Below are 230,686 nucleotides of genomic sequence, written 5' to 3' on the forward strand. Positions count from 1 at the left end.
AGCGTGAAGACCAAATCGGGGAAGACGCTGTTATTTCAAGAACACCGTGGCCCTAGCGTTCCCATTCTCGCACGGGGTGAAACGCTAAAACTCGCATTTTCCATCAATGACGCGCGCCCGTTAGATGAAGGCACCCACGGTTCAGGGCTCGCATAATTGATTTCAAATCCATTCAACTCGGGGAGAGTATGTATGACTAGGATGTTAAAACGAATTGCAAAGGTAGCAATGGCAACGCTTGTAGTTGCCGGGAGTGCCAATCTGGCATTCGCTGAAGACAAGGAAATCACTTTTAGTGGTTCTGGCGGTGTCGTCGGCAAGGTCTCAAAGGAAGTCTGGTGGGGCCCATATACGGAAGCGACGGGTATCAAAATCAATCATGTTGCCGCTGAAGCAAAGCGTATGCCTCAGCTTGAAGCAATGGTGAAATCCGGCAACGTCCTTTGGGATGCCATGGAGGTCTCTGCCTCTGATTATCCGCTTGGCGTTAAAAAAGGCCTTTTTGAGCCGATTGACTACAGCCAGGTCGATCCGGATAACCAACTTCCGGCTGACACGCGCGAGGAATTTGGCGTTGCCTATGCGGCCTATTCCCAGGTTCTGATTGTTCGGACAGACAAGCTTCCCGAAGGCAAGAAAATGCAAAGCTGGGCCGATTTCTGGGATGTAGAGAATTTCCCGGGACCGCGTGCTTTGCGTGGACGTGCAGAAGACAATCTGGAATTTGCCCTGCTCGCGGATGGCGTGCCGGCAGAAGATATTTACAAGGTCCTGAGCACCAAGGAAGGCCTTGACCGCGCCTTTGCGAAAATGGATGAAATCAAGCCGCATATCACCACCTGGTGGACCAGCGGTGCACAATCAGTTCAGCTGTTGTCTGATGGCGAAGTCTACTTCTGCCCGTCGTATAACGGTCGTATTACAACGCTTGTTTCGTCCGGTATTCCGGCAGAAATCGTCTGGAATGGCGGGGCTATGCACAAATCCTACATCGCCATTCCAAAGGGAACGAAGAAACTGAAAGAGGCGACTGAATACGTCAAGTTCAGGACGACGAGTGCTGACCGTATGCGTGAATATGTCACTCACCTGCCTTACCCGGGATGGGCGCCAGGTCTGTTCGACGGAATGGATCCAAAAATGGCGGCCAACATGCCTACTTACCCGCAGAACCAGGCCGTTCAGTTTTCCGCAAGCGCAGAATTCTGGGCAGAAAACCTGGAGGCAATCCAGGAACGCTGGACCGAGTGGCTCCTTCAGTAATCCACCATTGAATTAATCGTGTCTGGCGAAATTTTGGTAGCCGCCAGACACGATTGCAGGAGATTAAAAAGTGAACACTAATAGGAAGATTACGAGTACGTGGCTGCTTTGGCCGGCATTGTTCATGCTGGTGGCGTTCTTTCTCATTCCTACGTTAGATATTCTTCGGGCGAGTGTTTATGATCCTGAATTCACAACAAAGCATTTTGTTAAATTATTTGGCAGCAACGTATATCTGGAAATTCTCTGGCGAACGATAAGGCTGTCTTTGATCGTCTCCTTGATTTGCGCGGTGATAGCGTATCCGGTTTCCTATTTCATCGTTCTGCGCCCTCGCAAACAGCAAATATTTTTTCTATTCCTGGTATTTATCCCACTTTGGATGAGCGTTCTTATTCGCTCCTATGCCTGGATGGTTGTTCTGGGACGCGAGGGACTGATTAACGCAATCATGATCGGTCTTGGATTTACGGATCAACCGGTAAAAATGCTCTTCACCACCGGCGCGGTTTATATCGCCATGGTTCAGATATTGCTGCCGATCCAGATCGTTACCTGCTACAGCGCGATGAGCGAAATTGACTTCGATCTGATGCGGGCGGCACGGATTCTCGGGGCAAAACCCTGGCAGGCCATTCGTCGCGTGTTCTTGCCACTAAGTCTCGACGGCACAGTCACTGGCGCCATCATTGTTTTCATGTTGTCGATGGGATTCTTCATAACGCCGGCTCTCGTCGGCGGGCGGAAGGATATCATGATGGCAAACCTGATCGAATTTCAGGTCAATCAATTGAACTGGGGCTTTGCGGCGGCCATTTCCATTGTTCTGCTGATTGCTACGGTAATAAGCGTCTTCATCATCAAGCGCCTTGCGAAAACCCTGACGAGACGACTGGTTGGCGGAGGAAGCGCATGAACAAGAAACCATTCAATCTGTCGAAGCTGATTCTCACGGGTTATTTCTTTGTCGTAATCCTCTATCTGGTCTTTCCGATTTTTATCGTTATTCCGATTTCGTTCAGCAACAATCCTTTCTTGCGCTTCCCGCCCAGTAATCTCGGTGTGTTTTGGTATGAAACATATTTCAGTGATTCCGGATGGGTCGAAGCGACACTGCTGTCGTTGAAAGTTGCATTGCTCGCCTGTGCGATATCAACCCTTGTCGGGACAATGGCGGTGCTTGTTCTTGAGCGAAAGGCATTGCGATCGAAAAACTTGCTGACCTATTTCATTACCTCGCCGATCATCGTACCGCACATCTTTATTTCGCTAGGGATGTTCATTTTCGCGATACGACTGGGCATTGAAGATAATGCAATAACATTGGCATTCGCCCATGCCACGATTGCATTTCCCTTCGTCGTTCTGATTGTAGGGGCGAGCCATCGTCAATTGGACCCGACATTCGAACGCGCGGCCCGTGTACTTGGGGCCGGGCCTGTGCGCGCCTTTTTCTCCGCAGCATTTCCGAGCCTTTTGCCGGGCATAGTGGCTGCCGCGGTCTTCTCATTCTTTGTTTCCTTCGACGAACTCATCATTGCGGAATTCATGATGAGCGGGCAACAGACACTGCCCATGCGGATTTGGGCGGACCTGAAACTCGAAATGCGTCCGACAATTGCCGCCGTTTCCAGCATCCTTATCGTTGCCTCAATCATTGGTATGGGGGCTGCGGAAATATTGCGGCGGCGCAGCGTCAACATGTCAAACAACTAGCCAGAAAAACCAAAACCAACCAGAAAAGTGAGTATCTAAATGCCTGTAAAATATGAAAAAGTGGGAAATGTAGCTGTCTTTACGTTTGAAAATGGCAAGGTCAACCAGATTACGCCGCCGATGCATAAAGAGCTTTATGATTACATGGAGGAGTTCCTCAAAGATTCCAGTATTCATGCAGGTGTTCTCACCGGTGCAGGCACACAAGCTTTCAGCGGTGGAGACGACATTAAGAATAATTGGAGTAAGGACAGCCTTCATGAAACGTTGGTTGCGCATTTCCAGCGCTCAACGGATGAAAGCGCCAACTCGCGCCCTGGGTGGGAACGAGATATGCGCACAATTGACAGATACAAGCCAATTGTCGGCGCACTAAATGGCCCGGCTCTGGGTATGGCATTTATTTATTCAATTCTCTTGATGGATATTCGCATCGCGTCTCCAAACGCATGGTTTGGGTTGCCGGAAATTAAATATGGAATGGGTGGTGCCGGTGCCGCGACACAATTGTGGCGGCATTTGCCTCCGGCGATTGCAATGTCGATGGTTCTGGAAGGAGAGCCCCTGTCAATTGAAGACGCCCACAAGTTCGGATTGGTGAACGAGATCGTTGACCAGGACAAATTGATGCCGCGAGCAATGGAAATTGCGGAAAAAATTGCGTCCTATCCGCCGATAGCAGTTCGGGTGGAAATGGAAGGCTTCTATCGCAGCATGGACATGTCCAAGCGCGATACGCATGGTTACATGAGCCATCTCTATCGACTGCAGCGCGCCGCGTATCTGACGGGTGAAAATGTGAGCGGAACACCGCTTGATCCCAATGCGCCAGAGCAGAATTAGGACTGAACAATCCGGCAATTTCAACACAGCAAACTGAGAATGTTAATAGGTTCGAAATGATAAATGATAGTGGACATAAAGGGATGGCGGAAGTCCATCGTCTGGCGGCAGAAATTGATTTTCCGGAAACACTTGGCGCGTTTGTTCGCGAACGCGCCAATACGCTGGGAGATCAGGTTCTTGGCAATTATTTTGATGATGGCGAAAAGCTTACCTATCGTGGCCTCGATCAATCTGCGGACCGTTTGGCGGGCAGTTTGCTGGCGCTTGGCGTAAGAAAAGGAACGCATGTCTCCGTGATGCTTCCAAACGTCAACGAATTTGTCATCAGCTGGATCGCCCTCGGGCGAATTGGCGCTGTCATGGTGCCGACAAATGTCGCTTATACTGGCGCGGAGCTGCATTTTGTCCTTGCCGACAGTGATGCGCAGTTCATGATTATTGATTCCGGTTTTCTGGATCGTCTGGACAATATGCCCGACTGGCCGCCACTGCTTGCCCGGGACAGAATAATTGTTCGCGGAGAAACGCCCGAAGGACATCTTAACTGGCAGGAATTGCATGATAATGGTCCAGAAGAATTCGTGGCGCCGTCCCGCGTGACGTCAACGGATCTTATAAATCTGCAATATACGTCCGGCACCACCGGTTTTCCCAAAGGATGTATGCTGACGCATGAATACTGGATCCTGCTTGCTCATTGTGCGGCATTGCAAAGGGGACGGCCGTACCAGATCAAGCAAACACTGATTTGGGCGCCGTTCTTCTATATGGATGGGCAGTGGCAATTCCTGATGACGATGTGTTTGGGCGGCACCGCTCACATCGCCTCACGCATGAGCCTGACGAATTTCTTCGATTGGCTCATTGATTTCGAAATAGAATATTGCGCTTTTCCAGAACCCGCGCTTGCCAGATTTCCGCCGTCGGAAAAGGACAAGCTCATTAAGCTGAAATATGTCAATGCCTTTGGTTGGCGCGGTGATGCGAATGTCGAAATCGAGAAGCGTTTCAACCTTGTCGCCCGGAATACCTTCGGGATGACAGAGATCGGCAGCGGTATTTCCTTGCCAGCCGAGGCAAGCCATATGGCAGGGTCAGAGACTTGCGGATTGCCGTCTCCCTTTCGTGAAGTGCGTATTGTCGACGAAGAAGGCAATGATGTCCCGCAAGGGGAGCCAGGAGAACTTTGGGTTTCCGGTCCGGCCATATTGTGGGGATATTACAAACGACCCGAAGCGAACGCTGAAAGTTTCCGCGGGAAATGGTTCCGTACGGGCGACATTTTTCAACAGGACGAAAACGGCTACTATTATATCGTCGGCCGGATAAAGGACATGATCAAGCGGGCAGGGGAGAATATTTCTGCGCGTGAGGTCGAAGCTGTGCTGCGTGGCATGGATGAAATCGAAGAGGCCGCGGCCCTCTCCGTGCCCGATCCAATGCGGCGTGAAGAAGTTAAGGTTTATATTATGCTTCGGGAAGGGGTGACAGCAGAAGATTGCCCGCCAGAGAAAATCATTGCGCATTGCGGACAACATTTGGCTGATTTCAAAGTTCCCCGCTATTACGCGTATGTCGATGAATTTCCACGTACGCCAACGGGCAAGATCGCGAAGAATAAAATGCGCGATGGCGATTTACGCGAGAATTCATTCGACCGGGTCGACAATATTTGGCGATAGGCGTTGTCATATTAGCTTCCATTCGGCGCGGATAATTCTCGGCGAAGGCATTACGGCAGCATATCAATTCGTAAGTTCTAACTGCGGACAATCTGTTCTGTGCGGTCCTGTTCCCAACGGGATGCTTTACGGATTGCACGCGAATTGATAGGCTGTGTCTCGCGCAAATCTTGACGGTTGCTGACCGTCAAACAGATTTTGCAAATCGGGAAGGTAGGATAGTTATCATGCAACGGATGAAACTCTTTGCGATCCTGCTGTCTGGCCTGTTATTGGGTGCGTCGATCCCCGGATATGCTGATGAGAACGACAGTGATTACGACATTGCGATTGATCTCGCGACAATGCTGCAATCCGCCCGTTCCGTGATCGGTGAAAATCAGGAATTGATAAACAACCCTGCGATCGGCGACAAGGGCCTGACCGGCGCGGTCGTTCAGGCGCGGGCCATTGAGAAATTCACGAAGGCGAAGGGCGGTGTGGCGCCGGACCTTCAATCGGATGATCTTAAAAGCCGATTGCTCCGCGCTCAGGTGGAGGCAATCTCCCATGTGGTGCAGGAAAATCAGGATACCATCAATCAGCCGGATGTTGCCTTCAAGGGGTTCGTTCCCGCGGTCTTCGCCCGTCTGGTGAACGAGGAATTTAAGCACAAAATGGGGGAGGAGGCTGAAATCAAGGTCACCGCCCCACCGGAGTTGATCCGCAATCGCAAGGCGCGTCCCGATGACTGGGAAATTGAGGCCATTCGCAACGACCTCTCGTCGCCGGACTGGAAAACGGGCGCCGTTTTCTCTGCGGTCGCGGAAAAGGATGGCCGTCCGGCCTTTCGCGTCCTGGTGCCGGAATATTACGGTGAGGGTTGCCTCGCCTGTCACGGCTCGCCAAAGGGAGAGCTGGACGTCACCGGCTATCCAAAGGAAGGGGGCAAAGTCGGCGATCTCGGTGGTGTTATCAGTGTGACGCTATATCGTAAATGACGCTGCCTTCGTGAAAGCGGTTACCAGATGAGCAATTTATCCATTCTGACACGGCTTTCAATCCTGAGCGTGGCGCTGCTGGTGATACTTGTCGGATCCAACCTGTTTCTTAGCAACCGTCTGACGCAAAATGCCGAGACAATCGCGCTGGAAGCAGAGGTTGTCAGCCGGATGACCACCGCGAATGCGGCGAGCAAATCCTTTGGCGATCTGAAGTTCTGGCTTGCGGATCTCGCGGTCAGCCTGCTCACCCTGTCGGAGCGGAATGCCGAAGCGGCGCGCACCTCCCTGATGGAAAGCCTTGGGAAGATAGAGGAATATGAGCCGGAACGAGTTGCCCTGATCAATCAGGAGCTTGACCTGCTGATGAAGGAGGCGTTGCTCGCCGTCGATGCCTATACGGATAATCGCCGGGTTATCGGTAATTCTCTGATGGCGAAAACGCGGGTTCATATCCAAACGATTGACAATCATCTGTCTGAGATCGTCAGCCGGCTGGAGGCGGAATCTCTGGCCCAGAGCCGCGCCGGTCTTACCTCGGCGCGCGAGACTGTGAATCTGTCCCTCTATATCATCGCGGGTGCAACGCTTGTCGGCTTGTTGCTGACGGTTCTCGTGCTTCGCTCGATCCGGACGCCGCTCATGCGTCTTGTTGCCGCCATGCGCTCGATCACCAAGGGGGATCATCAGGTAGCGATCCCGCCTGCGGGCCGCGATGAAATCGGCGAGATGACCCGCACCTTGACTCTGTTCCGCGATAGCCTGATCGAGCGGGACCGTCTCGCACAGGAACGAGAGGACGCGCAGGCCGAAGCGAGACTCGCGCAGGAGAAGTTACTCGAAGCGATCGAGGCCGTGACCGACGCCTTCGCTCTATATGACGCCGATGACCGCCTAATCGTCAGCAACAGCAAATACCGCGAAATGTATAATTATCTCGGCTTGTCGATTGAAAAGGGGATTAGCTACGAGACAATCATCTCCGCTGCGGTGGAGAAGAAGATGATCGTCGCGGCGCAGGCGAATGCGGACCAATGGCTGAAGGAACGGATCGAACGGCACCGCAACCCGACCGGACCGTATGAGCATCTGCGTGCCGACGGCCAGTGGCTGCGCATTAACGAACAGAAGACCACGGACGGCGGCATTGTCGGTGTCTTCACGGACATCACCGAAGCCAAGGCGCGCGAAACGGAACTTGGCGAGATGGTGGACCGGCTGGCCGAGGCGCGGGATGTCGCGATGAAGGCGACCAAAACCAAGAGCCAGTTCCTTGCCAATATGAGCCATGAACTCCGCACCCCGCTCAACGCGGTGATCGGCATTACCGAAATGCTGGAGGAAGATGCCATCGACGATGGGGACGAAGACTTGATCGAACCCCTGCAGCGGATCAGCCGGGCCGGCAAGCATCTGCTGAAGCTGATTAACGACATCCTCGACCTGTCCAAGATCGAGGCGGGCAAGATGGAACTTCATGTGGAGAAGTTTGATCTTGCGTCCGTGGTCCGGGAATGCGTTGACATGGCGGAACCGCTGACAACGCCGAACAACAACCGCATAGAGGTGACGCTGCCCGATAACCTGCCGCAGATGGTGTCCGATGTAACGCGGGTACGCCAGGTCATCTTCAACCTTGTCAGCAACGCCTGCAAATTCACCGAGAATGGCACCGTTGGTATTACCGTCCACCAAGATACGGATGGCAGCGTTGAAATTGCCGTCTCGGATACCGGCATCGGGATGACGCCCGAGCAGTTGGAACGCCTGTTCAGCGATTTTTCCCAGGCCGATTCCTCGACGACCCGAAAATATGGAGGCACTGGACTTGGCCTCGCCATATCCCAGCGGTTCTGTCGGATGATGGGCGGCGATGTGACCGTTGAGAGTGTGCCCGGAACCGGATCAGTCTTCCGCGTGCGCCTGCCCCTTGAAATCCCGGCACGATTGGAGACTGAGGAGATCGACAGCGAATTGCTTCCCCGTCTATCGGTGAGCGGCGATCCGGGCTCCGACGTCGTGCTGGTCGTGGATGATGATCCCGTGGCCCGCGACATATTGCGTAAATTTCTGGAGACAGAGGGCTATGCGGTGGCGACGGCCAGCAATGGGGAGGAAGGACTGGTACAAGCGCGCAAACTCCGTCCGGCGCTAATCACCCTCGATGTGGTGATGCCCGGTAAGGACGGTTGGAGCCTGCTTCAGGATTTGAAGGATGATGCCGAACTGAGAGAAATTCCGGTGCTGATGGTCTCCATCGTCGATGACAAGCACAAAGGCTTCTCGCTTGGCGTCGCCGATTACATGACCAAGCCGGTCGACCGGAAGCGATTGCTCACGCTGCTGGAACGTTACAAGCTGAACGGCAGCGGCGGCAATGTGCTCATTGTTGAGGATGATGGCGCCACCCGCCAGCTGATGCGCCGGATATTCGTGAGCGAGGGCTGGCGCGTGCGCGAGGCGGTGAACGGCCGGACCGGGCTGGAACTGGTCCGAAATGCCATCCCCGACCTCATCCTGCTTGATCTGATCATGCCGGAAATGGATGGCTTTGAATTTGTTGATGCCATCAAGTCTATTCCCGAGGCGCGGGGTGTGCCGGTTGTGGTGATCACCGGCGCGGATCTGTCGGATGAGGATCGACGTCGGCTCAATGGCGGGGTTAAGCAGATTATCCAGAAATCCGCGGATGGAACGCCGTCGTTCCTGGATGAAGTGCGCCGCTATGTTGGACGCCATCTCGCTACCCAATCCTCCCAGACCGGAGAAGCAGAATGACTAAAATCCTCTATGTCGAAGACAACGAGGACAATATCTACATGTTGTCGCGTCGCCTGAAGCGCAAAGGGTTCGAGGTGGTGACCGCCGGGGATGGCGCGGCCGGGATCGAGGCGGCGAAACGCGAGAGGCCGGCGCTGATCCTGATGGATCTGAGCCTCCCGGTCATGGATGGATGGGAGGCGACCCGTCAGCTTAAATCCAATGGCGAGACGAAAGCCATTCCGGTCATCGCGCTTTCGGCCCATGCGCTGGAAGGGGAGCGGGAGAAGGCGCTGGCGGCTGGCTGCGATGATTTTGATACCAAGCCGGTCGAGTTTGCCCGTCTGTTGGGCAAGATACAGCATTATCTGGAAGGGGGTGAGACATCGTGACCCTCGAAGACGCCCGAATCCTGATTGTCGATGATAACGAGGATAACCGTTTTACCCTGTCGCGGCGGCTGAAGAAGATCGGCTATCGGCAGTTGGAAACCGCCGTCAACGGTCGAGAAGCGCTGGAAAAAATTACGTCGCAGCCCTACGACCTCGTTCTTCTGGACATCATGATGCCGGAGATGGATGGCTATGAGGTGTTGGAAACCGTCAAGAAGGATGTCAATCATCGCCATATCCCGATCATCATGATTTCGGCGGCAGACCAGCTTGACAGCGTCGTGAAATGTATCGAGCTCGGGGCCGAGGATTTTCTTCCCAAGCCCTTCAACGCGACGCTACTTCGTGCACGGGTTTCGGCCTCACTCGAGAAAAAGAGGATGCGCGATCAGGAAGACGCGTACCGCCTTCAGATAATCGCCGAGCAGAAACGCACGGATGAACTTCTGCATGCAATTCTTCCGGCCACGGCGGTGCGCGAACTGAAAGAGACCGGCGTCGTTCGGCCGCGCAATTATGAGGCGGTGGGCATCCTCTTTTGCGATATCGTTGGCTTCACCTCCTATTGCGACCGAAACCTTCCGGAAACCGTCGTTACTCATTTACAGGCATTGATCGAGGCGTTCGAAGCGATTGTCGAGGATCACCAGATGGAGAAAATCAAGACCATCGGCGATGCCTTCATGGCCACTAGCGGCCTTCTCCGTCCGGTCGAGGCACCCTTGCTGACGGCGGTGCGCTGCGGACTTGAAATGTCCCGTATTGCCGGGACGATGGAGCCGAACTGGGAAGTGCGCATCGGCCTGCATTTCGGGCCTGTCGTTGCCGGCATTGTCGGCAAGCAGCAATTCCTGTTCGATGTCTGGGGTGATACGGTGAATATCGCCGCGCGCCTGGTCGAGCATGGCACGCCGGGGGCTGTCGCCATGACGGCCGCCGCCTGGCAGGAAATAAGGGATGAATGCGAGGCCCGCGCGCTCGGTATTGTCGATATCAAGGGCAAGGGGCAACTCGAGATGGTCGAGGCCTTTGCCGTTCGCTGACCGCGTTGACGCCCCTATAAAAATTTGAAGGAGAGAGTGATGCACAGACGGTTGTTTTTAAAAGGGCTGGGGGTGATCGGTGTGGCCTCTTCCGTGGTCCTGCCGAAGATCGCCTTTGCGGGCGACATGCTCGATCCGATGGGCTCGAAACTTGCGGGCTCGCTCTATTACACAAAGGACGCGCCGGGCCGCTGGAAAGGGAAAGAAGAGACGCATGTCCCGATGATCGAGCGCAGCGGCAACAGCATCGAAGTGACCACCGGACATGAAATGGACGGCTATGTCCATTATATCATCAAGCATATCCTGCTTAATGAGAATCTCGAATTCGTCGAAGAAACCCTGTTTAATCCGGAAATCGACGCCCCGATCTCGGAGCATGACATTACCGGCTTGAATAACCGCCTCTATATGGTCTCCCTCTGCAACAAGCATGACGCCTGGCTAAATATGCTGACGCTTTAGGGACTGTCGTTTGATCGCATGGGGGCGCCGAAAATGACGGCGCCAACGATGATCAACTTCGAGACGGCACGAACATTTAGGCGGTCACTTCGACGTAAAAAATGCGAGAGCCGTTTTCAGTCAGGCTTACTAACGACGGCGAAAGCTCAGACGCAATTGTTTTTCGGTTTCTATGATTGTGAACAGAGCGATACCCACACAAATGATGAGCATGCCGTCAAACAAAGGCACAGCTTCGGTCGCAAACAGATTTTGCAACGGCGAGACGTAGGTAATGGCGAACTGGGCGACGGTGACGATAATAACCGTTGTCCATACAACTTTCGTGCCCCGCACCGCCTTCCAGGTGAGGGAGGTGCCATAAATGTTTCGAATGAAAAAGAGATGGAATATTTCCATTACCACCAGGGTGTTAACGGACATGGTGCGGGCAAGTTCTATCGAGTAGCCGCGATCTATCGCGTAGATGTAGATTCCAAACACCCCACATATAAACAAGACCGAAACCAGCACGATATGCCAGGCCAGCTCCCCGGTCAGAAGTGGCTGATCTCTCGGGCGTGGGCGCCGACGCATTGTATCGATTTCCGTGGGTTCAAAGGCCAGGGCAATACCGAGTGTGACGGCCGTAATCAGGTTGATCCAGAGAATCTGGATTGGGGTAATTGGCAGGGTCATGCCGAAAAGCAGCGCGGCAATGATCGTCATAGCCTCGCCGCTGCTCGTCGGCAGTAGCCAGCTGATGACCTTCTTGATGTTGTCGTAGACAGTGCGCCCCTCGCGCACAGCGGTGACGATGGTCGCGAAGTTGTCGTCGGCGAGAACCAGTTCGGCGGCTTCCTTGGCGGCTTCGCTGCCTTTCATGCCCATGGCAATGCCCGCATCGGCGCGCTTGAGGGCAGGCGCGTCGTTCACGCCATCCCCGGTCATGGCGACCGTCATACCATGCGATTGGAGCGCCATCACAAGCCTGAGCTTGTGTTGGGGACTCGTTCGGGCGAACAGGTTGGTGTTGAGAACCGCCGCGGCTAATTCCGCGTCATTCATATTGTCAAGATCAGCCCCGTTGAGCACTGTTTCCGGATTTTGCAATCCGACCTGTCTGGCTATGGCGGCGGCTGTACCACGATGGTCGCCAGTTATCATCTTCACGCTTATCCCCGCGCCATGGCACTCCGCCACCGCCTGAATGGCTTCCGGACGCGGCGGGTCGATCAGCCCGACCAAGCCGATGAGTGTTAATGTACCGTCGACATCGCTATGTTCAAGGACGGTATGTTCCGGTGCGACCGGGCGGACGGCAATAGCCAGAACACGCTGACCGTGGGCGGCGAATTTCTCGACCTGTTCATGCCAGTATTGCTTGTCGAGCGGTTGGGTGCCGCCCGAAACGGCGCGTTGCCCATTGCACATGGAGATGATCTGTTCCGGCGCCCCCTTCACGGAAATGGATGCATGCGCGTAATGGTCATGATTTAGCGTCGCCATGAAACGATGCTTGGCGTCAAAGGGAATGATATCGGTGCGTGTCCACTCGGCCATCTCTTGACGAATATCCATGCCAATTTTGCCGGACAACGCGAGCAATGCGCCTTCCATCGGATCACCTTCTATGGTCCAAACGCCATCACTCTCTTGCAGGGTCGCATCGTTGCACAACACGGCTGAGCGACCAACCTCTTCAAGGATTGCGTGATCGGATGGGGATACTGTCACACCGTCGAGCTTTATGGTTCCATTTGGGTCGTACCCGATGCCGTCAACGGAAAAAACATGGGCCCGGGTCGCAAGAGAGGTGACCATCATCTCGTTGCGGGTCAGGGTGCCGGTCTTGTCCGTGCAGATGACCGATACTGAACCCAGCGTTTCAATTGCGGGCAACCGCCGAACGATCGCATTGCGCCTGGCCATCGCCTGCACGCCGACCGCGAGCGTGATTGTCAGGACGGCAGGTAATCCTTCGGGAATGGCTGCGACTGAAAGCCCAACCACCGCCATAAACATTTCCGCGAAATCATAATGCTCAACGAAATACCCAAAGATCAGCAACAGGGCGGCTACGAGCAGTATCAAAACGGTTAGCCATCGCGCGAATACGTTCATCTGCGTCAGTAAAGGCGTCGTCAGGACGTCAACATCGGAAAGCATACCGCTAATGCGTCCAACCTCCGTATCGGCTCCCGTTCCGATGACGACGCCTTTACCCATGCCGCCGGTCACTAATGTACCGCTGAAAGCCATGCACGTCCGATCGCCAATCGCCGCATTGGGCGCGACCGGAGCGGTATGCTTTTCGCTTGCAACGGATTCGCCGGTGAGTATCGCTTCCTGCGCCTGAAGGCCGTGGACCTGAATAAGGCGCAAATCGGCGGGCACTTTATCCCCCGCCTCCAACAGCACGATATCTCCCGGGACTAGTTCAATTCCCTCTATGCTTCGACGTTGCCCGTCACGCAAAACGGAGGCACGGGGAGCCAACATATGGCGGATGGCTTCCATCGCCTTCTCCGCCTTCCCCTCCTGGACAAATCCGATTACGGCATTTGCCACGACGACGGCGAGAATGAAAAATGTATCGACGAAGTGATCCAGAATTGCGGTGATGACGGCCGACCCCAGGAGCACATAGATCAGGATATTGTGAAAATGCAGAAGAAACCGGACGACGATGCTGCGCCGTGCCGGATCCGGCAGGCGGTTCGGGCCATGGGTTTCCAGTCGGGCTGCCGCCTCGCTCTCGGTGAGACCGTCACTCGTTGTGCTCAAAGACTCAAGGACGGAATCCGCAGGATATTGATGCGCATTGCTCGCCGTTTCCATTGTTGTCTCCTGATTCATGTTCGCCTGGTTGAAGACCTTCCTTGCCAATCGCGGAAATGACACGAATAACGGAAAAACGTCGTTCTCCGAAATTATGATTTGATGGTTTAAACGAAGGTTTTGCTTATATATTTATCAATTGTAGGCAGTCTGATTACGTTATTGCAAGCATTACGCAAATGCCGGATTTATGGACCGGAACCATCGGCCATTTTGATCGCCATTGGACGTCTTACATGTTACTTTGGCGCAATAAAATGCTTATCGGCTGTAATCAGTATGTGAGCGGAGGCGAGCCTCCAGTTTGTGGGACGGAATGAAGCGAATAGTTGTTGCAACTGATTTTTCCGAACGATCCGATCGGGCGATCCGTCGGGCGACATTGCTGGCGCGAACCTTTGATGCGAAAGTTATCCTTATCCATGTCGTTGATGACGACCAACCTCAACATCTCATCAGAAGCACTGAGCACGCGACGAAAAGTCTTTTGGAGGAGCAGGTCGCGTCACTTCGCGAAATTGATGGGTTGGATTGCGAATTCAGAGTAGCTTTTGGCGATCCATTTGAAAAAATCACGCAATTGGCGCGAGAGGAAGAAGCAGATTTGTTGGTGGTCGGACCACATCGCCGGCAAATTCTGAAGGATGTCTTTGTGGGGACAACCGCCGAGCGGACAATTCGGACAAGCGATCGACCAGTGCTGATGACGAACGCCGTTCCCGCGGGTGCCTATCGCCGAATACTGATTGCGACGGATCTTTCCGATTGTTCGGGCTCCGCCCTTCGGTCCGCTGTGGAACTCGATCTGGTAAGCAAATCAGAGGTATCCGTCCTGTATGTATTTGATGCGCCGGCAACCGGGCTGATGAACAGGGCATCCTTGAGCGAGGACCAGATCCAGGACTATATGCATAACGAGGAGCAGCGGGCATCCTTGGACTTGTTGGCATTTCTGGTGGAACATGATCTGAGATCGGCGCCCTGTATTCTCAAACCCGCCATGTCGTCGGTTGAAGATGTCATTCTTTCCGCCGCACGTGATATTTCCGCGGAGGCCATCGTCATCGGCTCGCATGGCGAGACAGGGTTTGCCAAGACGCTTCTGGGCAGCGTGGCGGAAAAGCTGTTACGCATTGCCGATCGCGATATCCTGGTCGTGCCGCCCCAACGCCGGGAATAGAGGCTTATTCTCGGATAGTTTATCCATTTTCATATGTTTTTTATGACCTGAAGGATAGTCGTAGGCAGAAGTTCCCGCCGACAAGCTGATTTTTCACTCCGAAATTAGGTTCTCTAATGCAAATTTATACAAAATTTGGTCATATCGGCATTTTCTTTCCAATGATTCTTCAACGTCATTGGGAACAGTAAAGCTGCCTTTTGAAACCAGGGATTTATTCTCCCATGTCATTTCTTTGGCATAGGGTAAATCTAATTCGGCTGATAATTTGTTTAGGTCTTCCTCAAAGCGATCGTTTAGCCCGATGAAGTCGAGTTTTGACAAATTGCACTTTGCAACCCCAACCGCTTCATCCCATTCAGCGGAACTGTCGAACTTCTGATTATATTTTCCGGAAAAGGTACGAACCAACACGTTATCAGATTGCCAGTTCAAACTAGCCAGATCCAGTTCCAGAAAATCCTGAATGTTAATGCCTTCTATGTCTTTGTCGTCCACCCATTTGCTTCCCTGCGGGCTGGACATGAACCGATATAAACTCAATAGACGGTCTCTCGGCTCACGTAAAAAGGTAAACAAATAATCTGTTGGCGCGGGCATCAACTCCTGATAGGTCGACCATTGAAAATGTCCTGTAATCAGTCGCGACCGTCTGGCCCGTCGCAGTTTCATGCCTCGCTGCTCTCGATGCCAGTAGTCATGAATAATCGTCAAACGATGACGCCGAAGCAGTTTGTCGATGGGAGATCTGTTGGGCAGGCCGTTTCCCAAAGACCTGTAGACGGACGTTCCCGCACATTTAGGGATATGAAAAAAGACAATTCTCTTTTTAGTGTGAGATGACATTTTGGGACACATTTCTCTATATACTTTTTGGATTATTTCTATTCCGAAAATTGTATGTTAGGTCGATATTAGACAGGAGATTTGTCTATATTGACCTCTACCTATTTACTTTTTGAGCTATAATCCAGTATTTGGTTTCATTCTTGATTTCGTAGCCTGCATCCAGAATTAGGTTGGTTTGAAATTTTTCAACGATGTCAGGAATTCCTGCAATGTTACGAGAGGTAACTTTATCAATAACAAATATAGGTGCGCCAAGTCGAACTATTTCATCTATAAGTGTATCTCTGTTTTTTGCATTATGGGCAAAGAAAAACGGGCTTTTCTGACTAAGCGCAGTATCCAAACCGGTAAGTCGGGACATCGTTAAAGCCAAGCTGCTGATCCATTTCAGATCTAAGTAATTATCGTTCAGCGATTTGAGCTCGGTGGCTTTTTCTAACGAATATTCGCACAATTCAGGCGACGCCAGGATTCCATCGAGGCATGGCGTTAGTTTGTCATGTATTCTGTCCGATATGGCTGTAGAGAATTCTTCAGAAACCAGCCTTTTAACAGGGTTTCCAAAGATAAATGGTGCGATTATCACGGTCAGGTAAAATGACCATAATATTTTGTTGTTTTTGGGCTCTTTTGCCAGGTTAGGCAAAACAAGAAGGAAATATAGTAAGGTCGGGAGCCATAATTTCGGAATGTAAAATCGGTTAAGTTGATAGGTTCCTATTGCAACAATTAGTCCTACGATGACAACACTTTGAAACTCAATTGGCGAAAATTTCTTTCCGTCATTTATCGAGAGTAAATAGCGGGAAAACAAAACCATGGTATGAGCCATGATAAGAATAAAAGGAATAAAGAAATAGAATGGAAGCGCCGCAAACCCATTTGATCCACTTTGCATTTTTAAAAGAGCAATATCGAAAAGTTCAGTAGCTACTGACAGCAATGAACCATCAAAAATCAGTAATATCAGTATAGACGCAGATAATATCCCGCCGAGTAGAATAGCAGCACCGGTCAACACAAGGGTTATAAGCCCTTCCTTTGCCCCTGCGATAAAATATGCAAAGCCCATTGCAGCGATGCAATAGAGTGCTGTTTCAAAGTTATAAAATATTGCCAGCGGAGATATGACGCCAAATATAAACGCTCCGAAACTTACTCTGATTTTGGCGAGGTAGTAGGAGATGATTATGAAAGCGGGAATTGAAATGAAACGAATTGGCAATTGATTTGGGGTTAGAAAATTGTTGCTAATGCCAGACATTTGGCCTGAGAAAAGAACGAGAACAAGCAGGCCTATTACCAAAATCACTGTTTTATCTTTTAGGCCTACTCGGCAGGTGGCTATAAATAGAACCAAGGCAAAGAACAGAATATTTATTGTGGACAAAAACCATTGAGTATCTCGAAGTGTTTCAAGATCGAATAAATTCTGCGTTTCTAAAATTATACCATTCAGAATAACCCCATACCCGGCAAATGCATTGAATGCCTCCCCATCAAAAGTGAGATTAAGTAATCCTTGTCCCAATACTGCCGTCCAATGGGTATCCATTGTCCAAAGGCGATTGTCTGGAATGGAAGGACCAAACCACATTGGCAAAATGAAAAAAATCAGGCATCCACTCAGAAATGCAAGTGCTAGGTATTTGATGGAGAATTTATGGTTGAAGGCTTCTTTCACCAGGTATGCGACCGCAAAAGCGAGCACGAAATTGAAGCCCTTTTGTTTGTAAGTGAGAAAGATGACCAGCCAAAAGGCGAGTGTTATTGCCGGGACAAGCCACGGAGAAATCGCTTTGGATAAATACCACTCTGAAAAACTATGTGTTGAGAATGTTCGGGGTGAAAATAACCCAAACAATAGGAAAAAAACGAAAATAACGACACAAAAAACGTAGTAGAAAATCCGTTGAATACGCGTGTCTTGCATATTGAAGTAAGAAACATGTTCCTGAACAAATGTTTCATTCTGGCTCATATTTTGAACGATTAAGTCCGAAACGCCTAAACTCAATAATGCAAGAGCCACTAGCGTTAGCGTCAATTTCAGATCCATCATTTGAGTGAATCTGTCAATCAGCCACATAGTGTTATTTTGATAGTAAAAATATGCCCTATTGACAGACTTCATCAATGTGTTGGGAGAAAATTTGACCATTAATGTCTAACTATTAGCTCTAGAGAGTGAAACGGCTTTTGACAAATGTATTTCCTTTTTAAAATCAGTATAAACTCTGTTCTCGTCAAAACCAGCCCCAAAAATTTTGGCATTTAAAAGTGGCCGTCTTTGTAAATTTGTTGGCTTGAGCTTCCCCGAAAAAGCGGTCTTTTTTGGTATCCCGATTGTCCGTTACGCGTGCTGATTGGAGGTTTAAGCTGGTCCATATTGAAGAGAAACCGCGGCTAACAGTTCCTGCAAATTCGACAGTACCACATTGACTGAAATGGCTGTATTTACGCGACGGGCATTCTCTAAGTATTCATTGAATTTCCCGAATTCGCTCTCGAACCGCGGTTCGTAAAGGCTAAGGACGGGCCAATACGCAACCTGATCAATGCGATGAAGTCCCGTCAGGCATTGTGGTTCAAAATTATCTTCGTCCGAACCTAAGCTGGCTGGAAAGTGGAGGGCTAAAAATAGTTTTGAGTAGGGCGTGTCCAAATTTGCCAATGTCAGGAATAGTAGTTTGATCCTGTTTATATGAGGAGAAGCCATATATACTGCTGACGGTGAAATCCTGCGATTCCCAGGAACAGTTCAATAACAGGTGTTCCATTAAACCAACTTATTTTTAGTGGGAAGTATGATGAGTGATGTGTTTGATTTAACGAGTAAAGACAGCTTTCGGCACTGGACCCCTGTAACGGTTCGCTTTTCTGATCAGGATCCTTTGCAGCACGTCAATAACGTAGCCTATGCCACGTATTTTGAGGCAGCACGAACCATGTTTCTTGGCGGGTTGTTAAACACTGATGAGAGCGCGGAAATTGATTTTATTCTTGTCCGTCTCGTGATCGATTTCGTAAAGGAAACGCATTACCCAAATACAGTTCACGTTGGTACACGGGTTATCAAACTGGGCACTAAATCGATAACGACAGGCTATGGATGTTTCGTCGGTGATGATTGCGTTGCAACTTCTGAAAGCGTAAATGTATTCTTTTCCACGGTTGAACGTAAATCGGTCGCTATTCCTGACGCCGTCAGGACGAGTTTAGAAGCAGACCCTATGCAAGAACACAACATTAGTGGATATAGTCGAAACCACTAACACTCCAAGTCCGGATTTCTTTGCCTACACAACGTCGACTTGTTTCTTCCTCCGTGATAACGACAATTTCTGATGCGGTCGCTTGCGCAATCGATGTTCAGGAAGCATTGGCGGGCCATGATGTCATTCGATTGCGTTGCGGTATCCATATCGGTGACGTCGTGTTCGAGATTGAGGACGTATTTGGTGAAGGGGTGAATGTCGCTGTCCGCCTTGAAGCTCTGGCGGAGCCCGGACGGATAGCGATCTCCGATACGGCTTATAATGGCCTCGACGGTTCGATGGGTCAGCAATTCTCCGGTGGGAACACTGATGAACAAAAAAATTTCTCGCTCCGTCGCCGTATGGTGGTGGCCTGGTGAAGTGCGGATTGCGATTGAGACCCCATCTGCAAAAAAGAAATCATATTGGCGGTGCACGATAAGCTGTCAATAGCCGTCCCGTCTATTCACAATATGTCAGGGGATTACGAAACCGCCGCCTCGATGTTTCGGGAGCGTCTGCTGTTGGCCAAGGATACGGATTTTTGCCGTGCCTGGCTTGTCTCGACGCTTGGGCATTTAGGTGAAATAGATTAGGCGCAAAAAATATGGGCGGACTTCGCAAAATCAATCTGGAAATTTAGTTTGAAACAAGTCTGGCACGACTGGCGTTCACCAATCCTTCCTATGCGGAAAAGGTCATGGAAGCGGCGGCAAAAGCCGGTGTGACCGTTTAGGCGAGATGTCATCAGAAGCTCTTGATCGAGGAATTTGGAAAAGCAGTTCCGAGGGGCGGATTTAGAACACCAACAGGCGGATATTCAGTCCGAGTGGAACGCGGAAAGCCCTTAAGCTCACTAGGTCAGGTTCCTTTAAGCAGGGCTGGATGCTTGATGATTTTGGCAGGCAAGGGGCTTGTCTATTATCCCGCGTGGCCGGATAGACCCGAATAAATATTGTAAGTCATTTATATCTCTGGAAGTTTCATGGTCACGACAGTTCCTTCATTCACTTCAGATTCGATCAGGAGCGTGCCGCCAAGGGTTTCAACAAAATTCTTGGCTAAGGTGAGCCCCAAACCCGTGCCTTCATATTTCCGCTCGAGACCTCTATTCGCTTGGCCAAAGGCTTTTAAACAAGTCTCAATTTCCTCGGCGGGAATGCCAATTCCATTGTCTGAAACTGACAAGTTGATATCTCCCTTGGGGCCACGGCATAGCGCCAGTTTTACATAGCCTTCTTCACGATTGAATTTTATGGCGTTTGATATGAGGGAACTTAGGGCCTGCTTTATTAGCCGCTCATCCGTTACATAGGTATGGTCGTCATCGGATATTTCGACGACAAGCTTAAGTCCGGCTGCTTCCGCACGGTCATGCGACATTTTTCCAATTCGTTCCACAACTGCCGCTAAGTCGACTTCTTCTTTTTGTACTCCGAGTTCATCATTTTCGAGCCTCGCAAAATCAAGGACGTCGGTAACGGTCTCTAACAATTTGGCGCCGCTGTTATATATGTCTGTGCAATATTCCACATACTTGGGCGAGCCGAGTGGACCAAAAAATTCACCCCGCATCGTTTCCGAAAACCCCATCATTGCGTTCAGAGGGGTTTTGAATTCATGGCTCATATTTGCCAGAAACTCAGTTTTCGCACGGTTCGCCAATTCGGCCTGCTGTTTGGCGGCGACTATTTGCCGCTCCCTACGCTGGGCAAGCCTTTCTGCTCTAACGCGTTGATCGATATCCCGCATCAAAAGGATAAAGTCACCACTACCATTTTCATCCATTGAGGTCACGGCCAGATCCGCGTGAAACGCTCTTCCTGATGTTCGTTTACAGAGTATGCGTGCCGGTTTGCCCGTCGTGACCGCATTCTCCAGAACTTGTTCAAAGGTGTGGTTGTCTGTCAAGCTTGAAGGGATGTATAGCTCCGACATAAAACGATCTTTTGCGGTTGCTGGCGTGATTTCGAAAATGCTTTCTGCGGCGAGATTGATGGATTTTATCCGGCCCAGTCTGTCCGTCGTGATCAGGGCGTCAAAGGCGTTCCTTGCCACATTTGCCATGAGGGCCTGGACGCGCATTCGTTCAAGTCTTTCCGCAACAACATTGAGACCCCGCTGGCGATAACGAACGAGGACCGTAAAGCTGCCGGTTAAAAAAGTTCCGACAAAAAAGGGAGCAACGGGAAGGAGCAGGTTTGTGGATGACTGCACCCACACGCCCGCCGCAAAAATAGCAGCATCACAGGCGATGAAAACGGCGAGGAGGTATATAAGGCGGCATTTCCAGCCAACAATTGCTATGGCGGCTGTCAACAGCAGGAGTAAAACCAGGATCACGTCGTTTGAAACAGGTTGCAATGCCCGATCATTGACAAGAGACTGAGCTGCCAGCATTTGGACAAGTACGCCGGGCAGGGCATAGTAAATTGGCGTGGCGATATTGTCTCCGAGTTCCACGGCCGTTGCGCCAATGAGAACTGTCTTCCCCGTGAATGATGCTGGGTCAATGGTGCCCTGAACGACATCAGAAAAAGAATAGCGCAGAAACGATGCCAGATTGATGCTGTAATCGATCCCAAAATCCTGAAAGGATTCAGCCGGATCAAGATCAACCCCGGATTTGGTCGCCAGGATGCTTGCTAGAGTTGGAATATTCTGTTGGTTCCATTCCTGATAAAATGTTTGTCGCCAGAGAAGGCCATCGGTATCTGGAAAAATGTTAGCCGATGCGATTTCGGCATATTGAGCAAAACGCGGCATTGGCCCGACATCGATAAAGACACCATCAGCCTCGCTCCATTGCCGGAAAGCAGCGAGCACTGCACGTCCTTCACTTCTTGCCAGAGCTTTTTCCAAAGCCAAGTCATCAGCGTCGTTGCTTGCGAGGCTAAAGTCTACGTCGAAAACAATTGCCGCCGCATTCGCGGCAATGAGACGATCGATCAGCAATGCATGGAGCGATCGTTTCCATGGCCAGACGCCAATTTCGCGTAGGCTTTTCGGATCAATTTCTACAATAACAATGTCGTTACTTGCTTCATGGAGATCGAGTTTGAAGCGCTGCTCCTGCAACGGTCTTTCAATGAAATCCAATATCTGGAAGTTAAGGGCGGCAATTGTGATGCCAAACGCCAGCAGCCATGTAAAAACCCGAAGCAACATTGCTCGTGAATTTACAATTCTAGCTTAATTGCCGATACCGACGCTGACACCAATGCCGCCGACACCTACACCAACGCCGACGCCAATGCCGCCGACACCTACACCAACGCCGACGCCGCCATCTCCGACACCTGCATCTGCGCTCGCTCCTGCATCGCCGACGCCCGCGCCTACACTGGCCCCGACGCCACTATCGCCAACACCGGCACCTGCGCTCGCTCCCACGCCACCGACACCCGCGCCTACTCCGGCCCCGACGCCGCTATCGCCAACCCCGACACCTGCACTCGCGCCAATACCGCCGACATTTCCACCAATACCGATACCTGCGCCATCGTCACCAATTCCGACGCCTACGCTCGCACTCATGCCCTCAACGCCACCGGTACCGCTTGTGCCTCCTTCAGCGTTAATTCCGATACCGGTATTTGAGGAATTTGAGCTCTGGGTTGAACTCGTGGAAACGCCAGCTGTCCCGCTAGAAACGGTTGCAGACATCCCAGCCGTAACAGAAGCCGTGCTTCCGTCACTTGTATTGGATACCGCCACAGTCCCCTCATTCACGTCAACCTGCGTTGATTCCTCATTAATATCAACGCTGAAACCGGTTCCTTTTACGACAGCGACGAGATAGGGAGCGGTGACTGAAAAGGTACCTGCTTTGCGCTTTTGTACCGAATATCCGACCTTACCACTGGATTGATTAACCACAGTCGTGGCGTCTTTATCGGCCTCAGGAGCCAAATTTATTGTCGAATTCGGCCCAAGTTCAATTTTGTCAAAGCCGTGCACGATCACGACTTGTGCGTTATCTAGCGTCCGGATTTCCACGCGTGCGGGAAGCTGTTCCGCCTTGACCAGAGATCGCCAGTCTCCATTGTTGCTGACTGGACGCCATTGGCTTGGTCCCTTGACGTAAAGAACATTCCAGTAGGCAATCGATCTCGCCTCTGAAGATTGCGACAGGGAAAAATACAAAGTGAGGACACTGAAAAAGGTAATGAGTGTGAAAGTAACTAAATATCCAAAACCAATTCCCTTGTTTACTGGTCTAAACATTTTGTGCCCCTATGTACCGCGGATAACATGCAACCCATGGAAAGTAAGCTAATCAGCATAACAAACAGTTAAAATTTATAGTAAAAACCGGTTTTTATTGTGCTTTTAGGTGACTGGGGCGAGCGTTGAATTGTCATTTCCAGTCCGGCGGTAAAAAGGGTGTATCGTCGGTTTCGAACGACCGGCAGGCGGATCGTGCGTCGGCCCGCCGGGTGAAGGTGCTGCATCTGACCGCATGAAAGCGATATCTGCTAAGCGTCATTTCTGGATTTTCCGCACAAACTTCCGAGGCCATGCAAAGGATACAATCCGGATGATATATTCCGGCCAATCCCCAAGGTCGCCTTTTTGCAAATTCGCATGGATACTCTATGCTCCGGATTCGGACATTGATTTTATACATGCCAGCCGATCAGGATGTTGGCCAACACTGTTATTGTAAGAGAAGGAACAATCATGAAAGTTGGTTTTATCGGCCTCGGGAATGTTGGCAGCAAGCTTGCCGGAAGCTTATTACGCAACGGGCATGATCTGACTGTTCATGATTTAGATAAAGCGGCCGCGCAACCTTTTTTGGACAAAGGAGCGGCTTGGGCGGATACGCCAAAGCTCATGGCTGAGGCTGTTGACATCGTTTTTACCTGCTTGCCTTCTCCTGCGGCTTGTTCGGCTGTCATGGAAGCACCGGACGGGGTAATAGCGGGTTTGCAGCCGGGTAAGTTCTGGATTGAAATGAGCACGACGGACGCCAATGAAATTCGTCGCATTTCGGAGTTGATCATCGCAAAAGGCGCCTATGCCTTGGAGGCGCCTGTTTCGGGTGGATGCCACCGGGCCGCGACGGGAAATATTTCCATTTTGGTTGGTGGCGAGCGGCGGGCATTTGAGAAGGTACTTCCAGTTCTAACGACCTTGGGACGACGGATTCTTCATACCGGACCTATTGGGACAGCCTCAGTTCTGAAAGTCATGACAAACTATCTCGCAACAGTAAATCTTTGCTCGCTCGCCGAGGCATTGACGGTTGCCAAGAAGGCGGGAATGGACCTCAATACGACCTATGAGGCAATCCGAATCTCATCCGGAAATTCATTCGTTCATGAAACGGAATCCCAGGTTATCTTGAACGGCAGCCGGGACATCAGCTTTACGATGGATCTTGTGATCAAGGACGTCGGGTTGTTCGATCAAATAGCAAAAGACCACGGGGTTCCATTGGAAATTTCTCCCTTGATTCTTGATATCTTCAAGGACGGGCAGGAGAGATACGGACCGCGCGAATTGTCGCCAAATATCATCCGGCGACTGGAAGAAGCCAGTGGCGTTGAGGTATTAGCGCCGGGATTCCCGGCTGAAATGGTGGATGATGAGCCGGAGGAAATCGGTGCGGAAGTATTCCCCAAAGGCGCGGAAGGTCGCCGTTTGTAATGCAGACAAGTTCTGAAAAAATGCAGCATGGTGACTGGCTGAAAAAAGCGAAGTCTCTGAACATTGAAAGCAGGTTGTTTATTAATGGCTCCTACGTGGACGCCAAAAGCGGCGCACGATTTGAAAGCGTTAATCCGGCAACGGGGGAAGTTCTGGCCGCAGTTGCCCGTGGTGGGGTAGCCGACATAGATCTTGCCGTTATTGCGGCAAAGGAAGCCTGGCGAGACGGGCGTTGGCGGTTTATGGCCCCAAGAGATCGAATGAACGTTCTTTTCCGCCTTGCTGACCTCATCGAGCAGCGGTCTGACGAGCTTGCCCTGCTGGACACTCTGGACATGGGTAAACCGATCACAGACTCACTGACGATTGATCTGCCGGAAGTGATTGTGACCTTTCGCTATTTCGCGGAATGCATCGATAAGCTGGAAGGCGCCGTGACGAATTCTGACGCCAACGCGTTGCATATGATCCTGAAAGAACCTCTCGGGGTGGTTGGGGCCATTTCACCGTGGAATTATCCGTTACTCATGGCCGTCTGGAAGGTTGCGCCTGCCTTGGCCGCTGGAAACTGCGTTGTGCTCAAACCCTCCGAAAAGGCGCCCTTGAGTTGCCTGTTGCTGGCAGAACTGTTCATGGAAGCCGGCGGGCCAGCGGGGGTATTCAATGTGGTTAATGGATTTGGAGATGAGGCGGGAAAGGCACTGGCCTTGCACCCCGATGTCGCAAAGATCACCTTTACCGGCTCCACCAAGGTCGGCAAGCAGATCATGATTTATGCGGGCCAATCGAATATGAAGCGCGTCGCGCTGGAGACCGGTGGCAAGAGCCCGCAAATCTTCATGGCGGATATAGATGACCTTGATCAAGCTGTGGATTACGCTTTTGCGGGGATTTTTGATAATGCGGGTCAGGTATGTAACGCCGGGTCCCGTTTGCTGGTACATCAGAAAATACATGATGCCTTTGTCGAGGCTTTTGCCAAAAGAAGTCAGGCGGTTTATCAACCCGGCGACCCGCTGGATCCCAATACGACGCTAGGCCCCGTTGTGGCGAAAGAGCACCAGCAAAATATACTGAAAAAAATCTCGCAGGGGCGGGAAGAAGGTGCCAGGCTTATCTTCGGCGGCCAGACTGTCGAAGAGTTGGAGCCCGGAGCCTATGTGCAGCCGACCTTGTTCTCGGATGTTGAAAATCATATGTCACTGGCCCGCGAAGAGATATTTGGTCCGGTCGCGTCGGTAATATCATTTGGCGATGAGCAAGAGGCGGTAGATATCGCGAATGATTCACCATATGGGCTTGCCGCAGGTGTCTGGACGCGGGATTTGAAAACCGCCATGCGGATGGTAAAGAATATTGAAGCCGGTGTGATATGGGTGAACTGTTTTGGCGACGGGGACATGACCCAACCGTTTGGCGGCTATAAGCAGTCAGGCAACAGCCGGGACAAGTCAATGGAATGCTTGCTGGGATACACGCAAAGCAAGTCCGCCTGGTTCAAGCTGGACTAAATGCCGCGGTGAAAATGCTCTTCGAGAGAGCGTTACTTCATGGCAGGGCATGGATACCAACTTGTTCAAGATAGACCCGTAGCGATTTGTGCAACCGCGCAGTCGGCCAATCCGGCCCATCCACAAGTCCGCGAATGATCAGGCCATTTACCTGCGCGGTGATGCCTTGGCTTACATCCTCCAAATCTTCCGGCAAGGGGATTCTATGGCGCTGGTAATGGCGCATAAGTTCCTGAGTAACAATATTTTGCCATCGATGGTGAAATTCTAGCTGCATCGTAGCGACCCGGGGCTCCGCAATGGACCGACCCCAGAAGGCCAGCCATACTGTCATCGCAATGCGGCTCTCGGCCGTGGTTGGAAGTGCTGTGGAAATAATGTCAAAAAAACTGTAATTTTCCTGCTCCTTCACGTGTTCCATGTTTGCAAACATGATGTCATAAGCCATCTCCAAGGCCGCCATAAGGATCGCATCCTTATCGGAGAAATAGTGGGTAACCGCACCTGTGGTCACCCCGGCAAGGCGCGCTATATCCACCAATTTGGTAGCTTCCAAACCGCGCTCGGCAATTACCTTCATTGCCGCCGCGCCAATCGTTTTTCGTCTTTGATCGTGATCCACTATTTTTGGCATAGACGTGCTATATCATTTTTATTATATAATGGTGATTATAAAAAATCAGGAGAGATGATATGGCTCTTGTCTCGTTGATGGAAAAAGGTCTGCTTATTCCGGTCGGCAGTGAGTTGGCATATTTCAATTACTTCTGGTTACGGGACAATTGCCCGAGTTCCTGGGATGCTGCTACTCAGGAGCGTATCTTCGACATTCTCGCAGAAGCAGATGATTTGCATGCCGACGCCGCGGAGGTGAGGGGTAATTATCTCTGGGTTACATGGCAGAACGGGCATGAGAGCCAATATGATCTGCGCTGGCTGGAGAGTTGGCATAAAGAAGATGGCCGAATTGATACGGCAATTCGCAGCCGCCAGCCCTGGTACAGTAATCATTATGAAAATATGGCACGATTTGATTTTGAAACCCTGAAGGAACGTCCCGCGGAAGTTTTGGATTGGGCAGAAGCGTTGCTTGATGACGGGATAGCCTTGGTCAAGGGGTTGCCAAATACCGATCAAGCCCTTCAATCCTTGTGCGAGTTACTTGGTGTCGTGCGTCCATCCTATTCCGGCCTCGCTTTCGATGTTCGCCAGAAGATCGATCCTGTGAACCTTGCCTACACGAACAAAGCTCTTGAGTTGCATACGGATGAGGCGGCGGAGGAATTTCCTCCGGGCATTCAATTCCTGCACTGCCGTGTAAATGACGTGGCGGGCGGCAATAGCTTATTCGTTGACGCAATGGCGGTCGCCAATGAACTGAAGAAAACCCATCCTGATTATTTCAAGATACTGACGGAATATAAGGTTCCCTTCCGCTATACGACGCATTCCCACGATATTCGTGCAAAGCAGCGTATTATTGAAATTGATCAGAACAACGGCGAGGTAAGCGGCATCAATTTCAGCCAGCATCTGGCGGATATTTTTGATTTTCCGCAGCATGAAATGGATGTGTTCTATCCTGCGTTTCGAAAGTTTGGGCAGATGCTACAGGATCCTCGGTTCTTGATGACTTTCCGTTTAAATGCCGGTGAATGCATTGTGTTCGATAATCACCGCATTGCCCATGGACGTACGTCGTTCGAGGACGGCGGAGGATTGAGGCATTTACGCGGCTGCTACGTTGACAGGGGTGAATTGCGCAGCACCTATCGCGTTCTCAAGGCAAAATATCCCGCCGGTGGTCGTAACAGATGAACTATCACAATAAGGAACGCCAATTAAGGGTTGATCTCGCGGCTGCGTTCCGGATTCTCCATAGATTGGATATGCATGAATCAGTCGCCAATCACTTAAGTGCAGCGGTCTCTGATGATGGCCGAACGTTTCTGATGAACCGGCGCTGGATGCATTTTTGCAATGTTACGGCGAGTAATCTTCAGCTTCTCGACGTCGATGATGAGAGCATATTGCAACGTGACGACGCACCGGATATTTCGGCATGGAACATTCATAGAAATATCCATAGAGCCTATCCCGGTGCGCGCGTTGTCCTTCATGCGCACCCAACATATGCAACGGCCCTCTCGACGCTAAAAGACCCACGCTTGCTACCGATCGATAACAATACAGCGCGGTTTTATGAACGTATTGCGTATGACACAAATTTTGGCGGAATTGCAAATTCTGAAGAAGAAGGAGAAAGGATTGCAGAAAGCCTTCAGGGGAAACCAGTTCTCATGATGGGTAATCATGGTGTAACCGTCGTCGGCGAAACCGTCGCGGAGGCATTTGAAGATCTGTACTATCTTGAAAAGGCCTGCAAAACCATGATTCTGGTTTATTCCGCCGGGCAACCGCTCAATATTCTGTCCGATGAGCTGGCTCGTGAGATTGTAAGAGGTTGGGATGATTTTCGAGGGGCGTCCTTCGCGCATTTTGAACAGTTGAAGGCAGAGCTGGACGCAACTGATCCATCCTATCTAAACTGATCGCTGCCAATTGGTGATGTCTGGGTAACATGCCGAGATACCTGATCTGTTATTTGATTGAATCCATAATTTTTTGAAAAGCGGTGTCCGGGGGGCGGATTTGAACCACCGGCAGGCGGATTTCCAATCCGCGTGGGCTTAGGTTTTTCACTAGACAAGGTCGTGCACCAGTTGGTGCTCTGCATTAGTAAAGAAGGCTATATTTCAGCAGTCCATGTAGCTATTTTTGACACAATCGCTAGCTAGTTTTCTAGCAGTTTCAATTGCCTCTTTCGTCATTTTATTCTCTAGACGCTGTTTGACGGTAGCCGCTTCATAATGTCCTTGTTTGGAAGCTAACGAATACCACATCAAAGATCGTTCATAATCTTTATCAACCGCCTGCCCATAATAATACATCCTACCGAGGTTAAATTGAGCATCGATATTTCCCTGGCTCGCGGCACGGCGATACCATTTTAACCCTTCTTCATAGTTTTCCGCGACAAATCGGTTGTTTGTATATATATCGCCAAGGTTATTTTGCGCTAATGCGAAACCCTGAATAGCAGCCATGGTAAACCATTTGCGTGCAGCTATGTAATCCCGCGGAATTTTTCGTCCGCGAGAATAAATGAGCCCGAGGTTGTTCTGAGCTACGGCGTTACCATTAATTGCCTCTTCCTTAAATCTGCTAATTGCAGCATCGTCAGATTGAAGTACTCCTTTTCCTTCAAATTCAGCGTCTACTAAGGCCACGGCTCTAGCGCATTTGTCTAAGTCGGGTGCTTTAATTTGAACCCAATATCTATTGTCATTTGCATAGCCCCTTTCGAAAAACCGATCATTCATATACCATTCTTTGATGGCTTCGATTTTGTACGCCTCGTTGCCGTCTGCATAAAAGCGAGAGCATAGCTCACTATAGCTCGCATTCCACCCGGCCATAATTGGACTATGGTTTTTAAAGTTGGTGAGATTTGTTGGCGGCTCTATTGTGCTTGTGCAGGCTGGCAGTAAAAGAACCGGAATGGCAAAAAGGATTTTCGAAGGAGTGCTCCCAAAGAAGCCGTTCGCAAAATAGCAGAAAAATCTATGACAATATTCTCGTAATTTATCAGCAAGCAAGAAACAAGCAAAGCGGATTTGCATTGCAACCGCCTTAAAACGTCTCACTGTCATCTCAAATGTACTTGTACACAACTTGCATACCTCTTTCGCCAAATTTCATCCGTATATATGATTTCGACAGAATCCAGAATGTCATTACGACAGCCCATGATTGAGCGGAAATGCTAAAGACGAATAGACTAATACCAATAATGTTGGGTATCCATCCGTCCAGTAATGGGCTTTTCATGGCGGGATTAATTGAGTAAGCGCCGACATATATTGCAACGCCGATTGAGCTAACTAAAACCGGACCTATTAAAAAACGGATGAATACTTGGAGAAATAGCTTGATTTTATTGGTGAATTTTCCTTTCTCTCCTTCAATCTCTCCAGCAATAGCAGATGGGAGTGCCAACCCGAATAGGGAAAACAGAACTAGAAATAGAATACATTCTAGAAAATGCTCAACAAGTACGATAACAACTACTAAAGCTACGCGGCTAAGGTCATCAGGTAAATCTCGTAAGAAGTTTGGAAGGGCTATAAAGAAAGCCAAGCGAGACAAGTAAAGTGGAAGGAAAAGCCCAGCAAATCGAAAAAAGAATCGCGTAAAAAGAGCAACATCGCTTGGATGCTCGTCTGCTTCGGGGCTTAATATACTTACACATGTGCTATAGGCTAAATAGGTCCATAAAGAAAAGTAAGCTACATCGACCCCAGTATCATTGAATAAATCGCTCTCGTTCATAAATTTTAGCGAGAAGATTATAAGCGTACCGATGACATAGTATCGGTAGAACTTTCGAAATAATAAGAATGAGCTACGATACATTCAGAATTCTTTGGTCTTAGAGCAGCTCTCAAGATTTGCCTGATAGTATAATCTACCTTAAGTAGATGAGTCAAAAGAGGCCTCAAACGCCCAAGCTGCATGAAGGTCACTTTCCATCTGCGCAATCTTTCTCCGATACAGCAAGACATATTAGATAGATTCTGAACTATGGGTTTCCGGGTAGCCACTCCCTGGTTTCAAAATGCTGTCGTTTGAAATTTCCGATCGAAGTCTCCGCGAACACTACATCGTGTGACGAACATAATTATTTTCCTGCGAACTAAACCTGATTAATCACACGTATTCTCTCGACAATTGTGAATTGTCTGCTCAATTTTCCTGTCTCTAAGATAACCATGCAGGCATTCCGCATCTAGGCCATGTAGCATCAGGCGAAAGCCTGCTTCCAAAGTCGAAAACGGAACGGTTGGATGACCATTATGAACCAAGGAGAGATGAAGACTGTCGCCAAAAATTCTGGCGATGTAAATCGCCACTGTTTCATCCAACTGTAAAGAGTTGCTGGCACGCCAGAAATCTCTATCGGACAATAATAACGCATAAAGAGGCGTGTAAATTTCGATGGCCGTTTGCAGATCAAGGAAATTATGCCACTTATCAGGTAATTCGGAGAATTCAAATGGCTCAGTACTGATGCTACTGAAATCAATTTCTTCGAGTGATTTTGGTGAAATTTTTTCAAAAGAAACTCTGCTGTTCAGCTCGATTATGAAGTTAAAGACGTTCAGATCATGAATGAGAAATGTATTGCCTAGGAGGTCCTCAAGCGATTTAGGGCGCAGAGGTTGGGTGGTTTCTATGTCGACAGACCCCATATTGTCCGCGGTGAATGCAAGGATTTCTGTACCGATATTGAAATGTCGCAATATCAAACGGTTAGCGTCCGGGCTGACAAAGTATTTTAGTCCCAAATATATTGTCTTGTGGAGCAGGTTAGGGGATTGCCAGCGTTCTGGCATAACCAACCGAAGTAACTGCACGAAAATGATACCTAATTTTGCTATTGGTCTAACCAATGGCAATAGTAGTCTTCTGGACCATCCACGTTGGCCACGCAGCAACGCAGCTTTAGCCTCCTTGTCCATTGGCAAGCTTTGGTCCAATTCAAGGGCAAGCCATGGATCCGGATTTCGGGGGTTTGTTACTTTCGGTTCGTCATACATTGCCGATCTCCTCAAGTTGCAGGAGATATAATCGACCCGTGACTTTTGCCGTCTTTACAATTTGATCGGCAAGCCCTGCAATGTTGAGAATGCCTGAGGCCATAATGTTCTCGAGTTTCTCAATATGATCGTCGTCATGTTCCGCATGGTAACGATAAAATTGTGTCTGATTCGGCTTTAGGTTGAGATTCTGTTCCAACTTTTTCACCCAATTTCCGGCGAAGTTTTTGCCCAGCCCTTCTATGATGAACATTGCCCCCAACAGATCAAATGGATTTTTCTGGCTAGCTTTATGGAACATCCAGGCATGCAAGGCTTCCGATCCTATATTTTTCTGGCCATTGGAAATATGCCCTATGTCACCCCCGCAATTTACAAAATCTTCGTCGAGCATTTTATAGTCGAGCTGTTCGGTAGCGGCATGCCGCAAAAATGTTGCGCGTTGTTCCAGATAAGGCTGTTCAATGCTGGAAGCGGCCCGAGCAATCCAGCGGCTTCCTTCTACGACTTGCTGCCGATGATTAAGGAGAATGTCACGATATTCCCCAATGCTGATCTTTCCGCGGTTTATCCTGTCAATAATATCCACTTTGTTCAACTTGCCTTCGAAGTCTGCCCAGACTGTTACCAGGCGTCTCAAAACAGATTGAACTTGAACTTTACTAGTCATTTTGAACGCTCCCTTCTAACCGCCGTAAGTTGCATAAACGAAACGATGCACTGTCCGCTTTCCGGAACAAAACATAAGATGCGGTCTCCGTCAGAAAGGCTTTGGGAACGAAATAACTCTTCAATCATCAGGTAGATTGAGGCTGAACCCGTATTTCCGATCTGAGCCAGGTTATTGAACCATTTGTTCTCCGGGATCATTGCTCCGGTCTGTTGTAACAGTTTGATCATTCGCTGCTTTAATGAATGGGCGGAATAATGGGGCAGAAAATAATCTACCTCATCGGGTGTAATTTTCCCGTTTTCGACAAGTGAAAGGTAATGACCTACCCAGGTTGGAAACATGCGGTACAGCAAGTCGAAATCCTGCTTCAGCATTATTGCGCCCTGTGCGGAGGCTTCGCTTGGTGAAGAATAGGACGACCAGGCTTGAACTTGTCGAATATCGTTGCTTGATGAGCCGGCATACATACAGGGATCAAATCTGTCAGCATATGAACACAGATCAATCCAATCGAGCTTCAGCGAGAGCTCTGCATCGTCCTTAAGGTCAGACTCAAGCAGCAATGCGCCAGCTCCGTCGGACAATGTCCAGCGAAGAAATTCGGCATCGCTCGACAAGTCGGTTTGTCCCGAATTGTCTAAATACTCTTCATAGAAGCCAGGGCGAAACCAGCGGCTGGAGAATTCGCTTGCGCAGGAGATCGCGGCCCTCTTTTCTCCGGCCCGTACATTAAGGAACGCGTTTTTGAGTGCCATCATCCCGCTTGCGCATACGCTTTGAAAGCTTGCAATTTCCATGGGAGGGAGCCCAGATATATGATGGACTAGGCTGGCGAATCCCGGAACGAGCATGTCCCCCTGTGTTGTCGCCGCAGAGAGGAAATCTATATTAGCCTTCGAAATTCTCGACCTATTAAGTGTCTGCTGAACCGCATTCGAAGCCATTTCGGCATTGCTGTAGTTTGGGGTACCACTTTTATCAAGCGCATAGTGCCGACTTTGAATGCCGTTTTGACGCAGGATCATTTTTCCACAGCGAGAAGCTTTGCCATGAATAAACCCAAGATATTCTTCCATGTCGTCATTCGAAACAGGCTCTCCGGGTAAAAATCCTCCCGCGGCTGTAATGAAAACATCTTGCATTAAATTACTCCATTACACTTCGGATTTGTCTTAACAGATGGTTGTATCGCGACATGCGTCCCCTTCCTTGAGTAATTAATCAGCAAAGTGCCCTTGATTCAGAAAGTAGGATATTTGTCTGCTGGCGATTGAAGAGTATCGAATGGTGACATGGGTCGCTGATACTTCCATAAAGTCGGCCATTCCCTCCAGTTTCATATCCTCGATTGTGACGGCACCGTCGTCCTTCCCATCAAGAAGGTAAGCGGCGATTGGATTAAAGGTATAGTTTCCAGCCAGCACGCCAATCTCATAGTTAGGCACGGGTAAATGGGCGAGCCAGGAACTATGATCAGCTGTTAGCTCGGAAGCAATAGGTCCGAGAACAGACCGGAAATATTTCCAGTGACCGAAATGTTCAACAAGGTCGCTACCATGGTTTGGGGGGGAAAGCATGACCATGCGCCCCATGTTCTTAAGGGGTGCGGAAGAAAGATAATCGCGTGCCAACGGACCGCCGAGCGAGTGGGTAACAAAGTGAACAATTTCAGCTGTGTTATTCGATTTTATGCATCTTTCAATCTCGGAAGATATCGTTGCTTGAGTATTTTCTATGCTTTCAGTCATAGAGGGATAGTCAATCGCGCAGGTGCGATATCCCGCTTTTTCAAGGCGTTGGCCAATCAACCACATGGCATTACTGCTTCTGGCAAGTCCGTGAACAAGAATTACTAGACCCAGATTGCGCTCATCCTTCGCTATTGAAGTGTTCACGGGCAAAATCATAAACTGGGCGATCAGGAGGATTAGAATCATTGTTTTCTTCATGACCGATGGTTCCTTTCTGTGCTGCGGGAAGCCAAAAGTCTTTTCAGGGTGCAATCGCCGACCTTGGAGGACACATAGAAAGCGGCGATAAGGTTGAATCCGGCTAGTATTAGGAGAATGGTCGAAAAGCTGGCGTGAATTGCAAACAAGGCCATTATAGCAAGGGAGGACAGAACCATTGCCAGAGAATTGATAATATTCAGCGATGCAATGATGCGCGCATGGTGTTCTTTGTCCCCTTTTTCCTGAATAAGAGCATATAGCGGTACTACAAAAATACCGGCAGAGATGGATATTGCGCCGAGATCCAAAAAGACGCGGGCACCACCGCTCACTAAAAAGGTACTAAAATTTATCGTTTCCTTGGCTGAGAAGAATGCCGGGACGGCGAAGCTAAGGTCAATCAGGAAACCCGTCATGACAAGAAGGGATAAAGCCGCAAATTTAGCGCTCACCTCTCCTTTCAACAGCTTGTTGCACATCAAGGATCCGATGCCGATTCCGATGGAAAAGGCGCAAAGCAGAAAGGTTACGACGGTTTCGTCACCATTGAAAGCTTCGCGTACCATAATCGGTAGCAGGATAAGCAGCGCAGCGCCAATTAGCCAGAACCAGGAAATAGCTAGGACGGACAGGAAGACAGGTCGGGATTTCCGGGAATGATTAATGATCTGATAGCTGGATTTTACGATATTCGCGGAGACGCTGATGGTGGCGTCGCCGACGCCTGCTCTTGGTATCTTGAGGCTTGCTAACCAACCAGAGAGGGCGACCGCGATAATCACTAGCGTGACAAATAACTCACCCTGATCCCGGAGAATGAGGAGACTTCCGCCAATAGTCCCGCCTAATATGGCGAGAAAAGTTGCTGCATCAATGAGGGCATTGCCGCCGACCAATTCCTCCTCGCGCAGATGCTCCGGAAGAATCCCATATTTGAGCGGACCAAAAAATGTGCTTTGTACCCCCATGAAAAAGAGCACCGTCATCAGGGCCCAGCTGTCGCCGATATAAAAGGCAATCGCCCCGGTCATCATTATTATGATTTCGGCAAATTTAATTATACGGACAAGTGCTGATTTCTCATATTTGTCGGCAATCTGGCCTGCAAGCGCAGAAAATAGGAAGAAGGGAAGAATGAATATTCCTGCAGCCAATGTCACCAGAATCTCGCCATCCACGCCAGAGTTATCAACGGCACGATAGGTGAACAGAATAATCATCGCATTCTTGAATATATTGTCATTGAAGGCGCCAAGAATCTGAACCACGAATAGGGGTAGAAAACGCTTCTTTTTGAGCAAGGCAAATTGACTAGACATAAGACAATTCCTTTCCTACAGAAGTTAAACCCGCGAGTTCATTGCTACGACTTTCAACACGAGTTGACAGCAATTCCATAAATTCCTGTTTCTCAAGCCCGGGGAGGATGGGAGGCAGAAATTCAATCGTGGCGGTTCCTGGTTGTTTCCGGAATTTTCGCTGTGGCCAGCGCAGGCCGATATTTGTCGCAACAGGTACGACAGGTAATGAAAAATCATCATAGAGATGATAGATGCCGGATTTGTAATTAGATTTTTCTCCGACTGGCACGAGACGGCCCTCCGGGTAAATCAGAATAGGACGCCTACTTGAGACGGCCTTGTCTGCGCGAATAGTCAGGCTATTTTGTGACTTTACGCCACCATCGCTATCGACAAGGATCATCTGCATCTTTTTCATTAACCGGCCAATAACAGGATATCGGCCTAGTTCCTGCATGGCGATTGTTGCGACATTTGGTATGGTCGCCAGTATGGCTATCCCGTCCACCTCAGATTGATGTTTCGCTGCAATCAAATATGGGCCGCTTTTGGGAAGATGTCGTTTTCCGTCAAACTTGATCGAAATTCCACCTATCCATTTAAGGAGCCAAAGACACCCTTTTGCCCATAAGTTTGCACCTTTCATCAAAAGTCTTCTACCCGGAAGAAAAATGAGTGGGACCAGGAAAAGAATTGCAAAGAAAGTGAACAAATAGAACGATAGGTTGAACAGACTAGATCGGATCATTGCTTTTTCTCCCGAGCGTTCAGGATGAGCCAAATCACTTCAATAAACTCATCCGCATAGTTAATCAGCGGATCTGCTAGACGTCCGTATAGGTGGAAGGTCGCTGGCTGCATTACCACGCCGAGAGACATGGCAGCGATCACATCGGGATCGCCTGCGGGAATTTGTTTTGCTTCGATCGCGTCAACGATGATGCCCCGAATAACCAACACGGGGTTGCCTTCATTCTGGGCCACACGATCGAAAAAGTCATGCTGTGATAGCATGCAATAACGGAAGGCATCGGGCGCATGGTCCACCAATTTGCAAAAAGCGTACACTGTGGATTCTACGGTCTCCCGCAAATCCGTTGACTTACGCCTGGCCTTCAATAATTCACTGGCGATATTTCCATAGTGGTGCTGAAAAAGGGCCCATGCCAACTCATCCTTGCTTGCAAAGTGCCGGTATAGGGTGCCCTCTGCGACGCTAGCACCCTCCGTTATCTCCTTGGTCGATGTCGCATCGATGCCCTTTTCGATGAAAAGTTTCAAGGCTGAAGCGAAAATTTTATTTCGGGTTTTGATTTTTCTTTCCTGCATAATACGGCCTCAAAATTTAAACGATCGGTATCTCCTGATACTCGACTGAAAATCTTTGGAAATTGCTCAACCATTTCATTTATCTTTAAAATGGAACAATTATGCTCAGGTAGCAGCTCGTTCTCTTGGACTAATAATAATTTTACTTGACTAATTTCTACTGAAGATTGTTCAAAGTTACTACGAATTTAGTCAAAAAATTTCACTAATGCCCCCTGTGAGGGAGTCTGGTCTTTTTCGGCTCAGGTTTCCGGTCGTTCCATGAGTTGACGGGTGAGAAGACATGTTTCAGGAGTAGAGGGGAACCCATAGGTCATTGGCAATCATTTGGCGGGTGAGACGGCGAAGTTCTGTGAATTTCATTTCAATTTTTTCGAGGCTGGTCTTGAAAGCGTTGGATATGTTCCGGCTCTTGTCTCCCGTCGAACTCAAGCGTACTTCCGCGCGCAGTACCGCAATTCGGCGCTTGAGTTCAATAGCCTTGAAAAAGTTTTGCATTGCTGCCGGGATATTTCCTTCAGTCAGTTTGCTTGTTGCGACATCAATGATCTCAGACAGTTCATTGAGTTTTCCGTTAAGTATTTCTGCATTTACCGTCATTTCAAATCCCATTAGTGAGTGATTAATCACTTTTTATATACATTATGAAATTGGATACTTCAAGTGCAAACTGAAATTTTGGTTTGAAGTCGGCTGAATTCTTTTAGGGCTTGATTTGTATGCGTTGAGGGATAGAGGTCAGTTTTTTAACTGGAATTGCCTTGATCCATTGGTTGCAGTTGTTTCCTATGGAATTTTCTGAAGAATATGGCTCAATAAATTTTCTAGCGTCGAATAGCTTCTGTGCACCACAAAACGGTGACCATTTCGTCGTGGTAAGGCTTCATCTAAAGTCTTCGTTCAGATTATGGATCTAATGCCATGACCGAGAAAGAGATGGCTGCACATATTAGATACAACAGTTGCAATCTCTAGTTCTTTGCATGAGCCGCGCAAATGGTGTGCAGGAGTAAATTCGCCCTGCCGGCGGTCAGATAGTACGTTGACCTAGGGCATTAAATATCCGGTTTTGCGATCATCAGGTAAAATATAACCAGAAACGAAGTGAAGGCGATAACGCCCAGACTGATCCACCAACGGAACAATTTGTGAAAGATGTGAGAAAGAGGGGTGTTTCTACTTTGTGCTTCACTTGCGGTATTGCGTAGTTGGTACTGTATCCAGAGAACGGGAAGCCAACAGGCGCCAGTAATTGAAATGAGGATGAATGAGGCCACTAACCACGGCTCGTTGAGTTCAAACCCGAGTTGGCGTGTTAACATCCACCCAGACATTATCTGAATGATAAATGCCGGCGTTGTAAATATCCAGTCGGCTATCACGACCCAAAAGGTCGCAAAAGTTATAGCGTCGATATTCTTGCTTTTTACGGCGACGAAAAGATAAAACGCGCTCCCAAGCCCCGTTCCGAACAATATTGTTGCCGAAACGATATGAATCCATTTGATGAAGAGATAGTCCATGGCTTAGATATACAGGCGATGAGTGATAACAAGAATATTGATTTATCAAAGGGTGTGTGGTTCGTCTATGACGGTGATTGTCCAATCTGCACTCTGGCGGCTCAGTCCCTTCGAATAAAGGAGGCTGTCGGACCGTTAAGATTAGTGAATGCCCGTGAGGAGACTAAGCACCCCCTCTACCTGGAAATCCTGGATCAAAGAATCGATCTTGATGAGGGTATGGTTCTTAGATATGGCAGCAGGAATTACCACGGCCGGAATGCGCTTCAAATGATGGCATTTCTGGGAAGTAATCGCGGTTGGTATAACCGTATGAATGCTCTGCTGTTTAAATCACCCGCAATTGCGCGTTTTCTCTACCCGGTCATGAAACTTGCAAGGAATACACTTCTCAAAATCTTTGGAATTCCCCGATTACAAAACCTGGAAATAAGGAATAAGGAAAATCCGGCTTTCAAAGAGGTTTTTGGAGACGACTGGCCAAAACTTCCGTCCGTCATGAGGGCTCATTATGCGGTGAGATCCTATTCCGAAGATAGCGTAACTGTTGCAGGGCATTTAAACACATTTGTAAATCCTGTATTGGGGCTTTTTGCCCGTATGAGCGGTTTGCTGGTACCTTATCCAGGCAAGAACGTTCCTGTCCGAGTTACCTTCAAAGCAACCCGCCACGATAATACCATGGAATTTGACAGAGTATTCAGTTTCGAGGGACGCAAACCTGTTCTTTTTAAATCAAGGATGTTGCCACTAACAAATGGCGAAGTAATTGAAATCATGCGATTTGGCTTTGGCTGGCGTTTTAGGTGCGAATGGCGGGAAAACAAAGTTATTCTATCCCATCTCGGCTATGTTTGGCGCTTTTTGGGAGTAAACGTTCCAATGCCGTTCTCCTTGATAATAGGTAAAGGTTACGCCGAAGAAGTTCCTTTATCCGATACTGAATTCGCGATGTGGACTCATACTAAGCACTCATTATTTGGAAAAATGTTCGGCTACGAAGGATCCTTCACAATAACGGACATGAAATGCGACCCATACTAATTCTCGGTGGATACGGCAACTTCGGGAAACGGATTTCCACGTCGCTCGCGGCGGCCGGATATCCAGTCGTCATCGCTGGCAGAAATAAGGTTCTGGCTGATCTTCATCTAAAAACCTTGCCGGGGCAGGGGCACGGCGCGGCGGCATTTGATGTATACCGTGACTTAAAACTACATTTAGCGAAACTGAAGCCATCCGCCGCCATAAACACGTGTGGGCCGTTTCAGTTGGCCGACTATTCGATTGCCGAAACGTGTATTGATGAAGCAATCCCGTATATTGACCTGTCAGACGGCCGGGATTTTGTTTGCGGGATATCAGAACTTGATCAAAGCGCAAAAGATGCTGGTATCCCCGTAATCAGTGGGGCGAGCACTGTGCCCGGGCTGTCGTCGGCAGTTCTTAAGGAGTTTGGTCCGGAATTTTCACAAATTACATCAATGAAATTTGGAATTAGTCCCGGACAGAAAGCGGAAAGAGGATTGGCGACAACCAAAGGAATTTTAAGTTATGTTGGTAAGGCATTGCGACCGTATTCGAGTGTCAAACCAAGAGTTTTTGGCTGGCAAGATCTTTACCTGCAACGCTATCCGGAGATTGGCAATAGATGGATGGCCAATTGTGATATTCCGGATCTCGATTTACTACCGAAGGCATATAGAGTTGATAGAATTCAATTCTCTGCGGGATTGGAACTCACACCCCTGCATTTGGGGCTCTGGATGATGTCTTGGTTGGTTAGATTGGGTATTCCTATCGATTTACCGAGATTGTCTGGACCGCTTTTGAAGATCAGTAATTGGTTTAATTACTTTGGTTCTGCAGACGGAGGTATGCATATACTTTTGGATGGGTATGACCATGACGGGAAGTCACGTCATCTTGGCTGGTTTATTGTTGCAAAGAATGGAGATGGACCGCAGATACCGACAATCCCCGCAATAATTCTCGCCAAAAAAATTGCGAAAGGAGAATATCCTATTGTCGGAGCGATGCCCTGCGTCGGCCTTGTTTCATTACCTGAATATCTTGAAGAGCTTTCTGCCTTTGAAGTAAGTACTCATCTGGAATAGAGTTGTCTTGTAAGCTGAGATGAGGGTTTAATGGGGATCGGTGAAATAGTGCTGAGGTGCGGATTCGAAGCACCGGCAGGCAGTTTTTCAGTCCGATTGGGAATGCCAAATATGCGTTGCTTTGCGCGCAAATGTCTTTTGGCCCCTCATATTTTAGTTTGGAAAGATCGCTAGGCGTTGCTCCGTTGTCCTTTAAGGAGTGACTTTAGTTTTGAGCCAGCAATGCGGTACCTTAAATATCCGCAAATGACCAGCTTGCCTACGGGGTTAAGATCACTTTTCATGACCTCGCTAATTCCGGCACACGCCAAGCCACGGTATTTTTCGGGTGTTCTGCGCCAGTTGATACTGAGGCTGCTTTTCTGGTAACGCTTGAAACAAAGCGTTTGGGGGACACGAACAAATGCGCCCATTAGTGACATCGCCAATAACCAGGTCCAATCGGCGCTGAATTCACCATACTGGTTCTTCTGAATACCGCCAATTATGTCATATGCCTTTCTGCGAAAAAGGCCTCGGTTTGGGATCCACCAATGAAAGCTTGAACGCCGCTGCGCATACAATAATCCGCGCTTTGTGGGGCTTTTAACGCCGGACAACTCTTTGCATGCCAAGAACTCCCTTGTCCCATCTGGCTCCACCAGTTCAATGTCCGAATAAGCGAGTATTGCGCCGGGTTCGCGCTGCAGGGCTTCAGCGAGCAACGACACATATTCGGGGGCGACAACGTCGTCGTGAAAGGCAAAAAACATCAATTCGCCACGGGCGTTTTTCATCAAATCATTACAATTGCCGAGCCAACCGAGGTTTTGGTCTCGCTTCAAAATCCGAATATTTTCATGCCGAGACGCAAAATCTTGAATTATTGCGGGTGTTTCGTCTGTCGAGAAATCATCGCCAATCAGTATTTCAAGTCGCGGCCAACTCTGCGCAACCAGGCTATCAAGAGTGTCCCGGATAAAAGCTTCGGCGTTATAGCTCGGTAATAAAGCGGTGACGAGTTGGATGTCTTTACTTTGCCCGGGCGTTTCCGCCATTTCAACTTTGCTTGGTTGCGGTTCGCCAACGGACTCCATTGGACTGTTATCCTATTAGTTCTTTGGTTATGATGGCAGCCAGTTCAGGTGCGGAAGAATATTTCCCGGTATCGATTGAAATGTAGCTTCCTTTTCGATTGATCCCGAATTTATCCCTGAAATGTAGGGTCGAGGACCTCTTGGCGATCGAACCTTTCCCTTGCGCGAAAACGAACCCGCCCTCGACTTTAATTTCTTGCGCGGCATCAAAAATTTCGTCTGTGCCATTTAGCACTGTCGCGATGCCGGAGCGAATATTTTCGATTATCACATTTTTCTGTTCGTGCGTCAGCGGCTCTGGCATTTTTGGTAGAACATCAGCGCTGTCTATCAGCAGGCCGGCAGGATACCAAGACATGTAGAAAGAACGACCGTCATAATTTTTGACATCGCCAAATGCCCCGACGGCGATAAATGCGCTGGGTGTATCAACAGGTTTCTTTGTTTTTATGAAGAGTGAGACCCGATATCTGTTTGACCAAATGCCCGTTGGCGGAAGACCCACCTTTGCATCTAAATCCATCCGGCCATACCAAAGGGCATTGATTACGCAATCATACCCCCCATGAACTTCTTGACCAGTGTCCTTGATCCCGGTTACCTGCCAGGACCCGTTGTTCAGGTCTTCGGGTTTAACATCAGTGACAGTGAAACTTGTTTTCAGGTCAATTTTTCTGTCAGCAGCCAATGCTGCTTTGTAAAGGTCTCCAATTGTTTCCGTCTGAACAGACCGTTCGGGAACGCGAAACGCTGCCACCGCCGTTTCCGGATCAGCGATAGCCTCCAACTCCTTTGTGCTGAGCTGCCGCGAGTTGCAGCCGGGCAAATTGCCAAAGTAATTTTTGGCATCAGGGTGAGATCCTGCCAGATCGTCCAGTTTTTTATGGTAATCCTTGAATTCGCCTTCACCGACAACTGAATCTCGGTGCAGAACGAATATATCGTCCTCCTCAGTAGAAAATGATCGAATATCTGTTTGCAGAATGTCCGATACAATCGGGGCAAATGAAACGCCGCCAGATAGCACATGACGAGCTGACGCTAATGTCGGGTCACCAGCGTATATATAACCCAGATGGATTTTTCCTTCATTCCATCTACTTGCCCCCATCATCGGCGCGTCATCTTTGTTGAACAGAGTGACGTCGGCTCCCCGCCTTGCCAACAAGATGGCAAGACTGCTCCCCATAATTCCGGCACCCAGAACAGCAATACGCATATTTTAAATTCTCTCTATTTCATAAAAATAATCCGACTCATCATATACCGTGTCGCAACACACCATTAGTACGGAATTCTCGTCCGAGTACTTCTGGGCAGACCAAACTCCCGGCTCGATTAGCAGGCTCTCGCCGGAATTTGCGAGCTGTTTAACTTCAATTTTGCCTTTGTACCGCAATTCGACCTCAACCACGCCCGAAACATGCATCAAGAACTGACGGCCTTGATGATGGCCATGACCGCCTCTCTCGGTATTTGCCGAAGCGCCTATGACAAGTACGCGTTTGATGGGAAAATTTAGTTCTGAAAGATCAACAGGAACAAGGCTTCCGCGTTCATCGATTTGTGGAGCCACTAGATACTCAGAAACTTTACCGTCTAGTAAGCTGTTCAAGAGTTTCATATACGCTTCTTCGATTTGTTCGTACTTTGAGTTATTATATCAACCGGTAACGATCATGATAGAGTTTCTACGCAATAGTAAAATCTGATCGCAGTATAACAATATTTGGCATTGGACTTTCTAAATTGAAATAAAGGGTAGTCAGATAACTTGGTTATAACTGACAAGGCTGGCACGCAGCCAGTAGAATAGCAATGTATTAGCGTCATTGAACGCGATGAACGGAATGTATTAGCGGTATGAATTTCGACGATTTGAAAGCGACTGAAAATCAACCTGTATGTTCAGACGAAGTGAAATATGCGCAGCTCTCTAACACTTTCGGGGCCGAAGTATCTGGACTGGATATGTCAGATGATATCTCGGACGCCATTAAGTCAGATCTGAAGCACGCACTTTTCAAGCATCAAATCCTGCTGTTTCGACAGCAGGAGCTGAGTGAAGACCAGCAAGTCAGGTTTGCGCAACTATTCGGTCCCTGCCGAATTCTTTGGCAAAATCAACATTATCCAAGCAAAAACGACCATGCACATTACCTCAGTAACGTAGATGCGAAAGGGCAACCCATCGGACGTCATCCGGATCCGGGCTCTACCCATTGGCATAGCGACGGATCCTGGGCGCGCCAGCCGAGCAGGGCGACGGTGCTATATGGTATCCAGGTCCCGGAAGGTGAGGGAGCCACCCATTTTGCAAATATGTATCAGCTGTTTGCAAGCCTTGATCCACAAACGAAGGAATATTTCGAGACACTGAACGCTGAGCATAATTTTGAGCTTGCCCGGGCATCAAGGCAACAGCGGATGCCCTGGCAGTGGTTTCACTCGGAAGTAGATCGACAACCACTTGTTGCGCAGTTGAAATGGTGGAAGAGCGTTTTGGGCCGGCGATTGCGTGATGGGGCCGTATATCATCCGGTTGTCCGCCGCCATCCAGAAACTGGCCGGCCTGCGCTATTTATCGGTGATCATGCCTGGAGAATTTCCAAAAGGTTTTGGCCAGCCGGCATAAAGCTGATGAAGGAAATAAACAGCCTGAAAATAGACCCGTCCGCGACATATACCCATCAATGGCAAGCCGGCGACCTGATAATTTGGGACAATGGAAGCGTATTACATAAAGTAGGGGAGTATAACATTCTCGATCAGGTTAGAATAATGCGCCGATGTGTTGTCGAGAATTGAAAACAGTGCCTGTCCTGAATAATCGCCGTAATCAGATTTAAAATGGCCAAGAGATCATGTTGCGAACAGGTAAATGGTGCCGATGGGTGGCGCCGAACCACCGACAGGCCGACTGCTGTTTGCCGTATCTGAAATCTATACGAATTGACACTATCGACTTAAACCTGGAGCGCATCTGCCCTAGCGGATCGAACGGAAGAAATCGTTGATCAGGCTGTTGGCGTCAACATCGTTGGAGGTGCGGCCAATAACGGTTTGCGGCAGATATTGCATCTTTCCGGGCCAAGTATGACCCCCACCGACGATACGGTAAAGCCGGAGCGGCCCAGTTGGCGCGCAGTCGGGCCAGTCATACCGTTCAACACGGGTGTCGTCGTTGATATCCAGATCAGGCAACTGGGTAACCGTCGGAATCTCGCCGCACCGGTTGTGGTGACGCCAGAAGGCGATCGTCTCGGCGGTCGATGTTGCTGTCCCGCGGGAGCCCCATTTCGGGGCGATGGCGCCACCGTCATAGGGAACGAGCGGGTCTTCGGTGCCGTTGAGATAGAGGACCGCAAGCGGTCGGGACGGGCGGCAACTTGCGATTAGTTCTGGTGTGAATTGGGCTGTGATGACCGCGACACCTGCGAAAAGCCCGGCCTGCTCGCAGGCCAAGCGCTGGCTCATATGTCCGCCATTCGACATTCCGGCGACAAATATGCGGCTTTCGTCGACTCGGCCGGTTTCGGCAATTGTCTGGCGGATTGCCTTGAGGATAAAGCCAACATCATCGACACCCTGATAGGGTTCGCGGCCGTCGTTCCAGTGCCGGTTCAAACCGGAGGGATATATTACAATAAAGCCCGATTCCGACGCGAGCCGGTTGAACCGGGTGTACCGCATCATTGAGCCGCCGGCGCCGCCACCGCCGTGCAACAGCACGACCAGTTGGATCGGCTCATCTCCCTGCCGCACTAATGGTGGCACATAACGCAGATAGACGCGTTCAAGGCCGTCGTGCGTGAGTAGGTGGGTAGACAGGCCCTCCTCGGCAAAGGCGAGTGAAGGGAACAATATGCACATCACGATTGCTGCCAGTACCGCTATGCGGATCATGTTCTTGAACTCCCCGCTCAAAATACTTGCCCTACATTAGTCATGTAACAAGCATTCTGGAGCCAATCATAGCTATTTCTTGCCACCGACAGAACGGCAAAGACCCGACATGATTGATATCTCAGTTTCGTTTGGAAGTGCGCTGTCGACCGGAGCCGATAGGTGGCACCGAACTACTGGCAGGTTGATTGCGCATCGGCCTGACGAAATTAAATAACCCCGTTATCTCGAAGCTCAGAAATTCTTTTTTCGCTCAATCCCAGCGATTTATAAACATCCTCGGTGTCTTGTCCATGGCGCGGGCCGGTACGGGAAACGGCACCGGGCATCTTCGCGTATTTCGGCGTAACAGCTTGCATGGCCACGGGACCAAGTTCCGGATCGTCGACCTTGATAATGGCGTCGCGGGCCTTAAACTGCTCGGAATTGAAGATGTCTTCAATCGAGAAGACAGGGCCGCCCGCGACACTGCCCGCCTTCATTTCCTCAAGGGCTTCTTTCTGCGACCGATCTGCGAACCAGGCGGAAATGATCTCATCCAATTCTTCCGAATTTTTCACCCTGTCGATGTTGCTCGCGAAGCGGGGATCGGCAATCAACTCAGGCCGGCTCATTTGGTGGGCAAAATTTTCGAAAATTGATTGAGCCGACGCACTTACGGAGATCCATTTACCGTCTTTTGAGCGATATATGTTACTGGGGCCGGCATATTGGCTTCGATTTCCGGATCTTTCTCTGACCTGCCCCAGTTGATCATATTCGATGGGGAGAAACTCGAGCAGACGAAACATAGATTCGACCAGGGATAAGTCAATGACTTCTCCGGGTGCGTCCGGATGTTTTGCCTTGTGCCAGCATGCCATAATGATTCCGAGTGCGCCAAAAATCCCGGTGGTCGCATCCGCGATGGGAAAACCGATATGCATCGGTCCGCTCTCGGGATATCCGCAGAGATAGGTGAAGCCTGAAAAAGCTTCTGCGACACGTGCAAAACCCGGGCTTGTCGCATTGGGACCTGTTTGTCCATATCCGGATACGCGCAGGATAATAAGACCCGGGTGGCGCGCCTGAAGAACCTCGGGGGAGAGGCCGTATTTCTCCAGCGTACCGGGTCGGAAGTTTTCTACCAGAACATCGAAATTGCCGATGATGTCGAGCAACAGCTCACGGCCCTGAGGCTTTCGAACGTCAAGTGTAATTCCCTTTTTGTTGCGGTTCGTGACTTTCCACCAGAGCGGCTTACCATCCTTGTGCGGCGGCAGGTCACGCAGGGGATCCTCTCTATCCGGAAGTTCGACCTTCACGACTTCGGCGCCGAAATCAGCTAATAGGGTGGCGGCCATGGGCGCCGCCAGCATTGTTGCCAGATCGAGTATTTTAAGACCAGAGAGAAGCTGTGGCTTATTATTCATTTTGTCCCTATCTGTTGATGGAGTCATATTCTTTGCCGATCAATTTTGCGGCTTTCATTGCGGCCGGAGCGCATTTGTCTCGGTAGGATTTATTGTATCTGTTGCGGGGCATCGCGATCGCAATCGCCGCGATTACGTCACCTTCTTTGTTATATACGGGCGCGGCGACGCCCGACGCCTCTTCGGCCCATTCCCCTTGCGCTGTGCCCCATCCGTTTTTCTTTATGAAATCCAGCCGGCTCAGGAGAACCTCCTTCGTCAGGCCGTATTCCTTGGAAATCGGATCTGTCTCAAGGAATGCGAAGAGTGCCTCTCGCTCCTGTTCCTTCATTCCTGATACAAGGCAGGCACCTGATCCGCTCAAATAGACGCGATTACGCCGTCCGACTTCCATGACGTACCGAACCGGCTGGAGGCTGGCCTCGGTAGCGATGACAACACGATCCCAGCCTTCCCGAACAAGAATAGTCGCTGTTTCGCCGGTTTCCTCTCGGGCCTCGCGCAAATATTTCCTCGATATTTCCGCAAGGCCGTCGCGATCGAGCATCGTATCCACGAGTGCCAGGCAGCCAAACGAGAGGGAATAGCGGTCGTTCGATGGGTCCTGAACGAGCAATCCCTCATGCGCCAAAGTTCTGGCAAGACGAAATGTGGTGACCTTGTTGAGGCCGAGCTCATCGGTCAATTCTTTTAGAGACATGTCTCTGCTGCCGCCCTTAAAGGCTCTTAATACGGCGACTGCGCGGCTGACCGTTTGCAGATATTGCGTCGGATATGTCTTCGCCGATTTCAAAATAGCTTCTCCTGCATGTTTTCTCGCAATCTTTCGGTGCAATCAAATGACGCCGCGGGTCATGTCAAGTGATGGTTCTTGACTATACTAACCATTTTGCGATAGTATTTCAATATAAGATACATCATTACATATAATGAAACAAAAGGCAAGGCTATACAGCTTAAACCGATATCTTTGAGGAGGAAAACATGAAGATTGTTAGACATATGTTTGTGGGCGCGACTTTGCTGCTTACTCTCGCGGCGCCTTCGGCATTTGCGGACGACCACCCCATTAATATTCCATCGGGTCCATTTGGAACGGGGAGCAACACCCTAAGCGGAGCGATGGAGCAAATTTCGAAAAAGACGGATGCAAAGGTTCAGGTCGTCGCTGCGGAAAGCCCGGGGTTGGTATTTAATTTGAAGCAACTCAAGGCAGAACCGGGAACCAAGGCGGATACCCTTACGCCCTATACTTTCGGCCTTGCCTATCTTGCGGAGAACGGTCTGAAGCCGTTTAGTGAACCGACACCGGCACCGAAACTCCTGGCGACGTATTTGTTGGGGTCTGTCTGGTTGGCGACATTGGACGAGAATATCAAGGAGCCCAAAGATCTGATAGGCAAGCGCGTTGGATTGGGCCGCCCTCCGCAAATCTTGTGGACAATTGAACCCGAACTGATCATCAAGCATGGCTGGGGACTCGACGGACAAATTGATATTGAATATTTGGGAACCAAACAAGCCGCTCAGGCATTGCTGGATGGAACTGTCGATGCCGCAATCATCGGTGGATATGCTGATCCGATTAACAAGACCTTCAGTCCAAGCCCGCAAACATTGACAGTTATTGGTAGCGGAAAATCGCTCTATCACATTCCGTGGGGAGAAGAGGCGGTTGCAAAGACCATTGCCGCTGGCGTCGGGATTAACGAAATTACGATCCCAAAAGATGCCGTCGCTGGCGTAAATGCGGACATGGCCGGCTTTTTTGACCCTATTGCATGGGGTGCCTATCCCGAGATGCCAGATGAAACTGCCTACGAAATTACAAAAATGATCATCGACAATGTTGGCAAGTTTAAGGAATATCATGCGTTGGGGAAATTGATGTCGCGCGAGTCTCTCGCCTACGGCGTTGATCCTGCCAAGATACATCCAGGTGCGCTCCGTGCGTATAAAGAAGCAGGCTTGAAATAAAATAAAAATGTAATGCGCCTCCCGTCGGTAGCATAGCCGACGGGACGGCCAGCCTTAAACTTGGGGGATCCTTCATGGATAAAGGGTTTGATCGTGTGATCAGAATAGCGGTCTATGTCGTCGCCTTGGCGATGGTGGCGTATCATATGCTTAGCGCTTATGGAATTCTGATTGGCAGCATTGAGCATCAAACTGTACATCTGGCCTTTATTTTTGGATTGACCTTTCTTGTCGTTGTCCGCTCGGCAGGCGGGCCGCTCCGGCGCCTTATCTACCTCGCATTCCTTGCTGGCGGCCTGTTTGTCACAGCATATGTGTATGTCAATCTTGATACCCTGGAACAAAATGTGGGGTTCCCCGCCCCGACGGATATCGCAGTCGGCATCCTTATGATTTTCCTCACCTTTGAAGGAACGCGGCAGGCTTGGGGATGGATTTTGCCTATTGTTGCCTTTGTCTTTGTCGCGTATTTCCTGTTCGGTCACTATCTCGGTGGTCCCCTCTACCACCGGCAATTCTCGCTGGGTTACGTAATTTCATATTTGTCGATCGGATTTTCGGGAATTTATGGCACGTTTCTTTCTATCTCAGCCAACCAGATATTCCTGTTTGTTGTATTCGGCAGCATGATGGGACTTCTACGGATCAATGATTTTCTGTATGAGCTCGGCAAGCTTGTTGGCCGGCGTGTCGCTGGTGGCCCGGGCCAGACTGCAGTTGTCTCCAGCTCGCTTATTGGCATGGTTTCCGGCGCGGCGGTTGCAAATGTTGCCATCACCGGCGCCTTCACGATCCCTTATATGAAGCGGGCGGGATATTCCGCTCCCCTTGCTGGCGCGATCGAAGCAACCGCATCCACCGGCGGACAATTAATGCCTCCGGTCATGGGCGCGGCGGCATTTCTGATGGCCTTTTTTGTGGGGGTTCCCTACACCGATATCATGATTGCCGGCCTTATTCCGGCAATATTGTTCTATATCGGCGTGATGCTGTCGGTCCAGTTTGCCTCCACTGCGGCCGGTATTAAAGCTCCGCGAGAGATGCCCGATTGGTCGGTTATTCGGCGCGGTCTCCCGATGTTTATTATTCCTGTCGCTATTCTAACGGGCTTGCTTTTGTTTCGTTTCAGTCCGGCCTACGCCGCATTCTGGGCTATATGTACGGTTGTTGTGTTGAGCTTTTTTCGATCAGGTGGTCGGCCCACCGCTTCGGAGTTTCTTGAGGCCGTCACAGATGGCGCAATTGTCGGTGCGCAGATTGGCGTCTCCCTTTGTATCGTCGGGTTGATCTCGCAGACGCTGATAACGACCGGCCTAGGTGGTAAGATTGCTGGCCTCGTTGAAGTATTTAGCGCTGGCAATATTGTTATCGGCTTGCTGCTGACGATGATCGTCTCGCTTATTTTAGGATGCGGGGTTCCCCCGGTCGCTGCATATAGTCTTGTTGCCCTCGTCGCGATTCCCACCATCATAAAAATGGGAGTGCCGGTCATGGCCGCGCATTTTTTCTGCTTTTATTTCGCGATCATTTCCGCGGTTACACCGCCGGTTGCCATGGGCGCATTGGCCGCCTCGGCCATTGCCAAGGCGAATTACTTCGCCACTGCGATGAAAGCGTTTAAGCTTTCACTCGCCGGATTTATCATTCCTTTCTTTATCGTCTTCAACCCGGCAATGACCTTGCAAAGCACAGATATGTTAAATGCGGTTATGTCGATTATCGCAATATTCGTTGTTTTGGCCGTGGGGACAGCGTTGCTTTATGGCACTGGTGCCGTTCGCTTTAGCGGACGGGATTGGCTGTTTGGACTTGTCGCGGTGGGAGCCAGCATTGCTTACGCATTGTGCCGCAACATTTTATCCGCAGAAATTGAACTGGTCCTGTTTTTGATCGGATTAGCATTTGCCGTGTTATTATTTATGTCGCAACTTCGTCAGAAACGCATGGTTGTTATTGATCCAGCCCTGGGGTGATGACCATCGCGGGTGATCTGAGGCGATGCCTTAGCAATACCGGAGTGGTTTTTCATTCAGGGAAAGTAGGAAATGACAAAAGGGACGTTAAGCTATTTTCTTCTGACAATGCCGCAATTAGGTCAAAAGTACCGCCGATGGCTCCAATAAAACGTACCCCTTTGACACAACTCTGTCAGGTCACAAGCTATTTAGCCAGATATTGAGATTCATTCCTGCTTCGGCGCCTGAGCGACGGGCATGGTTATTGGCTTTTGATATAATTCCAGTCTCGAAAGCGGATCGGGCATCACCAATCCGGGCGCTTTCATGGGAAACGGTGACAGCGGCCACATGGCGATCGTCAAGTGCCGGCAAACGCGATATTCCGACTTCATCGGAAAGCACGCCTGCGTCGTTAAAAACAGCGACATGGGCAACCACTTTCAAGGCCCTGGTCGCATCTCCCCCAATGAGTCCACCGTGTGACCCGGTCACAATAATCTTGTTTGTATCATCGGGCATAACCAGTGATGCCGAGTCGACCAGTACCACTGGATGGTTATTTCCTTCCAGCCGGAATTCGTGTCGCGTTTCCTGAATTTGCGGTAAGCAACCATTAGGCACGGGAGCAAGCGCCAATGCCTCTAAAGCCGCCTGAACTGACATGCCGGATTTTACACCACAAGACGCGGCAATGGAATTTGCCAAACTAATGAGTCCCCGATCATAAGCATCTTGAGCGGAGCCAATCAGGCAGCTTTGGCAGTCAACCGCCGCCGCCGCCATCCCGATTTCCGCCAGCGCCAAAACGCCGGCAACGCCAGCCTGATCAAGCCCTATCCCGGCATCATTAAATATCACAGAGCGAATGCCTGCTGCAGAGGCCAAAGCTGCTGGATACATGCCGCCGTGAGAGCCGGAAACCACAACCTGGCCTCGTATGCCGTCATGTGTGTCTGTAATTGAGTCGAGCAAAACTGGTTTGTTTGTCATCAATCCACCCTACAGTCCTTGACTCTTTGCTTCAATAAGTTTCAAATAACAGAATAATAAATTCCGATAAACGGAATATGTGGGAGAGGGGTATGGCAAGTATTGTGGCGCCGAAAGGTTCTATAGCGCGTGCCGCACGCGTTTTGGATGTGTTGTCTCTGGCGCCGGATGGCGCGGATCTTACGGAAATCGTAGCAAGATCCAATTTCACGAAAACAACGACATTTCGGGTACTCGCGTCTTTGCGCGATGTCAATTACGTCTATCAGGATCCTGCGAGCCGCGTTTACCGTTTAGGGTCGAAGCTGGCTGAGCTGGCTCGGAATGCGGAGCGTATTGACGTTGGCGCGCTTGCTGAGCGAGGCATGAAACGATTGGCGGAAATGTCTGAAGACACCGTTTTCCTGTCCGTCCCGGAAGGTGCCTCGGCGATTTGCGTAAGTCGAACAGTTGGCGCGTTTCCGATCCGCACACTGACCCTCGATAAAGGAGACCGCAGACCATTGGGGGTCGGCGCTGGTTCCTTGGCGCTATTTTGCTCATTACCGGAGGAGCAAAGGACCGCCATGTGCCGGGTAAACCAGAACTGGTTGGCTGATTACGGCGTAACGGAAGACGATCTGGCTATTGCATATAATTTTTTCCAGTCGAATGGGTATGCCCTCAATAAAGGGGGGGTCGTCAGTGGTATGAGTGCCATTGCAGTCCCCGTCGTAACGGCCAGTGGCCGGCTTGTAGCGGCCTTGGCGATAGGAGCGATCAACGAGCGGATGGAACAGGCGCGCATTGATGACATCCTGCTCCCGGGTTTGAGAAGAGAGGCGCGGCGGCTTGCCGATCGTCTGACTGCTTTCGAGAAGGAGCAAAGTTCATGACTTCTGCGGGCCATAATTACGAACGCGGACGGTCGTTACTTCAGATGATGGAGCGTATCCGCGCCTTCGAGGAACAAGCCTGTCTGGCGGCTGAGCGGGACAAGCTGGTGCTTGGCGCTATTCATCCTTCCATTGGTCAGGAAGCAGTGGCCGCCGGAATCATGCATAATCTTTCGAAAGAAGATATTTTACTTTCAACGCATCGTGGTCACGGTCATACGCTTGCGAAGGGAGCCAGTTCTCTTGCGATGATGCGTGAGTTGCTGGGGCGGGAAGGCGGCTGTTGCGGCGGAAAGGGCGGCTCCATGCATATCGCCGATTTCAGTGTCGGCATGCTCGGTGCAAATGGTGTTGTCGGCGCCAATATTACGATTGCAGCCGGTGCCGCACACGCCATCCGGCTATTGGGTGATAACAGGATTGTGGTCGATATTTTCGGCGATGGTGCCGTAAATCGTGGCCCATTTCTAGAGGGTATAAACTGGGCTGTCGTTTTCAAACTTCCCATTCTTTTTGTTTGTGAGGACAATCAATATTCGGCGACGACCAAAACGAAAACCATGACGGGGGGTGACGGCGCTGCTGCGCGTGCTGCTTCGTTGGGGATGCGATCAACAGTTGTCGATGGAAATGACGTCGAAGCAATCGCGGATACGATGACCGATATTGCGGCGCGACTGCGCGACGGCGGGCCACCGGAATTCCTTCACGCAAAAACATATCGCCGTATGGGACATACGTCATTTGATCCAGCGGCATATCGTCCAGAAGGCGAGGCCGTTGAAGAAGAGAAAAAGAATGACCCGATTGAGCGACAGCGCGCGATTCTGCGGGCAGTCGGCATGACCGAGGACGACATACAACTACTGCATCAGAATGCGCAAAAAGAGATGATAGACATACTTCAGAAAGCGGCAGGCACTCCCTTTCCCGCAAGCGACACGGCCTTTATCGACGTGCAGGATATTGGTAGTCCTGCGGTGGAGGCATATTGATGCCAAAGTTAAGTTACAGAGAAGCGAGTCTTGCGGCGGTGCAGCAGTCCATGCGATCGGATCCGGCCGTTTGGTGTGTGGGCGAAGATCTGGGGCGCGGTGGCGTATTTGGTCAATATAAAGGATTGCGAGAGGAATTCGGTGAAGCCCGTATTTCTGACGCGCCAATTTCCGAGGCTGCCATCATGGGCGCTGCCTTGGGTGCGGCGATGATGGGTACACGCCCGATTGTTGAAATGCGGTTTTCCGATTTCGCACTCTGCGCTACGGATGAACTGGTTAATCAGATTGCAAAAGCGCGCTTCATGTTTGGAGGGCAATCTCGGGCACCGATGGTCATACGTAAACCCATGGGACTATGGCGATCTTCTGCCGCGCAACATTCCCAGTCACTGGAGAGCTGGTACGCCCATATCCCCGGACTGGTCGTTGCCTGCCCGGGAACGCCGCAGGATAACTATTCCATGTTGAAGGCTGCCATTGCGTGCGATGATCCTGTTGTCTATCTGGAACACAAAGGGATATGGGACATCGAAGGCGATGTTGATTTTTCAGAAGAATTCGAGTTTGGCAAGGCCAGAATACGACGCGCTGGGTCAGATGTAACGATCGTCAGTTGGTCAAATACCGCGAATATCGCAGTTGAAGCGGCGGATACGCTTACCGAAAAGGGGGTAAGTGCAGAAGTGGTAGATCTTCGCAGTCTTTGGCCCTGGGACAAAACGGCAGTTTTAACAAGCGTCGCCAAAACCGGGCATCTGGTGGTTGCGCATGAGTCTGTCGCTGTTGCCGGTTTCGGCGCAGAAGTAATTGCAACGGTCGCGGAAAAAGCCGGACATACGCTCAAAGGTCCCGTTCGCAGATTGGGCGCACCGCGCTCGCTGGTTTCCTACGCTCCAAATCTCGAAGATCAGTTGCGGGTTACATCGGAGATGATTGTTACGGCGGCACAAGATACATTGGAAAAGGCAAGTTAATGTTACAAAACGAAATGACAGGTGGCGAAGCCCTCGTGCGAATGTTGCAGGCCCATGAAGCCGGCCCTATGTTTGGCATGGGGGGCTTCCAACTGCTGCCATTTTACGATGCGGCACGGCGCCTGGGTCTTAATCACAACCTGATCAATGATGAACGCTGCGCCGTATTTGCGGCGGATGCATATGCCAAGGTGTCAAATCGCGTCGGGTTGGTCGATGCAACCTTGGGGCCGGGGGCGACGAACCTTGTAACCGGATTAGTAGAGGCTTTGAACGCGGGTTCGCCAATGGTGGCCATCATCGGCGATGCGCACCGTGATCACGCCGGGAAGAACATGACACAGGAAACGGATCAAGTTTCCATACTCCGCCCGGCGTGTAAGGAACTCCTGAAAATCGAGACAATTCACAGAATTCCCGAGATTATTCGGCGGGCATTCGCAATTGCCACATCCGGTCGGCCGGGACCGGTCGTCGTAAATGTGCCGGAAGACATTGCGCACGGGACATATAATTTCGAACCCGAAGATTTCGAGGTGGATGGTACCCACGCCTCGATGCCTGCGTTACGTTGTCGTCCGGATGCCGAGATAGCGGCAAAAGCGGCAGCACTCATTGCAATGGCGAAACGGCCAATGATGCTATGTGGCGGCGGAATTCACCTTTCCGGCGCACAGGAGGAAGTCACAAGGCTGGCGGAATCCTGTAGCATTCCCGTGGCGCATACGCTCACCGGGAAAGGATCAATTGCCTGTTCAAATCCGCTCAGCGCCGGTCTATTTGGTCGCTATGACCGCATTGCCAATGACATGATTGCGCAAAGTGATTGCTTGCTTGTCGTCGGATGTAAGTTGGGTGAAATCGCGACGAAGCGATACACGATCCCGGAAGGTAATGTCCCGGTAATCCATTTGGACATCGTCGCCGAGGAAATGGGGCGCACCTATCAACCGGCCCTCAAACTATGGGGCGATGCCAAATCCGGGCTATCTGATCTATATGGCTTGCTTGAAATCACGGCCAGCGACCAACGGCAAATGCGGCAGGAGTATATTGCGGAGGTTCCTCGGAAAATGGCGGCCTGGCGGGAGGATGTTTCAGAGCGACTAACGTCCGAGGAGACGCCCGTCCATATGGCTCGCCTGATCACGGAAATCAACAAGCTGCTACCGGAAGACGGGTATCTCGTCGCGGACGGGGGATTTGCGGCGCATTGGGGTGGGTTGCTGTTTGACACGAAGAAAGCCGGAAGAGCATTCGTTCCAGATCGCGGTTTTGCGTCTATCGGATACGGCCTTCCGGGAGCCATGGGTGCGCAACTGGCATCTCCGGAGGCGATTGTTGTGGGACTCACGGGGGATGGCGGATTTAATATGGTTCTTGGTGAGCTGGAAACGGCTCGGAGAATGAAACTTGGAGTGACGATTATCGTCGTAAATAACGCGGCTTCGGGATATGTGAAAGCCTTGCAGCACCTGATGTACGGGGACGGGGCTTATCAGTCCTCGGAACTTTCGGAAACGAACTATGCCGATGTTGCGAATGCCATGGGCTGCCACGGCGTCCGTGTCGAAAGTCCCGATCAACTTGAAGCCGCCCTGCTAAGTGCATTTGCCGAAAAAGATCGCCCAAGTGTTGTAGATGTTGTCGTGACGAGAGACCCCGCAAGAATGCTTCCTGCGGTGGATAACAGGACCGTAAAGGTCAAAAAGGGAGACCGCGTAGCATAATGCGCGGTTTTAATAATTTAGGGAAGGAAAAGACAATGAAACTGTATGCTTTGCTTGCTTCCGCGTTGATTGGTGTTGCCAGTATTTCACCGTCATATGCGGCCGATTATAAGTCCGAGTACAAGGTCTCAACTGTTGTGCCCGCGCCGTTCCCGTGGGGAATAGCCGCCGACAAGTGGATTGAACTTGTTCGGGAACGGACAGATGGCCGCATCAATATGAAGGCTTATCCGGGGACGCAACTTGTTGCCGGAGAGCAAACCAAGGAATTTACGGCTGTGCGCCGGGGGGCAATTGACATGTCTGTCAGTTCGACGATCAACTGGTCGCCACAAATCCCGGAAATGAATGTCTTCGCATTGCCGTTTCTTATCCCGGATTACAAGGCGATGGACGCCCTGACCGGCGGTCCTGTCGGCGAAAAAATCTTCGAAATTGTCCGTGCAAACGGCGTGGAACCGTTGGCCTGGGCTGAGAACGGGTTTCGGGAACTAACCAATTCCAAGCGGGAAGTTCATACACCGGAAGATTTGAAAGGCATGAAAATCCGTGTTGTCGGCTCACCGCTGTTTAACGACACCTTCACTGCCTTTGGTGCTAATCCGGCTCAGATGAGCTGGGCCGATGCCAAACCCGCCCTGACGACCGGTGCTGTGGATGGTCAGGAAAACCCGCTGACAATTTTCACCATCGCCAAAATGCATCTCGTTGGTCAGAAGTACGTTACGACTTGGGGGTATGTTGCGGATCCTCTGATTTTTGCCGTCAGCCATGAGGTCTGGAATGACTTTACGCCTGAGGATCAGGAAATAATTCGTCAGGCCGCGATTGAAGCCGGTGCACTCGGTATCGAAATCGCCCGTAAAGGCCTCACCAACGGTGATGATTCCCTGTTTAAGGAATTGGAAGGCCTAGGGGTTACGGTTACGCATTTGACGGACGCGGAACGGCAGCAGTTTGTTGATGCTACGCGCGATGTCTATGCGAAATGGACGGAAATAGTCGGTCCGGATTTGGTAAAGACAGCAGAGGAAAGCGTTGCCAACAGGTAATCTGATTCCTTATTACGATAAAGCCGGAGGTTCAATGGTTCCTGAAATAGAATATGAACCTCCGGCATTCCTCAAACGAGAACATTTCCATGGAACAAGAACAATCTGCCAAATCAGATGACAATGGCGAGGTAAAGGCACCCTTTCGGATTGAAGAAGCAATTGGCGCCCTCGCGATGGGATTGATATGCGTGATCAGTATTTTAAATGTTATCGTTCGCTATGCGACGGATGTGTCCTTTGCCTTTACTGAAGAATATTCCGTATTTTTATTGGTCATCGTCACCTTTGTCGGCGCGGGATTGGCCTATACCAACAATGGCCATATCAGTATTGCGATTGTTGTCAACTGGTTGGGCGGGCGCGGCGCGCGGGTCCTCAAATTCATCTCGTTTTTGGCCTCTGTATCCCTGTTCGCCATGCTCGTCTACTATGGCGCAGACTTGACCTATGACGAATTTCGATTTGATGAAACGTCCCCTGCACTCGGCTATCCCACTTGGATATATACGATCTGGCTGCCATTGTTATCTCTTGCCGTGTTGTTCCGAATTTTTCAGGTAGCCTGGATCGAAATGAGGTCGAAAGGATGAGCCCGCATTTCATCCTCTTGGGATCGCTTTTCGTCTTTCTTATTTCTGGTGCGCCCATATCAGTTTCATTGGGATTGTCCGGTGTCATAGCGATTTTCTTTGGGCTAGACATGGATGCTGTCGCCAATATGAGCACCATTGCTTATGCAAGTATCGCCAAGTATCCGCTAATTGCCATTCCCCTGTTTATCCTGACAGGCATGATCTTCGAGCGTTCCGGCGTGGCGGAGCGGCTGGTTGAGCTTTCGCGTGCGATTGTGGGCCCCCGTCGGGGAGGGCTCGCACTCGTGGCAATTCTTGTCTGTTTGATTATGGGGGGGATGTCCGGTTCCGGTCCGGCAGACGCCGCCGCCGTGGCGACGGTCATGATCCCGAGCATGTTGAAGGAAGGCTATCCGCGTGCCTTCTCGGCCAGTATCATTGCGGCATCGGCGTCCACGGCCATCCTGATCCCGCCCTCGATTGCCCTGATCGTATATTCGATTATGGTGCCGGGGGTTGATTTGCGTGCACTGTTCGCCGCAGGTCTATTTCCGGGATTGTTGGCGGGATTGGCGATTGCAGTGCCCGCGCTCATTCTCAGTCGGCGACACGGGTTTGGCGCCGAAAAAAATTCAGGAGGGCGACCGCCACTCGGCAGAAGCTTTATCCGGGCTCTTCCTGGCCTGTTTGCGCCAGTCATTATACTTGGGGGGTTGCGAAGCGGGCTTTTCACGCCGACTGAAGCCGCTGCGGTCGCTGTCTTCTACGGCCTGATTGTTGGCTTGTTTTTGCATCGTTCGATGAATATGCGAGACATATACAATGTACTTGCCGAATCTGCCCAAATCTCGGCTGTGGTCATGATCATTATTTCACTGGCAGGAATTTTTGCATTTGCCGGATCCATCCTTGGCACTTTCGACGTGGCGGCAGAATATATTCTGTCTGTCTCGAATGAGCCAATGATTGTGCTGTGTCTCGTCATGTTATTTATTTTGCTGGCGGGGATGGTGCTGGATGGGGTGTCGATCTATCTAATTGCCCTGCCTTTGCTGATGCCGATCATGGCGTCTCTTGGCTGGAACCAGGTTTGGTTTGGCGTGCTCATGGCGATGAATGTCGCGATCGGTCAATTCACCCCGCCAGTTGCTGTCAATTTGATGGTAACGGCCAGAATCGCGAATGTGCCAATAGAGGCCACGTTGCGCTGGATCGTCTGGCCGATCATTGCCATGATCCTGTCTGTTGGCCTTGTCATCTATTTCCCGTCGATCGCACTTTGGCTGCCAACAGTCCTTGGATATAAAGTCTAGCGAATGGGTAAACTGTAGATTGCGTGAGAGAGTTTTTTTAATGCACGCTCTTACGAAGTCTTTTTAAAGAGACATCGTTGCCGGTTGATCTAAATCAGCTGTGCAGGGAAACATTTACCGTCATAAATTCATAAAGATAAGGCAAAAACTGGGGTCCAAATTAGGATCCTATTCGGCCAAAAATGTTTCCCGTGTCACCAGAATGGATTTTAGAAAAAAATGGTGCCCAGGGGCGGATTCGAACCACCGACACGCGGATTTTCAGTCCGCTGCTCTACCAACTGAGCTACCTGGGCATCTTGCGCAAACTGCGCCGCCGTTTGGGCGAGGAAGCAGGTTTATAAAAGAAATATTCGGGGCTGTCCAGAGGCGATGATCTAAAAATGCACAAAAGCCGCGAGGGGATTTGGCGCCTGAACGGTGGCGGCCTAAGCGTCTGGAAATGGGTGGCTATTCCCCCTCCTCGTCATTCGCGGGGATGCTCTCCTCTCCGGGGATGACATAGGCCTCGTTGAACCATTTCCCGAGATCCACCTGCTTGCAGCGGGGCGAGCAAAAGGGGCGGAATTTCGCGGCGGACGGCTTTCCGCATTGCGGGCAGGGTTTCGCCGGGTTTTTTGTTTGCTTCATTTTCCTAACCAACCTTGAATTCGAAATTTGTAAGTTCCGGATCGACGACGATTGCGACGGGGCGTGCGAGGTCCCTCTCGATCAGACTTTGGCGCGTCCGGATAACTTCTGCAAGCCCGGTTCCGGCTCGCACCTCGATGGCGGCCTTGCGGACGAACGGCGCCGCCATCTGCAGCGCGCGAAAAAGGTCCGCAAGTATCGTCGCCTCCGTCTTTGTATCACCATCGCCGTCGCAAGCCGGGCAGGGATCGTATAATATATCTCGCAAAGGCGGCCGACCACGCTTTCGTGTGATCTGCATCAAACCTAGTTCCGTCATGCCGATCAGGCGGGTCGTAACGGGATCCTTGTCCAGATTTGTCTGGAGCGTGTTTGTGAGTTCCCTGACTTCGCCCTTGCCGTTCATCTGGATAAAATCGACGATAATAATCCCGCTGATATTGCGAAGGCGGATCTGGCGGCAAATTTCTACAGCCGCTTCACGATTGGTGACAAGAGCCGCTGATTGTCCGCCAGAGGCAGTTGTCTGTCCGCCGGAATTGACGTCGATGACTGTCAATGCCTCCGTTGGTTCCAGGGTAATATTGCCGCCAGAGGGAAGGGTGGCCGATTTCCGCAAAGCCGAGTCAATCGCTGCATTGACACCCATTGCTTCAAAAAGCGGGGTTTGTTGCTCCCAAAGGTCAAGCGATCCGTCGACCGCCCTTACGCGGTCGATCAGCCCGGCCTTTATGGCATGTAGCGTCTGTACATTGCTGGCGATAACATTTATCCGCGGAGATAATTTATCGAGAAGAATTCTACTGACCGGTGACTCCGGCGGGCTGATTGGTCCGGGCTTTTCCGCCTTTTTCGCCTTTAGGAGAATATCCTGCCATGCGGTTTTCAGCATCTCCAATTCCACAACAAGGGTGGCGTCGGTGGCATTGCCTGCGGACGTCCTTGCCATGACACCTGACGTTTCGCAGTAAGGGGAGAGCAATTTTTCAAGGCGCGTCCGCTCCGCTTCCGATCTGATGCTTTTTGAAAGGCTTAAGCCTTTTCCAAGCGGGCGGAAAATTAGATTGCTGGACCGCATCTCAAAGCGGCGGCCGAGTTGGACACCCTTATCGCCGATCTTGTCCTTGATTACCTGAAGCAGAAGTTTTTCTCCTTCATGCACGGCGTGGCGAATGTTTGTTGCGTCACTCGGGATATCGTCAATCTGGAGGAAACCATTCACCCCGGCGCCAAGATCGACGAAGGCAATATTCAAATCGGGCAGGACGGTCGCTACGCGCCCAAGGTAGAATGAGCCGGTCTGGGAAATATTCTCCGGACGCTCAATCTGGAGTTCGACGACTTGATCATCTTCGATCACCGCACCGCGCGTTTCGAACGGCCCGTCTTCGATCAGCAGAAGGTTTGTCATCTTTTGATGTCAGTCCAGAGCGGAAAGCCGTTTCCCTTGAGCATATTGGCAACCTCAAAAAGCGGTAGCCCGACGACATTGCTATAGGAACCCTGTATCTTCCTTACAAGCGCAGCAGCAAGCCCTTGAATTGCATAGCCGCCGGCCTTGCCTCGCCATTCGTTGGAGGCGATATATGCCTTTATCTCGGCGTCATCGAGGGGCTTGAAGATAACCGCAGTGGAGACCGTGCGTGAGACAAGCTTGCCGGCAGGGGTGACAAGGCTGACGCCGGTATGAACCTGGTGCCGGCGGCCCGAGAGAAGGGATAGGAATTTTCCGGCGTCCTCTTCTGTTTCCGCCTTGCCGAGGGCGCGGCGACCGACCGCAACGACAGTATCCGCCGACAGCAGGAACGCACACTGATGTCGCGCGGAGACTGCCTCGGCCTTTTGCCGGGCAAGGCGGCCCGCAAGGTCTCGAGGCAACTCGTTTTTGAGCGCGGTTTCATCGATATCGGCCGGGTCGACGGCGGTGGGCGCAATCCCGATCTGTTCCAGGAGGGCCAGCCGTCGCGGCGAGGCAGAGGCGAGAATAAGAGGGGGAGACTTGGGTGACGACAGGTTGGTTATGGTGCCTCTCGATACTGCCAAGGCGGCAGTCTTTGGGAGGTCGGTTCGATCACCCATAAATGGTTACCTTACTTGTAGCGGAAGGTAATGCGGCCTTTTGTCAGGTCATAAGGTGTCATTTCGACGGTGACTTTGTCGCCCGCCAATACACGAATGCGATGTTTGCGCATCTTGCCGGCCGTATGCGCCAGCACTTCGTGATCATTTTCCAGAACGACGCGGAACATTGCATTGGGCAGCAATTCCGTTACCGTTCCTTCAAATTCCAATAGTTCTTCTTTCGCCATAAATCGTTAGTCCAGTTGTTTCGGATGCTGCAAAATAAAGGGCAGTAAGGCTAAAATGCAAGCCTTTCCTTTAAAATTAACCGAAGATTGCAGAAAAACAGGTAAGTTTCGACGAATTCGCAACAATATCCGTCCTGATTTCTTAAACACTCGGCAAAGGACCGGTTCTAAACCTTGCTTTGATCTTCTCATAGAGCTCATCGCGCACATGACGGTAGGCGTTCAGCCGCATTTCGCGATTTCCTTCCGTAGTCGAGGGGTCGAGGATGTTCCAGAATTCCGTTTCGCAGGCGGTTGTCCGGGTCAGCTCTTCCGCCCTGTTATGCGCCTCGCGCGATAGCGAGATAATCATATCGAAAGAACTGTCCTCCAGATCATCGAAGTTTTTCGCAACATGCTTGGAGGCATCGAGGCCAATTTCGTCGAGCACTTCTATGGCGAAGCCATCCACGTCCTTGGCCCGCACGCCGACACTGTCGACATAGACGGCATGCCCATACAGGCTTTTCATGATATTTTCCGCCATCACGGACCGGATGCTGTTGTGGGTACAGGCAAAAAGGACACTTCCCGGCAGTTCGTTGCTATAGGGTAATTCGCTCATGAGTGCCGGATACCCGCAATTGTGGCGTCGAATTTCCGTATCTTGCCATATGACATGCCTAACCCCTTATATGGAGAATGCACATCAGGGTGAACAGCCGCCGTGCGGTATCAAAATCGGTTTCCACCTTATCTTTCAGGCGTTCTTTCAGAAGCTCCGATCCTTCATTGTGAAGACCCCGCCGCCCCATGTCGATCGCCTCGATCTTCGACGGTGATGCGCTCTTGATCGCATCAAAGTAACTTTCGCAGACATGGAAATAATCCTTAATGATGCGGCGGAACGAGATCACGGGCAAGGGAATACGAACCAGCTCAGCCGTATCATCCTCAGTCCGGACATCAAAGATCAGCCGATTATCCTCGATACTGAGATGAAGGGAGTAGGGGCCGTTCTCCTCAAATCCATGTACGGCAAAATGGTTCTGATCAAGGATATCGAATATAGCGACTTTGCGCTCATGTTCGATATCGGCGTTACGGCGGACAACCGTCTTTTCGTCGAGGGCGATCTTCGCGATAAACCTTGTGTCCGACATCTCCTTATCGCTCCTTTGCGCGGTCTCTCAGTTCAGTCGTATCGACACGGAGAGCGCATGGGCGCCCAGCCCCTCGGATTCAGCGAGGGCGATTGCCGCCGGTCCAATCCGGCGAAGGCTTGCCGCGTCCAGTTTCATCAAAGATGTGCGCTTGACGAAGTCGAGCGTCGAAAGACCGGATGAAAAGCGCGCCGTCCGCGAAGTGGGAAGCACATGGTTGGGCCCAGCCACATAATCGCCGATCGCCTCGGGGCTGTAGCGGCCCAGAAAAATGGCGCCGGCATGCCGTATTTCAGCGGCAAGGCTTTCAGGATCGTCAACGCATAGCTCCAGATGCTCAGGCGCGATCCTGTCGACGAGCGCCGGGGCACGGGCAAGGTCCTTGACGACGATGATCGCGCCATAGTCGCGCCAGCTGGCAGCGGCAATTTCGGCGCGGGCGAGAGTTGATAAATGGTTCGCCACCGCTGCTTCGACATTACCGGCAAAAGCGGCATCATCCGTAATCAAGATGCTTTGCGCAACCGGATCATGTTCCGCCTGGCTCAGCAGGTCGGCGGCAATCCAGGCGGGGTCATTCTGGCCGTCAGCAACCACCAGAATTTCGGATGGCCCGGCGATCATGTCTATTCCGACAGTGCCGAACACCTGCTTCTTGGCGCTGGCGACGTAGGCGTTTCCTGGTCCCACAATCTTGTCGACCGGCGCGATAGTCGCCGTGCCATAGGCGAGGGCGCCGACTGCCTGCGCGCCGCCGATGCGGTATATTTCATCGACACCGCAAAGATCGGCGGCGGCCAGAACCATCGGATTGATCACGCCGTCGGGCGTCGGCACCACCATGACGAGGCGCGATGCGCCGGCCACCTTGGCGGGGATCGCATTCATCAGGACGGAAGAAGGATAGGTCGCCCGACCGCCCGGCACATAAAGGCCGATGTTCTCAATTGCCGTCCAGCGATAGCCGAGGGTGACTCCTGCATCGTCCTGATAAAGTGCGTCCGCGGGCATTTGTCGGCGGTGGTAATCCTCGATGCGCCCGGCGGCCTGCTTAAGCGCCTCCAGTGTCTCGTTGTCGCACGAGCGGATTGCCTCTGTTTTCTCGGCTTTGGTCAACCTAAGGCCGGATGCCTCCGCAATCTCCAGTCGGTCAAATTTCCGAGTGTAATCAAGTAATGCCGCATCTCCGCGTGCCCGGACATCGGCAAGAATATCTGCGGCGATTGCATCGACATTTTTATCCTCATCCCGCTTCTGCGCGAGGAGGGACGTAAAGACAGCCTCGAAATCCGGGTCTTTATCGTTCAGTTTAAGCGGCATTGACCACCTCTCGGAATTTTTCGATCCATCCGTTCAGTTCAACAGATCGGGTTTTAAGTGCCGCCCGGTTGACCACCAGACGGGAGGTGATGTCGAGAATTTTCTCCACTTCGACAAGGCCGTTTGCGTCCAGCGTCGCGCCTGTCGATACGAGATCGACGATACGGCGGCAAAGCCCGAGGCCCGGCGCAAGTTCCATTGCCCCCGAAAGCTTTATGCATTCAGCCTGGATGCCCGCTTCCGCAAAGAATTTATGGGTCAGGTTGGGATATTTCGTCGCGATACGGATATGACTCCACCGGCTTGGGTCGCGGTCTTCCTCCAGATCCTTCGGCTGCGCAACAGCGATGTGGCAATGCCCGATATCAAGATCGACCGGGGCGTAAATTTCCGGGTAATCAAACTCAAGCAAGACATCATTCCCCGCAACACCGAGCTGGGCCGCGCCAAAGGCAACGAATGTCGCGACGTCAAAAGAACGGACGCGGATAATGGAAATATGCGGATGGTTCGTCCGGAATTGCAGCAAGCGGCTATCCGGATCGTCAAATGCCGCCTCGGGCTCAATCCCGACGGCGCGGATCAACGGCATTACCTCTTTTAGTATCCGGCCCTTTGGCAGGGCGATTACCAGTTCTTCACTCGACGGCACGCGTTTGCTCCATTCGCTATCAATTTTCCGGATCCGGGACGGACGCGTCATCATGTCCCGGCTTCAGTTCAGTCGCCCAGGGATCGCCCGTATCGGTCAGGGTTGCGTTAATGCATTCCGCAGTCAGGCGAAGCGTTCCGCCGCCGGCGAAATTCAGTGTTATTTCTGTCTCAAGATCTTCTCCGACTTGTGTCGAAAGGCTCAGCAGTTCAAGTGCTTCCGTCGGATTTTCCTGCGAAATTCCGGATGTCCTGACGCTGAGGACGTCGCCGATATACAGGCCGGAGCGAATTCGGTACCATCCCCCTCCGGATGTTGGTTCGTTGACGGTATCCTCCCATTTAAAACGGGAGCCCATGATCGTGAAGGCCCGCGCCGGTTTCAGGAAACTCATTTCGCCCGGGCTGGTGATCATCCCTTCCAGGGCGGCGGAAAGGATTTCCATGTCTTCAATTTCGGCAGCAATCAGTTTCAGGGCCTTGGGCATGGTGCTGTCCCATTTTCAATCTCGTTTCAGCTTGCATGGATACGTTCGATATCCGCGCCGCAAGCCGCCAGTTTCTCCTCGAGCCGCTCATAGCCGCGGTCCAGATGATACACACGATTGATAACGGTTTCTCCCTCTGCTGCCAAGCCCGCAAGCACCAAAGAGACCGAAGCGCGCAAATCCGTCGCCATTACCGGTGCGCCAACAAGATGGTTGACGCCGCGCACAAGCGCCGAATGTCCATGGACTGTAATGTTCGCGCCAAGCCGCGCCAGTTCCGGAACATGCATGAACCGGTTTTCAAATATGGTTTCCGTAATCATCGCCGCGCCATCCGCGATGGTCATCAGCGCCATAAACTGCGCCTGCATATCCGTTGGATAGCCGGGATAGGGTAGGGTCATGATATCGACCCCGTGAATGCTCGTCCCTTCTCGTGAGATTATGAACCCGTCTTCCGTCTCTTCGATTTCGGCGCCGGCTTCAATTAAAGCGTCCAAGACGGTGCGGACAAGATCCGCCCGCGTATTGGTAAGCTCAATTCTTCCGCCGGTTATTACCGCCGCGATGGCATAGGTGCCGGTTTCAATCCGGTCCGGCAACACGCGATAATTCGTGCCATGCAGTCTGCTGACGCCATGAATTTCGAGGCGGCTCGTTCCTTCTCCGCGTATATCGGCGCCCATCTTGCGAAGGAGGTGCACCAGGTCGATGATTTCAGGCTCCTTCGCGGCGTTCTCCAGGATCGTCGTCCCTTGCGCCAGGGTCGCGGCCATCAAGAGATTTTCGGTCGCACCGACCGAGACGGTTTCGAAACGGATTTCGGCGCCTTGCAGCCCGTCGGGTGCCTCGGCCTCCATATAGCCACCGGCAATCGTGATTTTTGCGCCCATTTGCTCGAGACCGCTGATATGCAGGTTCATCGGTCTTGTGCCAATCGCGCATCCGCCGGGCAGAGAAACCCGCGCCTTGCCGACACGGGCGAGCAGCGGCCCCATAACAAGCGCCCCTGCGCGCATCTTGCGGACAATGTCATACGGGGCTTCTGTATTCGTGATTTTTCTTGCGCTGATCGCGAGAGATCGACCGTCACTGCCGCCACCATTCGCGCTTTCGCCATTCATCACGGCGATCGCGCCGTGCTGGCAGAGAAGAGTGATCAACGTCGAGATATCCGCCACATGAGGCAGATTGGAGAGCGTCAGCGTTTCTTCCGTGAGCAGGCTTGCCACCATGAGTGGCAGGGCCGCATTTTTTGCGCCGCTGATCTCTATTTTACCCTGAAGCGGCTTGCCGCCTCTAATACGAATGCTGTCCATATCAAGTTACTCTGGTCCGTTCCGGCTGGTCTCGCAGCTTTTGCTTGAAATTGCAAAGATCCGGCCATGAAATTTTGTCGAAAGAGCGGCTTTTATCTGATTTTGCCGCAGAAAGGAAAGAAAATGGCACATTGGCATGCGTCTACAGGTCATTTTTTACGATATCGCGTGGGAAATTTGTTTTATCGCGCCGTCAAAGCCTGGGGAGCGTGACGCCTTCCTGCCGCATATATTTGCCAGCGCGATCCTTGTAGGAGACTTCGCATGGCTCATTCCCTTTGAGAAAGAGAAACTGGCAGGCGCCTTCATTGGCATAGATTTTCGCGGGCAACGGGGTCGTATTGGAGAATTCGAGTGTAACGTGACCTTCCCATTCTGGCTCCAGCGGGGTTACATTGACGATGATACCGCATCGGGCGTAGGTCGATTTGCCAAGACAGATAACGAGCACATCACGCGGAATACGAAAATATTCGACCGTGCGGGCAAGCACGAAGGAGTTCGGCGGGATGACGCAGACATCTGTTTTTCTGTCGACAAAGCTCGTATTGGAAAAAGCCTTAGGGTCCACGGTCGCCGAATCAATATTGGTGAATATCTTGAACTCGTCAGATACCCGCGCATCATAGCCATAGGACGAAAGGCCATAGGAAATCGTTCCTTCGCGCTTCTGGCTTTCCACAAAGGGCTCAATCATCCCGGTTTCCCGGGCCGCTTGCCTGATCCATTTATCGGACAGAATGGACATACTCTAATTCTCCGCTCAAACGCCTAAATTTGTCGGGCATACTACAGTCTGTCTTGGGGCGGGCCAAGGTTAAATGATTGAATATCTAATCCGTGAGCTTGTTGCGGTTTTTTATGGCCGCCGGCGCGGCTTCCCCGCGATTGCGCTGAAGGTCTTTCCGCTTGCGAAGATTCTCCCGCAATGCGGTGGCCAGCCGCTCGGCCTTCTCCGCCTTCTGCCGTTCCTTTTGTGTTGGATTGCCTGGTTTTTCTGCAGTCATCGATCAGTGTCACGTGGTAACAGTGCCAATGGTTATATCCATAACCGGAGAAAAACACCAATCCGTAATTAGGGTCGTCAATATAGGGGTTGGCTGAATCACCCGTTTAACGAATATATATGAAAATTTGGAAAAATGGGCCTCCTCATGGGCGCGAGGCTTTTCCAACCGGGTTTAGGAGGTCCCGATCAGATTGGGTTTGCACCCGTGAGGAGGTATGTATTGAGGCCGACGAACTAAAACCTCAATACAGGGCGGCGAAAATGATTAGAAAACACCGCCCATATCTATGCGTATGATATATTATGGTTGATACGGTTATTAACTGTTGCTTGCAGAACAGCTTCCAGCCGTTCCACTTTCAGTGTCTGATGGCGTATAAGTACTTGTGCCATCGGCTTCACAGAGAGCTTTGGCGATGTCGTCAAATGCTCCGACAATTGTGCTGCCCAATGCGGTGAAGGCCACGACGCCAACAAGGGCAACGAGGGCCGCAATCAGTCCATACTCGATTGCCGTCGCGCCGGAATCGTCCTGGGTGAATGAACGCAATACTTTTAGCATGATAATCCCCTTTAAATAGATCAAAGAGCTTCAATGATCCGAGACTGTTCTGGCCGACAATCGGCCATTTAACTATTCTAAAACTATTAAAACGAGTTTTCAGCGTTTTCTTTGAAAAACGAATCAATCTCGAATAACGAGTTTTAATATATATATATAATCGTTAAACGAATCTTAATGGCCGTGAAAAATCGTTATATTATGTTGAAATATAATAAAAATACCAAATTTCCACAATTTTCATAGAAATGAGTAAGGTGCCGGAAACGGTCTGCGTCGTTGGCGAGAGTTGTCAGCATTAAAGGGAATTTACAAACTATCTAAAACAATTTATACTAGAAGTAGATTGTAAAGAAAAAAATTTGCCTCATCTTTATAGGCATAATACAAATACTTGTAAAGAGAGTACAGCAGACTCGCCGATTCTTGCTGAATTCATAGGCGCCGGGATGTGTCGACTTTGGGGTGTCGGTGCAAAAAAGGCGATCGGCAGGGGCGATCTGTCGCGGCCCAGTAAAGAGGGATGGGATGCATCCCTCTTTATCGCCGGATTCTTCGCCCTCAGCTGATCGCCGTTCCGTCCTTTCGGGAAACGGCGATAATGGCGGATCGTGGAACTGATTGTCCGCCCTCCGGGAAATGGCTGTTGCCTTTTTCGCCGGGGTGCTGGATGCCGACGAAGACGGTGCTTCTGTCCGGGCTCCAGGCCATGCCGGTGATCTCGCATTCCTTCGGGCCGACCATGAAGCGCTTTATTTCTCCGGTGAGCGGGTCGCCGATCAGCATCTGGTTATTGCCCATGCCGGCAAAATCACCCTCATCGGTGTAATTGCCGTCAGTCTGTATCCAGAGATAGCCGCTGTCATCGAAGGAAAGCCCATCCGGGGAATTGAACATGTTGCCGATATTCACATTCTCCGACCCGCCGTAGGCGTCGTTGTGAACCGTCGGATTGCCCGCGACGACAAAGAGGTCCCAATTGAATTCATCAGCAGTATGGTCGTTGTTGACCGGGCGCCAGCGGACTATCTGGCCGTAAAGGTTTTCGGCCCGCGGGTTCGGACCATTCACCGATGCGGGATTGCCGCCGGCATTCGGCTTCTTGCCGCGGTTCTTGTTATTGGTAAGGGCGACATAGGCCTCGCCGCGTATCGGATTGACGGCGACCCATTCGGGCCGGTCCATGGTAGTGGCGCCTACGGCGGACGCCGCCTGACGGGTCAGGATGCTGATTTCCGCCTGCGTCGTCATGCCCGTTGTCTCAGGCGTCAACGGGATCCACTTACCGGTTCCATCGTCGCTGAACCGGGCAACGAAGAGCGTACCGGCATCGAGCAGGTCGCGGTTTTCGTCGCCTTCCCTGTATTTTTCCGCGCTCACGAAACGGTAGAGAAATTCGCCGCGCTCGTCATCGCCGAGATAAACGACGACATGGCCGTTGGCGGCGACAACGAGTTCCGCATTTTCATGCTTGAAACGGCCGAGAGCTGTCCGCTTCTTCGGAACAGAGTCCGGATTTTCGGGATCGATCTCGACCACATATCCGAATCGGTTCGGCTCGTTGGGATTCTTGCTGATATCGAAACGCTCGTCGACGCTGGCCCAGGCGTACCCCCAGTCCTTATTGCCGACGCCATAACGCTTCAGGGCATCGGACGGCGTGTAATTTTCATCACTGCTCGAAAAATATCCGTTGAAATTTTCCTCGCAGGTCAGATAGGTGCCCCAGGGCGTCCGCCCGCTACCGCAGTTATTCCAGGTGCCGAGCGCTGTAGCGCCGTCCGGATCAGCCGCGGTTTTCATCATGTCGTGTCCGCGCGCGGGACCGGATATGTCCATCGGCGTATTGGCGGTGATACGGCGGTTATAGGGGCTATCCTTGACGATGCCCCATTTCCCGTCTGTTTCCCGGATTTCCGCAATGGTGACGCCGTGACCGGCCATTCCCTTTAGGACGTCGTCCGCAGTCTCCGGTTTTTTGCTCGCCCGGTTGCCATAGATAATGCTTCGGTTGACATATTCGTTGTTGGAGGCAAGGACCAGCTTTTCATCAATCTCGAAAAGCACCATGCCGTCATTATTATCTCCGACCGCCAGCAACTGGCTTTCCGCCGTGCCGCGGGTCACGGGATCGAAGGGGAGGCTGTTTGACCACAGCGGATCGCCCCACATGCTCACCACATGCCAGTTGTAGTTTTCAGGAACTGTAACGGTGTCCTTGTTGTTGGCCTCGACCCCGCTGAAATCCTCCGGAAGGAAGGTACAGCCGGCAAGGCCGGTAAGCGAGGTCGTTCCCATGACGAACGCGGCGGCGCCAAACTTTGCCCCTTGCCCGAGGAATCTGCGCCGCGAGAGGACCGTTTGCGAAATTTTCTGAAAATCAGTTGCGCCATCACGCGGATAATGGGTGTCGTCGAATTCATCAAAGGAAATTTCATCTTCCGATGCGGACATAAGGGGCCTCCTGGCAAATCGTCTTTGTTGCAATATGGCTTCACACTTGTGAAGCCGTCCCGAGTCCCTTCTTACTGGCGGCAGATTGCAAAATTGTGTCATACATGCGGGCCAAGACGCTACCCGTGATGAGGATTTTTTTACCGGCTGCGCGCCGAGCCACTTTCCGCAATATCGAGGGCTTTCGTAGGATCGTCCTTGAGGTCGGCTTCTAGAAACGATCTGGTCTCCGGAATGGCGATATGAAAGTCCGTCTCGAAATGCACCTCCGCTGACAGTTTTGCGGCGTTGAGATCGAGAAGATGGCCGCCTTTCGTCTTATCCTCCGAAATGAAATGAAGATGATAACCGGCGACATTCAATGTCTTCGCATATGTCGGCGTCCAGAAGCCGACAAGGGTGCCCGTGATATTTTCGAAGCTGAACTCACTCTGATGACTGGTGGCCGTTACAAGGTCTTCCCCCGGCGCCGCCTTGCAGGCCGCGCGGAGGTCGATCTTGTCGAAACGCCCCTGAAGGCGGAAGCCGACAAAGATATTATCTGACGGCCGCAATTCGTCGAGTGTCTGTTTCAGGGTTTCAATTGACGAAATGGCAAGCAAATCCTTGGTTATATCCGCGTCAAACCGGGTAATGGTGGCAAAGGGCACGAACCACCCGTCCTCTGCCTCGCGGGTGACGCCGTCATCCGTCGCCTGATAGCAGTGTCCATCAAGCATGATGAGTTCACCGTCAAGCCCGTCATAGGTGCCAAGACCGAAATCGCCATGGGTCTTCAAATCGCCGACGGTCATGCAACCCTGGTACACGCCTTTGACCAATGCGCCGCTTGTGGACACCTGAAAAAGAGAATGATGCTCCAGCCCGAAGGCCGAGGCAAGGGCGTCGCGCACCACATGCGAAAGACTATGCCCTGTACGTTCGGTCTCCGCATGCAGGGCGTCCCACAGGGTTTTGGAGATATGGCACTTCAGTTGATGGGTCATATTGCCTCCTTAATGTCCGGCATTCGGGTCGGTCGCGACGAAGAGTTCCATATTGTCGCTATAATCGACAGGCATGTGAACGAGAACAGGGCCTTCATCTGCGAGTGCCTGCTGCATTATCTCGTCAAATTTCGATGAGTCGTCGAGTCGATACCCCGTCGCCCCGAAAGCCTCCGCAAATTTTACGACGTCGTAATAGCCGAGGTCGACGCCTGAGCGGCGCTTGTATTTCATCAACTGCTGTTCCAGCACCATGTCATAGTTGCCGCTATCCCAGACAAAGAGGATGAAATGCAGCTTTTCGCGCACCGCGGTTTCCAGCTCCGTCGCGCTGAACAGAAAGCCGCCGTCGCCGACAGTTGCGAGCACGGTTTTCTCAGGGTGCGCCAGTTTCGAGGCCATTGCCCAGGGAAGCGCAACTCCAAGCGTCTGCTGCCCGTTACTGATCAGGAGCTGGTGCGGAACATGACTCAGGAAATAACGGGACATCCACATGCCGTGGGTGCCGATGTCACATGCGACAATGACATTCTCATCCAGATATTCATGCAGCTGGTGGATAAACCGCAGCGGGTGGATCTTGCCCTTGCATTCCGTAAGGGCCTTCGGATTGACGAGATAATCTTCATATTCCTTGCGGACGTTCTTATGCTGGTCCATGGGCGGCATGTCCACGAGCATGGGGATCAGCGCGCGTATATTTTCCGCGACGCCGCCCAGCAACTCGACATCGGTTTGATAGGCAAGATGGATATCGGACATGACGTGATCGATATGGATGATCTTCTTGCGATCGCCTGAATTCCAGATTTCCGGATCATACTCCACCGCGTCATACCCGATGGTGATGACGACATCCGCCTGCCGCAGAATCTTGTCTCCGGGTTGATTGTTGAACAGGCCGACGCGACCGAAGAAGAGATCGAGATATTCCTTGCAGACGACACCGGCGGCCTGAAAGGTCGATACGACCGGGATCTTATGCGCCGTCAACAGGTCGTGGACGGCTCGGGCGGCTTTGGGTTGAGAAGCTTCTTCGCCCAGCAACAGAACCGGCGATTTTGCTCCGGTGATGATTGCGGCAGCCTTTTCCAGCGCCGCATCCGATGCCTTGCCCGCATAATCTATCTCACCGGCTTCGATGACACCCGCATCCGTTTTTTCGTGGGAAACGTCAACCGGCAAGCTCAGGAAACAGGCGCCGCGCCGCGGCGCCATGGCGATCCGAAAGGCGTTGACGATCGCCTCCGGTATTTCGTCGGCGAGATAGATTTCCTGGCTGGACTTTGTCGCGCCTTCCATCAGCTTGACGTTCTGTGCCGCCTGATGGGAGGCCTTGTGCAGCATTCTCCGCGAGACATTGCCGCCGATGGCGACCACCGGATCGCCTTCTGTCGTCGCGGTAAGCAGGCCGGTCAGCATGTTGCCGACGCCCGGCCCAGACGTTACGAGCACGACGCCGGGCTTTCCTGTGAGACGGCCATAGGCGGCGGCCATGAAACAGGCGTTCTGTTCGTGCCGGCATAGGATCAGTTTGATGGGAGAGTCCAGAAGGGCATCAAAAACGGCATCTATCTTCGCACCGGGAATGCCAAAAACGAATTTCACGTCAAGAGATTCAAGGCATTTTACAAGTAGTTCCGCACCGTTTCTCGTCATAATATTTCCTTACCCTGTTGACCTGGATTTCTTACGTCGATCTGAAGCTGCTATTTTTCAAGGCACTTTGATAAAATGACAAGAGAAAAATCCAATTTTTATTCTACTTAAAATTTTCAGGTATTTCCAGGTCACCCCGCTCTCTGAAGCAAAGGCGTGCCGGATTTTGCCGGTTCGGCGATTTTGCGCGCTTTTTCTCCTGCGCCGAGGAAACTCTTTGACATGGCAGGAAATCCCTATATATTCCGCCGCGCATCAACCCAAATCGCCGCCGTAGCTCAGGGGTAGAGCACTCCCTTGGTAAGGGAGAGGCCGGTGGTTCAAATCCACCCGGCGGCACCATCACCTTGTGTTAAACCGTTATTCTTGCGATCCTGTGGGGGGGCGTTGCTTGTCATTGCCGTTTTTGCAGGTCCGGTTGCGCCAATCACATGTCCGTCTTTCAGGGTGAGGCTTTATGCGAAAATATCTTATTCCGTTACTTATCGCCGTCGGGATCGGACTTGTCGGCTGGGTTGGATATGACTATTCAAGAAGCGGCGAGCAGATTGCGGCTTTTAACCTTGACGGCAGTGAAGGCAGTACGGATCTGATCAAGCTTGATCCGTCGATGAATCCGCTGCGGGCAATCCTGACAGTCTCCTATGAAATAGAGCTGTTGAAGGGAACTTCGGCGGCCTTTGACTATGATATCCTGATGGCTGGACTTGGGGGAGTGGAGGTTTTTGCGGCGCAAGGTCAGCAGCGCGACAAACGGGACGACAATACACCGGAATATGCGACGAAATCTTCGGAACTGGTCATAAAAACATTTGCCGTTCCGGTTCCCGGGGAGTATTTGCTGGATTGGCGGATTGCTCCGGTTGAAGCGAAAATTCTCGGTCAGTCGATCTCGCTTCGGCGGAATGTGGAACCTCTTAGGGTCGCGTTCCTGATACCGGGCGTTCTTAGTCTTGCGCTGGGCTTCTTTTTGCTGATCCGGAGCAAGCGCAAGGGGCGTTGATTTCTATTGCGTGAGGCGGCAGTATGACGGATGAAAAACCTGGTTACCGGTTGCTGACTGGCGAAGATACCCATGACTTTTGCGTTCGCGTCAGTAAGGCGCTTGCGGAAGGTTATGTGCTGTACGGATCTCCGGCGGCGACATTTGATCCCAACACCAACCGCATGCTGGTCGCGCAGGCGGTTGTCCGCCCTGATTTTCCAAAATCTGACTAGAAAATGCTGATCGAACCTGGTCCGCTTGGTCTGTTTGTCCTCTCGGCTCTGGCGCTCAACCTGACGCCGGGGCCGGATATGCTTTTTACGACCGCCAGCGGCCTCAAGCAGGGGCCGCGCGCCGGTGTCGTCGCCGCCCTCGGGATATCTGCCGGCTCAATGGTTCACATTCTCCTCGCGATCATCGGCGTTACGGCAATTTTTAAAACATCGGAGCTTGCATTCGACATCCTCCGCTTTATCGGCGCGGGATATCTGCTCTGGATCGGGATACGAAGCTTCTCCGCCCGCGGCGGCGACCTCAGCCGTCCACATGTAAAACCTGCCGGCCTGATGACCGTCTTTCGGCGCGGGATGTTCACCAATATATTCAATCCCAAGGTTGCGTTATTCTTTATTGCCTTCCTGCCGCAGTTCGTGTCGGTGGACGCGGGGGCAATTCCCCTACAGATTCTGATATTGGGGCTTTTGTTCAATGTGACCGGATTGCTGTGCAACGGAAGTGTCGGATTGTTTGCCGGTGGGGCCGGGCGGATCCTGTTGCAACGGCCGTCAGCCGCGAAATGGATTTCAAGAATTTCGGGGTCGATTTTTATCGGTCTCGCGGTTCGCCTCGCGCTGACGGAGCGGGCATAGCGCTGCCGTCCTGTGCCGGGCTGCTGATATAAGTACATCTCGTATTGGACTAATGGATTTAAAGTTGTAAAAATCCCTTCGAGGTTGGGTTAATCTATATGAAGGGCCAATCATGTCCGACACTATTTTGGTAATTGGTAACAAGAGATATTCGTCCTGGAGCCTGCGGGGCTGGTTGGCGGCCAGGCTGTCGGGACTGGATTTCACGGAAGTTCTGGTGCCGCTTTATCGCGCGGATACGCCAGAGCGGCTGAAAGAGGTCAACCCGAAGGCGCCGCCGAAAGTGCCGTCTCTGCTCATAGGGGACAACGCGATATGGGATACGCTTGCCATTTGTGAATATCTCGCGGAACGGTTTCCCGAAGCGAAGCTTTGGCCGGAAGATACGTTCACACGCGCGCATGCGCGCTCCGTCGTCGCAGAAATGCATTCGAGTTTTGCGGCCCTTCGTGACCATATCCCCATGGATCTTTCGAAGCATCTTGCCTATGAGGCGCAACCTGCCGATGTGGCCGCGGATATCGCGCGGATTTGCGAAATCTGGCGGCAATGCCGCGCTGACTATTCGGCAGCCGGGCCGTATCTGTTCGGACAGATTTCAGTGGCCGATGTGTTCTTCGCGCCTGTACTTGTACGGTTTCACAGCCGTTCAATCCCGCTGGACGATGTGTGTCAGGCTTATTTTGATACTCTCTGGGCGTTGCTGGAGTTCGTCGACTGGCGGTCCGCGGCGGAGAAAGAGGAATGGGTTATCACGGATTATGGTCCGAAATAATCTCCGGCCAGGCGGGCGTTAGCACCTCAATCGGATTTTTAAGTCCTGAGACGGATTGCGGCGGAAAGCGTCGCCAGTCTATCGTCACCTGGTCCGCTACGGAGGAGGAGACAAGAAGCTTGACGTTCAGCTTCTTCGTCAAATCCTGAAGGCGGCTGGCCATATTGACGGCGGGACCAATGACGGAGAAATCGAGCCGTTCCCGCGCGCCGATATTGCCGAACATGACGTCGCCGTGATGAATGCCGATGCCGAATTTCAGTTTTGCCGCGTCGGAGGGCTGATTGGCCAAAGCTTCCGCGCCTTTCCGCGCGGCATTGAGTGCCCGTTGCGCGGCGTCCGAAATAGCGGTTCCGTCCATCGTCGGAAAAATGGCGAGAAAACCGTCGCCCATGAATTTAAGCACTTCGCCGCCTTCGGCCATGACGGCCTCCGCCATGGATTCGAAAAACTGGTTGAGAAGCGCGAGGTAGGCCGGCATTTCAAGCTGATCGGCGAGGGCGCTGGATCCCCTGAGATCGCAAATCCAGATAACGGCCTGAATAACATCGCCATCGCCGCGCTGATGTTTTCCTTCCATTATCTGATGGGCCGCGGCGGGTCCAAGATAGGCGCTGAGGACGTCATGGAGGGTTTGCTCCCGCTTGAAAATGCGTGCGGCGACAAAGAAAAGCGAAACGAGACGGCGTAGGGCCGCTATCTCTTCCTCGGTGAAACCGCCCTGCTGGTCCGTAAGCCAGGACGCTATTATCCCATCCTGCTGTTTTAGCGCATTTTCCTCATTGCCAAACGGGCTGAGGAACGCAATGTAGTCGGTGCCGCCATCTTCCGCGAACTTCGAGAAAATTGGATATCTTTCCACGACGTCCGGCCGCGTCAGGTCGCATCGGTATTCCGGTAGCGTGTTGGCGAGCATATGAAAGAGAGGACTTTGCGTCCAGTTTGGTTCGGCTATCAGCGTTCTTGGCCGGGAACTGGTGCTGAGCTCCCCGGTCCGGTGCCAGGTATGATCGGTATTATCAATAAAAGGATGCATCTGGCGCATGGTCATATGCGAGCGGAGCAGCGGAAACAGCGATTTATCAATCTTCTGGCTGAATTTTGAAAAAATGTCAGTCAGTAAAACATCACCAAGCATGCTGTGAATAAGCCAGCGTTCGATCTCTTTAACCGCGTTATCGAGATCACGCGAACGCACAGAGGCGTCGGCAGCGTTATTAATCGCCACGGCGGTGGTTATCCTTTCCCTGTTTTCCTCTAGGTAGGCAAATGCCGTCCTAAATACAAGAGAATGCCCGCCGAAGACAGGTTCGGCGAGACGTATTTTTGCTATGCCGGTACGTCCGGGTTGAGGCTGTAGGTGCCAACATAGGATCCGCTTGCAAGGATATGCCCTTCCATCGCAGCGAGGGCCTCCGGCCCGCCAAAATTACCCGATAGGCCAAGGCTTTCAACGTCAAGCGCATAAACCGTGAAATGATAATGATGCACGATGCTGTCGTTCCAGGGCGGGCAGGGGCCATCGTACCCGCCATAGGTGCCACCCATGTCCGGATCGCCGGCAAACCAGTCCGTATAGTTGTTGACGCCCGTCACCCCATAGGCCCGCTTGCCGGGCGCCTTGCCCTTGGGCGTAATGCCGTCACTGACTTCTCCTTCCGCAAGATTGGAATATTCAACGGGTATATCCACCTGGACCCAATGATAGAAATCGACGCGCGGCAGGCTGGCGGGTACGGTTTTACCTTCCTGATTGACATCCTCACCGCTGGAAGGCACATCAGGATCGTGGCAGATAATGGCGAAAGATTTCGTGCCTTCCGGCGCGTCCGACCAGCTGATCGCAGGGCTCTTGTTGTCGCTGAGTGCAACATGGCCTTCCTCTGCAGGGACACCGAAGGCAAATCTTCCCGGTATTTCTGCACCGTTTTCCCATCCGTCGATCTTCACTTTCAATGTGGCCGTCATGATCTTTCGTCCTTCTTTTTATTCTGGTAAGCGCGGGCAAGTTTATCAAAGCCACCGTAACAGGTAAATGACTTAGGGCCGGAAATAGAAGGAGACAGGCCCTTTCAGACTTTCAAGCTGCGGCCCAATCCAATCGATCCATTGGCAGAGCGCGGGACGTGTTTCACGTGGATCAATGATGTCATGAATGCTGAAGCTTTCGGCGCGCGGAAAGGGTGATTGCTGTGCCGCCAGCTGTTCTTCCAGCTCCGCGCGCAGCTGTTCCGGATTGTCGGATGCTTCTATCTGGCGGCGAAAAGCGACTGCGACGCCTCCTTCGACCGGAAGCGGCCCCATTTCCGCGCTGGGCCAAGCCAGCACATATCCGTTTTCGCTGAAATGCGCGGCTGCGGCGACGCCGAAAGCCTTCTTCACGATGATGGTTGCCCAAGGGACGACGGACATGGCAGCCGCCGCCACGGCTGAGGTGCCATATTTGATGGTGCCGTCTTTTTCCGCGTCCGGCCCGATCATGAAGCCCGGCTCATCCGTGAAATTGACAATGGGGAGGTGAAAGGTGTCGCAAAGTTCGATGAAACGGCGGACCTTCTGTGCGGCATTGGCGCCCATTGCGCCGGCGTAGTATCGGCAGTCATTGGCGATCACGCCGACGCTCTGGCCGTCGAGCCGGGCGAAGGCGGTGATAAGGCTAGGGCCATAGTTTTTGCCCATTTCAAAAAAGCTGTCTCGATCCACAACCATTTGGACGAGATTTCGCATTTTGAAGGGGAGCCGCCGGTTTTTCGGAACGATGCTGAGTAGATCCTCGTCCATTCTGTCTGTCGGATCGTCGGAGCTAAGGCGTGCCGGCAATTCCCAGACATTGGCCGGGAGATAGCTTAAAAATTTCCTGATTTGCGCAAGGGCATCCGCTTCATCTTTCGCTATGTTGGCGGCGACGGCATTCCGGCTGTGAACCGATGCGCCGCCAAGGTCTTCTTTACTAATCTTGATATTGAGCGCCCGTTCGACGAGAGCCGGCCCTGCGATAAGAAGCTGCGCTGTCTCCCGTGTCATAACGGAAAAATGCGAGGCCGCGAAGCGCGCGGCAGGAAATCCGGCAACCGGCCCAAGAGCGGCGGAGGCAACCGGCACCTCGCCCATCAGTTTCGCAATGGAGAGGAACCGGGGTTTCTCGTAGGCGGGACTACCGACAGTTCCGCCGCCCTTGCCTTTCGCGACGCTGCCACCGCCCCCTTCGAGCATTCTGACAAGCGGTACACGGTATTGCGACGCGAGTTCTTCCGCAAATACGCTTTTTCTTAGTCCTGCCGCATTGGGGGAGCCGCCTTTCAAGGTAAAATCTTCGCCGCCGACGGCAACGCGCCGTCCGTCGATCAATCCGAGACCGGTGATATAGTTGGCAGGGGAAAAATTCTTTAGATTGCCATTCTCGTCCCGTTCCGCCGCTCCGGCAATCCGTCCTTGCTCCTGAAAACTTCCTGTATCAAGAAGACTGTCGATGCGTTCCCGGATGGTGAGGCGGCCTTTCGCATGCTGGATCTCAATTGCCTCTTTGCCGCCCTGCGCTTGCGCGGCGACGCGCATTTTTTTTATTTCTTCGGCTTCCTTTTCCCAGCTCATGCTTCTTTTCTCCGCGTCACTTGAAACTTTCGCGGAGTATAACGGCTGCCTGCTCATCAAGATAGGGTTCGAGAAGGGCAAAAATCTGGTGTGCGCCATCCGTAATTTCAGCTTCGGAAATCTCCGCGTCGGACTTATCAATCTGCAGGTACCGTATCCAGTTAAGCGCGATGATCCAGATATTGATGGCGAGGCGCATTGCCGACTCACCGTCCAGGGGTGATTTTCCCTGCTTCTCGCGAATGCGCGTCGCAAGAAGAGCGGATTTGATAAAATGAAGGGTAGCCTCCCGCCGCCGCCCGTAGAGTTTTCGCAGCTCCGGATCGTTCCGCAAAAGCTCGACGAGGTTGCCATAGAAAAATCGATACTTCCAGACAACTGTCATCCAGTTTTTCGCAATTGCGACGAGTTGCGCTTCTCCGGGCAGGTTTGGTTCGTTAATCATCAGCGCCGCTTCCGTTGCGGCGGAAATTTCGGGAAAAATGGCGCGGATAATATCTTCCTTGTCCCTGAAATGATAATAAAGATTGCCGGGGCTGATCTGCAGATGAGCGGCGATTCGGTTGGTGCCGACATTGCCGACGCCATCCTTGTTGAACAGGTCGATCGCCGCCTCGATAATTTTGCTCTTGTTTCCCTTTTTAGGTCGCATTTTCAATCCCATTCGACATGACAGACGACTGTTTGATAACCTGGATATTGACATAATTAGAATAAAGTATCTAGTATCTAATTCTTTATAATATGGATCATAGGATTAATGACGGAAAAGGTGACCTGTATGCGAAGGCGGATTGCGGGACTGCTGTGCGGGGTTTTATTAATGTCAGGCTGCGATGACGTGCCGACGATCCAGCCTGGTGTTGGAATCCCAGCAAATCAAAAGCTTGCCGCCCATAACGCGGAAGTGCGCCAGGAAGTCATTCGCGTTGCCGACAATGTGCATGTCGCCGTCGGCTTCGGACTTGCAAACTCGATCATGATCGAAGGGACCGACGGCGTTATTATTGTGGATACGACGGAAAGCGTTGCCGTCGCCGAGAACGTCAAGGCCGAGTTTGACAAGATCACAGACAAACCGGTGAAGGCGATTATCTACACTCATAATCATGCCGACCATATCCTGGGATCGGGCGTGTTTGTCGGTGACGATAACCCGGAAATTTATGCCTATGAGACCACACCTGAACATATCGACAAAATCCTGCAGGTAATCAGGCCCGTCATTTATAAGCGATCGATGCGCCAGTTCGGATCATTGCTCGAGGATGGTGACGTCATCAATGCCGGAATTGGGCCATTCCTTGATCAGGGACCGGAGTCGATTGTCGATATGCGTCGGCCAACCAAGACCTTTTCCGGCGAGATGACCAGTCTGGAAATCGCCGGGATAAAGCTGGAGCTGCATTTTGCGCCGGGAGAGACGCCCGACCAGATTTTCATCTGGCTGCCGGATCAGAAAATCCTTTTGTCGGGCGACAACTATTATCACAGCTTTCCCAATCTTTACGCGATCCGCGGGACGGCCTATCGCGACGTCATGGATTGGGTGAGAAGTCTCGACAAGATGCGCGCCCTTCACCCCGACATACTGGTGCCGAGCCATACACGCCCGCTTTCCGGCGCCGATGAGATATATGACCGGCTAACGAATTACCGCGATGCCATCCAGTATGTGCATGACCAGACGATCCGGCAGATGAACAATGGACTGACGCTGCAGGAGATCGTGGAGACGGTCAATCTGCCGCCCCATCTTGCGGAAAAACCCTATCTGCAGGAGTTCTACGGCCGTGTGGACTGGTCGGTGCGGTCAATTTTCACCGGATATCTCGGCTGGTTCAGCGGCAATGCAACGGATCTTGAGGCACTCCCTCTTGAAGAAGAGGCTGCGGCCATGGCGGATCTCGCGGGCGGGATCGACGCTTTGCGGGAAAAGGCACATTCGGCGCTTGATGCCGGGAAATTTCAATGGTCTCTCCAACTCGCCGATCATCTTCTGGTGCTGAATGACGAGGATACAGCGGCGGGAGACATTAGAATGAAGGCGCTCGCCGCCCTGGCGGAGCGGGAGATCAGTGCCAATGGCCGGAGCTACTATCTGACACAGATGCGGGAGCAGGGGGGGTTGAAGATTATCGAGCCGGATCCGCATAATATTCCGGCTGCGATGCTGGCGGCCTTTCCCATCGGCCAGTTCATGCAGGCGATGCGCGTGAGCCTGGACGCGGAACAGTCAGCGGATGTGGATATGATCGTGGGGTTCGCGTTTACGGATACCGGAGAGGATTTCACGATTCACGTAAGGCGGGGTGTTGCGGAAGTGACGGAAGAATTTCCTGAAAATCCGGCAGCGTCGATCAGGACTGAAAGTTTCGTCTGGAAGGAAATTCTTGCGAAGCGTCGGAACCCGGCGATCGCTTTTGCCTCCGGTGACGTCGAGATTAACGGAAGCATGATTGACATGCTTTCCTTCCTCTCGCTGTTTCAGCCGCCCGATAACTAGGAACCGGCAATTTTTTTAAGGTCTTTTAAAGGGACAATTTCCCGCTAAGGCCAGGCGTTGAGGGAACGGGTCCCGGTTCAGCCTGTTTCGGATCCTGCGGTTTCATGCCGTCCATGATCTGCTTGTTGACCGTGATCAACGGTGCCACGGAAGCCTCGCCTTTCATGGCTTTCAGGCTATAGCGCCCCACCCAAATTGCGATGGAAAGAAGCCGACCTCTCAAATCGTCTGGGAGACCATTTTCCTCTGACAGAAGATCCATTTGCAAGGTAAGCCACAGACGCCGGTTGTTGGCAACAGCGCGTATCCTTGCCATTGTGTCATCTTCTCTGTCAGCTTCTTCCATAGCACGAGTGAATATTGCGAAAGCCCGATACTCGGTTTGCCGAGGGGTTTCAGTATTCTGATTGGCCTTTTGGTAAGCAGCTACAGACATTTCAGTTTCTCATTCGTTTCCCGTAGTAACGTCTACTATCAACGAATATCCTTACGATACTCTTACTAACTCTCAATTATTGAAAGAGCTGAAGAATAGACTGCGGACGGGCGTTGGCAATCGACAGGGACTGAATGCCAAGCTGTTCCTTCGTCTGCAATGCCTGCAACTCGGCGCTTGCTTCTGCCAGGTTGGCGTCAACGAGGATGCCGAGACCTTCTTTGAGCTTGTCCGTCAAGAGCTGGGTGAATTCCGCCTGGCTGTCGAGCCGGTTTGCGGATGTACCCAAGGTCGTGATAACGGCGCCGACAAGACCCTCGGCGGTTTCCGTTGCGGCAAGAGCGGCAGCGGGGTTCGTCAGGTCAAGGCCGACAAGACCGAGCGTCGCCAGCGTAAGGTCCTGCGCCGGGATCGTCTGGGTAATGCCGCCAAGGCCCGTCAGAACATCAAGATCAGGGCTAACACCGTCAATCAGGTTCACACCGTTAAATACGGAGGAGTTCACAACGGAGGTAATCTGTGCGAGCAATGCATCGACTTCTTCCTGAAGAACCGTTACGTCAAGGCCATCATTAAAGGCCTGGGTGACTTTCAGATTGATGTCGATCAGAATATTTGAAATTTGAAGGGCGCCGGCGTTGGCCATGCTGACCGTCGCCTGGCCAAATGTCAGGCCCTCTTCGATTGCATCCAGGGCGGCAATGTCACCGCGCATCGTCTGGGCAATCGTAAAGGATGCCGGGTTGTCCTTCGGTTCGGCGACTTTCAGGCCGGTTTCGACCTCCCGCTGCGTTTTGCTCAGAGCCGTCTGGGTCAGAGTCAAAGTGCGAAGCGCTGCCATCGCTGTTGAATTGGTGTTAATAGAAAAAGCAGCCATTTTGTTTTCTCCTGTAGTTTCCTGCGTTACCAAACGAACGCAAATTCACTCACGGCTACAGAAGCAAGGGGCGTGCCAAAAACAAAAACCCGCAGATTTCAGCGGGTTTCAGAAAGAAAGTAGGGAGATTTCGGTGGGCCGGGAAAGCCGGCATTGTCGCGTCAGGTGGGAATTTTTTTCTCTGCTAAGAAAGATCTGCCCCGTTGCAGGGACAAATTTGCAAGGTTATCCGGAAGTTGGCCGTTCAGACGAACAGGTCTATCTGGATTGGTTGCGGACCGACAAAGCTATTGTCTGTTGAGATCGGCTGGAACAGGGACAGCATCGGATTGGCGGTCGGGTCAGTGTTGTTGATTTCCGTATACACCAGAAATCTCTGGACCATCTTTTCGATTTTCTCGGGATCCTTGAAATCCTCGATATTAATCTGCTTTTCCAGGCGGTCCCGCTGTTGCTCGTAGGACAGGCTCTGGAAGCTTTCTGGCAGGCCAAGGCCGACCCGGACGACATGCATCAGCGTTTTGTCCGCCATGATCTGCGACAGTGCGTCGACATCTCCGGCAAGCCGCTTGAAGTACAGGGCTTCACGAACGCCATCCGCATTCTCACCTTCGAATTTCTCGAATTCATTGGTTTTGTATCCGGCAAGGATTGCATCTACATTCGACTGGTTCTGGAAAAAATCGGGGTTGGCATTCAACCCGTACATTGCCGACGCCAGTTTCGCCCAACGCGGTTCCGCTAGTCTATTGACGAGGCTGTCTTCATCTGCTGGATTTTCCGTCAGTATCTTGCGGACCATCGCCGGTTTGTCGATTTCACTTTCAAGCTGAAAAGCCGAGAGCACCATGGTCAGAACGCGGCGGTTCTTCATCAGATCGTCCACCGACTTGATCTCGCCGATATCTTCGTTGAACGTCGCAATATCGCGCTTGACGGTCGGCTGCGCTTCGAAAGTTTTCAAATGCGCATCTTTCAAGCTGGTTGAAAGCTTGTACCAGAGCAGCGAACTATCCGTTGAAAGTTGCATCGTTAAACCCAAGGAAAAAGGAAATTCCGTTCCACTCAGTATATCTGAGAAATCATGAACAGGAGGTTAACAGAAAAGGCGGCCCGAATGAGCCGCCTTTCCGTGTAGGGACTTAATTTTAACGGAACAGGGCCAGAATACTCTGCGGTGCCGAGTTGGCGATGCTGAGAGACTGGATGTTGAGCTGTTCCTTGGTCTGCAAAGCAGTCAGCTCAGCAGCAACTTCTGCCATGTCGGCATCGACGAGAACGCCAAGGCCTTCTTTCATCGTGTCGGTCAGAAGCTGGGTAAATTCACCCTGGTCATCAAGACGATTGGCGAATGTACCAATGCTGGTCAGAGCCGTACCATTGGTTGCGATGGCGGCGTCGATGGTCGCAAGATGCGTATCGAGGTTTGCCGTATCCGTCGCGTCGATGGTGTTAAGAGCAAGACCGGTCGTAGACGTTAGGTCGATGTTGGTGAAAGTGATGTTGTCAGTTGCACCAAGACCCGTAGCGACCGTCAGCGTCGTTGCCGTTGCCGTCAACAGGTTCACACCGTTAAAGGCAGACGTGCTGGTGATCGCGTCGATCTGAGCCAGAACTTCCGTAACCTGATCCTGAATTGCAGAGGCATCAAGACCTTCGTTTTTCGCCTGAGTAAACAGGCCTTTCAGCGTTGTAAGCTGATCGGAAATGGCGGTTGCACCGGCCATGGCCATACCAATCGTAGCCTGACCGAAAGCGATACCTTCGGAAATTGCATTCAAAGCGCCGATGTCGGCACGCATGCCCTGAGCAATCACGAAAGTTGCCGGAGCATCTTTTGCGCTGCTGACACGCAGACCTGTTTCGAGCTGTGACTGAACTTGTCCGAGAGATTTCTGCGTCATGTTAAGGGTACGCAGAGCTGCCATTGAACTGGCGTTGGTATTAATAGAAGACATAGTATCTTTTCCTCATTCTAGAGTTGTCGCATCTGCGACGGAACGGCTCTTTTGAGCCCCGGTCTGCTTCGAAACCGTGCCCTGACTATCCATCCCATTTCCTAACAAAAGATTAATGAGGATTTTTTTTACGGCCTCCTTATCGATTGGTTACGGCGGCAGGGGGGCGAAAACCGCACAAATGCTTTGATATACGAGGAAATTTGCCCTCTTGCGTTCGGGATTTTTTTTATCCGGAGCCCTCGCGAATTTCCGCCCAAGCTAAATGGCCGGTGTTGAACCACCGGCGACAATGCTGAATCAGGAGAGCCCGCAGGCGAAAAAACAAACGGCTAGTCTGCCGATTCTTCCGCCTTCGATTCAATCGATTTAAAATATTTCTGCAAAAGTTTGAGGGCGGAGTAGTAGTTTTTCTCGCCAATAAGGCCCACGACTTCAAAAACCAGGTTGCGCTCCTTGTTATCGTGTGTGGAGAGGAAAGCAATCTGCGCCGCGTCCTGGAAACTTTTGTGATGCGCGTCGTGATTATCCGGCTCTATATACATGAGCTGGACATATAGATAGACATTCTCAAACGGTGTTTTTACATGCTCCGGAAGAAGGATATCCCTCTCACGCATGATCGACGCATCATTCTCGAGCGAAAAATGCATCGCCTTGCTGCTCGTGTTGGTGAGAACGGCACCGTTGACGATAATCTTCTCCCCGGCGGGGATACGAAACTTCAAAGACATTTACTCGTCTCCAATATGGGACCACGCCGCATACTATAACAACAGTCACAAAATGTGCAAAACAGGATTATACACTACCTGCCCGCGCCAGCATTTCCAACTGTATAAGTTCACAGGAAATAAATTCTGGCTATCATGCGGGCGACAACTATATGATTGCATGTAACCATAGGCTTATGGGACGCGATCGTAATAAATATTGAGGGCTGTTAATGCCAAAAAATATTGTCTCAATTATTATAAAGCTGGTGCTCGCGTCTTTCGCTGTCGGCTGGGCTTTGACATTATTTGACATTACGCCGATTGATCTGCTGAAAGATCTGACCGGCACGATCGGGCAGATATACTCGATGGCGCTGGAGACAGTGGGCTGGGCGGCGGATTATATCCTGCTCGGGGCGGTCGTCGTGGTGCCGATTTGGGCGATCGTTGCCGGGTTAAACTATCTGCAACGGAAAAGCCGCCGGAATATGTCATCCTCGTCCAAGCGCCAGGACTAGGTTGATTTTAATTTAGCTGCTGGCGCAGTCAATGCAGAGCGGCGCGCTGGGGTCAAGCGCAAGGCGCTTTTCGGAAATCTCCTCACCACAATTCACGCAATATCCGTAATCGCCGCTGTCGACGCGGTCGAGCGCGGCGTCGATGCGGGTCAGCTCGTTTTTGCGTCGGCGTTCCGTTTCCTGGGCCATGGCCTGGCCCTGCAGCGCATCCATCCGCGACAGGCGACCGACGCGGGCCTGGTCGAGTTCGACCGGCCGGGCGTCATCGGTGCTCGATGTCATGACGTCGAGTATTTCGGCGCGCCGCGCAAGCAGTATTTTCCGGGGATCTTTCTCTACCATGGGTGCAGGCTACGTTAATTTTTCTGGAGAAGCAAAGAAAAGGCCGGCCTTGCGGTGGCCGGCCCTTCTATCCTTATAACCGGGCTACTAGGCCTGCCAGGTATGCCCCTGACGGAGAAGGGCGTCGAGCGATGGCGTGCCAGAGGCTTTCGCCGCGTCGAGCTTCGCCTCGATCCCCGCTTCATAGGTCGGGGCGGGGTCGCAATAGATCACGCCGAAGGCCATGGGCAGGTCATGACCATCCATGGCGGCGATCAATGTCGCGAGCGAGCGGTTGGTTTCATCATGGACGAGGATGTCCTCCTCCGTTACGCCGTTTTCGCCGATGGTGACCGCTTCAAGCGTTAGCGTCCTGGCATTCAGGCGGATTCCCTTGTTTTTCTCCGCCCCGAAAATCAGCGGCTTGCCATGTTCGACATGGAGCTGCTTTTCCGCCGCGACGTCGCGGGCGAGAACATTGTCAAAGACCGCGTCATTATAGACGATGCAGTTCTGCAGGATTTCGACAAGCGACGTGCCTTTATGGGCATGGGCCCGTTTCAGGACCTCGGGAAGCGTTTTCTGCGTATCATAGGCCCGGGCGGCAAAGCGCGCGCCGGCCCCCAGGGTAAAGACAAGTGGCTTCAGGGGCGTATCGACCGATCCGTCCGGAGAGGAGGGCGTGCGTAATCCCACTTCCGATGTCGGTGAATACTGGCCTTTCGTCAGACCATAGATTTCGTTATTGCAGAGCAGGATCTGAAGATCGACATTGCGCCGCAAGACATGCAGCATGTGATTGCCGCCAATGCTGAATCCGTCGCCGTCGCCCGTCACCATCCAGACATCAAGTTCCGGATTGGCTATCTTGATACCGGTCGCGAATGCCGGCGCCCGCCCATGGATCGTATGGAAGCCATAGGTCGACATATAATAAGGGAAGCGGGAAGAACATCCGATGCCCGAAACGAAAACATAATTTTCCTTCGGCGTGTCGAGATCGGGCAATGTCCGTTGGACTGCCTTCAAAATGGCATAGTCACCGCAGCCCGGGCACCAGCGCACTTCCTGATCAGACGCAAAGTCGGTCGGTTTCATTTTCTCTTTTGTAACGGCAATATTCATGTCAGTTCTCCAATGCCGCGTCGATGGCACGTTCAATTTCGGAAATCTTGAACGGCTGCCCGGTCACTTTGGTGAGCGGTTGCGCATCGATCAGATATTGATCACGAAGGACAGTTTTCAATTGCCCATCGTTCATTTCCGGAACAATTACCTTGTCAAATCCGCGAAGAAGGTCGCCGAGATTTCGGGGAAGCGGCCAGATATGGCGGAGATGGATATGGGAAACCTTCTTCCCTTCCGCCAGTTTGTTATCGACGGCCCGGCTGATCGGCCCGTAGGTCGATCCCCAGCCGACGACTGCGAGCGCACCACTGCTTTCGCCACTTTCGACCGTCTGCTCAGGGATATCATTGGCGATATTCAGGATCTTGTCCCGTCGCAGATCCGTCATCCGCTGATGGTTGGCGGGCTCGTAGGAAATGTTGCCCGAACCGTCTTCCTTCTCGATGCCGCCGATGCGATGTTCAAGACCCGGAGTGCCCGGAACGGCCCATTGGCGCGCGAGGGTTTCGGGATTGCGGTTAAAGGGCGCAAATCCCTCGGGGTTTGTCTCAAACCGGATCGGGAAGGGCGTGCGGTCAGCAACTGACGGGATCAGCCATGGCTCCGCGGCATTGCCGATATATCCGTCGGTCAGGAGCATCACAGGCGTCATATATTTTGTCGCCAGGCGGCAGGCTTCAATCGCGACATCGAAACAATCGGATGGTCCGTGAGCCGCCAACACGACAACCGGTGCATCGCCATTACGGCCGTAAACAGCCTGATACAGGTCCGACTGCTCGGTTTTTGTCGGCATGCCGGTAGAGGGTCCTGCCCGCTGCGAATTGACGATAATCAGCGGCAGCTCCGTCGAGATGGCAAGACCGATGGCCTCGCCTTTCAGGGCAATGCCGGGACCGGAAGAGGACGTAATGCCGAGTGAACCCGCGTAAGAAGCGCCGATGGCAGAGCAGACCGCCGCGATCTCATCCTCCGCCTGGAAGGTCTTCACGCCGAACTGCTTCATTTTCGCAAGCGTGTGAAGCACCGGTGATGCCGGAGTGATCGGATAGGACCCAAAGAAAATCTTCAAATTTGCAAGCTCCGCACCCGCAACCAATCCCCAGGCGAGAGCTTCACCGCCCGTGACCGTACGGTATAGGCCATGCGGCATTTCTGCCGCAGGAATGGTGTAGAGATGCGTAAGTCCGCTGACTTCCGATGCTTCGCCAAAGATGTGGCCGGCGTTGAGTGCTGCGATATTGGCATCGGCGATTTCCGGACGCTTGGCGAATTTCCGGCGGAGCCAGTCGATGGTGTCGCTGCGGTCGCGCCCGTAAATCCAGTAAACCAGACCCAGCACCCAGAAGTTCTTGCACCGCAATCCCTCTTTTTGCGTGAGGCCGAATTCCTTCACCGATTCCAGAACATGTTTCGTGATATCGATATCGACAACCGAATATGCGGAAAGCGAACCGTCCTCAAGCGGATTGGCCAGGTAGCCGGCCTTCTTCAAGTTACGATCGCTGAAGGTTCCGCTGTCGACAATTATCATTCCACCCGGTTTGAGCCGCGCGAGGTTGACCATCAATGCTGCCGGATTCAGAGCGACGAGAACATCCGGGTCATCGCCAGCAGTCTCAATACGTCGAGAGCCGAAATTGATCTGAAATGCCGAGACGCCGAACGTCGTTCCGACGGGCGCCCGGATTTCAGCCGGAAAATCGGGAAAGGTTGCGAGGTCGTTGCCGGCCAATGCTGTTGTATCAGTAAATCGACTGCCGGTAATCTGAATGCCGTCGCCCGAGTCGCCAGCGAAGCGGATGACGACGGATGAAATCTCCTTCCGGGGAACGGCGGAGATCTCTGTCTTTATTTTTAGTTCGTTCAACTTTCCTACTCGCGTTATGCAAATGGGGTGGGAAATGCTCTAACACCGCCGAATGCCTTTAGTTTAGCCATATTTCGTAACAGCAATCAACGGCCTATATCATCATTTGCTGTATCAACAACAATTTGTGAGGCGATACGGTCCCGTTGCCGGAGTTTTTCGCCCATACTCGGGCCGGCAGCCATCTTATCCCCGTTAGATATAGTTTTTTTTAGGTAAAACGCAATATAATTTTCTACAAAATATTGTGAAATAAATTAATCACATAAAAATAATGTGAAAATAGGCGGAGGGGATTTCAGGAAAGGCCGTCTTTCATAATGCGCACGAAAAAGGCGCCGATCTGTGCGGGCGTCTGGCCACCGGGGCGGTACCAGCTGCTCGACCAGTTAAGCGAACCGAGCAGGCTCAAGCGGAGCAGGCCCTTGTCAACATCCTCGGCAAGCGGAAGATCCTCTATCAGGTCCATGAACAGCTTGTCGTAGCTGTCGCGAATTTCGATGAGGCGGCTTCGCAATGTCGGTGCAGTTCGGGAAATGTCCGCGCAGAGCAGAATTGAAAAATTGTTGCCGCCGAAAAGGGTATTCATATGGGCGACCGCCGCCCGGGTCAGTCGTTCCCATGGATCGTCAACCCCTTCAATTGCCTCGATCACCGCTGTACTGATAAGCCTTTTGCCTTCTTCATAAGTGGCGACGATCAGGTCGTCTTTGGAGGAAAAGTGGTAATACATGGAGCCGGCAAGCATCCCCGCTTCCCGCGCGATGTCCCGCATGGAGGTGGCGTCATATCCGCGCTGGTTAAATAAATGCGCCGCCGCCGCCATCAGTTCCTGGCGGCGGTTGTCACTCCGGTGCAGACTTTCTTCTCGTGAGGTAGCGTTTTCTGTCACAGCCTGGCCCTAACGAACAGTTGTTATAGCCCCTGTTATGCCTGCTCGCGCAAGGAGCGGCAACTCTAATTTTCGAGGAGTTCTCGAAGGCGGCTGATGGCTTCTTCCGTCTCGTCGCTGGCAGCGCGAAGAATGTTGAGCGCCTGATCGGACAAATTGAGATCCGTCGAGAGAGCGGCAATTGTTACTGCCTGTAGGATTGGCGCATACAGCTTGTCGACAAGCGCGGCAGGGGCGAGGCCATTTTCATCGCGGCCGACGTCTTCAAGATGCACGTTTTTCATGATAGCGGTCGTTCTTTTTCCTGTGAGACCTTCGGCTTCCACAACGACGACGCCATTCGAGATATACAAATCATTGATAATGAATTTCGTCGGAGAGCCAGCCTTATCATCAGGAAAGGAACCCTGCTTTTCCGCCGCCACGGCTTCTCCGATCTGGGCGCGAAGCGCACGGAGATTGTCGCCGGATTGGTTTATCTCATAGGTAATCTCCGGGGCCTCGATTTCCATTCTCTTGATTACCATGACGCCTTCACCGACGGTTTGAGGGTCGATCTGGATTTCTATGCGGGGTGCAAGAAGAGCGGTTTTTGCAGAAAAGCCGGCCGGGTTTGCCACCGAAAGATCGAGGAGGGAGGCGTCTCCGCTCGACGGTGAAAAATCCGCATCGCGGAGGGTTACGGCGGTTTGTGTGATGGCGCTTCCATATTTCTCGACGCTCGTCGTGATAACCGATCCGATCGAGAGATAGACGGTGACGATGGCGATGCAGAAAAGGGCGGCGATCCCGACCATCGCAATCGTTAAAATACGTTTCATATGAACAGCCTGCTTGCCATGAAAGAAATACGTCGCCGCAGAATACGATGCGGACCCCACGGTCGCAAGCGAAGAGCGACGCGTCACCCCCTTAATAAAAACGCCCGCCGGAGATCCGGCGGGCGTTTCTTCGGAATATCCTTCGGGCGTTAAAGCACCATCGCCGCTTTTGCCCGTCTATCGATGAAAAAGGCGAGAAGCGCCGCGGATCCGGCGGTGACGAGCGCAAATAGCGCAAGTTCCAGATCGCTGAAAGGGATCAACTCGCTTCCGCCCGGCGTTGCAAGAGCAAGGCCGCCGATAAGGATCAATCCCCTGATCGGCCAGCCGAGCACCGGATGGCGATGGAGGTTTCCGACCCAGACAAGATATCCTTGCAGCGAACTGGCGACGAGAATAACCCCGCCGACGGCGCAAACGAACAGGAGCGCCGTCCGGCTCAATTCACCGTGAAAGATAAAGGCGGGATCCAGCACAAAGAAGAAGGGAACGAAATAGATGATCGATCCCAGCCGCATCGCTTCAAGACCGGTCCGCATCGGGTTGGCGCCCGCAATCGACGCCGCCGCAAAAGCGCCAAGCGCCACCGGTGGCGTGATGAAGGAGACCATCCCCCAGTAAAGGATGAACAGATGCACCGACATCGGATCAAGCCCGCCCTGCACCAGCGCGGGCGCAAGGACAATGGCGAGAAAGATGTAGGCGGCGGTCACGGTCATACCAATGCCCATGATGAAGCTGGTTATCGCGCCCATCAACAGCAGGACGAGAATGTCGCCGCCGGCCATGAAGATCAGATCATTGACCAGGGTTCCAGCCATGCCGGTGATGGAAAGGGCGCCGACGATCAGTCCGACACCGACGAGAATTGCCGCGATTTCCGCGAGCAGCTTGCCGGAGGCCAGAATAAACTCCCAGAATTCCTTCATTCCCCACCGATCCGGTGAAAAAATCTGGTTGATGAGAATCAGCAGGCCCGTTGCGTAAAACGGCGCCAGGACTTCCTGCTTGAGATAGACCAGCATCACGATCAGCAGGACGAAAACTGCAATGAAGTGCCAGCCCTTGCGGAAGGTTTCGCCAAGCTTCGGAAGCTGGTCCCTCGGCAGGCCGGGCATATTGTGCCGCGCCGCGTAGGCGTCGATCTGAATAAACAGGGCGAGATAATAAAGGACTGACGGGACAATCGCGGCAATCGCGATCGTGATATAGGGGATGTTCAGGAACACCGCCATAATGAAAGCCGTCGAGCCCATGATCGGAGGCATGAGAACGCCGCCGGTCGACGCACAGGCCTCGACGCCTGCAGCATAGGATGCGCGAAATCCGGTCTTCCGCATGGCCGGAATGGTCATGACGCCGGTCGTGATCACGTTGGAGATCACGCTGCCGCTCATTGAGCCCATCAGGCCCGATGAGAAAATAGCCACTTTGGCCGGACCGCCACGCACATGCCCCAAGGCGGCGAAGGCGAGATCGATAAAGAATTTACCGCCGCCCGTCTGAGTCAGTGCAACCCCGAAAATCAGGAATCCGATCACGAGATTGGCGAGCGCCTGCATCGGAATGCCAAGCATACTCTCCGCACTGAACACATGGTATGCGGTGGTATCCGCGAGATTACTTCCAAGTCCGGATATTGGTCCAGGCATAATATCCGCATAGAGCGGATAGAGCGAAATGATGACGACAATGGTGAAAAGAGCGGTGCCGCCCGCGCGTCTGGTGCCCTCAAGGACAAGCAGCCACAGGATAAATCCGAGAATGACGACATCCGTCGGCGCGCCCATTTCCCAGCCGTAATCGACAATTGCCGCGGCTTTCATGAAGAAGAAAACCAGCAACCCGAATGTGACGACGGCAAACAGAATATCGTACCACGGCACCCTGTCCATGGCCGATTTGCTCGTCGCCGGGAAAATCAGAAAAACAATGGGAACCAGCAATCCGAACAAGGCATATTGATATTCATTATCAAGCCAGGTATGTCCGACAAAGAAGCCGGCATTGAACAGCTGGTTCATTGCAAGGAGTATGACGACGATCGTGACCGCAATAACGATCACGCGCCAAAGAGGGGAAAGGTTACGGTGGCGAGCCAGTTCAGGCTGCACCACCGCTCCATTCTCTTGTTTTTGGATTTCCATTTAAGGTTCTACAGATAAGGATTATTTGAAAATCGGGTTCATGCCGGCGGCCTGCAATGCCTCAGCCCGGACTTTCATCCATTCTGCCGCAAATGCATCGCCTTCAAGACCCTTGTCCTTCATCGTCGCCCAAGCGTTGGCGAGAACGTCCTGACGTTCCATCATTTTATTGTTATGGGCATCCATTTCATCGGTCCAGACGCCAATTTCCTTCCAGTATTTGACGGCAGCCGGGTGATAGGGAACCGCCCATTTGAAGGTCTGGTTTTCAAGTGCCCAACCGGTCATTTCCGGCAAGGCTTCCTTGTAGCTTTCATATTCCGAGTGAACGGCCTTGATCATGGAATAGACCAATTCCGGGTCCTGGTCCGCGCGGGTGATCAGGATCGGGTAAGGATAGGCCGCACCATCATGCGGGGTTTCCTTGGAGATATTACCCGTTCCCAGAACGGCCACATGCGGTACGAAATACGGTGCGACAGCCTGGACACGGTCCCAGCCTTCCTTGTCGGCGGCAGGGGTCGGCGGCCAGTAAATACCACGTGGCGACGCTTCCAGCTGTTTCGTCGGTCCGGAGACGGTTGACGCGAAGGCCGCGTCGATCTGACCGGAAATCATCCCCTTCCACATGGCGCCGTATCCACCGAATTCAACAACTTCGACGTCGTCAAATGTCAGTCCGCCAAAGGCGAGAATGGCTTCGGTGCCGATGGTCAAAGCCGGTGAACTGCGAACCACGCCGACACGCTTACCTTTCAGATCAGCAATGGTCTTGACGCCTGCATCCGCAGCCACACCAACGGAAAGGTTGGCATCGGACGTTGCGGACGCCAGCAGCTGCACTTTCTGCGGGCCCCAGTCCGGCGTTGCAAATTCGAATACGCCTTCGGATGCATAGAACGTTCCGGCACCATTTGCGACGAACTGAACTTTATCGGTCCTCAGCGGACCCATGCGCGAAATGTCGTTCTTACCGGGAATCACGCGCAAATCGACGCCAAATTTGTCTTTCAAGGCTTTGCCGATTGCGACGGACTGGTTATAGCCGGTTGTGCCGGTGTTGTAGGCACTCCACGCAAGTGTGTCTGGAAGCTTGACATCCGCAGCAGACGCGGCGGACGAGAAAGCAAACACCGCTGCCGCTGCAGCCGCGCAAAGTTTTAAACTTATTCGCATTATTTCCTCCCTGGAAAACTTAGCATGGTTATTTTTTTGTTTTCTAATAGGCGGGTATTCTGCATAGTGGAACAGAATTCTGCAAGTTTTTTTCGTATATAGCTCTATTTTTACCAATGTTAGAAAATGCTAGAAGAAAAAACATTTATTGAGGGTATTTCCACGCCGGATAATGACCGGCATTTCGTGACGTCACTGGCGCGCGGCCTGCAAATTCTTCAGGCTTTCCGGCCAGGGGAGGGGCCGGTCGGCAATAATGAACTCGCCAAAAGAACCAAGCTCCCGCGTTCGACGGTGTCGCGCCTGACAAGCACTCTCTTGCAGCTTGGCTATCTGACCTACCGCAAGAGCCTCGGCAAGTACGAGCCCTCACCAGCGGTGCTTTCGCTCGGTTACACCTTTCTCGCCAACAACAAGATGCGGCTGCTTGCTCGGCCCCTGATGCATGATTTCGCGCGGCAGGTCGGTCTGGGCGTGGCCCTGGCGACGCGCGTCAGACTTCATATGATGTATGTCGAGACCGCCCGCGGTGGAGACGAGAGCACCCTCCGGCTGGAGACCGGTTCCTATCTTCCGATTGCCAGCACATCGATCGGGCGCGCCTTCCTGTGCAAGCTTCCGGAAGGCGAACGTCAATTTCTTCTCGATCATGTGCGGCGGAAAAATCCCGCGGACTGGTCAGAAATCAAAAAGGGCTTCGAGGCGGCGCAAAAGGATTTCTCCGAATACGGATACTGTTTGTCGCTCGGTGAATGGGATTCAAGTTTTTGCGCTGTGGGCACGGCCGCCCGTGATAATTCCAGCGGCGACGTTGTCGCCTTCAATTGCGGGGGCTCTTCATATCTGGTAACAGAAGCCATCTTGCGAGAAAATGTGGGTCCGCGCCTCGTTGCGCTGGCAAGGAACATCGAAGTGATGTGCGGACTGGACTGAAATAAAACCTGAAAAATAAGAAGAATACAGAAGGATAAAAGATGGCTCTTGATATCGAGACATTTGAATTAATGAAAGATGCTGTAACGCGATTCGTTCGAGAAAAGCTGGTGCCTGCCGAAGATACGGTTGAGGAGACAAACGATGTTCCGGAGGAAATAATCCAGGAAATGCGCGAACTCGGACTGTTCGGCCTGTCGATTCCCGAAGAATATGGCGGTCTCGGCCTCAGCATGGCACAGGAATGCGAGATTATTCACGAGCTTTGCAAGGCGTCGCTCGCGTTCCGGTCCGTGATCGGGACGACGGTCGGCATTGGCAGTCAGGGCCTTGTCATGACCGGCACTGACGAGCAGAAAAAACAATATCTGCCACGGCTTGCCTCCGGTGAGATCATGTCATCCTTCTGTCTTACTGAACCGGAAGCGGGATCGGATGCGGCCTCATTGCGTACGGTCGCGGTCAAAGACGGCGAAGATTATGTTCTCAACGGCACGAAACGATACATCACGAATGCGCTGCGCGCCGGGATGCTTACCGTTATGGCGCGAACGGATTCGTCAAAAAAGAGCGCGTCAGGGATCTCGGCGTTTCTCGTCGATCCGAGCACGCCCGGCGTCACCATCGCCAAGGCGGATGAAAAAATGGGGCAACGGGGCACGAAAACCAGCGACGTCATTTTCGAGGATGCGCGCGTTCCGGCCTCTGCGCTTCTTGGTGGTGTCGAGGGTCAGGGTTTCTACACCGCGATGAAGGTTCTCGACCGCGGGCGGTTGCATCTGAGCTCGGTTTCCACCGGCATATCGGAACGGATTCTCGCCGAAGCTCTCGGCTACGCCGCAGAGCGCAAGCAGTTCGGGACGGTGATCGGAGAGTTCCAGCTTGTTCAGGCGCTGCTTGCCGATAGTCAGGCGGAGTTGTTTGCCGGCAAGGCTATGACATTGGATGCGGCGAAGAAATATGATAACAATGAAGACATCTCTATGCTGGCCGCTTGTTGCAAGATGTTCACGACGGAAGCCGCCGGCAGGATTGCGGACCGCGCAGTCCAGATTCACGGCGGCGCGGGGTACATGGCGGAATACAAGGTTGAGCGGTTCTATCGGGACGTTCGGTTGCTCCGCCTATATGAAGGAACAACACAGATCCAGCAGTTGGTCATTGCGCGAAACATGCTGAAGTCTCATATGAACTAACGAACAAAAAAGGAAAATCGATATGGGTGTGGATACAATCAACAAACTGGTGCCCAGCCTTAAGGGCAAGGTCAGTGATGAAGAATGGGAAACGCGGGTCAATCTCGCGGCCTGCTATCACCTTGTTGCCCATTACGGGATGAGCGATCTTGTCTTTACCCATATTTCCGCGCGGGTGCCGGGAAGTGACCATCATTTCCTGATCAATCCCTACGGCCTCTTTTTTGACGAGATGACGGCGTCCAGCCTCATCAAGGTCGATATCGACGGGAAGATACTTGACGATACGCCGTTCAACATCAATCCGGCCGGTTATACCATTCATAGCGCCATTCATGCGGCGCGTGAGGATGTCGGATGCGTACTTCACACCCATACCACAGCCGGTATGGCGGTCTCGGCACAAAAGCAGGGCCTGCTGCCGATCAGCCAGCATTCCATGATGTTCTATGGCAGACTTGCCTACCATGGATATGAGGGGATTGCGCTCGATCTTGATGAGCGTGAGCGTCTTGTTCGGGATATGGGCGACAGTATCGCCATGATCCTCCGCAACCACGGTCTTCTCACTGTCGGCAGTACGGTGCCGGAAGCCTTCCGCCGCATTTTCTATCTTGAGAAATCATGTGAGTCTCAGATCAAGGCGCTTGCGGGCGATTCGGAGTTGATTATTCCCTCCCGCGAAGTCTGTGAGCATGCCGCCTCCCAGTTCAAGATCAGCGCGTCCCAGTCCGGTCTCGAATGGCCGGGCCTGCTGCGCATCCTTGACCGCAAGGGCGCAAATTACCGCGATTAGGCGGAGACGCGGGCAGACAAAAACTATCGGGCGCCGGGCCGCTTTTCAGGCGGTTTCCGGCGCCTTGTTTTTTGCCTTCTTTGATTCCTCCGACCGGCTGTAAATGATCAGCGCGATGGCGACAATCGCCGCGAGGCTGAAATAAAAGACTCGATAGGCGTCGATCGAGGCAGTCCCGTCGCTCTTGACAAATTGGCCGATGATAAAACCGCCCATCGACTGCAGCAGGAAGACGCCGAGAAACACCGCCGTATTCAAGGTGGCGATGCCGCGTCCGAGGAGTTTCTCCGGAAAAATTGAACGGCCGTGCGACATGATGACGACGCCGTAACTTCCAAAAAAACTAAAGAGAATCAATACTGTTGAAATCTGCCAAACGCGGACGACGGGCAGGAGTGCGAGAATTATCAGCAGGATGATCGTGGTTACGGCGGCGGCGGCAACGAGATGCTTTCGGGCGCGGAATATTCCATCCAGATACCCGTAGAAAAAATTTCCGCCGATCACCGCTATCGTCATCCAGAACAGGATGTTGCCGCGCTCCGCGAGGTCGAGACCATAGATATCCCGCAGATAATTGCCGCCCCAGAGACCGACGATTGCCATTATCGTTCCATAGATCACGAGATTGATGGCGAAGATATACTGAAACTGTCGATACTTGATGATTTTTAAAACGCCACCGATGGTTTCCTTCATGCTCTCGACTTCGCGATTGTGAAAGGCGTGGCCTTTCGGGGCGTCCTTGATGATCAGATATCCGAATATGATGGACATTGCCGTCATCAGGCTCGCGATCCAGAAGACGTCACGCCAGCCAATAAGGTCGGTCAGCCATGCCGTCGGCGTTGTCGCAAGGATATTGCCAAGCCCCCCCATTCCGACGATCAGGGATGCGTAAAAGGCAAACCGTTCCGCCGAGAGCCATCGCGAGATGATGACGAGGGAGCCCATAAGGACGGGGGCACAGCCGACGCCGATCAGGAATCGCGCGGCGGCAAGCTCCAGAAAATCGGAGGCGATGGCGAATCCGCTCGAGCCGATCACGGCGATCAGCATGAGACCGCAGATGGTTTTCCTCGGGCCATAGCGATCGAGAAAAATGCCGACTGGAACCTGGAAAAAGGCAAAGGCGATAAAGAAAATACCACCGACGATACCAAGCTGTTCATGGGAAAGGCCGATTTCGTCCATCATGTTCGGCGCGATGACAGCGATGGACGAGCGATAAAAATTGCTTGCGAGATAGACAATCGACAGCGTCGTAATGATCTTGAGGGCGGTCGTTGTTTCGCTTTTCATTTTTATTATTCTCGCATTGCTTTTTCCAAAGAGCTAACAGGTCGCGGGACTTACGTCAATTCGGCGGGTGAGGGGCTTTGCAGTCGCCCCCGTTGCAGCTATGCTGTTCGCAAAATAATAACAAGAGGGAGGGAACATATGTCCAGATGGGTGAACCGGCCGGAAGGGTCAAACTGGGGAGATTTCGGACCGGACGATCAAATCGGCCGCCTTAACCTCATCACGCCGGAAAAAATACGGGCCGCGGCCGCCGAAGTGAAGACAGGGGAACGCTTTTGTCTCAGCCTGCCTCTCGATCTGCCGGGTGGCAATATCCTTAATCCGAGGCGCTATCCGCCGGAAATATCGCCGACGATGCGATCCCAGAACCGTCCGAACATGAATTACAACCTCTCCCAGGACGATCCGAACATGATCGACGTTATCTGCGACGACATGGTGGTCCTGCATACCCAATATTCTTCACAATGGGACAGTCTTGCCCATGTCGGGCAGGAGTTTGACGCCGATGGCGATGGCAGGGCGGAAATCGTCTATTACAACGGCTATCGCGGCGGAGAGCATATTCGCGGACCTGAAGACGAGGGAGGCAGCCGGGCCCTCGCGCTCGGGATCGAGAACATGGCGGCGGCCGGCGTCCAGGGACGTGGCGTCATGATCGACCTCGAAGGCGCATTCGGCCGCGCGAAAACGTTAGTCGGTTATGATGGGCTGATGCGGGTTCTCGAAACGGACAATGTCGTCATCGAAGAGGGGGACATGATCTGCCTGCATACAGGATTTGCCCAGATGATCATGGACATGGATGGCAAGCCGGACAAGGACAAACTCCACAACTCCTGCGCGGCGCTTGATGGGCGTGACGGCAGGCTTCTCAACTGGATTTCGGATAGCGGATTGTCGTTGCTGATTGCCGATAATTATGCGGTTGAAGCCTACCCCTCCCGCGCCGGGCATGGCAACTGCGCCTTTCTGCCCATTCATGAGCATTGCCTGTTCAAGCTCGGTATCCATCTTGGTGAGCTCTGGTACCTGACGCCGCTCAATAACTGGCTGAAGGCGAATGGGCGCTCACGCTTCTTGCTGACCGCTCCGCCAATCCGGTTGCCCGGCGCTGTGGGCTCGCCTGCCAATCCCGTTGCGACGGTTTGATCGTCACGGGCACTATTGCAAGCGGATGCCGCCGCCTTATGTTATGCTTGTGCCTTGCCGGTAAGCTGGAATTCTGCTAGCTGACGACCGTCATTGTAATTTTCCCGGTCATCGGGAAGGGAGCTTGTTGATGTTTATTCAGACCCTGCCGCATGAAAGCGAAGACAGGATGAAATTTGTGCCCGGCCGTCAGGTGCTGGCTTCCGGTTCCATCCTTTTCGAGGACGAGACCGAGGGACGCGCGCGCTCTCCGCTGGCGGCGCGCCTCTTTGATATACCGGGCATCAAGGCCGTGGAACTTGGTGAAGACTATGTCACCATAATCAAACGCCCCGATGATGAGCACAAGACGCTCTGGATACAGCTCAAGCCGATGGTGCTGGCGGCGATAATGGACCATTATATGAGCGGTTTGCCGGTCCTGAATGGCGGAAACCCGACTGCAAGCGCCAGCTATTCGGATGAGGAGCAAAAGGTCGTTGATTCCATCGTCGAGTTGGTCCGCGATCGCGTTCGACCTCAACTTCTCGAAGATGGCGGTGATGTTGCGTTCAAATCCTATGATCCAACCGAAGGTGTCGTCACTCTCGAGATGGACAGCACCGGTCTCTCGACGCCGGCCTTTGGAACACAGATCAAAATCGAGAACACGCTCAAGCATTTCGTGCCGGAAATACAGCGTGTCCGGTTTGAGCGCATGATCGACGAAGAGGCGGCGAACACGTCGGACCGGCCGGGTCTCTTGACGGATGAGGCGGAGCAGATTCGTGTTCTGCTGGAAACCCGCATCAACCCCGCGATTGCGGCACATGGCGGCTATATTACCCTGATCGATATTCAGGACCGGACAGCCTTCGTTGAAATGGCCGGCGGCTGCCAGGGATGCGGCATGGCCGATGCGACCTTGAAACAGGGTGTGGAAGTCGAGATAAAATCAGCCGTGCCGACAATAGAGCGTGTCCTTGATGTCACCGATCACGCCGGCGGCACCAATCCCTATTATGTCGGCTACTAATCCTGAAGGTTAGTCGATTTCGTCGATGGCTTTGATAACGAAGCCGCGTTCCGCGCTGTATTTGCGGCGCATTTTTTCCCAGGCCTGCTCGAGACTCGTGGCGTAAACGTCAAAATAATGCGTTTCCGCCCAGCTGTCTGACAGATTTCTGTGATGTTCGCCGTCCTGTACCGCTGCCAGAACTTCCTCATTATAAATCGCCGCTTCAAACTTCAATTGCATTCGTTGTCTCGACAAAGTTTTCTTCTGACGTAACTCTCTCACTCTTCGGTTAAAAATTGGTTATTTCGCAAGGCTGACCGTCGCCTCATTACGGACGGGGAAATTGACGGAATTGGCGATAAAGCAAACGCCGTGCGCGTCATGATGGAGCCGCTTCGCTTTCTCGAGGTCGCCGTCGCTCGCGATGGTCACAACCGGCTTCAATAGGACGTCCGTAAAGCGAAGGCTTCCCTCCTTCATCTCCATTTTGCCCCAGGCGTCATCATGATAGTCGAGAACTTCAATCTTGTTCCTGGCGCAAAGGGCGAGATAGCTCAGCATATGGCAGGCAGAGAGCGACGCGACGAGAAGATCTTCCGGATTATACCGGTCATCGGTTCCAAGAAATACGGGATCTGCGGAACCTTTAATTTTCTGCCGCCCCTTGATCGAAATATCATAGTCACGGGAGTAGGTTTTATAGTCGGTCGTCGTCCCTTTGCCCGCCCCGGTCCAGTCGATACGGGCAATAAATTCGTGCGTGTGAGCCATTTCGTTTCCTTATAACGCGAATTCACATTATCGGGAGCAGCGCGATATCGCTTTGCTTTGTCCGCTGTATGTCATTATGTCATTTTTCAGATACAATCTCACCAGACTGTTTGCGGATCAAGAAGGTATTTCGAAGAAGAGATGTTTGATGCGGCCCTCCGGAATGTTATCGATCCACCATTGAACGCCATGGGTACGCGACTCGCCGCCTTTGGCGTATCCGCGAATGCGGTTACGGTCGTGGGGTTCGCACTGGGCTTGGCGGCGGTTCCCCTGATTGCGATCGAATCCTATGGCGCCGCCCTCCTTCTGATTTTGCTTAACCGGCTCTTCGATGGTCTCGACGGGGCTGTGGCGCGGCATTCGCTATTAACTGACTTCGGCGGATATCTCGATATCGTTTGCGATTTCATCTTCTATTCCGCCGTTGTTTTCGCCTTCGCGCTGGCCCGGCCGGAAAATGCCATTTATTCCGCGTTCCTGATTTTCAGCTTCATGGGAACCGGATCGACGTTTCTCACCTATGCAATCATGGCGGAGAAGTACAAGATTTCCACCGACATCCAGGGGCGCAAGTCGCTCTATTATCTTGGTGGCCTTGCCGAAGGGGGAGAGACAATCACGGCCATGATATTGATGTGCGTTTTCCCGGATTATTTCGTTGTGATCGCGGTGATTTTTGGCGTGATGTGCTGGGTGACGACTGTAACGCGGATTTACGCCGCCTGGCTGACCTTTGGCAGATCTCGTTGAACGGTATTGTAAGGCGGCCTTTAACCGCTATACTTCCGAAACGGCAAAAAATAATAATGAAGGAGGAAGCCGGCATGAACACTTGGCAGATCGGTCAAGTCAAGATCACCCGTGTCGTCGAGGTGGAGGCGACGGGCGGCACGCGCTTTATCTTGCCTCAGGCAACACCAGAAGCCGTCCAACCGATAGACTGGCTCGTCCCGCATTTCGCCTCGGCGGAGGGGAAACTGATCATGAGCATACATGCTCTCATCATCGATACGGGAACGCGCAGAATCATCGTCGATACCTGCCTTGGGAATGACAAGAAACGCGAGATTCCCGCCTGGAACATGTTGCAGACCACCTTCCTTGCGGATCTTGAAGCGGCCGGATATCCGCGCGACAGCATCGATACGGTTCTCTGCACACATCTCCATGTGGACCATGTCGGCTGGAATACGATGCTGGTGGATGGCGAGTGGGTGCCGACATTCCCGAATGCGCGGTATTTGATCGGCGAAAAGGAATGGGCCTATTGGAACTCTGCGTCGCAGGAGGAATATGGCGATGTCATCGGCGATTCGGTCGCGCCGATCGTCAATGCCGGCCTTGCCGATTTTGTCGCCACGGACCATCGGATTTGTGAAGAGGTCAGCCTGTTTCCGTCGCCGGGCCATACACCGGGGCATGTCTGCGTGCAGATACGCTCGAACGGGGCGGAAGCGGTCATCACGGGCGACAGCATGCATCATCCCTGTCAGATTGCCCGGCCTGACTGGTCGAGCTCCGCTGATTCGGATGCCGTCGCGGCCCGTAACACCAGGGAAGCGTTTTTGAAAAAGTACAGCGATTCCGATACGCTGATCATCGGGACGCATTTTGCAACGCCGACAGCGGGACATCTATGTACCCGTGAGGGCGGCGATTACTGGCTTAAAACCTGAAGCTGCCGGGCGGCGGCCCTTGTCGCCTGCCAACCAGTAATAGGCGGCTTGAGGATGGTTGGCGTCCCTACCCGGGCGCAGGATAAATTACTGATTTTAAATGGGGAACCGTAATATGTCGATGAAACTACCACAATTGCTCCTGACCGCGGGCGTCGCCCTGTTCACTACATTATCTGCAGCGCAAGCGGCAGATCCGGCGGCCTGCCAGAAAGTCCGCTTTTCCGATGTCGGCTGGACGGATATCACCGCGACGACCGCCGCCGCTTCGGTCGTTCTGGACGCGTTGGGATATGAACCGACGGCGACTGTCCTTTCCGTTCCGGTCACCTATGCCAGTCTGAAAAATGGCGATATCGACGTCTTTCTCGGCAACTGGATGCCGACGATGGAAGGCGACATCGCCCCTTATCGGGAGGATGGGTCCGTCGAGACGACAGGAATGAACCTTGCCGGCGCGAAATATACCCTTGCGGTGAACAAGGCGGCGGCCGATGGCGGAATAAAAAGTTTTGCCGATATTGCCAAGTTCAGAGATCAGCTCGACGGTAAGATTTACGGGATCGAGCCTGGCAATGATGGTAACCGCCTCATTCAGGATATGATCGATTCTGACGCGTTCGGGCTCAAAGGTTTCGAAGTCGTCGAATCGAGCGAACAGGGAATGCTCGCCCAGGTCGCCCGCGCCGATCGGAAAAAGGAATGGGTGGTTTTCCTGGGCTGGGAACCGCATCCGATGAACGCCAATTTCGATATGACCTATTTGTCAGGCGGTGACGATTATTTCGGACCAAACTTTGGTGGCGCCGAAGTGTTCACGAATGTGCGGAAGGGATATCTGACTGATTGTCCTAATGCCGGTAAGCTGATCGCCAATCTCAAATTCACCCTTGCCATGGAGAATGAGATTATGGCGGCCATCCTTGATGACGGCGTGGATCCGAAAAAGGCCGCCGAAGCCTGGCTTAAAAAGCATCCTGACGTTCCGGCAGCCTGGATCGCGGGCGTAACTACCTTCGAAGGCGGAGATGCTGCGGCCGCGCTTAACAAGGCTTTGGGAATGTAAAAAGAGCAAGTGGCCGGGATAGGAACCGGCCGCTGATTTCCCGGTCATAGAGCGTAGCCGCGTCAATCAGGGGGGGCATGACATGGAGTGGCTTACCGATCATAAAATACCGCTTGGTAACTGGATTCGCGACGGCGTTGATTTCATACTCGATCATTGCGCTTGGATTTTTGACAGCTTTTCAGATGGGCTCGCATTTCTGATCAACGGGCTCATCGACCTCATGCTCTGGTGCCCGCCGCTTCTGCTTGTGGTCATTTTTGCAGGCCTCGCCTATGCCCTCCATCGCAGTTGGAAACTCTCCCTGCTGATTTTACTGTCGCTGCTGCTTGTCATTAATCTCGGCTACTGGGAAGAAACGGTCCGGACGCTGGGGCTGATCATATTCGCGACGCTAAGTTGCGTGGTTGTCGGGGTGCCGATTGGTATCGTGGCGGCGCACCGGCCGCGCGTATACACTTTCCTTCGTCCCGTTCTCGACCTGATGCAAACCATACCGACGTTTGTCTATTTGATTCCGACGATGATCATGTTCGGTCTCGGCGTTGTTCCCGGGCTGATCTCGACAGTCATCTTTGCGATCCCGGCACCCATCCGGCTCACCTATCTCGGGATCTCGAGCGTTCCGAAAACATTGATCGAGGCGGGCGACGCCTTTGGCGCAACAAAACAGCAGATTCTCTGGAAGATCGAACTGCCGCATGCCGCGCCAACCATCATGGCGGGTGTTACGCAATGCATCATGCTCTGTCTTTCAATGGTGGTGATTGCCGCAATGGTCGGCGCGCCGGGGCTCGGCGTTCCTGTCCTGCGCGCGCTCAATACGGTCAATATCGCCAAGGGTTTCGAAGCGGGGCTCGCCATTGTCATCATTGCGATCCTGCTGGACCGGGTCTGCAAGCAGCCATCCCAGTCGGAGAAAAAATAGAATGGCTGTCGTCGAATTCAAAGATGTGGATATTATTTTTGGCAGCAACCCGGCGCCGGCGCTTGCACTTCTCGACGGCGGCGCCGACCGGGAAAAAATTCTTGAGGAAACCGGGAATGTGCTGGGCGTCGCCGGTGCATCGCTTGCGGTGAATGCGGGCGAGATTTGCGTTCTAATGGGTTTGTCGGGCTCCGGGAAGTCGACATTGCTTCGGGCCGTTAATGGTCTCAACAAGGTATCGCGCGGCAAGGTGCTGATCGAACATGAAGGCCAGCAGTTAAACCTTCCCGACACGGATGCGTCGACCCTCCGTCATTTGCGGATGCACCGTATTTCAATGGTCTTTCAGCAATTTGCGTTGCTGCCCTGGAGAACGGTCGCCGAGAATGTGGGGTTCGGTCTGGAACTCCGGGGCGTCGGAAGACGTGAGAGACTGCGCATTGTTGAAGAAAAGCTCTCACTTGTCCAGCTTGACCAATGGAAGGACAAGTTCGTGCACGAACTTTCAGGCGGGATGCAACAGCGCGTCGGACTTGCCCGGGCGTTTGCCACGGATGCCGACATCCTGCTGATGGACGAGCCATTTTCGGCGCTTGATCCGCTGATCCGTAGCCGTCTCCAGGACGAACTTCTGCAGCTTCAGGAGAAAATGCACAAAACCATAATTTTCGTCAGTCATGATCTGGATGAGGCGCTGAAGATCGGCAACAAAATCGCGATCATGGATCAGGCGCGGATTGTCCAGTATGACACGGCGGAAGAAATCGTCCGTAACCCGGCCAATGCCTATGTTTCCGATTTTGTCGGCCATATGAATCCACTCAATGTTCTGAAAGGCCGGAGCCTGATGGCGCCGTTGGCAAAAATACCGAAAGAAGAGGGTGAACTTGTCCTTGATCGGACCGGCTGTTGGCGCATCCGCGTCGATAAAGACGGGAAGTTGTTGTCGGCCACGACCAACGGCAAACCCTCCGGCATCACCGGATTTGAGCCCGGCAATGGATTTGACGGTATCGGGTATGATCAATATGTCACCGCGCCGCCTGATATCATGCTGAGGGACGTCATCGAGATCCGCCGCAAATCGGGGTCCCCGGTTTTGCTGGTTGAGAATGGGACGCTAATCGGTATGATTGGCGACGACGAAATATTTGAGGGATTCCTCAACTAGCAGGAAGCTCATCTGATCCGGGGCGCAATACTGGATAAGGACCATTATAAATGAAGCTGTACGATTTTCCCGGCCCCCCAAGTCCGCGCCGTGTCAGAATTTTTCTGGCAGAAAAGGGCGTCGAGCTGGAGACTATCTCCATCAATATCCGTGAAGGGGCGCAGTTTGCTAAGGATTTCAAGTCGATTAATCCGCATTGCACCATTCCCGTGCTCGAGCTTGACGATGGCAGCCATATTTCATCTATCGACGCCATCAACCGGTATCTGGAGGAAAAATTCCCCGAGCCGCCGCTGTTCGGCCGGACGATCGAGGAGCGCGCGCATATCAACGATTGGTGCCACTATATCAACGTAAACGGCTTTATGGCGGTTGCGGAGGCACTTCGCAATTCAGCGCCAAGGCTCGCCGGGCGCGCCCTCACCGGTCCGCGGAATGTTGAGCAGATACCCGAACTTGCCGAGCGCGGACGCCAGCGGGTTCTCTATTTCTTCGAAGATCTCGACAATCAGTTAAACGGGCAGGATTTTGTCGTCGGCACCAGCTATTCCGTCGCGGATATCGGTGCGATGGTCGTTGTCGATTTTGCGACCGGCATGGCGAAGGTCGAGATGCCGGATGGTCTTGACAATCTGAAGCGCTGGCATGCGGCGGTATCCGCGCGGCCGAGCGCCGGCGCTTAAAGCCTGTTATCCCTTCCGGCGGCGGCCGGACCTGCGGCCGCTTCCCTCGCCCTTGGGGGTGGCGCCATGTGTTGCCTCCGCCGGAAGCGCTATTTTCCAGACCGGACCAAAGCGGGCTTCGATATCCGCAAGGCTGATCTCCTCTCGCGGGTGATAGTCTTCAAGCGCCACCGCCATTGCCTGCAAATGTGCATGGCTGGTGCCGCAACATCCGCCGATTATACGCGCACCGGCGTCTGCGGCGAGCCGTGCATAGTCGGCCATGACATCAAGGGTGCCGCTATAGGTAAGCGCGCCGTCCTTGAATTCCGGAATTCCGCAGTTAGCCTTGGCGACAATGACGTCGCCTGGCACGGCGGTGGATTTAAGTCCAAGTACGGTTTCAAGCATTTCGCCTGCCCCAACGCCGCAGTTGGCTCCCCATCCCATGGGACGCGCCGGAAGCTCATGACAGAAGTCCGTAAATTCAGCCGGCTTGATACCCATCATCGTGCGCCGGTTTGTATCGAAGGACATGGTGCAGACGAACGGGTGACCTGTGGTCGCGGCCGCCTCGACAGCGGCGGCAACTTCCTCTTTCGATGACATGGTCTCGATCCAGAGAACATCCACCCCGCCTTCGATGAGGGCGTCGGCCTGTTCCTTGAATGCGGCGACGGCGGTTTCATGGGTGAGGGCGCCCATGGGCTCCATAAGCTCGCCGGTCGGCCCCATGGAGCCGGCGACGACGACAGGGCGACCCGCCCGGTCGGCCTCACTGCGCGCAATCCCGGCGGCGGCAAGATTGAGCTCGCGAACCCGGTCCTGCGCATTGTGAAGTTTGAGCCGATATGCTGTTCCGCCGAAACTGTTCGTAAGAATGATATCGGAACCCGCGTCGACGAAGCCACGATGCAACGCATGGATTTTTTCTGGCGCGTCCGTATTCCACAATTCCGGCGCGTCGCCTGATTGCAGACCGACGGCAAATAAATTCGTGCCAACGGCACCATCGGCCAGCAGGAAGGGCTTGCTGTCGAGGAGTTCCTGGAGTTTGTTGGTCATCTTCTCATATCCGCCGGCTCAGTTACTTTTGTTGGTCATGGCACAGGGAACAGGTGGCCGCAATTCCAAAGCCGACATTTCCTGTTTCAAAGGAATTGAAGCGATCAAGAATTATCGGATCCCTCGTCTTCCTTTGGCGCGTCCGGTTTCTTCGTGGGACGAGCGCGGGGCTTCTTCGGGGGCTCGGCAGGTTTTGACGGACTTGACGACGTTTCAGCCACAATGATCACGTCATCAGCTTTTTCGCTGTCGGTCTCACGCGGTTGTTCCGGCGGCCAGGGGCCAATCGGAAATGGCTTTTCGTCGCTCTGATAGGAAAGGAACGCAACGAGCTGCCTATTATATTCCGCAAGCGCGCCGCCAAAGGACTGCAACTGTTCGAAGGGACTGCCGGTCAGAAGCGCCTTCACAAACTGAATGATTGTAATAGCGAAGAGCACTATTCCGGCGACCCGATATATGATCCCGTACAGGATCAGATATATCAGCCTCGTCCAGGTCGTCTTTGATTTGACATGGGTTTTTACGTCTTCTGTCATCTGCCGTGCCCCTTGCGATACTGTGTCTGTTTCGGTGGGAATTTCCGCTGCCAGACTGTTGTTCTACAGCCAGCGACGGACCCGTGCCTTGTAGTCTAGATATTCCTTGCCGAACTTTTCTTCAAGGTAGGCTTCTTCCCGGGCGATAACATAGTACCGTATAAACAGCAGACATAAGGGCAGAAAAAGGAGGGCAAGCCAGCTTCCGGCGGCGATGGCGACGCCCGCATAGACGACCGCCATGGCAACATAAATCGGGTTGCGGGAATATTTATAAACTCCATCGGTGATGATCGTTGTCGTCGGCTTCCATGGCTCGACATTGGACCCCGCGGCTTTGTGTTTCAGTGCCGATATGATCAGGTAAATCAGGGAGATAATGGCAATCAGCCCGCCAATAATCGTCAAATAAGCGTTGGCAAGCCGACCCTCCGTCCAATCGGAATTCAGCAAAATCCCGGCAACCAGAAAGGCGAAAAAGCAAAGCGGCGGCGGAATGCGAACCCCGGCATGATCCTGTTTTGGCATAAACACCTCATCCAAATTTGATCAATGATAACAGGAAAAAATGTCGTCGTCCGTGTCTGCCGTCACACCTCTCGGCTATCGCGGGACATTTGCCGCAAGATGGTCGATTGCGGCCTGCACGCCGCCTGTCCCGTGCGGAATGCCAAGGGCCTTGAAACTCATCTCGAGAGAGCTGAGGGTGCCCAAAAGCATCGGCGCATTGATATGCCCCATATGCGCGATCCGGAGCGCCTTTCCCGATAGACCGGCGATGCCGACACCGACGACGACATTGCATTTGTCGATACAATAGTCGTGGATGGCTTCAAGATTTTCCGGATGCGTTACCAATACGGTCGTTACGGAATTCGACCGTTCCGCCGGATTTGTGATGTTGAACGTAAACTCGCCCTTTTCCGACCATTTTCCGACGGCGGCGCGGGTCGCTTCTGCCAGCAGCTTATGGCGCAGGAAAATCGCGTCCAGCCCTTCCTCGTTAATCATCTCGAAGGCTTTTTGCAGTCCGAAGAGTAAATGGACCGGTGGCGTACCTGAGTAATTACGGTAATGTTCCGCCCCCTGACGGCTTGTCCAGTCCCAATAGGCGGTCCTGAGATTGGCGTTTTGATGACGTTCCATCGCTTTTTCATTCGCGATGACAAAACTCACGCCGGGGGACATCATCAGGCCCTTCTGGCAGGCGGCGACGGTAACATCGACGCCCCATTCATCCATCCGGTAATCCATGGTGCCAAGACTTGCGATGGTGTCAACCATCAGCAATGCGTCGTGGCCCGCGTTGTCAATTGCCCGGCGGATCGCGGGGATGTCATTGACGACGCTTGACGCCGTGTCGATCTGGACGGTGAGGACAGCTTTGATATCACCACTTGTATCCGCCTTCAGCCGCGCCTCCAACGCCGCCGGATCAACTGCTTTCTGATAGCTTCCGGGCAAAATCTCCACATCCAGCCCGAATGTCGCGCCCGCCTGCCCCCAGCCGACGGCAAAGAATCCGCTTTCCAGTACGAGGACTTTATCATCGCGGTTGAGCACGTTGGTCAGTGCCCCTTCCCAGGCGCCATGCCCGTTGGCGATGTAGATAAAGGGGTAGCCTTGCGTTTTGGTGATCATCCGGAGATCTTTCTTGATACCCGCAGTTACTTCTACCAATTCGCCTTTGCGTATATCGACGGCAGGCCGATGCATGGCCGCCAAAACCTCATCGGGGACAGTCGTCGGACCAGGGATGCTTAAAAATTGGCGGCCGTTCTTGACACTCATGACGGTAATTTCCTCAAAAAGATCACATAAGGAATAAGGGAGTTTATTCGCTTTAACGGGACAGGCAACGGGAAACTTGGCGCATGATCAACTGTCATTTCCCTCGCCCTTTCCGTCATCCTTCACGGTTTCCCGTGCAACGTTGCTGTAAAGCTGCTTGCTTGAGGAACCGAGGCTTCCCAGCGGCAAAAATTCTGCCTTTTTCTTGCCTGAAGGCCGCTGAATAACCCGGACCACGGTCACCATCGCGAGAATAAGGGTGCAGCCGATCACATAATAGAAAAGCCCGTTGGGTCCGACCTGGCCCATGATTTGCGAGGCAATAATCGGTCCGATACTGGCGCCCGTGCCATAGGCCAGCAGGAGGCCGGCGGACACCTGAACAAGCCGATTCTGGTCCGCAAGATCGTTTACCTGGGCGGAAGACATCGGGTAGATGGTGTAACAGAAGCCGCCATAGATGAGGCAAAAGATAAACAGGGCAAGCACATGATGTCCCGTGGCCGCCCACAGGATTCCTCCGCTTGCAAGAGCCGCCGCGAGAGCCGAACCGATCAGAATGGTCCGTCGGTCGAATCGGTCCGACAACCGGCCGACCGGGAACTGCAGCAACATGCCACCCAGCAGGATGCTGGCCATAAAGGTGGAGATCTGACCCAGACTGAGCCCGACAGAAGCGGCGAATATAGGCCCCATACTGTTAATCGCCGAGTTCGCCAGCCCGGAAACAAGTGTGCCCGCGACGCCGACCGGCGAGATTCTGACGAGGTCACGGAATTTCATCCGCTCCGGCGCGGAGGGTTTTGGCGCCGTCGCCCGCGTCAGAAGAATAGGGACAAGCGCGACAGAGAAGATGATGGAGGCAACGGAAAAAAGCTGGAAGCTGTCGGGATTGGCAACGGTCAACAGGAACTGGCCCGATCCGGCGCCGAGGTAGTTGGTTATCATGTAAAGCGAGAGAACCTGCCCGCGGGTCGCGTTGGTGGACCGCTCGTTCAGCCAGCTTTCGACGATCATCACCATGCCGGCCATGCAGAATCCGGCAAGCGCGCGGAGAAAAAGCCAGGCGATCGGATTGATAATCAGCACATGGGCGAGGACGGCGACGGACATGAGGGAGGCGAAGGCCGCGAAGCTACGGATATGGCCGGCGCTTGCGACAACGCGCACGGCGTAAACGGCACCCAGCAGCATGCCGATAAAGAAACCGGCCATGATCACGCCCGTGACTTCCGTCGAAAATCCTTCAAGCTTGCTGCGCAGGCCAAGCAGGGTTCCGAACATGGCGTTGGCGACCATCAGGAAGCCATAGCTTGCAAGAAGTGACGCAACAGATTTAATCGAGTTCCACATGATCAGCCGGAATGCGGAGGCTGGTGGGAGGTTTTCACGGTCCAGATCATGGCCGCGAGCGATAGCCCGCCAAGAACCGCAAAACTGGCGACAAGAGGCAAGACGGTGCCGTCATAAAGCTGTGCGATCAGTGTGCCCAATCCCATTGACACGAAAGTCGTAATCGATCCGATGACAGCGGCGGCCACGCCGGCAATATGCCCGAGCGGCTCCATCGCCATGGCATTGAAATTTCCGAACAGAATACCGATGCAGAAAAAGGTCACCATAAAAAAAGCCACGAGCGTCGAAAGCGGCGGATGGCCGTCATGAATATAGGTATAAATGACAAACAGCCCCGATAAAAGGGTCAGTGCGACCAGCGCGTAATAGGAAAGTTTCCGCATGCCGAAACGCATGACGAGACGGGCGTTGACAAACGAAGCCGTGCCGAGTGCGAGCGCGAGTACGCCGAAATAAACCGCGAACATCTCGCCGACCCCGTATTGATCCTGGAATATCTGTTGGGACATCGTCAGGTAGCCGAGGAAGGCGCTGAAAATAAATCCGCCGACGAGCGTGTATCCGAAGGCCGCGCGTGTGCCGACGACTTCCTTGACCGCAAGCCAAATCCGGCGAAGCGAGAGCGGCGCGCGCTTTTCCGGAGGAAGAGTTTCGACCTGGCGAAGGGCGAACCAAGTAAGGGTCGCCAGACCAAGAAGGAGCAGGACAACAAAAATTGCCCGCCATTCGGCAAAAATCAGGATGACTTGGCCGAGCGCCGGCGCCAGCACCGGCACCAGAATGAAGACTGTCATGACCAGCGAGACGAAGCGCGCCATCTCGCGGCCCTCGTATTGGTCGCGGATAAGCGCGAGCGAGACAATTCTCGGCGATGCCACACCGAGCCCCTGCAACAACCGCCCGATCAGCATGACCGTGAAGTTTGTTGCGAAGATCGACAGCAGGCAGCCGAGCAGAAAAAGCCCGAAGCCGAAGTAAATCGCGGGCTTTCTCCCCGTGCTGTCGGAAATCGGACCGTAGAAGAGCTGTCCGATCGCAAGTCCGAGAAAAACCGCGGCGATCACATATTGACGGTCATTCGGATTTGCCGCCTTCAGGTCCCGGCTGATGTCGAACAGGGCCGGCAACATGACGTCGATGGACAGGGCCACCATTGATATCATCAATGCCAGCAGGATAATCTGCTCGACAAATCCAAGTTTTGCGGAAGGCGCGGACAATTTTCAACGAAGCTCCGTGTTGCAAGGCGGCATCTGGGTAATTAATTGGCGGTAAGGCGAAGGGCTGTCTGAATGAAGGCCGTCTGCCGCTCGATGACACCCACTATAGTCTATTTTTTTTGAGCCTGAACAGACTGTTTTTAGTCAAACAGCCGTACCGCCGCAAATTATCCGGCCGGTCTGCCCATCGCCTCCTGCAACCGGAGAAATGTCAAATCATCCCAGTAGCTTGAACCGTAGGTGGCAACGAGGTCGCGATTCTCGGACTGACGCAGCTTATGGCCGGTTTCGACGCCCAATGCGTTGACATAGGCGTCATTCGCGACGATGAACTGCGTTTTATAGGGAAACAGAAAATAACCTTCCTGCTTTTCCAGCTGTTCGCGCGCCTCGCCATAATTCCGGCACCAGATGTTCAGAAGGCCGTGACATTTGACGCTGTACCAGATATCACCCATATCCTCGCCGATCTGGGCGGATCCGCCAAGCACATAGCGGGCATGCTGCCAGTCTTTGAAGCCAGCCGTTCGTGCAACGCTTTTGAGGGCATCTTTCAGCTTGTACGGAGGATCGGTCCGGGTCGTGGAACTCAGTATCTTGAGCGCATTCGGTTGTTGCTGATCCGCCGCTTTCAAGAGAATGCGGCTGCGGATCTTAAGCTCGGCAAGCGATCGACGGGCCAGGGGATTATTCTTCGGGATCGACATATCGTAACTCCTAAGTTTTTTCCGGCATCCCGCGAAGCCAAACTAGAAAGTTAAATATGTGCCTCTAACATCGTTTTATCGAGGTGACGTCATCTTGAGCGGGCAGGCGCCCCCGAAGCACCTGGGTGCAATATACAAAGTCGTTTCAGGGAGTCAATTAAAGAGATCGTTCACTGCCTTGCTTTTCCATTTCGTTTGCCGCGAATGATGGAGTAAGCTTTTCTCATGCTGACGGGAAATTCCGAATTTCAGAAAAATAACAAGGAAACAGCATGGTCAGATTGGAACAAAAAGGGCCGCCTCATGGCCTTGATGTGCTTCTCGCACGCACCCCATTCTTCTATGGCTGGGCGGTTGTTGCAATTGTCTTTATCACCATGGGGATCGGGGTCAATGTCCGCACCTCGTTCTCGCTGTTGTTTCCGGCGATCCTGAATGAATATGGATGGGACCGCGCGACGACGGCGGCCGCTTTCTCGGTCGGCTTCGCGATGGCAGCAGTACTGGCGCCGGTCGTTGGCAAACTTCTGGAGTTTGTCGCGCCGAGATTTCTCCTATCCATCTCGGCGATAACAGTGAGCCTCGGTCTCCTTCTCTCCACCATTGCCATCGAGCCCTGGCATTTCTACCTGACGCTTGGCGTTCTTATGGTGGGCACAGGTATCGTTCTGACCTACGTGGGGCAGTCGATGTTCTTGCCCAACTGGTTCCAGCGGCGGCGCGGTCTTGCGGTGGGCGTGGCGTTTTCGGGTGTCGGGATCGGGTCGATGATTCTGATGCCGTTAATCCAGGAAACGATTTCCGCCGACGGCTGGCGCGATGCCTGCTGGCTGATGGCGGGCTTACTGTTGATTATCGTGCTGCCCCTTAATTTTTTCCTGCAGCGCAAGCAGCCTTCCGATATCGGTCTTTATCCGGACGGGGATGCCGCGCCGGACAAGGAAAAAACACAGGCCCAGCAAGCAGCGGCCGATCCCGTTGTCGACCATAACTGGGTTAGCACGGACTGGACGTTGTTAAAGGCTATCAAAACGGCGACCTTCTGGTGGCTGGCGCTCGCATGCTCTACGGCCCTCTATGTCTGGTACGCCGTTCAGGTTCATCAGACGAAATATCTGATCGAGATCGGGTTTTCCGAACTGGAGGCTGCGTCGGCGCTTGGATTGGTGGGGTTCGCTGGCGTGCTCGGACAGATATACCTCGGCAACCTCTCCGACCGGATTGGCAGGGAGTGGGTCTGGACAATTTCAACGGCCGGCTTCCTACTGAGCTGCATCCTCCTGCTGGTTATGGAGCATGTCCCGAGTGCGGTCATGATGTATGCCATGGTCATTCTTCAGGGTGGGCTCGGTTATGGCGTGGCAACGGTTTACGGATCAATGCCCGCCGATCTCTTTCAGGGGCGCGGCTATGGGATTATCTTTGGGACGATCAGCACCCTTGCCCTTATCGGCGGCGCCGTCGGGCCGTGGCTCACCGGCTTTTTTTACGACGAAGCCGGAAATTATCATCTGGCCTTTTACGTTATTATCGGAATGTCGGTCCTTTCAATATTGTCCGTCTGGTTTGCCGCCCCGCGCAAGCGGCGGCTGGTCGCCGGGCAGGCGCAAAAACGTGCCGCCAAAGCGATGGCTGGCTAAAAAAACGGGTGTGGATGGAATAGGGAATGGTTGAAAAACGAAAGATTGCGCTGGTAACGGGAGCGGGCGCTGGCATTGGCCGGGCGGTGTCTTTGAGGCTTCTCAAGAACGGATATAACGTTGCTCTCGCCGGACGGAACCTTAAAACGCTTCAGGAAACCCTCGACCTCGCAGGTGCCAAGGCGGCAAACGGTCTGGTCGTGCCCACGGATGTGTCTGTACCGGCCGAAGTCGACGCCCTGTTTCAGGCGGTAAAGGAAAAATTCGGGCGGCTGGACCTGTTGTTCAACAACGCGGGATTGGGCGCGCCGCCGGTAACGCCGGACGAACTTTCCGTCGATGTCTGGCAGAATGTCGTGAATACGAACTTGAATGGTTCTTTTTATTGCGCGCGGGCAGCCTTCGGCATGATGCGCAGCCAGACGCCGATGGGCGGACGGATTATCAATAACGGCTCTATTTCGGCCCATGTCCCGCGGCCATACAGCGTTGCCTATACCTCGACGAAGCATGCCATTACCGGGCTGACGAAATGCCTGTCGCTCGACGGACGCCCGTTTGATATCGCCTGCGGTCAAATTGACATCGGCAATGCGGAAACGCCGATGACGGCCGTCATCAAGAAAGGCGTGCCGCAGGCCGACCTGACGATGGCGCCGGAACCTGTGATGGATGTGGAAAATGTCGCGTCGGCCATCCTGTATATGGATAGCCTCTCTCTGGATGCGAATGTTCAGTTCATGACAATCATGGCGACAAAGATGCCCTTTATCGGGAGAGGGTAGCAGACCCTTTGAAATAGCGAATTCGTACCTATATTAAACCGATCGTTCCAAATTAAATCTGAAGGAAAGACAGGTTCCCATGCCGAATTTACGCAAAGTCAGCCGTGTTATTTTATCCCAGGTGGCCTCAGATGGCGCTGGCGTGAAATTGCGCCGCTCGATCGGCGGGGGACAGATATCTGAGCTCGACCCTTTTTTGCTCCTGGATAACTTCGGCACGGAAAATCCCGATGATTATATTGCGGGATTCCCCTCGCATCCCCATCGTGGCTTCGAGACGGTCACCTATATGATCGACGGCCAGATGCGGCACAAGGATTCCACGGGCGCGGAAGGCGTGCTCGGCCCGGGCAGCGTGCAGTGGATGACGGCGGGCCGAGGGATCGTGCATTCGGAAATGCCCGAGCAAAAGGAAGGCCGCATGAGCGGATTCCAGCTTTGGGTCAATCTGCCGGCAAAGGACAAGATGTGCGTGCCACGCTATCAGAACATTGATCCGGAAGACGTGCCGACCGTCGATCTTGGCCGCGTGACACTGCGGGTTCTTGCGGGTGAAGCCAAGGGTCCGGATGGCCCGGTTACGGGTCCCGTATCGGGCGTTGCAACCGATCCCGTCTATATCGACGTGGCGCTTGAGGCGGGCGGAAGTTTTGAGCAGCCGATCACTGAAGGGCATACTGCTTTCGTTTATGTTTTTGATGGCGACGTCGATGTCAGCGGCAAGGAAGTAACGCAACATCACCTTGCCATTCTATCCGACGGGGATCGCGTTCGCCTCTCGAGTGAGCATAGCGGCCGGGCAATTCTCGTCGCCGGGCGGCCGTTGGGAGAGCCCGTCGCCCGCTACGGCCCGTTCGTGATGAATAGCTTCGATGAAATCCAGCAGGCCGTTCGGGATTTCCAGACAGGCAATTTTTAAGCTCGCTTGATCGTCCGGAGAAAGCCCGTTAGGATTTTCTCCGGCAAAATTGTCACCACGAGAATGACGAAAAGGATCAGCGCCTAATGACAGTAGATATTTCATCTCCCATCACACTTCCCTGCGGTGTAGCCGTCAAAAACAGGATCGCCAAGGCTCCGATGACGGAAGGGCTTGCGGATTCGATGAACCGCGCGACCGAGCGGCATGTCACGCTCTATCGGAAATGGGCGGAAGGCGGCGCCGGGATTCTCATCACCGGCAACGTTCAGGTCGACCGTCGATATCTTGAACGGCCCGGCAATGTCGTCATTGACCAGAACGGCGGACTGGACGAGCTGCGTGCCTTTGCCGCGTCGGGCATTGTCAACGATACGCTTCTTTTTATGCAAATCGGGCACGCAGGACGTCAGACGCCGCGCCGGGTTAATCCGCGACCCGTGGCGCCGTCGGAAATTCCGCTGGCGTTGCCGGAAAGCGCGTTCGGCGCGCCGCAGGCGCTTACCTCTGATGAAGTCGATGATGTCATCCGCCGTTTCATTCACGTGGCAAAGGTCGCGAAGGAAACCGGGTTCTCGGGGGTGCAGGTGCATGGCGCCCATGGCTATCTGATTTCGGAGTTTCTGTCGCCGCTCGCCAATCAGCGGGACGATAAATGGGGCGGAAGCCTCGAAAACCGGGCGCGGCTTCTCCGCTCGGTCGTGCAGGGCATTCGCGCCGCTGTCGGGCCGGAATACCCGATTTCGGTGAAGCTGAATTCCTCCGATTTCCAGAAGGGCGGATTCAGCCACGAGGAATGTCTTCAGGTCGTTAGATGGCTTGAAGAGGATACGGTCGATCTGCTCGAAATTTCCGGCGGCAATTATGAGAATCCGGCGATGATGATCGGAGGGCGCGGCGCGGATGAAATCCGCGGTTCGACAATTGCGCGCGAAGCCTATTTTATGGGCTATGCCAAGAATATCCGCGCGGCGACCAAGGTGCCGCTGATGGTCACCGGCGGTTTTCGTACACGCGCCGCTATGGATGCGGCGCTTGCCGAAGGTGACGTCGATATCATTGGTATCGCCCGCCCGATGTGCGTCGATACCGATGCGCCCAATCAACTTCTCGCCTCTCCCGAAGCCATAACGATCGCCTATGAGCAGCAGATAAAACCCTCAAAAGGTGCGTTGGGCTGGTTTTGCCTCAACATCATCCGGATTGCGGAAGGCAAGGAGCCGGATCGTAACATGACAGGGGAGGACGCGATTGCCGCGTATCTTGTCAATGAGGAAAAAACGGCCGCGGCGCTGGAGGGAAGGTTGACGAATTAACCGGTTAATGTGGTTATGTCGGAAATTTGATTATTGTCAATGCGCCGCGCTGTGGGTTGTATAAACTGGTGCCTCGCTCCATAGGAAGGAAAAGCCAATGTTTGACAATCCGTCTCTGATAACGCGCATTGCAATCGGCAAGCTCATTGGCTTGATTTTCGGCCTGATCGGCTTTTTCCTTTTGCCTTTGTTTTGGCCGCTGGCCGACATGTTTTTGCGGGTGGGTATCTTGTTTTGGTATATCACCGTCGGCGCGATAATCGGTGTCTACGGCGTCCTGAACTGGCATCCGGTTATCAGGTTGCCGTTGCCCTGGTGGTTCCGTGCGCCGCTCATCGGCGGCTGGATGAATTTTGTGCTGACCTTCTTCGCCTACGATACCTTCCGCACCATGATGCTCGATATGTTCGGGCCGGACTTTCCCTTCACGTCACCCTTCTGGTTTGTTCTCGAAGGCGCTATCGTCGGGCTTATCATCGGATATTTCGCGACGAAGTTCGGCGGGGAAGGGAAGGCGGCGGTACCCGAACCTCCCAAATAATCCGCCTGCGGGAAATGATTAGCGAAACGTCTAAGTTTACTTCTGGCGCAATATTTCCCGTTCGACAGCCTCGAGCCGGTCCTTGCCGAAATACATCTCGTCGCCGACGAAGAACATTGGTGCGCCGAAGCAGCCACGCTTCACGGAAGAATCCGTATTGGCGATGAGTTTGTCTTTGACGCTCTGTTCCTGAATACGGTTGAGAATATGGGCGCCGTCAAGGCCGGCGGCGGTCAAAACCTCTGAAAATACTTCCGGATCGTCCAATTTCTTTTCATCTTCCCACATCGCGTTGAACATGACGTCCCTGTAGACATCTGCATATCCGTCCTCTTCCGCGACAATGGCGCCCCGCATCATCTGAACCGTATTGACTGGAAAATGCGGGTTCATTCTGAATTTCACGAGATTATGCTCGGCGATGAAGCGCCGTGATTCAAGGCGCATATATTCCATCTTGAGCGGAATTCCATCAAACTGCTGCATCGGGGATTTATTGTTGGTCATCTTGAAGACGCCCCCAAGTAAAATGGGGACGTAGGTAAAGCCCGCCCCTGTCCGCCCTTCGATTTCGGGGATGACTTTATGGGCGAGATAACAGTTTGGGCTGCCGAAATCATAATGAAATTCAACCTGCACCGTCATGTTCTCTTTCCTTTTTGTTTCACGCTGCCGATGATATGCTGCAGTTTGAACCCTGTCGCCGGAATAGACAAGGGCTGTCTTCGGGCAATTGGAAATCAAAAATAATAAAATGGACGAGGGAGCATCAAATGAACGATATGTCGGAACACAGAGCTAAGTTCAGCCAGATGACGGAGGGGACGGCGGCTGACTACAACATCATCTCGGAGAATTTCAAGGTCTATTCGCGGGGTCTGCCCGACCGGGTGCTCGATCATCTGCAACTGCTGAAAGGCGACTTCGGCGGATTTGCGGTGGATCGTCTTGAACATTCCTTACAGGCGGCGACCCTTGCCCATCAGGATGGCCAGGATGAGGAATATGTCGTGGCGGCGCTGCTCCATGATATCGGTGATACACTCGGTACCTTCAACCATGCGGATATCGGCGCGGCGATACTGAAGCCGTTTGTTTCGGAAAAGCTGCACTGGATCCTTGAAAAGCACGGGATTTTCCAAGGCTATTACTTTTTTCATCATATCGGGCTTGACCGGGACATGCGGGAGCAGTTCCGTGGTCATCAACATTTCGAAGACTGCGCTCATTTCTGTCATGCTTATGATCAGGCGGCCTTCGACCAGAATTTTGAATCGGCGCCGCTCGAGTTTTTCGAGCCCATGGTCCGCCGGGTGATGGCGGCGCCAAGGCAGTCGATCTATATCTCCGAGTAGGCCGCTTCAGCGGCTATACCTTGGTTGCTATCGCGGATGGCGTCTGCTGTTTCCGGCTGACCTGCAGTTCCCGATGCGAGATATAGGTCGCCGCCGCCACGATAACCGCGCCGCCGAGCATGACAAACGGATCAAGCGGCTCGCCGAATACCAGCACGCCAAGGATGGCGGCCCAAACCAGTTGCAAGAAACCGAGTGGCTGCGTCAGGGTGATGGGAGCAGCCTGGAAAGCGCGGGTCAGCGTATAGTGTCCCGCCGTCGCGATCACGGCTGCAAAGGCGAGCCAGGAAAGTTCGTAGGTAGTGGGCGTCCGCCATTGCAGGATGGCGCCGGGCAGCAATGCAATGGTGCATCCTATCGACAACATGCCGACAATCATGGATGAACTTTGCGTTCCGGTAAGCTTCTTCGCGATCAGGAATGACACGGCAAAGAGTGGCGCCGCGCACAGCTGAGCAAGTTGTCCAAGGTTGATTTCCTGAAAACCGGGACGAAGAATGATGAGGGTGCCAAGGAATCCAGCGACGACGCCGGCAATGCGCCGGAAATGCATCCGCTCGCCAAGGAACAGCGCCGCACCGATGGTAACGAATATCGGCGAGACATATCCGATGGCCGTCACCTCAGCGATCGGTATGCGGGCCATGGCGTAAAACCAGAGAATGACGCCGCCGCCATGAAAAATTCCGCGAAGTATGTAAAACCGGGTTTCGCGCTTGTTCGGTATGCCGGGCCAATGCCGGATGACCATCGGGAGGATCAGCAGAGATCCCAGAAAATATCGGATGAACGCGGTCTCAACGGCCGGCATATCGGACCCGAGATGGCGGATAATTCCCGTCATGCCGACAAACAGAAAACTTGTCAGCACCATCCACGCAATCCCTTGCAAGGTCTCACTGTTCTTGAGGGAACTTTTTACTGACATGCGCAGGCCTTTATTATTTTTATTGCAGCGCTCCTTATGCGGGGTTTTTCTGTTCGGAGTGCGATGCCCTCCATTCTAATGTCCATAGGAACATTTTGCCACTTTATTCACTTCATCTCAAAAGCGGCTTTGGCCGATAGGCTTCGTAACCTAGCATTGCAATTTCGCTCGTGTGGGGGAGAAGTTTATGTCCTGCGAGAGAGGTTTATCTATGAAGGAATACCGTCAATCTTCGGAAGCGTCTCCAGATCTTCATCCCAATCGGCCCGGCTTGAAACAAATATATGGGCTTTCGGCCGAAGCGAGAGTTTGCTATCCAGGCAGCCAGCCGGAACAGTCAAAAAATTTTCGTTCATGTTGACGCTCGGGACGGGGGAGCCGCAATTCAGACAGAAACTTTTCGTATGGCGCGTCGCCGGGAGAGTGAAGGTTTTTATCTTGTCCTGTCCCGAAGTCCAGTCCAGTTTTGCGGTGGTCGAGAATAAATTCGCAGCATGAGCGGAGCCCGTATCCTTGCGGCAATAATTGCAATGGCAGAGATAAAAGCTTTCGAATTCGCCCTCGATTTTATAGCGCACGTCACCGCACAGGCAGGACCCGTTATATACTTTTGCCATACTTTATTTTCCTCTACAGCAGGATGGGGAGCGGCCTGTACGCCGCGCCCTATCTCTCTGCCATGCTTCAGATTATCCGGCCAGGGATTAATGTTCCATGATGCCGCGGTGGGCCTGATCACCCCAAAGATCCTTCACTTTGGCATCGCGGCCACAGGAGAGACGATAGAAGTTGTAACGTAACGGGTTTATCTCCGCGTAATTCTGGTGATAGTCCTCTGCGGGATAAAATTTTGTGGCGGTTCGGATAGGTGTCACGACCGGATCGTTCAACAAGCCCGATGCCTCTATCGCGGCTTTGGAGGCCTCCGCCGTGGACCGCTGGGCGTCGCTTGTTACAAATATCGAGGTTTTGTAGCTTTCTCCCCGGTCGCAGAATTGCCCGCCGTCATCGGTGGGATCGACACTCCGCCAGAAAATATCCAGTATCTCGGCATATGAAACCTTATCCGGATCGAAAATGATTTCTACCGCTTCCAGATATCCGCTGCCGCCCGCCGAAACGGACTTGTATGTCGGGTTCGGGGCCTCGCCGCCGATATAGCCGGACGTCGTTTTGAGCACGCCCGGCACATGATCATAATCCGATTCCACGCACCAGAAACAGCCGCCCGCCAGAATGGCCGTTTCTTCTGCGGCAACGGCCTGCCGGGCAACCGACCCTGCGATTGTCACGCAAATCACAAAAATCGCACAGGCCAATGGATTGATAACTTTTCGCATCACTACTCTCCGCACATAACCTTAAAGGGAACTGTCCGGAAAACTGGCTTATTCAGGCAGTGAATGCCAGTGCATCTCGCGGAAAATTGATATCACAAATTTGTCAGCGTACGGCGCGCCTCATGTCGGTGCCGGTCTTCGCCTCAAAGAAAGCTGGCCCATTGTTGCCGATCTGGGTATCAATCCGCATATCCCGGAAGTTGCCTGTCCAGTTTGCGTAAGAGCGCGTCCCAGGCAATACCGGAAACGGAAGGCAGCCCATTCTCACCCTGTTTCGCCGTGATCTCCTTAACCGCGTCAGAGGGATAGTGCAGCTTGCGGGCGCCGGCCAGACTCGCTACTTGCATTTCGCAAGCCCGCTCCAGGAAGTACATGCTTAAGAAGGCGTCCTGAACGGTCGGGCCGAGGGCAAGCGTGCCATGATTCCAGAGCAACATCAGGTTCTTGTCGCCAAGGTCTTTTTGCAGCCGCGGACGCTCGTTATGGTCAAGTGCAATCCCTTCATATTCATGGTAGGCAATCTGCTCGCGGATGACCAAGGCAGTCTGATTGAGCGGCAACAACCCTTCTTCCTGCGTTGCCACGGCTGTCCCCGCCGGCGTGTGCAGGTGAATGACACATCCCGCGTCGTGGCGAACTTCATGCACCGCAGAGTGAATGGTGAATCCCGCCGGGTTCACCGCATAGTCGCTGTCGCCGACGACATCCCCGTCCATATCTATCTTCACCAGGGCCGAGGCGGTGATTTCCTCAAACATCATGCCATAGGGATTGATAAGGAAGTGCCCTTCGTCTCCGGGCAGACGCGCAGAAATATGGGTGAAAATCAAGTCATCCCATCCGTAGAGCGCCACAAGACGGTACGCGGCCGCGAGATCGACACGGATTTTCCATTCCGCTTCGCTGACCTGATCTCGCAATTTTGGTTTTTTCAATGTTGCTACGCTCATGGGTGTCTCCTGTATTATTTGCCGACCGGGCCGTCACCGCCGGAAGCAGGAATGCGGCGCAGTCAAAGGCAGTATTTTTTCACTGATCAATGTAGCGCCATTTTGCGTTCATGGCCAATTTCCTTTCGATTGGGCCACGCATAACCCGTTGTTAATATTTTTGCGGTAATTGTGGTTAATTCATTGCAACTGATGAGGGGCCAGACGCCTAATGAACCAGATGTTGAAAAAGGTAACGCAGCTTTTTAAGAAAAAAGACAAAGCTTTAGAAGAGGTTGTCGAGAGTGAGGGAGAGGTTACTTATTCCAGGTTTGGGATCGGACCGAGACTTATCGCATCATTTTCCATCGTCGCGGTATTGACGGTAGCTATATCGGTTTTGAGTTGGGTCAGCCTTGGAACCCTGACCTCTGCCGAGAAGGAACTTATCGATCAAAAGGTGCCGGCGATCACGCTCGCGCTGAACCTCGCAAACGAGACGACCGCGCTTGCTGCGGCAGCCCCACAGCTCAGCAATGCGAAGACCGAGGCCGAACGCAAACAAAACTACAAAGGTATAACGAATGCGGCTGAAAAGGCGGCGGAACGGTTGAATGCGCTGCGTCAGTATATGAGCGAGAATGAATCGCTTCAGAAAATTGATACAGGCCTTACCCAAATTCAGGCAAGCCTGACGCGTCTCAATGAACAGGTTCAAAAGCGCATAGAATATGCAAATCAGTTGAACACGACATCCCCGCGCCTTTCCGTTGCGCGCGACATTCTTGATACCGGGCTGAGCTCCCTTCTGCTTCCTCTCAGAATGCAGGTGATAAAAAATTCCGATGAGTGGAACGACTTGCTTGCGAAATCTGTTGACCAGGCGCTCACCGGCATAAAGCCGGATTATGATACCAACAAGCTATCTGCGGAAGTTATGAGTGTACTCCGCTTTCAGGAAGACATTTTTTCCTTCAAAAGCGGCGGCTACCAGATGCTGAGTTTGTTGACGGAAGGCCTGCAGGCGAGCGATGTCGATGCGGTTAAAGATCTGGAAGCCGTTTTCCTGTCGTCGATCGCCTCGATGGGAACGCCGCTCGATGCAATTGAAGAAAAGACCTCGAAAGCCCGCGTCAAGGAGCTGTCGGAACTGTTCGAGGATTTCCTCTCAATGGGCGTCAAGGATAATACCGATAAATCGGTCAATATTTTTAAAACGCGAGCTCTCGAACTTGAAGCGGCGAAAGCGGCACAGGGAATTGTCGGTGAAAGCCGTTTTCTTGCCGGGATTCTTGTAAAGAATGTTCATACATTTACCGATGAAGTTCAGGAATCCTTGGGCGTCGCGGCCAAGGAAAATGAAGCGCTTTCCAACACGACGAAACTGACCTTGTTGATTTGTGCGCTTGTCGCCCTTGTTGCAACAATTGCCATCGGTTGGTTCTATGTCCGGCGCAACATCATTCGTCGATTGATGCTGGTGGTCGCGTCTGCGGACCGCCTGTCTGAAGGCGATCTTGCCTCCAGCATTTATCGTGAAGGCAATGATGAAATTGCGCGGATGGGCTATGCCCTCGTTGGCTTCCGTGACACAGCCCGTGAGGCGGAAGCCGCACGCGCTGAAGCGGAAGTTCAACGCCAGAAGCGAGATGAGGAAAAAGCGAAGCGCGAAGAAGAACAGCGTGAGGCCGAAAAAGCGGCCCGCGAAGAGCGCGAACGGATTGAGCGCGAAGCCGCCGAAAACAAGGCGAAGGAACGCAATCAGCTCGCTGATTCCTTTGAAGGCAGCGTGAAGCATCTTGTTCAGAAGTTCGCCGCCGCCGCGTCTGAAATGACGGAAATGGCAACCTCGATGACCCGCTCCGCTGAGGATACGACGCAGCGGTCGGCAACTGTTGCGTCTGCGTCGGATCTCGCTACCTCCAGTGTGAATTCGGTTGCCGCCGCAACGGAAGAACTGACGTCTTCGATCAATGAGATCAGCCGTCAGGTCAATCAGGCGGCAAGCATCGCCGGGGAGGCGGTGTCCGAAGCCGAGCGGACGAATATCATGGTGACGTCCCTCAATGAGGCCGCTGCCAAGATTGGCGACGTTGTCGGTTTGATCAATGATATTGCGGGCCAGACGAATCTTCTTGCGCTTAACGCGACAATTGAAGCGGCCCGGGCCGGAGATGCCGGCAAGGGATTTGCGGTGGTCGCCAGCGAGGTTAAGAATCTCGCATCGCAGACGGCCAAGGCGACGGAAGAGATTTCGGAGCAGATACGGGCTGTCCAGGAAGAAACCGGAAACGCCGTTGGCGCCATTGGCGGTATTACGACGACAATTGGCAAGATCAACGAGATTGCAACCTCCATCTCCGCCGCTGTGGAAGAACAGGGGGCCGCGACGGGCGAAATCAGCCGTAGCGTGCAGCAGGCAGCGGAAGGATCGCAAGAAGTTTCCCAGAACATCAATTCCGTTAGAAATGCCGCTGAATCCACCGGAAAAACAGCACAGGAAGTTCAGGAAGTTTCAGATGGAATCGCAAAGGAAGTCACGGAACTGGATCGGGAAGTGGAGAGCTTCCTTGCGCAGATCCGAGCGAGCTAATTCTTGAAATAAATAACAAAGGCAGTATTTACGGAAGCAATATCCGGAAAAAATACTGCCTTTTATTTTGCTATAATTTGCCCGTAAAAAAAGAATATAAATATAATTAAATCTCCTAATTTTCCTTACGCATTCAAAAACAACAATTTTTTTTGCTGGCCAAACAGAAATTATTGAGTCACAGTTAGCGCACAAAAAAGAAGAATAACGTTTTAACTGGGAGGTGGACGCCTAGGCGTCCGGAAGCGTTTTCATAAGTTGCATGAACATGCATCTGGGAGCTTATGCAGCCATTAGTTATGAGTGAACAAAAATACCGATAGTTTGGCGTCTGCGGACGTTTCAGCGACGGATGCTCTTCTGAGTGTTCAGGATGTCAGTGTGCATTTCGGAGGCATCGTCGCTTTGGATGGTGTATCATTCGATATACCCTCCGGACAGATCGTTGGTCTGATCGGACCGAATGGCGCTGGAAAGACGACGCTATTCAACTGTATCAGCCGACTTTACAATGTGAATTGGGGCGATATTTTATTCCGTGGCCAATCGATCCTGAAAAGCCCGGTGCATAAAATGAGTTCGATCGGCATCGGTCGCACATTCCAGAATCTGGCGCTTTTCTCAAATCTTACCGTTTTGGACAATGTAATGATTGGCGGGCATTCGACGGCAAAGTCGGATTACCTGAGTAATGCTTTGCATTTGCCTTGGATTAAACGAGAGGAAAAGAATTTGCGTGCCCGCGCGCTGGAAATGTTGCGGTTCATGGAACTGGAACATACGGCCCTGCAACGCATTGGCGATCTCCCGTTCGGCATTCAGAAACGCCTTGAAATTGCCCGCGCGCTCGTAAGCCATCCCAAACTGTTGTTGATGGATGAACCTGCAGGGGGCCTCAATCACAACGAACTGTCCCTGCTGGTGAATACCATCCGACGCATCCGTGACGAATTCGGAACCACCGTCCTGCTTGTCGAACACCATATGGGGGTCGTCATGGAGGTTTCGGAGAAGGTTGTTGCTCTCAACTTTGGCCGGAAGCTGGCGGAAGGTGCGCCAGCAGAAATTCAGCAACATCCCGATGTTATTGAAGCGTATCTGGGGACGGGCAAAAAATGAGTCAGATACTTGAAGTAAAAGGGCTTGAAGCGTCTTACGGCCCGACCAAAGTCCTGCACGGGCTGGATTTCAGCCTTGATCAGGGCGGTGTGACGACCATCCTCGGAGCGAACGGTGCCGGAAAGACAACAACCTTGCGGGCGATCAGCGGAATGGTCACGCGCAGCGGAAAGATAAGTCTTGCCGGTACGGAGCTTTCGTCGCTGTCGACGGCGGATATAACCCGTCGGGGAATTGCGCATGTGCCGGAAGGACGCGGGACCTTCGTCCGGATGTCAACAGAGGATAATCTGCGCCTCGGGGCATACAGCCGAAATGACAAGGCGGCGATCGCCGAAGATATGGAACGCGTTTATACCTATTTCCCCATTTTAAAGCAGCGGCGCGGCCAGCAGGCCGGCACGCTGAGTGGCGGCGAGGCACAAATGCTGGCGGTCGGCCGCGCGCTGATGTTGCGTCCGCGACTGTTGCTGCTTGATGAACCGTCCTTCGGTTTGGCGCCGCTGATCGTCCAGGAACTGTTCGCGATTCTGAAAAGGATCAATGACGAGGAGGGGGTGAGCATGCTGCTGGTTGAGCAGAATGCGGCACTGGCCCTTGAGCTCGCGGATCATGCTTATTTGCTGGAGACTGGCAATATCGTCATCTCTGGCACATCAGAATCTATTTTGGAAAATGAGACCGTTCGCCGGTCCTACTTAGGGTATTAGGAAAACTCCCATGGATCTTTTTCTACAGCAAATACTGACGGGACTCGCGAACGGCGCAATTTATGCCTGCCTGGCTCTCGCGGTTGTCATGATTTACCAGGCAATCGATCATTTTAACTTCGCCCAGGGCGAAATGGCCATGTTCAGCACTTATATCTGCTGGGCGATGATCGCCGGTGGCTTGCCTTACTGGGTCGCTTTTTTTGCAACGATCATTATCTCCTTCGTTGGCGGTCTGGCGATTGAGCGCATTATCTTCAAGCCGCTTCATAGCGCCCCCGTTCTAAGCCATGTCGTTGTTTTCATTGGTCTTGTTGCCATTTTTAATAGTACCGCCGGCGCGATCTGGGATCATACGATCAAAACGTTCCCGTCGCCTTTCCCGGATGGGTCCTTCGCCGGTCTGATCGGCCTTCATGAGATCGGTATGTTTTTCGTGACGCTGATCATGCTGCTCGGCATCTTCGGTTTCTTCCGCTTCACGCGAATTGGCATGGCCATGCAGGCGGCGGCGGCAAATCCGGATTCGGCCGGGCTGGTGGGAATTCGTGTCGGTTGGATGCTGGCCCTTGGATGGGGCCTTGCGGCGGCCATTGGCGCCGTCGCGGGCATGATGATTGCACCAATCGTTTTCCTCGATCCCAACATGATGCTGGGTATTCTTCTATATGGCTTTGCCTCCGCCATTGTCGGCGGAATCTCGAGCCCTGGCGGGGCGGTTGCGGGAGGGTTTCTCGTCGGCATTATCGAGAATCTGGCGGGGACTTACATTCCGGCCATCGGAAGCGAATTGAAACTGACGGTTGCTCTTATTCTTATTGTAACAGTCTTGCTCTTTAAGCCGAACGGATTGTTCGGCAAAACAATTGTGACCAGGGTATAGCGACATGGCGACAGATGTAGAAACGCGTGCGGATCCAAGACTGACAGTCGGCGCAAAAATCCCTATCAAATTGGTCGGGCTGTTCATCATTATCGGTGCAATTCTTCCCTTCTTGCTCGGTGGATATGCGAATTTCCAGGGCACGCTGATAATGATCTACGCGATAGCAATCCTCGGCCTTAACCTTTTGACGGGCTTTAACGGGCAATTTTCGCTCGGTCACAGCGCCTTTTATGCGGTCGGTGCTTATACAGCGGCCATTCTGGTCTATCATCTTGACTGGCCGGTATATGTGACCATTCCGGTTGGCGGAGTTGTCTGTTTCATCGCCGGATTTCTCTTCGGCTTGCCGGCGCTGCGTCTAGAAGGACTTTACTTGGCCCTTGCAACCTTCGCGTTGGGTGTCGCGGTGCCGCAAATCCTGAAATCGTCGCATCTGGAAGGCCTGACCGGCGGCGTTCAGGGGCTTGACGTATTCCGTCCGCCGGTTCCGGAATTCCTGCCGTTGACGATGGACCAATTGTGGTATTACATCGCGTTCGGCGTCATGTTGATCATGTTCTGGATCGCCTGGAACCTGATAAACAGCAGGACAGGCCGCGCCATGATGGCAATTCGCGACAATCCCATCGCGGCCAAATCGATGGGCGTAAATGCGTCCCTGTACAAATCGCTTACTTTCGGTGTCAGCGCCTTTTATACAGGAATTGCCGGGGCCATGGCGGCGATTGTCATCGAGTTTGTCGCGCCGGATAGTTTTACCTTCCAGCTTTCAATCCTGCTGTTCATCGGCATGGTCGTTGGCGGGACAAATTCCATCTGGGGCGCAATTTTCGGCGGCTTTTTCATCCTTACTGTCCCCAATTTCGCCGAAGAAATTTCGACAGGTCTTTCTTATGCCATTTTCGGCGTTATTCTTATACTTGTCATCTATGTCTTGCCCTCTGGCGTAGCGGGTTTGGTGAATCTACTGAGGGTTCGAATTAGGAAATTACTTTGACCTTTCAGTTGTGTGCGTGAAGAAGAATCGTATCAACGATACGGAAATTAAATAACAGGAGGTACCTTTATGAATACCGGGAGAAAATTATCACTAACGATTGCGGCCGTTGCCGCGCTGGGAATGGTGGCCACATCCGCCCTTGCCGACAAGATGTATGGGCCGGGTGTTACCGACACATCCATTAAAATCGGCAATACCAATCCTTACAGCGGTCCAGCCGCCGCATATAGTGCGATTGGTAAATCGATTGCTGCTTATTTTGACAAGATCAACAAGGAAAATGGCGGCGTCAACGGTCGTATGATTGAGTTTATTTCATTGGACGATGGCTATAGCCCGCCGAAAACGAAAGAACAGACTCGTAAGCTGGTGGAACAGGACAATGTGCTTCTTGTCTTCCAGGGACTGGGAACGCCGACGAATTCCGCCGTTCATAACTATATGAACCAGAAAAAGGTTCCCCAGCTGTTTGTCGCCACGGGCGCGACGAAATGGGGTGATCCGGAAAACTACCCTTGGACGATGGGCTGGCAGCCAAGCTATCAGACCGAAGGCAAGCTGTTCGGTGCCTATATCATGGAAAATGTGAAGGATCCGAAAGTTGCAATCCTTTATCAGAATGACGACTATGGTAAGGACTATGTGACCGGTCTGAGAGACTATCTCGGCGATAAGGCGGACTCCATCATCGTCGCGGAAGAAAGCTACGAAGTTACCGATCCGACGATTAACTCCCAGATGATCAAACTGAAAGACAGCGGCGCTAATGTCTTCTACAATGTATCGACGCCGAAATTTGCGGCGCAGGCCATCAAGAAGTTCCGTGAGCTGAACTGGGATGCGGTATTCCTGAACAACTCGGTTTCCAACTCGGTTGGCGCGGTTTACAAGCCGGCCGGTCTTGATAACTCCAAAGGGATTATCTCTTTACAGTATTTTCAGGATAACACCGATCCGAGCATCTTCGATACAGAGCCTTACAAGAAGTGGAAGGCGTTCATGACCGAATATTATCCGGATGGCGATCTCAGCAGCTCCTTCACTGTTTATGGCTATCTGGTTGCTCAGACCTTGGAGCAGGTGCTGAAGCAGGCTGGTGACAACCTGACACGTGAAAACGTTATGAAGGAAGCTGCCAATCTGGATTTGGAACTGGATATGATGCTGCCAGGCGTTAAAATTCAAACGAGCCCGACGGATTTCTTCCCGATTGAAGCGATGATGCCGATTGAATTTGACGGCGAAAAATTCGTTCCTATCGGCAAGGTCGTTTCCGTGAACTAATCAGTATCGGATTAATGATACAAAAAGGGCAGAGGGTGGAAACATCCTCTGCCTTTTACTTTGTCTGAAGGCCTGTTGGCTTCAGGCGGTGGGGCTCAAGACGACACGTCCCTTGATTTTGCCCGCCTGAAGATCGGTAAGGGCGCTATTGGCTTCGTCGAGCGGCCGGACTTCATAGGGGATAGGTGCGACCTTCCCACCCCGAACCAGCTCCATCAGTTCATGCATCTCCTCAAGAGTGCCAACATAGGATCCCTGTATCGTTCGCATCATTAAGGGAAGCATAGCGATCGACAGCGGCATGGAGTCGCCGAACAGGCCGACGGTAACCATATGACCGCCTTTTCGTAAGCCGCTAAACCCGAATGAAGCAGTCGCCGGGGCGCCGACGAAATCAATGGCACCGGCAGCACCGCCCCCTGTCATTTCCTGTAGCTGTTTGAGCGCTGCATCGGGATCACTGTTATCGATGGTTGCATGGGCGCCGGACTGGCGGGCGATGGCGCGTTTGGTATCGTCTATGTCGGCGACAATAATTTTCGCCTTTACGACGCTGGATGCGAAATGCACGGCAGATAGGCCGACCCCACCCGCGCCGATAATCACGAGATGGTCATCCTCCTTCAGGTGGGAGAGCTTCTTAAGCGCGCTATAGGCGGTCAGGCCGGAACAGGCATAGGTGCAGGCCAGTTCTGTCGGGACGCCGTCATAAGGGATCAGATACTTCGGATGCGGCGCAATAACTTCGTCGGCATATCCGCCGTTATACCGCGTTCCCACTGTCAGGGGCGACATGCAAAGTAGTTCGTCGCCCGCCTTGCAGACATTGCATTTTCCGCAACCGATCCAGGGAAAAACGATGCGTTTATCACCAATCTCGACGCCTTCCGCGTCGGGGCCGAGCGCGGCCACCTCACCGACAACTTCATGTCCAAGCGTGAAGGGAAGTGACATGCGCTGAAGCAGGTCCATTTTCTGACCGTTTCCAAGATCAAAGAACCCCTCCCAGATATGCAGATCGCTATGGCATACGCCGCAAGCCGAGACTTTTAGTAGCACCTGCGTGCCCGTTGGTTCCGGTGTCGGATAATCGCGTGCCTGTAACGGCTCGCCAAACTGGATGATTTGCTGGCAGTGCATTTTCTACTCTCCCTGTTGTTCTTATTGGTTTCTTCTTTGCAGATGGTAGCGGTTATTCAGCGTTTGAGCTAGATGCTACATACTTAACCCCTTGCAGAAAGTAAGCGGAATTTCCGACCAAACTTCGTCAGGAACGAAGTTTCGAAACCTGTCATATCCTTATGCTATGGCAGATAAAGATATATGAACCGAACAGCTCAGAGGTCGACACGTTCTTCGCTGACGGTTTTGCGTTTTTCCATATTAAAGCGCCCGGCATAGATCGGTCGTTCTCCGGTCGTTGGGCCGGGATACTGCACGATGAAAATATCCCCACCTGTCTCGGTTTTTAATTCGCCCTCAAAATGCGGGTCGGGGTGAAACAGCATGGATCCGGGCGTACATTTCTCGCCATCGATTAAGAATTCACCCTCCATGATATACCAGACTTGCGCAAAACCATGATAATGCTCGGGATGGTACGCGCCGGGTTCCAAACGAAGGATGCCGGCATTGGGCTCGGTTGGCCGGTCGGGGTTCGGATGAAAAACCATTTTTCCGGTTTCTCCCGGCCAGCGAATAGTCTCCCAATTCAGATCATCAAGATGGCGGACGATATAAGGTAGATGGTCTTTGCGTGATGCGTCGCGCGTTGTTTTCAGTAAAGCATTCTGTTCAGCCGTATCCGAGACTTCCTTGCTCATCGATTACCTCTCTTTGTTATCAAGTGGAATTTTTTGATCTGGGACTTTTGGACGCCATTAACTGCCACCAATCCGGTGATTTCTGCACCTCGGAGGATTTCGTAACCGTCATCAGGACATGTGCTTCCTTATTGCCGGCGTTTTCGGCGCGATGCGGCTGCTCTGAGTCTATGAAGATTGCGTCGCCAGAGGACAGATGATGCTGCTCCTCTCCAACAATGAACTGGATTTCTCCAGACAGCACATAACAACATTCCTGGCCCGCATGAGATACGAAAGCCTCCATTTTGTTTTGCATCGGGAAAATAAGGTAAAATACTTCCATTTGATCTTGCGGTTTGCCGCCACCCAGGTGATGCCATCGATATCCGCTTGTATCTATTTCTTGCGGTAAACTCTCTTTGGCGCGATGTACCGACACCTTTGTTTTTTGCGCCCCCGCGTCTCCATCGAATAAGTCATGAAGGCTTAACCCCAAAATATCGGTCAGTTGGATAAGATTGGCAATCGATGCCGATGACAGCCCTCTTTCCAGTTTTGAAAGAAAGCTTTCAGAAAGGTCCGATCGCTTGGCAATATCGGCGAGTGTTTTTCCCGTCGTGACGCGCGCCGCGCGAAGCCGCTTGCCGATTTCAGCGGTTTTGGTTGCTACCTGGTCCATATTTTTCTCCTAATATCAGGTTATATTAAATTTCATATGAATCAATATAAATTTCATACTATGACATATTCGGGAGTCGTAAGACCACGGCTCGTGAGAGTGAAATTGATGTCGGATGGCCCATGCGCGGGCGCTCTTAACTGGAAATAGCAGTCTCTACGAGGTTTTGATGGGGATGTTTCGTCTACGATAAAATGAGATGGCTGCTTATTCTGATTTCACGATTGCAGACGGTTGCTGAACAGATAGCGCCCATCCCGGAGTTCCGAGAAGTAGTCCTTGACTGCCGGATGGGATATCGGCTTGCCACTATCGTCAATTAGCAGATTTTGCTCCGACACATAGGCTTCATAGGTCGTTTGCGCATTCTCCGCAAACAGATGGTAAAAGGGCTGATCCTTCTTCGGGCGGACTTCTTCCGGGATCGATTGCCACCATTCCTCGCTGTTGTTGAATGTGGGATCGACGTCGTAAATTACGCCGCGAAAGGGATAAATCCTATGCTTGACGATTTGTCCGATCGCAAACTTGGCCGCCCTGACTTGTGAATCCTTGGTCATGGACTGTAATAATAATGCAGATTGATCGACGGGCAAGCTCTGAAAGGACGAAATCCCCTTTATCGCGAAATATATAAGACCGGTTCGTTCAGACAATCTTGCTTTTCTTGTCTCCCCAATATCGATCTCGCAACAGCCGCTTGTAAAGCTTGCCTGTCGGCAGGCGTGGCAGCTGTTCCTCAAAATCAAAGGAGCGGGGGCATTTTTGCGGGGAGAGATGCTCATGGCAGAATTGATCGAGCTCGGACGCAAGTTCTTCTCCCGGGGCGATACCGGGCATTGGCTGAATGACGGCCTTTACTTCCTCGCCGAAATCTTCATTCGGGACGCCGAATACAGCGGCATCGGCAACTTTCGGATGGGTGATGAGCAGATTTTCACATTCCTGCGGATAGATATTGACCCCGCCGGACACGATCATGAAGGTGGCCCGGTCGGTCAGGTATAGAAAACCGTCCTCGTCGATATAGCCCATATCGCCGACCGTGCTCATGGTGCCATCGGGGGAGAGAGCTTCCTTTGTTCTCTCCGGATCGTTGAAATATTCAAATTCAGTGGCGGTTTTGAACCAGACCGTGCCCGGGGTGCCGGTCGGGCAGGGGTTCATCTCTTCATCCAGAATATGAAGATCGCCGAGAAGGACCTTTCCGACGGAGCCGGGATGGGCGAGCCATTCTTCACTGTTGCAGGCGGTAAAGCCAAGGCCTTCGGTTGCGCCGTAATATTCGTGGATAATCGGACCCCACCATTTGATCATGTCCTGCTTGACCTGGACCGGGCAGGGGGCCGCGGCATGGATGGCGATTTCCAGGGAAGAAAGATCGGCTTTGTTGCGCACCGCTTCGGGCAGCTTCAGCATTCGCGAGAACATTGTCGGGACAAGCTGGCTGTGCGTTACCTTGTACTTACCGATCAATTCCAGATATCGCTCGGGATCGAAGCGTTCCATTATAATGACAGTGCCGCCGAACCGGATCGCGAAGTTGACGGCCGCCTGCGGCGCGGAATGATAAAGCGGTGCGGGTGAGAGATACACCATATTTTCGCGGTAGTGCCAAAGCTTTTGCAGGAAGGTATAAAGCGGTATCTGTTCAAGGGGATGATTATCCGGCATCGGCCGCAGGATGCCTTTCGGCTGGCCCGTCGTACCGGAGGAATAAAGCATCGAAAGGCCCAGCCGTTCATGGTCAAGTGGCGTTGCGGGGCAATCCGCGGTCGCTTCCTGCAGGTTTATGAATTGATCGTCTGTTGGCCCATCGACAACAATTCCCGTAATGACATTGGGGCAAGTTTTCAGGGCCTCACGGGCAACGTCACGTTTTGCCTGCGACGTAATGAGAATTCTTGATTCGCTGTTATTGACGATAAAGGCAAGTTCTTCTGCCGTCAGGTAGGAATTGATGCAGGTATAATACAGACCGGATCTTTCTCCAGAGCCGCAGCATTCGAAATACCAGGCATTATTTTCCATAAAAATCGCGTAGTGATCCCGATGTTTCAGTCCCTTTCGGTGGAGCCAATGAGCGAGTTTATTCGTTCTTGCCTCGTATTCCGCGTAGGTAACTGTCTCGCCGGTGAAGGCCATGATAAAGGCTGGCCGGTCGGGATTTTCCTGCGCAAATTTCCCTGGATACATGCTGATTTCTCCCTTTTTTATTCTTCCTTTTTTGGGAAGTGATTTTCCGAAAGGATAGGTTGCGGGAGGGGCAACTGCAACAATTTTATATCGGGATGATTCTCGAATTATTAGAGAAAAGGACCGCCGTCAGGCCAATCACAGGGCGCGGGTTATGCGCGTTTCTTTTTGAAATTTTGACTATTCGGAGGCGGCGGGAAAACAAGAGCAAACGCGCCGCCATCGGCATTGGCGGCGCAAATGTATCTCGGCAGAAGCCATCTTACGCCCAGGGCGCAAAGTGACCTGTCTTCTTTATGTCCCGGTCCTGACGGCCGTTTTCGCCGTAAGCCGCGATAAATCCTCCAGCAGCTTTTCGTCATTCACCAACGCGACGTCCGGATGGCAGGGGATATTGACCAGTCGATCGAAGATCTCCAGGCAATTCGGAGTTTGTGCAAGTGGCTGATAATATTTCGACAGCATCAAATGTTGAGCTGCGTCGATATTCTCTTCCAGAACCTTGTCCGATCCACAAAAGGGGAGGCTCGTCGCCGGGATGTTATCATCAAGTGGATAAAGCGGAGTCAATCCGACTTTGGCGGCAATATCGACCACCCTCGCCGTTTGCTCAAGATACAAGGGTTTCCAGATATGGCTGTGGTCAAGGCGGTCAATCTGAAACGCGCAGGCAATATCCGAAACCTTTCCGTTGTTGATCCAATGGCGCTTTTCGACATCGGTCAGGGGAACGTAGTTCAGGAGATTGTAAATCGGTTCCGCTTCATCTTTTGGCGACAGAATAAGACCGCCCTCTCCGGCGCCATAGGGCTTCGTATGATGCAGGCTGAAGCTCTGGTACGGCCAATCCGGCAGATGTTCGTTAAGGCCGGCAGCATTATCGATGAGCATGAATTTACCGGACTTTTTCGCATATTCGATGAAGGGGCCGAAATCGGACCAGGCCCCAAATGGGTTGGTGACAACGAATCCGTCAAAACTGTCCGAAGGGAGCTCACCCAAGGCTTCCAGGCTCAATATTCCCTGCTTGGTGCAATCGATGAATTGCATGTCACAGAAATAGCCCCGTCCAAGATTGCTGAAGCTGAACGAACTCGCGACCCAGCGGATGGGTCTGCCGAATTTAATTTCAAGGAATCTGGCGATCGCTTCCAGACCAATTCCGCCATTTGCGCAGGGCGTGATGGCCTGCTCTGCCGGAACATTCATATGCGCTTCATACTTTTCCGCAAGCATATGGTATAGCGGACCACGGTTCGCCCATAAATTGGTTTCAATGCAAAGCTCAAGAAGCTTCGCAATGTAATCCATGTCCGGCCGTTTGCTCTCGACGAACGGCATCTTTGTCTTAGAGTTTGACAGTTTCACGATCGTTGCCACCTTGGTTTAAATTTCGTTGTCCGACATGCGAAAAAGCATCAAATACGCATAAATCAAAATATAAGAGAAAATTCTGAAAATTTGATTAGCAACCAAATTTGATTTTTCAGTATAGGAAGCTTAACAGCGGCGTCCCAGAATTAAATTACAAACAATACACGTATGGCAGGCAATCGTGTTTGCAATATAGGCTCAAATGCAAAATTTACTGTCGCCACTTCAGATGTTTACCCTATTCATAGCTTGCAGAGACCGTCAATATAGAAATCGCGCGAAACCAACAGGACAAAGAAGCCCGCATGCAAAATAATTCTGCGCAGACGAAAAACGGAAAGATTGGAAGCGGCGATTTGTATCTTATCGGCGCGGTTTTTGCCTGGGGGATCAATTTTCCTTTTGCGAAATACGTTCTGGAGTATATGGATCCGTTTGTATTTTCGGCAACGCGCTATGTCGTCGCGCCTTTTTTGCTGTTTGTTCTTCTCTGGTTCCGGCGGGCCCCCATTGCGATCACGAGGCAGGAAGCCGGAATGCTCGTGATCATAGGCCTTCTAAGTGTCACCATGTTTCAGGGGGGATGGGCCTATGGCCTGAGCCTGACCTCGGCCTCCAAGGCATCGGTATTGATAACGACATCGCCCATCTTTGGCGCCCTTATTTCCGCAGCGACCGGCAACCGGCCCGGCGTCAAGGCGTGGCTCGGCATTTTGCTCGCCTTTCTCGGTGTCGTGGTGGTGATTAATAATAGTCTCACAGAAATTACCCTTGGTGCCGGAACGTTTCTTGGCGATTTGCTGATCATTGGCGCCTCATTCATGTGGGCCGTTTATACATTTGTTTCGGGGCCCCTTGTCGCAAAACGCGGCCCCCTTCTGGTAACTGCCTGGGCGATGCTGTTTGGCTCCATAATCCTTATTATCGTGGGCTATTTCGGTCTCGTGGCCCAGGACTGGGGGAGCATTCCCGTTCTGGGATGGATGGGCTGGGCATCGACAACCATTTTCGGTGCTGCCCTTGCCTTTGTCTGGTACTGCGCCGGAATTGCACGCATCGGGGTGACAAAGGGGATGGTTTACAGTTTTTGCATTCCGGTGGTCGCCATATTAAGCTCCGTTATTCTGCTGGATGAGGTGATTACGCCGGTACAGATTTTTGGCGCCGTAATCGTTCTTTTGGGAGTTAAGCTGACGCGGTCTGATTGAGCCGCGTGTTCTCTTCCCTCATCCATGCCTGCAATTCGGCAATCTGCTGTTCGGTAAGGCCAATTCCGAGCTTGGTTCGCCGCCAAACTATGTCTTCGGCCGTTTGCGCCCATTCATACATCATAAGATAGCGAACCTCAGCCTCCGTCAGGCCGTTACCGAATTCCTTGCCGAGGTCGTCCTTGCGGGACGCTTCGCCCAGCAAATCGAAGAGGCGGGTGCCATAGGCTTTTGTCAAGCGCATGGATTGCCGGCTGTCGAGAAAGGGGTATTTTTCGCGCACCTTGTTCAGGAGATCCGCGAATCCCTCAATCGGGAAATTGCCGCCCGGCAGCGGCGCCTTTATGGTCCAGGGCGCATTTTTTCGGCCAAGCTTTTCTTCGACTTTTTCAAGCGCAGCCTCGGCAAGTCGGCGGTATGTGGTAATCTTACCACCAAATATATTCAGAAGGGGCGGGCCCGTTTCTTCGGATTGCCAGCGCAATACATAGTCACGGGTTGCTTCCTGCGCTTTGCTGGCACCGTCGTCGAATAAGGGGCGAACGGCGGAATAGCTCCAAACTACATCGGACACATCGACAGGATTTTTAAAATACTCACTGGCCGCCATGCAGAGATAGGTTATTTCCTCGCCGGTTATCGCTACGTTCTCCGGGTCCCCGTCATAATCCTCGTCCGTTGTCCCGATCAGCGTGTAGTCCTGTTCATAGGGAATGGCGAAAATGATCCGGTCGTCGGCATTCTGGAAAATATAGCATCTGTCATGATCATAGATTTTCGGAACAATAATATGGCTGCCCTGGACCAGACGAACGTTATGCGTCGATGCTGTATGGGACGCGATATCAATCACTTTGTCGACCCATGGGCCGGCAGCATTCACTATCATGCGCGCCGTTCGGACGGCTTTCTCGCCACTCAGGACATTCTCGAGCGTCACATGCCAAAGGCCGTCTTTCTGCTCAAGCGCGGCGCATTTTGTCCGTGTTTCAATGACCGCCCCCCGCTCTGCGGCATCCATCGCATTGAGAACGACGAGACGAGAGTCGTTCACCCAGCAATCCGAATATTCGAATCCCTTCGTAAACTCGTCCTTCAGCGGAACCCCGGGGAGGGAGTCCTGAAGATTCAGCGTTTTGGTCGACGGCAGTACCTTGCGTCCGCCGATATGATCATAAAGAAAAAGGCCCAGTCTCAGCAGCCACGCCGGACGCAGCCCCTTATGGTGCGGAAGCACGAAGCGAAGTGGCCAGATGATATGGGGCGCATTGGCCCACAATACTTCCCGTTCAGAGAGCGCTTTCTGAACAAGGCGGAATTCATAATGCTCCAGATATCTAAGGCCGCCGTGGATTAGCTTGGTCGAGCCCGAGGACGTTCCGCTAGCCAGATCGTTCATCTCGCACAGGGCGACCGAGTATCCACGGCCAGCCGCGTCACGGGCAATGCCGCAACCGTTAATGCCGCCGCCAATGATGAACAGATCGAAATCCGGGGTCACAATTCTCAGCTTTCCTGGAATGCGAAAAAAATACGTTGGTAATAACGAAAACAACTATTCTATAAATGAAAATAAAAAGAAAATAAAACGAAAATATCCTGAAGAGCCGAATTTCCTCACCGTAGGCTCACAGCGCAACTTCGATAACGCGAACATCTCCTTCGGCGCATATCTCGCGAATGGATGGTTCGGTAATCCTGTCTGTTACGAAGGTATCGACGTCAGTCAGCCTGGCGATCTTGACCGGGGCGCGGCGGGCAAATTTTGTTGAATCGGCGACAAGAATGACATGGCGCGCATTGGCGATTATGGTCTGCGCGACTTTCACTTCGCGGAAATCGAAATCTAGAAGAAAGCCATCCGGATCAATAGCGGAGACCCCGATAACGGCATAGTCGACGCGAAACTGATTGAAGAAATCGATTGCCGCTTCCCCTACGATTCCGCCGTCGGAATGACGGACGACACCGCCGGCGATTGCCACTTCGAAAGAGGGATAGAGGCGCAAATTATTGGCAACGTTGATATTATTCGTCACCACCATCAATCCCTTATGGTTGACGAGGCTATGTCCGACGGCTTCGGTCGTCGTGCCGATATTGATAAACAGGGAGGCGTTATCGGGAATGATCCTGGCGGTCTCCTGACCGATTGCCGCTTTCTCCGCAGCGGCGATCTGGCGTCTCGCTTCATATTCGACATTCTCATTCGCTTCGGGGAACAGGGCCCCGCCATGAAACCGCACAAGGACCCGATTGGCGCAAAGAATGTTGAGGTCCATACGGATCGTCTGCGGCGTGATGTCGAAATGAGTCGCCAACTCGTCAACCTGAACCCGTCCGCGGGCCTTGGCCAATTCAACAATCTCAGCCTGCCGGGCCGTCAGATGCATTTACAATTCTCCCGTTTTGCGCCGAGTATACTGACATTGTGGAATCAATACGAAAAAAATTGAAAAGAAAGTCGTTCATGGAAAAACAAGTTTCGCAAATTTGTCGGATGGTTATGGTCATTGGGAAAATCTTGGATTAGAACTTCAAAAACTTGCGGCGGGATCAGGGAAGGGCATGTGGCATATAGGTAATTCAATATTGGCGCCCCACGTTCGCGATGAATGATCTGCTCGCAGGATTAATGGCCGCGATTGATCTGATCATCCATCTTGACCGTGATCTTGTCGAAATCTCCCTGCGGTCGTTGCAGGTGACAGTGACGGCCGTGTTTATCGCTTCGCTTGTCGGGCTTCCGTTCGGTGCATGGCTTGCCGTAACGCGCTTTCGCTATCGCCGATTGGCGATTGCATTGCTTAACGCGTTGATGGGGTTGCCACCCGTCGTCGTTGGCCTTGTCGTCTATATCCTGCTCTCCCGCTCAGGCCCATTCGGCGTTTTCAATCTCTTGTTCACGCCGACAGCGATGATCATTGCACAAATAATCATTGTCACGCCGATAATCGCGTCCCTCTCTCATCAGTCGATGCGTGATCTCTGGTATCTTTATCATGATCTTCTTATTTCCATCAGAACCTCCAAATGGCAGCGTATGCGGACGCTTCTTTGGGATGGTCGGCGCAGCCTGCTAACGGCTACGCTGACGGGTTTTGGGCGGGCGATCGGCGAGATAGGCGCGATCATGATCGTTGGCGGCAACATCGATCATCTGACCCGCGTACTGACGACGGCCATTGCACTGGAAGTCGGCAAGGGTAATTTCCCGCTGGCGCTTGGGCTCGGAATTGTTCTGATAGCCATGGCGATCCTGATCAATCTGGCGATCCATATCCTGTCGCGAACAGAGCGGGAGGGAACATGGTAGATTCAATCCTTCCCGTCGTTCTTGATCAGGCAATCGTCCGGAAAGAAGGACGGCAGATCGTCGGCCCGCTCAATCTTACATTTGGGAGGGAAGGTGGATGCAGTATTCTCGTCGGGCCGAATGGCGCCGGCAAAACAACCTTACTCCGGCTGATGCATGGGCTGGAGAGGGCAAGTGAAGGCCGGGTGACTTGGTCGGCCCGGAAAGACACGGTCTACGCACGACAATCCTTCGTTTTCCAGGCACCTGTCGTTCTGCGCCGTTCCTGTCTTGAGAATATTGCCTATCCGCTTTTCGTGCGGGGCGTGCAGCGCGAGAAGGCGCGCGCCGAAGCAGCGAAATGGATAGAGGATATCGGGCTTGCAGAAGTTGCGCATAACGATGCCCATGTTCTTTCGGGCGGCGAGAAACAGAAACTGGCGATGGCGCGGGCGCTGATTACCAAGCCTGACGTCTTGTTCCTTGATGAGCCGACAGCCAATCTTGATGGTGCGTCAACCCAGGAAATCGAGCGGCTGATCGCTTCCGCCGTCCAGTCGGGCACCCGCATTGTGATGGCAACCCACGATTTCGGTCAGGCCCGCCGACTCGCCACAGACATACTGTTTATGTATCGTGGCCGCATTCACGAACATGCGGCTGCCGATATTTTCTTCGGCGGTCCGGCCACGGACGAAGCCGCGAAATTCATGAAAGGAGATTTGCTGATATGAAGTTTCGAACCCTGATTACAGCGTTCGTTATGCTGACCATGACGACAATTGCTGCGTCCGCCGATGAAATGAAAATGGCCGTGACGACGTCATTTCATAATTCCGGCCTTGCTGAAATTCTGCTTCCTGAAATCAAGAAAGATCTCGGGCTTGATGTCCATCTTCTTGTGGTTGGGACGGGTCAAGCGCTAAAACTTGGTCAGGCGGGCGACGTCGACGCAATACTGGTTCATTCGCGCGCCGCGGAAGAAGCCTTTGTCGCCAAAGGGTTTGGCTCCCATCGGCGCGAGATCATGTATAATGATTTCATTCTTGTGGGCCCGAAAGACGATCACGCGGGCATTTTAACGGTCAAAACTGCCGCAGATGCAATGACGTTGATTGCCGGAAAAGAGGCGATTTTTGTGAGCCGCGGCGATGACAGCGGCACTCATCGCAAGGAGCTTGCGCTCTGGAAATCGGCCGGACTTGATCCCGCAAGCTTTACCGGCAACTGGTACCGTGCGACAGGGTCAGGCATGGGCGCAACGTTGAACACGGCAAGTGCCATGAATGCTTATGTCTTCGCCGACCGTGCAAGCTGGCTCAATTTCGGGAATAAGGGAGAGCTGGCGTTGCTCTTCTCCGGCGATCCCGTGCTCTTTAACCAATATGCCTATATTCCGATCAATCCGGAGAAACATCCACATGTGACAAAGGAACTCGCGGCCAAGCTCGAAACCTGGCTTGTCAGCGCAAAAGCGCAAAGGATGATTGGCGACTATGAGATTGCCGGTCAGCAACTTTTCACACCGAATGCCGGAACGCTCGACAGCGACAGCTAGATTTTCAGGGTATGCGCAATCAGTTCAAGGCGGTCCTGCCCATAAAACATGTCGCCATCAACAAAATATGTGGGGGAGCCGAAGATCGACCGATCAATGGCCTCCTCAGTATTTTGCCGGTAAATCCTTTGTACCTCCTCGGATCCGGCCGCACCAAGCAGGGGGGCCGGATCAACGCCGGCCCGGTGACCGATCCGTCTTAGGTCATCGGGGTTATCAAGATCGAAGTCGTCGACCCAATGGGCCCGCAGCATTTCATGGGCGAGTTTGTCGATATCGACAACTTGCACTAAACCGGCAATCAGCATGCAGTTTGACAAGGTAATGTCATGCGCATGGTACCTGGGTGTTCCCGTCATGACCGGAATGCCACGATAAGCCGCCCAGCGCTCGATCTCCCGGCCGAAGAAATAGTCCTTATGGGCGTTGGACCGGGCGGCGAATGGCTGGGCGCCGGTCGTCGTCAATAATTTCCTCAGGTCAAACGGTTTATGGTCAATTTTCCGGCCTGAAGCGCGTGCTATCCGCAGTAATTCTTCATGTCCAAGATAGGCGAAAGCGGAATATCCCGCGTAAAAATACTCAATTGACGACAATGTTCTAATCCGATCTGTAGTTCGTGAGTGTGCGGCGCACGGCGTCCTGCCATTCCGCATAGGCGGCATCCCGGTCCTGCGCGGACAGGGAGGGGGAGAATCTCCTGTCCCGTCGCCAACTCTTGGAAAACTCGTCGACCGAAGGATAAAATCCCGTTTGCAATCCCGCGAGATAGGCGGCGCCGAGTGCGGTCGTTTCCGCGGAGACCGGACGATCAACAGGCGCGCCAAGAATGTCGGCAAGACGCTGCATGGTCCATTCTGACGCGGACATTCCGCCATCGACGCGCAAGACCGTCTCATAGCTCTCCGTAAAGTCCCCCCGCATGGCGGTCAGCAGATCGCGGGTTTGAAAACAGACGCTGTCGAGCGCCGCACGGGCGAACTCTTTGGGGCCAGCGGCGCGGGTGAGGCCATAAATCGCGCCGCGGCAATTCGCATCCCAATAGGGGGCGCCAATCCCGACGAAGGCCGGCACCATAATAACGCGCTGGCCGGGATCGGCCATCTTCGCGAATTCACCCGACTGGGCGGCGTGCTCTATGATACCAAGCCCGTCGCGAAGCCATTGAACGGCGGCGCCGGCAACGAAAATCGAACCTTCGAGCGCGTAGGTCGGCTTACCGTCGAGCTGATAGGCGATTGTCGTGAGCAGTTTGTTGTTGGAGGTGACGGGCACCGCCCCCGTATTCAAAAGCGCGAAGCAGCCGGTACCGTAAGTCGATTTCATCATGCCGGGTTGGAAACAGGCCTGACCCACGGTTGCGGCCTGCTGGTCGCCCGCAATGGCGGCGATTTTTGTCGAGCCCCCGAGAATAGCCGGATCCAGCATTCCGTAATCCGCGGCGCAGTCCTTGACTTCGGGCAGGAGGGATTTCGGGATATCAAGGATGTCCAGAAGCTCGTCCGACCATTCATTGCGGTGAATGTCATAAAGCAGTGTCCGGCTCGCATTTGTTGCATCCGTCGCATGCACCTTGCCGCCGGTAAGGCGCCAGAGTAGGAAACTGTCGATCGTTCCGAAGGCAAGCTTTCCGGCCTCCGCCGCCTCGCGTGCGCCCTCAACATACTTGAGAAGCCAGGCGATTTTCGTTCCCGAGAAATAAGGATCAAGCAGCAGTCCGGTTCTTTTCGCGAACTGGGATTCCAGCCCGTCTTCCTTCAGCTTTTGGCAGAAATCCGCCGTCCGACGATCCTGCCAGACGATTGCATTGTGAATGGGCTTGCCGGTTTCGCGGTCCCAGATCACGGTCGTTTCACGCTGATTGGTAATGCCGATCCCGGCGATATAGTTGATTGTCGCTCCCGCTTTTTTAAGCGCTTCCTTCGCCGTGGCGACGGTTGTCTCCCAGATTTCTTCCGGATTATGTTCTACCCAGCCGGACGCCGGAAAATGCTGCCGGAACTCCTGCTGTCCGACAGCCACGGGCGTATAATTCTGATCAAAAAGAATGGCGCGGCTCGAGGTCGTGCCCTGATCGATGGCGAGGATATATCTGGTCATTCGTAATTCTGCTCGTCACGTTGTTTTATATTCCCTGTCGCGGGATTTTGACATGTGCGAAAGCGATATGCCAGCCCGATTTGTTCGCCCGCGTCACACGGCTTCGTTCTCGAACAGAATGACGCCCGCCGCCGTATTGGAAATCGGGATATGATAGTTGCGGGAAAGTTCCCTGATATCATTCCCGAGGGCACCTCGCATGATCAGCCACATGATCATCTCCACGCCCTGGGGGCCGACCTTTTCCGCAAGTTCATAGTTGGAATATTTTAGCAGCCATTCCGGATCGTCCTTGAGCCGGTCGAGGAATTCAGTATCAAACTCACGGTTCGTATGGCCGGCACGTTGCCCGTCAAGCTGGTGAGAGAGGCCGCCGGTGCCGAGGATAACGACATCCAGATCCGCTTCGTAGGAGGCAACGGCGCGACCAACCGCCTCACCGAGTTTCAGGCAGCGGCGGGCCGTCGGGAAGGGGTACTGGACGACATTTACGCAAAGAGGAATAACCTTGACCCGGTCTCGCCCCTGCTGCCTTGGCCACATCAGCGACATGGGAACGGTGAACCCGTGATCAACCTTCATTTCCTGACACATGGTGATATCGAATTCATCATGGACCAGACTGTCGATCAGGTGCCAGGAGAATTCCGGGTCGCCCTGAAACGGGTCGAGCGGTTTGAGGCCCCAGCCTTCATCCGCATTCTGGTATTCCGCGGCGGCGCCAATGGCGAAAGTTGGCATGGCATCAAGGAAGAAATTCAGGCCATGATCGTTATAAACAAGGATGGCGACGTCGGGTTTTTTCTCCTCCATCCAATTCCAAACAGGCTCGTAGCCCTTGAAAAAGGGTTGCCAGTAGGGATCCGATTGCAAATTGCGTTCGATCGCATTGCCAATTGCCGGAACATGGGAGCTTCCCACGCCGCCGATTAGTCTGGCCATTTTATGTCTCCCCTGCAGCAAGCAGTTTCGCCTTGAATTCTTCCAGGCTGACGCCCGCCTGCTGTGCGCCGATATCCTGCATATTGAGGCCAAAAATTCCCGTAAGCTTGGCGAGGTAATAGATGTTGCCACCCAACCCCAGAAGCTTCAGGACATCGCGTTCCTTGACGGCCGCCCGCTGATCGTCATTGAGGCCGTACTTATCGCAATATCCGTCTTCATCTTTCAAGAATGCGTCGCGGTTCTCCGCCTTGTTAAAGGAATAGCACATCTTGTTGAGCTGATAGCCCCTGATCGCCTGGCTGCCATCGAAAATTATGGTTCCCGGAATGGGCCTTTTACCCTTCAGGCTGCGCATGGTCATTGTAGGTCTTCCTTCCTTCATCTCTCTCGCGTCTCGTCCGGCCAATACAGGCGCATGGGATTGTCGACCAAAAGTTTCTCTCTCGCCTCGGCCGTGACCGCAATTCGCGGAATGACATCGACCAGTACGCCCTCATCCGGCACATGGGATTTCATATTGGGGTGCGGCCAATCCGTGCCCCAGAGCACGCGGTCCGGAAAAGCGTCGACCAGATGTCGGCCAAACGGAATGACGTCGTCATAGGGCGGTCCGGCGATCGTCAGACGTTCAGGGCAGCTCACCTTCGTCCAGAAATTTTCATGGTCGCGAAGCAGGCCGACGAACCGCTGGAAGTCAGGGTGATCAACGCCCTTTGCGACATCCGGTCGGCCCATGTGATCAACGACCACAATCGTCGGAAGCTGTTTCAGGAAGGGGATAAGGTCTTCGAGATCCTGCGCTTCGAAATAGACAACAATATGCCAACCTAGATCCGCGATCCGCTCAGCGATGGTGAGAAAAACCTCTTTCGGTGTCGCATCGACAAGGCGCTTGACGAAATTGAAGCGAACTGCCCGCACCCCTGCTTTATCCATTTCGGCAAGAGTGTCGTCGGTGACGTCCTTGCCGACGACCGCGACGCCGCGCGCAAGCCCGTTTGAGGATTTGAGCGCATCCATAAGCGCATCATTGTTCCGGCCGTGGCAGGATGCCTGAACGATTACGTTGCGAGAGAACCCCAGATAATCGCGAAGTTCGAACAGTTTGGCCTTGGGTGCGTCGCAGGGCGTATATTTCCGTTCGGGCGCATAGGGGAATTTGTCGGCAGGCCCGAAGACATGGCAATGCGCGTCGACTGCCCCCACCGGCGGCCGATAGGCGGGTTTCGACGGGCTGGGGTGAAAAGGGAGATAATCGGGATCCATTTTTTCGTCCTTACCTTGCGAAAACCACGCCATCAAAAAGTTTGCGAGCCGTGCGCAGGATTGCCGCACTCTCAACCATCCCCCTATCATTCATTTCCAGCACGACCGTCGTCTCACCGATCGGATGCTCGATCTTCAAGGTCTTACGCGTCCCGTCGGGAATGACGGCAAGTGCAGCCGCCGGTGATCCTTCAAGGGTGGCGGCCGTCGCAACCGTAACGGCCCCGAGAACGCCGATCGATGCGTGGCACCGATGCGGAATGAAAGTCCGGGTGGAGATCGCGCCGCTAGCGAAGGGCGCGCTGACCATGCACATTTTCGGAACGGTCTTTTTGGCGACATCGCCGAGAGCCATCATCGGTCCCGCCTTCAGGCGGATGGCTTCCAACTTCTTCTTGAGAGGAGAATTCGCCTCCAACTCCTCCCGGCTCTCGCGGCCGGTAATGCCCATATCCGCCGCGCGCATGATCACCGACGGCATGCCATTGTCAATGAGCGTGACCTCTATCCCGTCAATGACGTCGCAGGCCTTTCCGGTTGGCAGCAACGCGCCGCATGTTGATCCCGCCGTTTCGGTAAAAGTTATGGGTATGGGCGCGGCGCCACCCGGAACACCGTCTATCGTCGCCGTTCCCTCATAGGTGACGGCGCCATCGGGCGTCTGGACCCGGGCGACGGCGGTCTGTCCCGTATTCTCCATATAAATGACAACATCTGTCTCGTCGCCTGTCGTCTTCACCAGGCCTCTCTCGATAGCGAAAGGGCCGATACCGGCAAGTATATTGCCGCAATTCTGCGCGTCCGTGACGATGGGTTGATCGACGACAACCTGTAAAAAAAGATAATCGACATCAACGCCCTCGCGCGCCGAGGGCCGGACAACCGCAACTTTGGACGTCAAGGGATCAGCGCCGCCCATACCGTCAATCTGCCGGAGATCAGGTGATCCCATGACACCCAGTAAAAAGGCGTCGCGGGCGGCGATATCGGCGGGAAGATCGCTTTCCAGAAAGTATCCCCCCTTGGATGTTCCACCGCGCATCCACATGCAGGGGGCACTAGACATATTTCAGGCCCTTTTCCGCAAGCCTTTCGCGCATCTTGTACATATCAACGCCGAGTTCGCCGGCGGCGAGCCGTTTGCGTTTTTCCTCTTCATTGGCGATACGCGCTTCTGCCTTGTCTGCAATTTCGGCCGCTTCTTCCCGGCGGACGACACACACCCCATCGTCATCGGCGATCATAACGTCGCCGGGATTAACGAGAGCGCCGGCGCAGACAATGGGAATATTGACCGAGCCCAGGGTTTCCTTCACGGTGCCTTCTGCGCAGATTGCTTTCGACCAGACCGGGAAATTCATCGCCGTTAGATCACGGACATCGCGAACCCCGGCATCGATGATCAGGCCGACACCGCCGCGTGCCTGCATCGATGTTGCGAGAAGATCGCCGAAATATCCCGCATCTGACGGAGACGTCGGCGCGAGGACAAGGATATCGCCCTCTTTCACCTGTTCGATCGCGACATGAACCATCCAGTTGTCGGCGGGCGGAGCGGAAATGGTGACGGCTGAGGCGCCGATAGATGCGCCGGAATATATCGGCCGCATATAGGCGGCGAGAAGTCCTTTGCGGCCCTGCGCTTCATGAACCGTGGCAACGCCGCATTTCGCGAGACGGGAGATGACGGCGGGATCGGCCCGTTCGATATTCTGAACGACGACACCCATCAGAGTTCATCCACTGTGCGCGGATAGATCGACTGGAACCCTTCGGCATATCGTGCGGGACGTCCGCCCGACTGACCGCCTGAGTTCCGGCGGAAGTGATTGCCGCGATTTTCAGCGAGGTTAGTGTAATAATCCCAAAGATGCCCCTGCCCCTGCATGCATTCTATGGCGGCGCGTTTCTTATCCCACACAGGCGTGATATCGAGAAAAACGTCGGGCTTCCACCCCATCTGTTCCGTCTGGTGTGGCTCGAACAGATAGAGCTGCGGCGCGCCCAGGACCTTCTCGCCCGGATTATGGCCCCAGGCCTGCGCGATCATTCGACATTCCATTGCCAGCGTCGTGGCGAAGCTGTGATCGGTGTTGTAGGGATCATATTGTGAATGGCTCAGCATGAAATCCGGCTGTACCTTGCGGATCAGGTCCACAAGCATGAATTTGTCGTCGCGCGTCACCTCCAACGGATAATCGCCGAGATCAAAAAACACGATGTCGTGGGCGTCGAGCGCCTTGGCGGCATTTTCGGCCTCAATCCGCCGTGCCTTTTTCACGGCATCGAGGGTTGTTCCCCCTTCCTGTTTCCAGAGTTTGGCGCTTTCACCCCGTTCGCCGAAGGACAGACAGGCGATGGTAACGTCATAACCCTTTTCTTCATGCAACGCGATGGCTCCGGCGCAGCGCCAGACGAAATCGGCCGCATGGGCGCTGATGACAAGGGCAGTTTTTTTGTCTGACATATTGTGTTCCTCGCTTGCGAACGGCGCGTGTGTTCTTTCTTTTTACCCGTTTGTACCATGTTACTCCGGCTTCGAATTTACTATTTCAAATTGACATTCGTGATATAACTTTTTCCTATAATACAGCACAATTCGCGGGAATGAGCGTGTTTTCATGAATAACATGGCCCCAAATCTCCGGCACCTTCGCGCCTTTTGCGTTGTCGCAGCGCATCAGAGCATTAGCCGCGCATCGGAAGAGGTTTTCCTGTCGCAACCGGCGATCACTCAGGCCATTGCAAAGTTCGAGCAGGCGTTCGATATCGAGCTATTTACCCGGCGGACAGATGGCGTCTTTATTACCGACGCGGGAAAGCTGTTTCTTGTCAGAGCCGAGCGGGCCCAGGAATTCATCCGGACCGGTATTGAGGAAGCGCGACGGATCGCGCAGGTGAAAAGCGGCAAGGGGTTTAGCAATCTCGATCAGCTTGTTTCGGGGGTACAGCTTCGGGCGCTGATCGCGATTGCCAAGACGGGCAATTTCAGTCTCGCGGCCCGGCATGTCGGAATTTCGCAGCCGTCACTGTATCGCGCTGCCCGCGACCTCGAACGTCTATCGGCCATGGTGTTGTTTCGAAAATCGGGTCAGGGGATCGAACTCACGCCAGCGGCCGAGATCTGGGCGCGGTATGCCAAGCTCGCCTTCGCGGAACTCAGGCAGGGCTATACGGAGATCGAGGAGTATAAGGGTATTGACGTCGGCCGGATCGTCATCGGGACGATGCCGCTTGCGCGTACCTATATCTTGCCGACCGCCATTACCCGGATTACGCAGACGCGCCCCGGGGTGGAAATCAGCGTCATTGACGGTCGGTATGAGGATCTGCTCCACGGTTTGCGGTACAGCGAAATCGATATCCTGATCGGGGCGCTCCGCAATCCGCCGCCTATTGATGACGTTGTCGAGGAAAAAGTGTTCGAGGATGAACTGGCCCTGTTCGTCCGGGTGGACCATCCGCTGACGCGCCGGAAAAAGATTACATTAGAGCAGCTTGCCGGATATCCCTGGATCACGCCGAGGGAAGGCTCGCCGACGCGCACCAAGTTCGAGGAACTTTTTGCAAAACGGCAGCATGCTCGCCCGAAAAGCCTCGTCGAGGCGAGCTCGCTCATCCTCATCCGCGGCCTTCTTATGGATAGCGATCGGATTACGATCCTGTCGGCCCATCAGACACGCCATGAACAGGAGCAGGGGCTACTTGTTCAGCTTCCCTTCGATCTGGGGGACACCCGCCGTCCTATCGGACTTACCACACGTCGGGACTGGCATCCGACGGCCGCGCAGGCGGAGTTTCTTGACGCCCTTCGCGTCGCAGGCGGCGTGATGAACTAAACCTATCGCATCTCCGCTATTCAATAATTGAATGAAGTGGCGGGCTTTTTTTATTTCCAGACGTGGATGCAGGGGGCTAGGTAGAGGGAAAGTGCGCGGTACAGGAGCGAACAAAAGTGATGCAGGAACCCTATCGGATCGCTTTCGTCGGATTTGGCGAGGCTGCCATGGCATTCGTCAAGGGGTGGCGGGATATTGGTAATTTGGTGATCCGCGCCTATGACATAAAGACGGATAGCGGGGATGGGGCCGTCGTTGCGGCGAAGCGCGGCGACTATGATGCGCTGGGTGTTATCGGCGCGGAGACGTTAGCGGACGCCCTGGAGGGAGCGGAGGTCATCTTTTCCCTGGTCACGGCGGACCAAGCTTTTGCCTCTGCAGATGCGGCCGCGCGCCACATCGGTGCGGGTTGTCTGTTTTTCGATTGTAATTCCTGCGCTCCGGGCACCAAGCGCCGATCGGCGCAATGCATTGAAACCGTCGGCGGACGTTATGTTGATGTTGCCGTCATGTCGCCGGTATATCCGAAGCTGCATAAAACGCCGTTGCTTGTTTCCGGACCGCACAGTGCGGCGGCGATGACGGTGCTTGATTGCCTGCAGATGGACGCGAAAGTCCTGGAGGGGGACGTCGGCAGAGCGTCGTCCGTCAAGATGATCAGAAGCATCATGATGAAGGGGCTGGAAGCGCTGTTCGCGGAATGCGTTCTTGCGGGAAGGGTCGCCGGTGTGGACGAGAACGTGCTTGCGTCTCTGGATGTGACCTATCCGGGCTTCGATTTCACGAAGCGAGCAGCATATAGTTTTGAACGGATGACAGAACACGGGAAGCGTCGCGCCGAGGAAATGAAGGAAGTGGCACTTACGATAGAAGAACTTGGCCTGCCCAGCGACATGGCAAGGGCCACCGTGCAATGGCAGCAGCGGATAGGAGTTCTCGGTTTGGAGGCGGGTGAGGACAAATATCAAAGCCGGGCTGACGCTGTGCTCGCCCGGATCCATGAAATCTGTGAAGAACGGGAGTTAGAAGAATGAGAGTCTGTGTAGCCGGCGCTGCCGGGGCCTTTGGACAGAAGCATCTCGACGCCATTGGGAATATCGACGGTGTTCAGGTCACCTCTATTGTCGGCCGTGAAAACGAAAGCACGAGGGCGGCCGCGGATGCGCGCGGGATCGGCCATTGGACTCTTGATCTTTCGGAAAGCCTGGCGCGGGACGACGTCGATTGCGTGATCCTGTCCACACCGACGCAGATGCATGCCGATCAGGCGATTCAGTGTCTTCATGCGGGCAAGCATGTTCTTGTCGAAATTCCGATGGCGGATAATCTTGCGGATTCCCGGCGGCTTGTCGCCGTTCAGAAGGAAACCGGTCTTGTCGCCATGGCCGGCCATGTGCGGCGGTTCAACCCAAGCCATCAATGGATCCACAACAAGATCACGGCCGGTGAATTGAAGCTTCAGCAGCTTGACGTGCAGACCTATTTTTTCCGCCGCACCAATACCAATGCGCTCGGCAAACCGCGCAGCTGGACGGATCATCTTCTCTGGCACCATGCCTGCCACACGGTGGATCTGTTTCAGTATCAGACCGGCGCCGTCGCGTCCCAGGTATATGGTCTCGAAGGACCGCATCACCCGGAGCTGGGCATTGCCCTCGATATGAGTATCGGCATGAGGGCGCCCTCCGGTGCGCTTTGCACGCTTTCGCTCTCGTTCAATAATGACGGGCCGCTCGGGACCTTCTTCCGTTATATCTGCGACAACGGAACCTATATCGCGCGATATGACGATCTTGTAGACGGCTATGACAATCCGATCGATCTTTCCGGCGTTGCGGTTTCCAACAACGGAATTGAACTGATCGACCGTGAATTTTTCTCGGCGATCAGGGAAGGACGCGAGCCAAACAGTTCCGTCGCGCAGTGCCTCCCGGCCATGGAAACCCTCGACCGAATCGAGAAAAGCTTCGCGGGTTAGCGTTGTTCTGTTGACTTGGCCGCGCTTACATGACGCAATGACCGCGTCATCCGACTGAATTTTCTTGCGCCGGTCTTCGTAATGTTGCGTCTTCAGGGTACTTTGCCTTTTGTCCGTCAGGAATGGCGGTTTCTGCTGTTCGGCCTTCTCCTGGCTTTCTGGTCAGGGCCTGGCCAGACATATGTGATTTCGGTGATAGGGGGCGAGCTCCGGTCGGAATTTGATCTTACGAATGGTGAATTTGGAACGATCTATACGTTCGCCACCCTCGTATGCGCGGCGATCCTCTGGAAAGCCGGCCCGCTTGTTGACCGCCTGCCGCTTAAAAATTTCGTCTTCAAAGTCAGTTTGCTGATGATTGCGGCCATGGTGGCGTTTGGCTTTGTGCGGGGGCCGGTTTCGCTTTTTTTCGGGATCATCGCCGTTCGCTTCCTGGGGCAAGGGATGATGACCCATATCGCCCTTACCTCGATGGCGCGGCGGTATGAGGCGGAGCGCGGCCGGGCGGTCGCGATCGCGGCGCTTGGCTTTCCGCTGGGTGAGGCACTTTTCCCGCCGCTAATAGTTCTCGCCCTTGGCATCGTCGACTGGCGGCTGATCTGGCCGGCGATGGCTGTTTTGGCGGCTGTCACGCTGCTGCCGGCGACGCCCTTTCTGATCCGCCATACGACTCGTCAGGATGGGGCGGGCGCCGCAGAACTTCGGGCGGCTGACGAAGATGCCAGGCAGTGGACGCGCTCGGAAATGCTGCGCGACGGGAAGTTTTATCTCCTCGCGCCGACGGCCATGGTTCCGGCTGCCGTGATTACCGGCCTTTTTATCCATCAGGTGTATTTTATCGAGACAAAAGGATGGAATTTCGAGCTTTGGAGCCTCTATTTCTCCGTTTTTGCGATCGCGGCGCTTATTGGCGGTGTCATTTCAGGATTTCTGGTCGACATATTCAGGGCACGGCGGCTGCTTCCATTTGTCCTTCTGCCCATGTCCCTCGGCGTCCTCGTCTTCGCCTATGCGACCAATGAAGCGCTGGCCGCATTGGTGATGTTTTTCCTGGGCTTCGGTGCAGGCGCGACCAACCCCGTGCTTTCCTCCCTCTGGCCGGAAATTTACGGGACGCGCCATCTGGGGGCGATCCGCGCTGTGGCGACAGTGGTAATGGTGTTCGGATCGGCGCTCGGTCCGGTATTCATGGGACTGGCGCTCGATAGCGGTATCTCTCTCGGCTCGATTGCGATTGCTTCTGTCGGACTGGCGATTGCCGCGGCAATCGCCGCCAAAATCGCGCTTGTGTCCCGATAGGGCGGTCTCTCTAGGTAATCAAAAAAATGCTCCTTCGCCATTTTTTGACCATAAACCTCTCCCAATTCCAGCGAAAATTGTTAAAAGTTTATTAATTTTTTCTGCTTTATACCCCATTCAGGGGATGTGGAGACAGGTATTGGCATAGTAGTTTCTCTTCAGAATTGAAAAATATGCAGACGGGATAGCCGGAATTGGCTATTTTTTTGAACGGGTTGGCTGGTTCAGCTTGGCCACGGTAAAGTTTAAGTCAGTGGAGTAAGGCAATAATGGCGACTTCGAACGGTGATAAGGGTATCGGTGTAGGCAACGTAAGTGGCGCTGAAACTGTAATTGAGGCAAACCCCGGGGAAACCATTAAGTTACCCATAGATTCGCTTGCGGGTGTGCAATTCAAGCAAGAAGCGGGAAGCCTTCTGGTTGTGCCCGCGGATGGTGGCGAGCCCATTTTGCTGCACGATTTCCTGACACTCGGGGTTACGGAAAATCCCCCCAAGATTGAACTGAGCAATGGCGAAGTTGTCGAGATTGGCCAGATTACGCCACTCGTTCAGGGCTATTCAATTGCTGACGTCAATCCGCAGGCCGGTAATGAAAACAGTGATGGCGGCGGTGCCAATTTTTCGCCGTTCGTTGAAGGCAGTATTGGCGACCCGCTGGGTATTGCCGATCTTTTGCCGCCGACGGAGCTTGTCTTCTCGCGTGACGAGATTGAAGAAATAATTGGTGAGAACCAGCCGTCACCGAATTCAACGACACCGACGCCGGGCACCCCCGGTGGCACCGTTACCTTGTCCTATTCGACGATCCTCGGATCGACTGCCCCTGTCTCCGGCGGGTATGAAGACTGGCAGCCGAGCCAGAATGTTGGTGATGCGACCGAGTATCCGATGCAAATGGTGGTGGAGTTTACGCCAGACACGGATGAGGAACTGACATCAATCGACATTTCAGGTTTCCCCGCAGGCACACGTTTCTTCGTTGGCGGCACTACGCCCAGCGATGAAGTGGATGTGACCAGCGGAAGTTATTCCGTGGCGGCCGTGGGCGGCGCGTTGCCGGTCATGTATGTCCTGCCACCTTCCAACAGCGATGCCGATTTCCCGCTGAACGTGGTCGCGAATTTCGTCAATGGAGAGGGCGACACCGGAACAGCGGAGGCAAACGCAATTGCTGTCATTGACGCAGTTGCCGATATCCCGAGCCTGAGCGGCGGTGATGCCAGTGGCGACGAGGATACGGCTATCTCTATCCCGGAAATCAATGCCGCGCTTCAGGATACGGACGGCTCCGAGACGCTTTCCGTTTCCGTCAGCGGGGTTCCTGTGGGCGCAACTCTTTCCGACGGGGTAAACAGCTTCCTCGGAGATGGATCGGCCGTGGATGTCTCCGGATGGGATCTGGCATCGCTGACCATTACACCCCCGGCGGATGACGATACGGATTTCACTCTCACCGTAACGGCAACCGCTACGGAAGGCGCGACTGTTGCCGGCGGCGGTGAACTGACCGATGCGAATAACACGGCGGCCTCAACGATAACGATCGACGTGACGGTTGATCCGGTTTCCGATACACCGACGGTTGTCGTTGATGACGCCGCCGGTAAAGAAGATCTCGGCACTNGCCGGAGACCAGATTGCAGCTATCCCCGATCCCGCATCCGGCAATATACCGCTTTCCATAACCCTGACGACGGGCGAGGGCGGTACGGAGAGCGGCTATGTGATCCTGAGCGGATATCCGGCGGGCGTTACCTTCTCTGTCGGCGTTGCTGACGCGGGCGGCTGGCGTGTCGAACAGGCGGATCTCGGGTCTCTGGCGATCACCGGTCTTCCCGAGGATAGCGATAGCGATTTCTCCATAACGGTCACGCCTTATTCGCAGGACGGCGTTGCAACGGCAGTTGCCGGAATTGCCGGTACGATAGATGTGCTGATCGATGCCGTTGCGGATATCCCGACGCTTACTCTCGATGGCGCCGCGGCGAATGATGCGGTAAGCGGCGATGAAGATACGGCGATTGCGCTTCCTGACGTTGCGGCTGGCCTGCAGGACACGGACGGGTCCGAGACACTTTCCGTTTCCATCAGCGGCGTTCCCCTGGGCGCAACCCTTTCCGACGGAGTGAACAGCTTTGTTGGCGATGGCGCGGCTGTGGTCGTGACCGGATGGGATCTGGCGAACCTGACCATCCTGTCGGCGCCCGATGATGACAGCGATTTCACGCTGACTGTCACCGCGACGTCAACGGAAGGTGCCGCCGAGGCGCCCGGCTCCGAACTTCAGGATGCGGATAATACAGCGAGCACGAGTTTCACCATCGACGTGACGGTTGANCGATGTCCCGCCCGCGGACGACGGCCCGACAGCGGTCGATGACGGTCCGGTGCAAATCGTCGAACCGGCGGATACCCATGCTGTTTTCGTTATCGATACATCGGCGAGCTTGACCCAGCAGGAACTTGCGATCATGGAGGACGCGCTTAAACATTTGGCGACAACCCTGTTTGAGCGTAATCCGGACGGAACTGTTATTACGCTGATCGAATTCGACAATGATGCAAATTTCATGGGGGGTGGCAATGGCACCTTCTATACGCTACAGGAAGTTCTGGATGCGCTTGAAAATCTTGATTCCCTGAGTGATGGCAGCACCAACTATTTCAGTGCGCTTGGGACAACGCAAACGGTCGATTTCGAACCAGGCTACGATCAGGCGATCTATTTTATTTCCGACGGCCAGCCGACCCAGGGGAATACTCAGGGTGGGATCGATGAATTCAACAACTGGGTGACGAACGATCTGAATGACGCGAAAGTCTATGCGGTTGGCATCGGTAGCGATGCTGAGAACAGCATTCACCTCGGCCAGATCGATAACACGCCGGAAGACAATAATCATGATCCTGATCCCGGGGATCCTTATCTTCATGTGGAAAGTCCTGAGGAACTTATTGCGAACCTCCTGCCTTCCGATGCGGCTGTGTCCGGCAATGTGCTCACTAATGATATTCCCGGATCGGATCCGTTTGCGGATGTTCCGATTACCGCCATTTCCTATAAGGGAGCGATCTATGATCTCTCCGATGGCGGTGAGCCAAATGTCACGGTCAACGGTAATACTCTGACGCTGGATGCTGATTTCGGCATTTTGGAAATTGATTTTGCGACCGGTGGCTACAGCTATGTTGCGAATACCGATATTGCGGATTTCGAGGCTGAGGAATTTAACTATACGATTATCGACGACGACGGATCGACAAGCTCGGCCGTTCTGAGAATTACCATCACACCGGAAAGTACCTATACCGGTACGGACGCATCGGAAAATATTATAGGCGGGTCCGGCAACGATTATATTCTTGGCGCGGGCGGTGATGATACGCTTTTCGGCGGCGATGGCGATGACCGTTTCGTCTATCAAAACGCCAATACCGACGGGAACGACGTGATCGAAGACTTCGGCGCGAACGGCGATAATGATGTTATTGACCTGACGGCGCTTTTTGATGAACTGGGGATCGCCCCTGCGGATCGGGCGGATCATGTGGTCTTCGCCGAGGAAGGCGGCAATACAACGATTACCGTTACGGATGGCACGGATGTGCTGGTTCCCGGTTTCTCCATCGTTGTCGAGAATGCATCGCTTGACAATTCCGACATAACGAACGGAAAGATTGTCGTCGACGAAAGCTAGTCTCGTTGCTGACAGGAAGAGGAAGGCCGCGGATCATCTGCGGCCTTTTTTCTTGCGCCGCGCGGGTTAAATAGCTGGCCGCCCCAAAATCCATACCCTATGATAGAGGAACGTGAATACGGCATTTCTCAATGAAATCAGGGGGTGAATATTGAGTAAGGTAAGAAATTTTCTGATAGCGGCATTGGCTGCTTTCCTGGTCTTTCCGTCGGTTTCCACCGCAAAGGATGTATCGATTTCCGCGTTCAAGGGGGATTGGCGCGGGAATGCGATATCGGAAAGTAGTGTCAGCGTGAATTTCGCGATCACGAGCCGTGATATCGACGTTAATATTCAGCCGACGGATGACGGTGATTTTACGATCACCTGGCGCACGTTGCTTCGCCAGAAGGGAACGCCGGAAGACCCGAAAGAGGTTCTGAAGGAAACAACGCTGACTTTTGTCAAAACGGAACGCCCCAATTTCTGGCATAGCGGCCAGGGTGGCGATATTTTTGCGGGTGACACCATCTCCTGGGCGCAGCTGAGGAAGCAGACGCTGACAATTTACGTCATGGCGATAAGCGAGGTCGGCGACTACGACATGCAGGTCTACAAACGCACGCTCACCGGCGTCAATATGGAGCTTGATTTTACGGCAATTCGGGATGGCGCGGTCCGGCGAACGGCGAAAGGCCGCCTCATCTTGTTTGGCAAATGATCGCCGACCAATGTATCAGTAATCTCCGATCCCTGGTGATATATTCCGCCGTTGCGGCGTTATCTGGCGGACCTGAGATGGCGGCGGCGCGGCCCGCTGCGCGCAATTTGCGCGTTCGCAGAGCCGGCAGGTGATGCCAACGGGCATGACCGTTTTTGGCGCCGCAAGATTTAATCCGTCCGTGTAGATCAGGCGATGGGCTTCCGCGATATCGCATCCGATGCTGATGGCGTAATGACGCTTTGGCTGGCCGTAACCGAGACTCGGTTTGGTGACGGTGCGGGCAATGGAGAAAAAGCGGCTGCCGTCCGGCATTTCGGATATTTGCGGGCAAAGAGTTCCCGGCGTGAGGAACGCGGCATGCAAAACCCAGCGGGGGCAGGCGTTGCCGTAGCGCGGGATACGCAGGCCCGACGCGCTGAACCGTTTCGAGATGTTTCCGGCAATATCGCTCCGGATAAGATGGAACGACACACCGCTTTTCCCAGGTCGCATCAAGGTTGTAAGGCGATGGCATATCTGTTCGAAACTTGCATCAAATTGCTGTTGAAGAAGCTCGATATCATATCTCAGGTCTTCGGCGGCGCGATAGAAGCTGTCATAGGGCAGAAGGACGGCGCCGGCGAAATAATTGGCGAGCGCCGCAACGCCCTTTTGTTTGGCGGACTCCGTCGGTAGTTCCGGTGCATTTGAAAGCTCGGCGAACAAGTCGGAGTAGGCCAATTGGCCGCACAGCAGCGCAAGGTGGAAATTGACGCTTGATTGAGGAAGGGACTTCGAAAGAACCAGCGACTGATTTCTTTCGTCATAGAGTGTGGCTTCTGTATTGTGGCTGTCGCGGGTGGCAAACTCGACGGCAACATCGTGCTTGTCCCGAAGATAGTCGATCATGAGAGATGTCGACAGAAGTTCCCCCCCACCAAGAGACTTGCGAAATTCCGCGGCAGATATTTCAATCTGATCGAAATAGTTATTTCGCGTCTGGATAAAATCGGAAACCGCTTCATTGGGCGAGGGGGTCCAGGCCTTGCCCGTCAGGCTTCCGTCGCCGACAACACCGAGCATTTCATTCACCGTGTCGTTCAATGCCTCGCTATCCTTGAGGGCGATCTGCAAGAATTCCTTGCGTTCTTTCGGGCTGAGGTCGTCATTGTCATGCACGATTTCCGTCGACGACATGATCGAGGTAACCAATGTGCGCAGACGAAACGACGATCCGGCGAACAGAAGGTCCTGCGAAAGGCGCTCGCTTAACAGCTGCAGGTCCGTCTGTGCGGCCTTGAAGGCGTCATAGCTTTTCTTGAAGGCAGCGCTTAGGGCCGGCGCTTCCGCTGCCATTTCGGCAATTTCCTCGTCGGTGAATTCGTCATCCGCGAAGAGAGGATCCTTCAGTGCATCCGTGATTTCGCCGATCAGGTGGCCCTCCTCCTGGGGAGAGAAAACCTGCGGATCGACCTTCAGAATCTGGCTGACATGGAGCAGCAAGGGAACCGTCATGCTGCGCCGGTTATTTTCCAGAAGGTTCAAATAACTCGCAGAAATGCCGAGCTTGTCGGCAAGATCCACCTGCGTCAGATTCTTCTCTTTCCGTAATCTCCTAAGCCGGTTGCCGAGAAGGGGTGATTTGGCCATTCGCGTGTCCGAAATTTACAAAAATTTACAATATTACAAAAGGCATTAGAAAATATTTACATAAAAAACCACTGTTTTACAATGTTTTATTGGGAAAAATGTCAAAAGTGTGAAATTTTTACAGAGCAGGGATGAGTCTAAACCGAATATACATTTCGGCCGCCCTGTCCGGGGATGATCCAATAAATTTATGGGAGACAATTCATGAGCGATTTCAAGAAATCAGGCATGTCGCGTCGCGGCCTACTCAAAGCTGGCGCTGTCGGTGGCCTGGTAGCAGCAACTCCGAGCTTCTTCATCAAGGACGCTTGGGCCGAAGAATTCCGCAACAATCCGACAAATTCCGGTGAGGTTAAACTTGGCTTTAACGTACCGCAGTCCGGTCCCTACGCGGACGAGGGCGCGGACGAGCTCCGCGCCTATATGCTGGCCGTCAAGCATCTGAACGGTGAAGGTGATGGCGGCATGCTGAATACCATGAAGCCGTCGATGCTGACCGGTAAAGGCGTTCTTGGCAAGAAAGTCACCTATGCAACGGGTGACACGCAGACGAAATCAGACGCCGCCCGTGCCTCCGCAAAGCGGATGATCGAAAAAGACGGTGTCCTGATGGTAACCGGTGGCTCGTCTTCGGGCGTTGCCGTTGCCGTGCAGTCCCTCTGCCAGGAGCAGGGCATTATTTTCATGGCGGGCCTGACCCATTCCAACGACACGACCGGTAAGGACAAGCGTCGCTACGGTTTCCGTCATTTCTTTAATGCCTATATGTCCGGTGCGGCACTGGCGCCGGTGCTGAACAAGGAATATGGTTCCGACCGTCGGGCGTATCACCTGACCGCCGACTATACCTGGGGCTGGACGCAGGAAGAGTCGATCAAGAACTCGACCGAAGCGTTGGGTTGGGAGACTGTAAACACCGTCAAGACGCCGGTTGGCGCGGGTGATTTCTCCCAATATATCACGCCGGTTCTGAATTCTGGCGCCGATGTGCTGATCCTGAACCATTACGGTAAGGATATGATCAACTCACTGAGCCAGGCTGTTCAGTTCGGTCTTCGTGACAAGCAGGTCAACGGCAAGAATTTCGAGATCGTTGTTCCGTTGTTCTCGCGTCTCATGGCGCAGGGCGCTGGCGATGCGATCAAGGGCATTCTTGGGACGACCAATTGGAACTGGTCGTTGCAGGATGACGGCTCTAAGGCATTCGTACAGTCCTTCGGCGCGGAATATGGTGCACCGCCGTCAATGGCTGCGCACACCTGCTACGTCCAGACGTTGCTGTATGCGAACGCCTGCGAAATGGCCGGTACCTTCTATCCACCGGAAGTTATCAAACAGCTTGAAGGCTTCAATTTCGATGGAATGGGCAATGGCCCGACGCTTTACCGCGCGGAAGATCATCAATGCTTCAAGGATGTTCTTGTGGTGCGCGGTAATGAGAACCCGAGCAGCCAGTTCGACCTTCTGAAAGTGGTTGACATTACCCCACGCGCTCAGGTCGAATATGATTGGACCATCTTCGGTGGCGAACTTGGCCCGTACGAAGTGAAGATGTAAGATCGGTCAATGCCTGCGGGCTGGCGCAAACGGGAAGAGCGCCAGCCCGCATATTTGCCGACAGGCTATGCCGGCAAAGAACTTTTGAGGGATTCGGGGTAGAATAGATGGATGCCATCTTTATTCAAATTTTGAATGGACTGGACAAAGGCGCGGCCTATGCGTTGATCGCCCTCGGCCTGACTTTGGTGTTCGGTACGCTGGGGATCGTGAATTTTGCCCACGGGGCATTGTTTATGCTGGGTGCATTTTGCGCCGTCACCTTCCAGAAAATCATCACCATCTCCGTGAAAGTCCGTGACGAGGGGGTCACGGCTTTTGTCGCCTATAAAGAGCAGCCGTATCTTGAGACCTGGTTTGGTGATACGGGACGCATTATTATCGACTACTCGGTGCCACTTTCCATAATCCTGGCAATTCCATTGATGTTGCTGGTCGGTTATGTGATGGAACGCGGGCTCATCAAGCATTTCTACAAACGGCCCCATGCGGAACAGATTCTCGTAACCTTCGGACTTGCCATTGTCATTCAGGAAATCATCAAGGCCTATTTCGGCGCAAACCCCATCCCGCAGGCGGCGCCGGAAATTCTGGCGGGCAGCGCCAACGTTGGTTCCTGGGTCGGACTTGGTGACAATCTCGTCTATCCCTGGTGGCGTCTTATCTATCTGTGTTTTTCCGGTATCGTGATTTTCGCTGTATTTGCCTTTTTGCAGTTCACGACCTACGGCATGGTGGTGCGGGCTGGTATGAGGGACCGCGAAACCGTCGGGCTGCTCGGCATCAATATCGAGCGCCGCTTCACGGTCGTATTCGCGATTGCCGCGATCGTCGCCGGTGTCGCAGGCGTAATGTACACGCCTATCCTGCCTCCGGATTACCATCTTGGCATGGAGTTTCTGGTGCTTTCCTTCGTTGTCGTTGTCGTCGGCGGCATGGGGTCTCTCGGTGGCGCCGTGCTTGCGGGTTTCCTTTTGGGGATCGTGCAGTCCTTCGCGTCGATGAACGAAGTGAAAGACATTTTTCCCGGAATCGACCAGATCATTCTGTATCTCGTCGCTGTTGTTATTTTGCTGGTTCTACCGCGCGGTCTGATGGGCCGGGCCGGAGTGATGGATGACTAATATGAAAAAGCCGTCCTTTAACGATACAATGCTCATTCTGGTCTTTGCCGCCGCCATACTTGCGATGCCGCTTTGGCTGGACCCGTTTGGAGGTAATTATCCGGACCTGCTGCAGAAATTTGCGATATACGGCATTTTCGCGATTGGGTTCAACATTCTCTTCGGCCTTACCGGATATCTCTCCTTCGGCCATGCCGCATTTCTCGGCGTCGGATCCTATGCGGCGGTTTGGTCATTTAAGCTGCTGACCATGAACGCAATACCGGCGGTTATTTTTGGTGTGCTGTTTGCGGGATTGCTCGCGGCGATTATCGGGTTCCTGAGTTTGCGCCGGACGGGTATTTATTTTTCGATCCTTACCCTCGCGTTTGCGCAGATGTCCTATAACCTCGCCTATTCGGTGCTGACGCCGATCACCAACGGTGAAACGGGATTGCAGCTTGCGCGCTCCGATCCACGTATTCTCGACAAGCTGTTCTCCGACGGTCCGGCCTCTGCCGGGTTGCCGAGCACCGAGCTTTTTGGCGAAACCATGAGCGGGTATCCGGGGTTTTACTTTTGCGCGGTTCTGCTGATTATCGGTTTCTATATTTCGCTGCGGATTTTCCGCTCGCCCTTCGGACTTATGCTCAAGGGGATCAAGTCCAATCAGAACCGCATGAAGTATACCGGACTTAATACGCGGCCTTACATGCTGACTGCCTTTATCATTTCCGGAATGTATGCCGGGCTGGCCGGCAGTCTGCTCGCGGTGACGGATCCGCTGGCCGGCGCCGAAAGGATGCAGTGGACGGCGTCGGGCGAAGTCGTCCTGATGACAATTCTCGGTGGCGCCGGAACCCTTGTCGGTCCGATGCTGGGCGCGGGACTGATTAAGTATTTCGAGAATATTTTCTCGTCCTTCGATGACAGTGTTCTTCAGCAGGCCTTCTCGTTCCTGCCCGACAGCGTGCTTGAAATCGTTGTGCCGGTCGTTGGGCTTTTCGTCGGCAGCGGCTGGCATCTGACCCTTGGCCTCTTGTTCATGATCATTGTGATCTTCCTGCCGGGCGGGCTTGTCGAGGGCTTCCGTCGAATTTTCAATTACTTCACGTCCGGCGGCGGTAAAGCCGAAACGCAGTCCGTCGAAGCGCATAATCAGGCAGGTGAGTAAAGGGTAAATCATGGGCGATCTCGTTCTTCATCTGGACAATATCAACAAAAGCTTCGGTGGCCTCAGCGCATTGTCCGACGTCAATCTGCATGTCGAGGAAGGCACGACACATGCGATTATCGGGCCGAACGGTGCAGGCAAGTCGACCCTTCTCAACGTTTGTATCGGTCGTTTGAAGCCGGACACCGGGAAGGTGACATTTGCCGGCGAAGTCCTGACCGGCAGGGAGCCGCATGAAATCACGCAGCTGGGCGTCGCGCGTGTCTTTCAGACGCCGGAAATTTTCCAGGAAATGACGCTGCTTGAGAATGTGATGATCCCGGCATTTTCCCATCGGGACGGCGCCTTTCGCTTGAATGCGAACAAGCTCCTTTCCAAACAGGGGGAAATCCGGGATGAGGCGGAGCACATACTTGAAGACGTCGGCCTGAAAGATATGATGTTGACGGAGGCCGGCAGCCTCAGCCGTGGCGACAAGCGACGTCTTGAACTTGGCATGTGCCTGATATTGCGTCCGCGACTGCTGCTGCTCGATGAGCCAACGGCCGGAATGGCGCGACACGACACCAACCAGACCATCGAGCTTTTGAAGAAGATCAAATCCCGGGGCATGACCAAGGTGATCATCGAACATGACATGCATGTGGTATTCAGCCTCGCGGACAAAGTCAGTGTGCTGGCCCGCGGGCAGATCATTGCGGGCGGCGATCCGCAAAGCGTGAGAGAGGATCCGAAGGTCAAGGAAGCCTATTTGGGAGGGGCGCATTAATGTCTGAGACCTCTGTGAAAAAACCCTATTTCAGCGTGAAGGATATTCATGCCTATTATGGCGAATCCTACATCGTCCAGGGTGTTTCCTTCGATGTTGAAGAAGGGGATATCGTCGCCCTTCTGGGTCGCAACGGCGCCGGAAAAACGTCGACGCTGCGGGCCCTTGCCCGCGTTGATAGTCCGGCCCTGAAGCGCGGCGAGATATATCTCAACGGCAAGGCCATTCATCCGCTCAAAGCCTATCAGGCGGCGCGCGAGGGCATTCAGCTCGTCCCGGAAGATCGGAGGATCATCGGCGGCTTGACGGTGGAGGAAAATTTATTGCTTTCGCAGGTCGCCGAACCCAAGGGCTGGGAAATCGAGCGAATTTACAATCATTTTCCTAGGCTTGGCGAACGGCGCAATCAGGATGCGGTGACGATGTCCGGCGGCGAACAGCAGATGCTTGCCGTGGCCCGGGCACTGGCGAGAGACGTGAAGCTACTTTTCCTCGACGAACCCTATGAGGGGTTGGCGCCCGTCATTGTACAGGAAATCGAGAAAATCCTGCTGGAAGTCAAGAAACTTGGAATCACCACGATTATTGTGGAGCAGAACGCCATCGCCGCGTTGCAGCTTGCCGACAAGGCGCTTATTCTGGATATGGGGCAGATCGCGTTCCGCGGAACGGCCCAGCAGGTGCTTGACGATCAGGAGCTACGGCACGAATATCTGGCTATCTGACGTCGATCGTCTCGCTATAACTGATGGTTGAGTCGTATTTGCGTTGGCAATACGCTCGCAAATATCCTATTTGTAGTTGACGCTTATTAGACTTAAAGAATTTCAGGATATTGGGTGAAAGGACAAGGAAGTATGTCAGCAAAGGATCTCTATCCCGTACCGGAGGAACTTGCGAAAACGGCCTGGGCCGACAAGACAAGCTATCAGGCCATGTACCGCGCCTCGATCGAGGATCCGATCGCTTTTTGGGGTGAGCATGGCAAACGCATTGACTGGATCAAGCCCTACACGAAAGTGAAAGACGTCTCTTATGATCCGGAGGATCTGCATATCCGCTGGTTCTATGATGGGACGCTGAACGTCAGCTACAACTGTCTCGACCGGCATCTTGAAAGTCGCGGTGACAGCACGGCGATAATCTGGGAAGGCGACGATCCGAACGACGACAAAACACTGACATATCGCGAACTGCATGCCGAGGTATGTAAATTCGCCAACGTGCTGAAGGCGCAGGGCATAAAGAAAGGTGATCGCGTTACACTTTATATGCCGATGATTGTTGAAGCGGCGGTCGCGATGCTCGCCTGCACCCGTATCGGCGCTATTCATTCCATCGTCTTTGGCGGATTCTCACCGGATGCGCTTGCGGGACGTATTCAGGATTGCCAGTCTAACTGCGTGATTACGGCCGATGAAGGAATTCGCGGGGGGCGCGCGATCCCGCTCAAGGCAAATACGGATGAGGCTCTCGAAGAATGCCCTGATTGCACGACATGCATTGTTGTCAAACGAACAGGCGCCAAGACCGGATGGGTCGAAGGCCGCGATGTCTGGTATCACGAGGAAATGGCGAAAGCAAGCGCCGATTGTCCGCCTGAGGAGATGAATGCGGAAGACCCGCTCTTCATCCTCTATACCTCGGGCTCGACCGGCAAGCCCAAGGGTGTGTTGCACACCACAGGCGGCTATATTGTTTATGCGGCGATGACGCATCGTTATGTGTTTGATTACCACGATGGCGATATCTACTGGTGTACCGCCGATGTCGGCTGGGTTACTGGGCATAGCTACATCGTCTACGGACCTCTGGCAAACGGCGCGACGACACTGATGTTCGAAGGCGTTCCGAACTATCCGACTGTGTCGCGTTTCTGGGAGGTGTGCGATAAACACAAGGTCAATATCTTCTATACGGCACCGACGGCAATCCGCGCGTTGATGCGTGACGGGGATGAGCCGGTAAAGAAAACGTCGCGCAAGTCGCTACGGCTCCTGGGATCGGTTGGCGAACCGATCAACCCGGAGGCCTGGAGATGGTATTACGATGTCGTCGGCGAAGGCCGCTGTCCCATCGTCGATACCTGGTGGCAGACCGAGACGGGCGGAATTTTGATTACCCCGCTTCCCGGCGCGACAGATCTAAAGCCCGGATCTGCGACCCTGCCGTTTTTCGGGATCGAGCCGATTATGGTCGATGGCGAAGGCAAGGTTCTGGAGGGACCCTGTGAAGGAATACTTTGCATTAACGATAGCTGGCCGGGTCAGATGCGCACGGTCTATGGTGACCATGAGCGTTTCATTCAAACCTATTTCTCGAGTTTTCCCGGCCGATATTTCACCGGCGACGGTGCCCGCCGCGACGAGGATGGGTATTACTGGATTACCGGGCGTGTCGACGATGTGATCAACGTCTCCGGGCATCGCATGGGGACAGCTGAAGTCGAAAGCGCCCTTGTCGCGCATGAACTCGTGGCGGAAGCGGCCGTTGTCGGTTATCCGCATGATATCAAGGGGCAGGGTATCTATGCATATGTTACGTTGACGTCGGGGATCGAACCCTCTGATGAGTTGCGGATTGAACTGGTGAAATGGGTGCGCCATGAAATCGGGCCAATTGCAACGCCGGATTTAATCCAATGGGCGCCCGGATTGCCGAAGACACGGTCAGGCAAGATCATGCGGCGGATTTTGCGTAAGGTCGCCGAGGATGATTATCGCAGCCTTGGAGATACCTCGACATTGGCAGAGCCTGCGGTTGTAGAAGATCTGATTGCTAACCGAATGAACAGAAAATAATACTGTAACGACGCCTCGACCCTGTTAGATTGATCAATGACAATATCCGTGGAAATGGGTTATGATTAATTTACAGGGGACAGGAAAGTGGAATTGCCGAACCAATAGAGCTTGATAAAGAGCCAACTTCTGGCCGAAAGTTCCGCTTTCTCGGATAATTCGAGGGAGCATACGGTAAATATGTCGCATACAGTGCTTGTGGTCGAGGACGAACCAAACATTGTTTTGTCCTTGCAGTTTATCCTGCGGAAGGCGGGGTTCACAGTACGGGTCGCAGGGGACGGCGATCAGGCGTTGCGCGCAATCGACGACTATGTGCCTGATTTGGTGATTTTGGACATCATGTTGCCGAAGCAGGATGGCTTTGCGGTATGTGAAGCGATCCGCGGCAATCCGGCCTGCCGTGACATCAGGATTATCATGTTGTCGGCCAAGAGCCGCGAAGCGGATAAAGAACGGGCGATGGCACTTGGCGCGGATGAATTTGTGACCAAGCCTTTTTCGACCCGCGCCCTTGACAAGATGGTCAAGGAAATCGTTGCGCCGAGAAAGACGGTGCTGCAAACAAAACAGACCTGAATCGGCGGGGTATGGCCGGCAAAGCGGGTGCAAACGGATGATAAGAACCGGGCGGAAAAAGGAATGGTCGATCCTGTTGTTCGTTGTCAGTCTCGTCGCCCTGATGCCGCCCCTCATCGCCCTTTTCGATATATCCGATAGCATATTTGGCGTCCCGCTCAGTTATCTTTACCTGTTCTCCGTTTGGGGGGGCATGATTGCGTTAACGGCACTTGGGGCAAGACGCGGATCCGACAAAATGGTTGGTCCGCCGGAAGCCGGAAAACGGAAGACTGGCGCGAACCCGTCGCAGGGGCGTTAGTTATGTCGGGCGGCGTTGTCCTTACCGTTTCCTTGCTGTATCTCGGGCTTCTTTTCGCGATTGCGCAGGTTGTCGATCTTCAGGCGGCGAAGGGACGTCCGCTCACCCGAAACCCTTATATTTATACGCTCTCAATCGCGGCATATTGCACGTCCTGGACTTTCTACGGCAGTGTCGGATTGGCCGCCACCCGGGGACTAGACTTTTTGCCTATCTACCTGGGGCCGACCCTTGTCTTCATTCTCTGGTCGGTGATCTGGATAAAGATTGTGCGTATCTGCAAAGTGCACCGGATCACGTCGATCGCCGATTTTATCGCCTCGCGTTACGGCAAGCAGGCGCGTCTCGGCGGATTGGTAACGGTTATCGCGGTCGTCGGGACCACCCCTTATATTTCGCTGCAGTTGAAATCCATCGCCACCAGTTTTCGCATCCTTGTCAGCTCCTCCGAGCAAGCGTTGCTACATGCGCCGAGCGAGCCGATATTTTTCATCGATACCACGCTGGTCGTTGCTCTTGCGCTTGCACTTTTTGCCATTCTGTTTGGTACACGCCATATCGATGCGAGTGAGCATCATGAAGGTCTGGTTGCTGCCATCGCATTTGAATCAGTGGTCAAGCTCGTAACCTTCCTCGCTGTCGGTTTTTTCGTCACATTCGGATTGTTCAACGGGTTTGGGGATCTGTTTTCGACGGCGGCTGATAAGGGGCTGAATAACTTATTTACGGTTTCCAAGGATCACGACTACAGCCTCTGGATGACGATGACAGTTCTTTCCATGGCGGCGATTATCTGTCTGCCGCGTCAGTTCTATATGACGGCGGTGGAGAATCCCGATGAATCGTTTTTGCGCAAAGCAACCTGGCTGTTCCCGCTATATCTTCTGGTGATTAATATCTTCGTGCTGCCAATTGCGCTTGCGGGTCGACTTTCCTTCGATGGAATTTCGGCTGATGCCGACATGTTTATGTTAACAGTCCCGCTTTTTCATGATCAGGCAATACTGGCTTTGGTCGCTTTTGTCGGCGGCCTGTCGGCGGCGACATCGATGGTTATCGTCGCGTCCATTGCCCTTAGCACGATGGTCTGCAACGACCTTATCATGCCCCTGCTTCTGCGATGGCGCTGGCTCAATATCAGCAAGAATGACGACTTGACCGGACTTTTGCTGACAATCCGGCGCGTCAGTATTCTGCTGATCCTGATCCTTGGCTATATCTATTATCTTATTGCCAGCGAATCCTACTCGCTGGTGACAATTGGGTTGGTTTCCTTTGCCGCCGCGGCCCAGTTTGCGCCGTCAATTATCGGCGGAATTTTCTGGAAAGGAGCGTCCTACAGGGGGGCCGTGACCGGCCTTGCGCTCGGTTTTCTGGTCTGGCTCTATACCCTGCTGCTTCCCTCTTTCGCGCAATCCGGCTGGCTTCCCTTGAGCTTTATAGAGGAAGGACCTTATGGCTTAGAGTTTCTTAAACCCTATGCGCTGTTCGGAATGGAGGGGTTCGACCGGCTGACTCATGCACTCTTCTGGAGCATGTTCGCCAATATCGGCGCCTATTGGATGGTTTCCCTGCTATCGCATCAAACCGCGATCGAACGCATTCAGGGAACACTGTTTGTCGACGTGTTCGGGCATACGGATGACGAGCGCGACAGTCGCTACTGGCGGGGGTCCGCGACGGTTGCCGATCTCCAGCAGCTGGTGGGTCGTTTCGTCGGCGTCCAGCGAGTGGCTCTGGCCTTCTCCGATTTTGCCGCTGAACGCGATATCAATTTACGCAAGAGCCAATCCGCCGATGCGGCGCTGCTGGATTTTGCCGAGAAGATGCTGGCCGGCGCCATCGGATCAGCCACGGCCCGGGTGATGGTCGGCTCCGTCGTCAAGGGCGAAATCGTCGGCCTTGATGAGGTCTATCGTATCCTCGACGAAACGAGCCAGGTGATTGAATACAGTCACCGCCTTGAGCAGAAATCCGCTGAACTGGAGCGGGCGACCGCGCAACTGCGCAACGCAAATGAGCGGCTCAAGGAATTGGATTCCCTAAAAGATCACTTCCTTTCCATGGTCAGCCACGAATTGAGAACGCCCCTCACGTCCCTTCGCGCCTTTGGCGAAATCCTTATCGACAATCCCGAAGTATCACCGGAGGAGCGGGAGCGGTTTCTGAATGTCATCATCAAGGAAAGCTCGCGCCTTACCCGCCTGATTGACCAGTTGCTCGACCTCGCCCGGATGGAGGCCGGACAGATGGACTGGTCGCTCGACACTGTCGACATGGATGGAACCCTCAAGGAGGCGATGGCGACGCTCGCGGGGCTGATCAAGGAGAGTGAAGTTGACGTCGCAATCGTTATCCCGAATGACTTGCCGAAGGTACGGGCGGACCGGGACCAGTTAATACAGGTAATTATCAATCTTGTCTCCAACGCCATCAAGTTCTGCGACAAAGCCAAAGGGCACATTGACGTCGCGGTCACATCGGGAGATGACGTGCTGGAAGTGAGCGTAGCCGACAACGGCAAGGGCATTCCGGTTAATATGTTGGAGAAAATATTCGAGAAATTTCATCAGTCGATTGACCGCGACGAAGATAAACCGCAAGGGTCCGGTCTCGGTCTTGCGATTTGCCGCGAAATCGTCACGTTCCTTGGCGGCAAAATCTGGGTCACCAACAGGAAGGACGGGGGCGCGGTTTTCACCTTTACCGTCCCCCGCGCCGATCGGCTGGACGTCAGGATTTCCGCGGAGTAAATCTTTAGTTAAAAGCGCGATAGATCATAATTACGCCGATCAATGCGACCAGCATGAGCACGATTTTCTTGAACGTCACCTGATCGATCCGATGGCGAACCTTGGTGCCCGCCCACATCCCCGCGAAGAGAGGGATAAGCCCGATCAGGCTATAGGCAATTTCCGTGGGCTTCAGGAAATCCATGCTTTGCAAACTGAGAAGCAGGAAGATGCTGCCGCCAAACAGCATGACGCTGACGGCGGCGACGAATTTCTCTTTTTGCAGGCCGAGTGCAATAAAGAATAACACGGGCAGGGTTCCATAAAGGGTCGTTATGCCGCCAATAATGCCGGCAACGACGCCAACCACAGGGCCATAAATTTTCTCATGTTTGCCGAGGAAGGCAAAAGAGACGCCGTAATAATCAAGCGCCGAAATCACTATGAGAAATATGCCAACGGCGATCAGAAGAAACTTCGTATCGACGGTGGACAGCGCGAAAACACCTATCGGCAAACCGATAAACAACCCGAGGAAAATCCGCCAGTGACGACTCACACTGGATTTTATATGCCCCGAAACCATCATCTGGACGAAATTCGTAATCACCATCGGTACAGTCATTATCGAGACAGCCGCGGGAAGTGACATGAAAAACACGATGATCGGGACCGCGATGGTCGGCAAACCGAAAGCTGAGATACCCTTTACAAAGCCGCCAAGCGCAAAGGCAATACAGACGACCAGCAAATGTAAAAGATTGAATTCAGGCAGATATTGGGCAATCATGACCGGGCTTCGTTCAGAAAAATAAATAAGCAGCGCGGGGAGGAAGAAATTCCCGACTGTCACTTGACCTATGGACCATAAAAAATGCTTTGCCGCAAACAAAATTCATCTTATTCCGTCCAACCCTTGCCCAATTCGGGATGTCGATCATGAAAGCCTGGGTGATCAATAAAAAGGGGGGGATCGACGGCCTGGAATTGATAGACAGGGATATTCCGAAGCCGGGGCCGAGGGAAATTTTGGTTCGACTAAAGGCGAATTCGATCAATTTTCGCGACCTTTCGACGATAAAAAACGCGAGTGCGCGCGGTATATCCGGCCAGAGGATCCCGAACTCGGACGGGGCCGGCATCGTCGAGGAGACCGGACCGGGTGTGACGGCCTTCAAATCCGGTGACCGGGTTGTCGGCACCTTTTTCCAAAACTGGCTGAGCGGCCCTATCCACGACGGCGTCATGCCAAGCGCTCTGGGCGGACCGATCGACGGGCTGCTGTGCGAATATGCGCTGTTGAAGGAATCGGGGGTGCTTCCCGTTCCGGCACATTTATCCTTTGAAGAAGCCGCGACCTTGCCTTGCGCCGGACTGACTGCCTGGAATTGTCTGATAGAGGGTGGAAAGGCGCGGGCGGGCCAGACCGTTCTGCTGCTCGGCACCGGAGGCGTTTCCATATTCTCACAACAGCTGGCCAAGATGTCGGGCATCAGGACCATCCTGACGTCCAGCAGTGACGAAAAGCTCGCGCGGGCTAAAAAACTTGGCGCGAATGATGTCGTCAATTATCGCGAGCATCCGAACTGGGAAGAAAAGGTACTAGAATTGACGGAGGGGCGAGGCGTCGATCTGGTGGTCGAGGTCGGCGGTGCAGGTACGCTTGAAAAATCGATTGCGGCTGTTCGTGTGGGTGGCCGGATTTCCCTCATCGGCGTATTGACGGGGGGACAGATTGATCCGACATCCATCATGCGGAAATCCGTAACTCTTCAAGGGATATATGTCGGTCCACGTGATATGTTTTCGCGTCTGAATACGGCAATCGCGCACAACGGCCTTCGTCCCGTCATTGACGAGACTTTCGAATTCAAGGACGCGAAGGCGGCCTATCGGGCGATGGAGAAAGCCGGACATTTCGGGAAAATCGTAGTCAAGATTTAGCTGCATGCTGCACGACAGGAGCAAGAATGAAATTATTAAGATATGGCCCGCCGGGTGCTGAGAAACCGGGCATTTTGGATGACGCGGGTGGAATTCGCGATCTTTCGGCTGTCATCCCTGATATTTCCGGCGAGGTCTTGTCGGACGAGGGTTTGGAGAAAGTCCGCGCCCTCGATCCGGCAACGCTTCCTGTTGTAGAGGGAAATCCTCGAATAGGCCCTTGCGTTGGCAATATAGGCACCTTTATCTGTATCGGTCTTAACTATTCGGACCATGCCAAAGAGGCAGGGATGCCCGTGCCGACTGAACCGATTGTTTTTTTGAAGGCGGCATCCGCTGTCTGCGGGCCCAATGACAATGTAGAGATTCCACGAGGCTCGACCAAGACGGACTGGGAGGTTGAGCTCGGCGTCGTGATCGGCAAGCGTGCAAAATATATCAGTGAAGACGAGGCGCTTGATCATGTGGCGGGGTACTGCGTCGCCAACGATGTGTCCGAGCGGGAATTTCAATCAGAACGCGGTGGCCAATGGACGAAGGGCAAAAGCCACGACACCTTCGCGCCGATCGGTCCCTGGCTGGTGACGCGCGATGACGTGCCGGACCCGCAAAACCTGGACCTCTGGTTGGAGGTTGACGGCGTGCGGCGTCAGAATGGCAATACCGGCACGATGGTCTTCGGCGTTCCAAAAATCATCTCCTACCTCAGCCATTTCATGACGCTGAATCCCGGTGATGTAATCTCGACAGGCACGCCGCCCGGCGTCGGCATGGGGCACAAGCCGGACCCGATATACCTCAGGCCCGGACAGGTGATGACGCTGTCGGTGGCCGGGCTTGGAACGCAAACACAGACCACGGTTAAGGCATAACAGCAATAAGAGGGAAATAGATGCTAACAGCGGTTCAAAAGCCCGAAAGCCTTGGTTTCAGTTCAAAGCGTCTTCAGTTGATCACGGACTGGATGCAAAGATATGTTGATGGCGGCAAGTTACCAGGCGCCCAGACGGTCATCGCCCGGGGCGGGAAAATAGCCTATGCGAGGTCGGTCGGTCTGCGGGATATCGAGAAAAAAGCGATATGGGGCGATGATACCATGGCGCGCTTTTATTCGATGACCAAGCCGGTGACGTCCGTCGCCCTCATGATGCTGTATGAAAAGGGACTTTTCCATCTCGACGATCCTGTCGAGGCCTTCATCCCGGCCTTCAAGGACATGCAGGTGCTGCGGGCGCAGGCGCGAAGCATTGAGGATACCGAGCCAGCGAAATCCAGGATCACGATCCATAATCTTCTCACCCATATGTCCGGGATGACCTATGGATTTAACCTCGGTGTCCTCGGCAATCACTATGAAGCGGCGAAGATGGATTTCGGCCCGAGAGGCGGGACGCTCGAAAGTGAGATCGACAGGCTAGCGCAAATGCCTCTCCTGTTCGATCCGGGAACGCGCTGGAACTATGGCGTGTCGACGGACGTGGCTGGTCGTCTGGTCGAGATTATCTCCGGACAGGATCTTAAGTCCTATTTCCATGAGAATATTTTCGGTCCGCTCGGCATGGTTGACACCGATTTCGGTGTGCCGAAAGAGAAGCTGGGCCGGTATGCAGCCGCGTATGGCGCGGATGAGAAGGGCGGTATCAAGGTCCTGGATCCGGCGGAAGAGAGCGTCTTCAAAATGGAGAAGGTCGTCTGCTATTCCGGTGGCGGCGGCATCATCTCGACCGCGTCGGATTATCTAAAGTTCGCCGAAATGATCCGTCGCCGCGGCGCATTCGAGGGCGGCCGCCTGCTTGGGCCACGTACTGTGGATTTTATGACCAGCAATCATCTGGATGGCGATCTCGCCCGTTATGGCCAGCCGGTTTTCTCGGAAGTCTCGTTCGTGGGTGTCGGTTTTGGGCTTGGCGGTTGGGTCATGCTGGAGCCGGCGCTTTCGCAAATGATGGGATCACCGGGAGATTTTGGCTGGGGCGGAATGGCGAGCACGGTTTTCTGGGTAGACCCGGTCGAAGACATGACGGTTCTGTTCTTGACGCAATTTATCCCGAGTAGTTTCTATCCGCTGCGAAAAGAACTCCGGGCGCTCGTTTATCAGGCGCTGGTCGACTGACTTTCCTTTACGCCGCGTTGTCGCCTTCCTGACATAAAACAGCAATTTTAACGTCACCAAGCCGACATGTCGTCGCAACAATAGTTTGAGATACCTTCTGCAATCTCTCGTTGGAGTATGCAGGAGTGTATCTTGGAACCATTGCGATTTAACAACCTCGAACTTCGTCTGGCGCATAACGCGACGGATATCGATGCCGCGCAGGCGCTGCGCTACCGGATTTTCTATGAAGAGATGGGCGCTACGCCTTCACCTTTTTGCCTGGAAAAAGCGCGCGACGTCGACAGGTTCGATGAAATTTGCGACCATCTTCTGGTCGTGGATCTTGAGAAAAGTACCCCGGCCAAGCCGCATGTCGTCGGCACCTACCGTTTCCTCAGAAGCAGTGTCGCCAGAAAGCACGGCGGCTTTTATTCCGAATCCGAATTTGATCTCGGCCACTTGAAAATCTTCCCGGGGGAAATCATGGAGCTCGGCCGCTCCTGTATCGATGCGGCCTATCGCCGGCGTGGTGCCATGCAGCTTCTCTGGCGCGGGATTGCGGCCTATATCCATATTCACGAAGTGCAGGTGATGTTCGGCTGCGGCAGCATTCATGGCACGGATCTTGAGGAACACGCCAGGGTTCTCTCCTACCTGCATCACTATCACAAGGCCCCTGGACATCTGCGGCCTCGCGCGCTTGATGAGATTTATATCCCGATGAAGATGATGAAGCGCAAGGAGGTCGATATCGAGCTTGCGCAGCGTCAACTTCCACCGCTTCTGAAAGGATATTTGCGCCTGGGTGGTTATATTGGAGATGGCGCGGTGATCGACCGTCAGTTCAATACCATCGATGTCTGCGTCATCGTCGAGACGGAGAACGTCACCGGAAAGTATATCCGGCATTTTTCACGGGACCGGAAAGGAAAAGTCGCTGGCGCTGTCGCGACCGGCAATCCGGTTCAGATCTATTCCTAATCCGTCGACGCGCCCTGGGATATCCACCAGCCGATGAGCTTGCGTTCCTCGTCGGTCATCTTGGTGAGATTTCCAAGCGGCATCGTTTTCGTATCGACCGTCTGCTGGCGGATGCGTGTTTTCTCTCGCGCAATCTGCGCTGGCGTCTCCAGCCGCACGCCCTTTGGCGGGCTGTCGAAATCCGGATTGGACGGTTTTGCCGCATGACAGCTGGTACAGCGATCATGAATTATTTTCTCGACGGTGGCGAAGGATATGTTCTCGGCCGGCGCGTCGTCGTCGGAGGCGGGGGCCGCCAAATAGGCAATCGCAAAGAACAGAATGAAGGCGATGGGGAGCAGGATGAAACCCTCTTTCGCGCGACCCTGGTTTTTCATATTGAAAAAGTGCCGGACGAGAACACCGACGAGAGAGATACCGGCAAGGAGCAGCCAGTTAATGTCGCTGCCATATGTCATCGGGTAGTGATTGCTGATCATGATGAACAGCACCGGCAAGGTGAAGTAGTTATTATGGAGTGAGCGTTGCTTTGCCCTCAGGCCGTATATGGGGTCCGGCGCTTCCCCCTTTTTCGCGGCGGTTACCAAAGCGACCTGTCCCGGAATAATCACCACCAGCACGTTCGCGGCCATAATCGTTCCCATTATCGCGCCGACATGAATATAGGCGCCGCGCCCGCTGAAGACATGCGACAATCCGAAGGCGGCAAGGGTGAGAAGGATGAAGAGGATAAGCCCGAAGACAGCCTGGTTGTTGATCAGCGGCGACTTGCAAAGAAGATCATAGATGATCCAGCCGCCGGCAATTGATCCGACGCCGATCAGTATGGCGGTATCCGTTGAAATATCCGCGATGCTCCGGTCGATCAGATAGATGTCGGCGCTGAAATAGTAGAGAATCGTCAGCAGTATGAATCCGCTGATCCAGGTGAAATAGGCTTCATACTTGAACCAGTGCAGGGTTCTGGGAATTTCAGGCGGCGCCAGCCGGTATTTCTGCACCTCGTAAAATCCGCCGCCATGAACCGCCCAGAGCTCACCCCCGACGCCGGCTTTGTCTTTGTATCCGTCCTTTTCCGGCGGCGTAAGGTTCATGTCGAGCCAGACGAAATAAAATGAGGCTCCGATCCAGGCGATGCCGGTGATCATGTGAATCCAGCGGACCGCCAATTGCGCCCATTCCATCAGTTCCATGGCGAGCAACTCCCCCTACAACAATTCATTGGTCGACATCTGCTTGCGATAGCCCTCGATAAGTTTACGCGCGGCAAAGTTCACCTCTGTCAGGCTGGTGGGACGGCCAATCCCCAAACGTAGCGTTGCCGCCGCGTCACTTGCGCTTCGTCCCATGGCGCGCAACACATGGGACGGCTCGGATTGAAGAGAACTGCAGGCGGACCCCGTACTTAATGCGAGCTCCGGTAGCTCATGGAGCAGGTCCTCGGCGTCGGCATGACGGAGGTTGATGCTGAGGCAGCCTGGAATATGCGGCGCTTCCTCCCCGTTAAAAACCACCGCGTCGCCAAGTTCCGCCCGCAACTGTTCAGTAAGGGTCCGGCGAAGGAGAGTAAGGCGGCGTGCTTCCGCGTCGCGGTTTTCCATGGCAATACGGCAGGCTTCACCAAGTCCGACGCAGAGCGCCGTCGGCAGGGTTCCCGGGCGAATAGATCTTTGCTGCGATCCTCCATGCATGAGCGGTGCGAGCTCTGTTCCCTCCCTGATGTAAAGGGCGCCGATACCCATCGGCCCATAAATTTTATGTCCGGAAAGGCTGAGAAGATCGAGATGCAATGCGTTGATATCGATCTCCTGTGTCGAGATGACCTGCGCGGCGTCGCTGTGAAAGGCGATGTTTCGTTCCGTGCAAATTTGCCCGATTGCCTCCAGGTCCTGGCAGACGCCGGTTTCGTTATTTGCTGCCATAACGGAGATAAGGATTGTCTCTGGCCGGATCGAATTGATCAGCTCATCGATGTCAAGGAGACCATTTCCGTCGACCGGGAGTAACGTCACCTCAACGCCTTCGCGTTCGCTGAGATGCCGGAGGGGCTGGAGAACGGCCTCATGTTCCGTCGCGACGGAAATGATGTGACGCGCGCCTTCTTTTGCGCGCGCAAATCCGAGGAGTGCAAGATTATTGGCTTCAGTTGCACCCGATGTGAAAATGATTTCGTGAGGCTTCGCATTGATCAGGGCGGCGATATGACCTTGCGCGATCTCGATCGCTTGCCGCGCCCTGTGGCCGAAGCTGTGCGTGCTGCTGTGGGGATTGCCTGCGACATTCCCAAGCCATGCCGACATCGCATCCTCGACCCTCTCATCCAAAGGCGTGGAGGCCTGGTAATCGAGGTAAAGGGGCAGGGACAGTAATTCTCCCTCAAAAAAGATTTCGCGACGTTGATCGAAATTACCGGCCATCGGTCAGGCACCGTAGGCATCGAGCCTGGCGATCATTGCCTGCTTTTCCGCCGGGCTGCAGAAGCTCGCTTCGAAGCCGTTTCGCGCAAGTGTCATTATTTGTGCCTTTGTAAGGTCAAGGCTTTCGGTGATCGCTTTGTAATTCTCGTTCACATAACCGCCGAAATAGGCCGGATCGTCAGAGTTGACGGTCGCTTTCAGTCCTAGTTCCAGCATTTTCCGGATCGGATGATCGCGCATGTCCTTGACCCCGGCGAGCTTGAAATTCGACAGCGGGCAGACAGTGAGCGCCATCTGCTCCTTCACAAGCCGGTTGACCAAATCGGCATCTTCAAGGGACCGATTGCCGTGGTCCAGCCTGTCGATTTTCAAAAGATCGAGGGACTCATACACATATTCCGGTGGGCCTTCCTCTCCGGCATGGGCGACGGCAAGAAATCCTGCGGATTTTGCCTTATCGAAAACCCGCGCGAATTTGGCGGGAGGATGGCCCAATTCCGATGAATCGAGCCCGACACCAACGATCCGGTCACGATAGGAAAGCGCCTGATCAAGTGTCGAGAATGCAGCCTCTTCCGTCAGGTGGCGGAGAAAACACATGATCAACCGGGTGGTAATGCCGTATTTTTTTCGCCCATCTTCCAGCGCGCGCGTAATGCCGTTGATGACATCGGCAAATGGGATACCCCGATCGGTATGCCCCTGCGGATCGAAGAAAATTTCCGTGTGAATGACGTTTTGCTCATGCACTTTGGTGAGATAGGCAAAGGTGAGATCGTAGAAATCCTGTTCCGTGATCAAGACGCTCATGCCCTGATAATAGATATCGAGAAAGTCCTGAAGATTTGAAAACTGATAGGCGTCGCGGACTTCCTCGATGCTTTTGAACGGGATGTCGACCCCGTTGCGGCGGGCGAGCGCAAACATCAACTCGGGCTCCAGGCTGCCCTCTATATGAAGATGCAGCTCGGCTTTCGGCATGTTTTCGATAAAGCTGTTCAAATCCGCCATAACCGGATCTCATCCATATCACAAAAGAAAAACTCGTCCCTGCCGGCGTTTCAGCCGGCAGGGAAAGGGTTACTGTCCGAATTTACTTCGGCAGCTGGCCTTCAACGCCTTCGACATACCAGTTCATGCCGAGGAGCACGCCATCGTCGAGGGCTTCACCCGCCGCGGCACCAACGGAACCGTCCTGCTTGTTGAAGGGACCGGCGAAGGGGACAATCGATCCGTCCTCGATGCCTTTGCGTGTTTCTTCCGCAAGGGCGACCACATCAGCCGGGATCGCCGAATTATAAGGCGCCAGTTCGACCATTCCCGATTTCAGGCCGCCCCATGTGTCTTCGGATTTCCAGGTGCCATCCAGCACGGCTTTCGTCCGGGCGACGTAATAGCCGTCCCAATTGTCGACGATCGCGGTAAGCTGCGCTTTCGGCGCGAATTTTGACATGTCAGAGGCCTGTCCGACCGCCCAGACGCCGCGGCTTTCAGCAACCTGCAGCGGTGCCGGGCTGTCCGTATGCTGCAATATTACGTCTGCACCCTGATCGATGAGGGCCTTTGCCGCGTCACCTTCCTTACCCGGATCATACCAGGTGCTGACCCAGGCGACTTTCACCGTGACATTGGGGTTAACGCTGCGGGCGGCGAGGGTCATCGCGTTAATGCCTCGGACCACCTCGGGAATTGGGAAGGAACCGACATATCCGATGACGTTGGATTTTGTCATTTTACCGGCGATCTTGCCAACCACGTAGCGGCCTTCATAAAAGCGCGAGGAATAGGTGCTGACATTATCGGCGCGTTTGTAGCCGGTCGCATGTTCGAACTTCACGTCCGGAAACTGCTTCGCGACTTTCAGCGTCGGGTTCATGAAACCGAAAGACGTCGTGAAGATCAGCTTGTGGCCATCCGCTGCCATCTGGCGGATCACGCGTTCACTGTCCGGGCCTTCCTTCACGCTCTCGACAAAGGTTGTTTTGACCTTATCGCCGAATTCCTTCTGGACGGCCTGGCGGCCGACATCATGACGGTAGGTCCAGCCATGGTCGCCTACGGGGCCGACATAGATAAAGCCGATCTTGTCCTCTGCGCTGGCGGCACTTCCCATCAGCATGCCCGCGGCAATCGCGGCGGCGCCAAAAAGGGATGAGATATGTTTTAACTTCATTACTTTCTCCTTTGTCATCACGGTTGTTGTTTATGATACCTTACGCCGCCGGATGGAATATCTTGCCAATACAGGCCGGCGCATGTTTGCGAATTCGGGATTGATCTTTCGATATCAGGACGAGCACAAGAACGGTTGCAAGATAGGGTAACATCGAAAGCACTTGTGACGGCACGTTAAGTCCGGCGGCCTGCGCGTGCAACTGCAAAATCGTGATGCCGCCGAACATATAGGCACCGACGAGGACCAGGCCGGGTTTCCAGGTGGCAAAGACAATAAGCGCAAGGGCGATCCAGCCACGACCAGCCGTCATGTTTTCCGCCCACATCGGGGTATAGGCGAGGGAAAGGTAGGCGCCGCCAATCCCGGACATCGCGCCGCCGAACATTACCGCCATGTAACGGATTGCAATCACCGGATATCCGATGGAATGGGCCGCATCATGGGAGTCGCCAACGGCCCGTAAAATCAGCCCGCCTTTTGTCTTATAGAGAAACCAGCTTACGACGATGACCATGAAGAAGGATAGATAAACAAGCGCATCCTGACCGAAGACAATTGGTCCGATGAACGGTATATCAGACAGGCCCGCGATATCGAGCTTTGCCAGCGCCTGCACCGGCTCGCCGACAAATTCCTGACCCATCAGCGCACTCAGCCCGACTCCGAACAGGGTCAGCGCAAGGCCCGTCGCCACCTGGTTCGCCATCAACGAAAGGGTCAAGACGCCGAACAGGAATGCCATAATGGCGCCCGCAAGCGCCGCCGCGCCGACCGCAAGAAAATAATTGCCGGTCACAGTGGCTGCTATAAATCCGCTGACCGCGCCGACGAGCATCATGCCTTCGACGCCAAGGTTGAGGACGCCCGATTTCTCGGTAATAAGCTCCCCGATCCCGGCAAAAACAAGCGGGGTCGCCGCGGTGATAACGGTCAGAACGACAGGAACGATCCATTCAAATCCAGACATTATGGCGCCACCTTTCTCGCTGTATTCAGCCGGAAACGATAATGAACGAGAACGTCACTGGCCAGCAGGAAGAAGAGCACCATACCCTGGAACACGCCGGTCACGGCGACAGGCAGGCCAAGATTGATTTGCGCGGTCTCTCCGCCGAGATAGGTAAGGGCCATTAGAAGGCTTGCGAAGAAGATGCCGACCGGATGCAGCCTGCCAAGAAAGGCAACGATAATCGCGGTAAAGCCGTATCCGGGCGAAATGGAAGGCAGAACCTGATCTATGGGGCCGCTGACTTCTGAAAGACCCGCGACACCGGCGAGCGCCCCTCCGAAAAGAAGGGTAAACCAGACGATCTTTTTCTGGCTGAAACCGGCATAGCCGCCCGCGCGCGGGGCTTCGCCGATCACCTTGACCTGAAAGCCGATCAGCGTTCGTGCCATCATCATCCAGGCGCCGAGTACCGCCAGAAACGCGAGCAGCGTGCCAAAATGCAGGCGCGTTCCGGAAAGAAGTATTGGCATATCGGCGCTGTCGCTGAAGGTCTGCGATTCCGGGAAATTGAACCCCTGCGGGTCCCGCCACGGGCCATGAACAAGGACCGACAAAAACAGGATGGCCACATAGACCAGCATCAGGCTGGTCAGGATTTCGTTGGCATTGAAGCGTGTTTTTAAAAATGCCGGTATGCCGGCCCAGGCCGCGCCGCCGATAGCGCCCATGATGATCATCGCGGGCAGGAGAAACACGCTTTCTGTTTCGGGAAAATAAATAAACAGGCTGCTGCCGACGATGGCGCCCATGGTGAGCTGGCCTTCCGCGCCGATATTCCAGACATTGGCGCGAAATCCGACTGAAAGCCCGATGGCGCACAGCATAAGCGGCGTTGCCTTTACGAACAGCTCGGAGAATTCGTACTTTGTATCGAGAGGCGCGACAAAGAACTGGAATAGCGCCTCAACCGGGTTCACGCCGAGCAGTTCAAACAGGATGACACTGCTCAATACCGTCAGCGCGAGCGCGATGATGGGGGTGAGGTAGACCATAACGCGGGAGTATTCGGCGCGTTTTTCAATTTTAAGCAACATGGGGCGTCTCCACCGGCTCACCCATCCCGTGGGTTCCGCCCATCAACAGGCCAATTTCCTCAATCGTAATCTCCCGGAGCTCGCGACCGACCGACAGGCGGCCCTCCGATATAACCGCGATACGGTTGCTGATGGCGAATAGCTCATCGAGATCCTGACTGACAACGAGAACGGCGGCGCCGGCTTCCGCCAGATCGATCAGGGTCTGATGGATGAAGGCGGCGGCACCTGCATCGACACCCCAGGTCGGATGGGCAACAATAATGACGTTAGGGTTTTGCAGAACTTCCCGGCCGACAATAAACTTTTGCAGATTTCCGCCCGATAGCGAGTTCGCGGTGTGCGAGATACCCGGCGTTCGCACATCGAACTTTTTGACGATATCTTCGGCGTAATGCGCGGTGCCGCCGTTATCGATGAAACCACTGTTCATCAGATCCATCCGGCTGTAGCCGCTTAAAAAGGCGTTTTCCGCAAGGGTCATCTCTGGCACCGAGCCATGGCCCAGCCTGTCTTCGGGCACGAAGGCAAGGCCGAGGTCACGCCGTTCCTTTGGATTTAGGCGGGCGATGGATTTCCCGTCGAGCATGATTGCCTCGACATCACTGGAGCGAGTCTCGCCGCTCAGAGCGGAGAGAAGCTCGATTTGTCCGTTTCCAGCAACCCCGGCAATGCCCAGAATTTCGCCGGTCCGTACCTCGAAATTGATATTGGCGAGATTGACGCCGAATTCGACATCCGAGTCGATCGTCAGGTTCCTGACTTTCAACCGCACGGCCCCACCTTTTACTGCCTGATGATGTTCGGGCGCACGCAAATCGGTGCCGATCATCATTTCCGCAAGGCTTTTCGCGGTTTCTTTTGTCGGATCGCACTCACTGATATATTGGCCGCCGCGCAGGATCGTTGCCTTGTGACAAAGCGCCTTGATTTCATCCAGCTTGTGGCTGATGTAGAGAATCGAGACGCCCTCCGAAGAGAGGCGGCGCAGCGTTTCGAACATTTTCTCCGCTTCCTGCGGGGTCAGGACCGATGTCGGTTCATCCATGATCAGAAGCTTCGGATTCTGCAGAAGGCAACGGACAATCTCGATCCGTTGCTTTTCACCGACGGACAACGTATGCACCTGCCGGTGCGGTTCCAGTGGCAGCCCGTAGCTATTCGAAACCTCGATGATACGGTTTTCGAGGGCTTTCATATCCTGGCGCCCGGACATGCCGAGCGCAATATTTTCAGCGACGGTCATCGCCTCAAACAATGAAAAATGCTGGAAAACCATGCCGATTCCAATTTTCCGCGCGGCGTGCGGGTTTGAAATGGAGACGAGGTCGCCGACCCACCGGATTTCCCCTTCATCCGCCTCGAGAACTCCGTAAATAATTTTGACCAGCGTACTTTTGCCGGCGCCGTTCTCGCCGAGCAAGGCATGAATTTCACCGGGCATGATCTTGAGATTGATATGATCATTGGCCAGGCAACCGGGATAGGCCTTGGTAATCCCTCTCAATTCAAGTTGCGGTGTCCCACCGCCGCTATCGCTCATGTCGCCATCCCCCGAAAATTCATTCTACTATTTTACCTGAGCTGTTCTTTGGCTAAGTCTTTCGTGTATTTTTCTCAAGAAGAGCCCCCGATCTCTCGCCGTCGCACTAGTGAAGTCTCCGCGCGCGCCGATTGAAGCCGAAGTAGGAGGTCCGTTGCAACACTTAACGCGATTTCCGCCGGGCGCTTCCCTTCCAGCCCGGGCAATCCTATCGGGCAGGTAATGCGGGCAATTGTCGCCGCATCGAAGCCGCGCATTGCCAAGCGCTTGTCGAATTTCGCTTTCTTTGTTTTCGATCCGATCAGTCCGATGAGCGCAGCTTTCTCTTGCGACGCCAGCAGTTTTTCACAGATTTCAAGGTCGATCTGGTGGCTATGCGTCATAACAAGAAAATAGCTTCCGTCGGGTCTGTCGGCGATAAAACTGCAGGGTTCTTCTGTGACGATTGCCGTCACGTTGCGGGGCATTTTACCGGGGAACTGGTCTTTGCGGCTATCAATCCAGTCAATATGGCAGGGAAGGGGAGAAAGCGCGTTGACGACCGCCCGTCCCACATGGCCCGCACCGAACAAAGTGACGTTGAACTCGGTTTCATGGAGAGACTGGATAATGGAGATGCCGTAAGGCTCCGTCGTGTTGTTACGGAGTATCTCGGTTCCCGGCGACTGAAACCGCCGATTGACCGCCGCCTGAAGTGGTTTGTCGAGAAAGACCGTACTGTCGCCTTCCGCGACAATCTGGTGACGATACCCGGTTTGCGACAGGCGCAGCAGAAGAGCGCTTTTCGTTTTAAAGTTTTTTAACCGGTTAAATATAGATTTTATGGATTCCGCATCCAGCTGGCCCAACAGAATATCGACATGTCCGCCGCAGCATTGTGCAAGTTCCGGCCCGAGGGGCAGAGTCAGAATTTCCGACGCTTTTCCCTCATCTGTCAAAATTTCCCGCGCCTTGTTCACGGCCATAAACTCAAGCCGTCCGCCGCCAATGGTGCCGTAGCATTTCGACGCGGTAACCAGCATGTTGGCGCCGGTATCGCGCGGCGTTGAACCCTTCACGGCTCCCATGGTGACGAGAACGGCTGGCTCTGCCGGATCACCGTCATAGGAATTTGCGATGTCGGTCCAGTTGCTCATTGCGCCGCTTCCGCCGGTTTGTCGTTATTGACGGCTTCGGCTATTCGTTGCGCCGCCTTCAGGATGCGTTCCGGCGTGGCCGGGGCGTCGAGGTCCGGATAGAGACGGTAATCCGCGATACTTGAAATCGCATCGGCAATCGCATTGAAGGCAGAGATGGCGAGCATAAGGGGAGGCTCTCCAACAGCTTTTGACCGGAAGATCGTCTCCTCGACATTCTCGCCGCGCTCGAAAATCTTCATTTTGAATTTTTCCGGCCGGTCGCTGCAGGCCGGGATTTTATAGGTCGACGGCGCGTGGGTTTTGAGGATCCCCTTGTCATCATAATAAAGTTCTTCTGTAGTCAGCCACCCCATGCCCTGGATATAGCCGCCCTCTATCTGGCCGAGATCAATGGCCGGGTTCAGGCTCTTGCCTGTATCATGCAGGATATCCACAGCAACGACCTTGTTCTCGCCGGTCAGCGTATCGACAATCACTTCGGACACCGCCGCGCCGTAGGCAAAATAATAAAACGGACGGCCGCTCAATGTTGCGGCGTCATAGTGGATTTTCGGTGTCCGGTAATAGCCGGTTGAGGAAAGGGAAACCCGGTTCATATAGGCCAATTGGACTAAGTCCTTGAACGCGACGGTCTGTTCCCTGATTTTGACGCGATTCGGCAGGAAAACTACCTCCGATTTGTCGACGCCGTAATTTTTGGCGGCGAAAGCGACCAGCCTTTCTTTAATCGCGAGCGCCGCTGCCTCCGCTGCTTTGCCATTGAGGTCTGCGCCGGATGAGGCGGCGGTCGGCGAAGTGTTCGGTACTTTATCCGTCCGGGTTGCGGTAATTTTAACCCGTTCGATATCGATCTGGAAAATCTCGGCGACGACCTGCGCCACCTTGATATAGAGGCCCTGGCCCATTTCGGTGCCGCCATGATTGATCATGACGCTGCCATCCGTATAGACATGCAGGAGGGCGCCGGCCTGATTGAGATGGGAGGCGGTGAAAGAGATGCCGAATTTCACAGGCGTCAGCGAAATCCCCTTCTTGAGGTACGAGCTTTTTTTATTGAAAGCGCGTATCGCGTTTCGGCGGGCCGCATAATCGGAACTTTTTTCTAGTTCGGCAATAATCTCCGGTGCGATATTATCCTCGACCGTCATTTTGTAGGGCGTGACGTTGCGCTTGTCTTTGCCATAAAGATTGGCCTTCCGCACCTCGAGCGGGTCCTTGCCGAGATAGCTGGCAATTGCATCCATCATCCGCTCCGGCGCGAGCATTCCCTGCGGGCCCCCGAAACCGCGAAAGGCGGTATTGGAAACCGTATGGGTTTTGCATCGATGCGAAATAATCGTGACATTATCGAAATAGTAGCAGTTGTCCGCATGGAACATCGCCCGGTCATTGATAGAGGCGGATAAATCGGCGGAGCGCCCGCAGCGCGATGCCAGCACGAATTCCGCGCCACTGACCATTCCGTCGTCGTCAAACCCCATCTCGACAGTCGCAATGAAGTCATGGCGCTTGCCGGTAATGATCATATCGTCATCGCGATCAAGCCGTATCTTCGCCGGGCGCCCGGTCACTTTGGCCGTCAGGGCCGCGATAGCGGCAAACCAGGCGCCCTGCGTTTCCTTGCCGCCGAACCCGCCACCCATCCGGCGGATTTCGACGATGACGGAATGATCCGGCAAATCAAGAAACTTGGCGACGTTATGCTGGACTTCCGTCGGATGCTGCGTCGAGGAATGAACGAAGATATCGCCATCCTCGCCCGGGAGCGCGAGGGCCACATGTCCTTCCAGGTAGAAATGGTCCTGCCCGCCAATCTCGAATTTCTGTTTCAGCCGATGTTTCGCCGCCTTGATCGCCGCTGCCGCGTCTCCCCGCCGGATTTCGCGGGTTGGCAGAACGAAGGAATTTGCGGCAAGCGCCTGCTCGATCGTGACGATGGCCGGCAGCTCTTCATACTCGACGATGGCGTGCTTCGCTGCCGCGCGTGCCTGATCTAGGGTTTCCGCCGCAACCGCAAAAAGCACCTGGCCCGCATATTCGATAATATCTTCTGCGAATACAGGATCGTCCCCCTCAATCGGAGAGGCGTCGTTAACTCCCGGCACATCCGCCGCCGTCAGAACGGCGACAACGCCCGGCGCGGCCCTTACCGCTGACACATCGAGTTTCAGCAGCCTGGCATGCGCCTTTTCGCTTTGCGCGAGATAGAGATGGAGAAGATCTTTCGGCTCGGGAATATCGTCGATATAGAAGGCGTCACCCGCGACCTGTTTCGCCGCGCTGTCATGGGGGCGGGCGACATGGACGGCGCCCCGGATCTTGTTTCTGCTGAGCGGAGGATTACGCATAGGCAAGCCCTCCGTCACCGACAATGCGGGTCGGAACCTCCGGCATTGCGGTCTCTATGTAAAACTTCCGGAGCAAGTTTTCCGCCGCAAGCCTTCTGTATTCCCGGCTTGCCCGCATGTCGGATAGCGGCTCGTAGTCCCGCGCCATTGCGGGAAGTGCGGCAAGTATTGTGGCTTCAGACCATTCCTTGCCGATCAGTGCCGTCTCCGTCTCACTTGCGCGTTTCGGCGTCCCCGCCATCCCGCCGTAACAGATGCGGATATCTTCAATGTTCCGCCCCTTCAGGACGAGGTGAAATGCCGCGCAGACCGCTGAAATGTCCTGATCGAAACGCTTGGAAATCTTGTAAGTTGCAAAACGGCTGTCCGCTTTGGGGAATGGGACAAAGACCGCTTCGACAAACTCGTCGGGATGCCGGTCCTGCTTTCCATATTCGATGAAAAAATCCTCGAGCGGCATTTCGCGCCCGCCGTCCTTGGACCGCAGGTGAAGCCGGGCATCGAGCGCGATGAGGGCGGGCGGGGTATCGCCGATCGGTGAGCCATTGGCGATATTACCGCCAATCGTGCCGCTGTTGCGAATCTGGGTGGAGGCGATGCGGCGTATCAGCTCGCCGAGGTCCGGGTGAAGTTCGGCAAGGGATCCCCAGGCATCGCTATAGGTTACGCCGGCGCCGATCAACAAGCCGTCCTCCTGCGTCGTAATGGTTTTCAGCGCCTCGATCTGGCCGATGTAGATGACCGCATCGAGATTGCGGTGTTGCTTGGTCACCCAAAGACCCACATCGGTCGCCCCCGCAAGTACCGTCGCCCCGGGATGGCGGGAGAGCAGGTCGGTTAGCTCCTCAACTGTTTTTGGCGCGAAATAGTGGCGGCCTTGCCAGTTCAGCTGCAGCCCCGGTTCATTTCGAAGACTTTCCAGAAGCGTCTCGGTCGTCGCTACGCGTGAATGAAATCTGTCTTTGACGTCCGATTTGGCAACATTTACCGCCGCCTCCACGATGGTGCCGTAGCCTGTACAGCGGCAGAGATTTCCCGCTAGGACATTGTCGATATGGCGGCGGTCCGCCTTCGGGCCGGAATGCATTTCCGCAAACAGCGACATGACGAAGCCCGGCGTGCAGAAGCCGCATTGGGTGCCGTTCGCCTCAACCATCGCCTGTTGCACAGGGTGCAGGGCGCCGTCCTCGGATTTCAGATCCTCGACGGTGATCAGCTCCTTGCCATCCAGGGTGGGGAGAAATTGAATGCAGGCATTGACGGCCTGATACCGGAGTTCGCCATTTACCAAATCGCCAAGAACGACGGTACAGGCGCCGCAATCGCCTTCGGCGCATCCTTCCTTCGTTCCGGTGAGCGCCCGTTCATAGCGGAGATAATTGAGCACCGTCATTGTCGGATCGACATCCTCTATCTCGACGATACCACCGCGGTGAATGAATTTAATTCTCTGGCGCATTTATCCTTCAGGCCCTCTAGATCAAGCTAACGCTTTAGCGGTCGATGTAAACAACCTTTTCGCAATCTGATTTTCCTGCACGAGGAGGCCATATAGCCGGGAACATGAACGCCGTCGATTGAGGAGGGCAGCCCGCCCGCCGATTTGAATTTTTTGCTCACGTTCCAGCCCCTCTCGTTACCATGCCTCCGGGATTGAAGTCCCGTTGTCTCAAAGTTCCTTAACTTCCGCGATAGGTGGAATAACCGTAGGGCGATATCAGCAGCGGAACATGGTAATGCGCGCCTTCGTCTGATATCCCGAACCGTATCACCACCTCATCGAGAAATTTGGGTTCGGGCAGAGTCAGCCCGGATTGCTCGAAATAAGGTCCAACATAGAAAAGCAACTCATACGAACCACGGGATAAGGCTTCCCCCTCAAGAAGCGGCGCGTCGCAGCGCCCGTCCGCATTGGTGTGATATGTGCCCAGCAAGGCCCGGCCGCTCTCCGTCATCCGGAAGAGATCAATCCGGATACCCTTGCCTGGCTTTCCGGCGGCTGTGTCCAGCACATGCGTCGTCAGTTTCCCCATACCTATCCTTAACAGCTGGCTTCACCAGCCCTGTCATTGCCGGAGCAAGATAAAACATTGCATGACGTAATTCGGATTGTCCACATATTTTATTTATTTTGTATACAATTTTTTTATTTATTGTATAAGTGCAGTAGGGAAACGGATAATCACAAGGAAATTCTATGAGTCGGACTGCCCCAACAGCCGCTTCAACCCAGAGGGAAACTCCCTCCCGCAAGATGTCGCAGAACGATCATATCTATGATGAAATGTTTTCGGCCATACTTGAGCAAAGACTTGCGCCCGGGACCAAGCTATCTGAAGACACTTTAGGTGAAATTTTCGGTGTCAGCAGAACCGTGATACGGACGGTTCTGCAACGTCTTGCGCATGAGAGGATTGTGCAGATTCATCCGAATCGGGGCGCCTTCGTCTCGGAGCCGTCGCCGGAAGAAGCGAAGGAAGTTCTGCGCGCGCGCGGCCTGATCGAGGAGGGGATCGTTCGGGAAGCAGTCCGCAGACATTCTCAGGCGGATATTGCGGAACTTCGCCGCTCCGTCGCCGCCGAGCGTGTGAGCCTTAACGAAGGAGACCATGAAGCCTGGGTGAGGTTATCGGGAAATTTTCATCTGACTCTCGCCAAGATTGCCGGAAATCAGACGCTGGCCGCCTACGTGAAGGAGCTGGTTTCGCGCACCTCGCTCATTATTGTGCAGTATCAGAAGGGAAATCTGTCGCCCTGCAGCTGTGATGAACATACCGACATCATCAAGGCGATTGAAGCAGGGGACGAGGGGGCGGCTGTGACGCTCATGCGGGCTCATTTACAGGCCTGTGAGGATCAGTTGAACTTGCAGGAAAGGGAGGTCAAGGGGGATCTTTATTCGATTTTTGCCAAACCTTCCCCTAAAGCTGAAAAACTGCGAGGCTCTCTGTGAGTAACGACGCTCTCTATCCGCGTGACATGACTGGCTATGGCGGAATGACGCCTGATCCCGAATGGCCGGGTAACGCTCGTATCGCTGTACAGTTCGTCCTCAATTATGAGGAAGGCGGCGAGAACTGCGTTCTGCATGGGGATGACGCGTCTGAATCATTCCTCTCGGAAATCATTGGCGCCGCGCCATTGCCGGGCGTACGGCATATCAGTATGGAATCCCTCTATGAATATGGCAGCCGGGCAGGTGTCTGGCGCCTGCTCCGGCTTTTCGAAAAATACGATATTCCGCTTACTATTTTTGGCGTTGCCATGGCGCTCGAGCGAAATCCCGAAGTGGTCTGGGCGTTCGTCGATCTGGGGCATGAAATCTGCAGTCACGGCTATCGCTGGATTAATTATCAAGATGTCCCGGAAGCGGTCGAACGCGCGCATATGCAAAAGGCGATCGAGATAATTGAGCGGATGACGGGCGAACGCCCGCTCGGTTGGTATACCGGCCGCACCAGCCCGAATACCCGCCGACTGGTAATGGAGGAAGGCGGCTTTCTCTATGACGCGGACGCCTATGACGATGATCTCCCCTACTGGCATTTTGAAGGCGGGAGGCACCAACTGATTATTCCTTACACGCTCGATGCGAATGATATGCGGTTCGCGTCGCTACAGGGGTTTAACAGCGGTGATCAGTTTTTCACCTATCTCAAGGACAGTTTCGATACGCTTTATGAGGAGGGGGAGGTGAGCCCGAAAATGATGTCGGTTGGCCTGCATTGCCGTCTCGTCGGCCGGCCCGGACGTATCGCCGCCCTCAAACGTTTTATCGAATATGCGCGCGGCCATGATTCCGTCTGGTTCTGCCGTCGCATCGACATCGCCCGGCACTGGCACGAGAAACATCCACCGGTATCGAGAGGCCATGGCGGTGCATAAGTTTCGAGCTCCTCCTAGTAAAATGAACTATGTTCAATTTTTGGAAAAATTCGAAGGAATTTATGAGCATTCGCCCTGGGTCGCGGAACGCGCCTGGGCTGCCGGAATTACCGATGAGCATGATGAGATTGATGCGCTGGCGGACCTGATGGCACGGATTGTTGCCGAAGCGGACGAGACAGAAAAAAGAAGGCTGATCGACGCTCATCCCGATCTTGCCGGCAAGGCTGCGGTAACGGGTGAACTGACCGTGGCATCGACGTCCGAACAGGCAGGCGCCGGGCTCGACAAATGCTCGCCCGAGGAATTCGCGGCTTTTCAGAAATATAACGCCGCATACCGCAAGAAATTCGGATTTCCCTTTATCAAGGCGGTGAAAAATAGCAACCGGTACGAAATTTTGAAGGGGTTCGAAGAACGACTGGAGAATTCAGCGGAAGAAGAGTTCGAGACGGCGCTCGCCGAAATTGATAAAATAGCGCGTTTCCGGCTGGCAGAAATGTAAGACCATAGCGCCAAATGTTCAGGGAGATGTAGATGAGTTTGCCAACCGATGTCAGCGATGATTTTCGTGAAAAATATATCGATCTCGCCTCTCCGCGCCTTGGCGCCGAGGTGACTTATGCGACGGATGATTTTTTCGCGGACAAATCGCGGCTGATCGATCCGGCCGAACCGGTTTTCATTGCGGATAAATACGACGACAACGGCAAATGGATGGACGGATGGGAAAGCCGCCGCAAGCGTGGTGAGGGATATGATTTTTGTGTTGTCAGGCTAGGGCTTCCCGGCATAATTCGCGGAGTCGATATCGATACCAGCCACTTCACCGGAAACTACCCGCCCGCGGCGTCTATCGATGCCTGTCTGGTGGACGGGGAGCCGGATGACACTACGGTGTGGACAGAAATTCTCCCCTCAGTCAGCCTGAAGGGCGACAGCCATCATCTTCATGCAATTTCGAATGCCGCCACCTGGAGCCACTTGCGGCTGAATATCTATCCCGATGGCGGGGTCGCGCGGCTCCGTGTGTATGGCGAAGTTCAGTGCCATTGGGCCAGGCGCGATCCCGACGAGATCATTGATCTGGCCGCCCTGGTAAACGGTGGGCGCGGCATCGCGGCGAGTGATCAGCATTACGGAAGTCCTTCCCAGATTCTGGCGCCTGGACGGGGCGTCAATATGGGTGATGGCTGGGAGACCCGCCGCCGCCGGGAGCCCGGCAATGACTGGGCGCTGATTGCCCTTGGCCATCCGGGTGCGGTATCGAAGATCGAGGTGGATACCGCGCATTTCAAGGGTAACTATCCGGACCGTTGTTCCATCCAAGGGGCGCTGGTCACCGGCGGAACGGAGCAATCACTGGTGACGCAAAGTATGTTCTGGAAAACGCTTCTACCGGAGCAGAAACTTTCCATGGACGCGATCCATCACTTCGAGGCCGAGGTCCAGAGCATTGGCCCCATCAGCCATGTCCGAATCAACATCATTCCCGACGGCGGGATCAGCAGGCTTCGCCTTTTCGGACGCATTGCGAGGTGATTATGAAGATCGGAATCGAACCCTTGACGAGAGACGCATTTGCGCCCTTCGGTGACGTTATCGAGACGACGGGCGCAGAGAATTTCCTGATCAACAACGGATCGACCATTCGCTATCACGATCTTGCCAATGTTCAGACGGACGCCGAAGGCCGTGTTCTCATCAATATTTTCCGGGCAACGCCGCTTGAATATCCGCTTGACGTGCAGCTTGTCGAGCGGCATCCGAAGGGAAGTCAGGCATTCGTTCCCCTAAATGACAGGCCTTATCTGGTTCTGGTTGCGCCAAAAGGAGAAACAGTGCGCGGTGGCGATTTGCGCGCCTTCATGGCCAGCGGTCAGCAGGGCGTCAATTATCATGCGGGTACCTGGCATCACCCGGTGCTCGCGCTTCACGCCGTCAGTGATTTTCTGGTGATCGACCGGGGCGGCGAGGGGGACAATTGCGACGAATTCTATTTCGATGATCCATACCCCATACTTTCGCTATAGCCTCGTACGGTAGTGGTAATTATAGAGCGCGCGGCGAAAGCCGATCTCCTCCCAGAATCTGCGGCCGGCTTTATTGTCCATAACGACTTGCAGATAGGCGCGCTTGACGCCGACAATTTGCGCGTCGGCCAGCATTTGGCGGGCGATCCTTGCCGCGAAGCAGCGGCGGCGAAATTTTGGATGGGTAGCGAATTCGAAAAGGCCGAGAAATTCGGATGACCGGACCCCCATCCCACAGGCAACAATCTGCTTGCCGCGCAATATCGCGAGCGCCTGGATATCAAGATTAATGAGTGAGAGCATTTCGCGAAAAACCGACTGTTTCGCCTTATCCTGCCCGGTAAGAGTGGCGACGCCTTTGAGCCAGAAATCGGAGGAGGGATCATAGGCGACAAGATCCTTGCCTAAATCCGGAGCAAGCCGCTCGTCGAGATCGAAAATACGAACCTCTGTTTCGCCGAAATACCCATACCCTCTCCCTTCCAGCGATTTATCGAGGTCGTTGTCGGCAAGGGGGGTCAGGCGGAAATGACAGGTTTGGTCTTCCCGTGCATAGGCCGCTTCGCAATGTTCTATTTTCCTGTCGAGCGGCAGCGTTCCACGATCAACCACATTGACCGAATTGGCACGCCGTGTATGGTTTCTGGCAAAGCGCAGATGCCAGCCGTCATAGACTTCCACTCTAAGTGCGGGAATGGCGGCACGGGAATGCGCTTCGATTTCGGCGATCTGTTGTAACATGACGCGAGATGTTAATTTATTGACGCTAGAGTTTTTGTATGATGCGGGGAGTCCGAAGTTATAATGCCACAGGAGAAACGGCCTGCCTATGGGTTCTTTTTTTAATTCGTTGAAATACAGACTGATGGCAGTGGTGCTGATCGTGATCGCGATATTGGCGGGCCTGTTCTTGCGCTACGTCGATTTACACCCCGAGGTCACGCCGGAATTCTTCTTCGGCTCCAATGATCCCGAACTCATACAATCCGCGCGCATTCATGAACAGTTTCCCTCCGATGAATTTTTGGTCATTAGTGTCGCCGGACGCGATATCTTTTCACCTCAATATTATGAACGGTTGGTCCAGTTTTCCGCCAATCTCGCTGAAATTCCCGGAATCAGCCGCCTCGTCAGTGTCGCCACCGGTCCGGAAAGCGTAAAGACAGCGAGTGAAAGTCCGTTCTGGCGTTCGCTGCTGGTCAGCGGGGATAACAGCGCCACACTTGTCATCGCCTTCCTTTCTTCTAGCCCGCCACCGGATTTGATCAGCGAGGTAGAAGCTGCTGCCCGCCTTTTTGATGAAGGCGACGCGTTTCGAATTCGGCTTTCCGGAATGCCGTATATCGTTGAGCAAATCCGCCAAAGCCTTGTGCGGGATTTCAAATATTTCAGTACAGCGGCCGTCGTTATTTTTGCCGGTCTTCTATTGCTAGTCTTCCGCTCGGTGGGAATTGTTCTCGGCGCATGTGCAAGTGGTGTTTCGGCGGTTTTCCTGACCCTGTTAATTTTAGGGGCGTTCGGCCTGCCGGTCGGAATTCTTACGGCAAACCTCGCGACGATCGTTTTTGTCCTGGTCCAGTCGCAGGTCATATACCTGACCGCAAACTGGCGAATTCAGGGTGGAAACCCAGAGCCGGTAGCCGTTTGGCGCGCGATGAGCGAAACCTTTCGCGCGTCCTTCTGGTGCATGGTGACGACACTTCTCGGCTTTGCGACGCTGGTCAACGTCGCCGCGGAGCCACTTCGTCAATTGGGCGAAGGAGGGATTGTCGGATCTGTCGCCGCGCTTCTCTGTGTTTTTCTGATCTTTCCGGTTTTTCTCCTTTTCTCGCGCCGACCTTCGCCAAAAAAGATGAAGACGGCGCCCGGAAATGGGATCATCTCCTCAAAACCCGTCCGCTATGTTTCGGTGGCGGGCCTTTTGCTGATTGTATTCGCGGCTGTGCCCGGGCTTCTCCGGATTAACACCGACCCAAGTCTTCTTACCTATTTTGAAAAAGGCTCGGAAATACATGACGGTCTTGTTTTCGTCGACGAAAACGGCGGCAGCAGTCCGCTGGAACTCGTTGTTCGGCTAAAAGACGGGGGGCGCCTTGATACCGAAGCTGGTTACAATGCCATGTGGCAGCTACATGAAAAGCTCCAGGAGGATCCCAATGTCGGTACGGTGATTTCCCTTCCGGCACTACTGGCGGAGGCGAACTCTCACCCGCTTGCATATTTTCTTCCCTGGCGGGAAATTGTCAGCCTGCTTTCCCTTGGCATAAATGACCATGTCGCCGAAAATTTCCTCAATGAGGACCGTACGCAGGTGCTGTATATTTTGCGGATGAAGGAATCCGGGCGGGAGGCAGCGCGCAATTTCGTGACGGACCGGCTTCAGAATATCGCCGTGGACGCGGGGTTTGAACCTGTTCTCACCGGCGGCGTGTATATGCTCCAGGGAAGACTGGCCGATCTTGTTTCACGAAGCCTGGTAATGGGGGTTATCGGGTTGCTTGCACTTTTTTTCGCGATTGCCTGGATCGTCAGCCGAAGCCTTCGCATCACATTTGCGATGACGCTGACGTCTGCATTGGTTCCCATCACAATTTTGGGCGGTGCTGGATGGTTCCGCGTGCCGGTCGATATCATCTCCGCGCCTGCCGCAAGTGTGTGCACGGGAATAGCCGTGGATGCGTTGATCCATCTGGCGGCGGCCTTCCGGCGGCACGGCTTTCCCGCAGCGGATTTCGGTGTGATTTCGATCGCGGTTCGCGAACAGGCCCTCGGGATCCTGGTGTCCAGCGGCGTTATCGCAATCGGTTTTCTGATCTTCCTGATTTCCGCCTTTCCGCCGACGACGAGATTCGGCGGCGAGATCGTCTTGGGCGCCGTCTTTTCAGGGCTCGCCGCGCTTACCCTGTTTCCGATGCTGACAAGAATACTGGTTTCGCGTGTGAAAGTTGAATGACCGTTGATTTTACCGGAACCGGTCTCCCCGTCGCCAGCATACTGGATGAGTTGGGAGCGGCACTAATGACGTCTCCATCTGTAATTCTAGAAGCGGCGCCTGGTGCCGGCAAGACGACACTTGTCCCGATCTTCCTTCTTCAATCGGGAATGTTGCGCGATCAAAAGATCATTATGCTGGAACCGCGTCGCCTTGCCGCGCGGGCTGCCGCACGGCGAATGGCGGAGCTGATGGGCGAAGACGTCGGGCAGACTGTTGGCTACCGCGTTCGCCTGGAAAGCAAGATCAGCAGCGCGACGCGAATTGAAGTTGTTACGGAAGGAATACTCACGCGGCGATTGCAGGCGGATCCAGAGCTTGCGGGCGTCGGTCTTGTGATTTTCGATGAATTTCACGAACGGAATTTGCAAACGGATTTGGGGCTTGCCCTCGCGAAGCAGGCGCAGGAGGTCTTCCGTGGCGATCTCAAACTCTTGATTATGTCTGCAACGCTCGACTCGCCGCGCCTTTCCAAGGCGCTCGATGACGCGCCGGTTGTCCGGAGTACGGGCCGGCAATATCCAGTGGAGACGCGGTTCCTGGACCGCCCGTCCGCGAAGCGGATCGAAGCCAGCGTCGCGGAGGTTATTGAACATGCCTGGCAAAGCGAGCAAGGGGATATTCTTGTTTTTCTTCCCGGCGCCGGCGAGATTAACCGGACGCAAAAATTGCTGGAAAGCTCCGCCGGGATATCCAATGCGCGGGTCATCCCGCTCTACGGCAATCTTCCACCGCAGAGGCAGGATCAGGCAATCCTGCCAGACCCGGAGGGGCGGAGAAAAATTGTCCTGTCCACGGATATTGCGGAAACAAGCCTGACGATCGAAGGCGTCCGGATCGTTGTTGACGCGGGCCTTGCACGCAGCCCGGTTTTCGACCCCAACAGCGGGATGAGCGCGCTGTTGACCCGCCGCGTCGCACGCGCCTCCGCCAATCAAAGGCGGGGCCGCGCCGGACGGCTGGGACCCGGCATCTGCTATCGGCTCTGGACCGCAGCGGAAGACCGCGGCCTGATCGAATTTGCGCCGCCAGAGATCCTAACGGCGGATTTGAGCGCGCTGGTGCTGGAACTCGCCAATTGGGGTGCTCAGGACGTTTCGGAACTGTTCTGGCTGGATGCACCGCCGCCTGGGCTTGTTGCACAGGCGAAGGAATTGCTTCAGGCGCTGGATGCGCTGGACGGAGCCGGAAAAATTACCCTTATTGGCAAGAAAATTGTCAAGCTGCCGCTGCATCCGCGGTTGGCCGCGATGGTTCTAAGGGCCGAAGAGATTGGCGAACAAAGTCTCGCCGCAGATATTGCCGCCCTGTTGTCGGAGCGGGATATCCTGCGTCGCGACCCCGAGTTTCCGGATGCCGATATCCGCTCTCGCCTCGATATCCTGCGCCGCGATAGACAAAGGAAGGATGCAAATAGTTCCATATATCAGGTAAGGCGAGTCAGTCGGGATCTGACCCGTCGCCTCGACATCAGGGACAGGCCGCGCGATACCTCAAAGACCGGATTGCTGCTCGCCTTCGCCTATCCCGACCGCATCGGCGAACTTCGCGACGGCAGTCAGACGCAATACAGGCTTTCGGGTGGGCGCGGAGCAAGGATTTCCGAAAATGACCGCCTGCGGGGCGAACCCTATCTGGTCGTCGCCGAGCTAGATGGGAAGGGGCGGGATGCGCGGGTTGATCTCGCGGCACCGATAACTGCTCCGGAAATTGAGGAATATTTCACCGACCATATCGTCTCTGTGCGACGGGTTTTCTGGGATGAGAACAAGGAACGCGTTCTTGCAGTCACCGAAAGGAAACTGGGGGCACTGGTTCTTGAAAGCCGGCGGATCGATAATCCGTCACCAGAAGAAATTTCAACCGCCCTGCTTGACGTCATCCGGCGCAAGGAGTTGCAGCCACTGCCTTGGGACCCGGCAAGCCGCGGCTTGATCGACCGTGTCAATTTTGCAAGAAAACATGACGATACCGAACGCTGGCCTGACTATTCCGACGCCACTTTGTTGGCCTCTCTGGAAGACTGGCTGCTTCCCTATCTGGCGGGCATGTCGTCGCTTGCCGGTTTGCAGAAACTCAACCTTGCGGACATACTTAAGCGCGGCCTCGATTGGAACCAACTCTCCCGCCTCAATGAATTCGCACCGGAATCAATTGCGGTGCCGAGCGGCTCGCATATCCGGATTGAGTACAGCAATGCGGAAACTCCCGTGCTTGCCGTCCGATTACAGGAGATATTCGGAATGAAAGACGTGCCGAAGCTCGCGGACGGCCGCGTATCCGTTTCGGTTCATCTGTTATCACCAGCACGCCGCCCGGTACAAATTACGCAAGACCTTGCCAGCTTCTGGCAAAATACCTATGCGGACGTAAAAAAGGATCTTAAGGGTCGCTATCCGAAACACTACTGGCCGGATGACCCACTCCAGGCCGAGGCAACGGCCCGCGTGAAACCCCGAAAACGCTAGGGTGCGGCCCTTCAGCCGACCGCGCCAACGCAGGCAATAAGTATACAGATCTCTGATATCTGTTGTATGGCGCCCAGAACATCGCCCGTCTGTCCGCCAATCTGGCGCTTGGCGATCAGGCCCGTCACGCATGCGCCTATAATTCCCGCCAGCAGTGCGATAGCGCCGATTTGCGGTCCCAATACCAATACAGCAATTAGAACGGACATGATGGTGGACACGAGTGGCGCCATGAATTCGGGACGACCAGCGCCGTGGCCCAGCCCGTCAGAACGCGCCGAGGGAAGGACATAGAGGGCCCAGGGAATGAGTCCGCGGCTCACGACGGCGGCAACGACGAGGATGGCAAAGCCCAGAAGCGGATCCGAAACGCCACTGATCGCGGCGACTTTCAACCCGATGATAACGATCAGTGCGACGACCCCATAGGTGCCAACGCGGCTGTCGCGCATGATGGCGAGCTTTTTTTCCTTGTCCGCGCCGCCGCCAAAACCATCTGCGACGTCCGCGATGGCGTCTTCATGAAGGGCGCCCGTGACGATCATTTGCGCGGCAATCGCGATCAGCGCCGCGACGACAAGCGGCAGTCCGACAAAGGCGCCAAGGATATACACGGTGCCGGTAATCCCACCGACCACCAATCCGACTAGGGCGAATGCCCGACAAGCGGATTTAAGGGCACGGATATCGAAGGTAAAGGCCGGTTGCAGGGGCAGGCGCGTCATGAAGACAAGCGCGACCATAAAATCCTGGATCCAACCGCCCTTGTATGCGGGCAAACTCTGATTGCCGGGTTCAGACATCTGTTTCTATTTCAGCCTTTGCGGTAATCCCGCCGTTATAAAATAAACCTTTCCGGCGATGTGCGCCAGCCGCTGATGCAGTCTTCCGGCATGGTCACGGAAGGCGCGGGCCAGGGCATTGTCCGGAACGATGCCTTGTCCGACTTCGTTGGAAACAAAGACGACCGGTCCCGGAAGACCCGAAAGTGTCTTGAAAAATCGGTCGATGTCTTCCTCGACGTCCCGGTTATGCCCCATCAGGTTGCTGAGCCAAAGTGTCAGGCAATCGACAAGAATAATATTGTCCACTGTGGAATTGGCGGCAAGGGCACCAGAAAGGTCAAGCGGCGCTTCGATTGTTGTCCAGCCCTCACCCCGATCCAGCCGGTGACGGGCGATCCGATCCGCCATTTCGGAATCGAACGCTTCGGCGGTCGCGAGGTACAGGCGCGGCGCCCCGTGCTCGATGACGTAGGTCTCCGCAAATTTGCTCTTGCCGGACCGCACGCCACCAAGGATAAGAGTTATCTCGCCCTGCATCTCACCTCCCGTCGATCAGATGAATGAAGGAACCCGATACTGATCCGATCGTGGCGCCGACGGGTCCCAGTTCTTGGCTGCGCGCATCCGAAACGTTGAATAAGGCACGCGCATTGCCGGCTTTCGTTATCGAGGCGTAATGAAACTCATGCGCGGCAAAGCACTGGTTTGACGTGCCGAGAATTCCGTCGTCAATAAGCCGGGCATTGCGATAGCCGAGATGCAGTTTGGGTTCCGCAAACGAGGTTTCGATAGGGAGCAGTCCCAGCATTTCATGGGATTTGCCGTCGTGACCGGTTAAAGAATTGCCGAGGGTCATGAAACCGCCGCACTCCCCGTAGATCGCCTTGTTCTTTGCGGCGGCCGCGCGCATTCCGGCCTTGAAATTGACCGCCGCGGCAAGCTTGCCGCCATAAAGCTCCGGATACCCGCCGGGAAGAAAAACTGCCTCCGCGGACGGATCGGGCGCTTCGTCGGCAAGCGGAGAGAAGAAAGTCACCTCGGCGCCATTTGCCTGCCAACCGGAAAGAATATGGGGATAGGTAAAGGCAAAGGCGTCATCGTCGGCAATGGCAATTCGCTGGGCAAGCGGGAGGATGGGTGAGGAAAATTGCGCGCCTGTAAGGCTTGTCTCCGTCGCGATTTCTCGAATGGCGGACAGGTCGCAATGTTCCGCGATTATTTTGGCAGCGCCATTAAGAAAGGCTTCGATCTTCTGTGTTTCGCGCGCCTGGACGAGGCCGAGATGCCGTTGATCCAGCAACAGCTCAGCGCTTTTTGGAATAAATCCGAGCGCCGGAATTCCCGTGGATGCCGCCGCTTCCTTGAGTAAGCGTATATGGCCCGCGCCGCCAACCTTGTTGAAAATCACGCCTGATAGCGTGACACCCGAACGGAAGCGACTGAACCCCTGCAAGAGCGCGCCGACACTAGCCCCTTGTCCCTTGGCATCGACCACAAAGACAATCGGCAGGTTCCATTCGTTGGCGACATCCGCTGTCGATCCGGTGCCATCCTGAGCGCCGTCGAAGAGGCCCATCACCCCCTCGCCAATGACGAGATCGCTGGTTTTAAAGGCTTGACCCAAAATGGCCGCCTGGCTTTTATTTCGCATTGCCCATGGGTCGAGATTGAAGCAGGGGTTCCCTGTCGCGAGCGCGTGAAACGCCGGATCGATATAGTCCGGTCCGACCTTGAACGAGCCGATCCTGATGCCCTGTTGCCTGAAGGCGCGCAAGAGCGCAAGCGTGACAGTCGTTTTGCCGGACCCGGAAGCAGGGGCCGCAATCAACAAGGCAGATGCGTCCGCGGAAGCCATCCTCAAGTTTCCGGCGCGTCATTCGTGAACGGAGAAAACCAGTCAAGCTCCGACCGAAGATTGACCGTATCCCCAACGACGATCAGTGCCGGTGGCTTAAGGCCGCTTTTCTCGACATCGCTCGCCGCGTTTTCAAGTGTGCTGGTAACAACCTGCTGGTCCGCCAGGGTTGCCCGGAAAATCACCGCGACGGGTTCGCTTTTTGGGCGTCCGAAGCCGACCAGCCGGTCCGTTATCACCTTGATATGCTTGAGCCCCATATAGATCACGATGACGGGCGAGCCTTTTGCGATATGCTCCCATTTGACGTTGGGCACCTCGCCATTCGCATCATGCCCGGTGAGGAACGTCACCGCCGAGTTGGTTTCCCGGTGGGTGAGGGGAATGCCGGCATAGGCAAGGCCGCCGACTCCTGAGGATATGCCCGGTATCACCCGGAACGGGATATTGTTCGCGGCGAGCATCAGCGCTTCCTCACCGCCGCGACCAAAGATATAGGGATCGCCGCCTTTAAGACGCAGAACTTTTTTCCCTTCACGGGCAAGGGTGATCAATCGCTCCGTTATGTCCTTCTGCTTTGGCGATGGCTTGCCGCCGCGCTTTCCCGCATATTCGAGGATGGTGTCCGGTCCGGTCAGTTCCAGAATATCCTGTCCGACAAGGGCGTCATAGACCAGTACGTCCGCCTGGCGAAGCGCCTCATAGGCATACAACGTCAACAATCCAGTATCGCCGGGGCCCGCGCCGACAAGCCAGACAGAACCCGGTTCGAAGGCCGGAATTTTACTCAGTATTTTCTCCATATCCTTCTTTTACACATCTATTTCGAGAGCGCCTAGCCATCAGTGACGCTGCAGCCTATAAATGTTTTATGAAAGAGAAAAATGCGAAGGAATTGCGGCATGGCTGGACGACCGGCGCCTGTGCGACGGCGGCGACAAAGGCGGCGTTGACGGCGCTTTTCGGCGGCGGGTTTCCGGATCCCGTAACGATTACCTTGCCGCGCGGCCAGACGCCCGCCTTCGCCTTGGCGACGGAGGAGAAGGGCGCGGATTTTGCGCGCGTCAGCATCATCAAGGATGCCGGGGATGATCCGGACGTTACCCATCTTGCGCGCATCATTGCGACAGTTCGAAGGGGCGGCGCGGGAAGTGGCGCAATCTTTCGTGCGGGCGAAGGCGTTGGCACGGTAACGAAAGAAGGCCTGCCCATTGCGGTCGGCGAGGCGGCGATAAATCCGGTACCGCGAAAAATGATGCAGCAAGTTGTGGAGGAAGTTTCGGTGGCCTTTGGAATGCCTCCGGATGTAGAAATTGAGATCGGCGTCGAGAAAGGCGCGGAGCTTGCAAAACATACCATGAATGGGCGGCTTGGCATCCTTGGCGGGTTATCAATCCTGGGAACGACGGGGATCGTGATTCCCTATTCCTGCGCGTCCTGGATCGCCTCCATCCATCGCGGTATCGATGTTGCCCGGGCGGCAGGTGAACCGCATCTCGCTGCGAGCACAGGATCGACCTCCGAAAAGGCTGTTGCGACCCTTTATGGCCTCCCGGAAGTCGCCCTTCTTGATATGGGGGATTTCGCGGGTGGCGTTCTCAAATATATCCGCAAGAACCCCGTTCCGAGGCTGACAATCGCCGGAGGATTTGCCAAGATCACCAAGCTTGCACAGGGACGCATGGACCTCCATTCGGGCCGCAGCAGTGTCGATTTCACCTGGCTGGCCGACCGGATTACGGAACTAGGCGGTGAAACGGAGTTGGCCGCACGCGCCAAATCCGCGAATACGGCGATGCAGGTGCTGGAAGAAGCGCGGGCCGCGGGCCTTCCCTTGGCGGATCATGTCGCGCTGAAGGCCCGCGAGATTGCAAAAGACGTCGCCGGGGAAGAGACGGCAATCGACGTTCTCATTTTTGATCGCGCAGGCAACCTTGTCGGGCGAAGCGATGAATAGGGTAAAAAAAATACTGCTGATCGGCGGAACCGAGGAAGCGGCGCGCCTTAACCAGGCACTGGTGGAAAGGGCGGATGTCGATCTGATCACCTCACTCGCCGGCAGAACGCGTAATCCCGCGCCACTCGCCGGGACGATATTGACGGGCGGTTTTGGCGGCGTCAGCGGCCTGGAGGACTTTATTCGCGGTCATCATATTGATCTCGTTATCGATGCCAGCCACCCATTCGCCGAAACCATCACACAAAATGCATATTCGGCCTGTAAAAAGTCCGATGTTCCTTATTTCCGGTACCAGAGACCCGCCTGGACGCCAAAGACGGGAGATCGTTGGCTGCATGCGAATACGGTCCGGGACGCGGCGGCGGCAACAGACGGATTTGGAAGAATTTTTCTCACCATCGGACGGCAGGATCTCGCGCCTTTTGAAACTCTTTCTGCAAAGCATTTCCTCATTCGCAGCATAGAGCCAATCTCTTTCAATCCGCCGTCATCGACCGTGGAGGCAGTTCAAGCACGCGGGCCCTTTTCATTTTCCGACGAAACGGATTTGCTGTCGGCAAAGAAAATCGATCTGCTCGTCACCAAGAACAGCGGTGGCGCGGCGACCTACGCCAAAATTGAAGCGGCCCGGAACCTCGGCATTGCGGTGGTCATGATCGATAGGCCCGAGGTGCCCGCTTGCCCGGTTTTCGGATCGATAGACCGTCTTCTGGCCGCTGCCGGGATGGTCTAGCCTATTACGCCTTGCGCTTGGGGCGCAGGACATGGACGTGATCCGCATGGTAAAGCGCGCTGTCCCGGTAACCTTTGGCGTTCAATACTCTGCCGACAATGATCAGCGCGGTTCGCGTTATCTTTTCGGCGCGGACTTTCTCACGGATATCGCTTAGCGTTCCGCGAATGATCTGCTCGTCGGGCCAGCTCGCGCGGAAGACGACGGCGACCGGGCAATCGGCTCCATAATGCGGGATCAATTCGGCGGTGACGTTGCGCAGATTTCGAACCGACAGATGGATGGCGAGCGTCGCGCCGGAAGCGCCCAAGGTTGCCAGATCCTCATTATTCGGCATGGCGGTCGCCTTCATTGAGGTGCGGGTGAGGATCACCGTCTGACTTACCTCGGGCAGGGTAAACTCGGTCTTAAGGGCGGCTGCCGCGGCGGCGAAAGCTGGAACACCGGGGGTGATGGTGTACTCAATGCCAAGATCGTCAAGACGGCGCATTTGTTCGCCTATGGCGCCATAGAGACTGGGATCGCCGGAATGGACCCGTGCGACGTCTTGCCCGGCATCATTCGCCTTGATCATTTCATTGATGATGTCATCCAGGGTCAAGGGCGCGGTATCGATGATCCGTGCATCCATCGGCGCATGCGTCAGGATTTCCTCCGGCACTAGCGATCCGGCATAAAGGCAGACAGGGCAGGCGGCGATCAGGTCGCGGCCGCGCAGGGTAATCAGATCGGCAGCGCCGGGCCCGGCGCCAATAAAGTGAATGGTCATTTGCGGGTTCCTGTTTTTTGCGTGTCGTTGGCCATTTTCCCGCTGTATCCGCGCGGGGTATAGACCCAACTTCTACCGCCTGAATTGGTTTGCGTGGTCCGGCTCTCGCTCGATCCGACCATGACCAGGGTCAGCATGTCGATGCTTTCCGGGTCAAGGTTTCCAAGCGGCACGAATGAAACACTTTCGGTCTCGCGCCCAAGGTTGCGCGCAATGATAACCGGGGTATAGGTCGGACGATGCTGAAGCAGTATCTTCTTTGCCGCATGAAGCTGCGTCCGGCGTTTCAAGGAAACCGGATTATAAAAGGAGATGACGAAATCGCCTTCTGCTGCCGCCGTGATGCGCTTTTCGATCACCTTCCAGGGTGTCAGAAGATCGGAGAGGGAGATGGTGCAGAAATCATGGCCCAATGGGGCACCCGCCCGCGCCGCCGCGGCCTGAAGCGCGGAGATGCCCGGTGCGACCTGGATATCGAGGCGGTTCCATTCAGGATTATCCTCGCGGTCGATCAGCTCGAAGACGAGGGTTGCCATGGCATAGATGCCAATATCGCCCGATGAAATGAGCGCTACGTTGCGGCCTTCGCCTGCGAGATCAAGTGCCGTACGCACCCGCTTTTCCTCTTCCCCGAGGCCAAAATCATGCCGCTTCTTTCCGGCGATGCTGTTCCCGAGAAGATCGAGATAGAGACCATAGGCGACAAGATCCGTTGCTTGCCCAATCAGGGCGCTTGCCTCCGGCGTTCGCCAGGCATCCTGGCCCGGACCGATGCCGATCACGGACAGCTTGCCCTGACTCTTTCCGACATTTTTATTATCGATCCTGAACGGGGCTTCGGCGATGGCGCATGTGGCCCGTTTTGATTTCTGTTTCGGAACAATCAGTTGGCCTTCTGAGCCGGCAGCCGCAAGTGCGGCCCCTTCACAAACGCCATGACAGCCGACTTCGCGATAGACGACATCCGAAGGCATCGCAAGGCGGGGTGTTTCCCTTTCCAGCTCTGTGGCCGTAAAAAATCGGGGTGTCAGGCCGAAATAGGCGGCAGCGGCGTGGACGGCGGGCTCATCGGATTTAACATCAACAGAGCAGATGGCGCCGACGGCGAGCGGGCTCAGGCCCATGTTTGCAAGTGTCTCCCTGATCAGGGAAATCACCTCTTCCGGCTCTGTCCCGCGCTCGCAGCCAACGCCGATCGATAGCTGTTTGGGATGGTAGAGAAGCAGTCCACCATTTCCTTTGCCGGCGGCGGTCGTAATTTTAAGGGTGAGCGTTCCGTCTTCGTCGAAAGGAAGGTCCGACTGACTGAGCCATCTGCTTTTGCCATCAAGCCGAACTTTCTCGCCGCCAAGGAGGCGCACGACAAATTCTTTCACATGCTGTGGATTGGCGAGAGCGAGCCCCTCTGGCGGCGCATCGAGCGCGATATTGAAATTGAGATCACTTGCCGTGGTGATCGCCGCATGCGCGTCCATCTTTTCGGCGATCTCCCGGGCCAGTCGGTTCGCTCCGTGATGCCCGCCGAGAAGCGGGACGATATTCCGTCCATCGTCGCCGATGGCAATGACCGGCGGCTCCGCGGATTTGCTGCGCAGTACCGGCGCGAGACAGCGGATCAGAATGGCGCTCGCGCAGATACCGAAAATCGGCGCGCCGGCGCGGAACAGTTCCTGCAGATGAGAGGCCGTTTTCTGAAAGGTGACATCTGCCCCCTCCGTCCGGCCCGCAAGGCCATGGATCAGCGCTTCCGGATAGAGAGCCTGCAATTTTTCCGCCGTCTCCCGTCCGCTTTCATTCAGCAGGATAATCGCGATGGGAGGGGTCATTTCCATGCCTGCCCCCGTTTGTGGATCAGGATCATCGAGAAATACGGTGCCGCGTTTTTGGGGACATCAGCGAGCGCCATAATCTTCTCGTTCTCCATTGTTGCCCGTTCGATATACCGGGCGTTGTTCTCAAGCCCAAGGTCGAAAATCACGTCCCGCACACGGGCGAAATGCCGCCCGACTTTCATGATCGCGGCGCTGTCTGCCTCTTGCAGCCGGGCGCGCAAGATGTCGGACGAAAGCGGCGCGGGCAGCACGGTCAGGATATCGTTGCGTGCAGACAACGGGGACTGGAGGGAGGTGGCGCAGGCGGTAAGCGAGGATACGCCCGGAACCACCTCAACCTTGTATTTTTCAGCGACCCGTCCAAACAGATACATGAAGGAGCCGTAGAAGAATGGATCTCCTTCGCAGAGGACCGCGACATCGTCGCCTTTTTCCAGATAGCGGCTGATCTCCACTGCCGCATTGTCATAGGCCGCCTGCGCCGGCGCGCGCTCGATCGTCATCGGGATGCGGATGGCAATCTCGATCTTTGGGGCTGTGAGATGCGGCGCGATAATGGCGCGCGCGAGGCTGTCGCCATCCTCCAGCGCCGGATAGGCAAGTACCGGCGCCGACTGCAATCGCTTGAGCGCCTTGAGTGTAATAAGGTCCGGATCTCCGGGGCCGATACCGAGGCCGTATAGGGTGCCTGTCATTCTTTAACCAACTTGAATTGCGTAACCTGTCTGAATGGTTTCCAGCTCGTATATCCACCGATTTTTTCGGCGCGCGATATATTGAGGCGCGTAAGCGTTCCGCCATGGGTTTCATGAGCGTGAAAAAGCTGCTGCTCGCCTTCCATCGTCACGGCATTTATAACGAGTCTCCCGCCGGGTTTCAGCGACGACCAGCAGGTGTCGAACATACCGGCATGACTGAGTCCGCCACCGATGAATATGGCGTCGGGTGCGTCAAGGCCGGCAAGGACCTCGGGTGCGCGCCCTTCAATAATATTGAGCTGCGGCACGCCCAGTTTCACAGAATTTTCTTGGATCAGGGAAAGGCGATCGTCGCGTGGTTCGATCGCGATCGCGCGGTTCGCCGGATGGCTTCGCATCCATTCGATGGCAATTGAGCCCGACCCCGATCCTACATCCCACAAAAGCTCTCCGGGGAAGGGCGCGAGGGCGGAAAGCGTCGCGCTTCGGATCTCGCGTTTCGTAAGCTGTCCGTCATGGTAAAAAGCGTCGTCCGGGAGGCCCGGCGCCGTCGGAAAAATCGCCGACGAGACAGTCGGCGGGCATTTGAGGGCAATCGTATTGAAGTCCTTGAAGGCAATTCCTGCGACGTCCGCAGGCTTTCCCGTGATGATTTTTTCCTCCGGGCCGCCCATATGCTCAAGCACGGTCATGTCGGTTGTTTCAAGACTTAGCGATAACAGGAGTTGAGCCACGTCGCCGGGCGTTCGGCCGCTATCGGACAGGGCGATGATGTTGGCGTTCGGCGCGAGATGTGGGATCAGCAGTTCGTGCGGCCGTCCGTGAAGCGTGATTTGCGCTGTCCGGGAGAGTTCCCAGCCGAGGCGGCCGGCAGCAAGACTGAAGGCGGAAAGGGCCGGGAAGATTGCCATTTCCTCTGCGGGCAACCGTTTGGCAAAGGTCACGCCGATGCCGAAATGCATGGGATCGCCAGTCGCCAGAATACAGATTTTCTCGCCGCGCCGTGCCAAGATCTCATCAACCAGTTTCATTAGCGGGCTCGGCCATGTCTTTCGTTTCCGTCCATCCACCGGCACCATCGCAAGATGCCGCTCGCCACCGATAAGAAGGCTGGCCTCATCAATTGCGCTTCGGGCCGCGGGCGAAAGCGCCTCCAGGCCGTCTTCGCCGATCCCGACAATGCTGAGCCAGGCTGTCATGCGTCCTCCCGTGCCAACCCGGCAAGCGCGTTGATCGCGGCGGCGGCCATGGCACTGCCGCCCTTGCGGCCGCGCAGGGTGATAAAGGGAATGTCGAAATTGCTCGCGATCAGGGCTTCCTTCGACTCTGCGGCGCCGACAAAGCCAACCGGGAAGGCGAGGATGGCGGCAGGCTTCGGCGCGCCCGTCTCAAGGCGCTCCAGCAGATGAAAAAGGGCGGTTGGTGCATTGCCAAAGACAGTAACCGCGCCCGCGAGGCGATCCAGCCAGAGATCGACGGCGGCGGCCGAACGGGTGGTCTTCAGGGACGCAGCAAGTTCCGGCACACCGTCTTCATTTAGTGTGCAAATCACGTCATTGTTCGCCGGCAATAGACGGCGGATAACACCATGTGTCAGCATTTCGCAATCGCAGAAGACCGGAGCACCGCTGCGCAGGGCGGAGATGCCCGCAGCGCTGAGGTCTGGATGATAAGCGAGGTCCGGCAGAATCTCCGGCATGCCGCAGGCGTGAATGATGCGCGTCGCAATTTTTACCGCCGCGGCATCAATTCCGGAAAAATCCGCTTCGCGCTCGATTGTCGCGAATGATTTCTCATAGATGGCCGCCGGATCGCGAAGGTAGTCATACATGGCGCTAGCTGCCGCTCTTTTTCATGCTGACAGGACCGAGCGGATGATCTGCATGCGGGTAGGGATGATGGGCATGGTCATGGGAATGACCATGACCATGACTGTGATCGTGATGATGCCCGTGATCATGGTCGTGCGGATGGTCGTGATCATGGGAATGCGCGTGCGCGTCGCCTGTCCCGATCCCTTCCACATGATGGTGGTGGCTTTCCTGCCTGAGCCCCACCTCATCTTCGAAGCCAAGTGCCTGCTCGCGATATTTGCACATACCGCAGTTCATATTGTTTTGACCGAGAAGAATTTCCTCAACCCGCTCGGCAAAGCAGTCGAGAACCAACGGATGATCATTGAGATAGGAGGCCTTGATAAATTCGATATCCGGATGGGCCGCGGCGACCTTGTCCGTATAATCATAGATACGGTTGACCAGAATGCCGGTGAACAGGAAATAGGGAAATACGACGATCCGTTTATAGCCAAGCCGGGCGGCATGCTCCAGGCCCGGTTCGACCAGCGGGAAGGTGACGCCCGAATAAACCGTCTCGCCCCAACCAAACCCGAGCCCCTCCCATAGAAGCCGCATCACCTTGGTGACATTCGAATTGGCATCCGGATCGGAGGCACCACGCCCGACGACCACGAGCATAGTTTCATGCAGGGGAACATCACCTCCGGCGGTTGCAAGCGCTTCCTTGATCCTTTCCCCGGCGGCGCGAATCATTTTCAGGTCAATACCGAGTTCCCGACCATAGGAAATGGTTAGGCCTTCATGTTCCGCGGCATAGCGATTGAGGACGGAAGGTATGTCGTTCTTGGCATGACCCGCCGCGAACAGCATCCCGGGAACAGCGAGGATATGAGTGTGGCCACTCTCTTGGAGCCTGTCCAACCCATCTCGAATGATTGGCGTTGCAAATTCGAGAAAACCGGATTCCACCTGATACTGGGGAAGGCGTTCCGCGATCCCCTTGGCGACCGCCGCGAATTCCCTGACCGCACCTTCGTCACGGCTTCCATGGCCGCAGACCATTACGCCGTATTTTTCAGTCATACTCTGCTCCTGTGTTGCGTGGTTCGTTCCACGCGAAATTCTGTTTTACCGGCGGACAGTGGCCAAGGCCACCAGATAAAGGATTGACGCACCAGCGTGCCCATATCATGTTGCGCCGATGTCCGGCATATTTTTCACATCGAATTCCGCTTTTTTTACGCCGCCGCTGATTATCCTGCTGGCGTTCATTGTCGACTCGCTGGCCGGCGATCCGAAATGGTTGTACCGCTATATCCCGCATCCTGTCGTTTTGCTGGGCAGGTTGATCTCGATTGTTGACGATAATTTTAACAATATAGGTCTTGGAAACTGGTCCCGCGTGGCTCATGGGGCGATTATCAGTGGCGCTGTTATTGCGATTGCGACGGGCGTCGGAATTCTGATTGCAACCCAGTGTAATGGACATCCGGTTGGCCTGATTCTGCTCGCAATCCTTGCCAGCAGCCTGATCGCCTGGCGGAGCTTGTATGATCATGTCCGGGTTGTCGCGATGGATCTTGGAGAGAGCCTCGACGCCGGCCGGAAAGCCGTCTCGCACATCGTTGGCCGTGATCCCGACAGCCTCGATGAGAGCGCAATCTCCCGCGCCGCCATTGAATCGCTCGCCGAGAATTTTTCCGATGGGACTGTTGCGCCGGTCTTCTTTTTCGCTTTGTTGGGACTGCCGGGAATTTGCGCTTACAAGGCCGTCAACACCCTCGACAGCATGATCGGGCACCGGAATAAACGCTATGAATATTTCGGCAAGGCGGCGGCGCGGATTGATGATGCCGTCAATTATATTCCGGCTCGACTCACCGCCTTTTTGATTGTTATCGCGGCAGCTCTCGTAAAGGGGGCGGATGCGAAGGGTGCCATTCGCGTGATGTTCCGCGATGCGCGATATCACCGAAGCTTCAACGCAGGCTGGCCGGAGGCGGCGATGGCGGGCGCCCTTGGCATTGCTCTTGCGGGTCCGCGAATTTATGACGGCGTCGAAGTTACCGATCACTGGATGAACGGCGAAGGCACGCGCGATGTCGCCCCGGCGCATATTTACCGCGCGCTCCTTCTCTACCGTGTGGCAGGCGGCCTGATTATGGCCTCGTTGCTCGCCCTTGCTCTCGTAATTTACTGCGTCAGTTAGCGCCATTGGCAACCTCCAGCAAGCCATCGAGATCAAGATTTCTTTCCATATGATCGGCGAGTTCGTCTAAAGTTTTCTCGATAACCACTTCAAAATCATCGAGTTTTTCTTTTCTAATTTTAAACCGGTTAAGAAAATTATATCGGTATTCGTCTGACGCGAAAATGCCATGCAGATAACATCCCATCACCCGGTTATTTTCAGACAGGACACCGTCGGGCCCAGAGATAAGCTGAAGCATGGGCCGCGTGAGTGCCGGACCTTCGCTTTGTCCCACATGCATATGATAGCCCGATATTGCCGCGCCGGTGAGCGCCTCCTCACCGCTTTCCTCTACGAGCTTTTTCGGCCCGCTCAGGATTGTCGTGAAATCGAGAAGCCCCAAACCTTCGATCGTTCTGGCCGGTCCTTCAATGCCGCCGAGATCGCTGAGTTGTCGTCCCAGCATCTGGTACCCACCGCAGAGACCGACGACTGTTCCGCCCTGACGGACATGGGCATGGATGTCGATATCCCAGCCCTGCGCGCGGACAAAATCCATATCGGCGAGCGTCGCCTTGGAGCCGGGCAGCAGGATCACGTCCATGCCCGACGGGATCGGCTCTCCCGCCTTGATCATATGCACGGCAACATCCGGTTCGGCGAGTAGCGGATCGAGATCATCGAAATTTGAAATGCGCGAAAAGATCGGCACAGCGATATGGATCGCGCCCTCGCGTGCGGGCCGGGAAGTAATGGAGAAGGCATCTTCCGGCGGCAGCTTGCTCGCCTGTTGGAAGAAGGGCAGCACGCCGAAATTTTGGAGCCCTGTTTTTTCGCTGATGATTTTAAGGCCGTCATCGAAGAGGCTGATGTCGCCACGAAACTTGTTGACGATATAGCCTTTGGTTCTGTGTTGCTCCGACGCTGAGAGCAGTATATGGGTGCCGACGATCTGCGCTATCACGCCGCCGCGGTCAATATCGCCCGCAAGGATAACCGGCACGTCCGCCGCCTCGGCAAAGCCCATATTGGCAATATCATGGGCGCGAAGATTAATTTCCGCCGGGCTGCCCGCCCCCTCGATCAGGACAAGGTCCACCCCCTGGCCAATTCGCGCGAAACTTTCCAGCACCTTGCACAGCAGTTGCGGCTTCAATGCCTGATAATCCCGCGCCTTTGCGTTTCCATATATTTGGCCGTGAACGATAACCTGTGCGCCGGTCTCGGACTGCGGCTTTAGCAGAATGGGGTTCATGTCGTTCATCAACGGCACCCTGGCGGCCCGCGCCTGCAGGGCCTGGGCGCGACCAATCTCGCCGCCCTCAATCGTGACGGCGGCATTGTTTGACATATTCTGCGGTTTAAACGGCCGTACTTTCAGCCCTCTGTTGCTATAGGCGCGGGCGAGGCCAGCGACAAGCAACGACTTGCCGACGTCCGAACCCGTTCCTTGCAGCATGAGGGCAGCGGTCATTAGAACTCGATCCCGACCTGGGCCTTGACGCCGGAGCGGAAGGGATGCTTGATCTGCGTCATCTCGGTCACGAGATCGGCAATCTCGATCAGTTCGTCCTTCGCGTTTCGCCCGGTGACGACGACATGCAGTTTTTCAGGCTTGTTTTTGAGATACTCGACCACTTCGGCAAGCGGCAGGCTGTCATAACGGAGCACTATGTTGAGCTCATCAAGGATAACCATATCAAAGGCCGGATTGTCGCCGCGGCTTGCCTCGATCATCTCCTTTGATTTTTCCCAGGCCCTTTCGGCCGCGCGGATGTCGCGCTCACGATCCTGCGTTTCCCAGGTGAAACCCTCGCCCATGCTGTGGATTTCGATTTGCTCGGGGAAGGCCTCAAGGACCTTGCGCTCCCCCGTCTGCCATTTGCCCTTCACATACTGAACGACGCCGACCTTCATGTCGTTGCCAATGGCGCGGGCGGCAAGGCCAAAGGCGGCCGTCGATTTGCCCTTACCCTTGCCGGTATGGACGATCAAGAGGCCTTTTTCGATTGTCTTGGTCGCCAGCATCTTGTCGCGTGCGGCCTTCTTCTTCGCTGCCTTCTCGTTTGCGCGGGCGATCTCTTCGGGTGTCAGTTTCGTGCTCATCGGGTTCCCTCCCGTTTCAGCTGTGCAAGCTCGTCATGAATGGTATTTCGGCGCGGCTGCCAGAGGTCGCGGTCGAGCGCCTCCTGGAATTTTTCCGCCATTTCCTGCAATGCATCGGGGTTGTTCTCTTTGAGGAAGTCGCGAACGCGCGCATCCATCAGATAGGCATCGAACAGCGCATCGAAATGGTGATCCTTGACCGCATGGGCGGTGGCGGCGAAGGCGAAGAGATAATCGACCGTTGCCGCCATCTCGAAGGCACCCTTGTAGCCATGGCGCATGACCCCTTCAATCCATTTCGGATTGGCTGCCCGGGCGCGGACGACGCGACCCACTTCTTCTTCAAGGGTTCTGATTTTCGGACTTTCTGGTCGCGAATGATCGTTATGATAGACGATGGGTTGCGTTCCCTTGATATGGCGCACCGCCGCGGTCACGCCCCCTTCAAATTGATAATAGTCGTCACTGTCGAGGAGGTCATGTTCGCGGTTGTCCTGATTATGGACGACCGCCTCGACATGGCCAAGCCTCCGCTCAAAAAGATCATGCTCGGGCTCGCCTTCTTCTCCGGCGCCGTAGGCATAACCGCCCCAGGCAACATAGGCGCGGGCAAGATCCCCCTCGTTCGTCCAGCCTTTTTCATCGATCAGCGCCTGCAATCCCGCACCATAGGCCCCGGGTTTGGATCCGAATAACCGGTGGCTTGCGCGTTTGGTCGCCGTCGCGTCCGTCAACCCGGTTTTCATGAGTTCCGTCTTGTCCGCTTTGACCCGGGCGGCGAGGGGGTTGGTTTTCTCATCCTCGTCAAGGGCTGCGACGGCGCGAACGGCGCTATCGAAGAGCGCAATTTGCTGCGGGAAGGCATCGCGGAAAAAGCCGGAGATACGTAACGTCACGTCAACACGCGGACGATCAAGGATGGACGCGGGTAGTATTTCAAATCCCGTCACCCGGTTCGACGCCTTGTCCCAGGTCGGGCGAACCCCCATCAGGGCAAGGGCCTGCGCGATATCGTCGCCGCCCGTGCGCATGTTGGAGGTACCCCAGGCACTCAGGATCATCGTCTTCGGCCAGGCGCCGTTTTCCTGGCGGTATCGGTCGATCAGCAGTCCCGCCGATTTCCAACCCAGCAGCCAGGCTGTTGGCGTCGGTATGGCGCGGCTATCGACGGAATAGAAGTTGCGTCCGGTCGGGAGAACATCGTTCCTTCCCCGTGTCGGTGCACCGGAGGGGCCGGGCTCGACGAACTCGCCGTTCAATCCTTTGAGGAGGCCGGCCAATTCCGCCTCTCCGCTTGCCAAGACGACCGGCCGAAGATGATTTTCGAGTCCGTCCAGCACCTCCCTCGTTCTCGTCCATTCCTCTGCGGCGGCGGTTTTGCCGGAAACGAGATCTGCGGCGAGCCGTTCGATGCGCTCCACCGTATCGCCGTTTGACCGCCATGTTCCGTCAAAGGCGAGCGCGTCGGGGCGTTTTCCCGTCCACTCCGCCCCCATCTCGCAGTCGAGGGGATCGAATTCTTCGGACAGTTCCAAATCCGTCGCGATACTGCGAATGAGGGAGGCGTTTGCTCCCTCTCCATTTCCGCGAGGAATGCGCAGGAGGGCAACCAGCAGATCGGTGAGTTGCTGATCAGTTGGCGATTGCCCGAAGACATGCAGGCCGTCGCGGATCTGCAGTTCCTTTAGCTCGCAGAGGTAATTATCGAGTTTCGTGAGCCGTTCACTCTCCGGCTCGTCCGGGGCGATGCCGCAATCGACATCGATGCCCGTCATTTCCGTGAGTTCCAGTATCTGCTGGCGAAGCAGCGCGATACGGCGCGGATCAACGCCGGCCGCTTCATAATATTCATCGACCAGCCGCTCTAGATCGGCGAGCGGACCATAACTTTCCGCGCGGGTCATCGGTGGGGTCAGATGATCGATAATGACCGCGCTGGCCCGGCGTTTCGCCTGCGTTCCCTCGCCGGGGTCATTGACGATAAAGGGGTATAGGTGAACCGTCGGCCCGAATACCGCTTCGGGGTAACATTCTTCCGAGAGCGCGATGGATTTGCCGGGCAGCCATTCCATATTGCCATGTTTGCCCATATGGATGACCGCATGGACCTTCTCCTCCTCCCGTAGCCAGGCGTAAAAGGCGAGATAGCCATGGGGCGGAACCAGATCGGGGTCGTGATAGCTGGCGGTCGGATCGATATTATAACCGCGCGCCGGCTGGATACCGACAATCACGTTCCCCAGACGCATTGCGGCGAGATGAAAATTCTCGCCATCGATAAAGGGATCCTTTTCAGGCGAGCCCCAACGCTCCGTAATTTCTCCCTGAAGCTTTGCAGGAAGAGTTTCGAAGAATTTGAGGTAGCGGTTTAGCGGGTAGCGGCAACCGTCAAGCGATGGCTTGGCGTTTTTGCGATCATTCGTCGGTCCGTCCAGCAATCTGGCAATCAGGGCATTTCCATTCTCTGGAATGTTAAAGATATCATACCCATGCTCTTGCAATGCTTTCAGAACCTCGATTGATCCTGCGGGTGTATCGAGCCCGACGCCATTGCCGATCCGGCCGTTCTTGTTGGGATAATTCGCAAGGATCAGGGCAATCTTTCGCGCTGCGGGTTTTGTCGCCCGCAGCGTCGCCCAGTTCGCTGCCAGATCGGCGACGAAGTCTATGCGGTCCGGTACCGGCTTATAGGCGACTATATTCGTCTGCGTCGCCTCGTCAAAGCCGTCATCCGATTTGAAGGAAACGGCGCGGGAAAGAATGCGGCCATCAACCTCCGGAAGAGCAACATTCATCGCGATATCGCGTGCGGAAAGGCCGGTTATGCCTTCCTTCCATTGGGTTTCGTTGCCACCTGAAAAAACTACCTGCAGGATGGGGCAATTTGCGGCATCGAACGGGGTGTTTTTGCGCGCAGCACCCGGATTGGAAATCGCGAAGCCGGTCGCGTTCAGGAGGATCGACGGTGGTGCTTCACCTAAAAGATGCTCGACGATATCCGCCGATATCGGATCTTTCAGGCTGGAGACGAAAATCGGTAACGGATTGTGTTCGCGGCTCTGCAGCGCGTGGATAAGCGCGTCAACCGGCGCCAGGTTATTGGCCTGATACAGTGCGCGGTAGAAAATAATGCCGGCGACAGGGGCTTCCTTTTTCCATAATTTCCGCAGCGTCAACAGATCGGGGGAGGTGATTCCGGGCCAGTAAAGCCCCGCCTTCATGAGCGGCTTCGGTTCCTGCCAATCGCCATCTCCCCGTAACAGGAACGCGCCATACTCAAGGAAACCTGCATAATTATCGGCGCCGCCCTCCACCAGATAACGCCAGAGCCGGTGCGTTGCGTCGCGCGGAAGGGTATTGAGTGCCGTCAGTTCTTCATCCGGCTGGTCATCGCCCGGCAGGAAAGCGAGCCTGATGCCGCGCGCGCGACAGCATTCGGTGATTTTCTCGACCGCATAGGGCCAATAGCTGATACCGCCGAGCAGCCGGACGATCACCAGCTTCGCATTGGCGATTATCTCCTCGACATAGATATCGACCGACAGATTGTGGGAAAGCTGCATCGTATTGGCGAGGCGGAGCGACGGGCCGTCCGGTTGCATCTTCTGCGCGGTGGCGAGGCTCGAAAGTTCCGTATCGGCGGCGGAGAGGAAGACAATATCGCCGGGCGTTTGCGCCAGGTCCACGGCTTCCGATCCATCGGCGATGCCGCCGGGTATGGCCGCCAGAAGATGCATGTCAGGCCGTGATCATTTCTGCAATTGCGGCCTGATCCATGTCATGCTCGCCGATAATGACCAGCTTGCTGATCCGGGTTTCGCCGTCCTTCCAGTCGCGATCGAAATAATGCTGAAGACGCGAGCCGACACCTTGCAGTACCAGCCGCATATCCTTTCCGGCAACGGTGATAAATCCCTTTACCCGTAGAATGTCGTGGGTAGCGATTGCCGCCTGCAGTTTCGCGACCAGAAATTCCGGTGACGCCACTTCACCGATGTCCAGCACAAAGCTCTCGAAGTCGTCATGCTCATGGTCATCCGCATCATCATGCACGGAGGGACGCGAGGCGAGATCGTCTTCCGCCGCAGATCCGAGGCCGAGAAGCACACGGATGTCGATCTTGCCATGGCTGGTTTCCAGCATCTTCACCTGCGGGCGGAGACGTCCCTTCAATTGTTCTGTCGCGGAGGCAACTTCCGATGCGTCCAGGAGGTCAGCCTTGTTGAGGATGATCATGTCCGCGCAATTGAGCTGATCGTCGAACAGTTCCTCGAGCGGACTGTCGTGATCGAGCATCTCGTCCGCTTCGCGCTGTGCCTGCACGGCTTCCGGATCGGCCGCAAACAACCCGTCGCGATAGGCAGGGCCATCGATCACGGTCACCACGCCATCGACGGTGACCTGCGTGCGGACTTCCGGCCAGCCGAAGGCGCGTACCAGAGGCTTTGGAAGCGCAAGTCCGGAGGTCTCGACAATAATATGGTCGGGACGATCCTCACGGCTCAGGATTTTCTGGATCGTCGGTAGAAAATCGTCGGCCACCGTGCAACAGATGCAGCCGTTGGCGAGTTCGACAATATCCTCTTCCGTACAGTTTTCGTTTCCGCAGCCCTTCAACAGTTCGCCATCAACACCAAGATCGCCGAATTCGTTGATGATGAGTGCAAGTTTCTTGCCGTCTGAATTCTCGATCAGATGGCGGATCAGGCTGGTTTTCCCCGCGCCAAGAAAGCCGGTGATAACGGTCGCCGGAATTTTTTCACTCATATCTTACTCCGATATCCATGCGCGAAGCGGCACCGGCCAGGGATTCGGCCAAGGGCGAAAGCGTCAGTATGTATTATGATGTGCCGTAATGTCATTACGCTCACAATGATCCTCCGTCATGCAGCAAAAATAATAAAATACGATGGCAGGTCTCCTGGCTTGCGAATGGCACCGGCACATACCTTCCCGATTTACTCAGTGGTTCAGTGTGCTGGCTAATCGCTTACAGTTGCGGGGACAGCCGCGGCCTTGATCCGTAAATCGCACCGCATTCCCTTATAATCCCGGATTGGGAACCATCGCTTGCGACGCTACGGCGGAATGCCAAAACTGTCAATCCATAGCGGGCGATTTTACCTGATTGCCCAATCACGGAGTGCCGTTTCAAGCCGCTGCCAGTCATTTTCCGCGCCGAGAAGTCCGAAGCGCAAGAAATTGGGGCGCTCGGGAAATTTTCGAACGAGTATGGCCCGTTCGCAAAGATGCCGGTACAGCGCTTGCGATTCTGGTGATTCTGTCAGACAGAAAAGATCTGTATGCCCGGAAATTTCGAGCCCGGCTGCACGCAAAAGCTCCACCAATTTACGGGCAGCAACGGCCAGCTCAGCGCGTGTTTGCGTAATCCAGTTTCGATCTGCCAGAGCACTTGCGCCGATTTCGAGGGCAATTCCGCTGACCGCCCAAGGGCCCAGTTCCGGGCGGACTTTTGCCATGAAGTGAGGCGTCGAGATCAGAAATCCGAGGCGCAGGCCGGCGAGACCGAAAAACTTTCCGAAGGAGCGAAGAATTATGGGTCCTTCAGGCAATATATCGGATGCAAGAGATATATCTGGCGTGACGTCCGCGAAGGCTTCATCGATGATCAACCATCCGTTTCGCTGCCGCATTGCGATAGCGAGGTCCAAAAGCATTGTTTTCGGAAACTGTCGGCCGTCCGGATTATTGGGATGCACAAGGATGACTATGCCTGCGCTTTCAGGTATTTTCGACAATTCCTCTATCTCATAAACTCTATGTCCGGCGCGCCGCCAGTTGGCGGCATGTTCATTATAGGTTGGCGAGAGGATGGCAACCTCGGAAGGCGCCAGGAGTCTCGGCAAGAGTTGAATGGCCGCTTGCGTTCCGGGCAGGGCACAAATCTCCGCGCCATCAGGCAGACCAAAATAAGCCCGCGCCGCGTCCAGCAGTTGCTTTTCCGCGGCTTTGGAGGGAAGGCGGTGCCAATGCTCTGCTCGCAATTGGGGGATCGGGTAGGGGCGAGGATTGATTCCGGTGCTTAAATCAAGCCATTCCGCGCGTGCGTGAGCGAATTCCGCCGTGACGCTCTCGAGATCACCGCCGTGCAGTTGGGCGTCGCTCTCCGCCGCTATCGGGAATGTCGGGATCATCTGCCTCTCGCTCTCGTAAAACTGCCCTCTCATAACAGAATGCGGTTTGTTTTCGCAAATTTATCCTGTAGTTTCTTGCCCATGACGGAGAGAGCAACAAAGAAAATTGTCGTCAAGGACCTGCGCAAAAGCTTTGATGGCGTTCCGGTCCTGAACGGCATTAACCTCGAGGTGAAAACCGGCGAAATCCTGACGCTGATCGGTCCGTCGGGCTCGGGTAAGACTCTGACCCTAAAGTGTATTTTGGGGCTTGTGAAACCCGATAGCGGATCGATCCTTCTCGATGGCGAGGATGTGAAGGACATGCCGGAGCGCGACCGCATGGAGTTTTTTCGGAACTTCGGCATTCTCTTTCAGCGCTCGGGCCTGTTTGACGGGCTAAGGGTCTGGGAAAATATTGGCTTCCGCCTGTCGCAGCAACCGGGCATGCGGAAGCGGCAGGTGAAAGCCATGGCGATCGAGAAGCTGCGCTCCGTTGGTCTCTCCGCGGATGTCGCGGACCTGTATCCCGCGGAGCTTTCCGGCGGCATGCAAAAGAGAGTGGGATTTGCCCGGGCGATAGCCGGGGACCCGCCGATCCTGTTTCTTGACGAGCCGACTGCCGGCCTCGATCCGATCATGAGCAACGTTATCAACGATCAGATATTCAATAACGTTCGGGAACTTGGCAGTACCGTCATGGCGATCACCAGCAATCTGTTGACGGCACGGATTATTTCAGATCGCATTGCGATGCTGCATGAGGGCCGCGTCGTATGGACCGGCGATGTCCAGGAAGCGGTAAGGTCGGAAAATCCGTATGTTTCGCAATTCTGGAACAAGCGGAAAGATGGCCCCATACAGATGTCGGTATCGACAATCTCCGCCTGACGCGAGAGCCTAATTCCTCACGCGAACTCTGGGCCAAACGTCTGGATTGTCACATGCCGACAACCAGAAAAGCGCCAATTAAATGACTCTTGGTGAGACCGACGCCCTCTCGGCTTCCAATCTGCTGAAGCCGCGTGCCTGCCTTCCCTGGAAGACGGAGAAACGACAGTTTGCCTACCGGGTCCGTCCTTACTTTATCGATAACCGGATCGTCCGGGACCATCGCAACAGGGTTTTGGCGGAAGAAGGGAAGGCGCGCGCGGTGCTCCGTGACAGCATCGACGGGGAACTCGCCGCGCTTTCTGCGGCAGAACGCCGGTTCTGGATGTCGGAATTTCGGTTTGTCGAAACAACCTTGACGCTCAATCAACTCGCCATTTATGCGCCCGCATTTGTGCGTTTGTCGCAGATTATGCCAAGAAAGATGGTGTTTTGCCGGCGGATGATCGTTCGGAAGTATCTCGATGGTCACCCGCTTCCGAAGTCCCCGTTTTTTTCAACCTTGGCGCGTCATTTTGTCCGCTCCAGTGTCCTGTTTTTTCCCTCGGAGAGGCTGACGGCCGCCGCTGACAGGTTTATCGTCCTTGCGACGCGGTCGGCGGATCAATCCCGCGCCGCAAATCGCCAACGGGTCGCCCTGCATATCCGCTCCATCCATTTGATGAGTGACGCGGAAATCTGCGAACTATACGAGGATGAAGATGAATATCTTGAGGAACTCGCGCTTCTTGCCGATCTTACGCGCCATTATGGTGTCGGTGTTGATGAAGTTTTCCGCATTTCCGCCGCAGAAATCGGTCATTTCTGGAGTCCTGACCGGTAAGGCCGGATAATACAGACCGAAAATTCGGTTGCCAGCGGCTCGACACCTTGCGCTTTGGCGCCGGTAATCGTACCCTTTTTACCTAACGTACTTTTGCGCAGAGTCCGAAGCATCACATGCATCAACTAACCGAAATCGCTATTATCGCGACGATCGCCCTGATTCTCGGCATGATCATGACGCGGCTCAAGCAACCGGCGATCGTCGGTTACCTGTTGACCGGTATGGTGCTGGGCCGATCTGCCTTCGGCTTCGTCGAGGATCGCGAGAATGTGGAAATTCTGGCGGAGCTCGGCGTCCTGATGCTGCTGTATCTGATCGGGATGGAGCTGAATCTCAAATCCTTCATGCGGATATGGAAAACGGCGATTGGCGGTGTTTTCCTTCAGGTGGCCGTCGCCTATGTCGTGGTGGGGCTGATCGCGCTCTATCTCGACTGGCCCTGGCAATTGACAATCCTTCTGGCGTTTAGCTTGTCGATCAGCTCGACGGCGGTTGCCGTGAAAATACTGGAGGACATAGGGGAACTCCATCAACGGACTGGCAATATAGCGATTGGCCTTTTGATCGCGCAGGACCTCGCCGTCGTTCCGATGCTGCTGATCGTTGGCAGCTTGTCGGGGGAAACACTGAACCTGCCGGTGCTTTTGTTGACTGTGGGCCTGGCGATCGCTTTTTTGGTCGGCTTGATCCTGTTTCTGAGCCGGCGGGAGCGCATCCATCTGCCCTTTCTTCAGGTCATATCCGGTCACTCAGACCTGACACCGCTATTCGGCATCGTTTTTTGTCTTGGCCTTGCCGCGATCAGCGGCCTTCTCGGCACGTCGCCAGCCTTCGGCGCCTTCCTGGCGGGGCTTATTATCGGCAACAGCCAGGAACGCAAAAACGTTGTGGAGGCGACAAAACCGATCCAGTCAATTCTTTTGATGATCTTTTTCCTCTCCATCGGCCTGCTGATCGACATTACCTATATCTGGCAGAATGTCGGCCTTGTGCTGCTGATGCTGCTGAGCGTGATCCTTGGCAAAACGGCCATCAATATTGTCATCATACGGGTGACGGGCATAGACTGGCGCTCCGCCTTTATCGCGGGAACCGCCCTCGGGCAGATCGGTGAATTTTCGTTTCTACTGATGGCTATCGGGGGCGGCAGCGGTTATGTGTCGCGGGATATCTCCCAATTGATGATTACCGTCATCGCGCTCAGCCTGATGATCAGCCCGCTCTGGTTGCTGACGGCAAGGCGCGCGCAAACGGTTGCGGCGGGTCAGGCAAGCAACTTCCGGAATTTCTGGAACAAGGCTTACGGCAAGGAGACGGTGGCCGTCGCCCGGGTCATGAAAGCGACCTCCGGCTATCTTGTGGCGCTGCCACGGCGGAAATTCTCGCGTCGGCAAGAACCACCTGCAGCCGAGACTGACGACCGAAGTGCCCATTCTCGTGCCGAAGGAACAGAAACAGTTATCCAGAGCGAGGACGCGGCCTCCTATCAGGCGTTGTTGGAAGACGAGCGGGGCGAGGGACGGGATGATAAAAGCTAGATTTCAGGTCCCGGTCGTCAAATTTTCGCGCCATGGCTTGTAATGGGTCGTTGTCCCCTATAAGTTTTGAAAACGGCAGATTTGCCATTTCCCCTATCATCCGGCCTTAACTTGGTAAGAGGTAACTATTGGACCGTATTCAGGAAATTCTCGACTTTTGGTTTCTGCCACCTGACCATGAAAATTATGGCCAGCCGCGCGAGGAATGGTTCGTAAAGAATGCCGAGTTCGATGCGGAAATTCGCGACCGTTTCTTGTCGGATTTCGAAAAGGCGGAGAATGGGGAGTATCTGGACTGGACGGATAGCGCGCGCGGGTCGCTTGCGCTTATCCTCCTTTTTGATCAGTTTACCCGCAATATGTTCCGCCAGTCACCGCGCGCCTTTTCGGCGGACGGTAAAGCGCGGGAAATTGCCCGTCATATCCTCTCGACCGGCTTTTATGAGGAATTGAATCTTGTCGAGAAGCAATTCGCGGCGCTTCCCTTCGAACATAGTGAGAATCTGAAAGATCAGAAACTATCCCTCAAGCTTTTCGGGGAAATGGGGAATGAAAATTTACTGGATTACGCCCAGCGGCACTATGTCATTATAGAAAAATTCGGCCGGTTCCCTCATCGGAACCGGCAACTCGGACGTCAAAGCACGCCGGAAGAAGAGGCGTTCCTTAACGAGCCGAACTCTTCATTCTAATCACGAACTCTACTCAATCGTCAGGAAGGACTTTCATGAATCAGCTAACAGATCAGGTCATAATTGTCACCGGGGCGAGCCGGGGCATCGGCGCAGCAGCGGCGATTGCGCTTGCCGAAAGCGGCGCGAAACTCTGCCTGAGTTCGCGCAGTGCCGCCGCCTGCAGTGGCGTCCTCGAAGAGATAAAAAATGCCGGCGGCGATGCCTTCGCGGCAAGCTGCGATGTGTCCGATTTTGCGGCCGTGGAGAAGATGGTGGATGAAACGCTCGATCGATACGGGCGGATCGATGCGTTGATCAATAACGCGGGCATCATCGATCCCATCGGTGCGATTGCGACCAGCAACCCGGCGGACTGGGCGAAAAATATTTCGGTCAATCTTGTCGGCGTCTACCACGGTACGCGTGCCGTATTGCCCCATTTCCTCGATCAGAAATCCGGCGTGATTATCAATATCAGTTCCGGGGCGGCGCATGGCCCGATGGAAGGCTGGAGTGCCTATTGTTCCGGAAAGGCGGGCGTATACATGATGACGCGGGCGACCGCCCTAGAAGCCGGTGAAAAGGGCGTCCGGGTCTATGGATTCGCGCCGGGAGTCGTGGATACGGAAATGCAGGTCGCGATCCGCGCCTCCGGTATCAATGCGGTCAGTCAGATACCGCGTGAAAACTTGGCATCGGCCGCGGATCCGGCGAAGGCAATCGCCTGGCTATGCACGGAAGAGGCGCGTGATCTGGCGGGGCAGGAACTGACGATCCGGGACGAGGCGCTACGCAAGAGAATTGGACTTGCCGTTTGACGTTGCCGCGATGAGGGCAGCCTGGAAGCTCTCTGGCCGACGCCTCTATCATGGCATGGTGGCGGGGATATTCTCGCTTTTCATCAGTTGTCTTCCGCCGGATGCGGCGGCGGATATGTCTGTTCCCGCCAAGGCGCTTCAGGTTCCCGGTATCAAAGGCGCTGATAATCGGGTGCGGGTTGACATATCAGCCTATCCTTGGCGGATGATAGGTCGCCTGAACCGGAATGGCAGCCATTGCACGGCTATCCTTGTAGGACCATCGACGATTCTGACAGCCGCCCATTGCTTCTGGGATAAACGGCGCAACCAATGGTCAGTCCCGAGCGCCTTTCATTTTGTCGTCGGATATGAAAAAGGTGCCGTCAAGGCCCATTCGAAAATCAATGGCTTTACCCTGTCGGATGGCCGCCCCCCGTCAGATTCGTTACAAAAGCCTCCGGTCGAGGAGGATTGGGCCCTTGCGTCGCTCGACAGGCCGCTCGGCGATCAATTCGGCTATGCGCCGCTCGCGCAATTCGGTTCTTCCAGGTTACAGCATAGATTGTCGAAAGGCACCACTGTCGTCCAGGCCGGCTACAGCCGTGATATCGCCCATATCTTGACCGCGGATGAAGATTGCAAGATCAGCGGCGTCTCCCGCAGCAAGAAGGGATTACTTCTCCTTCATCAATGTGATGCGACGCAGGGGGATTCAGGATCCCCGCTTTTCATATATGAGGGCGGCGAGTATGAACTTCTGGGAATCCATGTTGCGACATTGACACGAAAATCGGGCGCGAGCGAGGGCGTTGCCGTATCCGTAGACATGTTCGGCGATCAGGTTCGGCAGCTGCGAAAGTGACCGGAAACATAAAATTTTATGAAATTTCATCGAAATTTATTATAATCTACCTCAAATGAGGGATGAAAAGCCGGATGGCGAGCGGTAATGTAAGAAAGAATTAACCAAGTATGTTCTTTCGAGCCGCAGGTTGAGCGGGGGAAGTAGTGACAATGAGTGATGGGCAGACAGACGGCTCCGGGATGGCCGAAGAAGATCAAATCGCGCAGGAAGAGAGCGCGAATGCCGATCTGACTTTTCTGGAACTGGACCAGAACGGGACAGTCGATCTCGACGCGCTGTTCGATGCCCTGAATATTGCGGCGGTGGAAGGGAATGCCTCCGTGGAATTCCTCCCCGGCGGGAATGAGGGCGGCGGAACTTTATCGATTTCTGGCTCCGATCTAACGCTCGGCACCGCAGCTGCGGAAGATTTACCGGATGTTTCCGATCTCTTGCTTAAAAGCAGTATCGCGTCGGACGAATCCTGACTTCAGCCTCTTTTCATTTCAATATTGGCCTTGAAGGCGGCTCCGATTTCGGTTTCGAAGAACCGGACCATGGCCTCGACCACAGCCGGGTCATATTTTTCCGGGTTGTTCTTGAACACGCGCAACGCCTCATCGACACCGATCGCCTCGCGGTAGGATCTCGGTGAGATCCGGGCGATCAGAATATCCGCCATGCCAAGGATCCGGGCAGGCATGGCAATGTCCGCTTCCGTGAGGCCCTTGGGATACCCACTACCATCCAGCCGCTCGTTAATCTGCGTTACCGCATCCAGAACCTGTTTGTCCACATCCGCATTGGACAGGATCTTTTCCGACGTCAGGACATGACTTTGCATGATTTCCTGTTCCTTGGGGGTCAGGCGGGATTCCTTTTCCCGGATTTGACGCGGAATGGAAATCTTGCCGATCTGCGATAGATGGGCGCCGGTATTGATTACCTTGACGACCTCTGCTGACAGGCCAAGTTCCGCTGAAATGTGATTGGCAAGCTGCGCCACCCGTAGTGAATGATCCGAAAGATAGGGGTCGTTCGCTTCCAGCATCTGCGAGAGGACGGTAATCGCCTTGCGGTCCATCTCTTCCTTTCGGCGCTGATACTTGACATATTCCGTAATGTCACTGCTGACCGTCACGATGCCGAGAAACGCACCCTCTTCATTCAGGAAACGGGATTTGGCGACGCGCAGGGTCCGGACACCGTCACGTGTTTCGATCTCGACAAACGCATTGACAGTCTGTTCCGTCGCGATGGCTTTGCGGTCGTGTTCGGCCAGGTCGCGCGCGGCCTTCTCGCCGAAAAGCTCCCGATCCGTTTTGCCGGGGATCGACCGGAGCGGGTAATCGGCAAGACGCGCGAGTGAGGGGTTCGCATAAATGTAGCGCCCTTCAGGGTCGGTCAGGCCGATCAGCTCGTCAATGGTGTTGTTGATGCTTCCCAGAAGCCGCCGCTGGGCATTGATCTGGGCAGCGAATTCCTTGTATTGATGGGCAAGCGCCCGGGCATTCTGGCCTTTCAGCATCAACCAGATGACCGTTAGAATGGTAAAGATGATAACCAGAAAGCTGATGGCAAGTCCGACAACGAACAAGTTGTAGGTCCGAAGGGAGGCAAGCGCCTCGCTACTGTCGACCTGCTGGAATACAACGAGATTGGTCCCATCGACAAGGGCGCCGGATGAATAGAAGCTGTTGCCGCTACTGTCCGTGGTTTCACGAAAGCCGATGGCATCCGGCGCAATGCCGGCATCGGCCGTCGCTGAAACGTAGGGTGGCTTTCCGGGAAACAGTTCGAAATACTTGCCGCCCGTTTCCTGATATAGCCGCGTCACGTGCTCACTGCTGCTATATGGCGATGGTTTCAGGAAGTCCGACAGCGCATCTGAAGCCGGGACGGTGAGCAGAAGAATGCCGACGACATCGGCAGTGTTATCAGTCGGATTGCTTTGCGCCGCCCGGATTGGCAGTAAAAAATCGAATACCAGACCGGCATTACCAGCCCGGATCGGCAGGAGCCTGATTTCCGCCCTGTCATATTGCTCCTGTGCTTCGGCCCGTTGATCTTCCGTCAACGCTGGCGCGCCGCCCGAGGCGAGATAGGCGCGACCATCCCGGCCAATCAGATACGCACCGATCAATCCATCCTGGTTGGCGAAATTGGTAAAGGCGTTTTGCATATAGGGAAGCTGTTCGTTCAGCGATCTAGGTAACTTCCCGCCACCGGCGATGTTTATTTCCGTTGCAAACAACTGGAACAATTCATTGCCGGCAATCCTGTTGGAATCCTCAACCGTGCTGGCGAGCCAGGTTTCTATCACCTGTGCCTTACCGGCGGCGCTGATATCCAGCCGCTTTTGCAGCTCGCCAACCAGTTCCTGTTTGCGGGACTGGATTGCATAATCGCCAACGAAGTAGCCGAGGACCGCCAGCACGACAAAAAATAATGCCGCAAATTTCCAGGGTGCCTTGCGGATCAGGCTGCTGTCATCGGGGGCGTTGCCGGACAGGAATGAATTCAACTCAAACTTCAGCGTCGCGTCAGTCATTTTTCTCGTCCCCTGAGGCTTCTTGCGCAACCAGGAAATCTTTCGGAATATGCGCCCATCTTCTCTTTTCATTTACCGAATAGAGCGGCACATAATAATTCACGAGGCGTTCCTCCAGAATTGTGTCGTTTAGACTGTCAAGAACGTAGCGTTTTCCTCGCAGGCTGACACTTAAGACGGCATGGTCCTTGTTCCGGAGAACATCGTTGGCGACAACGATCCGCATGGAATCCGGATCAAACCCGAGCTCTTTCAGGCTTACATATTTCATAATCGCGAAATCGCGGGACCTGCCGCCATTCGAAAGGAATTGAAGAGGCGTGGCCCAGTCATCACTTGTAGCCGCCGCATCCTCTTCCTGGATATGTTTCCAGCCATTCAGGAAACGGTTTATTTCCTGCAACTGCGCGCGCCTGTTAGTCCGTTGCAATTCAGCAATTTTGGT

Annotated in this window: 218 protein-coding genes, 2 tRNA genes and 1 riboswitch (2 of these 221 only partly in view); of the genes, 100 read left to right on the forward strand and 120 right to left on the reverse strand. The window is 53.9% G+C overall.

Annotation, left to right across the window (positions count from 1 at the left end; genetic code table 11):
- From GQF03_RS05465 to GQF03_RS05515, 11 genes are all read left to right on the forward strand, one after another.
- Positions 1-156: the final stretch of an ABC transporter ATP-binding protein gene (locus GQF03_RS05465; protein ID WP_162858432.1), read on the forward strand. 957 nt of this gene lie to the left of the window's left edge; only the last 156 of its 1,113 coding nucleotides appear in the window; its start codon lies beyond the left edge, outside the window; its stop codon occupies positions 154-156.
- 36 nt (positions 157-192) lie between these two features.
- On the forward strand, positions 193-1,263 hold the full coding sequence (locus GQF03_RS05470; protein WP_161338210.1) for an ABC transporter substrate-binding protein: 1,071 nt from the start codon (positions 193-195) through the stop codon (positions 1,261-1,263).
- A 124-nt stretch (positions 1,264-1,387) separates the two neighbouring features.
- Positions 1,388-2,179, forward strand: a complete 792-nt coding sequence (locus GQF03_RS05475; RefSeq protein ID WP_161338211.1) for an ABC transporter permease — start codon at positions 1,388-1,390, stop codon at positions 2,177-2,179.
- Positions 2,176-2,979, forward strand: coding sequence for an ABC transporter permease (locus GQF03_RS05480; RefSeq protein ID WP_161338212.1), 804 nt, complete (start codon positions 2,176-2,178; stop codon positions 2,977-2,979). Before GQF03_RS05475 ends, GQF03_RS05480 begins: the two co-directional genes overlap by 4 nt.
- Before the next feature lie 39 nt (positions 2,980-3,018).
- The gene (locus GQF03_RS05485) at positions 3,019-3,822 is read left to right on the forward strand and encodes an enoyl-CoA hydratase/isomerase family protein (protein ID WP_161338213.1); all 804 of its coding nucleotides are present in this window, start codon (positions 3,019-3,021) and stop codon (positions 3,820-3,822) included.
- 83 nt (positions 3,823-3,905) lie between these two features.
- The gene (locus GQF03_RS05490; RefSeq protein WP_161338214.1) at positions 3,906-5,507 is read left to right on the forward strand and encodes a class I adenylate-forming enzyme family protein; all 1,602 of its coding nucleotides are present in this window, start codon (positions 3,906-3,908) and stop codon (positions 5,505-5,507) included.
- Positions 5,508-5,734: 227 nt separating this feature from the next.
- Positions 5,735-6,487, forward strand: coding sequence for a Tll0287-like domain-containing protein (locus GQF03_RS05495; protein WP_161338215.1), 753 nt, complete (start codon positions 5,735-5,737; stop codon positions 6,485-6,487).
- A gap of 27 nt (positions 6,488-6,514) precedes the next feature.
- Positions 6,515-9,265: a response regulator gene (locus GQF03_RS05500; protein ID WP_161338216.1), complete on the forward strand. Its 2,751-nt coding sequence runs from the start codon at positions 6,515-6,517 to the stop codon at positions 9,263-9,265.
- Positions 9,262-9,639 carry a response regulator gene (locus GQF03_RS05505; RefSeq protein WP_161338217.1) on the forward strand — a complete coding sequence of 126 codons (378 nt, stop codon included), beginning with the start codon at positions 9,262-9,264 and terminating at the stop codon, positions 9,637-9,639. The genes GQF03_RS05500 and GQF03_RS05505 overlap by 4 nt, the downstream gene beginning before the upstream one ends.
- Complete coding sequence (locus GQF03_RS05510) at positions 9,636-10,682, forward strand: adenylate/guanylate cyclase domain-containing protein (protein ID WP_161338218.1); 1,047 nt, start codon at positions 9,636-9,638, stop codon at positions 10,680-10,682. The genes GQF03_RS05505 and GQF03_RS05510 overlap by 4 nt, the downstream gene beginning before the upstream one ends.
- A gap of 39 nt (positions 10,683-10,721) precedes the next feature.
- Positions 10,722-11,147 (forward strand): hypothetical protein, encoded by a 426-nt coding sequence (locus tag GQF03_RS05515; protein ID WP_161338219.1) that lies wholly within the window; start codon positions 10,722-10,724, stop codon positions 11,145-11,147.
- A gap of 129 nt (positions 11,148-11,276) precedes the next feature.
- On the opposite strand, the gene GQF03_RS05520 is transcribed toward GQF03_RS05515, so the two are convergent.
- Positions 11,277-13,967, reverse strand: coding sequence for a cation-transporting P-type ATPase (locus GQF03_RS05520; RefSeq protein WP_206376427.1), 2,691 nt, complete (start codon positions 13,965-13,967; stop codon positions 11,277-11,279).
- Positions 13,968-14,283: 316 nt separating this feature from the next.
- Between GQF03_RS05520 and GQF03_RS05525 the strand changes: the two genes are divergently transcribed.
- Positions 14,284-15,147 carry a universal stress protein gene (locus GQF03_RS05525; protein ID WP_161338221.1) on the forward strand — a complete coding sequence of 288 codons (864 nt, stop codon included), beginning with the start codon at positions 14,284-14,286 and terminating at the stop codon, positions 15,145-15,147.
- A 93-nt stretch (positions 15,148-15,240) separates the two neighbouring features.
- Here the strand turns inward: GQF03_RS05525 and GQF03_RS05530 are convergent, their stop codons facing one another.
- On the reverse strand, positions 15,241-16,005 hold the full coding sequence (locus GQF03_RS05530; RefSeq protein ID WP_338401305.1) for a sulfotransferase family 2 domain-containing protein: 765 nt from the start codon (positions 16,003-16,005) through the stop codon (positions 15,241-15,243).
- A gap of 85 nt (positions 16,006-16,090) precedes the next feature.
- On the reverse strand, positions 16,091-18,058 hold the full coding sequence (locus GQF03_RS05535) for a hypothetical protein (RefSeq protein ID WP_161338223.1): 1,968 nt from the start codon (positions 18,056-18,058) through the stop codon (positions 16,091-16,093).
- Positions 18,059-18,806: 748 nt separating this feature from the next.
- On the opposite strand from GQF03_RS05535, the gene GQF03_RS05540 reads away from it, so the two are divergent.
- Both GQF03_RS05540 and GQF03_RS05545 read left to right on the forward strand, forming a co-directional pair.
- Complete coding sequence (locus tag GQF03_RS05540; RefSeq protein ID WP_161338224.1) at positions 18,807-19,271, forward strand: acyl-CoA thioesterase; 465 nt, start codon at positions 18,807-18,809, stop codon at positions 19,269-19,271.
- A 20-nt stretch (positions 19,272-19,291) separates the two neighbouring features.
- Positions 19,292-19,633: an adenylate/guanylate cyclase domain-containing protein gene (locus tag GQF03_RS05545; protein WP_161338225.1), complete on the forward strand. Its 342-nt coding sequence runs from the start codon at positions 19,292-19,294 to the stop codon at positions 19,631-19,633.
- Between the two features lie 586 nt (positions 19,634-20,219).
- Here GQF03_RS05545 and GQF03_RS05550 read toward each other — a convergent pair.
- The 3 genes from GQF03_RS05550 to GQF03_RS19010 all read right to left on the reverse strand — a co-directional run bounded on the left by GQF03_RS05550 (position 20,220) and on the right by GQF03_RS19010 (position 23,742).
- Positions 20,220-22,421: a CHASE2 domain-containing protein gene (locus GQF03_RS05550; RefSeq protein WP_161338226.1), complete on the reverse strand. Its 2,202-nt coding sequence runs from the start codon at positions 22,419-22,421 to the stop codon at positions 20,220-20,222.
- Positions 22,422-22,445: 24 nt separating this feature from the next.
- The gene (locus GQF03_RS19005; protein ID WP_161338227.1) at positions 22,446-23,480 is read right to left on the reverse strand and encodes a FecR domain-containing protein; all 1,035 of its coding nucleotides are present in this window, start codon (positions 23,478-23,480) and stop codon (positions 22,446-22,448) included.
- A gap of 133 nt (positions 23,481-23,613) precedes the next feature.
- Positions 23,614-23,742 (reverse strand): hypothetical protein, encoded by a 129-nt coding sequence (locus tag GQF03_RS19010; protein WP_277346492.1) that lies wholly within the window; start codon positions 23,740-23,742, stop codon positions 23,614-23,616.
- A gap of 194 nt (positions 23,743-23,936) precedes the next feature.
- Between GQF03_RS19010 and GQF03_RS05560 the strand changes: the two genes are divergently transcribed.
- Together GQF03_RS05560 and GQF03_RS05565 are read left to right on the forward strand one after the other, a co-directional pair.
- Positions 23,937-24,908 (forward strand): NAD(P)-dependent oxidoreductase, encoded by a 972-nt coding sequence (locus tag GQF03_RS05560; RefSeq protein WP_161338228.1) that lies wholly within the window; start codon positions 23,937-23,939, stop codon positions 24,906-24,908.
- The gene (locus tag GQF03_RS05565) at positions 24,908-26,419 is read left to right on the forward strand and encodes an aldehyde dehydrogenase (RefSeq protein WP_174238723.1); all 1,512 of its coding nucleotides are present in this window, start codon (positions 24,908-24,910) and stop codon (positions 26,417-26,419) included. The genes GQF03_RS05560 and GQF03_RS05565 overlap by 1 nt, the downstream gene beginning before the upstream one ends.
- A 37-nt stretch (positions 26,420-26,456) precedes the next feature.
- Here the strand turns inward: GQF03_RS05565 and GQF03_RS05570 are convergent, their stop codons facing one another.
- Positions 26,457-27,053, reverse strand: coding sequence for a TetR/AcrR family transcriptional regulator (locus GQF03_RS05570; RefSeq protein ID WP_161338229.1), 597 nt, complete (start codon positions 27,051-27,053; stop codon positions 26,457-26,459).
- A 59-nt stretch (positions 27,054-27,112) separates the two neighbouring features.
- Here GQF03_RS05570 and GQF03_RS05575 point away from each other — a divergent pair, with 59 nt between their 5' ends.
- Complete coding sequence (locus GQF03_RS05575; protein ID WP_161338230.1) at positions 27,113-28,237, forward strand: TauD/TfdA family dioxygenase; 1,125 nt, start codon at positions 27,113-27,115, stop codon at positions 28,235-28,237.
- The gene (locus GQF03_RS05580; RefSeq protein ID WP_161338231.1) at positions 28,234-28,971 is read left to right on the forward strand and encodes a class II aldolase/adducin family protein; all 738 of its coding nucleotides are present in this window, start codon (positions 28,234-28,236) and stop codon (positions 28,969-28,971) included. Before GQF03_RS05575 ends, GQF03_RS05580 begins: the two co-directional genes overlap by 4 nt.
- Before the next feature lie 204 nt (positions 28,972-29,175).
- Here the strand turns inward: GQF03_RS05580 and GQF03_RS05585 are convergent, their stop codons facing one another.
- From GQF03_RS05585 to GQF03_RS05635, 11 genes are all read right to left on the reverse strand, one after another.
- A complete protein-coding gene (locus tag GQF03_RS05585) occupies positions 29,176-30,132 on the reverse strand; it encodes a tetratricopeptide repeat protein (protein WP_161338232.1) in 957 nt (318 codons plus the stop codon).
- Between the two features lies 1 nt (position 30,133).
- Positions 30,134-30,811 carry a hypothetical protein gene (locus GQF03_RS05590; protein ID WP_161338233.1) on the reverse strand — a complete coding sequence of 226 codons (678 nt, stop codon included), beginning with the start codon at positions 30,809-30,811 and terminating at the stop codon, positions 30,134-30,136.
- Between the two features lie 374 nt (positions 30,812-31,185).
- Positions 31,186-32,079, reverse strand: a complete 894-nt coding sequence (locus tag GQF03_RS05595) for a DUF6999 family protein (RefSeq protein WP_161338234.1) — start codon at positions 32,077-32,079, stop codon at positions 31,186-31,188.
- A complete protein-coding gene (locus GQF03_RS05600; protein WP_161338235.1) occupies positions 32,072-32,749 on the reverse strand; it encodes an iron-containing redox enzyme family protein in 678 nt (225 codons plus the stop codon). Before GQF03_RS05600 ends, GQF03_RS05595 begins: the two co-directional genes overlap by 8 nt.
- Positions 32,746-33,894 (reverse strand): beta-ketoacyl-ACP synthase III, encoded by a 1,149-nt coding sequence (locus tag GQF03_RS05605; protein ID WP_161338236.1) that lies wholly within the window; start codon positions 33,892-33,894, stop codon positions 32,746-32,748. The genes GQF03_RS05600 and GQF03_RS05605 overlap by 4 nt, the downstream gene beginning before the upstream one ends.
- A 75-nt stretch (positions 33,895-33,969) precedes the next feature.
- Positions 33,970-34,701, reverse strand: a complete 732-nt coding sequence (locus GQF03_RS05610; protein ID WP_161338237.1) for an esterase/lipase family protein — start codon at positions 34,699-34,701, stop codon at positions 33,970-33,972.
- Entirely contained in the window at positions 34,698-36,023 is a 1,326-nt protein-coding gene (locus tag GQF03_RS05615) for an MFS transporter (protein ID WP_161338238.1), read from the reverse strand. The genes GQF03_RS05610 and GQF03_RS05615 overlap by 4 nt, the downstream gene beginning before the upstream one ends.
- Positions 36,016-36,651, reverse strand: a complete 636-nt coding sequence (locus GQF03_RS05620) for a lysophospholipid acyltransferase family protein (protein WP_161338239.1) — start codon at positions 36,649-36,651, stop codon at positions 36,016-36,018. Before GQF03_RS05620 ends, GQF03_RS05615 begins: the two co-directional genes overlap by 8 nt.
- Before the next feature lie 98 nt (positions 36,652-36,749).
- A complete protein-coding gene (locus GQF03_RS05625) occupies positions 36,750-37,334 on the reverse strand; it encodes a TetR/AcrR family transcriptional regulator (RefSeq protein ID WP_161338240.1) in 585 nt (194 codons plus the stop codon).
- Positions 37,335-37,622: 288 nt separating this feature from the next.
- Complete coding sequence (locus GQF03_RS05630) at positions 37,623-37,934, reverse strand: hypothetical protein (protein ID WP_161338241.1); 312 nt, start codon at positions 37,932-37,934, stop codon at positions 37,623-37,625.
- 455 nt (positions 37,935-38,389) lie between these two features.
- Positions 38,390-38,857: a DUF2269 family protein gene (locus GQF03_RS05635; RefSeq protein WP_161338242.1), complete on the reverse strand. Its 468-nt coding sequence runs from the start codon at positions 38,855-38,857 to the stop codon at positions 38,390-38,392.
- A gap of 18 nt (positions 38,858-38,875) precedes the next feature.
- Between GQF03_RS05635 and GQF03_RS05640 the strand changes: the two genes are divergently transcribed.
- Both GQF03_RS05640 and GQF03_RS05645 read left to right on the forward strand, forming a co-directional pair.
- Positions 38,876-39,901, forward strand: a complete 1,026-nt coding sequence (locus GQF03_RS05640) for a DUF4166 domain-containing protein (RefSeq protein WP_161338243.1) — start codon at positions 38,876-38,878, stop codon at positions 39,899-39,901.
- Positions 39,886-40,974: a saccharopine dehydrogenase family protein gene (locus GQF03_RS05645; RefSeq protein ID WP_161338244.1), complete on the forward strand. Its 1,089-nt coding sequence runs from the start codon at positions 39,886-39,888 to the stop codon at positions 40,972-40,974. The genes GQF03_RS05640 and GQF03_RS05645 overlap by 16 nt, the downstream gene beginning before the upstream one ends.
- A 170-nt stretch (positions 40,975-41,144) precedes the next feature.
- Here GQF03_RS05645 and GQF03_RS05650 read toward each other — a convergent pair whose 3' ends face one another.
- From GQF03_RS05650 to GQF03_RS05660, 3 genes are read right to left on the reverse strand one after another with little or no spacing between them, the layout of a single operon-like run.
- The gene (locus tag GQF03_RS05650; protein WP_161338245.1) at positions 41,145-42,050 is read right to left on the reverse strand and encodes a glycosyltransferase family 2 protein; all 906 of its coding nucleotides are present in this window, start codon (positions 42,048-42,050) and stop codon (positions 41,145-41,147) included.
- Positions 42,051-42,057: 7 nt separating this feature from the next.
- Positions 42,058-43,269 (reverse strand): FAD-dependent oxidoreductase, encoded by a 1,212-nt coding sequence (locus GQF03_RS05655; RefSeq protein WP_161338246.1) that lies wholly within the window; start codon positions 43,267-43,269, stop codon positions 42,058-42,060.
- A gap of 3 nt (positions 43,270-43,272) precedes the next feature.
- Positions 43,273-43,674, reverse strand: a complete 402-nt coding sequence (locus GQF03_RS05660) for a sugar 3,4-ketoisomerase (RefSeq protein ID WP_161338247.1) — start codon at positions 43,672-43,674, stop codon at positions 43,273-43,275.
- A 239-nt stretch (positions 43,675-43,913) separates the two neighbouring features.
- Here GQF03_RS05660 and GQF03_RS05665 point away from each other — a divergent pair, with 239 nt between their 5' ends.
- Complete coding sequence (locus GQF03_RS05665; protein ID WP_161338248.1) at positions 43,914-44,858, forward strand: TauD/TfdA dioxygenase family protein; 945 nt, start codon at positions 43,914-43,916, stop codon at positions 44,856-44,858.
- Between the two features lie 180 nt (positions 44,859-45,038).
- On the opposite strand, the gene GQF03_RS05670 is transcribed toward GQF03_RS05665, so the two are convergent.
- From GQF03_RS05670 to GQF03_RS05680, 3 genes are all read right to left on the reverse strand, one after another.
- Positions 45,039-45,956: a CE1 family esterase gene (locus GQF03_RS05670; protein ID WP_161338249.1), complete on the reverse strand. Its 918-nt coding sequence runs from the start codon at positions 45,954-45,956 to the stop codon at positions 45,039-45,041.
- A 209-nt stretch (positions 45,957-46,165) separates the two neighbouring features.
- Entirely contained in the window at positions 46,166-47,368 is a 1,203-nt protein-coding gene (locus GQF03_RS05675; RefSeq protein WP_161338250.1) for a CaiB/BaiF CoA transferase family protein, read from the reverse strand.
- Positions 47,369-47,375: 7 nt separating this feature from the next.
- Positions 47,376-48,203, reverse strand: coding sequence for an IclR family transcriptional regulator (locus tag GQF03_RS05680; RefSeq protein WP_338401306.1), 828 nt, complete (start codon positions 48,201-48,203; stop codon positions 47,376-47,378).
- Positions 48,204-48,352: 149 nt separating this feature from the next.
- Here GQF03_RS05680 and GQF03_RS05685 point away from each other — a divergent pair, with 149 nt between their 5' ends.
- Positions 48,353-49,345: a TAXI family TRAP transporter solute-binding subunit gene (locus tag GQF03_RS05685; protein ID WP_161338252.1), complete on the forward strand. Its 993-nt coding sequence runs from the start codon at positions 48,353-48,355 to the stop codon at positions 49,343-49,345.
- A 74-nt stretch (positions 49,346-49,419) separates the two neighbouring features.
- A complete protein-coding gene (locus tag GQF03_RS05690; protein ID WP_161338253.1) occupies positions 49,420-51,318 on the forward strand; it encodes a TRAP transporter permease in 1,899 nt (632 codons plus the stop codon).
- A gap of 180 nt (positions 51,319-51,498) precedes the next feature.
- Here GQF03_RS05690 and GQF03_RS05695 read toward each other — a convergent pair whose 3' ends face one another.
- Complete coding sequence (locus GQF03_RS05695) at positions 51,499-52,293, reverse strand: hypothetical protein (RefSeq protein ID WP_161338254.1); 795 nt, start codon at positions 52,291-52,293, stop codon at positions 51,499-51,501.
- A 92-nt stretch (positions 52,294-52,385) separates the two neighbouring features.
- On the opposite strand from GQF03_RS05695, the gene GQF03_RS05700 reads away from it, so the two are divergent.
- The 7 genes from GQF03_RS05700 to GQF03_RS05730 all read left to right on the forward strand — a co-directional run bounded on the left by GQF03_RS05700 (position 52,386) and on the right by GQF03_RS05730 (position 59,810).
- Positions 52,386-53,168, forward strand: coding sequence for an IclR family transcriptional regulator (locus tag GQF03_RS05700; protein ID WP_161338255.1), 783 nt, complete (start codon positions 52,386-52,388; stop codon positions 53,166-53,168).
- Positions 53,165-54,163 carry a thiamine pyrophosphate-dependent dehydrogenase E1 component subunit alpha gene (locus GQF03_RS05705; RefSeq protein ID WP_206376335.1) on the forward strand — a complete coding sequence of 333 codons (999 nt, stop codon included), beginning with the start codon at positions 53,165-53,167 and terminating at the stop codon, positions 54,161-54,163. Before GQF03_RS05700 ends, GQF03_RS05705 begins: the two co-directional genes overlap by 4 nt.
- On the forward strand, positions 54,163-55,140 hold the full coding sequence (locus tag GQF03_RS05710) for an alpha-ketoacid dehydrogenase subunit beta (RefSeq protein WP_162858433.1): 978 nt from the start codon (positions 54,163-54,165) through the stop codon (positions 55,138-55,140). Before GQF03_RS05705 ends, GQF03_RS05710 begins: the two co-directional genes overlap by 1 nt.
- Positions 55,140-56,870, forward strand: coding sequence for a thiamine pyrophosphate-binding protein (locus GQF03_RS05715; RefSeq protein WP_161338256.1), 1,731 nt, complete (start codon positions 55,140-55,142; stop codon positions 56,868-56,870). Before GQF03_RS05710 ends, GQF03_RS05715 begins: the two co-directional genes overlap by 1 nt.
- Positions 56,870-57,922: a DctP family TRAP transporter solute-binding subunit gene (locus GQF03_RS05720; RefSeq protein ID WP_206376336.1), complete on the forward strand. Its 1,053-nt coding sequence runs from the start codon at positions 56,870-56,872 to the stop codon at positions 57,920-57,922. The genes GQF03_RS05715 and GQF03_RS05720 overlap by 1 nt, the downstream gene beginning before the upstream one ends.
- 89 nt (positions 57,923-58,011) lie before the next feature.
- Positions 58,012-58,515: a TRAP transporter small permease gene (locus GQF03_RS05725; protein WP_161338257.1), complete on the forward strand. Its 504-nt coding sequence runs from the start codon at positions 58,012-58,014 to the stop codon at positions 58,513-58,515.
- Positions 58,512-59,810 carry a TRAP transporter large permease gene (locus GQF03_RS05730; protein WP_161338258.1) on the forward strand — a complete coding sequence of 433 codons (1,299 nt, stop codon included), beginning with the start codon at positions 58,512-58,514 and terminating at the stop codon, positions 59,808-59,810. Before GQF03_RS05725 ends, GQF03_RS05730 begins: the two co-directional genes overlap by 4 nt.
- Positions 59,811-60,030: 220 nt before the next feature.
- Here the strand turns inward: GQF03_RS05730 and GQF03_RS05735 are convergent.
- The 17 genes from GQF03_RS05735 to alsS all read right to left on the reverse strand — a co-directional run bounded on the left by GQF03_RS05735 (position 60,031) and on the right by alsS (position 74,339).
- A tRNA-Phe gene (locus tag GQF03_RS05735) sits at positions 60,031-60,106 on the reverse strand.
- A gap of 154 nt (positions 60,107-60,260) precedes the next feature.
- On the reverse strand, positions 60,261-60,440 hold the full coding sequence (locus tag GQF03_RS05740) for a DNA gyrase inhibitor YacG (protein WP_161338259.1): 180 nt from the start codon (positions 60,438-60,440) through the stop codon (positions 60,261-60,263).
- A 4-nt stretch (positions 60,441-60,444) separates the two neighbouring features.
- Positions 60,445-61,851 (reverse strand): ribonuclease E/G, encoded by a 1,407-nt coding sequence (locus GQF03_RS05745; RefSeq protein ID WP_161338260.1) that lies wholly within the window; start codon positions 61,849-61,851, stop codon positions 60,445-60,447.
- On the reverse strand, positions 61,848-62,453 hold the full coding sequence (locus GQF03_RS05750) for a Maf family protein (RefSeq protein ID WP_380741908.1): 606 nt from the start codon (positions 62,451-62,453) through the stop codon (positions 61,848-61,850). Before GQF03_RS05750 ends, GQF03_RS05745 begins: the two co-directional genes overlap by 4 nt.
- Before the next feature lie 77 nt (positions 62,454-62,530).
- Complete coding sequence (infA, locus tag GQF03_RS05755; RefSeq protein WP_161315948.1) at positions 62,531-62,749, reverse strand: translation initiation factor IF-1; 219 nt, start codon at positions 62,747-62,749, stop codon at positions 62,531-62,533.
- Positions 62,750-62,891: 142 nt separating this feature from the next.
- Positions 62,892-63,353, reverse strand: coding sequence for an arsenate-mycothiol transferase ArsC (locus GQF03_RS05760; protein ID WP_161338262.1), 462 nt, complete (start codon positions 63,351-63,353; stop codon positions 62,892-62,894).
- Between the two features lie 58 nt (positions 63,354-63,411).
- Positions 63,412-63,891, reverse strand: coding sequence for a UPF0262 family protein (locus tag GQF03_RS05765; protein ID WP_161338263.1), 480 nt, complete (start codon positions 63,889-63,891; stop codon positions 63,412-63,414).
- A gap of 27 nt (positions 63,892-63,918) precedes the next feature.
- On the reverse strand, positions 63,919-65,211 hold the full coding sequence (gene hisD, locus GQF03_RS05770) for a histidinol dehydrogenase (protein ID WP_161338264.1): 1,293 nt from the start codon (positions 65,209-65,211) through the stop codon (positions 63,919-63,921).
- On the reverse strand, positions 65,201-65,914 hold the full coding sequence (gene hisG, locus GQF03_RS05775; RefSeq protein ID WP_162858437.1) for an ATP phosphoribosyltransferase: 714 nt from the start codon (positions 65,912-65,914) through the stop codon (positions 65,201-65,203). Before hisG ends, hisD begins: the two co-directional genes overlap by 11 nt.
- Positions 65,883-66,350 (reverse strand): DUF2948 family protein, encoded by a 468-nt coding sequence (locus tag GQF03_RS05780; protein ID WP_161338265.1) that lies wholly within the window; start codon positions 66,348-66,350, stop codon positions 65,883-65,885. Before GQF03_RS05780 ends, hisG begins: the two co-directional genes overlap by 32 nt.
- A gap of 26 nt (positions 66,351-66,376) precedes the next feature.
- Positions 66,377-67,669 (reverse strand): UDP-N-acetylglucosamine 1-carboxyvinyltransferase, encoded by a 1,293-nt coding sequence (gene murA, locus GQF03_RS05785; RefSeq protein ID WP_161338266.1) that lies wholly within the window; start codon positions 67,667-67,669, stop codon positions 66,377-66,379.
- Positions 67,670-67,862: 193 nt separating this feature from the next.
- The gene (gene dcd, locus GQF03_RS05790) at positions 67,863-68,417 is read right to left on the reverse strand and encodes a dCTP deaminase (RefSeq protein WP_161338267.1); all 555 of its coding nucleotides are present in this window, start codon (positions 68,415-68,417) and stop codon (positions 67,863-67,865) included.
- 85 nt (positions 68,418-68,502) lie between these two features.
- Positions 68,503-68,676: a hypothetical protein gene (locus tag GQF03_RS05795; protein ID WP_161338268.1), complete on the reverse strand. Its 174-nt coding sequence runs from the start codon at positions 68,674-68,676 to the stop codon at positions 68,503-68,505.
- A gap of 321 nt (positions 68,677-68,997) precedes the next feature.
- Positions 68,998-69,240 (reverse strand): Flp family type IVb pilin, encoded by a 243-nt coding sequence (locus GQF03_RS05800; protein WP_161338269.1) that lies wholly within the window; start codon positions 69,238-69,240, stop codon positions 68,998-69,000.
- Between the two features lie 561 nt (positions 69,241-69,801).
- On the reverse strand, positions 69,802-71,694 hold the full coding sequence (locus GQF03_RS05805) for a PhoX family protein (RefSeq protein WP_161338270.1): 1,893 nt from the start codon (positions 71,692-71,694) through the stop codon (positions 69,802-69,804).
- A 140-nt stretch (positions 71,695-71,834) separates the two neighbouring features.
- Positions 71,835-72,680 carry an acetolactate decarboxylase gene (gene budA, locus GQF03_RS05810; protein ID WP_161338271.1) on the reverse strand — a complete coding sequence of 282 codons (846 nt, stop codon included), beginning with the start codon at positions 72,678-72,680 and terminating at the stop codon, positions 71,835-71,837.
- Between the two features lie 9 nt (positions 72,681-72,689).
- Positions 72,690-74,339, reverse strand: coding sequence for an acetolactate synthase AlsS (gene alsS / locus GQF03_RS05815; protein ID WP_161338272.1), 1,650 nt, complete (start codon positions 74,337-74,339; stop codon positions 72,690-72,692).
- A gap of 267 nt (positions 74,340-74,606) precedes the next feature.
- Between alsS and GQF03_RS05820 the strand changes: the two genes are divergently transcribed.
- The 5 genes from GQF03_RS05820 to GQF03_RS05840 all read left to right on the forward strand — a co-directional run bounded on the left by GQF03_RS05820 (position 74,607) and on the right by GQF03_RS05840 (position 76,968).
- Positions 74,607-74,681, forward strand: a tRNA-Thr gene (locus GQF03_RS05820).
- A 115-nt stretch (positions 74,682-74,796) separates the two neighbouring features.
- The gene (locus GQF03_RS05825; RefSeq protein WP_161338273.1) at positions 74,797-75,342 is read left to right on the forward strand and encodes a hypothetical protein; all 546 of its coding nucleotides are present in this window, start codon (positions 74,797-74,799) and stop codon (positions 75,340-75,342) included.
- A 23-nt stretch (positions 75,343-75,365) separates the two neighbouring features.
- Complete coding sequence (locus GQF03_RS05830) at positions 75,366-75,557, forward strand: DUF1737 domain-containing protein (RefSeq protein ID WP_161338274.1); 192 nt, start codon at positions 75,366-75,368, stop codon at positions 75,555-75,557.
- Between the two features lie 3 nt (positions 75,558-75,560).
- A complete protein-coding gene (locus tag GQF03_RS05835; RefSeq protein ID WP_161338275.1) occupies positions 75,561-76,193 on the forward strand; it encodes a LysE family translocator in 633 nt (210 codons plus the stop codon).
- 112 nt (positions 76,194-76,305) lie between these two features.
- On the forward strand, positions 76,306-76,968 hold the full coding sequence (locus tag GQF03_RS05840; RefSeq protein ID WP_161338276.1) for a glutathione S-transferase family protein: 663 nt from the start codon (positions 76,306-76,308) through the stop codon (positions 76,966-76,968).
- Here GQF03_RS05840 and GQF03_RS19095 read toward each other — a convergent pair.
- The 4 genes from GQF03_RS19095 to GQF03_RS05860 all read right to left on the reverse strand — a co-directional run bounded on the left by GQF03_RS19095 (position 76,946) and on the right by GQF03_RS05860 (position 81,211).
- On the reverse strand, positions 76,946-78,196 hold the full coding sequence (locus GQF03_RS19095; protein ID WP_161338277.1) for an adenylate/guanylate cyclase domain-containing protein: 1,251 nt from the start codon (positions 78,194-78,196) through the stop codon (positions 76,946-76,948). The two genes, GQF03_RS05840 and GQF03_RS19095, sit on opposite strands and share 23 nt — an antisense overlap.
- A 101-nt stretch (positions 78,197-78,297) precedes the next feature.
- Positions 78,298-78,936: a YbhB/YbcL family Raf kinase inhibitor-like protein gene (locus GQF03_RS05850; protein WP_206376344.1), complete on the reverse strand. Its 639-nt coding sequence runs from the start codon at positions 78,934-78,936 to the stop codon at positions 78,298-78,300.
- A 72-nt stretch (positions 78,937-79,008) separates the two neighbouring features.
- Positions 79,009-80,559 carry an acyl-CoA carboxylase subunit beta gene (locus GQF03_RS05855; protein WP_161338278.1) on the reverse strand — a complete coding sequence of 517 codons (1,551 nt, stop codon included), beginning with the start codon at positions 80,557-80,559 and terminating at the stop codon, positions 79,009-79,011.
- Between the two features lie 16 nt (positions 80,560-80,575).
- Complete coding sequence (locus GQF03_RS05860; protein ID WP_161338279.1) at positions 80,576-81,211, reverse strand: TetR/AcrR family transcriptional regulator; 636 nt, start codon at positions 81,209-81,211, stop codon at positions 80,576-80,578.
- A gap of 171 nt (positions 81,212-81,382) precedes the next feature.
- Between GQF03_RS05860 and GQF03_RS05865 the strand changes: the two genes are divergently transcribed.
- Positions 81,383-83,065 (forward strand): alkyl sulfatase dimerization domain-containing protein, encoded by a 1,683-nt coding sequence (locus GQF03_RS05865; protein WP_161338280.1) that lies wholly within the window; start codon positions 81,383-81,385, stop codon positions 83,063-83,065.
- Positions 83,066-83,090: 25 nt separating this feature from the next.
- On the opposite strand, the gene flaF is transcribed toward GQF03_RS05865, so the two are convergent.
- The 5 genes from flaF to GQF03_RS05890 all read right to left on the reverse strand — a co-directional run bounded on the left by flaF (position 83,091) and on the right by GQF03_RS05890 (position 87,070).
- Positions 83,091-83,501 carry a flagellar biosynthesis regulator FlaF gene (gene flaF / locus GQF03_RS05870; RefSeq protein ID WP_161338281.1) on the reverse strand — a complete coding sequence of 137 codons (411 nt, stop codon included), beginning with the start codon at positions 83,499-83,501 and terminating at the stop codon, positions 83,091-83,093.
- A gap of 76 nt (positions 83,502-83,577) precedes the next feature.
- A complete protein-coding gene (locus tag GQF03_RS05875) occupies positions 83,578-84,378 on the reverse strand; it encodes a flagellin (protein WP_161338282.1) in 801 nt (266 codons plus the stop codon).
- 244 nt (positions 84,379-84,622) lie between these two features.
- On the reverse strand, positions 84,623-85,408 hold the full coding sequence (locus GQF03_RS05880) for a DUF1217 domain-containing protein (RefSeq protein WP_161338283.1): 786 nt from the start codon (positions 85,406-85,408) through the stop codon (positions 84,623-84,625).
- 118 nt (positions 85,409-85,526) lie between these two features.
- A complete protein-coding gene (locus GQF03_RS05885) occupies positions 85,527-86,336 on the reverse strand; it encodes a flagellin N-terminal helical domain-containing protein (protein ID WP_161338284.1) in 810 nt (269 codons plus the stop codon).
- Between the two features lie 332 nt (positions 86,337-86,668).
- Positions 86,669-87,070, reverse strand: coding sequence for a flagellar biosynthesis repressor FlbT (locus GQF03_RS05890; protein WP_161338285.1), 402 nt, complete (start codon positions 87,068-87,070; stop codon positions 86,669-86,671).
- Positions 87,071-87,282: 212 nt separating this feature from the next.
- Between GQF03_RS05890 and GQF03_RS05895 the strand changes: the two genes are divergently transcribed.
- Entirely contained in the window at positions 87,283-87,570 is a 288-nt protein-coding gene (locus tag GQF03_RS05895) for a DUF6460 domain-containing protein (RefSeq protein ID WP_161338286.1), read from the forward strand.
- A 12-nt stretch (positions 87,571-87,582) separates the two neighbouring features.
- Here GQF03_RS05895 and GQF03_RS05900 read toward each other — a convergent pair whose 3' ends face one another.
- The 7 genes from GQF03_RS05900 to GQF03_RS05930 form a co-directional block, all read right to left on the reverse strand.
- Positions 87,583-87,912, reverse strand: coding sequence for a TraR/DksA family transcriptional regulator (locus GQF03_RS05900; protein WP_161338287.1), 330 nt, complete (start codon positions 87,910-87,912; stop codon positions 87,583-87,585).
- Between the two features lie 87 nt (positions 87,913-87,999).
- A complete protein-coding gene (locus tag GQF03_RS05905) occupies positions 88,000-89,016 on the reverse strand; it encodes a 2-oxoacid:ferredoxin oxidoreductase subunit beta (protein ID WP_161338288.1) in 1,017 nt (338 codons plus the stop codon).
- Position 89,017: 1 nt separating this feature from the next.
- Positions 89,018-90,889 carry a 2-oxoacid:acceptor oxidoreductase subunit alpha gene (locus GQF03_RS05910; protein WP_161338289.1) on the reverse strand — a complete coding sequence of 624 codons (1,872 nt, stop codon included), beginning with the start codon at positions 90,887-90,889 and terminating at the stop codon, positions 89,018-89,020.
- A gap of 298 nt (positions 90,890-91,187) precedes the next feature.
- A complete protein-coding gene (locus GQF03_RS05915) occupies positions 91,188-91,781 on the reverse strand; it encodes a TetR family transcriptional regulator (RefSeq protein WP_161338290.1) in 594 nt (197 codons plus the stop codon).
- 65 nt (positions 91,782-91,846) lie between these two features.
- Complete coding sequence (locus GQF03_RS05920) at positions 91,847-92,602, reverse strand: AsmA family protein (protein WP_161338291.1); 756 nt, start codon at positions 92,600-92,602, stop codon at positions 91,847-91,849.
- A 149-nt stretch (positions 92,603-92,751) separates the two neighbouring features.
- Positions 92,752-94,749, reverse strand: a complete 1,998-nt coding sequence (locus tag GQF03_RS05925; protein ID WP_161338292.1) for a TRAP transporter permease — start codon at positions 94,747-94,749, stop codon at positions 92,752-92,754.
- A 21-nt stretch (positions 94,750-94,770) separates the two neighbouring features.
- Entirely contained in the window at positions 94,771-95,925 is a 1,155-nt protein-coding gene (locus tag GQF03_RS05930; RefSeq protein WP_161338293.1) for a TAXI family TRAP transporter solute-binding subunit, read from the reverse strand.
- Between the two features lie 126 nt (positions 95,926-96,051).
- On the opposite strand from GQF03_RS05930, the gene GQF03_RS05935 reads away from it, so the two are divergent.
- Genes GQF03_RS05935 through GQF03_RS05945 form a run of 3 tightly spaced genes read left to right on the forward strand, consistent with a single transcriptional unit; the run spans position 96,052 to position 98,850 of the window.
- Positions 96,052-96,858, forward strand: coding sequence for an IclR family transcriptional regulator (locus GQF03_RS05935; protein WP_161338294.1), 807 nt, complete (start codon positions 96,052-96,054; stop codon positions 96,856-96,858).
- Between the two features lie 41 nt (positions 96,859-96,899).
- Positions 96,900-98,054, forward strand: coding sequence for an acyl-CoA dehydrogenase family protein (locus GQF03_RS05940; protein ID WP_161338295.1), 1,155 nt, complete (start codon positions 96,900-96,902; stop codon positions 98,052-98,054).
- Between the two features lie 22 nt (positions 98,055-98,076).
- Positions 98,077-98,850 carry a class II aldolase/adducin family protein gene (locus tag GQF03_RS05945; RefSeq protein ID WP_161338296.1) on the forward strand — a complete coding sequence of 258 codons (774 nt, stop codon included), beginning with the start codon at positions 98,077-98,079 and terminating at the stop codon, positions 98,848-98,850.
- A 45-nt stretch (positions 98,851-98,895) separates the two neighbouring features.
- Here GQF03_RS05945 and GQF03_RS05950 read toward each other — a convergent pair whose 3' ends face one another.
- On the reverse strand, positions 98,896-100,152 hold the full coding sequence (locus GQF03_RS05950; RefSeq protein WP_161338297.1) for an MFS transporter: 1,257 nt from the start codon (positions 100,150-100,152) through the stop codon (positions 98,896-98,898).
- A 138-nt stretch (positions 100,153-100,290) separates the two neighbouring features.
- Between GQF03_RS05950 and GQF03_RS05955 the strand changes: the two genes are divergently transcribed.
- Together GQF03_RS05955 and GQF03_RS05960 are read left to right on the forward strand one after the other, a co-directional pair.
- Positions 100,291-101,304: a cyclase family protein gene (locus tag GQF03_RS05955; RefSeq protein ID WP_161338298.1), complete on the forward strand. Its 1,014-nt coding sequence runs from the start codon at positions 100,291-100,293 to the stop codon at positions 101,302-101,304.
- A 130-nt stretch (positions 101,305-101,434) separates the two neighbouring features.
- A complete protein-coding gene (locus GQF03_RS05960; protein ID WP_161338299.1) occupies positions 101,435-102,319 on the forward strand; it encodes a NifU family protein in 885 nt (294 codons plus the stop codon).
- 9 nt (positions 102,320-102,328) lie between these two features.
- Here the strand turns inward: GQF03_RS05960 and GQF03_RS05965 are convergent, their stop codons facing one another.
- Together GQF03_RS05965 and GQF03_RS05970 are read right to left on the reverse strand one after the other, a co-directional pair.
- On the reverse strand, positions 102,329-102,541 hold the full coding sequence (locus GQF03_RS05965) for a hypothetical protein (RefSeq protein ID WP_161338300.1): 213 nt from the start codon (positions 102,539-102,541) through the stop codon (positions 102,329-102,331).
- 60 nt (positions 102,542-102,601) lie between these two features.
- Positions 102,602-103,072 carry an OsmC family protein gene (locus tag GQF03_RS05970; RefSeq protein WP_161338301.1) on the reverse strand — a complete coding sequence of 157 codons (471 nt, stop codon included), beginning with the start codon at positions 103,070-103,072 and terminating at the stop codon, positions 102,602-102,604.
- Positions 103,073-103,213: 141 nt separating this feature from the next.
- Between GQF03_RS05970 and GQF03_RS05975 the strand changes: the two genes are divergently transcribed.
- The 6 genes from GQF03_RS05975 (at position 103,214) to GQF03_RS06000 (ending at position 108,599) form a co-directional block, all read left to right on the forward strand.
- The gene (locus tag GQF03_RS05975; RefSeq protein ID WP_161338302.1) at positions 103,214-103,825 is read left to right on the forward strand and encodes a CDP-alcohol phosphatidyltransferase family protein; all 612 of its coding nucleotides are present in this window, start codon (positions 103,214-103,216) and stop codon (positions 103,823-103,825) included.
- A 74-nt stretch (positions 103,826-103,899) separates the two neighbouring features.
- A complete protein-coding gene (locus GQF03_RS05980; RefSeq protein ID WP_161338303.1) occupies positions 103,900-104,751 on the forward strand; it encodes an MBL fold metallo-hydrolase in 852 nt (283 codons plus the stop codon).
- Positions 104,752-104,872: 121 nt separating this feature from the next.
- Entirely contained in the window at positions 104,873-105,817 is a 945-nt protein-coding gene (locus tag GQF03_RS05985) for a choline ABC transporter substrate-binding protein (RefSeq protein WP_161338504.1), read from the forward strand.
- An 82-nt stretch (positions 105,818-105,899) separates the two neighbouring features.
- The gene (gene choW / locus GQF03_RS05990) at positions 105,900-106,745 is read left to right on the forward strand and encodes a choline ABC transporter permease subunit (protein ID WP_161338304.1); all 846 of its coding nucleotides are present in this window, start codon (positions 105,900-105,902) and stop codon (positions 106,743-106,745) included.
- Position 106,746: 1 nt separating this feature from the next.
- On the forward strand, positions 106,747-107,916 hold the full coding sequence (gene choV / locus GQF03_RS05995) for a choline ABC transporter ATP-binding protein (RefSeq protein ID WP_161338305.1): 1,170 nt from the start codon (positions 106,747-106,749) through the stop codon (positions 107,914-107,916).
- A 50-nt stretch (positions 107,917-107,966) separates the two neighbouring features.
- Positions 107,967-108,599, forward strand: a complete 633-nt coding sequence (locus tag GQF03_RS06000; protein WP_161338306.1) for a glutathione S-transferase family protein — start codon at positions 107,967-107,969, stop codon at positions 108,597-108,599.
- A 6-nt stretch (positions 108,600-108,605) separates the two neighbouring features.
- Here the strand turns inward: GQF03_RS06000 and bmt are convergent, their stop codons facing one another.
- From bmt to GQF03_RS06035, 7 genes are all read right to left on the reverse strand, one after another.
- Positions 108,606-109,643: a betaine--homocysteine S-methyltransferase gene (gene bmt, locus GQF03_RS06005; protein ID WP_161338307.1), complete on the reverse strand. Its 1,038-nt coding sequence runs from the start codon at positions 109,641-109,643 to the stop codon at positions 108,606-108,608.
- 104 nt (positions 109,644-109,747) lie between these two features.
- Positions 109,748-110,182 carry a DUF4389 domain-containing protein gene (locus GQF03_RS06010; protein WP_161338308.1) on the reverse strand — a complete coding sequence of 145 codons (435 nt, stop codon included), beginning with the start codon at positions 110,180-110,182 and terminating at the stop codon, positions 109,748-109,750.
- Positions 110,183-110,245: 63 nt separating this feature from the next.
- On the reverse strand, positions 110,246-110,710 hold the full coding sequence (locus tag GQF03_RS06015; protein WP_162858434.1) for a methyltransferase family protein: 465 nt from the start codon (positions 110,708-110,710) through the stop codon (positions 110,246-110,248).
- A gap of 75 nt (positions 110,711-110,785) precedes the next feature.
- Complete coding sequence (locus GQF03_RS06020) at positions 110,786-111,973, reverse strand: pyridoxal-phosphate-dependent aminotransferase family protein (protein WP_161338309.1); 1,188 nt, start codon at positions 111,971-111,973, stop codon at positions 110,786-110,788.
- Between the two features lie 87 nt (positions 111,974-112,060).
- Positions 112,061-113,326: an MFS transporter gene (locus tag GQF03_RS06025; RefSeq protein ID WP_161338310.1), complete on the reverse strand. Its 1,266-nt coding sequence runs from the start codon at positions 113,324-113,326 to the stop codon at positions 112,061-112,063.
- A 2-nt stretch (positions 113,327-113,328) separates the two neighbouring features.
- A complete protein-coding gene (locus tag GQF03_RS06030; RefSeq protein ID WP_206376346.1) occupies positions 113,329-114,549 on the reverse strand; it encodes a multidrug effflux MFS transporter in 1,221 nt (406 codons plus the stop codon).
- A 167-nt stretch (positions 114,550-114,716) separates the two neighbouring features.
- Positions 114,717-115,256, reverse strand: a complete 540-nt coding sequence (locus tag GQF03_RS06035; protein ID WP_161338311.1) for a hypothetical protein — start codon at positions 115,254-115,256, stop codon at positions 114,717-114,719.
- Between the two features lie 272 nt (positions 115,257-115,528).
- Between GQF03_RS06035 and GQF03_RS06040 the strand changes: the two genes are divergently transcribed.
- The 5 genes from GQF03_RS06040 (at position 115,529) to GQF03_RS06060 (ending at position 120,457) form a co-directional block, all read left to right on the forward strand.
- Positions 115,529-116,896 carry an MFS transporter gene (locus tag GQF03_RS06040; RefSeq protein ID WP_161338312.1) on the forward strand — a complete coding sequence of 456 codons (1,368 nt, stop codon included), beginning with the start codon at positions 115,529-115,531 and terminating at the stop codon, positions 116,894-116,896.
- A 26-nt stretch (positions 116,897-116,922) separates the two neighbouring features.
- Positions 116,923-117,681 (forward strand): SDR family oxidoreductase, encoded by a 759-nt coding sequence (locus GQF03_RS06045; RefSeq protein ID WP_161338313.1) that lies wholly within the window; start codon positions 116,923-116,925, stop codon positions 117,679-117,681.
- Between the two features lie 79 nt (positions 117,682-117,760).
- Entirely contained in the window at positions 117,761-118,600 is an 840-nt protein-coding gene (locus tag GQF03_RS06050; protein WP_161338314.1) for a pirin family protein, read from the forward strand.
- Between the two features lie 86 nt (positions 118,601-118,686).
- Positions 118,687-119,916, forward strand: a complete 1,230-nt coding sequence (locus GQF03_RS06055) for an NADH:flavin oxidoreductase/NADH oxidase family protein (protein ID WP_161338315.1) — start codon at positions 118,687-118,689, stop codon at positions 119,914-119,916.
- 97 nt (positions 119,917-120,013) lie between these two features.
- On the forward strand, positions 120,014-120,457 hold the full coding sequence (locus GQF03_RS06060) for a hypothetical protein (RefSeq protein ID WP_161338316.1): 444 nt from the start codon (positions 120,014-120,016) through the stop codon (positions 120,455-120,457).
- Between the two features lie 36 nt (positions 120,458-120,493).
- Here the strand turns inward: GQF03_RS06060 and GQF03_RS06065 are convergent, their stop codons facing one another.
- The gene (locus GQF03_RS06065; protein ID WP_161338317.1) at positions 120,494-121,102 is read right to left on the reverse strand and encodes a 2-hydroxychromene-2-carboxylate isomerase; all 609 of its coding nucleotides are present in this window, start codon (positions 121,100-121,102) and stop codon (positions 120,494-120,496) included.
- 128 nt (positions 121,103-121,230) lie between these two features.
- Here GQF03_RS06065 and GQF03_RS06070 point away from each other — a divergent pair, with 128 nt between their 5' ends.
- Positions 121,231-121,812 carry an HD domain-containing protein gene (locus GQF03_RS06070; protein ID WP_161338318.1) on the forward strand — a complete coding sequence of 194 codons (582 nt, stop codon included), beginning with the start codon at positions 121,231-121,233 and terminating at the stop codon, positions 121,810-121,812.
- Positions 121,813-121,825: 13 nt separating this feature from the next.
- On the opposite strand, the gene GQF03_RS06075 is transcribed toward GQF03_RS06070, so the two are convergent.
- From GQF03_RS06075 to GQF03_RS06090, 4 genes are all read right to left on the reverse strand, one after another.
- Positions 121,826-122,740: a DMT family transporter gene (locus tag GQF03_RS06075; protein WP_161338319.1), complete on the reverse strand. Its 915-nt coding sequence runs from the start codon at positions 122,738-122,740 to the stop codon at positions 121,826-121,828.
- A gap of 209 nt (positions 122,741-122,949) precedes the next feature.
- Positions 122,950-123,357 (reverse strand): GFA family protein, encoded by a 408-nt coding sequence (locus GQF03_RS06080; protein WP_161338320.1) that lies wholly within the window; start codon positions 123,355-123,357, stop codon positions 122,950-122,952.
- Between the two features lie 87 nt (positions 123,358-123,444).
- Entirely contained in the window at positions 123,445-124,080 is a 636-nt protein-coding gene (gene msrA, locus GQF03_RS06085) for a peptide-methionine (S)-S-oxide reductase MsrA (RefSeq protein ID WP_161338321.1), read from the reverse strand.
- Between the two features lie 179 nt (positions 124,081-124,259).
- Complete coding sequence (locus GQF03_RS06090) at positions 124,260-125,030, reverse strand: class II aldolase/adducin family protein (RefSeq protein ID WP_161338322.1); 771 nt, start codon at positions 125,028-125,030, stop codon at positions 124,260-124,262.
- 211 nt (positions 125,031-125,241) lie between these two features.
- Between GQF03_RS06090 and GQF03_RS06095 the strand changes: the two genes are divergently transcribed.
- From GQF03_RS06095 to GQF03_RS06120, 6 genes are all read left to right on the forward strand, one after another.
- Positions 125,242-127,602: a methyl-accepting chemotaxis protein gene (locus GQF03_RS06095; RefSeq protein ID WP_161338323.1), complete on the forward strand. Its 2,361-nt coding sequence runs from the start codon at positions 125,242-125,244 to the stop codon at positions 127,600-127,602.
- A gap of 324 nt (positions 127,603-127,926) precedes the next feature.
- Positions 127,927-128,721, forward strand: coding sequence for an ABC transporter ATP-binding protein (locus tag GQF03_RS06100; protein WP_161338506.1), 795 nt, complete (start codon positions 127,927-127,929; stop codon positions 128,719-128,721).
- Positions 128,718-129,431, forward strand: coding sequence for an ABC transporter ATP-binding protein (locus GQF03_RS06105; RefSeq protein ID WP_161338324.1), 714 nt, complete (start codon positions 128,718-128,720; stop codon positions 129,429-129,431). The genes GQF03_RS06100 and GQF03_RS06105 overlap by 4 nt, the downstream gene beginning before the upstream one ends.
- Positions 129,432-129,441: 10 nt before the next feature.
- On the forward strand, positions 129,442-130,314 hold the full coding sequence (locus GQF03_RS06110) for a branched-chain amino acid ABC transporter permease (RefSeq protein ID WP_161338325.1): 873 nt from the start codon (positions 129,442-129,444) through the stop codon (positions 130,312-130,314).
- A gap of 4 nt (positions 130,315-130,318) precedes the next feature.
- Entirely contained in the window at positions 130,319-131,314 is a 996-nt protein-coding gene (locus tag GQF03_RS06115; protein ID WP_161338326.1) for a branched-chain amino acid ABC transporter permease, read from the forward strand.
- A 69-nt stretch (positions 131,315-131,383) separates the two neighbouring features.
- A complete protein-coding gene (locus tag GQF03_RS06120; RefSeq protein WP_161338327.1) occupies positions 131,384-132,601 on the forward strand; it encodes an ABC transporter substrate-binding protein in 1,218 nt (405 codons plus the stop codon).
- Positions 132,602-132,682: 81 nt separating this feature from the next.
- On the opposite strand, the gene GQF03_RS06125 is transcribed toward GQF03_RS06120, so the two are convergent.
- The 6 genes from GQF03_RS06125 to GQF03_RS06150 form a co-directional block, all read right to left on the reverse strand.
- Positions 132,683-133,741, reverse strand: a complete 1,059-nt coding sequence (locus GQF03_RS06125; RefSeq protein ID WP_161338328.1) for an alcohol dehydrogenase — start codon at positions 133,739-133,741, stop codon at positions 132,683-132,685.
- 197 nt (positions 133,742-133,938) lie between these two features.
- A complete protein-coding gene (locus GQF03_RS06130; protein WP_161338329.1) occupies positions 133,939-134,424 on the reverse strand; it encodes a cupin domain-containing protein in 486 nt (161 codons plus the stop codon).
- A gap of 19 nt (positions 134,425-134,443) precedes the next feature.
- Positions 134,444-135,085 (reverse strand): helix-turn-helix domain-containing protein, encoded by a 642-nt coding sequence (locus GQF03_RS06135; RefSeq protein ID WP_161338330.1) that lies wholly within the window; start codon positions 135,083-135,085, stop codon positions 134,444-134,446.
- Between the two features lie 218 nt (positions 135,086-135,303).
- The gene (gene hspQ, locus GQF03_RS06140; RefSeq protein WP_161338331.1) at positions 135,304-135,645 is read right to left on the reverse strand and encodes a heat shock protein HspQ; all 342 of its coding nucleotides are present in this window, start codon (positions 135,643-135,645) and stop codon (positions 135,304-135,306) included.
- 88 nt (positions 135,646-135,733) lie between these two features.
- A complete protein-coding gene (locus GQF03_RS06145; RefSeq protein ID WP_161338332.1) occupies positions 135,734-137,281 on the reverse strand; it encodes an AMP-binding protein in 1,548 nt (515 codons plus the stop codon).
- Between the two features lie 294 nt (positions 137,282-137,575).
- Positions 137,576-138,649: a DegT/DnrJ/EryC1/StrS family aminotransferase gene (locus tag GQF03_RS06150; protein ID WP_161338333.1), complete on the reverse strand. Its 1,074-nt coding sequence runs from the start codon at positions 138,647-138,649 to the stop codon at positions 137,576-137,578.
- Between the two features lie 311 nt (positions 138,650-138,960).
- Between GQF03_RS06150 and GQF03_RS06155 the strand changes: the two genes are divergently transcribed.
- Entirely contained in the window at positions 138,961-139,863 is a 903-nt protein-coding gene (locus GQF03_RS06155; RefSeq protein WP_161338334.1) for a DMT family transporter, read from the forward strand.
- On the opposite strand, the gene glpD is transcribed toward GQF03_RS06155, so the two are convergent.
- Positions 139,841-141,364, reverse strand: a complete 1,524-nt coding sequence (gene glpD, locus GQF03_RS06160) for a glycerol-3-phosphate dehydrogenase (RefSeq protein ID WP_161338335.1) — start codon at positions 141,362-141,364, stop codon at positions 139,841-139,843. The genes GQF03_RS06155 and glpD overlap by 23 nt on opposite strands.
- Before the next feature lie 127 nt (positions 141,365-141,491).
- Positions 141,492-142,256: a DeoR/GlpR family DNA-binding transcription regulator gene (locus GQF03_RS06165; protein ID WP_161338336.1), complete on the reverse strand. Its 765-nt coding sequence runs from the start codon at positions 142,254-142,256 to the stop codon at positions 141,492-141,494.
- A 218-nt stretch (positions 142,257-142,474) separates the two neighbouring features.
- Between GQF03_RS06165 and GQF03_RS06170 the strand changes: the two genes are divergently transcribed.
- From GQF03_RS06170 to GQF03_RS06180, 3 genes are read left to right on the forward strand one after another with little or no spacing between them, the layout of a single operon-like run.
- Complete coding sequence (locus GQF03_RS06170; protein WP_161338337.1) at positions 142,475-143,179, forward strand: ABC transporter permease; 705 nt, start codon at positions 142,475-142,477, stop codon at positions 143,177-143,179.
- Positions 143,173-143,892, forward strand: a complete 720-nt coding sequence (locus tag GQF03_RS06175) for an ATP-binding cassette domain-containing protein (protein WP_161338338.1) — start codon at positions 143,173-143,175, stop codon at positions 143,890-143,892. Before GQF03_RS06170 ends, GQF03_RS06175 begins: the two co-directional genes overlap by 7 nt.
- Positions 143,889-144,716 (forward strand): ABC transporter substrate-binding protein, encoded by an 828-nt coding sequence (locus GQF03_RS06180; protein ID WP_206376351.1) that lies wholly within the window; start codon positions 143,889-143,891, stop codon positions 144,714-144,716. The genes GQF03_RS06175 and GQF03_RS06180 overlap by 4 nt, the downstream gene beginning before the upstream one ends.
- Here GQF03_RS06180 and GQF03_RS06185 read toward each other — a convergent pair.
- From GQF03_RS06185 to GQF03_RS06220, 8 genes are all read right to left on the reverse strand, one after another.
- Positions 144,713-145,381 (reverse strand): 2-hydroxychromene-2-carboxylate isomerase, encoded by a 669-nt coding sequence (locus GQF03_RS06185; protein ID WP_338401307.1) that lies wholly within the window; start codon positions 145,379-145,381, stop codon positions 144,713-144,715. The two genes, GQF03_RS06180 and GQF03_RS06185, sit on opposite strands and share 4 nt — an antisense overlap.
- Positions 145,317-146,816, reverse strand: coding sequence for a glycerol kinase GlpK (gene glpK / locus GQF03_RS06190; protein WP_161338340.1), 1,500 nt, complete (start codon positions 146,814-146,816; stop codon positions 145,317-145,319). Before glpK ends, GQF03_RS06185 begins: the two co-directional genes overlap by 65 nt.
- Positions 146,817-146,909: 93 nt before the next feature.
- The gene (locus tag GQF03_RS06195; protein WP_161338341.1) at positions 146,910-147,758 is read right to left on the reverse strand and encodes a class III extradiol dioxygenase family protein; all 849 of its coding nucleotides are present in this window, start codon (positions 147,756-147,758) and stop codon (positions 146,910-146,912) included.
- 1 nt (position 147,759) lies between these two features.
- Complete coding sequence (locus GQF03_RS06200) at positions 147,760-148,116, reverse strand: protocatechuate 4,5-dioxygenase subunit alpha (RefSeq protein ID WP_161338508.1); 357 nt, start codon at positions 148,114-148,116, stop codon at positions 147,760-147,762.
- Positions 148,117-148,139: 23 nt separating this feature from the next.
- Positions 148,140-149,027 (reverse strand): amidohydrolase family protein, encoded by an 888-nt coding sequence (locus GQF03_RS06205; protein ID WP_161338342.1) that lies wholly within the window; start codon positions 149,025-149,027, stop codon positions 148,140-148,142.
- Between the two features lie 10 nt (positions 149,028-149,037).
- Positions 149,038-150,093 carry a 4-oxalomesaconate tautomerase gene (locus tag GQF03_RS06210; RefSeq protein ID WP_161338343.1) on the reverse strand — a complete coding sequence of 352 codons (1,056 nt, stop codon included), beginning with the start codon at positions 150,091-150,093 and terminating at the stop codon, positions 149,038-149,040.
- Positions 150,086-150,757 carry a 4-carboxy-4-hydroxy-2-oxoadipate aldolase/oxaloacetate decarboxylase gene (locus GQF03_RS06215; RefSeq protein WP_161338344.1) on the reverse strand — a complete coding sequence of 224 codons (672 nt, stop codon included), beginning with the start codon at positions 150,755-150,757 and terminating at the stop codon, positions 150,086-150,088. The genes GQF03_RS06210 and GQF03_RS06215 overlap by 8 nt, the downstream gene beginning before the upstream one ends.
- Positions 150,757-151,494, reverse strand: a complete 738-nt coding sequence (locus GQF03_RS06220; RefSeq protein ID WP_161338345.1) for a PIG-L deacetylase family protein — start codon at positions 151,492-151,494, stop codon at positions 150,757-150,759. Before GQF03_RS06220 ends, GQF03_RS06215 begins: the two co-directional genes overlap by 1 nt.
- A gap of 154 nt (positions 151,495-151,648) precedes the next feature.
- Here GQF03_RS06220 and GQF03_RS06225 point away from each other — a divergent pair, with 154 nt between their 5' ends.
- From GQF03_RS06225 to GQF03_RS06260, 6 genes are all read left to right on the forward strand, one after another.
- A complete protein-coding gene (locus tag GQF03_RS06225; protein ID WP_161338346.1) occupies positions 151,649-152,866 on the forward strand; it encodes a LysR family transcriptional regulator in 1,218 nt (405 codons plus the stop codon).
- 119 nt (positions 152,867-152,985) lie between these two features.
- Complete coding sequence (locus GQF03_RS06230) at positions 152,986-153,900, forward strand: NAD(P)-dependent oxidoreductase (RefSeq protein WP_161338347.1); 915 nt, start codon at positions 152,986-152,988, stop codon at positions 153,898-153,900.
- On the forward strand, positions 153,897-154,844 hold the full coding sequence (locus GQF03_RS06235; protein WP_161338348.1) for a Gfo/Idh/MocA family oxidoreductase: 948 nt from the start codon (positions 153,897-153,899) through the stop codon (positions 154,842-154,844). Before GQF03_RS06230 ends, GQF03_RS06235 begins: the two co-directional genes overlap by 4 nt.
- Before the next feature lie 81 nt (positions 154,845-154,925).
- Entirely contained in the window at positions 154,926-156,143 is a 1,218-nt protein-coding gene (locus GQF03_RS06240) for an MFS transporter (protein WP_161338349.1), read from the forward strand.
- A gap of 2,389 nt (positions 156,144-158,532) precedes the next feature.
- Positions 158,533-159,843, forward strand: a complete 1,311-nt coding sequence (locus GQF03_RS06255) for a VWA domain-containing protein (RefSeq protein WP_479683210.1) — start codon at positions 158,533-158,535, stop codon at positions 159,841-159,843.
- A 151-nt stretch (positions 159,844-159,994) separates the two neighbouring features.
- Positions 159,995-160,543, forward strand: coding sequence for a hypothetical protein (locus tag GQF03_RS06260; RefSeq protein ID WP_161338353.1), 549 nt, complete (start codon positions 159,995-159,997; stop codon positions 160,541-160,543).
- 15 nt (positions 160,544-160,558) lie between these two features.
- Here GQF03_RS06260 and GQF03_RS06265 read toward each other — a convergent pair whose 3' ends face one another.
- Entirely contained in the window at positions 160,559-162,175 is a 1,617-nt protein-coding gene (locus GQF03_RS06265; RefSeq protein ID WP_161338354.1) for a helix-turn-helix domain-containing protein, read from the reverse strand.
- Positions 162,176-162,379: 204 nt separating this feature from the next.
- Between GQF03_RS06265 and GQF03_RS06270 the strand changes: the two genes are divergently transcribed.
- The 9 genes from GQF03_RS06270 (at position 162,380) to GQF03_RS06310 (ending at position 173,212) form a co-directional block, all read left to right on the forward strand.
- Positions 162,380-163,732: an ABC transporter substrate-binding protein gene (locus GQF03_RS06270; RefSeq protein ID WP_161338355.1), complete on the forward strand. Its 1,353-nt coding sequence runs from the start codon at positions 162,380-162,382 to the stop codon at positions 163,730-163,732.
- Positions 163,733-163,839: 107 nt separating this feature from the next.
- The gene (locus tag GQF03_RS06275) at positions 163,840-164,856 is read left to right on the forward strand and encodes a branched-chain amino acid ABC transporter permease (RefSeq protein WP_161338356.1); all 1,017 of its coding nucleotides are present in this window, start codon (positions 163,840-163,842) and stop codon (positions 164,854-164,856) included.
- Positions 164,849-166,009, forward strand: a complete 1,161-nt coding sequence (locus tag GQF03_RS06280) for a branched-chain amino acid ABC transporter permease (protein ID WP_161338357.1) — start codon at positions 164,849-164,851, stop codon at positions 166,007-166,009. The genes GQF03_RS06275 and GQF03_RS06280 overlap by 8 nt, the downstream gene beginning before the upstream one ends.
- Positions 166,010-166,019: 10 nt before the next feature.
- Entirely contained in the window at positions 166,020-166,778 is a 759-nt protein-coding gene (locus tag GQF03_RS06285) for an ABC transporter ATP-binding protein (RefSeq protein WP_161338358.1), read from the forward strand.
- Complete coding sequence (locus tag GQF03_RS06290; protein ID WP_161338359.1) at positions 166,778-167,503, forward strand: ABC transporter ATP-binding protein; 726 nt, start codon at positions 166,778-166,780, stop codon at positions 167,501-167,503. The genes GQF03_RS06285 and GQF03_RS06290 overlap by 1 nt, the downstream gene beginning before the upstream one ends.
- Before the next feature lie 132 nt (positions 167,504-167,635).
- Positions 167,636-169,579, forward strand: a complete 1,944-nt coding sequence (gene acs / locus GQF03_RS06295) for an acetate--CoA ligase (RefSeq protein ID WP_161338360.1) — start codon at positions 167,636-167,638, stop codon at positions 169,577-169,579.
- Between the two features lie 180 nt (positions 169,580-169,759).
- Positions 169,760-170,158 (forward strand): response regulator transcription factor, encoded by a 399-nt coding sequence (locus GQF03_RS06300; RefSeq protein ID WP_161338361.1) that lies wholly within the window; start codon positions 169,760-169,762, stop codon positions 170,156-170,158.
- Positions 170,159-170,195: 37 nt separating this feature from the next.
- Entirely contained in the window at positions 170,196-170,459 is a 264-nt protein-coding gene (locus tag GQF03_RS06305) for a hypothetical protein (RefSeq protein WP_161338362.1), read from the forward strand.
- 2 nt (positions 170,460-170,461) lie between these two features.
- Positions 170,462-173,212: a sensor histidine kinase gene (locus GQF03_RS06310; RefSeq protein ID WP_161338363.1), complete on the forward strand. Its 2,751-nt coding sequence runs from the start codon at positions 170,462-170,464 to the stop codon at positions 173,210-173,212.
- Positions 173,213-173,216: 4 nt separating this feature from the next.
- Here GQF03_RS06310 and GQF03_RS06315 read toward each other — a convergent pair whose 3' ends face one another.
- Positions 173,217-173,981 carry a sulfite exporter TauE/SafE family protein gene (locus GQF03_RS06315; RefSeq protein ID WP_161338364.1) on the reverse strand — a complete coding sequence of 255 codons (765 nt, stop codon included), beginning with the start codon at positions 173,979-173,981 and terminating at the stop codon, positions 173,217-173,219.
- 149 nt (positions 173,982-174,130) lie between these two features.
- On the opposite strand from GQF03_RS06315, the gene GQF03_RS06320 reads away from it, so the two are divergent.
- The 4 genes from GQF03_RS06320 to GQF03_RS06335 all read left to right on the forward strand — a co-directional run bounded on the left by GQF03_RS06320 (position 174,131) and on the right by GQF03_RS06335 (position 178,211).
- Positions 174,131-175,135, forward strand: coding sequence for a zinc-dependent alcohol dehydrogenase family protein (locus tag GQF03_RS06320; RefSeq protein ID WP_161338365.1), 1,005 nt, complete (start codon positions 174,131-174,133; stop codon positions 175,133-175,135).
- A 26-nt stretch (positions 175,136-175,161) separates the two neighbouring features.
- On the forward strand, positions 175,162-176,007 hold the full coding sequence (locus GQF03_RS06325) for an ureidoglycolate lyase (RefSeq protein WP_161338366.1): 846 nt from the start codon (positions 175,162-175,164) through the stop codon (positions 176,005-176,007).
- A 20-nt stretch (positions 176,008-176,027) separates the two neighbouring features.
- Positions 176,028-177,248 carry a serine hydrolase domain-containing protein gene (locus GQF03_RS06330; RefSeq protein WP_161338367.1) on the forward strand — a complete coding sequence of 407 codons (1,221 nt, stop codon included), beginning with the start codon at positions 176,028-176,030 and terminating at the stop codon, positions 177,246-177,248.
- Between the two features lie 132 nt (positions 177,249-177,380).
- Complete coding sequence (locus GQF03_RS06335) at positions 177,381-178,211, forward strand: GNAT family N-acetyltransferase (protein WP_206376359.1); 831 nt, start codon at positions 177,381-177,383, stop codon at positions 178,209-178,211.
- Here the strand turns inward: GQF03_RS06335 and GQF03_RS06340 are convergent.
- The 11 genes from GQF03_RS06340 to uraH all read right to left on the reverse strand — a co-directional run bounded on the left by GQF03_RS06340 (position 178,208) and on the right by uraH (position 191,910).
- The gene (locus GQF03_RS06340) at positions 178,208-179,404 is read right to left on the reverse strand and encodes a urate hydroxylase PuuD (protein ID WP_161338369.1); all 1,197 of its coding nucleotides are present in this window, start codon (positions 179,402-179,404) and stop codon (positions 178,208-178,210) included. The two genes, GQF03_RS06335 and GQF03_RS06340, sit on opposite strands and share 4 nt — an antisense overlap.
- A 15-nt stretch (positions 179,405-179,419) precedes the next feature.
- A complete protein-coding gene (locus tag GQF03_RS06345; RefSeq protein WP_161338370.1) occupies positions 179,420-180,628 on the reverse strand; it encodes a cysteine desulfurase family protein in 1,209 nt (402 codons plus the stop codon).
- Positions 180,629-180,631: 3 nt separating this feature from the next.
- Complete coding sequence (locus GQF03_RS06350) at positions 180,632-181,639, reverse strand: adenosine deaminase (RefSeq protein WP_161338371.1); 1,008 nt, start codon at positions 181,637-181,639, stop codon at positions 180,632-180,634.
- Between the two features lie 82 nt (positions 181,640-181,721).
- Positions 181,722-182,801: a BMP family ABC transporter substrate-binding protein gene (locus GQF03_RS06355; protein ID WP_161338372.1), complete on the reverse strand. Its 1,080-nt coding sequence runs from the start codon at positions 182,799-182,801 to the stop codon at positions 181,722-181,724.
- A 40-nt stretch (positions 182,802-182,841) separates the two neighbouring features.
- Positions 182,842-183,771, reverse strand: a complete 930-nt coding sequence (locus GQF03_RS06360) for an ABC transporter permease (RefSeq protein ID WP_161338373.1) — start codon at positions 183,769-183,771, stop codon at positions 182,842-182,844.
- Complete coding sequence (locus GQF03_RS06365; RefSeq protein WP_162858435.1) at positions 183,771-184,847, reverse strand: ABC transporter permease; 1,077 nt, start codon at positions 184,845-184,847, stop codon at positions 183,771-183,773. Before GQF03_RS06365 ends, GQF03_RS06360 begins: the two co-directional genes overlap by 1 nt.
- Positions 184,837-186,390 (reverse strand): ABC transporter ATP-binding protein, encoded by a 1,554-nt coding sequence (locus GQF03_RS06370; protein WP_161338374.1) that lies wholly within the window; start codon positions 186,388-186,390, stop codon positions 184,837-184,839. The genes GQF03_RS06365 and GQF03_RS06370 overlap by 11 nt, the downstream gene beginning before the upstream one ends.
- A 74-nt stretch (positions 186,391-186,464) precedes the next feature.
- Positions 186,465-187,526 carry a xanthine dehydrogenase accessory protein XdhC gene (xdhC, locus tag GQF03_RS06375; protein WP_161338375.1) on the reverse strand — a complete coding sequence of 354 codons (1,062 nt, stop codon included), beginning with the start codon at positions 187,524-187,526 and terminating at the stop codon, positions 186,465-186,467.
- The gene (gene xdhB, locus GQF03_RS06380) at positions 187,523-189,877 is read right to left on the reverse strand and encodes a xanthine dehydrogenase molybdopterin binding subunit (protein ID WP_161338376.1); all 2,355 of its coding nucleotides are present in this window, start codon (positions 189,875-189,877) and stop codon (positions 187,523-187,525) included. Before xdhB ends, xdhC begins: the two co-directional genes overlap by 4 nt.
- Complete coding sequence (gene xdhA / locus GQF03_RS06385) at positions 189,870-191,336, reverse strand: xanthine dehydrogenase small subunit (protein ID WP_161338377.1); 1,467 nt, start codon at positions 191,334-191,336, stop codon at positions 189,870-189,872. The genes xdhB and xdhA overlap by 8 nt, the downstream gene beginning before the upstream one ends.
- A gap of 220 nt (positions 191,337-191,556) precedes the next feature.
- Complete coding sequence (gene uraH / locus GQF03_RS06390; protein WP_161338378.1) at positions 191,557-191,910, reverse strand: hydroxyisourate hydrolase; 354 nt, start codon at positions 191,908-191,910, stop codon at positions 191,557-191,559.
- A gap of 164 nt (positions 191,911-192,074) precedes the next feature.
- Here uraH and GQF03_RS06395 point away from each other — a divergent pair, with 164 nt between their 5' ends.
- From GQF03_RS06395 to GQF03_RS06415, 5 genes are read left to right on the forward strand one after another with little or no spacing between them, the layout of a single operon-like run.
- Positions 192,075-192,830, forward strand: a complete 756-nt coding sequence (locus GQF03_RS06395) for a GntR family transcriptional regulator (RefSeq protein WP_161338379.1) — start codon at positions 192,075-192,077, stop codon at positions 192,828-192,830.
- A gap of 26 nt (positions 192,831-192,856) precedes the next feature.
- On the forward strand, positions 192,857-193,762 hold the full coding sequence (gene puuE, locus GQF03_RS06400) for an allantoinase PuuE (protein ID WP_162858439.1): 906 nt from the start codon (positions 192,857-192,859) through the stop codon (positions 193,760-193,762).
- A complete protein-coding gene (gene uraD / locus GQF03_RS06405; RefSeq protein WP_380744666.1) occupies positions 193,755-194,267 on the forward strand; it encodes a 2-oxo-4-hydroxy-4-carboxy-5-ureidoimidazoline decarboxylase in 513 nt (170 codons plus the stop codon). The genes puuE and uraD overlap by 8 nt, the downstream gene beginning before the upstream one ends.
- 32 nt (positions 194,268-194,299) lie before the next feature.
- Positions 194,300-195,304, forward strand: a complete 1,005-nt coding sequence (gene alc / locus GQF03_RS06410; protein WP_161338382.1) for an allantoicase — start codon at positions 194,300-194,302, stop codon at positions 195,302-195,304.
- 2 nt (positions 195,305-195,306) lie between these two features.
- On the forward strand, positions 195,307-195,795 hold the full coding sequence (locus GQF03_RS06415) for an ureidoglycolate lyase (RefSeq protein WP_161338383.1): 489 nt from the start codon (positions 195,307-195,309) through the stop codon (positions 195,793-195,795).
- On the opposite strand, the gene GQF03_RS06420 is transcribed toward GQF03_RS06415, so the two are convergent.
- Complete coding sequence (locus tag GQF03_RS06420) at positions 195,790-196,536, reverse strand: GNAT family N-acetyltransferase (protein ID WP_161338384.1); 747 nt, start codon at positions 196,534-196,536, stop codon at positions 195,790-195,792. The two genes, GQF03_RS06415 and GQF03_RS06420, sit on opposite strands and share 6 nt — an antisense overlap.
- Positions 196,537-196,624: 88 nt before the next feature.
- Between GQF03_RS06420 and GQF03_RS06425 the strand changes: the two genes are divergently transcribed.
- Both GQF03_RS06425 and hrpB read left to right on the forward strand, forming a co-directional pair.
- Positions 196,625-198,748, forward strand: coding sequence for an efflux RND transporter permease subunit (locus GQF03_RS06425; protein WP_161338385.1), 2,124 nt, complete (start codon positions 196,625-196,627; stop codon positions 198,746-198,748).
- Positions 198,745-201,255, forward strand: coding sequence for an ATP-dependent helicase HrpB (hrpB, locus tag GQF03_RS06430; RefSeq protein ID WP_161338386.1), 2,511 nt, complete (start codon positions 198,745-198,747; stop codon positions 201,253-201,255). The genes GQF03_RS06425 and hrpB overlap by 4 nt, the downstream gene beginning before the upstream one ends.
- Positions 201,256-201,266: 11 nt before the next feature.
- On the opposite strand, the gene cobS is transcribed toward hrpB, so the two are convergent.
- The 4 genes from cobS to cobA are packed head-to-tail and all read right to left on the reverse strand — an operon-like array spanning position 201,267 to position 204,698.
- A complete protein-coding gene (cobS, locus tag GQF03_RS06435) occupies positions 201,267-202,034 on the reverse strand; it encodes an adenosylcobinamide-GDP ribazoletransferase (RefSeq protein WP_161338387.1) in 768 nt (255 codons plus the stop codon).
- Between the two features lie 30 nt (positions 202,035-202,064).
- Positions 202,065-202,577 (reverse strand): bifunctional adenosylcobinamide kinase/adenosylcobinamide-phosphate guanylyltransferase, encoded by a 513-nt coding sequence (cobU, locus tag GQF03_RS06440; RefSeq protein ID WP_161338388.1) that lies wholly within the window; start codon positions 202,575-202,577, stop codon positions 202,065-202,067.
- Between the two features lies 1 nt (position 202,578).
- Positions 202,579-203,895 (reverse strand): cobyrinic acid a,c-diamide synthase CobB, encoded by a 1,317-nt coding sequence (locus tag GQF03_RS06445; RefSeq protein WP_161338389.1) that lies wholly within the window; start codon positions 203,893-203,895, stop codon positions 202,579-202,581.
- Positions 203,896-203,897: 2 nt separating this feature from the next.
- A complete protein-coding gene (gene cobA, locus GQF03_RS06450) occupies positions 203,898-204,698 on the reverse strand; it encodes a uroporphyrinogen-III C-methyltransferase (protein WP_161338390.1) in 801 nt (266 codons plus the stop codon).
- A 68-nt stretch (positions 204,699-204,766) separates the two neighbouring features.
- On the opposite strand from cobA, the gene GQF03_RS06455 reads away from it, so the two are divergent.
- The gene (locus GQF03_RS06455) at positions 204,767-205,852 is read left to right on the forward strand and encodes a cobalt-precorrin-5B (C(1))-methyltransferase (protein ID WP_161338391.1); all 1,086 of its coding nucleotides are present in this window, start codon (positions 204,767-204,769) and stop codon (positions 205,850-205,852) included.
- Positions 205,845-206,588, forward strand: a complete 744-nt coding sequence (locus GQF03_RS06460) for a cobalt-precorrin-6A reductase (protein ID WP_161338392.1) — start codon at positions 205,845-205,847, stop codon at positions 206,586-206,588. Before GQF03_RS06455 ends, GQF03_RS06460 begins: the two co-directional genes overlap by 8 nt.
- 4 nt (positions 206,589-206,592) lie before the next feature.
- Here GQF03_RS06460 and cobM read toward each other — a convergent pair whose 3' ends face one another.
- Genes cobM through GQF03_RS06490 form a run of 6 tightly spaced genes read right to left on the reverse strand, consistent with a single transcriptional unit; the run spans position 206,593 to position 212,769 of the window.
- Positions 206,593-207,357, reverse strand: a complete 765-nt coding sequence (gene cobM, locus GQF03_RS06465; RefSeq protein ID WP_161338393.1) for a precorrin-4 C(11)-methyltransferase — start codon at positions 207,355-207,357, stop codon at positions 206,593-206,595.
- Positions 207,354-209,189: a precorrin-3B C(17)-methyltransferase gene (cobJ, locus tag GQF03_RS06470; RefSeq protein WP_206376367.1), complete on the reverse strand. Its 1,836-nt coding sequence runs from the start codon at positions 209,187-209,189 to the stop codon at positions 207,354-207,356. Before cobJ ends, cobM begins: the two co-directional genes overlap by 4 nt.
- Positions 209,180-209,884, reverse strand: coding sequence for a precorrin-2 C(20)-methyltransferase (gene cobI, locus GQF03_RS06475; protein ID WP_161338394.1), 705 nt, complete (start codon positions 209,882-209,884; stop codon positions 209,180-209,182). Before cobI ends, cobJ begins: the two co-directional genes overlap by 10 nt.
- The gene (cbiE, locus tag GQF03_RS06480) at positions 209,881-211,086 is read right to left on the reverse strand and encodes a precorrin-6y C5,15-methyltransferase (decarboxylating) subunit CbiE (RefSeq protein WP_161338395.1); all 1,206 of its coding nucleotides are present in this window, start codon (positions 211,084-211,086) and stop codon (positions 209,881-209,883) included. Before cbiE ends, cobI begins: the two co-directional genes overlap by 4 nt.
- Complete coding sequence (locus tag GQF03_RS06485; protein ID WP_161338396.1) at positions 211,083-211,718, reverse strand: precorrin-8X methylmutase; 636 nt, start codon at positions 211,716-211,718, stop codon at positions 211,083-211,085. The genes cbiE and GQF03_RS06485 overlap by 4 nt, the downstream gene beginning before the upstream one ends.
- Positions 211,719-211,722: 4 nt before the next feature.
- Positions 211,723-212,769, reverse strand: a complete 1,047-nt coding sequence (locus tag GQF03_RS06490) for a sirohydrochlorin chelatase (RefSeq protein WP_161338397.1) — start codon at positions 212,767-212,769, stop codon at positions 211,723-211,725.
- Between the two features lie 118 nt (positions 212,770-212,887).
- On the opposite strand from GQF03_RS06490, the gene cbiB reads away from it, so the two are divergent.
- Complete coding sequence (gene cbiB / locus GQF03_RS06495) at positions 212,888-213,895, forward strand: adenosylcobinamide-phosphate synthase CbiB (protein WP_161338398.1); 1,008 nt, start codon at positions 212,888-212,890, stop codon at positions 213,893-213,895.
- Here cbiB and GQF03_RS06500 read toward each other — a convergent pair.
- From GQF03_RS06500 to cobD, 5 genes are all read right to left on the reverse strand, one after another.
- Positions 213,888-215,351, reverse strand: a complete 1,464-nt coding sequence (locus tag GQF03_RS06500) for a cobyric acid synthase (protein WP_161338399.1) — start codon at positions 215,349-215,351, stop codon at positions 213,888-213,890. The two genes, cbiB and GQF03_RS06500, sit on opposite strands and share 8 nt — an antisense overlap.
- Positions 215,351-215,983: a cob(I)yrinic acid a,c-diamide adenosyltransferase gene (gene cobO, locus GQF03_RS06505; RefSeq protein ID WP_161338400.1), complete on the reverse strand. Its 633-nt coding sequence runs from the start codon at positions 215,981-215,983 to the stop codon at positions 215,351-215,353. The genes GQF03_RS06500 and cobO overlap by 1 nt, the downstream gene beginning before the upstream one ends.
- A complete protein-coding gene (gene cobN, locus GQF03_RS06510; protein WP_161338401.1) occupies positions 215,980-219,720 on the reverse strand; it encodes a cobaltochelatase subunit CobN in 3,741 nt (1,246 codons plus the stop codon). Before cobN ends, cobO begins: the two co-directional genes overlap by 4 nt.
- Before the next feature lies 1 nt (position 219,721).
- On the reverse strand, positions 219,722-220,750 hold the full coding sequence (gene cobW, locus GQF03_RS06515) for a cobalamin biosynthesis protein CobW (RefSeq protein ID WP_161338402.1): 1,029 nt from the start codon (positions 220,748-220,750) through the stop codon (positions 219,722-219,724).
- A 127-nt stretch (positions 220,751-220,877) separates the two neighbouring features.
- A riboswitch (cobalamin riboswitch) is annotated at positions 220,878-221,066 on the reverse strand.
- A 37-nt stretch (positions 221,067-221,103) separates the two neighbouring features.
- Positions 221,104-222,138 (reverse strand): threonine-phosphate decarboxylase CobD, encoded by a 1,035-nt coding sequence (cobD, locus tag GQF03_RS06520; protein WP_161338403.1) that lies wholly within the window; start codon positions 222,136-222,138, stop codon positions 221,104-221,106.
- Between the two features lie 81 nt (positions 222,139-222,219).
- Here cobD and GQF03_RS06525 point away from each other — a divergent pair, with 81 nt between their 5' ends.
- The 7 genes from GQF03_RS06525 (at position 222,220) to GQF03_RS06555 (ending at position 228,178) form a co-directional block, all read left to right on the forward strand.
- On the forward strand, positions 222,220-223,008 hold the full coding sequence (locus GQF03_RS06525) for an ABC transporter ATP-binding protein (protein WP_161338404.1): 789 nt from the start codon (positions 222,220-222,222) through the stop codon (positions 223,006-223,008).
- Between the two features lie 82 nt (positions 223,009-223,090).
- Positions 223,091-223,831: a hypothetical protein gene (locus GQF03_RS06530; protein WP_161338405.1), complete on the forward strand. Its 741-nt coding sequence runs from the start codon at positions 223,091-223,093 to the stop codon at positions 223,829-223,831.
- A gap of 116 nt (positions 223,832-223,947) precedes the next feature.
- Complete coding sequence (locus tag GQF03_RS06535) at positions 223,948-225,372, forward strand: cation:proton antiporter (protein WP_161338406.1); 1,425 nt, start codon at positions 223,948-223,950, stop codon at positions 225,370-225,372.
- Between the two features lie 128 nt (positions 225,373-225,500).
- Positions 225,501-226,064: a DUF924 family protein gene (locus tag GQF03_RS06540; RefSeq protein ID WP_161338407.1), complete on the forward strand. Its 564-nt coding sequence runs from the start codon at positions 225,501-225,503 to the stop codon at positions 226,062-226,064.
- Between the two features lie 35 nt (positions 226,065-226,099).
- On the forward strand, positions 226,100-226,864 hold the full coding sequence (locus tag GQF03_RS06545; protein WP_161338408.1) for an SDR family NAD(P)-dependent oxidoreductase: 765 nt from the start codon (positions 226,100-226,102) through the stop codon (positions 226,862-226,864).
- Positions 226,854-227,708 carry a trypsin-like serine peptidase gene (locus tag GQF03_RS06550; RefSeq protein ID WP_161338409.1) on the forward strand — a complete coding sequence of 285 codons (855 nt, stop codon included), beginning with the start codon at positions 226,854-226,856 and terminating at the stop codon, positions 227,706-227,708. The genes GQF03_RS06545 and GQF03_RS06550 overlap by 11 nt, the downstream gene beginning before the upstream one ends.
- A 152-nt stretch (positions 227,709-227,860) precedes the next feature.
- Positions 227,861-228,178 carry a hypothetical protein gene (locus GQF03_RS06555; protein ID WP_161338410.1) on the forward strand — a complete coding sequence of 106 codons (318 nt, stop codon included), beginning with the start codon at positions 227,861-227,863 and terminating at the stop codon, positions 228,176-228,178.
- Between the two features lie 2 nt (positions 228,179-228,180).
- On the opposite strand, the gene GQF03_RS06560 is transcribed toward GQF03_RS06555, so the two are convergent.
- Both GQF03_RS06560 and GQF03_RS06565 read right to left on the reverse strand, forming a co-directional pair.
- Positions 228,181-230,241, reverse strand: a complete 2,061-nt coding sequence (locus GQF03_RS06560; protein ID WP_161338411.1) for an HD-GYP domain-containing protein — start codon at positions 230,239-230,241, stop codon at positions 228,181-228,183.
- Positions 230,234-230,686, reverse strand: the 3' portion of a protein-coding gene (locus GQF03_RS06565; RefSeq protein WP_161338412.1) for a transglutaminase-like cysteine peptidase. 264 nt of this gene lie beyond the right edge of the window; the window shows 453 of its 717 coding nt (coding positions 265-717); the start codon falls outside the window, past its right edge; its stop codon occupies positions 230,234-230,236. Before GQF03_RS06565 ends, GQF03_RS06560 begins: the two co-directional genes overlap by 8 nt.

The organism is Sneathiella chungangensis, assembly GCF_009882935.1.
Lineage (GTDB): Bacteria > Pseudomonadota > Alphaproteobacteria > Sneathiellales > Sneathiellaceae > Sneathiella > Sneathiella chungangensis.

Coding starts and splice junctions, on each gene's coding strand:
- GQF03_RS05830 (WP_161338274.1), top strand. CDS start 75,366: ATGACGGATGAAAAACCTGGTTACCGGTTGCTGACTGGCGAAGATACC.
- cobU (WP_161338388.1), bottom strand. CDS start 202,577: ATGCAGGGCGAGATAACTCTTATCCTTGGTGGCGTGCGGTCCGGCAAG.
- GQF03_RS06070 (WP_161338318.1), top strand. CDS start 121,231: ATGAACGATATGTCGGAACACAGAGCTAAGTTCAGCCAGATGACGGAG.
- GQF03_RS06290 (WP_161338359.1), top strand. CDS start 166,778: ATGTCTGAGACCTCTGTGAAAAAACCCTATTTCAGCGTGAAGGATATT.
- cobO (WP_161338400.1), bottom strand. CDS start 215,983: ATGAGCACGAAACTGACACCCGAAGAGATCGCCCGCGCAAACGAGAAG.
- GQF03_RS06330 (WP_161338367.1), top strand. CDS start 176,028: ATGCTAACAGCGGTTCAAAAGCCCGAAAGCCTTGGTTTCAGTTCAAAG.
- GQF03_RS06555 (WP_161338410.1), top strand. CDS start 227,861: ATGAGTGATGGGCAGACAGACGGCTCCGGGATGGCCGAAGAAGATCAA.
- GQF03_RS05975 (WP_161338302.1), top strand. CDS start 103,214: ATGTTTGATGCGGCCCTCCGGAATGTTATCGATCCACCATTGAACGCC.
- GQF03_RS06060 (WP_161338316.1), top strand. CDS start 120,014: ATGTTTGACAATCCGTCTCTGATAACGCGCATTGCAATCGGCAAGCTC.
- GQF03_RS06040 (WP_161338312.1), top strand. CDS start 115,529: ATGGTCAGATTGGAACAAAAAGGGCCGCCTCATGGCCTTGATGTGCTT.
- GQF03_RS05935 (WP_161338294.1), top strand. CDS start 96,052: ATGCTAGAAGAAAAAACATTTATTGAGGGTATTTCCACGCCGGATAAT.
- GQF03_RS06170 (WP_161338337.1), top strand. CDS start 142,475: ATGAATGATCTGCTCGCAGGATTAATGGCCGCGATTGATCTGATCATC.
- GQF03_RS05520 (WP_206376427.1), bottom strand. CDS start 13,967: ATGGAAACGGCGAGCAATGCGCATCAATATCCTGCGGATTCCGTCCTT.
- GQF03_RS05575 (WP_161338230.1), top strand. CDS start 27,113: ATGGCTCTTGTCTCGTTGATGGAAAAAGGTCTGCTTATTCCGGTCGGC.
- GQF03_RS06210 (WP_161338343.1), bottom strand. CDS start 150,093: ATGTCTAGTGCCCCCTGCATGTGGATGCGCGGTGGAACATCCAAGGGG.
- GQF03_RS05595 (WP_161338234.1), bottom strand. CDS start 32,079: ATGTATGACGAACCGAAAGTAACAAACCCCCGAAATCCGGATCCATGG.
- GQF03_RS06365 (WP_162858435.1), bottom strand. CDS start 184,847: ATGTTGCTTAAAATTGAAAAACGCGCCGAATACTCCCGCGTTATGGTC.
- GQF03_RS06545 (WP_161338408.1), top strand. CDS start 226,100: ATGAATCAGCTAACAGATCAGGTCATAATTGTCACCGGGGCGAGCCGG.
- GQF03_RS05875 (WP_161338282.1), bottom strand. CDS start 84,378: ATGGCTGCTTTTTCTATTAACACCAATTCAACAGCGATGGCAGCGCTT.
- GQF03_RS06350 (WP_161338371.1), bottom strand. CDS start 181,639: ATGGCGGATTTGAACAGCTTTATCGAAAACATGCCGAAAGCCGAGCTG.
- alsS (WP_161338272.1), bottom strand. CDS start 74,339: ATGACGAGAAACGGTGCGGAACTACTTGTAAAATGCCTTGAATCTCTT.
- GQF03_RS05765 (WP_161338263.1), bottom strand. CDS start 63,891: ATGTCGGACACAAGGTTTATCGCGAAGATCGCCCTCGACGAAAAGACG.
- GQF03_RS05635 (WP_161338242.1), bottom strand. CDS start 38,857: ATGGACTATCTCTTCATCAAATGGATTCATATCGTTTCGGCAACAATA.
- GQF03_RS05570 (WP_161338229.1), bottom strand. CDS start 27,053: ATGCCAAAAATAGTGGATCACGATCAAAGACGAAAAACGATTGGCGCG.
- GQF03_RS05985 (WP_161338504.1), top strand. CDS start 104,873: ATGAAACTACCACAATTGCTCCTGACCGCGGGCGTCGCCCTGTTCACT.
- cbiE (WP_161338395.1), bottom strand. CDS start 211,086: ATGACAGCCTGGCTCAGCATTGTCGGGATCGGCGAAGACGGCCTGGAG.
- GQF03_RS05925 (WP_161338292.1), bottom strand. CDS start 94,749: ATGGAAATCCAAAAACAAGAGAATGGAGCGGTGGTGCAGCCTGAACTG.
- GQF03_RS05605 (WP_161338236.1), bottom strand. CDS start 33,894: ATGCAAGATGTTTTCATTACAGCCGCGGGAGGATTTTTACCCGGAGAG.
- GQF03_RS05650 (WP_161338245.1), bottom strand. CDS start 42,050: ATGGAGTCCGTTGGCGAACCGCAACCAAGCAAAGTTGAAATGGCGGAA.
- GQF03_RS05955 (WP_161338298.1), top strand. CDS start 100,291: ATGTCCAGATGGGTGAACCGGCCGGAAGGGTCAAACTGGGGAGATTTC.
- GQF03_RS05515 (WP_161338219.1), top strand. CDS start 10,722: ATGCACAGACGGTTGTTTTTAAAAGGGCTGGGGGTGATCGGTGTGGCC.
- GQF03_RS06315 (WP_161338364.1), bottom strand. CDS start 173,981: ATGATTGCCCAATATCTGCCTGAATTCAATCTTTTACATTTGCTGGTC.
- glpK (WP_161338340.1), bottom strand. CDS start 146,816: ATGACCAGATATATCCTCGCCATCGATCAGGGCACGACCTCGAGCCGC.
- choV (WP_161338305.1), top strand. CDS start 106,747: ATGGCTGTCGTCGAATTCAAAGATGTGGATATTATTTTTGGCAGCAAC.
- GQF03_RS19010 (WP_277346492.1), bottom strand. CDS start 23,742: ATGACGCTTAGCAGATATCGCTTTCATGCGGTCAGATGCAGCACCTTC.
- GQF03_RS06535 (WP_161338406.1), top strand. CDS start 223,948: ATGCATCAACTAACCGAAATCGCTATTATCGCGACGATCGCCCTGATT.
- GQF03_RS06345 (WP_161338370.1), bottom strand. CDS start 180,628: ATGGCCGGTAATTTCGATCAACGTCGCGAAATCTTTTTTGAGGGAGAA.
- GQF03_RS06185 (WP_338401307.1), bottom strand. CDS start 145,381: ATGCCGCCTATGCGGAATGGCAGGACGCCGTGCGCCGCACACTCACGA.
- GQF03_RS05665 (WP_161338248.1), top strand. CDS start 43,914: ATGAATTTCGACGATTTGAAAGCGACTGAAAATCAACCTGTATGTTCA.
- GQF03_RS05865 (WP_161338280.1), top strand. CDS start 81,383: ATGTCAGGCTGCGATGACGTGCCGACGATCCAGCCTGGTGTTGGAATC.
- GQF03_RS05485 (WP_161338213.1), top strand. CDS start 3,019: ATGCCTGTAAAATATGAAAAAGTGGGAAATGTAGCTGTCTTTACGTTT.
- GQF03_RS06395 (WP_161338379.1), top strand. CDS start 192,075: ATGAGTCGGACTGCCCCAACAGCCGCTTCAACCCAGAGGGAAACTCCC.
- GQF03_RS05525 (WP_161338221.1), top strand. CDS start 14,284: ATGAAGCGAATAGTTGTTGCAACTGATTTTTCCGAACGATCCGATCGG.
- GQF03_RS05640 (WP_161338243.1), top strand. CDS start 38,876: ATGAGTGATAACAAGAATATTGATTTATCAAAGGGTGTGTGGTTCGTC.
- GQF03_RS06460 (WP_161338392.1), top strand. CDS start 205,845: ATGAATAGGGTAAAAAAAATACTGCTGATCGGCGGAACCGAGGAAGCG.
- msrA (WP_161338321.1), bottom strand. CDS start 124,080: ATGCGAAAAGTTATCAATCCATTGGCCTGTGCGATTTTTGTGATTTGC.
- GQF03_RS05780 (WP_161338265.1), bottom strand. CDS start 66,350: ATGCCCAAGGCCCTGAAACTGATTGCTGCCGAAATTGAAGACATGGAA.
- GQF03_RS05905 (WP_161338288.1), bottom strand. CDS start 89,016: ATGAATATTGCCGTTACAAAAGAGAAAATGAAACCGACCGACTTTGCG.
- GQF03_RS06110 (WP_161338325.1), top strand. CDS start 129,442: ATGGATCTTTTTCTACAGCAAATACTGACGGGACTCGCGAACGGCGCA.
- GQF03_RS05805 (WP_161338270.1), bottom strand. CDS start 71,694: ATGTCCGCATCGGAAGATGAAATTTCCTTTGATGAATTCGACGACACC.
- GQF03_RS06075 (WP_161338319.1), bottom strand. CDS start 122,740: ATGTCAGTAAAAAGTTCCCTCAAGAACAGTGAGACCTTGCAAGGGATT.
- GQF03_RS05540 (WP_161338224.1), top strand. CDS start 18,807: ATGAGTGATGTGTTTGATTTAACGAGTAAAGACAGCTTTCGGCACTGG.
- GQF03_RS06525 (WP_161338404.1), top strand. CDS start 222,220: ATGACGGAGAGAGCAACAAAGAAAATTGTCGTCAAGGACCTGCGCAAA.
- GQF03_RS06270 (WP_161338355.1), top strand. CDS start 162,380: ATGAGCGATTTCAAGAAATCAGGCATGTCGCGTCGCGGCCTACTCAAA.
- cobN (WP_161338401.1), bottom strand. CDS start 219,720: ATGCATCTTCTGGCGGCCATACCCGGCGGCATCGCCGATGGATCGGAA.
- GQF03_RS06200 (WP_161338508.1), bottom strand. CDS start 148,116: ATGCGCAGCCTGAAGGGTAAAAGGCCCATTCCGGGAACCATAATTTTC.
- GQF03_RS05950 (WP_161338297.1), bottom strand. CDS start 100,152: ATGAAAAGCGAAACAACGACCGCCCTCAAGATCATTACGACGCTGTCG.
- GQF03_RS06280 (WP_161338357.1), top strand. CDS start 164,849: ATGACTAATATGAAAAAGCCGTCCTTTAACGATACAATGCTCATTCTG.
- xdhC (WP_161338375.1), bottom strand. CDS start 187,526: ATGAGCAACTGGACCGACATCGCAAATTCCTATGACGGTGATCCGGCA.
- GQF03_RS06240 (WP_161338349.1), top strand. CDS start 154,926: ATGTTGCGTCTTCAGGGTACTTTGCCTTTTGTCCGTCAGGAATGGCGG.
- GQF03_RS05685 (WP_161338252.1), top strand. CDS start 48,353: ATGAAGATTGTTAGACATATGTTTGTGGGCGCGACTTTGCTGCTTACT.
- GQF03_RS06125 (WP_161338328.1), bottom strand. CDS start 133,741: ATGCACTGCCAGCAAATCATCCAGTTTGGCGAGCCGTTACAGGCACGC.
- GQF03_RS06340 (WP_161338369.1), bottom strand. CDS start 179,404: ATGGAACTGATGGAATGGGCGCAATTGGCGGTCCGCTGGATTCACATG.
- GQF03_RS06120 (WP_161338327.1), top strand. CDS start 131,384: ATGAATACCGGGAGAAAATTATCACTAACGATTGCGGCCGTTGCCGCG.
- GQF03_RS06105 (WP_161338324.1), top strand. CDS start 128,718: ATGAGTCAGATACTTGAAGTAAAAGGGCTTGAAGCGTCTTACGGCCCG.
- GQF03_RS06445 (WP_161338389.1), bottom strand. CDS start 203,895: ATGGCTTCCGCGGACGCATCTGCCTTGTTGATTGCGGCCCCTGCTTCC.
- GQF03_RS05615 (WP_161338238.1), bottom strand. CDS start 36,023: ATGTCTAGTCAATTTGCCTTGCTCAAAAAGAAGCGTTTTCTACCCCTA.
- GQF03_RS05625 (WP_161338240.1), bottom strand. CDS start 37,334: ATGCAGGAAAGAAAAATCAAAACCCGAAATAAAATTTTCGCTTCAGCC.
- alc (WP_161338382.1), top strand. CDS start 194,300: ATGAGTTTGCCAACCGATGTCAGCGATGATTTTCGTGAAAAATATATC.
- GQF03_RS06080 (WP_161338320.1), bottom strand. CDS start 123,357: ATGGCAAAAGTATATAACGGGTCCTGCCTGTGCGGTGACGTGCGCTAT.
- GQF03_RS05695 (WP_161338254.1), bottom strand. CDS start 52,293: ATGACAAACAAACCAGTTTTGCTCGACTCAATTACAGACACACATGAC.
- GQF03_RS05880 (WP_161338283.1), bottom strand. CDS start 85,408: ATGCAACTTTCAACGGATAGTTCGCTGCTCTGGTACAAGCTTTCAACC.
- GQF03_RS06455 (WP_161338391.1), top strand. CDS start 204,767: ATGAAAGAGAAAAATGCGAAGGAATTGCGGCATGGCTGGACGACCGGC.
- GQF03_RS05585 (WP_161338232.1), bottom strand. CDS start 30,132: ATGACAGTGAGACGTTTTAAGGCGGTTGCAATGCAAATCCGCTTTGCT.
- GQF03_RS06310 (WP_161338363.1), top strand. CDS start 170,462: ATGTCGGGCGGCGTTGTCCTTACCGTTTCCTTGCTGTATCTCGGGCTT.
- xdhA (WP_161338377.1), bottom strand. CDS start 191,336: ATGCGCCAGAGAATTAAATTCATTCACCGCGGTGGTATCGTCGAGATA.
- GQF03_RS06560 (WP_161338411.1), bottom strand. CDS start 230,241: ATGACTGACGCGACGCTGAAGTTTGAGTTGAATTCATTCCTGTCCGGC.
- GQF03_RS06175 (WP_161338338.1), top strand. CDS start 143,173: ATGGTAGATTCAATCCTTCCCGTCGTTCTTGATCAGGCAATCGTCCGG.
- GQF03_RS06020 (WP_161338309.1), bottom strand. CDS start 111,973: ATGAGTGTCAAGAACGGCCGCCAATTTTTAAGCATCCCTGGTCCGACG.
- GQF03_RS05945 (WP_161338296.1), top strand. CDS start 98,077: ATGGGTGTGGATACAATCAACAAACTGGTGCCCAGCCTTAAGGGCAAG.
- GQF03_RS05490 (WP_161338214.1), top strand. CDS start 3,906: ATGGCGGAAGTCCATCGTCTGGCGGCAGAAATTGATTTTCCGGAAACA.
- GQF03_RS05620 (WP_161338239.1), bottom strand. CDS start 36,651: ATGAAAGGTGCAAACTTATGGGCAAAAGGGTGTCTTTGGCTCCTTAAA.
- GQF03_RS06275 (WP_161338356.1), top strand. CDS start 163,840: ATGGATGCCATCTTTATTCAAATTTTGAATGGACTGGACAAAGGCGCG.
- GQF03_RS06130 (WP_161338329.1), bottom strand. CDS start 134,424: ATGAGCAAGGAAGTCTCGGATACGGCTGAACAGAATGCTTTACTGAAA.
- GQF03_RS06225 (WP_161338346.1), top strand. CDS start 151,649: ATGAATAACATGGCCCCAAATCTCCGGCACCTTCGCGCCTTTTGCGTT.
- GQF03_RS05930 (WP_161338293.1), bottom strand. CDS start 95,925: ATGCGAATAAGTTTAAAACTTTGCGCGGCTGCAGCGGCAGCGGTGTTT.
- GQF03_RS05745 (WP_161338260.1), bottom strand. CDS start 61,851: ATGACAAACCTTCTGCTGATCGAAGACGGGCCGTTCGAAACGCGCGGT.
- GQF03_RS05730 (WP_161338258.1), top strand. CDS start 58,512: ATGAGCCCGCATTTCATCCTCTTGGGATCGCTTTTCGTCTTTCTTATT.
- GQF03_RS06325 (WP_161338366.1), top strand. CDS start 175,162: ATGAAATTATTAAGATATGGCCCGCCGGGTGCTGAGAAACCGGGCATT.
- GQF03_RS06065 (WP_161338317.1), bottom strand. CDS start 121,102: ATGACGGTGCAGGTTGAATTTCATTATGATTTCGGCAGCCCAAACTGT.
- murA (WP_161338266.1), bottom strand. CDS start 67,669: ATGGACAGCATTCGTATTAGAGGCGGCAAGCCGCTTCAGGGTAAAATA.
- GQF03_RS05580 (WP_161338231.1), top strand. CDS start 28,234: ATGAACTATCACAATAAGGAACGCCAATTAAGGGTTGATCTCGCGGCT.
- GQF03_RS06045 (WP_161338313.1), top strand. CDS start 116,923: ATGGTTGAAAAACGAAAGATTGCGCTGGTAACGGGAGCGGGCGCTGGC.
- GQF03_RS05660 (WP_161338247.1), bottom strand. CDS start 43,674: ATGAAACTCTTGAACAGCTTACTAGACGGTAAAGTTTCTGAGTATCTA.
- GQF03_RS05965 (WP_161338300.1), bottom strand. CDS start 102,541: ATGCAATTGAAGTTTGAAGCGGCGATTTATAATGAGGAAGTTCTGGCA.
- GQF03_RS05590 (WP_161338233.1), bottom strand. CDS start 30,811: ATGAACGAGAGCGATTTATTCAATGATACTGGGGTCGATGTAGCTTAC.
- GQF03_RS06205 (WP_161338342.1), bottom strand. CDS start 149,027: ATGGATCCCGATTATCTCCCTTTTCACCCCAGCCCGTCGAAACCCGCC.
- GQF03_RS05825 (WP_161338273.1), top strand. CDS start 74,797: ATGCGAAAATATCTTATTCCGTTACTTATCGCCGTCGGGATCGGACTT.
- cobD (WP_161338403.1), bottom strand. CDS start 222,138: ATGATCCCGACATTCCCGATAGCGGCGGAGAGCGACGCCCAACTGCAC.
- dcd (WP_161338267.1), bottom strand. CDS start 68,417: ATGTCCATTCTGTCCGATAAATGGATCAGGCAAGCGGCCCGGGAAACC.
- GQF03_RS05850 (WP_206376344.1), bottom strand. CDS start 78,936: ATGACGGCCACATTGAAAGTGAAGATCGACGGATGGGAAAACGGTGCA.
- GQF03_RS05760 (WP_161338262.1), bottom strand. CDS start 63,353: ATGAGCGAATTACCCTATAGCAACGAACTGCCGGGAAGTGTCCTTTTT.
- cobA (WP_161338390.1), bottom strand. CDS start 204,698: ATGGAGAAAATACTGAGTAAAATTCCGGCCTTCGAACCGGGTTCTGTC.
- GQF03_RS06025 (WP_161338310.1), bottom strand. CDS start 113,326: ATGTGGAACTCGATTAAATCTGTTGCGTCACTTCTTGCAAGCTATGGC.
- GQF03_RS05885 (WP_161338284.1), bottom strand. CDS start 86,336: ATGTCTTCTATTAATACCAACGCCAGTTCAATGGCAGCTCTGCGTACC.
- GQF03_RS06355 (WP_161338372.1), bottom strand. CDS start 182,801: ATGAAGTTAAAACATATCTCATCCCTTTTTGGCGCCGCCGCGATTGCC.
- GQF03_RS06135 (WP_161338330.1), bottom strand. CDS start 135,085: ATGGACCAGGTAGCAACCAAAACCGCTGAAATCGGCAAGCGGCTTCGC.
- GQF03_RS05500 (WP_161338216.1), top strand. CDS start 6,515: ATGAGCAATTTATCCATTCTGACACGGCTTTCAATCCTGAGCGTGGCG.
- GQF03_RS06015 (WP_162858434.1), bottom strand. CDS start 110,710: ATGCCAAAACAGGATCATGCCGGGGTTCGCATTCCGCCGCCGCTTTGC.
- cobW (WP_161338402.1), bottom strand. CDS start 220,750: ATGAGTGAAAAAATTCCGGCGACCGTTATCACCGGCTTTCTTGGCGCG.
- hspQ (WP_161338331.1), bottom strand. CDS start 135,645: ATGACCAAGGATTCACAAGTCAGGGCGGCCAAGTTTGCGATCGGACAA.
- cobI (WP_161338394.1), bottom strand. CDS start 209,884: ATGACAGGCACCCTATACGGCCTCGGTATCGGCCCCGGAGATCCGGAC.
- GQF03_RS05530 (WP_338401305.1), bottom strand. CDS start 16,005: ATGTGTCCCAAAATGTCATCTCACACTAAAAAGAGAATTGTCTTTTTT.
- GQF03_RS06425 (WP_161338385.1), top strand. CDS start 196,625: ATGGGTTCTTTTTTTAATTCGTTGAAATACAGACTGATGGCAGTGGTG.
- GQF03_RS05645 (WP_161338244.1), top strand. CDS start 39,886: ATGCGACCCATACTAATTCTCGGTGGATACGGCAACTTCGGGAAACGG.
- GQF03_RS06155 (WP_161338334.1), top strand. CDS start 138,961: ATGCAAAATAATTCTGCGCAGACGAAAAACGGAAAGATTGGAAGCGGC.
- GQF03_RS05800 (WP_161338269.1), bottom strand. CDS start 69,240: ATGCTAAAAGTATTGCGTTCATTCACCCAGGACGATTCCGGCGCGACG.
- uraH (WP_161338378.1), bottom strand. CDS start 191,910: ATGGGGAAACTGACGACGCATGTGCTGGACACAGCCGCCGGAAAGCCA.
- bmt (WP_161338307.1), bottom strand. CDS start 109,643: ATGACCAACAAACTCCAGGAACTCCTCGACAGCAAGCCCTTCCTGCTG.
- GQF03_RS06415 (WP_161338383.1), top strand. CDS start 195,307: ATGAAGATCGGAATCGAACCCTTGACGAGAGACGCATTTGCGCCCTTC.
- GQF03_RS06090 (WP_161338322.1), bottom strand. CDS start 125,030: ATGAGCGTAGCAACATTGAAAAAACCAAAATTGCGAGATCAGGTCAGC.
- GQF03_RS06010 (WP_161338308.1), bottom strand. CDS start 110,182: ATGACAGAAGACGTAAAAACCCATGTCAAATCAAAGACGACCTGGACG.
- GQF03_RS05795 (WP_161338268.1), bottom strand. CDS start 68,676: ATGACTGCAGAAAAACCAGGCAATCCAACACAAAAGGAACGGCAGAAG.
- acs (WP_161338360.1), top strand. CDS start 167,636: ATGTCAGCAAAGGATCTCTATCCCGTACCGGAGGAACTTGCGAAAACG.
- GQF03_RS06360 (WP_161338373.1), bottom strand. CDS start 183,771: ATGTCTGGATTTGAATGGATCGTTCCTGTCGTTCTGACCGTTATCACC.
- GQF03_RS06215 (WP_161338344.1), bottom strand. CDS start 150,757: ATGGGTGTCGTCGTTCAGAATATCGAACGGGCCGATCCCGCCGTCATC.
- GQF03_RS06195 (WP_161338341.1), bottom strand. CDS start 147,758: ATGGCCAGACTAATCGGCGGCGTGGGAAGCTCCCATGTTCCGGCAATT.
- GQF03_RS05565 (WP_174238723.1), top strand. CDS start 24,908: ATGCAGACAAGTTCTGAAAAAATGCAGCATGGTGACTGGCTGAAAAAA.
- GQF03_RS06165 (WP_161338336.1), bottom strand. CDS start 142,256: ATGCATCTGACGGCCCGGCAGGCTGAGATTGTTGAATTGGCCAAGGCC.
- GQF03_RS05600 (WP_161338235.1), bottom strand. CDS start 32,749: ATGACTAGTAAAGTTCAAGTTCAATCTGTTTTGAGACGCCTGGTAACA.
- GQF03_RS05675 (WP_161338250.1), bottom strand. CDS start 47,368: ATGAATAATAAGCCACAGCTTCTCTCTGGTCTTAAAATACTCGATCTG.
- GQF03_RS06095 (WP_161338323.1), top strand. CDS start 125,242: ATGAACCAGATGTTGAAAAAGGTAACGCAGCTTTTTAAGAAAAAAGAC.
- GQF03_RS06285 (WP_161338358.1), top strand. CDS start 166,020: ATGGGCGATCTCGTTCTTCATCTGGACAATATCAACAAAAGCTTCGGT.
- GQF03_RS06265 (WP_161338354.1), bottom strand. CDS start 162,175: ATGGCCAAATCACCCCTTCTCGGCAACCGGCTTAGGAGATTACGGAAA.
- GQF03_RS06220 (WP_161338345.1), bottom strand. CDS start 151,494: ATGTCAGACAAAAAAACTGCCCTTGTCATCAGCGCCCATGCGGCCGAT.
- GQF03_RS06320 (WP_161338365.1), top strand. CDS start 174,131: ATGAAAGCCTGGGTGATCAATAAAAAGGGGGGGATCGACGGCCTGGAA.
- GQF03_RS05740 (WP_161338259.1), bottom strand. CDS start 60,440: ATGAAGCAAACAAAAAACCCGGCGAAACCCTGCCCGCAATGCGGAAAG.
- GQF03_RS05835 (WP_161338275.1), top strand. CDS start 75,561: ATGCTGATCGAACCTGGTCCGCTTGGTCTGTTTGTCCTCTCGGCTCTG.
- GQF03_RS05475 (WP_161338211.1), top strand. CDS start 1,388: ATGCTGGTGGCGTTCTTTCTCATTCCTACGTTAGATATTCTTCGGGCG.
- GQF03_RS06180 (WP_206376351.1), top strand. CDS start 143,889: ATGAAGTTTCGAACCCTGATTACAGCGTTCGTTATGCTGACCATGACG.
- GQF03_RS05610 (WP_161338237.1), bottom strand. CDS start 34,701: ATGAAGAAAACAATGATTCTAATCCTCCTGATCGCCCAGTTTATGATT.
- GQF03_RS06500 (WP_161338399.1), bottom strand. CDS start 215,351: ATGACCGCTGCCCTCATGCTGCAAGGAACGGGTTCGGACGTCGGCAAG.
- GQF03_RS05900 (WP_161338287.1), bottom strand. CDS start 87,912: ATGGTAGAGAAAGATCCCCGGAAAATACTGCTTGCGCGGCGCGCCGAA.
- GQF03_RS05495 (WP_161338215.1), top strand. CDS start 5,735: ATGCAACGGATGAAACTCTTTGCGATCCTGCTGTCTGGCCTGTTATTG.
- GQF03_RS06050 (WP_161338314.1), top strand. CDS start 117,761: ATGCCGAATTTACGCAAAGTCAGCCGTGTTATTTTATCCCAGGTGGCC.
- GQF03_RS05720 (WP_206376336.1), top strand. CDS start 56,870: ATGCGCGGTTTTAATAATTTAGGGAAGGAAAAGACAATGAAACTGTAT.
- hisD (WP_161338264.1), bottom strand. CDS start 65,211: ATGCCGCTTAAACTGAACGATAAAGACCCGGATTTCGAGGCTGTCTTT.
- GQF03_RS05470 (WP_161338210.1), top strand. CDS start 193: ATGACTAGGATGTTAAAACGAATTGCAAAGGTAGCAATGGCAACGCTT.
- GQF03_RS05855 (WP_161338278.1), bottom strand. CDS start 80,559: ATGAGCTGGGAAAAGGAAGCCGAAGAAATAAAAAAAATGCGCGTCGCC.
- GQF03_RS05670 (WP_161338249.1), bottom strand. CDS start 45,956: ATGATCCGCATAGCGGTACTGGCAGCAATCGTGATGTGCATATTGTTC.
- GQF03_RS06370 (WP_161338374.1), bottom strand. CDS start 186,390: ATGAGCGATAGCGGCGGTGGGACACCGCAACTTGAATTGAGAGGGATT.
- GQF03_RS06490 (WP_161338397.1), bottom strand. CDS start 212,769: ATGACTGAAAAATACGGCGTAATGGTCTGCGGCCATGGAAGCCGTGAC.
- GQF03_RS05505 (WP_161338217.1), top strand. CDS start 9,262: ATGACTAAAATCCTCTATGTCGAAGACAACGAGGACAATATCTACATG.
- GQF03_RS06115 (WP_161338326.1), top strand. CDS start 130,319: ATGGCGACAGATGTAGAAACGCGTGCGGATCCAAGACTGACAGTCGGC.
- hrpB (WP_161338386.1), top strand. CDS start 198,745: ATGACCGTTGATTTTACCGGAACCGGTCTCCCCGTCGCCAGCATACTG.
- GQF03_RS05970 (WP_161338301.1), bottom strand. CDS start 103,072: ATGGCTCACACGCACGAATTTATTGCCCGTATCGACTGGACCGGGGCG.
- infA (WP_161315948.1), bottom strand. CDS start 62,749: ATGGCGAAAGAAGAACTATTGGAATTTGAAGGAACGGTAACGGAATTG.
- GQF03_RS05550 (WP_161338226.1), bottom strand. CDS start 22,421: ATGTTGCTTCGGGTTTTTACATGGCTGCTGGCGTTTGGCATCACAATT.
- budA (WP_161338271.1), bottom strand. CDS start 72,680: ATGACCCATCAACTGAAGTGCCATATCTCCAAAACCCTGTGGGACGCC.
- GQF03_RS05895 (WP_161338286.1), top strand. CDS start 87,283: ATGCCAAAAAATATTGTCTCAATTATTATAAAGCTGGTGCTCGCGTCT.
- GQF03_RS05560 (WP_161338228.1), top strand. CDS start 23,937: ATGAAAGTTGGTTTTATCGGCCTCGGGAATGTTGGCAGCAAGCTTGCC.
- GQF03_RS05630 (WP_161338241.1), bottom strand. CDS start 37,934: ATGACGGTAAATGCAGAAATACTTAACGGAAAACTCAATGAACTGTCT.
- puuE (WP_162858439.1), top strand. CDS start 192,857: ATGACTGGCTATGGCGGAATGACGCCTGATCCCGAATGGCCGGGTAAC.
- GQF03_RS05690 (WP_161338253.1), top strand. CDS start 49,420: ATGGATAAAGGGTTTGATCGTGTGATCAGAATAGCGGTCTATGTCGTC.
- GQF03_RS19005 (WP_161338227.1), bottom strand. CDS start 23,480: ATGTTTAGACCAGTAAACAAGGGAATTGGTTTTGGATATTTAGTTACT.
- GQF03_RS05980 (WP_161338303.1), top strand. CDS start 103,900: ATGAACACTTGGCAGATCGGTCAAGTCAAGATCACCCGTGTCGTCGAG.
- GQF03_RS06485 (WP_161338396.1), bottom strand. CDS start 211,718: ATGTATGACTACCTTCGCGATCCGGCGGCCATCTATGAGAAATCATTC.
- GQF03_RS05860 (WP_161338279.1), bottom strand. CDS start 81,211: ATGCGACCTAAAAAGGGAAACAAGAGCAAAATTATCGAGGCGGCGATC.
- GQF03_RS05940 (WP_161338295.1), top strand. CDS start 96,900: ATGGCTCTTGATATCGAGACATTTGAATTAATGAAAGATGCTGTAACG.
- GQF03_RS05920 (WP_161338291.1), bottom strand. CDS start 92,602: ATGAAACGTATTTTAACGATTGCGATGGTCGGGATCGCCGCCCTTTTC.
- GQF03_RS06530 (WP_161338405.1), top strand. CDS start 223,091: ATGACTCTTGGTGAGACCGACGCCCTCTCGGCTTCCAATCTGCTGAAG.
- cobM (WP_161338393.1), bottom strand. CDS start 207,357: ATGACCATTCACTTTATTGGCGCCGGGCCCGGCGCTGCCGATCTGATT.
- GQF03_RS06035 (WP_161338311.1), bottom strand. CDS start 115,256: ATGTCGATCCCGAAGAATAATCCCCTGGCCCGTCGATCGCTTGCCGAG.
- hisG (WP_162858437.1), bottom strand. CDS start 65,914: ATGACGCGTCCGTCCCGGATCCGGAAAATTGATAGCGAATGGAGCAAA.
- GQF03_RS06235 (WP_161338348.1), top strand. CDS start 153,897: ATGAGAGTCTGTGTAGCCGGCGCTGCCGGGGCCTTTGGACAGAAGCAT.
- GQF03_RS05655 (WP_161338246.1), bottom strand. CDS start 43,269: ATGCGTATTGCTGTTCTGGGTGCCGGAATTATGGGGAGCAGTCTTGCC.
- GQF03_RS05840 (WP_161338276.1), top strand. CDS start 76,306: ATGTCCGACACTATTTTGGTAATTGGTAACAAGAGATATTCGTCCTGG.
- GQF03_RS06420 (WP_161338384.1), bottom strand. CDS start 196,536: ATGTTACAACAGATCGCCGAAATCGAAGCGCATTCCCGTGCCGCCATT.
- cobJ (WP_206376367.1), bottom strand. CDS start 209,189: ATGGAAATGACCCCTCCCATCGCGATTATCCTGCTGAATGAAAGCGGA.
- cbiB (WP_161338398.1), top strand. CDS start 212,888: ATGTCCGGCATATTTTTCACATCGAATTCCGCTTTTTTTACGCCGCCG.
- GQF03_RS06000 (WP_161338306.1), top strand. CDS start 107,967: ATGAAGCTGTACGATTTTCCCGGCCCCCCAAGTCCGCGCCGTGTCAGA.
- GQF03_RS05480 (WP_161338212.1), top strand. CDS start 2,176: ATGAACAAGAAACCATTCAATCTGTCGAAGCTGATTCTCACGGGTTAT.
- GQF03_RS05700 (WP_161338255.1), top strand. CDS start 52,386: ATGGCAAGTATTGTGGCGCCGAAAGGTTCTATAGCGCGTGCCGCACGC.
- GQF03_RS05705 (WP_206376335.1), top strand. CDS start 53,165: ATGACTTCTGCGGGCCATAATTACGAACGCGGACGGTCGTTACTTCAG.
- GQF03_RS06230 (WP_161338347.1), top strand. CDS start 152,986: ATGCAGGAACCCTATCGGATCGCTTTCGTCGGATTTGGCGAGGCTGCC.
- choW (WP_161338304.1), top strand. CDS start 105,900: ATGGAGTGGCTTACCGATCATAAAATACCGCTTGGTAACTGGATTCGC.
- GQF03_RS06300 (WP_161338361.1), top strand. CDS start 169,760: ATGTCGCATACAGTGCTTGTGGTCGAGGACGAACCAAACATTGTTTTG.
- GQF03_RS05715 (WP_161338256.1), top strand. CDS start 55,140: ATGTTACAAAACGAAATGACAGGTGGCGAAGCCCTCGTGCGAATGTTG.
- xdhB (WP_161338376.1), bottom strand. CDS start 189,877: ATGCGTAATCCTCCGCTCAGCAGAAACAAGATCCGGGGCGCCGTCCAT.
- GQF03_RS05535 (WP_161338223.1), bottom strand. CDS start 18,058: ATGATGGATCTGAAATTGACGCTAACGCTAGTGGCTCTTGCATTATTG.
- GQF03_RS06305 (WP_161338362.1), top strand. CDS start 170,196: ATGATAAGAACCGGGCGGAAAAAGGAATGGTCGATCCTGTTGTTCGTT.
- flaF (WP_161338281.1), bottom strand. CDS start 83,501: ATGTCTGTAGCTGCTTACCAAAAGGCCAATCAGAATACTGAAACCCCT.
- GQF03_RS06145 (WP_161338332.1), bottom strand. CDS start 137,281: ATGTATCCAGGGAAATTTGCGCAGGAAAATCCCGACCGGCCAGCCTTT.
- GQF03_RS05725 (WP_161338257.1), top strand. CDS start 58,012: ATGGAACAAGAACAATCTGCCAAATCAGATGACAATGGCGAGGTAAAG.
- GQF03_RS06055 (WP_161338315.1), top strand. CDS start 118,687: ATGACAGTAGATATTTCATCTCCCATCACACTTCCCTGCGGTGTAGCC.
- GQF03_RS05710 (WP_162858433.1), top strand. CDS start 54,163: ATGCCAAAGTTAAGTTACAGAGAAGCGAGTCTTGCGGCGGTGCAGCAG.
- GQF03_RS05960 (WP_161338299.1), top strand. CDS start 101,435: ATGTTTATTCAGACCCTGCCGCATGAAAGCGAAGACAGGATGAAATTT.
- GQF03_RS05890 (WP_161338285.1), bottom strand. CDS start 87,070: ATGTCTTTGAAGTTTCGTATCCCCGCCGGGGAGAAGATTATCGTCAAC.